A 230,686-nucleotide genomic window follows, 5' to 3' on the forward strand; every position below is an offset into this window, starting at 1 on the left:
TCAACGCTTTCTCGCCCTCGACGAGAGCCACGAGCCATGCGGCCTCTGCCTGCTCGATCTCCTGGACGGTCGCGGTGGTTGCGGTGGACGTGGTCGTCATAGGTCGAGCTCCAGAATCGGTGAATGTGCTCGCGATGAGCACGTGGTGAACATGCCGTCGGCGCGCTCACGATCGGTCAGGATGTCGTCGCGGTGGTCGGGCTCTCCGGCGAGTACGCGCACGATGCACTCACCGCAGATTCCCTGCTGGCACGAGAAGGGGGCGTCGACGTCGTTGGCGAGCAGGACGTCGAGGATGCTCTCGCCTTCCTTGATCTCGTACTCGCCGCCGGTCCTGGCGAGCCGCACCGTGAAAGCCCCGCCGGCTGCGTGCGGGTCGGCGTCCTCCACGGGTGTGAAGCGCTCCTTGTGGATCGCTTCGGCAGGCCATCCCGCTCCGGCTGCGGAGGAGATCACGAAGTCCATGAAGCCCCCGGGACCACAGACGTAGATCGCCGTCTCGGGGTCGGGCCGGCCGATGTCGGTGGCAGTGCTGAATCGCTGGTCGTCCGGGCCGTCGTCGAAGTGGAGCCGAACGTGAGAGTTGTTCTCCAACTCGTCGACGAACGCTGAATCTGCCCGGCTTCGAGCGCAGTAGTGCAACTCGTACTCCGCGCCCCTGGCTTCGAGCGCGTGCGCCATGGCCAGCAGGGGAGTGACGCCGATACCGCCGGCCACCAGCAGATGGCGACGTGCCTCGCCCGAGACTCCGAACCTGTTCCGCGGACGGGAGATCCGCAGCCTGTCGCCCTTGCGGAGCCGATGCATCCCCAGCGAGCCGCCGCGCGACGCCGTCTCGGCCAGCACCGCCAGCCGATATCGGGTGCGGTCGTGCGGCGGCCCGCACAGGGAGTACTGGCGGACCAGCCCCGCGGCACCGTCCACAAGTACGTCGACATGGGCGCCGGCGGCGAACACCGGGAGCTCCACGCCGTCGGGACTGACCAGGTCGAGCACCACGATCCGGGCAGTTGCGTCGCGCCGGGCGTCCACGATGGTGTCGAGCCACTCGTTGCTCATTGTTCTTGCTCAGACTCCAGCGGTGGCCGGCGCGTCAGCGTTACCGCCCGCCGGGCGCTCGCTGATGGTGAAGAGGCCGGACTCGATGTTGTGGACCTCCGACGCGTCGCGGATGATGTTGATCGGGTCGCGCCCGGCCTCGACGTCGTCGGCCATCGCGAGCAGCATGCGACGCAGCATGACAACGCCGCGGTCTCCGGTGGCCAAGGTCTCCTCGGAGTCCAGAGTGATCGCTCCCTGCGAGGACTGGGCCTCCACGTCACCGGGGAACTCGTGGCGCTCCTCGTCGGTCAGCTCGTGGTTCTGCTTGCCGTTCTGCGTGATGCCGATCACGAAGCGGACCATGCGCTCGGGATCGTTCGTGCGGATCGAGAAGAAGAGCCGGTGACTGGTGTCGTCGGAGGGCACGACCCACAGCAACTGGTCCGGGCGACCGTCGGGGATGATCTTCACGAAGTCCGGCAGGCCGAAGACGTTGGGAAGCTGTTGCTCGACCGCGAAGGCGTACTCGGTGACCTCGCCGTCCTCGCCCTCGACCTCGAATCGCTGGGTGTACTTCACGCCGTGGTCGGTGCGCTCGTACGTCAGGCGCTCGGCGATGGTGGCCGGGTCGAAGAAGTTCTCGGGGTAACCAAAGGTGCCGGTGCCCATCATCTGGTATCCGCTGTGCGTGGAGTGGAGCCAGGTGACGTGCGTCGGGTCGGCGGAGTTCTCGTAGATGTTGAGCCAGCTGAAGTCCGCCGGCATGCCGGTGATCGCGGCGTGGGGGACCGGCCAGCTGGCGAAGTACCTCTCGTCCTCTGCGGGGTTCTCCAGCGCGTCGTAGCGGGGGAGCTCGGGCTTGAGCTCGGGCGGGCCCATGTAGACGAAGACCAGGCCGTAGCGCTCCGCGACGGGGTACCACGGCTGACGGACGGCGTCGCGCCTGCGCCCCAGGCCCGGCTCGCATGCCTGCTCGATGCAGTGGCCCTGGACGTCGAACTTCCAGCCGTGGTAGCAGCAGCGGATGCCGTCGTCCTCGACGCGGCCGTAGTAGAGGCTGGCGCCGCGGTGGGCGCAGCGCTCGATCACGACACCGGGCTTGCCCTGCCCGTCCCGGAACACGACCAGGTCCTCGCCCAGCACGCGGGTCTTCTGCGGCAGGGCACCGGCGATGAGCGCCTCCGAGCTGGCGATCGGATGCCAGTAGCGACGCAGCGCCTCGCCCATGGGCTTGCCGGGCCCGACCTCGCGCAGGCGGGCGTTGTATGAGGGCTTCGGACGACCGTAGCCCGTGCCGGTGTCGACCTCTGAAGTGGTGGTCATGGTCTTGTCTCCCGTGCAGCTTGGGCGCACAGCCGATGGCGCGTGCAGGGGTCCTGAAGCGATCACCTGCGAGGGGGCCGTGATGTGCGACCATCAAATGTAAATCTTGACTCACATTCGCATTTGCCCCGCAGTGTGTCAAGGGTCACTTTCAAGTACTCCCTTGGCCTCATCAGGCGGGACGTCCCGCACGGCGCCGGGGTCGAGTCGGTCGTCCACACGGTGTCGTGCCAGAAGTGCGTGTCCATCGCCGGCGCCCGGAACCACCCGCTTGATCTGCGGCAGTGCGGCCCGCAGCCGCTTGTCGTAGCCGAAGTCCCGCGGGATGAACGGGAACATCTCCCGGTAATGGGCCCGCACGTGCCGCAGCCACCGGGCCTCGCGGTGGAAGCCCGGGAGCGCCCGCATCACCGCCAGGCTCGTCCAGCTACCTTTACGCTGGGGTGGTGAGTACCGAACAGTCGCTCGATCTGCCGCCGGCGCAGCAGGCGCGCAGCCAGCTGACCCAGAAGCGGATCCTGGAGGCAGGTACGGCCCTCCTTGAAGAGGGCGGCACCGAGGCGCTCACTGTTGCGGCCGTCGCTTCTCGAGCGGGCGTCTCGGTGGGCAGCGTCTATCGGCGGTTCGGCGACAAGGATCGCCTGCTCGCGGCTCTGCAGCACGACATGATCGATCAGTTTCGCGCTGACATCATTCACCGATTCACTCCGCAGCGCGCAGATCCGGCCGCGCTGGTCGCCTCGGCGGTCGCCGGGTTCACCGAGACGTTTCAAGCGCACGAGCGCCTGATGTGCGTCTTCATCACCGCGGGCACCACCGATCCCGCAGTGGCTCGAGCCGGGTCCGAGGCCAGCATTGACGCCGGCCATGTCTTCCGGCGATTCCTGGAGCCGATCATGCCGATGATCGAGGCGCCAGAGCCGGAGTTGCGCCTGGATGTCGTCTATCGCTTGGTGTACGGGGCCTGTCTGAACCGCGTGCTGAACGGCGAACGATTCGAGTCCGAACGCCCACTGACGTGGGATCAACTCACCGACGAGCTCGTGAACGTTGCCTGCCTGTACCTGCTCGGCACGCCGGCGCAGTGAGCTCTCCGAGCCTTCTGATGCGAATGTGATTACTGCTTCACATTTGGGCCGGGTGGCGACATACTGGGCGGGCTCCTGGCGCCTCCGGAATCAGCGATCGCCTCGGCTGAGGGCGCCCAAGGACTCCACGGAAGACGGCCGGTTGACCGTTCGGTCATCAAGGAAGGGACCGCTCAATGCGAGAGCCGCTCAGCTACGAGATCGCGCACGGCGCCGCACTTGCCGCTCTGGAAGCAGGAAGGGCCGAGGGGCACAAGGTGTGCGCTGTCGTGGTCAACCGAAGTGGCGTCACGAAGGTTGTTCTCAGTGACGACGGCGTCGGCCTTCTCGGGGTGGAGACCGCGCGACGCAAGGCATACACCTCGGCCGTGAGTGGTGTCCCAACGGCTCAGTTCGCGGCCTTCGCCGCGTCCCCTCGGATGCAGGTGGCGCCTCCCCACTTGATCGATTCCAACCTTCTGCCGGTCGCCGGCGGCGTGCCGATCGTGACGGCCGATGGGGAGGTCATCGGCGCCATCGGCGTGGGCGGGGCGGACGACCTCACTGACGACCGCATCGCGAATCAGGCTCGCGATGCCGTCGTGGAGATCGTTGCGTAGGTCTTCTCCTGGTCGGTAAGGCGGTGATGTCGACCTCGCCGCAGTCGTCGCCACCCCTAGGCATGGTTGGCTCACGTGTGCCTGTCAGCGTGCCCGGCCTCGCATCGCCCGACCGCCGGCCGCCTTGAGACCGCCCGCGTCAAGGGCAAGGCCATCGGCGGGGTGCCGGTCTCCGACGACGACATGCTCGCCACCGCCCTCCGCCTGCGCGACACCGAGCAGCTGTCGCTGCGGGAGATCGCCTCCCGGCTGGTGATCCGCACCGGCAAGAAACGCGGCCGGCACCCCCCGCCCACCACCGTCATGCGGATGCTGCGCGAGCACGACGAGCAGATGGCCGCGATGCGGCTGATACCGGTTCATACTCGGGCCACCGTTCGCACAGCCGACGGAACCGGGTCTGCGCCTGACGGCGGTCAGGCATGCCGAGCGCAGCAGCGATCTGCTCCCAGGTCTGCCCGCGGGCGCGGGCGTGATCGATGAGCTGGAGTTCGGTGAAGTCGACATCGCTGCGGGCGTCGGAGATCAGAGCCAAGCCATCCGTGAGGTCCTCGCCGGCGAGCGGGCGCTCGTGGTCGTGCGGCCGGTCACCGGCACGGTCGCGACGGACCGCCGCGAGAAGCGTCTTCAGGGCATCGGCCCTGGTGACCGCCGCATTCCCTTCACCATGGCGTTGCGCCAGGCGGTGGCCCGCCTCGTTCGCGGCATCGTCACCGCCCGGCATCCGGAGGTCGTCGGCAGCCGCCACGACGTCATCATGATGATGACAGTGGTCTATGTCATCATCATGATGACACTCTGAGGCCTGCCCGCTCAGCGCAGGGATGTGATCCCGCCTCTTACGAATTCTGGGGGGCAGCAGCGCCGCGCAGATCCCTTCCAGCTCGTCAAGCTGCTGAGGGCTGAGCGCGTCGAAGACCGAGGAGCGCACCGCCGCCACATGCCCTGGGGCGATGGCCACAACCTTGGCGTATCCCGCATCGGTCAGTACGGCGACGTTGCCCCGTCCGTCCTCGGCGGCGCGCTCCCGGCGGACCCATCCCCGGCGCTCCAGATTCGCCACCACATGAGACAGTCGCGACGGAGAGCCGTTGGTCATGGATGCGAGCTCGGTCATGCGCATCGCCCGCCCCGGCGCCTCCGACAGCCTGGACAGGACCCCGTAGCCGAAGTGCGTCAGGTCGGCGTCACGCTGCAGCTGTGCCTCCACCTCGTCGGGCAGCACAACGAGCACGGCCGCGAAGAGCCGCCACACCCGCTCTTCACGCGCGGTCAACCACGGCACCTGTTCCATCACACCGACGATACGAGATCCTCGCCCCGGGCCTAGCCGGAGGTACGCACAAGAGCGGCGGATGCGCGCCGGCCTGGGCGTAGCGGCACGGGCCGGTGAGCGCGCACCGGGAAGTGTGACCGGCAGCATGTTGACGGTTCAAAAAGATAGCCATAGTGTACCAATGTTCTTGAGCCTTCAAGCATCGCTGTCCATGCCGCACGCTGTGGGCCAGGCCTGTGACGTTCGGCCGTCATTCAACGAAGAGGATTCGGTCCAATGACCCCATTCAGCAGGCGGCGGGTACTCGGCGCGGGTGCCGCGCTCGGTGCGGCGGCGCTGGGCACGTCGATCGCCGGCAGTGCCGCGGCGGCGACCGGTTACGACGCGAACACGACGTTCGGCCCCGTGCCGGAGGAGAAGAAGTCCCTCGACGAGCTGTACGCCGACGCCAGGCGCGAGGGTGGCGAACTCGTCATCTACGCCGGCGGCGACACCCCCGACCAGCAGGACGCCACCAAGCAGGCGTTCCTGTCCCAGTTCCCGGACATCAAGCTCACCTTGGTCGTCGACTACAGCAAGTACCACGACGTACGCATCGACAACCAGCTCGCCACCAACACGCTGGTCCCCGACTTGGTGCAACTGCAGACCCTGCAGGACTTCACCCGGTGGAAGAGGATGGGGGTGTTGCTGCCGTACAAGCCGGCCGGCTTCTCCTCGCTGTACCCCCAGTTCAGGGACCCGGACGGCGCATGGGTGAGCATCGCGGTCGTCGCCTTCAGCTACATGTACGACGACACCCTCGGCAGCGCCGCGCCCGCCACGCCGCGGGACCTGGTCGACCCACGCTGGCAGGGCGCCATCTCCTCCTCCTATCCCCATGACGACGACGCGGTCCTGTACCTGTACAAGCTCTACACCGATGCGTACGGCTGGGACTGGGTGCGCCGGCTCGCCGCGCAGAACGTGCAGTTCGGCCGCGGCAGCTTCACCCCGATCGTCGCGGTCGCCGGCAAGCAGAAGCTGATCGGCATCGGCGGCGCCGGCTCACTGACCGGGCCCATTGCACCCGGCGTACAGTGGGCCGCGCCGGACGGCCACCCGTTCATGGCGTGGGGGCAGCGGGCAGCGATCCTCGCCCGCGCCAAGCACCCCGCCGCGGCCAAGCTCTACCTGAACTGGTCCATTTCCCCCGGCGTGCAGGAGCACTCCTTCGACGGCTGGTCGGTACGGACCGACGTCACACCCGTCGGCGGGCTCAAGCCGATCTGGGAGTACCCGAACGCCCACCTCGACGGGTTCCCGCGCTTCATGGCCGACCGCGCCGAGGTCGAACGCTGGAAGCAGACCTTCGCCCTCTACTTCGGCGAGGTGCAGGGCGACCCCACGCCCGGCTCACTGGGGCTGCACCCCGGCCAATAGGCGGTAGTCCACGCCGGCCGGCCCGGCAGCGCCGTCGGCCTGGCCCTGCTCATCGACCTGGCCATCCCTGCGCCTGCCACGTCCAGCCGGCGGAGGGCCGCTGAGGACGCTCAGCGTGCCCGCCGACCAGCGCCCGCAGCACCTTGCCCGGGCACTACCAAGGCGCCGACATCGATGGCGCAGCACGCCGGCCAGGCAAGCCTCCGGCCCAGAAACCCCGATGGCGCCGCCGAAGATTCCTCGATCTCGGATCACCGTCAAGGAGGACAACTTGCCCGTGATCAAGACCCTGGGCAAAGAAATCGCCGACCCGCCCCAAGGCAGATCGGCGATCGAAGATGCTTCCCTTGTTCTGTGTGCCCCCGCGAGGGACCCAGAAGAAGGGAAGAAACCACGGCATCCCCTGACCAGGAAGTTTCCCTGGTCTCAGGCAGGTGGGGAGTCGACAGGCGAAGGCCGAGGCGGTCGGTGGGTTGCCGCGGCGGCGGTCGAGTTCGGCGCGATCCAGGGCGAGGCGGTGATCCTGGTGGCTGCTGCAGGACACCTCGCTGGTCTTTCCGAGTGGGGGTCAGGTCGTGTCGGCGGCCGGACGTCCCTCGTGCACCCTGCCGTCCGGGTTACGACGCCGCAGGGGTGCGCAGCGGGCGCAGGGCCTCGGTGACCCGGACGAGTTCATCGAGCATCGCCGTCGCGGAACTCGTCATGACGTCGTTCGGCACGAGGCCCGCTTCCTCGTCGAGGAACTGGTGCACGAAGGGGATGGCCACCGACTCGAAGACCGGCGTCATCTTGAGGGTGGTCACGACCTGCTTGATCATCTGCGCGGCCCGGGTGCCGGCGGAGACGCCGCCGTAGCTGACCAGGCCGACCGGCTTGTACTGCCACTCGCGGTGCAGGTAGTCGATGGCGTTCTTCAGTTCGGCGTTGTAGCCGAAGTTGTACTCCGGCATCGCGAACACGAAGGCGTCCGCCTCCGCGACCTTGGCGCTCCAGTCACGGGTGTGCTGGTGGGTGTACTTGCCCAGGCGCGGGTGGTGCGGCTCGTTCATGAACGGCAGGTTCGCCTCGGCCAGGTGCACCAGCTCGATCGGCGAACTGTACCTGACCGGGCTGATCGCGGATGAATTGGCACGGGATACCGAGCGGCTGGACTACCTCTACCAGCGTTACATTGAGCCGACGTTGGCCCTCGTCGTGCCGAGCATCGAGAGGTTGATGGCATCCGGGCGCATGGCACGGGTTCCGAACACTCGGTGGGATGCGCCTGGTGGCAGACGCACCGGTGGCCTGGCGGCGTGCGGTTAGGCGCCAAAGGTGCCCTAGCCAGGCGTCACAGGTGTCGGCGGCCGGTCGGCCTGCTGGTGGTCATCGTCCGAAAAGGTGTGCGCAGGCGGTTGCGGCGGCATCGCCGTCGCCGGCGACCACGGCGTGGGCGAGCGACTCCAGCCGGCAGGTCGAGACGATGGTTCCGTCTTCACGCGGCATGGCGCTCGACAGGAGATCGTCGAGGTCCGCCAGCAGGCCAGGACCGGCGAGCCGGCGTACGCGCTGCCAGACGTCGGCGAACTCGACGGGCCGGCCGTCCGGCCCCAGCAGGGCCAGGCGCAGGCTTCGGTCCGAGTGCGCGGCCGCGCCGCGGGCGAGCCCCGCCATCACGGCCGCGCGCGCCTGGGCGATCTCGACCGCGTCGCGGCCCTCCAGCAATGGCGGCAGGTCCGGATCCGCATCCTGTGAAGTGGGTGGGAGCACTACGGCGCCATTGCCGTGCTGCACCTCCACCCGGCCCTGGACCTCGAGCGCCACCAGGGCACGGCTCAGGGTCGCACGGCTGACGCCGAGCTCGGCGGCCAGCAGGCGTTCTGGAGGCAGCCGGTCCCCTGGGGAGAGCCCCTGGGCTTCGATGAAGCTGGCGATGTGGTCGGCGAGTTGCTCGTACAACCGCGGACGCTGAAGGCGAGCAGGTGTGGCGGTGGTCTGCTGACGCTTCTTGGTCACGGAAACAGTGTATTGACAATGAGGCTTGGTGGATCAGAGGCTAGGCCAATCCGGAAATGGGATCGTAACCGGGCAGTCACCCAACAGAGGAGGTCCCGGTGTCATCCGAAGTCGTCGCACTGGTCGTGCTGGTGCTGGTGTTCGTGGTAGCCGGTGTCAGATCCATCAACATGGGTGCGCTGGCCCTGGTGGCCGCGTTCGTCGTGGGCACCACCGTGTTCGGCGTGAAAGTGGCCGACGTGCTCGGCGGCTTCCCGGCGAACCTGTTCGTCATCCTGGTCGGGGTCACGTACCTGTTCGCGCTCGCCAAGAACAACGGGACCGTCGACTGGATCGTGCACAAGTCGATCGTCGCGGTCCGCGGCCGCGTCGCCCTGGTGCCGTGGGTGATGTTCGTGGTGTGCGCAGCGATCACCGCGATCGGCGCAGCCAGCCCGGCGGCGGTGGCCCTCGTGGCACCGGTGGCGATGGGTTTCGCGGCCCGGTACCGGATCAATCCCGTGCTGATGGGCCTGCTGGTGGTCCAGGGCGCTACGGGTGGAAGCTTCTCACCGATCGGCATCTTCGGCGCTATCACCACAGGCGTGGTCACCAAGAGCGGGCTTGCGAGCAGCCCGGCCATCCTGTTCCTCAGCGCGATGGGCGCGTGCGCGCTGATCAGCCTGATCGCCTTCGCTTTCCTCGGCGGCCGGGAGCTGCTTCGGCGCGGGCGCGAAGCAGCCGAGACCGAGGTCATGGTGCTCGCGGAGGCGGGTGCGGGGTCGGCCGCCGCGGGGCGCGAGCCGCGCCGCGGCTCTGGTCACGGGGGAACGGGCGATGACGCCCCTCCCAGGCTCGACGCACCCCGTGCGCTCACGCTGGCCGGCCTGCTCGCCCTCGGGGTGGGAGCCCTGGCCTTCGGACTGGACGTCGGCTTCCTCGCGCTGGCCGTGGCGGTCACGCTCACCCTGATCTTCCCCTCCGCCGCTCGGGGCGCGGTCGACAAGATCAGCTGGGGCACCGTGCTTCTCATCGGTGGCATCGTCACCTACGTCTCGCTGCTGGAGGAGCAGGGCACGGTGAAATGGCTGGGCGACGGCGTCGCGCACGTCGGCACCCCGCTGCTGGCCGCGTTCCTGATCTGCCTGATCGGCGCGGTGGTGTCCGCGTTCGCCTCCACGACGGGGATCCTCGGCGCGCTCATCCCTCTCGCCGTGCCGTTCCTGCAGACGGGGCAGGTCAGCGCGATCGGGCTGATCACGGCGTTGGCGATCTCGTCCTCGGTGGTCGACTGCAGCCCGTTCTCCACCAACGGCGCGCTCGTCGTCGCCAACTCCGACACCACGGTCCGCGACGAGGTGTTCAAACGCCTGATGGCCTGGGGCATGACCATCGTCGTGGTTGCGCCCGTGCTGTCCTGGGCCGCTCTGGTCCTGCCCGGATGGCTGGCATGAGCGCGGGGCCGCTGGCGGGATACGTCGTCGTCGACCTCACCAGAGCGCTCGCCGGGCCGCATGCCGGGATGATGCTGGGCGATCTCGGGGCTCGGGTGATCAAGGTGGAGTCGCCCGGCACCGGCGACGACACGCGCGGCTGGGGACCGCCGTTCGTGGCGGGCGAATCGACGTACTTCCTGTCCTGCAACCGCAACAAGCAGTCGATCGCGCTGGACCTGAAGGGCGAGGACGGCCGGGCGACTCTGGAGGCCCTGGTCCGCAAGGCGGACGTACTGCTGGAGAACTTCCGCACTGGCGTGCTGGACCGGCTCGGATTCACCACCACCCGGCTCCTCGAGCTGAACCCGCGGCTGGTGGTGCTCTCGATCACCGGGTTCGGGCACGACGGGCCGGAGGCGGGCCGGGCCGGCTACGACCAGATCGCGCAGGGGGAAGCGGGCCTGATGTCGCTGACCGGGTCCGGGCCTGATGATCCGCAGCGGGTGGGGGTGCCGATCGGCGACCTGCTGGCCGGCATGTACGGCGCGTTCGGCGTCGTGTCCGCGCTGCTGGAGCGGGAACGGACAGGACGGGGCCAAGTCGTGCGAACGTCCTTGCTCGCGAGCATCGTCGGTGTGCACGCCTTCCAGGGCACCCGGTGGACCGTCGCCGGCGAGCTCGGTCGCGCGCAGGGCAATCATCATCCGTCGATCGCGCCGTACGGGCTCTTCCGCTGCCGGGACGGCGCGGTGCAGATCGCAGTGGGGAGCGAGAGCCTGTGGCAGCGGTTCTGCGCGGGATTCGGGCTCGATCCGCAGGAGCAGGGGATGGCGGTGAACGCCGAGCGGGTGGCGGCCGGGCCGGCTCTGGTGGCGCGGATCGAGGAGGTTTTCGCCGGTTTCGATGGCGATGAGCTGCTGGCGCGGCTCGCCGAGATCGGCGTGCCCGCCGGCCGCGTACGCGGCCTGGACGAGGTGTACGCGTGGGAGCAGACCCGCTCGCAGGGGTTGCTCATCGAGGTCGAGCACGCTCACCTTGGGACGGTTGCGCTGCCGGGGCCGCCGTTGCGGTTCTTCGAGGAGGCCGGGCCGGACGGAGAGCGGGAGACCACCCGCGCCGACCATGCCGCCCCGCCCTTGCTCAACGCCGACGAGCCGGCGATCCGATCCTGGCTGGAGGGCACGTGACCCGGCTGACCGCGCGCGAGCTGATCGAGCTCGCGGTCGACGGCTTCGAATGCTGGGACCAGCCGCTCGGCCCGGCGACCGATCCCGACGTCGCCGCGGCGCGCGAGCAGACCGGCCTGGACGAGGCCGTGATCACCGGAGCGGGCCTGCTTCGCGGCCGCCGCGTCGCGGTGATCGCCTGCGAGTTCGGCTTCCTCGCCGGATCCATCGGGGTCGCCACGGCCGAACGCCTGGTGGCCGCGGTGGAGCGGGCCACCAGGGAGCGGCTTCCGCTGCTGGCGGCGCCGACCTCCGGCGGCACCAGGATGCAGGAGGGTACGGTCGCGTTCCTGCAGATGGTGAAGATCACCGCGGCGATCGTGCACCACAAGGCCGCGGGCCTGCCGTACTTGGTCTATCTGCGGAATCCGACCTTCGGCGGCGTGTTCGCCTCATGGGGCTCGCTCGGTCACATCACGGTCGCCGAGCCGGGCGCGCGGATCGGCTTCCTCGGCCCGCGCGTCTACCAGGCCCTGTACGGTGAGCCGTTCCCGGAAGGCGTCCAGGTCGCGGAGAACCTGTACCGGCACGGCCTCATCGACGCCGTGCTGCCGCCCGAGGCACTGGCCGACGTCGCCGACCGCGCGCTGCGCATCCTGCTCCCGCGTGCGGACAGCCCGCCGGAGGCCGCGGACCCGCTGGAGGAGTCCTTGCCCGACGTGCCCGCCTGGGAATCGATCACCATCTCCCGGCGGCCCGACCGGCCCGGCGTCCGGCAACTGCTCCGGTACGCCGCAACGGACGTGCTGCCGCTGTACGGAACCGGCACAGGGGAGAAGGACCCCGGCCTGCTGCTGGCGCTGGCCCGCTTCGGCAACGCGCCGTGCGTGCTGCTCGGCCAGGACCGGCGGGGCCAGACGGCCACGAGCCCGATGGGACCGGCCGCGCTCCGCGAGGCGCGCCGCGGCATGCGACTGGCACACGAGCTCAACCTGCCGCTTGTCACAGTCATCGATACTCCGGGCGCGGCCTTGTCCAGCGAGGCGGAGGAGGGCGGGATGGCCGGAGAGATTGCCCGCTGCCTGGCCGAACTCGTCACCCTCGAAGCGCCGACGCTTTCCTTGCTGCTCGGGCAGGGCAGCGGCGGAGGCGCCCTCGCGCTCATCCCGTGTGACCGGGTGCTCGTTGCGCAGCACGGCTGGCTCTCCCCGCTGCCTCCGGAGGGCGCGAGCGCCATCGTCCACCGCGACACGCGGCAGGCTCCTCAGACGGCGGCGGCGCAGGGCGTCCGGTCCGCCGACCTGCTCGCCAACGGCATCGCCGACCGGATCATCCCCGAGTATCCCGACGCCGCCGATGAGTCGCAGGAGTTCTGCCGGCGGGCGGGGCGCGCACTCGAACGCCAACTCCTCCAAGTGCTGCGGGCCGACCCCGCCGAGCGCCTCGCCGCCCGCCTCAAGCGCTATCGCGCCCTCGGCACCGCCGGTCGCCCGGCCTGACCCGCCGCCCTGCCGGCCCTGACTCGGCCGTCCTCCTGAGAGGGATCCCGTCGCGCGGCTGAAAGGGTGTGCCACTCCCGGCGCGAGCAAGGATCGGTGAGCAGCCGGTGCCGCCATTGGACCCGCGTGCTTTGCCCCTGAGGCCACGACGACGCCACTGCGGCGCCCGGCGAATTGCCAGGGGGAGTGATCAGTGACGGCACAGGAGGTTGTCGGCGACGTTTCCAGGTGGTGGCGCATGGCGTCTTGAGCGCTTCCGGGTCGCGGTCGCGCAGGGCTTCGAAGTCCTGGTGGTCGTCGCTTCGGCCGCCGCGGTCGAACTGGCCACCGGGCTCGGCATCAGCAGGGGAACCGTCCGAGAGGCACTGCGCCACCTGGAACAGGAGGGACTCGTCAGCGCCGGGTAGCGCGGGATGCTCGGCGTGAACGAAGCAGGCCTCGGGGTTTCGGCCCGCCCTGCTCTGGTCGAAGCGGTCATGATGTCCTCCGTTCGGTGTCCTGTCGACACAACCTGTCGGCCGCGGCGCGGGGGTGAGCGTGCGCTCTGCCTGGTCGGGCGACATGGTCGACGGGGCCACGGCCGTCCGAGCCCGAACCGCCCTCCACCGCGCCGGCCGGCCGTGGATTCTGGCCGCCCGCCGACGCTCGAGCCGGTCGTACGATCGGGGCATGCTGCATGGCCGGGAGCGGGAGTGCGGGCTCATCACGCGGCTGCTTGACGACGCGCGCGACCGGCGCAGCGGCGTCCTGGTCGTGCGCGGCGAGGCGGGCATCGGGAAGTCAGCGCTGCTCGACTTCGCCGCCGCGCGGGCGCGCGGCATGCGGGTGTTGCGGGGCGGCGGGGTCGAGTCGGAGTCGGAACTGCCGTACGCCGCCGCGCACCAGCTGCTGCGGCCCGTCGCGGACCGGGTCGCGGCGATCCCCGTGCAGCAGGGCGCTGCGTTGCGAGGGGCGTTCGGGATGGGGGACCCGGTGGGCGCGGACCGGTTCCTGGTCTCGGTGGCGGTGCTGAGCCTGCTGTCTGAGGTGGCCGAGGAACGACCGTTGTTGTGCCTGGTGGACGACGCGCACTGGCTGGACGGGGCGTCCGCCGACGCGCTGGCGTTCGTGGCGCGGCGGCTGGAGGCCGAAGGGGTCGCGCTGGTGTTCGCGGTGCGTGACGACGGCACGGACTCCGGTCCCGCCCCGGCGGGCCGGCCCTTGGCGAGGCTGCCCGAGCTGCGGCTGCGCGGCCTGGAGCCGGACGCCGCGCGGGCACTGCTGGCCGAGCGCACGGCCGTGGCGCTTGCGCCCGAGGTCGCCGACCTGCTGGTGTCCAGCACCGCGGGCAACCCGCTCGGCCTGCTGGAGCTGCCGGGCTCGCTGTCGGCCGAGCAGCTCGCCGGGGCGCATCCCCTGCCGGAGCGGCTGCCCGTCGGCGCCGTGGTCGAGCAGGTGTTCCTGGCCAGGGTGCGGCGGCTCCGGGCTCCGGCGCAGACCCTGCTGCTGGTCGCGGCGGCCGAGGAGAGCGGCGACGTCGGCCTCGTCCTGCGTGCGGCGCAGGCCTTGGGCGTGGTGCCGGACGCGCTCGACGAGGCCGAGATCGCCGGTCTGGTACGGGTGGACGGCGCCATAACCTTCCGCCACCCCCTCGTCCGCTCCGCCGTCTACCGGGGCGCGACTTTCCTGCAGCGCCGCGCGGCCGAACAGGCCCTGGCCGCCGTGCGCCCGATCACTACCGCCGCGACAGAGCCTGGTACGGAGCCTGCCTCGCACGCGCCCAGGCCATCCAAGGTGACGCCGAAGCCGCAGTCGCCACGGCTCTGCATGTCGTCCCGGACGCTACGGCGCTCAATGCCTACGCCGTGACCGAACTCCGTCGCACCGCCCATGACCTTGCCACGGCAGGCGCTACCGGTGCTCAGGCGATCAAGGACTCCTTGACCAGCTCAAAAGCGTAGCCGGTGTCCCTGCTGTCCCCGCTGTCCCTCGCACCCTTTCGAAGTGCGGATATCCACGGAGCCAACGGGGGACAGGTCGGGACAGAGATGTCAGTGCTGTCCCTGGATACTGCTGGAACACGGTCCCCGGCGGTACCGGCGCCCCCTGGTGTTTCAGCACTTGCGCATGGTGGCCCTGCGGTCTTGGCCTCTCGGCCGATCAATCCGCGTTGCGGCGGACGTTTAGGTTAGGTATCCCGGAACGTGTAGTCCCCAGCTGTACCGAAAATCATCGATCAGTCGTGCGGCGAGTTCGGGGTTGACTCCAAACGCTAGGCGTGCTGAGGCCATGTAGTTGAAAGTAGCAGGGTAGGCTTCATCATCTGTAGCCGTGGCAACGTTATGGTTGGCGAGCTTTTGGTTGAAAACATCACTTACCGTTAAGCAGAAATATATGTAAGTCGCTAATTCTTTCCGAAGAGCCTGCGCCGTTTCTGCTTCGTCCTCGGTGCTGGAACTTAGTTCGTCGAGTAGGTCTTCTATCGGCACGGCAGATCTGATGTCGTGAGCCAGGCGATGAAACTGCCGTAGTAGTGCAGTCGCATCCCTGGCGGCAGGATTTGTGAGTGCCGCTACAGTTTTGCCATAAATTTCGTTCCTGGCGATTCGCTCCGAGATTTCGGCTAGTGACGACTTCTCGCTCCCGATCCGGATAACTTGCCGAGCTACCCGAATTAGATCGCGTGCTAGGCCGCCAGATAGTACGTGACACAGGGCTACATACGGTTCGGTTAACCCTATAACGCGTTCGTAGAGAAGTCGGCGAGACTCAGCGTACGTAAGCGGTGCGACTCGGATGATCTCATCAAAGGCGCTATCGAAAACATCTCTCAATGGAAAACCTCGGCGCTCGAAGGCCATAAGAGCATCATCCGACACCGATACGAGGAAGTACACGTTGGGTACTCCAAAGACGCTCTTGATTTCATTGAGAAATCTCTCAACCTGCTCGCCGGAGCCTATCTTATCTAGCTCATCGACGCCGATGAAAAGCTGGTCATCCGTCTGGCGAAGATGACGGCCTACGGTCTCTGTGAAGGCGCGGAACTCTCGGACGAGTTCGGGATAGGTGTACGGCTGCTCTGCGCTTGCGTAACCGTGTGATGCTTGCACCTCTAGCCCTATACCGAGCTTGAGGCCTCCACTCCACCCCGATGTGCGTGTCTGGAGATAGCGAATACGCTTTAAGTTGCGCTTCGCACGTGAGCGAAGCCGTCGCTCCGCACGGAAGGATAATTCGCGTACCAGGATGTTGCGCACGTCGCGATATGTGGTCCAGGTCACGACAGAGAGTCCGAGTGTGATGGCTGCTAATGATAGAAATGGTGACAAGTTGGCGTAGAATCCGACGAGCAACAGCACTACCGTCCAGAGCAGCTTGAACGTAAAGACGCCAAGGCCGTAGATCGTGTCAGCGACTAGCCATAGCATGCGTTTACTCCACGTGATTTGACGCTTCCATGCTGTCTGTCGCCGTTTCCAGCTGCGTCTCGGATGGCGGAAGCGCGAATGGACTGCCCGGCATAAGGCCGCAAATAGATAAAGAACAAACTCGCGGGCTACGTAATCGACCGGTGCAGATACGAGGCAGCTCACGTCGCTTGGGTAACTGAGGTTCCCGACCCGGCAATAGGCGCGTATTAGGGCGGACTTGCCTGCGCCACGCTGTCCCGCGATCCCGATGCTTCCGCCTTGTAGCATCTCGACAAGTTCGTCAACCCGCTCATATGCTGACGTAGATACATAATATTCAGTTCCATGTAGGTCGCTCAGTCCAGGGCTTGAGGTGACGGCGAACTGTTGCGTAAGTCGATCCTCGCGTGCCTCATTTATGGCGAGGCGTAGCAGCCGGATAATGAGTCCACTCGTGTGCACTCTGCTGATGAGGGTGGCGCGTGTCTTCTTCAAGACCGCAGCAGCATCGTGATCGTATATTTTTAGAAGCGCACTTACGCCGCGCTCATGAGAAAGCGCGGTCTTTGCGCCCATCGCTAGGCCAGCCAAGAGTAATGCCATAAGTCCCAGATCGCGGACGGAGCTGAAGAAGGTAAGCCAAATGCTAAGAAATCCTCCGAGCATTATCATGAGGAATCCTGTCGCGCTGGCCCATTTGGCAACTCGCTGCAGAAGTCCCGTGTGCATATCTTGTGAGGCTCGGTCGATGAATTCCTGCACTGTGGTGTTGAACTGATTAAGTGCCCTTTTGTAGGCGCGATAGCCCTGAACTTCGTTGATGGGAAGATCTAGGAGCATGCTCAAAGAAATGGTTTTTAGTCGTTGTTGGTTAATGGCGAGATCTTGGGATGCCGACTGAATTTCGTCTGTAAAAAGCTCTGCCAGTACGAGCCTCTCCAGCGATCTTCTTAGGCGGGGGTCGCGAGAGAGCCAATGAGCTGGAGCGTTCGATTCGGGCACGGGTGCCTCACGGCTTAATTCGAGTTTGGGATGACCGTAGCTGGGGTCAGCGAGTCAGCAATAGGCTCGCACATGCCAATCCGGTACTCGATGTCTTTCGGACAAAGGTACATAGACATACCTCTAGCGCCATGGCCAATCTGGCCGATCTGGTCGCTTAGCTCGCAGTCGAGAGGTCGTTCACCCTTGGGCTGCTCGACATCGGCAGGACGCAGGGGCGTTGCGGGCCGTGCTGATGAAGGAGGCGGTGTCTCAGATGAGTGACGTTCTGCGTGACAACGGCCGCAGATCAAGATGGACGTCAGCGAACGTTGGCGGCCCGTCGTCGCAGGCGGCGGTCTTTCCACTCCCGAGGCGAGACAGTGTTCGAGTTGCCTGGCGCCGTACTGGTTGAAGGTGACACATGTGCTGGAAGCGCGCGGCTGCTGCTGAGCGTATCCCTGCGAGAGGATTACTCGCATACGCCGACGCTCACTTGGCCTGCGCGCCGGCCCTTGTGCGCCTCTCGGGGTCCTCGGTGGCAATCTCCGGGTGCGCCGGCAACGCCCGCCACAGCGCAGCTGTGCCCCCGGCTCGGCTCCATGTTGGGACGGATCAGTGTCTACGCGCCGAGGGGGGCGTGTGGACCCAGCAGGTCCTTCAACGCGGCCGTCATCGCGGCGACGAGATCGCGGTGCGGGTCGATGAGCCACTGGAGCTGGAGTCCGTCCCATAGAGCCACGAGAGACCCGGCGATGCCCCTGGGATCCCTGGCGTTGGAGATACGGCCCTCGTCCTGGTCCCGGCGAACGGCGATCGCGATCAGGCCGATCATCCTCTCGTACCTGTCACGGAACCACTCATGCGCCGGATGGTCCGGAGCCGACGACTCCGCGGCCATGAGGGCAAGCAGCCTCAGCATCTCCGGCCGTTCGAGGTTCCGGCGAACGTACTGCAGCACGGCATACGCCACACCCTCCTTCTGGCTGTCCACTTCGAAGGAGCCGGCGTGCGCGGAGTCGGCGTTCTCGAGGACGGCCACGAGCAGCGCGCTCTTGCTGGGGAAGTGATGGACGACGCTGGTCAGGCTGAGGTCGAGCTGCTTCGCGATCTCCCGCAGCGACCCGCCCCGGTAACCGCGTGCCGAGAAGACGGATGTCGCGGAGGCGACGATCTCGGCTCGGCGGCGCGCGCTCTTGGCGTAGGGGCCCCGCCGAGTGCCTGGTCGACTCGCCGTCTCATCGGTCATGGCACCAACCCTATGGGTCCTTGCGGTTACGCCGGTGAATTCACGGCAAAGAAAATGTAGCAACTGTTCGGTTTTTGAGGTAGCGTCTCGCTCACCCACACCACGGCGTACGGAAGAAGCGGTGACGCTTCCCTCGGGTGGAGAGGAACGAGACATCGATGTTCACCTCAACTGTTGCGAAGACACTCGTCGGCGGGCTGGCCGTCGCACTGCTACTGACCGGCTGCGGCCGGTCAGAAGCCCGGCCGACGCAGGCCGCGGCGGGCGCCCCCATTGACACCGAACCCCCCGGCGGCACCATCACGGTGTGGGCGATGGGAACGGAGGGCGAGCTTCTGCCCAAGCTGGCCGCCCAGTTCAGCCAGGCGAACCCCGGCGTGAAGGTGCAGGTGACAGCGGTTCCCTGGCAGGACTATGCCAAGAAGGTGCAGACGGCGATCGCCTCAGGAGACACTCCTGACGCCACCATGGTGGGGGCGGTGGACCTCGCGGCGTTCGCGTCCACGGGCGGGCTGGACAAGGTTCCGTCCGGCCTCGTCGACTTCAGCGTCTTCTACCGCGGCGCCGTCCAGAGCACCACCTTCGAGGGAGCCGAGTACGGCGTCCCCTGGTACGTGGAAACCCGCTCTCTGTTCTACCGCAAGGACATGGCGCAGGCCGCCGGAGTCTCCGCACCCAAGACCTGGGACGAGTACGGCCCGTTCCTCAAGGCCCTGCAGAAGCAAGGGGCCAAGTGGGGGCTGTCCCTGCCCACCGGAGCCACGGGGACCTGGCAGGGCGTCGTGCCGTTCATGTGGCAGGCCGGAGCCCAGGTCATGAACGAGGACGGGACCACGTTCACCTTCGACACGCCGGAGGCGCTCAAGGGACTGGAGTTCTACCGGTCGTTCATCGCGTCGAAGATCTCCAGCCCGAACGGCCCGGTGAGCCTGGGAGAGATCGAGCCGCAGTTCGTCGCCGGGTCCACTGCCGCGCTCATCTCCGGCCCCTGGGAGGTGAACCTGCTGAAGGCCGCCGGCGGTGCGTCCTTCGTCGACGACAAGGTGGGCATCGCGCCGCTCCCGTCGGGACCGAAGTCCAACGCCGGCTACATCGGCGGTGGACAGTGGGCGGTGTTCAAGGACGCCAAGAACCGTCAGGGCGCATGGAAGTTCATCCGGTGGATGGCCAGTCCTGACGTCCAGAAGACCTGGTACGACCTGTCCGGAGACCTGCCCGCCGTCGAGTCGGCCTGGAACGAGGGGAAGCTCGCGACCGACGCGACTCTGGCCGTGTTCCGTACCCAGCTGAAGACGGCACAGCCTGGACCGAACACCACGACATGGCGGCAGGTCACCGCGGTCCTGGATGCCGAGTTCGAAAAGGTCGCCAAGGGCGTCTCCTCGCCGCAAGCGGCTCTGCGGGAGATCCAGAAAAAGGCGTCGGCGATCGGAACCGGAGCGTAGGGATGATCTCTCTCGCCTCCGTGAAATCCGCACCGAGCCAGGCTGCCGGCCCACGCCGGACGGGGCCACCGGGAGCCGTAGCAGGACGCGCCCGGCGCACATTGATCGCGTGGGCCTTCTGCGCACCCTTCGTCGCGCTGTTCGCCACCTTCGGCGTATGGCCGGTCCTCTCCTCGCTGTCGATGAGCGTCACGGACATCACGGCCCGGGACATACGGACCCCCTTCAGCGTCGACTTCGTGGGCCTTGCGCACTACACCGAGCTCTTCGGGGATCCGACCTTCCTGCGGGCGGCTCTCAACACGCTCTACTTCGTCGCCGTGGGAATCCCGCTGACGATGATCATCGCCCTGGCCCTCGCCGTCGCGCTCAATTCCGGGATCCGGCGCGCGAAGGGATTCTTCCGGGTCGCCTACTTCGCGCCCGTGGTGACCAGCATCGTGGCGATAGCGGTGGTGTGGAGGTACCTCTACGAGCCGGACGGAATGATCAACTCCGTCCTTGCCGTCGTGGGAATCCACGGGCCGGACTGGCTGAACGACCCCGACTGGTCCATGCCCGCGCTCATCCTGATGGCGGTCTGGCGCCACTTCGGCATCCCTATGGTGATCTTCCTGGCCGGACTGCAGTCCATCCCCGAGGACCTGCTCGAGGCGGCTCGCGTTGACGGCGCCACCCGCCGGCGCGCCTTCCGCAGTATCACCCTGCCGCTGCTCAGGCCGGTCACGCTGGTGGTCGCCGTGCTGCTGAGCATCGGTTACCTGCAGTTCTTCGAGGAGCCGTTCGTGATGACGAGTGGTGGCCCGCTGGACAGCACCACATCGATCAGTTACTACGCCTACGAGCAATTCGGCTTCGGCAATTACGGTATGGCCGCCGCCGCCTCGTACGTGCTGGTGGCCGCGATCGCGCTGCTCAGCCTCGTTCAGTTCCGTATCTTCCGAGCGAAGGCATGACATGACCACCACGACCGTGAGCACCGCTGCGGCCGCGTCCGGCCTCAGCGCACACCGGCCCATCCGGCCCGCCCGCATCATGCTCTACGGCGCCCTCACGTTGGGCCTCCTCGCGACGCTGGCACCGTTCGCGTGGATGTTCCTGGGGTCGATCAAACCGACAGGGGAGATCGTCGCGCATCCGAGCGTCTGGCTGCCCCGTTCTCCGACGCTCGGCAACTTCGAACAGTTGCTGTCGAAGCAGAACTTCGCGGTGTACTTCTTCAACAGCACGCTGGTCGCCGTGACATGTGTCGCGGGAAATCTGCTCTTCTGCTCCATGGCGGGGTACGCCTTCGCGAAGATGGAATTCGCCGGGAAACGCCTCCTGTTCGGCCTCGTCCTCACGATGCTGATCGTCCCAGGCGTCACCACTTTCGTGCCGCTCTTCGTCCTGGTCAGCAACATGGGACTGAGCAACTCCTATCTCGGGTTGATTCTGCCCTTCCTCGTGACACCGCTCGGCGTGTTTCTCATGCGCCAGTTCATCCAGGACATTCCGGATTCTCTCGTCGAAGCGGCCCGCCTGGACGGCGCCGGTGAAACACGCATCTTTCTCAGGGTCATCGTCCCGCTCTGCCGGCCTCCTCTGGCGACACTGGCGATCCTGACCTTCCTCGGGCAGTGGAACAACTTCCTGTGGCCGCTGGTGATCGCGCAGACCGAAGACCATTACACGCTGCCGGTCGCGCTCGCCCTGTTCTCGGTGGGCGCCAACGGCACCAACTACGGTCTGCTGCTCGCCGGCGCGGTCACCGTCGTCACCCCGATCGTGCTGCTCTTTCTGTTCCTCCAGAAACAGTTCATCCAGGGCATCGCCAACACCGGCATCAAATAGGACGGAACACCCGTCACAGCGAGCAGCCGAACGTTCACCTGCTCGACCGATCCGCCCCACCGCTGCCCGCCACCCAGCGACGACTCGACCACCGCCTGACCACCGCACGGAGAAAAGGAGAACCGACCATGCTTCGCCCGCAGGACGGTCCCACCCGCGAACGCCGCTCTCTAGCCGGCTTGTGGAGGTTCCGGCTGGACGCGGAGGGAGCCGGCCGCACCGAAGGCTGGTGGCGCTCGCCCATCGCGAGGGCCGTGGACATCCCGGTACCGGCCAGCTACAACGACATCTACCCCGAGGCGACGGTCCGGGACCACGTTGGCGACGCCTGGTACCAGACGAGCGTGTGGGTACCGGCCCGGTGGGCAGGGCAGCGCATCGTCCTGCGGTTCGACGCCGCGACCCACCGCGCGACCGTCTGGGTCAATGACACCGAGGTCGCCGAACACGAAGGCGGCTACACCCCGTTCGAAGCGGATGTCACCGCACACGTGCGACCGGGAGCCGAGAACCGCGTCACCGTCGTGGTCAACAACGAACTGAGCTGGGCGTCGATCCCGCCGGGCACCATCGAGGAGCGTCCCGACGGCCGTCGGGTGCAGCGCTACCTTCACGACTTCTTCAACTACGCGGGCCTGCACCGGCCGGTCTGGCTCTACACCACGCCTCCGGCGCACATCAGCGACATCACCGTGACCACGGCCTTCGACGACACCACCGGCGTGATCGGTTACCAGGTGGACAGCACCGGGGAGGCGGACTCACTCCGTGTGTCGCTGCGCGACGCCTCCGGCGCCGAGGTGGCCGCTGCCGCCGGCGCGGTCGCCACGTTGCGCGTGCCTGACGTACATCCATGGGCGCCCGGCGACGGCTACCTCTACGAACTCGAGGTCTCACTGCTCAGCGCATCCGGGGAGGTCGTCGACGGCTACCGCCAGCCGGTGGGCGTGCGCACGGTGGAGGTACGCGGGAGGCAGTTCCTGATCAACGGAACTCCCTTCTACTTCAGGGGGTTCGGCAAGCACGAGGACGCGGCGGTGCGCGGCAAGGGCCACGACGACGCGCTGATGGTGCATGACTTCGCCCTGCTGGAGTGGATCGGCGCGAACTCCTTCCGCACCTCGCACTACCCCTACGCGGAGGAGGTCCTCGACTACGCCGACCGGCACGGCGTGGTCGTCATCAGCGAGACCGCGGCCGTCGGGCTCAACCTCAACATCGGCGGAGGTGTCTTCAACTCCGGCAAACGCGTGTCCACATACTCCCCGGACACGATCGGCGAAGACGCCCAGCGCGTCCACCTGCAGGCGATCCGGGAACTGGTGGCCCGCGACAAGAACCATCCCAGCGTCGTGCTGTGGTCCGTGGCCAACGAACCCGACAACGTCCAGCCCGAAGCGCGCGACTACTTCGCCCCACTCGCCGCGGAAACCCGCCGCCTTGACCCCACCCGGCCCGTGGCCTACGCCAACGCGCTGCTCGCGCCGCCGGACCAATGCGTGATCACCGACCTGTTCGACGTCGTCCTGCTCAACCGTTACTACGGCTGGTACTTCGGTCCCGGCGACCTGGAAGCGGCCGAGACCGCACTGGAGGCCGAGCTGCGGCAGTGGGCGGAGACGCACGGCAAGCCCATCGTCATCACCGAGTACGGCGCCGACACCTACCCCGGCCTGCGCAGCATCGTGCCCACCCCGTGGACCGAGGAGTACCAGGCCGACCTGCTCGACGTGTACCACCGGGTCTTCGACCGGGTCGACGCGGTGGTGGGCGAACAGGTCTGGAACTTCGCCGACTTCGCCACCACCGCGGGCGTCTTCCGCGTCGACGGCAACAAGAAAGGTGTCTTCACGCGCGACCGCCGTCCCAAGACCGCGGCCTTCCACCTGCGCGCCCGCTGGCGCAAAGACGAGTAAGTTTCTTCAGCCTGGCCTGATCGGCGCCGGTATCGAGTGCGGCGTGGACGCGCAGCCCGGTCCGGGTCGCGATCATGAGCCACGACGCCGCCCAGCTGCCCCGCATCATGTCGCACACCCGGCACGCACCGATCGTCGACGCGATCGAGGCCGCTGACGTGACCGCCGCCGTGCGAGTGGTGCGGGAGCACATGACAGCCGCCGCAGACCGCTACGGCGCCCAGTGACTCCATGACAGCTCCGCCATTTCACGTGGCGAACGCGATGACGTCGATGCGGGAGTGGGCCCGTCTTCCGTGAACAGGCGCTGCCTCTCAGCGGTCGTCGTGCTCACACGCCCGCGTAGAGTTCGGCCGCCGCGGCCATGTGGTCTTCGACGACCCTGACCGCGGCGGGCACATCACCGCTCTCGATCGCGTCGACGATGGGCGCGTGCCGGTCGTGGGACATCATCTCGGGCAGCTGGGCGGCGTCGTGGCTCATGATCGCGACCCGGATGCGCCCTTCCAGGTGCTTCCAGCTCTCGACCAGCATCGGGTTGTCGGCGAGCTCGCAGAGCAGCAGGTGGAATCCGAGGTCGGCGGCCACGCGCTGGGGGAAGTCGGCGTCGTGGTCGGACAGCCGGGTCAGGGCCGAGCGCAGGGTCTTCACGGCGGTGTCGCGGTGAGGGGAGTTGATGACGGTCGCCACGGCCAGTCCTTCCAGGGCGGCCCGCACCTGGTAGAGCCCTCTGATCTCCTTGGCGGTCAGGGTGTTGACGCGGAGCATGCCCCGGCGCCCGGGAGTGACGAGTCCTTCCTGCTGCAGATGGCGCAGCGCCTCGCGGACGGTGCCTCTGCTGATGCCAAGGCGGGCGGCCAGCTCGACCTCTCCGAGATGATCACCCGGCCGGTATTGCCCGGAAGTGATCGCCGACCGCAGGGCCTGCAGCGCGCGCTCGCGCAACGTGCTGCGGTCCAGGCTGGGCAGAGGTTCGACGCTGGTCACGCACTCTCCTTTGTGGTTGGCGATCCCCATCGTAGTCCGGTGTCGCGACACGTGGCGACTGTCAACAGTCCGATCGATCCCCTTGACAGGAGCGGGCGATGCGGGTCACGCTCTCAATTGCTGACTGTTAACAGTCGGCATATGATCCACGTGAGGAACGGGCTCCGGCCTTCCTCTCACCCCCCAGGGAGCACTGAGATGGCTGACGCGAAGGTCACCCCATGGCATCCGGTCGACGGCACACCGGAGAAGAAGAAGGTCGCCCTCGGCACCTCGATCGGCGCGACCATCGAGACATACGACTTCATCGGCTTCGGCACGGCCGCCGCCTTGTACTTCAACCAGGTCTTCTTCCCGGCGAGCGATCCGCTGTCGGGCACCTTGCTGTCCTTCGCGACCTTGGGGATCGGGTTCGCGGTGCGGCCGCTCGGCGGGATCGTGGGCGGCTACCTCGGTGACAAGATCGGGCGCAAGCCCGTGCTGGTCGGCTCCCTGCTGCTGATGGGCATCGCGACGGTGCTCATCGGGGTGCTGCCGACGTACCAGCAGGTAGGGGTCTGGGCGGGGATCCTGCTGGTGGCGGTGCGGGTGGTGCAAGGGCTGGCGTTCGGCGCCGAGTGGGGCGGCGCGATCCTCATGTCCTTCGAGCACGCGCCGTGGCGCCGGCGCGGCCTCTACACCGGCATCACCCAGGCGGGCTTCCCGGTCGGGCTGCTGCTGGCCAACCTGGCCTTCCTGGTGAGCGTGCCACTCGGCGATCAGTGGGCGTGGCGGGTGCCGTTCCTGCTCAGCGTCGTCCTCATCGTCGTCGGGATCGTCATCCGGCTCAAGATCGAGGAGTCGCCGGAGTTCGAGGAGTTGAAGGAAGAAGGCGAGATCGCCAAGAACCCGCTGCTGGAGGTGCTGCGGGACGACTGGCGCACCGTGCTGCGCGCCTTCTGCCTGCGCATCACGGAGACCGCCGGATACGCCGTCACGGTGACCTTCATGCTGTCGTACCTGGCGAGCGAGAAGCTGGCGGACAGGTCGGTCAGCCTGACCGGGCTGATGCTGGCGGCCGGGCTCGGGATCGCCGCCACGACGTCCTGGGGCGCGCTGACGGACCGGGTCGGGCGCCGCCCGGTCTATCTGCTGGGCACCGCCATCACGCTGCTCTGGGGCTTCCCTCTGTTCCTGCTGGTCAATACGGGGACTGCGGCCTGGATCGTGGTCGCGTTCGTGGTCAGCTACGCGGTCTGCCAGAACTCGCTGGCCGGGGTGCAGGGGGCGTGGTTCTCGGAGCTGTTCGCGACCAAGACCCGCACCACCGGGGCGTCGCTGGCCTACCAGCTCTCAGCCGTCGTCTCCGGGTTCACTCCGCTGCTGGCGACGGCCCTGTACGCGTCGTTGGGCTGGGCCGGGCCCGCCGCGCTGCTGAGCGGCTACGGACTGCTCGGTCTGCTCGCCGCGCTGATCACCCAGGAGACCTGGGGGCGGAACGAACGCGAAAGGGTGGCGGAGCTCGAGCAAGCGTCGCGCACGGAAACGATCACCTACGAAAGGGGAGCGGCACAGTGACGTCGATGACCAAGAAGCGGGTCGACGGGCTGCGGGCGTCCGCACACCGGATCCGGCGGTACGCGCTGGACATGGGCGAAGTCCAGGGCCAGGGGTACATCGGCCAGGCACTGGGCGTCGCCGACATCCTCGCCGTCGTGTACGGAAGACGGCTGCGCTTCCGTCCGGACGACCCGCAATGGCCGGGCCGGGACCGGTTCCTGCTGTCGATCGGCCACTACGCCATCGCGCTGTACGCCGCGCTCGCCGAGTACGGCGTCATCCCCGTCGAGGAACTGGCGACGTACGGCTCCGACGACTCGCGGCTGCCGATGTCGGGGATGGCGTCGTACACGCCCGGCATGGAGATCTCCGGCGGCTCGCTGGGCCACGGCCTCGCGGTGGCCGGCGGCATGGCCCTCGGCCTGCGCCACACCGGCAACTCGGCCAAGGTATTCAACCTGCTGTCCGACGGCGAGCTCGACGAGGGCTCCACCTGGGAGGCCGCGCTGGCCTGCGCGCACCACGGCCTCGACAACGTGACGGCGATCGTCGACGTCAACGGGCTGCAGGCGGACGGGGCCACCGCGGGCGTGCTGCGAACCGAGCCGGTGGCCGACAAGTGGCGGGCCTTCGGCTGGCACGCGCTGCGGGTCGACGGCAACGACATCCCCGCGCTGCTGGCCGCCTTTGACGAGGTGGGCGAGCACCGGGGCTCGCCGTCGGTGGTGATCTGCGACACCCGCATCGGACGCGGGGTGCCGCTGCTGGAGAACCGCGACAAGGCGCACTTCATGCGCGTGGAAGAGCACGAGTGGCAGATCGCCCGCGACCAGCTCCAGGAGGGCTCGCACCGATGACCACGGCCAAGAGGCTGACCACGTCGGCGATGATCGCCTCGTTCGCCGACCCCGGCCAGCGCACCACATCGGCTCCCTTCGGGCACGCGCTGGCCCGCCTGGCCGAGCAGCGCCCGGAGATCGTCGGCCTGTCCGCGGATCTGGCCAAATACACCGACATGCATGTCTTCCGCGACGCACACCCCGGGCGGTTCTTTCAGATGGGCATGGCCGAGCAGGCGATGCTCGGGGCGGCCGCCGGGCTGGCCGAGGTGGGACTGGTGCCCTTCGCCTCCACCTATTCGGTGTTCGCCACCCGCCGCGCCTACGACTTCCTCTGCCTGGACATCGCCGAACCCGGGCTCAACGTCAACGTCGTCGGCGCCCTGCCGGGGCTCACCACCGGCTACGGGCCCAGCCACCAGGCCACCGAGGACCTGGCCATCCTGCGCGGCTGCCCCGGCCTCACCATCGTCGACCCGTGCGACGCCGTGGACATCGAACAGGCCGTGCCCGCGCTCGCCGCCACCCCGGGCCCCACCTACCTGCGGCTCCTGCGCGGGGCCGTGCCCAGGATCCTCGACGAGTACGACTACCGCTTCGAGCTCGGCAAGGCCGCCGAGCTGCGCACCGGTCGCGACGTCGTGCTCATCTCCACCGGGCTGATGACCATGCGCGCCCTGCAGGCCGCCTCCCGGCTGGAGGCCGACCACGTCGACGCGGCCGTGCTCCACGTGCCGACCGTCAAACCCCTCGACACCGAGGCCGTCCTGCGCGCGGCCCGTACCGGCCGCCTCGTCGTCACCCTGGAGAACCACAGCGTCGTCGGCGGGCTCGCCGAATCCGTCGCTTCCACCCTCACCTTCGCCGGCGTGGGCGCGCGCGTCGTCCCGATCGCTCTGCCCGACGCGTTCCTGGCCGCGGGCGCCCTGCCCACCCTGCACGACCGCTACGGGCTGTCCACCGACGCCATCATCGCCACGATCCGGGCCGAACTGGCCCGTTCCTGATCCCTCGGGGGAACGCTCATGTCAATCTCCGACCTGACCGCCATCGTCACCGGCGCGGGCTCCAGGCGCGGCATCGGCCGCGCCACCGCACACGCCCTCGCCGCCACCGGCTGGAACCTCGCCATCCTCGACCTGGACGAAGCCGGCGCCAAGGAAACCGCCGACCAGGTCGCCCACCGCCACGGCGTGCAGGCGCTCGGCCTCGGCTGCGACATCACCGACGAGACCTCCGTCGAAGCCGCGATGGCCCACCTCGACGCCTCAGCGCCTCCCGCCGGCGCCCTCGTCAACAACGCCGGCATCACCTCACCGATCCCGTTCCTGCAGGTCACCGGCACGGAATGGGACCGCGTCTTCGCCGTCAACGTACGCGGCGCCTACAACATCACCCGCCGCGTCGCCGCCACCATGGCCGAGCGCGGCTTCGGACGGATCGTCTTCCTGTCGTCGGTATCGGCCGAGCGCGGCGGCGGCGTCTTCGGCGGTGTGGCCTACTCCGCCGCCAAGGCCGCCCAGCTCGGCTTCGCCAGGGCCCTGGCCCGCGAGCTCGGCCCGGCCGGCGTGACCGTCAACGCCGTCGCACCCGGGCTCATCGACACCGACATCACCGGCGGCGCCCTGGACGACGAGCGCAAGGCGCGGCTCCTGGCGGGGACGCCCGTGGGACGACTGGGCAACGTCGAAGACGTCGCCGACCTCATCGCGTACCTGTGCCGGGAGGAGTCCGGCTACATCACCGGCGCCACCTACGACGTCAATGGCGGCTCCCACATCCACTGACCCCGGGAGTGCCCGCGCCTGACGTGACGCGCTGGAGCAGCACCGGTGCCTGGGGACCCTTCGGGGACCACACGCTGCGCGCGTGTCCGAACAATGCGCCCAGCCCGGCCGCCGAGTGCAGATTCACCAGCGCCGGGCGGCCGGTGGCCTGGGCATAGCCGTCGGCCATGGCCAGAACCGCCCCTTCGTGCAGCCCGAGCACGTAACGGAAGTCGGCTGGGAAGCCGTCCAGGAAGGGCAGCTCGTTCGATCCGGGATTGCCGAATACGGTCGTCAGCCCCCAGGTACGCAGCAGGTCGTAGGTGGTCTCGCGCACGGTCGGCATGTGCCGTCCTCCAAGCGATGACCGCTCACGTCCGGTGCCTCAGGTGGCAGATGTCCCTTCGTCCTGACCTGAGGCCAGGACGATCACCGCCCGCACGGTGACAGAAAGCCCTCGACACGGCACGAACACCACGCGCAAGGAGCCGCTCATGTCGGAAGCCGGCAACCTGGGAAGGACGGCGCCGCCCACAGCATACAAAATCGTGAAGACGCCGCAGCTGTACAGGATGTGATCAACCGGTACGGCGTGCAGGAGCGGGCCGGCCCCCTGCCCCTGCCGAGACGGTGACGTTTTCAGGGGGCGCCCGCCGCGGACCCCTCATGAGCAGCACGTTTCCGCTGGGAGGGGTTGGCGCGGAGCAAGACCTGGGCCGATGATGGTGGCGTGCCCCAAGCCGTAGACCCGCCGATCCTCACCGACCCGAAGGACCTGAGCGACGACCTGACCCTGCAGGCACTCGTAGAGGTGTCCGCGGACGGCCTGGCCCTGCTCGACATGGGCGGCCGCTTCGTCATGGTCAACGAGGCGGCCACGCAGGTGCTCGGCCTTCCCGCCGCGGACCTGATGGGGCGGACCGCCCCGTTCGCCATCGCCGCGGACCGGAACCGTTCGCCCAAGCGCCGCACTGTCGCGTGGTCGGCTCCTGACGGACGCCGTTGCGACCTTGAGTATCGTATTTCGCCGGTACCCGGCGCCGGGTTTGCGGTGTGGTTCAGTGACGTGACCGAAGCGCGACGTCAGCAGGAGCGGCTGGCCGCCATCACCCGGGCGGCGTCGAGCGTCGCCGACTCCGGCTCCCTGCGCGCGACCCTCGATGCGGTGGCACACGAGATCGTGGTGACCGCCAACATCGCGGCCGTTCAGATCCTTGCCGTGGACGACCCCGCGGACGAACTGCGGCTGCTGGGGATGGCGGGCTTCGGAGACGCCCCCGATTTCATCGAACGACTGAGCGCCTGCCGCCGGCGAGGGGCTCTCGTCCTGTTCCTCGAGGCCATCAAGACCAGGAGACCGGTCGTGGTCGGGCACCGCAAGGCCGCGATCATGGCGGACCCGCGCTGGGCTCCGCTCCATGAGATCATGGATCGCCCCGACTGGGAGGGCTTCGTGTCCCTGCCGATGATCATGCGAGGCCGCACCGTCGGCGTGATCAACACCTATTACGTCCCCGGCGAAGATCCCTGCTCGGACGCGCTGGCCTTTCTCGAGGCGATGGCTGATCACGCGGCGGTCGCCGTCGACACCGCCTCCCTGCTCTCCCAGACCCGGTCCCAAGCACAGGAGCAGGAGCGCCGGCGGCTCTCCCGTGAGCTGCACGACTCGGCGGTTCAGCAACTGTTCTCCATGCGCATGCAGGCCAGAGCACTTCGTGCCCAAGCCGACCGCGCCGGGAGCGACCCCGCCGCCGTTTGCAGCGCCGCGGAGGAGATCGCCCAGCTCTCCGAGAGCGCGCTGGCCGATCTTCGCCGGCTCGTGTTCGAGCTGCGCCCTCTGGACCTGGGCGAGCAGTCACTGATCGACGCCGTCCGTGCGCACGCGGCGAGTCTGGAGACGCGGACCGGCATGGAGGTACGCGTACAGGCCGCATCCGGCCTCGAGCCGAACGGCGGTATCGATCTGCAGGAGGACCTTTACCGCATCATCCAGGAGGCGCTGCACAACGTGGTGAAGCACGCCCGGGCGACCTCGGTGGACATCCGCTTCGCCACGGACAATGGGGACGGCCTGCTCATCGAGATATCGGACAACGGGTCCGGGCCCGGCGTGGCGCCGGGCGGGGCCGCAGCGACTCGTCAGGACAGACTCGGGCTTGTGTCGATGCGCGAACGCGCTGAGCGCTGGGGCGGACGGCTGGTCGCCGGGCCTCGGCAGGCCGGGGGCTGGACCGTCAAGGCGACGCTGCCGTCGGCGAGTTAGCGCCCCTCTGCTGGAAAGGAATGTCGATGAGCGACGACACGACCATGTCAGAGGCCATCCGGATCATGGTGGTCGACGACCACGCGATCGTACGACGCGGCCTCCTTGCCTATGTCAACACCGTCCCGCTGTTCCAGGTGATCGGGGAGGCCGCCGACGGAGAGCACGCCATCGCCCTGCTCAAGGAGTGGCACGCTCTGGGTCAGCCGCTGCCCCATGTCGTGCTGATGGATCTGCAGATGCCGGGCATGGGAGGCGTAGAGGCCACCCAGGTGATCACCAGAACCTTTCCGGACGTCAAGGTCGTGGTGCTGACCAGCTTCGGAGAGGTGGAGAGGGTGCAAGCCGCGCTCGCGGCGGATGCGGCGGGCTACCTCCTCAAGGACGCCGACCCCGACGAGGTCGCCATGGCCATCCGCGCGGCGGTGACCGGAGGGATGCACCTGAATCCGACCATCGCCCGCCAGCTCACCCGGCGGATAACGGCCCCGCGCGTCGGCCTGTCATCGTTGACGGACCGGGAGCGGGAGATCCTCGCGCTGCTCGCCGAGGGCAAGTCCAACCAGGACATCGCGGACCAGCTGGTCATCAGCGAACGAACGGTCCGGACGCACGTCAGCAATGTGCTCGCCAAGCTCCAGTTGTCCTCCCGCACCCAGGCGGCACTGCTGGCCATCAGAGAAGGGCTCGTCACCCCGCCGAGCTGATCTGCGCCGATCGCTCTCAGGCGTCCGCGACGGATTTCGGCTGGTGTGTTCTCAGACCGCGACCGCGGTGCGCCAGCCGGGCTGGTAGCTCTCGCGGACCATGACCGAATAGGGCGCCGGGCTCACGACGGCGCGCACGGCGAACTGCTCGTGCGGCTGGACGGTCGTCTTGCGACTGCCACCGTCCGGCTCGCCCCAGACGACACGGACCTCGGCGCCGAGCGGGACGTCCGGGTTGAGCGTGGCGAGGGAAAGAGCCTTACGCTCGTTGGCGCTGTAGCCGGTGAACATCGACAGCCCGACCAGGTTGCCGCCGGCGTCGATCACGGAGTCGAAGCTGGACGATCCGTAGTTGGCGTTGGGCAGGTCGAAGAACTGGTATCCGGGGCCGTCCGGGTCGACGGGGGAGGCCAGGAGCTTGGCGACGTCGTCGGCGTTCCAGGCCAGGGTCACCTTGCGCCGCTGGGTCTCCGGGGTGATGGCGGCCAGCGCGTCGCGGCCGATGAAGTCGTGGTCGAACTTGACGAACGACCCGTAACCCAGCTCCCACGGATTGAGGTAGTAGTCCTCGATCTTGTCGGAGACGAAGCTGCCGGCAAGGGCGTTGGTCGCCTCGTAGCCGTCGGCGGGAAGCCACTCGCGGTACGGCCGGAGCTCCTCGCTGCTGTAGATCGCCGGGAGGGGCGACGGGATCCAGCCGGATTCCAGGGTGTTGCACGAGTAGGCACGCGCCCCCGCGGGTTCGAGCCCGAACTCGCGGCCCGCGTCCAAGATGGCCTCCCGCACCTTGTCGTAGGTGTCGTACGGCCCCCACAGCTCCAGGCCCGGCGCGCCGGCCATGCCGTGGCGCAGGGTGCGGACCCGCTCGCCGGCGACGTTCATGGAGGCCATGCGGAAGAAGCGCAGCTGCTCCACAGGGCCGCCGTTGACCTTCTCGATGACCTGCCACGCGGTGGGACCCTGGATCTGGAAACGCCACAGGTCGCGGGTCACCGGCTTCCCATAGGGCCGCGAGGGCGAACGCGGGTCCAGCCGGAGGTCGACGTCGTACCCCTTGCCGGCCTGGAACGTGAGCCAGTTGGCGACCGGGGCGCGTCCGACGAAGATGAATCTTTCCTCCGCCTCCCGGAAGAGGATTCCGTCGCCGATGACGCCACCCTCGGGGGAGACCGGGACGAACTGCTTGGCCGAGTCCACCGGGAACTTCTCGACGCTGTTGATGCCGGTGTCGGAGATCAGCCGCAGGGCGCCCGGGCCCGAGATGAACAGGTTGACCATGTGATGCGACTGGTCGAACAGCACCGCTGCCTCGCGCCAGGCGGTCACCTCCCGGCGGAAGTTGGTGAATTCCGAGGGGACGACCGGATAGATGTAGGCCCCCAGCTGGGAGTTTCGCAGCAGTTCTGCCGTGTTTCCTGCCTGGTCGAGGACTTCCTGCAGGTTTTTCGCGCTCATGAGTCACCCGTTCTTGTCGTGTGGTGTGCGAATCGGCGGCTAGAGGCCGTAATCGTCGGCGGTCACGTATTCCACGCCGAGTTCGGCGAGTTTGGCGCGCAGGCCATAGCGGTCGAGCCCGAGTTCGCCGTCGCGGAACGCCTCGCGCGACGCCGACTCCTTGTCGAGGCGGGCCTGCGCGGCCTCCAGCGCGCGGGCGACGTCCTGGCGGGGCACGACCATGACGCCGTCGTCGTCGGCGAGGACCGCGTCACCGGGCCGGATCAGCTGCCCGCCGAGAGTGATCGGCACGTTGACCGAGCCCGGCGTCGCCTTGACGGTGCCTTGTGCGCTGACGGCGGCCGACCACACCGGAAACCCCATGGCGTGCAGGTCGGCGACGTCGCGTACGCCGGTCGAGGTGACCAGCCCGCGCACCCCGCGCGCCTGCAGAGCGGTGGCGAACAGCTCGCCGAACGCCCCGTCGGTGCACGGGGAGGTGGTGGTGACGACGAGGACGTCACCGGGCCGGCACTGCTCGACCGCGGCGTGGATCATCAGGTTGTCGCCGGGCCAGCACAACACGGTGACGGCGGTGCCGCCGACGCGCGATCCCAAGTGGACGGGGCGCAGCCGCGGCCCGAGGAAACCGGTGCGACCCAGGGCTTCGTGGACCGTGGCGACCCCGTATCCGGCCAGCTTGGTGACCTGTTCCAGGTCGGCGCGCGGCGGGTCGGTGACGATCACGGTCCTCATGCCAGGGTGTCCGTGACCTGTGGGTACAGCCGCATGTACGCCTCGCCCATGGTGGTGTGCGGCAGGCCGAGGTTGGGGCCGGCGTTGCGCTTGAGCTGCACACCGCGCCGTTTGGCCAGATCGGTGTAGTAGTCCCACATGTGCTGCTGTGCGGGCAGGCACTCCATGGCCTTGCGCTTGGTGTCGAAGACCGGGGTGATGTCGAGCAGCACGTCGGGCTTGAAACCGCACTGCTCGGGCTGGTGCGGTTCGAAGAAGAACACCGGCGGCGCCCCCAGCGGCTCGCCCGGCGCGTCGTACCCGATCGCCTGCGCCAGCACCCGCGCCTGCAGCGCCATCCGCCCGGCCGCCGGGTGATCCTGGTTGTACGGGTCCTCCAGCGGGTGCGTCAGCACCACGGAGGGATCGACCTCGCGGTAGACGTGGACGATCCGGTCCACCAGCTCCGGGCTCTCCAGCAGCGGGTAGTCCCCCGCGTCGAGGAACTCGATCTCGGCTCCGAGCGCCTCGGCCGCGGCGGCCGCCTCCGCGCGCCGGATGTCCTTGATCTCCTCCAGCGTCTTGCCCTCACGCCATGCTTTCGCCGACTCGCCCCGTTCGCCGAACGTCAGGCACAGCACCTTGGCCCGGGCGCCGCGTGAGGTCGCCAAGGCGATCGCTCCCGCGGCCCGCCACACGAAGTCGCCCGCGTGGGCACTGATCACCAGCAACGAACCCATACCGGCCTCTCCACACGTCATCGGCTGTCACCAAGGACGGTAGAAGCAACGGCACCTGCGGGGTCACGTCCTGAAGACCGGTCCTGCCTACGTCATTCGTCGCACGCGACTCGGCCCCTATGCCCGACGAAACGCGGTGCGCGTTTCGCTCTACTGGTTCAAGCGTTGTCGCCTATTCCCGCCGGTCAGAGCATCGAGGCTTGGCCGCGCGCCGTGAGTGGACGAAGTCCGCGATCGCCGCTGCAAGTCCCGGCCCGCCGTGTCCGCAGGAGGAGTGAGGAAATGCCATGACCATCCAGGAGGCCGCCGGCTCCAGGCGCCGACGCTCGCATCTCGTCGATCTGGTGCGCAACATGAGCTACGAGGTGATGCCGTTCAAGAACACCGAGCGGGATGTGCTCGAGTACGTGCCGGCCACCGTACAGCTGACCGTCACGGTCACGGAAGCGAAGGGCATCGACGCGACTCTGGACCTGACCGAGCGCTTGGTGCGGCACGGCTACACCGTTGCTCCGCACCTGCCGGCCCGCCAGTTCGCCGACGGGAAGCACGTCGCCGACGTCGTGGCCCGCCTGCGTGAGGCGCGGGTGCGGTCGGTGTTCGTGGTCGGCGGCGACGCGCCGAAGCCGGCCGGCGAGTTCCACGACGCGTACGCGCTGCTGCGCGCCATGGAGCAGGTCCACCACCCCTTCGAGGAGGTCGGCATCGCCGGATATCCGGAGGGACACGCGGCCATCCCGCAGGAGGCCCTGGACCGGGCGCTGAAGCAGAAAGCGCCGATGGCCACCCGCATCCTCACCCAGATCTGCTTCGCCGCCGGCACGACGGCGAGCTGGGCCGCCGGGATCGCCGGGTCCGGCATCGACCTCCCGGTCCATGTCGGGATGCCGGGTCCGGTGAACCGGCAGAGGCTGATGCGGATCTCGGCGGGCATCGGGCTGGGACAGTCCGCGCGCTTCCTGCAGAAGCAGCAGAGCCTGCTGTGGAGGTTCCTGCTGCCGGGCGGTTACAACCCGGCGAAGCTGGCCAAGCGGCTGGGCGCCGCGGCGCCGAAGGCTGACGGCAACATCCGCGGGCTGCACATCTTCACCTTCAACGAACTGAGCAGGACCGAACTCTGGCGGCGGCGGCTGCTGGAGTCGGTCTCCGCGGAGAACGAGCGGTCGTGACCGAGCAGCACCACGACCCCGACTACGGGCGCCTGATCGTGCAGGGCGCGGACCGTCCCGGCATCGTCGCCAGCGTTTCGGGGGTGCTCACCGAGCACGGGGCCAACATCGTCTCGCTCGACCAGACGTCGAGCGACCCCTCCGGCGGGCGCTTCTTCCAGCGCACTGTCTTCCATCTGCCGGACCTCGGCGTGCGGCTCGACGGGTTGACCCAGGTCTTGCGGACGAAACTCGGCGACCGGTTGAGGCTGGAGTTCCGGCTGGTGGAGGCGAAGCGCCGCAAGCGTGCGGCGATCATGGTGTCCAAGGCGGACCATTGCCTGCTCGATCTGCTGTGGCGGCAGCGCCGCGGTGAGCTGCACATGGACGTGCCGATGGTGATCTCGAACCACACCGATCTCGGTGACGAGGTGCGGCAGTTCGGCATCCCGTTCTTCTATGTGCCGGTGGAGAAAGGTGACAAGGCGGCCGCCGAGAAGGAGCAGCTGAACCTGCTCAAGGGCAACGTGGACCTGGTCGTCCTGGCCCGTTACATGCAGATCCTCTCCGGCGACTTCCTGGAGGAGCTCGGAGCCCCTGTGATCAACATTCACCACTCGTTCCTGCCGGCGTTCATGGGTGCGGGCCCTTATCAGCGGGCCAAGGAACGAGGCGTGAAGCTGGTCGGGGCGACGGCCCACTACGTCACCGAGGACCTCGACGAGGGCCCGATCATCGAGCAGGACGTGATCCGCGTCGCGCACCGGGAATCGGTGCGCGAGCTGCAGCGCAAGGGTGCAGACGTCGAGCGGCTCGTGTTGTCCCGCGCGGTGGCGTGGCACTGCGAGGACCGCATCATCCGGGACGGCAACTCCACCGTCGTGTTCTAGGGAGAGCAGGTGACCGAGTCCGCCGGCGAGCCCGGCCGCGTTCCACTCCTGGTGACCGTTGCGATCGATCCGTCGAAGGACGTCGACGGCGTCACCCGCCACCCTGCTCGCGCAGACCATGCAGGCGGCACGGGACCGCGCAGGCGCGCGGGATCGGATCGCCGTTCCAGTAAGGGGAGAGCAATGACCGATGCTCAAGACAACTACCTGCTCGACGTCGCGGCGAGCAGGCGGGGATACGCGATCAACAGGTTGTGCGGATCGCTGAAGGACGCGGATGACCGGCGCCGGTTCAGCGAGGACGAGGCCGCCTACTGCGACGCCTACGGCCTCTCGCCGGAGCAGAAGACGGCGATCCTGGAACGCGACTGGATCGCGATGCTGGACCTGGGCGGGTCCATTTTCTACACCTTCAAGCTCGCGATGCTGGACAACAAGTCGATGCAGTACCTCGGCGGGGTGTTCACGGGGATGTCGGCCGAGGAGTTCGCGGCGGCCATGCGGTCGGGAGGACGGCGTTTTGGCTAGGGTCATCTGGGGTCTGGCGACCTCGCACGTACCGTCCATCGGCGCCGCGATGGACCATCACAAGACCGCGGACCCCTATTGGAAACCGCTGTTCGACGGCTATGAGCCGGCGCGCACGTGGATGGCCGCGCACCGGCCGGACGTGGCGGTGATCGTGTACAACGACCACGCGAACGCGGTCGATCTGGACCTGGTGCCCACCTTCGGGATCGGCACCGCGGAGTCCTACGCCGTGGCCGACGAGGGGTGGGGCCGCCGGCCGGTGCCGCCGGTGGCCGGCGCGCCGGAGCTGAGCGAGCACCTTGTGCGTGAGCTCATGGACGACGCGTTCGACATCGCGACCTTCCACCGGCTCGACGTCGACCACGGGCTGACCGTGCCGCTGTCGGTGTACTGCCCGGACCCGGGTGAGGCGTGGCCGTGTGCCGTGGTGCCGGTACTGGTCAACGTGATCCAGTATCCGCAGCCCACGGCAGCGCGCTGTCACGCGCTGGGGAAGGCGATCGGGCGGGCGATCCGCTCGTTCCCGCAGGATGTGAAGGTCGCGGTGTTCGGCACCGGCGGCATGTCGCACCAGCTGGCCGGCGCTCGGGCGGGGCTCATCAACACGGAGTTCGACCGCATGTTCCTCCAGGCGATCGAGTCCGATCCCGGGAAACTGGCCACGCTCACCCGCGAGGACTACATCCGCGAGGCCGGCACCGAGGGCATCGAGATGATCATGTGGCTTGTCATGCGCGGCGCGATGAGCGACAACGTCGCCCGCATCCACGACACCTATCACGTGCCCGCCTCCAACACGGCCGCGGCACTCGCGCTGTTCGAAGATCTGGGGGAGGAATGAGTACGTTCGTCCTGGTGCACGGTGCCTGGCACGGCGGCTGGGCGTGGCGGCGGGTGATTCCGTCGCTGCGCGAAGCCGGCCACGAGGTCCACGCGCCGACCCTGACCGGGGTCAGTGACCGCGCCCATCTGATCAGCCCGTCCGTGGGGCTGTCGACCCATATCCAGGACGTGGTGGCGCTGATCGAGGCCCACGACCTCGACGACGTGGTGCTGGTAGGGCACAGCTACGCCGGGCACGTGGTCACCGGCGTCGCCGATCGCATCCCGGACCGGCTGGCCAGGCGTGTCTACCTGGACGCCTTCGTGGGTGGTGACGGGGACGCCGCGATCGATCTGCTGCCTGAGACGGTGGCCGGGCACTACCGGGAGTCGGTCGCCGGACCCGGGTTCGGCTGGCTCATCCCCGTCCGCTCGCTGGCCGTGCTCGGTGTGACCGAGCAGGCGGACCTGGACTGGCTGAGCCCGCGTCTGACCCCGCACCCGTGGCTGGCCTACACCGAACCCCTGCGGCTCGAGGGCGACTCCGGGAAGGTGCCCGCCGCGTACGTCGAGTGCGTCGACTGGATGCGGGTGTTCCGGCCGCACGCCGAGAAGGCCGCGGCGCTCGGCTGGCCGGTGCACCACCTCGCCACCGGCCACGAGGCGATGGTCACCGCGCCCAAGGAACTCGCGGAGCTCCTGCTCACCATCAGCGCGTCTTGAGGAGGACAGATCGATGGAGTTTCTGGTACGCACGGAGAACCTGCTGCCACCTGATACGCCGGAGCATGCCCGCGAGCACCTCCGCAAGGGCGAACGTGAGCGCGCCATGCAGCTGCGCGAGGCGGGAATCCTCAAGCGGCTGTGGCGGGTCCCCGGCCGCAACGCCACCATCGGCCTGTACGAGGCCGAGGACCCGGCTGCGTTGCACGATGCGCTGACCTCCCTGCCGATGTGGAAATGGATGGACATAACCGTCGAGCCGCTCGCCACGCATCCACAGGAACGCTGACACCTGGCAACGACGAAACTGACCTAGACTGATGGCCGTGGCTGGTCGGACGCGTGCAACAGAGGTCATGGCCGGCCCGGCCGCAGGCCGTGACGGTGACCCCGGCGCGCGCAGCACCGAGCGCGACGACGAGGTCCGGGGCGGTGCACAGCAGGATGCGAGCCTCGCGGTGCGGCCCCAGTCGCTGTTGCTGACGCTCTGCGCGCATTTCCTGCTGGATCAGCCTGGCGCGCTCTTCACCGGTAGCTTTGTCGAGGCCCTCACCAGAGCTGGAGTCGGCGAGCACGCGGCTCGCACCACCCTGACCCGCATGTGCCAGCGTGGCCTGCTCGCGCGGTCGCGGGTCGGCGCCAAGGTTTACCTTTCGCTGACCACGCGGGGCCAGCAGGTGCTGCGGGATGCCGAGACTCGGGTCTGGTTGCAGGGCGCCGTCAACCATTCCTGGTCCGGCGAGTGGACGGTGCTGAGCTTCTCACTTCCGGAATCCCGCCGAGCCGAGCGGCACCAGCTGCGCAAGCGGCTCGCCTGGGAAGGGTTCGGCATGATCCACAGCGGTCTGTGGATCACTCCTTCGGCGGTGGACGTCCCCCAGGTGCTGTCCGGGCTGAACCTGGACAGCGAGGTCAAGGTCTTCAAGGGGGCGGCGTTGGCGCCCACGGACGTGCGTCAGATGGTCGAAGACGCGTGGGACCTGGACGCGCTCGCGGACGGCTACTCGCGCTTCCTCGAGCGGTGGGGTGGACAGGGGCCGGGCTCAGGCGTCGATGACGCCTTGGCCCGGTATCTCCTGCTGCTGACCGAGTGGCTGCTGCTGGTCCGCATGGATCCGCACCTTCCCGCCGCGCTTCTGCCGCCGGACTGGCCGGCGATGCCGGCGGAGCAACTGGTCGTCCGGCTGCGGAAGGCGTACGAGCCTGCGGCCTGGAGCGCCTTCGAGGGCTTCGCCGACCGCCGGCCCGCCAGTGACGTGGCCGCGGCGGGACGAGCTCAGGCGTAGTAGCGGACGAGGATCGTCGCGACGCACGCGGGCTTGCCGCCGCCGTCCGTCTCGAAGGTCAGGGTCAGGGCGACCTGAACGCCACCGGCTATCTCCTGGACGTCGTCCACGACCGCGGTGGCACGCACCCGGCTGCCCACCGGCACCGGGGAGGGGAACCGCACCCGGTCGCAACCGTAGTTCACCACCACGGAGAAGCCCTGCACGTCGAGGAGCTCCGTCATCACCACCGGAACCAGGGAGAGGGTCAGGTAGCCGTGCGCGATCGGGCCGCCGAAGGGGCCGCTCGCCGCACGCTCCGGGTCGACATGGATCCACTGGTGGTCGCCGGTCGCGGAGGCGAACTCGTTCACGCGCTCCTGGGTGATCTGCACCCAGTTGCTCGGTCCGAGCCGCCGGTCGGTCAAGGTGGCCACACCCTCCACGCCCGTGACGACGGCGCGGACCGGTGCGGCAGTGCTCGGGGACGCTTCCATCACGAGGCCTTCTTTCCGCCGGGAGCGTCGCCGGGGATGTTCAGCGGCGCGGGCCGGAACTCCTGCCGATGTTCGCGCAGGATCAGGGGGAGGACGTCGCCGACCTGGTCGACGTCCCATCCGCCGTCCCTCATGACCGATACGACCTCGACGGGGTGGGACCAGATCGCCAGGCGATCCCCGCCCGCGGCGATGCACTGACCGGTGACGTCCGACGCCGCGTCGGAGGCCAGCCAGACCACCAGCGGTGCCACGTCGTCCGGAGTGCCGAGCCCGGCGCCGCGCAAGGCCGCCGGGACCGGTTCGCCGCGCATGGCCGCCTCCACGTGCCCGGCCAGTCCCGGGATGGTCGCCACCATCCGGGTCAAGGCGGTCGGGACGATCGCGTTCACGGTCACGTTCTGACGCTCGAGCTCGACGGCCCAGGTGCGGGCAAGCCCGACGATGGCGGCCTTCGACGCGGAGTAGGACGTCTGCCCGAAGCTCGCGCGCTGGCCGGCGGGGGAGCCGACCAGGATGATCCGGCCCCCGCCGCCCTGCTCCCGGAAGCGCGCCGCGGCCGCCCGGCCGCACGTGAACGTGCCACGCAGGTGCGAGCCCACGACCAGGTCGAAATCCTCGTCACTGGTGTTGCGCAGGGTCCGGTCGCGCAGCGCTCCGGCGTTGGTGACCATGATGTCCAGGCGGCCGAACCGCTCCACCGCCGTACCGACCAGCAAGTCGGCGGTCTCGGCGGAGCCGACGGCGGCGACGACCGCGACCGCCCGGCCGCCGGCCCGCACGATCGACTCCGCCGACTCCTTGGCGACGTCGTCATCGACGTCGTTCACCACCACCGCGGCACCGGCATGGGCGAGGGCCTGTGCGTAGGCGCGGCCGAGGCCGCGCCCGCTTCCGGTCACGACAGCGACTTTCCCGGCAAGCATGGGCTTCTCCAGCGACGAGGGATAAAGGACCGCGGTCGAGGCGTCAGCGCTCCCAGCATCCCGCGATGGCCTCGTACGTTAGTCAGATGTGTAACGCCCGTCAAGAAAATGACTTGACGATGCCTCTGGCGCGCAATACGGTCGTCATCATCAAGGCGCCTCTCCGATGGAGCTGCCGATGACCGGTCACCACTCCCGTCCACGAAACCTGGCTGACGGCACGTGCACCGTCGACAAGACCGCACTGACCCAGACCCGACCGGCCGCGCTCAGCGTCGCCGATGCCGGCTCGCTGAGCGTCACGCTCAACGTCCTGTCTGACCTGCAGATGCCCCAACTCGGCGAGCGGCCATCCGGAGGTATCTTCGCCCTGGTCGCCACCGGCTACTCGAACCGGTCGAGGCGGCACCCGTACAAGGGAGAGAGATGACCGTGGCCGACGTGTCGTTCGGGACCGTCTGGGAAGGCATAGCCGGCGCGTTGCCCGATGCCGTCGCTGTCCGCAGCCCGGACATCGACCTCACCTACGCGCAATTCGACGAGCGCGCCGCGCGCCTGGCGACGGCGCTGCGCGACAGCGGAGTCGCGCCGGGGGCGAGGGTCGTCTGCTACCTCCACAACGGGGCGCAGTACCTGGAGACCGTGTTCGCCGCTTTCAAGATCGGCGCTGTTCCCGTGAACGCGAACTACCGATACCGCGGTGCGGAGCTCACCGAACTGCTGACCGATGCCGACGCCGAGGTGCTGGTCTTCTCCGACCAGCTCGCCGACTCGGTGCGGGACGCCTGCGCGCACGTGCCGACCTTGCGGCTCGCGGTGCAGACCGGCTCCACCGACCTGCCGGATCTGCCGGGCGGTGCCACGGTGGCCGCCTACGACACCCTGCTCTCCACGTGCGCACCGCTGCCGCACACCCCCCGGCCAGGCACGGACCAGTTGTTCATGTACACCGGTGGGACGACCGGCCGGCCCAAGGGCGTGATCTGGCAGCTCGGTGAGCTGATGCACGGACTGTCGTACGCGACGTACGCGGCGGCGGGCAGGAAGATCCCGCGAACGCCGGCGGAGGCCGTGGACACGGCCGTGGCGATGCGCGACGCGGGGGAGGTCAGGGTCTCGCTCCCGGTGGTCCCGCTGATGCACGGCACCGGCCTGTTCAACACGTTCGGCACGTTGTTGACCGCCGGTGAGGTGGTCTTCCCGGGTGGGACGAGGCTGGAGGCGGCGCGGGTCTGGCACGCCGTGGATCGCCACCGTGTCACCAACCTTCTCATCGCGGGGAACGCGGTCGCGCGGCCACTGGTCGACGAACTGGTCGCGGGCGAGAACGCGGGCCGCCCGTACGACCTGTCGTCCCTGCGGACGATCATCAGCTCCGGTACGACGTTCACCGACGACCTCAAGCGTGAACTCCATCGGCGCGGCGCGGTGACCATCTACGACGGGCTGGCGGCCAGTGAGGGCGGCCCCTTCGCGTTCGCCGTCACCGCTTCTGAGCACGACCTGCCCGCCCGGTTCCGCCCGGCGCCGGAAACGGTGGTCGTCGACCAGAGCGGCGACCCCATCCAGCCCGGCACCGGCGAGGTCGGCATGCTCGCCTTCGGCGGAGGATTGCCGCTCGGCTACCACAAGGATCCCGAGCGAACGGCGTCGACTTACCGGACCGTCCAGGGCCGGCGGCACGTCATCGTCGGCGACTACGTCACCTACGACGCGGACGGCACGCTGCGGTTCCTCGGCCGCGGCAGCGGCGTGATCAACACCGGCGGCGAGAAGGTGTACCCGGCGGAGGTGGAGGAGCTCATGATGGCGCACCCCGCCGTCGCCGACGCGATCGTGATCGGGGAACCGGACGACACCTGGGGCGAACGGGTCGCCGCGGTCGTCACACTGCGCACGGGCGCCGCGGCGACCTCCCAGGAGTTGCGGGACTGGCTGCGCCCCCGGCTCGCCGGCTACAAGTTGCCACGACGCCTGGCCATCGTCGCGGAGCTGCCACGCACCCCGAGCGGAAAGCTCGAAATCAGCCGCGTCCGCCGGCTGCTCCAAGAAACGGAGGCGCCGCGGTGACCGTGTCAGGTCGCGACGCCGGACGGCGGTCGTCGTCTTCACCGTGGACACCTCCACAACCACCGGTCACCCGGCACCAGCCGGGGCAGGCCGGTCACTCACCCACATCGACGTAACAGGGGCACGACATGACTGAGCTGTCCGAAGTCAAGCAGGCGGATGGTGGCATCCCGATCACGCCGGGCCAGTTGTGGATCGACGGCGGCGCCGTCGCCGCGGCCGGCGGTCGCCGACGGGATGTGCTCGATCCCGCGACCGGTGAACCGGTCACGACCATCGCCGACGCCGGCGACGAGGACGTCGCGCGAGCCGCTGCGGCCGCGCGGGCCGCCTTCGACGACGGCCGCTGGTCCGGCCTGACCCCGCGCAAGCGCGCGGAGGTGCTGCTCCGGGCGGCCGCGCTGCTCCGGGAGCACGCGGAAGAGGTCGCCCGGCTGGAATCGCTGGACGTCGGCAAGCCCCTGATGTTCACCCGCACCATCGACGTGCCCACCGCGATCGACACGTACGAGTACTACGCGGCCCTGGCCGCGTCGATCGAGGGCGCGGCCCGCAGCACGGCCTTCCCCAGCCTCGCGTACACGCGCCGGGAACCGGTCGGCGTGGTCGGCGCGATCACCCCGTTCAACTTTCCGTTGATCCTGAGTACCTCCAAGCTGGCCCCCGCGCTGGTGGCCGGCAACACCGTCGTGCACAAGCCCGCCGAGGAGACCGCGCTGTCCGCGCTGCGGATGGCGGAGCTTCTTCAGCAGGCCGGCCTGCCGGACGGCGTGCTCAACGTCGTCACCGGCGGCGCCGTGGCGGGAGCGGCCCTGGTCCGCGATCCCAACGTCGACAAGATCGCGTTCACGGGGTCCACCGCGGCCGGCCGGCTCGTCGCCGCCGGCGCGGGCGAGCACCTCAAACACGTCACCGTGGAGCTGGGCGGCAAGGGTGCGAACATCATCTTCGCCGACGCCGACCTGGAGGCCGCCATCAACACCGCGGTGGCCGCCTTCGTCTTCAACACCGGCCAGTTCTGCATGTCCGGGAGCCGGCTGCTGGTGGAACGCCCGGTTTACGACGCCGTCGTCGAGGCGCTGCGCGGCGCGGCCCAGCACGTCCCGGTCGGCGACCCCTTCGCCGAGGGCACGGTGGTCGGTCCGATGGCAGGGCCGAGGCACCTGGCGAAGGTGCGCTCCTACCTGGATCGAGCGGCCACCGCCCCGGTGCAGGTGGTCTCCGGTCCCGCCCACGACGGCGGCGGCTTCTTCGTCCCGCCGACGGTCATCACCGGGGTGACCCAGGACTCGCCCTTCGTCCAGGAAGAGATCTTCGGCCCGGTGCTCACAGTGCAGCCGTTCGACACGGAGGAGGAGGCGGTCGCGCTGGCCAACGGCACTCCGTATGGCCTGGCCGCGGGTCTGCAGACCCGCGACATCTCCCGTGCGCACAGGGTGGCCGCCGCCCTGCGGGCGGGGATCGTCTGGGTCAACGGCTGGTCACTGCTCGACCCGTCCATGCCGTTCGGCGGCACGGGACACTCCGGCTACGGACGGGAGAACGGCCCCGAGGCCCTCGACGAGTACCTGCAGACCAAGTCCGTCGTCGTCAACCTCGGCTGAGCCGCCGTTCACGCGCGATAGCGCGCTCCTCCAGGGCGGAGACCGGGACGAGCGCGATGCGCGTCTACGTCGAATGTCGCAGCCGGGCTCGCCGATCACGCAGGAAGTAACAGGTCCTATGCGGGATGTTCTCGTTCGAGCCTCGCCATAAGGTTCCGGGCAACACATGCGCCTCACTTCGCAACCGTCCTAGGGGACTACCCATGGTGTCTTTGGACCAGCTACCCGAGACCAAGACCGGACTTTTCATCGATGGCGAGCCGCGCGGCGCGGACGACTCATTGCGGATCATCGACCCAGCGGATGGAGTGTCGGTGGTCGGCTACGCTGCGGCGGCCACTGCGAAGCTCGCCTCCGCCGCGGTCGCCGCGGCGGACCGGGCCTTCCCGGCGTGGGCCGCCCGCACGCCGCAAGAGCGCGCCGCGCTGCTCGAGGCCGCGCTTGCCCCGCTGGAGGCGGACCGGCCGGCCACGGCCGAGATCCTCACTCGCGAGAACGGCAAGATCCTGATGGAGTCGGTCATCGACTCCATCGTCTTCGAGCATCGTTTCCATCTGGCCATCGCCTTGGCCGACCAGGTCGACCACCGCACGGAGCTGGCGGGGCCGCCGTACCGCACGCAGATCACGTACCTGCCTCTCGGCGTGGTGACGATCATCGTGCCGTTCAACTGGCCGCTGGCGATCCTCGCCGCATCCCTGCCGCAGGCGCTGCTGGCCGGCAACACCGTCGTGGTCAAGCCGCCGCCCACCGCACCGCTGGCCACGGTCCGCACCGTCCAGCAGGTGGCTCAGGCCCTTCCACCGGGGGTGCTCAACGTGGTGACGGGCGCGGACGCCGAGATCGGTGCGGCGCTCATCCAGGACGACCGGGTCAAGAAGGTCTGCTTCACCGGCAGCCCCGCCGGTGGGAAGCGGATCATGGCGATGGCCGCCGGCTCGCTGACCCGGGTCGCGCTGGAACTGGGCGGGAACGACCCGGCCATCGTGCTGGCCGACGCCGAACTCGACGCCGACGCGATGCAGCGCCTGTTCACGGGTGTGTTCGACTCCACCGGCCAGATCTGCATGGCCGCCAAGCGGCTCTACGTCCACCGCTCCCGCTACGACGAGGTCGTCGACGGGCTGTCAGGCCTCCTCGCCGGCACCCGGCTCGGCCACGGCCTGGACAAGCGGGTGACGATGGGTCCGCTGCACAGCCGCCGGCAGCTGGATTACGTCCGGGAGCTCGTCGAGCAGGCCCGCGCGTCCGGCGCCGAGGTCCGCGAGTTCGGTGAGGCGGTCGAGGGCGCGGACCTGTCCCGCGGCAACTTCCTGCGGCCCTCCCTGGTCCTCGACCCCGCCGACGACACCCGCGTCGTGGCCGAGGAGCAGTTCGGCCCGACGCTGCCGATCCTGCCGTTCGACGACGAGAACGACGCCGTCGCCCGCGCCAACGACACGTGGTCCGGACTGTGCTCTTCGGTGTGGACGGCGGACCTTGACCGCGCGGCCGCGGTGGCGTCCCGGCTGCGCACCGGCTACACCTTCGTCAACGCGCACGGCGCAGCGCACCTCGACGAACGGGCGCCCTTCGGAGGCTTCAACGGCAGCGGCATGGGCCGGGAGATGGGGATGGAGGGCATCCGCGAATTCATGGACACCCATGCCGTCGGCTTCCCCGCGGCACCGCAGGCCTCTCCAGCACATCATGAATAACCGATACGCGACGGCAAGGTCGTCGACGGCGAGCACGCCGTCGACGTCATCGAGCAGCCCCTGGCCCAGCAGGACGGTCTCGTAGTCGCGGCCTTCGTCGCGCAGTGCCCGCGCACCACTCGACCTTGTGCCTGACCTCGTCGACACCGCCCATGAGGTTGCAAGCGCCGGCGTAGCGGGCCACCACCGGCACACCGAGCCCGCGTTGCTCTCACTCGTACCACGACGCGCCGATGCCCAGCCGGCCGCGGCCGCCGGAGAGACGTCCAAGTGGGCTCAGTGAAGAAGAGCCCGGTTCACGCGAGTATGGCACCGGCGGGGCGGGAATCCCACGCTGCGAGACCGCCGAGCACGGTGGTCAGGTCACAGGAGAGAGGCGTCGAGGCCGCCGTCCAGGACCAGGGCGCTGCCGGTGCAGAACGAGGAGCGGTCGCTGGCGAAGTACAGCGCCGCCTCGGCCACCTCTTCAGGAGTGCCGTAACGGCCCTGCTTGTGGGCGATGAGGTCGTCGAATCCGCCTTCCGGAAGTCCGAGGATCTGCTCGAAAGCGGGCACGGCGGCGCTCACCAGGTCGGTGCCGATGAAGCCGGGAGGAGAGCGTTGACCCGCACGCCGTGGGGGCGGAGTTCGGTCGCGGCGGTCTTGGTCAGGGTGACCACGGCCGCCTTGGCCGCGGCGTAGTGCCCGATCAGCGGAGAGCCGGTGGTCGCGGTGACCGAGGCGAGGGTGACGATGGCGCCTCCCCCGCGGCGATGATCGCCGGTGCGGCGTAGCGGATGCTGAGGAAGACGCCGTCCAGGTTGACCGAGGTGACCGCGCGCCAGGCGGCCAGGTCCATGCTCAGCAGCGGGGCGGGCCACCCGACGCCGGCGTTGGGGACCATGATGTGCAGGGCGCCGTGGCGTTCGACCGTGGTATCCACCAGGTCGATGACCTGCTGTTCGTCTCGGACGTCGCAGGCCTGGTGGGTGGCGCCGGGGATCTCCTCCGCGACCTTGCGGGCGGCGGCCTCGTCGATGTCGGAGACGACGACCGCCCCGGCCGCCGGTCATGCGTCCGGCCGGCGGCGAAGGTGGCGCAGCGCCCGTGCGGCGGCGTGCACGCCGCACATCCCGTGCGCGCCCGGACCGGGCGGGGTGGCCGCCGAGCAGATGAAATGGCCGGGCAGTCCGACGTCGTAGGGCTGGAGAGTGGGCCGTGGCCCGAACAGCAGCTGCGGGACGTCCTTGGCGCCGGTCATGATGTTGCCGCCGACGTAGTTCGGGTTGTAGGCGGCGAAATCCGGCGCGCTCCGCACGACGGTGCCGACGATCCGGTCCCGGAAGCCGGGCGCGAACCGCTCGATCTGCGCGACGATCGCCTGCGTGGCGTCGCCGGTGTAGCCGTTGGGCACGTGGGCGTACGTCCACACCGGATGCACATCGCCGGCCGATCGCGCCGGGTCGGCCAGGTACTGCTGCCCCACCAGGACGAACGGGCGTCGTGGCATCCGTCCGGCGTGGACCTCCCGTTCGGTGGCGGCGATCTCGGCGAACGCGCCGCCGACGTGCACCGTCCCGGCCCGTCGCGCCGGCTGCGCACTCCAGGGAACGCCGCCCTCCACCGCGAAGTCCACCTTGAACGCGCCCGGGCCGTACCGGAATCGCCGGTAGGCCCGGGCGACGCGCGGCGGCAGCCGGTCGCCGAGGATGTCCGCCACCGCCGTGGGCGCCAGGTCGTAGACGGTCACATCCGCGGGCGGCAGTTCGGACGCCGACCGCACCCGCACCCCGGTCTCGATCTTTCCGCCGAGATCGAGCAGCAGCGCCGCCATGGCGCCGGTGATCCGCCGGGACCCGCCTTCGGCGACCGCCCACCCGTACCGGTGCCCGGCGGTGAGGATGCCGAGCCCGATGCTCGAACTCAGCGGGTGGTGCAAAGGATGGAACGCGTGCGCCGCGACCCCGCCGAACAACGCCCTGGCCTCCTCGGTCGCGAAGATCCTCGCCAGCAGCGACGCGGGAGCCAGCGCGGGGATCCCGAAACGGGCCAGGCGGATCGGGTGCCGCGGGATGCGCAGGATCGGGCCGAGGATGTCCTGGCTGAGACTGTCGTAACCCGCCGACGGACCGTCGAACAGCCGGCGCCAGCGCGCGCCGTCGGCGCCGAGACCGGCGGCGGTCTCGGCAACCGAGCGGCGCAGCACCCCTGCCGTGCCGCCGTCGAGCGGATGCACGCAGTCGATCTCCGGGAGCCTCCACCTCAGCCCGTAACGGCCCAGGTCGAGACCACGAAGGAACGACGATCCAGCGGCCATCGGGTGGATGGCCGAACAATGGTCGTGCAGCAGACCGGGCAGGATCGCCTCACTCGATCGGGTGCCGCCGCCGATCTCGTCCGCGGCCTCCAGGACCGTGACCTGCACGCCTGCCCGAGCCAGGACGATGGCGGCGGCCAGGCCGTTGGGCCCGCCACCGACCACTGTCGCCGTGGTCATCTCATTCCGCCTTCCTGGCGCACTACCGGGGTACTCACCCGGGCAGCGGTTCCGTCGCCACCGCTCCCCGTACCCCCTGATCATGCGTCCAGGTGACGTCGAGCGGGATGGGGCCGTCCGGCAGCCATGGGTGCTCCCTGACCGCGTCGGAGACCTTCCAGGTGCCGCGCTCGATCACCCCCAGCGCGGCGTCGATCACCTGGTAGTGCTGGACCTTGCGGTGGATCGCCTGCGACTCCACCCACACCACGATCCACTCGCCGGGCGCGAACCCGACCCTGGACTGCACGGCGTTGATCAGGTCGATGTTGTGCAGGTGGCCGTCGCCGAAGTTGAAGCCGATCAGCGAGTTGCATCCGAACTCGGCCTCGCGCACGGTGCGCCGGTCCAGATCCGGAAGGTTCTTCATCAGCACCGAGAACAGGCCGCGCCCCTGGCTGTGCATCGACCGCCAGGCGATCGTCTGCTGCATGGTGATCTCCGCGACCGCCCGCGGGTAACCCATCGCCTGCAACTGGTCGACCTGGTTCATCGTCGGACGGTGGGGGAGCGTGTTCAGCTTCTCCTCCGCGCCCGGCGCGAAGGCCCACAGGGCCGAGGCCCAGTTGCCCGCGTACTGCCGCATCGAGGGCAGGAACGACACCAGGTCGGGGCGCAGGTTGCCCAGGATCGGGAAGAACACCAGCGCGGCGACGATCCCGGCCAGGAGCCACGGCGAGGACATGTCGCCGACGCCGTACCCGTCCCAGGCGGGGAAGCCGAGGAACAGGAAGACCGTCAGATAGCCGAACAGGACGTTCCACTCCAGCGGCGCCGCCAGCGGGAACGTCGAGGTGATGAACAGGTGGAACACCACCATCAGCACCACCCCCGCGATCGTGAGCCGGCGATCGGTGGACAGCAGCAGCACCAGCGGCGTGACGATCTCCACGGTCGTGCCGCCGACGTGCGCCATGAAGGTCGCGACCTTCGACGGGCGGATGTCGCGGGGAAAGTCACGGTAGTGCAGCCGCTTGATCCACTTCGCCGGGACGCTGGGGCTGTTGGACACCATCGGCGCGACGACGTTGGTGAAGTGCAGCCCGAACTTCGACACTCCCGCGCCGATCCACACCGTGCAGATCAGCAGCTTCGCCGCGATGATCATGTCGGCGAACGGCAGCGCGGCGAAGAACACCAGCGCGGGCAGGTACTGCTCACCCCTGGCGGCCAGGAAGATCGTCTTGTCGCGCAGGCCGTTGAGCACGTACAACGCGATCGGAGCGATCAGCAGGGCCGGGCTCACGAGTCCGGAGGTGTTGTCCGGCAGTGCCGCGGTCAGTGATGCGCTCGGCGCGCCGGGCAGGACGATCGCCGCGAGCAGGCTCGCCAGGAAGGCGAGGTAAAGCAGCACGTCAACGACTGTACGGCGATCACCGCCGGTGAACGGCACCCGCTTCCACGGCCGCAGCCGGATCGTGCCCGGCCGCGCCCAGAACACGATGCCGCCGGTCATCGGCTTGAACTTGCCGGCGATGGGACCCCACGATCCCGCCAGGCCGGTGACCTCCAGGAAGACCGTCCAGAGCACCAGCTTCTGGTAGACGATCGGCTCGTTCCACCAGCCGGCGACGTCCCAGAACGGGCCGGCGCCCGAGGTCCAGGTCACCAGGGCCGTCCCGCCGGCGACGTAGAGGAGGAGGAGCTTGACGACATAGATCGTGTGAATCATCTTCGGCGTGCCGAAGCCGTACTGCACCCAGTGCAGCGCCAGCTCCTTCAGCCGTTCCCGGAGCGGTTTGCCGAGGAACGTCTCCACGTCCACCGGGGGGAAGTCACCCTTTGTGAACCCCATGTTCCTTGCCTTTCTGCGGCGGTTTCGGGCGTGCCGGGTCCGCGCCCGACGGCCTCTGAGGATTTCGGGCGCTTGATGTCGTAGGGCGGTCTGCTAGGAGCGCAGGGCGAGTGCGCGAAGGCGCGGTTTGTCGATCTTCCCTACCGGGTTCTTCGGCAGCGACTCGGAGATGAAGACCGAGACCGGCACCTTGATCCGGGCCAGCTGAGCACGGCAGTGCTCGAGGAGCTCCTCGGTTGTGGCCATCGTGTCCGGCAGCAGCGCGACGTGCGCCACGGGGATCTCGCCGAGCACGGGGTGGGGTGCGCCGACCACGGCCGCTTCCAGCACCGCGGGGTGCGCGTGCAGGACGTTCTCGATCTCCTTCGGGTAGATGTTCTCCCCACCGCGGATGATCATGTCCTTGATCCGGTCGACCAGGACGAGGTAGCCGTCGGCGTCGAAACGCCCGACGTCCCCGGTGTGCAGCCAGCCGTCCACGATCGTCTCGGCCGTCTCCTGCGACATGCCGAGGTAGCCGCGCATCACGTTCGGGCCCCGGACCACGACCTCACCCGGCGATCCGTCCTGGACGAGCCGGCCGTCGGCGTCCATCACGGCGACGGTCTGCCCGGGCAGCGGCAGCCCGACCGTTCCGGGCTTGCGGGGGCCGGCGGGCGGGTTCAGCGTCGAGGCGCACGTACCCTCCGACAGGCCGTAGCCCTCGACGACGGGCACCCCGAACCGGCTCTCGAAGCGGGCGATGAGCTCGGCCGGCATGGGCGCCGCCCCGCAGATCATCCGGCGCAGGGAGGAGGTGTCCGGCCGTACGCCGGGGGGCAGCGACACCAGCATCGCGTAGATGGCCGGCACCGCCGAGACGTACGTCGGCCGCGCGCGTTCGACCGAGGCGAAGAACGCCGAGGCCTGGAACCGGGCGGCGACGGTGGCGCGCCCGCCCGCCAGCAACGGCGAGAGCACGCTGACGACGATGCCGTTGACATGGAACAACGGCAGGATCAGCAGGCTGTGGTCGGTCTCGTCCAGACCGAGCCCTTCAATGATCATCTGGCACATGGCGGCCACGTTGGCGTGGTCGAGCATCACGCCCTTCGGGCGCCCGGTGGTCCCGCTGGTGTAGATGATCAGGGCGAGCGCGTCGGAAGCATGTGGGCGCGCGTCCTCCGCCTCCATGGAGGCGCCCGTCACGGCACCCACGTCGAGGGTCCCGATGGCGCGGGCGCCGTCGGCGATCACGACTTTCGCCGCGCAGTCCTCGATCTGGTAGCGGGCTTCGCCGTCGGTGAGTCCCTGATTCACCGGCGTGACGGCAGCGCCCAGACGCCAAGCCGCGAACATGATGACGACGAGTTCCACACGATTGGGAAGAACCACCGCCACGACGTCCCCGGCGCCGACTCCGTGAGCGCGCAGGACGGTCGCGGCGGTCCGGACACGGTGCAAGAAAGTCTGATTGTCCAGCTGGTCGTGGTCGTCGGCGACACACGGGCCGGTCGGGTTCTGGGCTGCGCGGAGGTCCGGCAATTCGGCGATGTGCGGCACGTTTCCTCACCGTTGGAAAACTCGCATCGTGACGGAGGTCACACGAGAAACCATAGGCAGGGCCGGAACAGCCGACCATGGGCCTGCACCCCAGCCCGAATCGCCCCCTTTGTGCCGGCGTCACAAACCGTGACCGGCGGCGCCTCCGGGTGCGGACTGCGGCGCTTCCGGGCGCGGACCAGCGCAGACGACATGTCCCCGCCTCAGGTACTGTCCCGGCATGCACGCCAGCATCGACGTGATCGTGCGGAACGTCGCCAAACGCATCGAAACAGACCTTCCGACTCTCACCACCGAGATGACCACGATGTTCGTCGAGGTCATCCCCGAGTTCCGCCACGACGAGGCGGTGCGGCAGTTGATGATCGCCAGCACCTCGTCGAACCTGGCGGCGATCGTCGACATGCTGACGCTGCACATCTCGCTGAGCGACATCACCGTGCCCCCGGCCGCGGCCGAATACGCCCGCCGCTTCGCCCAGCACGATCTGTCGCTCGAAGCGCTGCTGCGGGCCTACCGCCTCGGCGAGCACATGTTCCTGCAGTGGGCGATGACCACGCTGGGCGACCTCGAGCTCCCGACCACCGACGCGCTGGCGACCACGAGCCGGATCGCACTGCTGGTCAACAGCTACATCGACCAGGTCATCGAAGGCCTGATCGACATCTACGAGGACGAACGCAGGCGCTGGGACGCGCGCTCCGACGCCGCCCGCGCCGCGCAACTCCGGGCCGTACTCGACACCGAGGCGCTCGACCTCGCCTCAGCCGAGGAGATGCTCGCGATGTCCCTGACCGGATGGCACCTTGCCGCGATCATCTGGCTACCGCCCGGCACGATCGATCCCGGCGCGGCCCAGCTCCGTGCGGGCGCGGCGATGCTGGGAGCCGCCACGGGCAGGATCCCGTTCGCGATATCCGCCGACGAGCAGACATCCTGGGTCTGGATCTCCTCCGCAGGCCGGCCCACCCTGAACGCCGGCCTGCTCGAGAACGACCTCCGCAAGCGTCCCGGGCTCCGCGTCGCGATCGGTGAGCCCTCACCCGGCCTCGACGGTTTCCGCCGCACCTTCCGGGACGCGCAGCGTGCCCGCAGCGTGGCGGCCGGCGGCGCCGGACCCGATCGCGCGCTCACCATGTACTCCCGCGTCGCGCTGGCCGGCCTTCTGGTCGATCACCTCGCCGACGTCAAGGCCTGGGCCCAGCGGGCCCTCGGCGATCTCATGCGCGATGACGAGTCCATGAACCGGCTGCGGGAGACGGTGCGCGTCTTCCTCGACGCCCAGGGGAGCTTCACCGACGCCGCCACGCGGATGCACGTTCACAAGAACACCGTCCACTACCGCGTACGCAAGGCCGAGGACATCCTCGGCCACCCCCTCACCGAGAACCGGCTCGACATCGAGGTCGCCCTCCTGGTGTGCGCCCAGCTCGGTCTGACTCGCTCGGACAGCGCATGACCAGACGGCACGAGGACGGGCCGCCGCGTCGCCTCTCGGGGAGGAATGGAACGGTCAGCGGCGTAGCGCGTACGGGAGACCGCACACTCGTTTGCGTCTGGCCGCAGCATTCGTCGATGTCGTAGGCGTTCCGGAGCAGCATCGCAGCCACTTGGCCAGGTCAGAGGCATGTTCGTGGGTCCCGGAACCGCCGGGATGATGGGAGCGGTCTTCGTCACACGGCTCTGCGAGGCCTGGTTACGCATTGCGAGGCCTGGTTACACTTCCGGGGTGACCCTGGCCGAAGAAGAGAATCCCCAGGTCTGGCACCGGATTCGTCCTGATTCGACGGAACGGCGGATGCTGGAGGGCCTCAGCATGAGGTTCGACGTCCGGCTTCGTCCGCGGACGCTCGTGCTGCCGGACGGGAGCCGGGTGGAGGTGGAGGGAGTCGACGCGCACAACCGCTTCCTGGTACAGCTCGTCGCCAACCAGGGGACGTACAAGTCGCATCATCGCAACAAGGTCATGGCGGACATGTTCAAGCTCGTGTGGCTCAGCCGCTCGATCCTGCCTGGCGGCCGAGCCATCCTGTGCGTGAGCGAAGCAGTGTCCCAGGCCTTCTCGGGCTGGGTGGCCACCGCAGCCCGGGACCTGGGCGTCGAAGTGCTTCTGTTCCAGGGCGACGGGGACATCGTGCCGCTGGTCGAGTGATGACGCCCGCGGAGCCGTAACACCCTGGCAACAGAACTGTCGAAGCCACGCAATGTAGTCTCCTTAGCGTCCTAGCTACTCGGATTTCCGCGGTGCAGATACGAACTCGCACCGCACGCTCTCCGGCGTTCGAAGTGGTGTCAGCGGTTGGGAGAGCGTCATGGTTCCTGGTATGCCTATTTGCCGTCCCGAGTGCCAGGTCGTCGCATGAGCGCGGCAGCGATCGAGGTGCGCGGCGCCCGCCGGGTCTACGGTTTCGGAGCTTCGGCGATGGTGGCGCTCGACGACGTCGGCCTGTCCATCGAGCCCGGCCGGTTCGTCAGCGTCATCGGCCCCAGCGGCTGCGGGAAATCCACGCTTCTCCGCCTGGTCGCCGGGCTGGAGCCGGCCGACCGCGGTGAGGTCAGCATCTACGGGGTCAGCCCGGAAGAAGCCTGCGCGGCGAAAATGGTGGGGCTCGTGCCCCAGACACCGGCCCTCCTGCCATGGCTGTCGGTGCTGAAGAACGTCACGCTGCCCCAGAAGGTCAACCGGACTGCCGGCCGGCGGCGATCGGCCATCGGTCAGACGACGCATCGCGGCACTCCGGCGTGCCCCGACATGACGGCGCTTCTCAGCAAGGCGGGCCTCGCCGAAGCCGCGCACAGGCTGCCGGGCCAGCTCTCGGGTGGCATGCAGCAACGGACTGCCATCGTCCGGGCTTTCGGCCTGCAGCCCGACGTTCTCCTGATGGATGAGCCCTTCTCGGCGCTCGACGAGTTCACCCGCGAGAGCCTGCAGGAACAGCTGCTCGATCTTTGGGACGAGTTGAAGACGACCGTCGTCTTCGTGACCCACTCGGTCAGCGAAGCGGTCCGGCTCTCCGACATGATCGTCGTCATGGCGCCGAAGCCCGGCCGCGTCACCGACGTCGTCCCCGTCGATCTGCCCAGGCCACGAGGGCGTGACCTGCTCAAGACGCCCGAGTTCCACCGATTCGAGGATTTGATTCGAGACAAGCTGCGTGCCGCCTGGCACACGCACGTCGCGTGACGGGAGGAATACCGACGTGACTTCCCTCGACGATGTCGTCGCGACCTTGCCGGAAGCCGAGCGCCCCGTCGCGGAGCCCGCCGCCGGACCGTCCCGCTACAGCCTGCGCCATCCGAGATCGCGGATCGGTTTTGTGCGTCCGAAGATCTGGCTCCCGCTCGCCGTCATGTTGTGCGTGCTCGGCGCCTTGTGGGAGTGGGGCGCCCGCTCGATGCCCTACCTCCTGCCGAAACTTTCCTCGGTCGTAGAGGCGCTGGCCGAGGAGCCGGACTACTACCTCGGCAACGCCTGGGTCACACTCCAGGAGGCGCTCCTGGGGCTCGCCCTGGGGTTCGCCGCGGCGTTCGTCCTGGCGGTCGCGGTCAGCGAGCTTCCGTGGGCGCGACGGGCGATCATGCCGGTCGCGGTCGTCCTCAACGTGACCCCTCTGGTCGCCATCGCGCCGGTTCTCGTGGTGGCCTTCGGTTTCGGGCCCGAGCCCAAACTGATCGTCACCGGCCTGATCTGCTTCTTCCCGATCCTCATCAACACCTCGGTCGGGCTGCGCGCCGTGCCGCTCTCGGTCGTGCAGGTCTATCGCACGCTCAACGCGTCGCGGCTGGAAATGTTGTGGCGCGTCCGGGTGCCGAGCTCGCTGCCGTACCTGTTCGCCGCGCTGCGCATCGTCTTCCCCCTGTCCATCGTGGGTGCCGTGGTCGCCGAGCTTTCGGCCCCCGGCGCGGCGGAAGGGCTCGGCACCGCGATCAGTGTGGCCTCGACCATGAATCGCCTTCCCGTCGTGTACGCGTCGATCGCGATCCTGGCCCTCATGGGGTCGGTGCTGCTCCTCGTCGTCACGATCGCCGAACGCAGGGCCCTGCACTGGCACGAGAGCACCCAGGGCGCGGCCGACTGACGTCCCCGGCCGCGACCGAGCGGCCTCGCCGGCGTCTGCTCGGCATCTTCCCGGCGCCACGTGCCCGGGCGGCAAACCTCACCCATATCTGTCGTGCGCTTGGCGCATGCGAGGAGTAAATCATGGAGAAACGCTTGCTGCGTGCCCTTGTGGCCGCCGCCGCTGCCGTTGTCGCCGCTTCCGGGCTCGCCGGGTGCGCCGGCGACACAAGCAGCGCCGAGGGCGCGCCGGACGGAACCACAACCAGCGCCCATGCCACGCCGGGCGGAACCGCCATTTCCGCCGCACGCTGCGCACAGAACAAGGCGGCCGGCAAGATCACCTACTTGACGGGCTACTACTATCAGGCTTCGGCGTCCATCCTGGAGTATCTCGCCGCGGAGAAGCTGGGCTATTTCGACGCCCTGTGCCTCGACGTCGACATCAAGCCCGGGACCGGCAACACCGGTCAGAACACCAAGCTCCTGGCCAGCGGGCAGGTCACCATCAGCCCGGTCAGCGAGCAGGACGTGATCCAGGCCCGCGACAACGGGGTCGGCATCCTCGGCATCTCCGCCTATTCGAATGCCGGCCTCGAGGTGCTGATGACGATGCCGGCCATCACCGATCTCAAGCAGCTCAACGGCACCACCCTGGGGCAGAAGGGCAGCCTGCCGGTGGGGATCAGCGCCATGCTGACCAAGGCGGGCGCGGACGTCCCTTCCATCAAACAGGTCGTCGTCGGCTACGACCCGTCCATCCTGCCTCGTGGCCAGGTCCAGTCCCTGACGGGATTCATCTCCAACGAGCCGAACCTGCTCGCGGCCGCCGGCCGGCAGGTGAAGGTCTGGCGGCCCTACGACTACCACGTTCCCGGCTCGCTCGGCGGAATGGCGGCCAACCCGGACTTCGCCGCCAAGCACCGGACCGCCGTCGAGGATTTCCTGCGGGCCGGCCTGCACGCCTACGACTACTGCTCCACCAAGGGTGAGGAATGCGTCGGGTACGCCGCCGACCTGTCCGACGGAGGATACGACAAGGCGCAGAACCTGAAGATCTGGCAGACCGAGGTCGCGCTGGTGCAGCAGACCAAAACGGCGGACACCCCGCTCGGGCTCGTCGACATGGACAACGTCACCGCACTGGCCGAGTTGCTGGCCGAACATTCAATGGTGAAGAAGACGAGCGCCGCGGACGCGAAGTCCTTCTTCGACTCCTCGTACCTCACGGCCCTCTACCAGTCGGGTCAGCTGGCCTGGCCGGCTGCCTGATGTCAACGCGCATACCGGAAGGCGGCATCGTGTCCCCGAAAGAATATGGAATCTTCCTCCCCATAGGCAGCGGAGGGTGGATGCTCTCCACCACCGCGCCGCATCCCGAAGCCACGTATGCCTACAACAAGCGTGCGGCGCTGCATGCCGAAGCCATCGGTCTGGATTTCATCATGTCCATGGCGAAATGGCGCGGCTTCGGCGGCACCACCGACCACTGGGGCGAAACCCTGGAGTCGATGACGATGATGTCGGCCCTGGCCGAGGCGACTGAGCGCGTGAAGATTTGGGCGACCATGCACGCGAACATCCATCACCCCGCGATCGCGGCCAAGATGTTCACCACCCTGCAGCAAATTTCCCAGGGCCGCGCCGGGATGAACATCGTCAACGGGGCGTATGCGGGGGAGTTTCAGCAATTCGGCCTCTGGGACACCGACCTCAGCCACGCCGATCGTTACCGGATGACCACTGAGTGGACGCAGGCGGTGACGCGGCTGTGGTCGGAGCACGCGGTCACCATGAAGAGCGACTTCTTCACTCTGGACAACTGTGAATCGCGGCCCCATCCCGAAACCCGGCCGACCCTCATCAGCGCCGGTCGTTCGGCGGACGCGAGGGAGTTTCAGGCCGCCTACGCGGACGGAGCCTTCCTCGGGGCCGACAACCTCGAGGAAATGCGGGCCCTTTCCCGGGACGTCCATGAAAAGGCCGCGAAGCTGGGCCGCACGGTCAAGACGTACTCGATGCTCACCGTGGTCCAGGACGAGACCGACGCCGCCGCCGAGGAGAAAGTCCGCCGGTGGGGCGAGGGCGTGGACCGCGAAGCGCTGGCCGCCATGCGCTCGTCCTGGGGCATAGCGGAGCAGCAGGCGCGTGCCTGGGCGAAGGGCGCCACCGGCGAGGCGGCGTTCCAGACCCCGTATGTGAGCGGGTCAACCGACACCATCATCGAGCACATCGCGACGGTCGTGCGTGAGGGCGAGCTCGACGGGCTGATGCTGATCTTCCCGGAGTACGACGAAGACATGCTGCTCTTCGGTGAGACCGTGCTTCCCGCCCTGCGGGCGCTGGACGAGGCATCCGCCTGATGGAAAGCCTCCGCACACAGCAACTGTCCTTTCTGTCCTCGCCCGGTCGCCGGCCGGCGCTGCTCGTCGTCGACGTGCAACGTTCCTTCGGCGATCCCGCGTTCCTGACGTCCTACGGCCTGGACGAGCAGGCTTCCGCACTCGTCGAGGGCGCCATCACGGAAACGTCGCGACTCGTCGAAGCCGCGCGCGCGGCTGGGGTGCCTGTTCTGTGGATCGAACTGGCGAGCGACCCGGAGAACCCGTGGCGGTCCAGCGCATGGTTCCGCGGCGGTGATCTCGATGCGCCACCCGATCCCGGCGAACCCTGCGTCATCGGCACCCGCGGCGCCGAGTGGTTCCGGGTCGCGCCGGCCGAAGGGGAGCCGCGCGTGGCCAAGCGCCACTACAGCGGCTTCATCGGCACCGATCTCGAGGCCCGTCTGCGGGCCGAGGGGATCGACTGGGTCGCGGTCGCCGGCCTGACGACCGAATGCTGTGTCACCGCCACCGCCACGGATGCCTTCCAGCTCGGCTGGCCGGTCGTCGTTCCCGTCGACGCGGTGGCGGCCTATGACACGCGCCTCCAGAAGAACTCCCTCGAGCAGCTCGCGCTCAACGTGGCCGTGCTGTCCACAGCGGCCGAGATCGCCGCTCTGTGGAAGGAACGAGAGGCGGCGAACGACCTGGAGGTCCTCCGATGAGCGGAATGCACATCGCCTTCGACCTGTCCTTCACCCACACCGAGGGCCGCTGGGCGCGCGCGGGTTCATGGGTGGGGGGTGACTTCCCCGACGTGCGCATGTTCATGGAACTGGCGCAAACCGCGGAGCGCGCCGGCGTCGACATGCTCTTCTTCGGGGACGGCAGTGGTATCCCGGACACCTGGCGCGGCTCGATCGAACCGGCCGTGGAATGGGGAATCCAGTGGCCGAGACACGACATGGCCCCGGTCATCGCGGCCATGTCCACGGTCACCTCGTCGATCGGCTTCGGCCTGACCTACTCGTCGACGTTCATGCACCCCTTCTACGTGGCGCGCCTGCTGAACTCGCTCGACCACGTGACGGGCGGCCGCATCGCGTTCAATGTGGTCACCTCCACCCGGAGCGCCGACGCCGCCAACTACGGCTACGACGAGCTTCTCGAGCATGACCTGCGCTACGCGCGCATGGAGGAGTTCGTCGACGTCTGTCAGGCCTTGTGGGATTCGGTCGCGCCGGATGCGATCGTCCGCGACCGGGACTCCGGCCGGTTCGCCGATCCAGCCAAAGTCTCGCCGATCCATCACCGCGGCCGGTTCTTCACCGTCAAGGGACCGCTGCCGGCCGTACCGAGCCCGCAGATCCGCCCGGTGCTGGTGCAGGCGGGAAACTCGCCCCGCGGTATCGCGGCGTCGGCCCGCTTCGCCGACGTGGTCTTCGGTTTCGGCGCGAACCTCAGTGGCCAGCAGCGGCACCGGCGGATGCTCGACGAGGCGCTGGTCGCCGAAGGGCGCAAGCCGGAGAGCGTCGGCATTCTCTGGGCGACACAGGTGATCGTCGCGCGAACGGAGGAGGAGGCCCGTACGCGGCGTGCGGAAGTGCTGGAATTCTGGGACGAGGAGGCGGTCGGCGCGTACCTTTCCCACAACATGGGCTATGACCTGTCCAAGCTCCCGGCGAAATTCCTGCTCGGCGACCTCCGCGACAAGCTCCACGCCGCGCAGGCCACCCAGGCCGGGCTCGTGTCCCGGCTGGCCGGGGAGTACGGCGACGGCTACCGCATGGGCCGGGCAGAGTTCTTCGAGCACGGCTGGAAGAGCGCCACGGGTATCGACCACACGCTCACCGGAAGCCCGGGCGCCGTCGCCGACGCGCTGGAGGAGAACTTCGCCGCGACCGACTCCCGCGGCGGCTACATGTTCTCCAGCCCGCTGGGCATGCCTTCGGGACTCAACGACATCGCCGAACTGCTCGTCCCGGAGCTCCGCCGCCGTGGCGCACTCGCCCCCCGGTACGCCGGCCGCACGCTCGGCGAGAACCTCGCCCCATGAAGCGGTCCGCCCGCTCGGGACCCACCGAGCACACCATCCGTCAGGCGGTGCCGGGCCAGGCTCCGGTTCGCCGCGACTGGCTGGCCCTCGCCGCCCTCTGCATCGGGTTCTTCCTGCTGCTCGTGGACAGCACGATCATCTCGGTGGCGCTGCCGGCGCTCATGAAGGAGCTCGGGGCCGGCGAGCAGACCGGGATCTGGGTCAACAGCGCCTACCTCTTCGCTTATGCCATCCCGCTCCTGGTCGCAGGCCGGCTCGGTGACCGGTTCGGCGCGCGGGGGGTCTACCTTCTCGGGCTGGGGCTCTTCACGGCCGCCTCGCTGTTGTGCGCGCTTTCCCCGACCACCGGCATCCTCATCCTGTGGCGCGTCGCACAGGGGCTGGGAGCGGCGCTCATGACACCGCAGAGCATGACGATCATACGAAGGATCTTCACCTTTCCGGCACTCGCGACGGCGCTGGGAATCTGGGCGTCGGTCGGGGGAACCGCCGCGGTCAGCGGGCCGCTCCTGGGCGGCGTCCTGGTGGGGACGTGGGGCTGGCAGTCGATATTCCTGGTCAACGTGCCCATCGGGATCGCGGCCTGGATCGCGGCCTGGCGCTGGATTCCGCGTTCCGCGCGCCTGTCCGTCTCGATACCGCTCGCGTCCGTGCTGATCAGCGGCGCCGGGGCCTTCGCCATAGTCGCGGGAATCCACGAGGGCGCGGCCTCGCCGGGCGGCGTCGTGCTGGGGCTCATGCCGGCTTGGCTCCTCCTGTGCGTCGGCGCGGTGCTCGTCGGTGGCGTGGTGTACGCCCAGCGCAGCAGGCCGGACATCGCGTTGCTGCCGGTCGTGCTCTTCCGCGGCCGCGGATTCGTGATGGCCGCGCTCGGCAGCGCCGCGGCGTCCTTCACCGTCGGCGCGGCCATGATCCCTGTCATGATCTACCTCCAGGACGGCCGGGGGCTGGATCCCATCGAGGCGGCCCTCACGCTCGTCCCGATGGGTGTCGTCTCGGCGGTCGCCGCACCGTTCGCGGGCCGCTCGGTGAACGCGCGGGGGAGCCGTTTCACCGCGATCGTCGGCTCGGTATCCCTGACCGTTTCCATGGCGGCCTCCGCCGTGCTCGTACTGACGAGGGCGAACGAATGGAGTCTCTCCGCTGCTTTCGTGCTCTACGGTTTCGCCAACTCCTTCATCTGGGCACCGCTCTCGGTTGCCGCGCTGACGGCGATACCGGACAGGCTCATGGGTGCTGCTGCAGGTGCCTACAACGCGGTGAAACAGGCGGGCGGGGTCCTCGGAAGTGCCGCGACCGCCGCGTTCCTCGCCATCGCCTCCGAAGGTACGGCCCTTGCGGTGCTCGCCGTGTCCGCGGCCCTGTGCGTCATGGCGGCCGCGATGCTCGGACCTGCGGTGGGTTCACCGCAGCCCGGCCATCCGGGAAGAAAGGGCCCTGACGTGCTGGAATCGAATCCCGGCAGCTTTCTCGGCTATGCCACCGGCCCCGTCGTTCAAGGCGAAGGGAGGGGGAAGAAGCTGGGCTTCCCCACGGCGAACATCGACGTCGACCCGGCCACCATGCTTCCAGGAGACGGGGTCTACGCGGGACGGTTGACGATCCTCCAGCGCGCCGACCCGGATGAGGCCAGGCCTTCGGCCGCGTCGCTCGCGGCGCTCGTTTCGATCGGGCCGAACGCCACGTTCAACGCCTCGACGCGGACGATCGAGGCGTACATCCTCGACTTCGATGAGGACATCTACGGGTGCAGGGCCGAAGTCTCGGTCGAATGGTTCATCCGTCCCCAGATCAAATTCGAGACCGTCGACGACCTTATCGCCCAGATGAACCAGGACGAGGTGCGTGGGCGGGAGTACTTCCAGTTCAAGAGAGACGAGGTGACCGATGAGTGAAGACCGGATCGTGGCCCTGATCGGCAATCCGAAACCGGCTTCCCGTACGAGGGACGCGGCGGAGAGGCTGGCACGAGGGCTGGGCGAGGAGATAAGTGTCATCGAACTCTCGGAGTTCGGTGCGGCCCTGCTGGACTGGACGAACGCGGAGGTGCAGGCGGCGGTCGACACGGTGGCCAAGGCCGACGTGCTCATCGTGGCCTCTCCCACGTTCAAGGCGACGTACACGGGCCTGCTCAAGCTCTTCCTCGAGCGCTTCCCCGGCCAGAACGGGCTGGCCGGCGTCGTCGCGGTTCCTGTGATGCTCGGTGCGGCGCCCATGCATGCGATGGCACCGGAGACGCACCTCAAACCGCTCCTCGTCGAGCTCGGTGCGATCTGCCCGGCTCCATCCCTGTACCTGATCGACAGCACCTACGGGACCGACGGGTCCCTGGAATCCTGGCTGGACTCGTGGCGAGCGGTCGTCCTTCGCGGCGTCGGACGGAGGGAACGTACATGATCAGGCCCTACGTCGACGATGTCCACGCCCTCCGCAGGGTGTTCTCGGGATTTCCGTCCGGCGTCGCGGCGCTTGCAGCAGTCGTCGACGGCGACCCGGCCGTTCTCGTGGTCTCCTCGTTCAGCGTGGGGGTGTCCCAGGATCCCCCGCTCGTGCTCTGCTCGGTCCAGCGGTCGTCGACGACCTGGCCTCTGCTCGCGAAGGCCCCGGCCATCGGCGTGTCCGTGCTCGGCGAGGGCCATACGGAGAAGGCCCGCCAACTCGCGTCCCGGGAGAGGGACACCCGACTTGATGGAATCGACACCCTGGTGTCCGGTTCCGGGTCGATATTCCTGCACGGCGCGGCGATCTGGCTGGAATGCTCGATCGAAGCCGCGCACGACGCCGGCGATCACGAGATCATCGTCCTGCGCGTGCTGGGATTCCGGGACGATTTCCCGCACCGGCCCCTGGTCTGGCATCGCTCGGCGTTCATGACGCTGACGTCCAGCGCCTGAACGGTCAGGCCTCAGCGGTCATGAGCGACGACAAGCCCGGGTTCGGTACCGTCGTGCTGATCTACGAGGGGTGGCTGCGGTAGTGGTCGGTGGCGGCGGCGATGTTGGTCCAGCCGATCGGGCGGGCCAGGCCGATGGCCAGGTTGCGGAGGCCGGCCATGATCCCGGGTGCGGCGCCGGTCCGCGTGAACCTAGCCGCGTCCGGAAGTAGCCTGCCGGCGATCGTGAAACGTTCGGACCACCCCTGCAATAGTCCGCGCCGATGAGTTACGGGAGGCTAAGTGGTCTACCTCGTGAAACAACGTTTCAGGAGGTCTGCATGGGCACCGTGGTGCTGTACAAGAGCATGTCGCTGGATGGCTTCGTCGCCGGGCGACACGTCGGCAACGAGCATCCGATGGGTGAGGGCGGCATGCGGCTGCACGAGTGGATGTTCACCGACCGTCCCGACCCGCGCGACAGGGAGGTCGTCGCTGCGATATCCGCCTCGGTGGGCGCGGTCGTGGTCGGCAGGCGCACCTTCGATGTCGGTCTGCCCCACTGGCAGGACACCCCGTATCCGGTACCGACGTTCGTGCTCACCCACCAGGTCCGCGACGAGCTCGTCATGAAGAGCGCGGCGTTCACCTTCGTCACCGACGGTGTCGCGGACATCCTCAAGTCCGCCCAGGCCGCGGCCGGCGACAAGGACGTGATCGTGATGGGTGCCCAGACGGGACGGCAGTTCTTGGGCGCTGGACTGCTGGACGAACTGCACATCAACTTGGTGCCGGTCCTGCTGGGTGGCGGAACCCGGCTGTTGGAGGATCTCGGCCCCATTGAGCTGGAGCGCGTGCAGGTGATCGCCTCCGACGCGGTCACACACCTGCGGTTCCGGGTCGTGCAGTAAAGCGGCCAGAGGGCCCGAGTGCGCGCCGCCTGGCGCGACTGTCGCCATCGAATATCCAACAGCGCATGCCGGCGAGCCACGAGGGGCCGGCAGGGCGGGGGCTACGGGACTTCGCGAGGGCGTGGGATCCTGCGCGGGATGAGGAGGGCCACAGCCAGGCCGATGGCGGAGGCGATCACCAGGCCGACGAAGACGTCGTGGACGGCGGCGTACAGCGCCTTTTCCACGAAGGCGCCCGCAGCGGAGCCGCGTAGCTCGGGGCGGCTCAGCAGGGTGTCGCCCGCCGCGCTCAGCGTGGAGGGAAGGTTCAGGCCGGGCGGCATCCGGGACAGGCGGTCCATCAGCGTGGCGTTGGCCACGGCCCCGAAGACGGCGATCCCCACGGCGCTTCCCAGCGACCGGCAGAACATGTTGCTCGCGGTCACCACACCGCGATCCGCCCACCCGACAGCGGATTGCACGGAGACCAAGGCGCAGGTGGCCACCAGCCCCAGCCCGACCCCGGCGGTCAGGGACGCCGCGCCCATCGCCCACACGCCGGTGTCCTGGCCGAGGAGCGCGGCCATCAGCGCTCCGCCGAAGACCAGCACGCTGCCGATGAGCGTGGTTCCCCGGAAGCCGATGCGCAGGTAGAGGTGGCCCGACAGCGATGACGACAGCGGCCAGCCGATGCTCATTCCGCCCAGCGCGACGCCCGCCATGATCGCCCCGTGTCCGAGGACGCCCTGCACGTACACCGGCACGTACGACGTCAGGCCCATCAGCATCACGCCGACGATCAGCCCGCTGAGGTTGCCGCCCGCGAGGCTGCGCCGGGTGAACACCCACAGGGGCAGGATCGGTGCCGGCGACCGCCGCTCGAACAGCACGAACGCCACCAGCAGCGCGGCGCCCGACGCCAGCACGGCGATGCTCGGGGTGGATCGCCAGCTCCACGCCACGCCACCCTGCAGCAGTCCGAGGATGACCAGCGAGCAGCCGGTGGTGAGCAGCGCGGCGCCGGTGTAGTCGATGCGCCGGCGCTGCGGCGTGATCCGCTCATGGAGGTGGCGGGCGAGCATCCAGAGCGCGAGCGCACCCACCGGTACATTGATCAGGAAGATCAACCGCCAGGACAGGTACTGCGACAGCGAGCCGCCCACCGCGGGGCCGATCACCGCGGCGACGCCCCACACGCTGGACAGGTATCCCTGCACGGCGGCGCGCTCCTTCAGGTCGTACAGGTCGCCGAGGACCGTCATGCTGATCGGCAGCACCGCTCCCGCGCCGATGCCCTGAACGGCGCGGGACACGATGAGCACCGGCATGTTCCACGCCAATCCGCACAGCACCGAGCCCAGCAGGAACACGCCGATGCCGAAGTAGAGCACCGATCTGCGGCCGAACAGGTCGGCGAGCTTGCCGTAGATCGGCACGGTGACGGCCGACGTCAGCAGGTACGCCGAGAACAGCCACGGGAACTGCCAGAAGCCGCCGAGGTCGCCGACCATCGACGGAACGGCGCCGGCGATCCCCGTGGCGTCCAGGGCGACCAGCGAGATGCAGAGCATCAGCGCGCCGAGCACGGGTCCGCGGTCAGAGCGAAGTCCGGTGCCGCGGGCCGAGGCCGGTCGGGGAGGGGCCGGAGGCCCCGTGCCGGGAGGTACCGGCGGTGCGGCGGCGGCCGGCACGTCCGGCGGTTCGTGGGGCGAGAACTCACCTGGTGTCACGGCCAAAGCAGACAGCGCAGGCGTCACGGGGAAAGGTCGGCGGCGTTCCTGCCGTATTGCGCCGCTCGGCGGTCAGTCCTCCCGCGCGGCGTGCCTCCGCCGGTCGGGCGCGGAGAAGACGGCGCGGTCGCCGCGACACCTGATCTGGCAGACCGCCCAGGGACGTCCGGTGTCGTCGCGGAGCACGTCCTCGATGGACAGCAGCGCCGACCCCGGCTTGATGCCGAGCAATTGCGCCGTCTGCTCGTCGGAGGTCAGGGCCGCGATGACGGTGTCGCTCCGCTCGATCCGCACGCCGAGCCGCTCCTCCAGGAAGGAGATCACCGAAAGCTCGCTCTCCCGCATCTCTCCGGCCTGCTCGCCGGTCAGGACGGCGTAGCTGACGAAGATCGCCAGAGGTACGCCGCCGTCGAGCACCAGGCCCTCCACGACGGTGACGGACGAGCCCTCAGGAAGCCGCAGCCGCTCGCGGATCGCCGCGAACGCGGGAATGACCCTGACCTCCAGGGTCTTGCCGACCAGCGGGCGGCCCATGCTCCACTGCGACAGCGGGAACAGCTCTCCGATGGCCAGCACCGTGGAGGAGGCCACGGTCGTCCCGGTCTTCGGCCCCCTGGTGACCAGTCCCTCGGCGGCCATCAGCCGCAACACCAGGCGTATGGTGTTGCGGCTGGCGGAGAAGGCGGCGGCCAGTTCGCCTTCCGACAGGGTGGCGTCCTGGCCCATAGCCGGAAGCGCCGACCGCAGCAGGTCGTAGGTCCGGCGGACGGAGTTGTTGGATCGGATCGGTAGCGAGCGGCTTTTCCGGAAGCGGATCTCGTCGGCGATGGGTCGTCTCATGGCGTCTCCCTGCACTACCCTGCAAGCAGCAACGTGACGACCGCGGGTTTCGAGGCGAGGATCGGCCGATTAACGTCCCGTTAAGAACGGGCTGAACAGCCCTTTTGTGTATGTCTGGACAGCTGTGCCGCTCGCTGCGTTCAGATCAGTGCGCTGAAGCCGAGCGCGGGATCTTCGTACCTGACGGCCGGTATGTCGTACAAGGCCCTGATCGCCGGGCGCATCTGATCGAAACCCTCGGCGATGGCACGCATCTCCGCCTCGTCCGGGTTCGCCCGGGCCTCGGCCAGCAGGTGCCGCACCGCGGCGAGCCGGGCGTCCGCGAGCGGCACGTCCTGCCCGCGGACGGGCGGCGCGGCGTGCCGGGAGAGGTTCGCACCGGACAGCGCGGCCTCGGAGGGCCGGCGCAGGTGCCAGTCGGTGTGCGTCTGGTAGGCGTCCCCGGCGCGGAGCACGGACGCCTCGTCGAACGGCCGGCCGCTGATCTGCATCCCGAACGGCATCCCCTCGGCGGAGAAGCCGATCGGCACCGACATCGACGGGTTCCCCACCGAGTTCCAGTACTGGGTGTGCAGGCCGCGCAGGGTGGCGAACGGCCGCACCGGGTCGGTGTCGGCGATGACGAACGCGGGCATCGTGCTGGCCGGGTTGATCACCAGGTCGCAGTGGGCGAACAGCTCGGCCATCGCCTTCTGGCCGACCCGGCGGACCCGCTGCGCCTGCACGTAGTCGGTCGCGCCCAGGGTGAGGCCGCCGCCGAAGTAGGCACGGGCGCCCACCCCGTAGTCCGGCCAGCGGCCGGGCAGGTCGGGCAGGTGGTAGGCGGCCGATTCCGCGGCCATCGTGACGGACTGCGCGGTCACCAGCTCGGCGTACAGCGGCAGCACCACGTCGACCACCGTGGCGCCGCACTCCGACAGCACGGCGAGCGCGCCGGAGAGCAGGTCCGGCCACGACGGGTCGACGTCGCCGCCTGCCCAGCTCGCGGTGTCCACGCCGATCCGCAGCCCGCTCAGGTCGCCGGTGAGGCCGCTGAGGTAGTCGTCCACCGGCAGTGCCGAGCTGTAGGGGTCGCTCGGGTCGGCGCCCGCCATCACGGCGAGCATCAGGGCGCAGTCGCGGGCGCTGCGGGCCATCGGGCCGATACCGTCGAGCGTGTACGCCAACGGCGCGCACCCCGACTTGGGCACCCGTCCGAAGGTCGCCTTCAGCCCGGTGATCCCGCAGAACGCGGCGGGCATCCGGACGCTGCCGCCGGTGTCGGTGCCGAGGCCGCCGAGGAACATTCCCGTGGGAACGCCGGCGCCCGTGCCCGCGCTGGAGCCGCCGGGGGTGCGCGCCGGGTCCCACGGGTTGCGCGGGATGGGGAATGGTTTGTCCGGGTCGGGAAAGCCGATCGCGAACTCGAAGGTGGTCGTCTTTCCCACGATGACGGACCCCGCGGCGCGCAGCCGGGCGACGACGGGCGCGTCCCCGATCTGCTTGGACCAGGCCGGGTCCAGCACCAGGCTCTGCGCCGTCGCCGGCGCTTCCACGGTCGCCAGGATGTCCTTGACGCCGAGGGGGATGCCGTGCAGCGGGCCACGGTCGACCCCTGCGGCGAGTTCCGCGTCGGCCCTGGCCGCGGCCTCCAGTGCCGTCTCGTCGAAACGGCGCAGGAACACTCCCAGGAGTTCGTCGTGGGCGTCGGCGGCGGCCAGCGCCGCCTGGGTCAGAGCGACCGAGGTCACATCGCCCCTGCGGAGGGCGGCCGCCGCCTCGGAGATCGTTGAACAGTTCACGCGCGTCCTCGTCGTGTTCCGGTGAGCCGCCTCCTGCCGCGCACTGCTGCACAGCGCGCGGCAGGGCCGTTCACCTGGGCGTATTCAGGAGAGGTGGATTCGCCAGAGAGTGGTGGGGGACCGTGGACGGACGTGCTGCCCGCTAGTGAGTGTCGAAGATCTCCTGGTACTGGCGGGTGAGCTCCAGAACCGCCGCGATCTCGTCGGCCGTCGGGTTGTACGGGTCGGCGGCCGGCGGGAGGGCGCCGAGCTTCAGGAGCGCGGCCATCAGCAGGATCCGGGCCTTGGTGGAGGTCAGGTTGTTGCCGGCGATGAACAGCGGGTCCTGCTTGTAGGCCATGCCGCCGGTGTTCCCGCGCCCGACCCGCACGACCGGCATGCCGGAGAAGATCGCGACCTGCAGGGCGGCGTTCGTGGTGGGGTTGGCCGAGCCGTAGGGCGACATGCCCTCGCCCACGAACCCGGACAGCGGGGCTGCGATGAGGTTCGACGCGATGCGCGCGATGATCTCCACCTCGCCGGCGGGATCGGGGTCCTCCTTGGGGCCGGTCTCCAGGGGCGAGTACCTGCTGTACTTGGTGATCGTGACCAGCGGCATCGCCGACGCCAGCAGGTCGCCCCTGGCGTCCTTGACCGGCACCTCGACGGTGGCGACGCCGTCCCGCAGCGACCCGGTCACGCCGGTGACGGTGCCGGGGAGCGCCGTCAGCCGCACCTCGGAGCGGTAGGTGTGCTTGCGGTTGGGGACGTAGGTCACCTGCGGCGGCCCGTAGCCGCCCATGTCGGCCACGACGCCGCCGTGCCCGCCGGCCACCTCGTACCCGCCCGGACGCGCGTCGACCTTGGTGACCTCGCGCGCCGAGTAGACCATCTCGTCGACGACCATCACCGACCCGATCCGGTCCCGTCCGGTGTCGTCGATCGCCGCTCCGGAGGTGATGAACTTGACGCCGTCCACGATGTTGCGGTCGCCGTCGGCGCTGAGCGTCTGGTGCGGGCGCTGCGCCGCGTGGCCGACCAGCGGCACCGTGGTGTCGATGACGAGCCCGAGCCAGTACATGCTCTCCTCGGTCGTCGGGCTGCCCTCCAGCCACTGGGCACCGATGTAGTCGCCGCCGGACAGGGCGTTCTGCACCATGTTGGTCGCCCTGACCAGCGCCGTCAGCGTCGGCTCCCGGCTGAGGTGGTGGGGGTAGTAGATGTAGTAGTCCTCGCCGAGGGACTCCGGCGAGATGTCGCCCTCACCGGTGTCAGTGCGCGAGCCCGCCGGCAGGCCCTTGGTGTAGCCGCCGGGCGGCGCGGCGCGGTAGAAGTCGAAGTCCACCGCGTTCGACAACACCACAGGGTTGCCGTCGCCGCCGACGCCGAGCCGGTCGATCTCCTCGTAGATGCGGCTGGCGTCGGGGTAGAAGGTCTGCCGCGAGGATCCGACGGCCGCGAACGGATGCGTCGTCGCGTCCTCCCATGGCGAGCCGTCCGCCTGGCGTGCCATGTACGGCAGCGGGTACAGGCCGTCCTCGGGGCTGATCGTCAGGACGTAGACGGGCGTCCCGCCGTCGGCGGGCTCGCTCTCGCTGAAGGCGCCCTGCGCGTCCAGCCAGCCGTCCGGCGCCGAGTACAGCTCGATGGCGTCCTTCTCCAGCGGGTGCGCGGTGTACGCCTCCACGTACACGGTCACCGGAGCGGCGATCCGCTGCGGGCGGAGCAGGTCGAAACGCGGGGAAGCGCCGTCCGGTGTGGTCAGTGCGGGCAGGCCGTACTGGGCACGGGCTTTGTCGGAGGTGACGAGCGGCGGGCTGTTGCCGATCGTCGCGGTGGGTCCGGAGAACACCGCGATGCGGGGTCGGGCCATGGCAGTCCTTCCAAGGTGGTGGAAGTGGGGTGGAGAGGGAGAACGACGATCACTTGGCGGGTTCGAGCACCGCGTCGAGGAGGAGGCGGGTCTCCTCGGTCTGGGGAGCCGAGAACAACCGGCCCACCGCGCCCATCTCGACGATCCGGCCGTTGCTGAGCACGGCGGCCCGGTCGCACATGTGCCGGACCAGCGACAGGTTGTGGGTGATCAGCAGGAGGGTGAGCTGCCTGCTCTCCTGCAGGTCCTTCAGCAGGTTCAGGATCTGCGCCTGGACGGAGACGTCGAGCGCGGAGGTCGGCTCGTCGAGCACCAGGAAGTCCGGCTCGCTGGCGAGCGCCCGGGCGATGCCCAGCCGCTGGCGCTGCCCGCCGGAGAACTCGTGGACGTAGCGGTCGGCCTGGTCCGGGTGCAGTCCCACGTCCTCCATCAGCTTGGCGAGCCTGCCGGGGATCTCGGCGCGGGAACACGTCCCGAAGCGGCGCATGGGGAAGGCGATCTGCCGCCCCACCGGTATACGGGGGTTGAAGGCGGACCCGTTGTCCTGGAACACGATCTGCATCCGGGCACGCAGCTTACGGAACTGGGGGGCGCCGAGTTGCCGCAGGTTGTACCCGTCGAACTCGATGTACCCGCTGGTGGGTTCGACCAGCCGCAGCAGCATCCGGCCGATCGTGGTCTTGCCGGACCCGGATTCGCCGATGAGGCCGAATGTCTCGCCGCGTTCGATGTCGAAGGTGGCGCCGTGCACCGCGACCAGGTCGTCACCCTTGCCGAACAGCCCCTGCCTGACGTAGACCTTGCGCAGGTCCTGGGTCTGCAGCAGCACATCACGTCCCGGCATGCTGCATCTCCCTTCCGTTCTCCGCGTACAGGTGGCAGACGGCCTGGTGGCTGCCGCCGAAGCCGGCGGTCGGCGGATCGGCCGACCGGCAGTCCTCGGTCGCGCGGACGCAGCGCGGGGCGAAGGCGCACCCCACGCCGAGCTCGATCGGGACGGGAGGCGCGCCGCCGATCTCGAACAGCCGCGCCCGCCGGGGGTCCTCCCCGTTCCCGCCGGCCCCTTCCGCACGCAGCCGGGGGACCGACCGCATCAGCGCCTGGGTGTACGGGTGCCGGGGAGCGCTCAGCACGGTCTCCATGTCGCCGCGCTCGACGATCCGGCCGGCGTACATCACCGCGACGGTCCGGCAGAGCTTCGCCACCACGCCGAAGTCGTGCGTCACCATCAGGATCGCGGTGCCCAGCTCGGCGTTGAGCTCGAGCAGCAGCTCGATGATCTGCTTCTGCACGGTGGCGTCGAGGGCCGTGGTGGGTTCGTCGGCGATGAGCAGGTCCGGTTCGCAGGCCAGGGCGAGCGCGATCACCACCCGCTGGCGCTGGCCGCCGCTGAGCTCGTGCGGGTAGTTCTTCAGGCGCCGGGCCGGCTCAGGGATGTGCACCCGCTCCAGCGCGCGCACGGCCCGCTCGACCGCCTCCTTCCTGGTCACCCGCTGGTGCAGGCGGATCACCTCGACCAGCAGGTCGCCGATGGTGAAGAACGCGTCGAGACTGGTCATCGCGTTCTGGAACACCATGCTGATCCGGGCGCCGCGGATGGCGCGCATCTCGCGCTCGCTCTTGGCGAGCAACTCCTCGCCGTCGAAGACGATGCGTCCGCCCACGATTTTGGCGCTCGGCGTGCCGAGCAGGCGCAGGATCGACAGGCCGGTGACGCTCTTGCCGGAGCCGGACTCGCCGACCATCCCGAGGATGCCGCCGCGGGGTATCTCGAAATCGACGCCGTCCACGGCCTTGACGACGCCGCGTTCGGTGGTGAAATGCGTCTTCAGTCCTTCGACGCGAAGGATGGGGTCCGTCATCGGTTCTCCTGCGCCTGGAATGCACGGACCGGCGCGTGACGGCCGGTCATCCGGTCTGCTTTCGCGGGTCGAGGGCGTCGCGGATCCCGTCACCGAGCAGGTTGAACGCGACCGAGACGACCAGGATGGCGAGCCCGGGGATGGTCGCCACGCTGGGATGCCCTTCGAGCAGGACCTCCCGCCCGTCGGAGGTCATCACCCCCCAGTCCGGCGCCGGCGGAGTCACGCCGACGCCGAGGAAGCTCAGCCCGGCGGCCGTCGTGATCATCACTCCGCACAGCGTCGTGCCGTACACCACCAGCGGCGACAGCACGTTCGGCAGCAACTGCCCGCGCAACACCTGCCACTGGGTCGCGCCGGCCGCCCTGGCCGCCTCGATGTACTCCTTCTGCGCCTCTTGCACGGTGGAGGTGTAGACGACGCGCGCCATGTACGGGATCAGCGTCACCCAGATGGCGAGCATCACGTTGCGCAGTCCGGGGCCGAGCACCGCGGCGATCGCGATGGCGAGCAGCACCAAAGGGAAGGCGAACACCACGTCCAGGGCGCGCATCGCGGCGTCGCCGACGCGGCCGCCGAAATATCCGGCGCCGATGCCGATGAGCAGCGCCACCGGCACCGCGCACAGCACCGGGACGATCGCCACGGTGAGCGAGTACCGGCCGCCCCAGATCAGCCGGGACAGCACATCCCGGCCCTGCCCGTCGAGGCCGAGCGGGTGGCCTGGTGTGCCGATCGGGGCGAGCCGCCGGCCGGTGTCGCCCACGAGCGGGTCGAAGGGGGCGATGAGCGGGGCGAGGGCGGAGACCGCCATGACCGCCAGGATCAGCACGGCCGAGACCGCCGCCAGCTTGTTGCGCGCCATCGCGCGCAACGCCATCCGCAGCCGGGAACGCCGCCTGAGGGCTGCGACGCGACCGGCCGGAGGGGCTGTGGTCTCGTTCTCGAGTGCGGCCGAGGTCATCGCGCCACTCCTCTCGTCCGGGGGTTCAGCATGGCGACCGCGAGGTCGGCGAGCAGGTTCACGATCACGAACACGACGGCGATGAACAGCACCCCGGCCTGGATGACGGGCATGTCGCTCGCCGTGATGGCGATGTAGAGCTGCTCGCCGAGGCCCGGCCAGCTGAACACCACCTCGGTGAAGATCACGCCGCCCAGCAGGTAGCCCACCTGGAGGCCGATGATGTTCACCACCGAGGGCAGGATGTTCCGCAGCGCGTGCCGCCAGATGATCAGGCGCTCGGGGACGCCGCTGGCGCGCAGCATCCGTACCGAGTCCTGCTGCAGGGCCTCGATCATCGTGGCCCGGGTCAGCCGGGCGATGATCGCCGTGGGGACCACCGCCGTGGTGGCGGCGGGCAGTACCAGGTGGGTCAGCAGGTCGGGCAGGCCGCCCGGCTCGCGCACGTCCTGCATTCCCGACGTCGGGAACCACCCGAGGTCCAGCGCGAACACGCTGATCACGACGAGCGCCGCCCAGTAGACCGGAACGCTCGCTCCCGCCACCGACACCCCCATCGCGATCCTGTCCGGCAACGAGCCCGGGCGGGTGCCGGCCAGGATGCCGAGCGGAACGCCCAGCAGCACGCAGATCGCCAGCGTCCCGAACGCCAGGATCACCGTGTTCATCAGCTTGGGCACGATCAAGCTCATGACCGGCATGCTGAGCGACAGCGAGCTGCCCAGGTCGCCGTGGACCAGCCCGTCGAGATAGCTGAGGTACTGCACCACGAGGGGCCGGTCCAGGCCCATCTGGTGACGCAGCGCCTCGATGGCCTCCGCCCGCGCGGTGGGCCCGAGGATGACCCGCGCCGGATCGCTCGGCACCATCTGCATGATCAGGAAGACCAGGATCGTCACCCCGAGGAGCACCAGGACGGTCGAGGCGAGCCGCCGCAACAGGAAGGCGGTCATGAGCCGATGGACACCGGGGCGAGGTCGTACCACTCCTCGCTGGGCGAGACGAATCCGGTGACCTTCGAGCTCATCGCGTAGGGCGACTTGTCATTGACCACGGGAACCACGACCCGGTCGGCCTGCGCCAGCTTCACGGCCTGCTTCCACAGCTCGTCGGCGGTCTTGTCGTCCTTGGCGGTGGCCGCTCGCTGCATCAGCGCGTCGAGCTTGGGGTTGCTGTACTTGCTGATGTTCGCGCCGTTCGGCGCCTGCAGGGTGGAGGAGTTGAGGATGTACAGCCAGTACGGCGAGCTCATGCCCCATGACATCTGCGCCATCGAGGTCCCCGGTGGCAGTCCCTTGGACCACTTCGTCAGGTAGGCGATCCACTCGGTGGCGTCGATTTTCGCGGTGATGCCGACTTTGGCCAGGTCCTGCTGGATGTATTCGGCCATCTGCACCGGCAGGATCTGCCCCGAACCGGACACCGAGGTGGTGATGGTGGTCGAGAAACCGTCGGCATAGCCGGCCTCGGCCAGCAGCTTCTTGGCCTTGTCCGGATCGTAGCCGTAGGCGTCGGGATCGATGACGGCGGCGGAGTTGCCGGGCGGCAGGACGCTCTGCGCCGGGGTGACGGTGTCCTTCAGCAGCTCGCTCGCCATCCCCTGGCGGTTGATGGCCAGGTTGATCGCCTCCCGGACCTTGAGGTTCTTGGTCGGCCCGTCGTGCAGGTTCAGGTTGAGGAACCACAGGTGCGGCGGTGCGCCTTCGGACACCTTGAATCCGGCCGCCTTCAGGCTCGCGATGCTGTCCGGGGACGGCACGGCGATCAGGTCGACCTCGCCGGCGCGCAGCGCCGCGACCCGGGCGGAGGTGTCGGGCAGCGGGCGGAAGATCACCTTCGCCAGCTTGGCCTTGGTGCCCCAGTAGCCGTCGTTGCGGACGAGGGTGATGTGCTGCCCCCGCTGCCGGTTGACGTAGGTGAACGGCCCGGTGCCGAGCGGATGGTCGGCGACGCCGTCGTTGCCGTACTTCTGGATGGCGGCGGGGCTGATGATCGCCTTGTAGCCGCCCTGCGTGAGCAGCCGCAGGAAAGCCGAGAACGGCTGCTTCATCTTCAGCACCAGCGTCATCGGGTCCGGGGTCTCGATCGACACCAGGTGCTGCCAGACGTAGCCGCTGTTACCGGCCGCCTTGACGTCGTAGAACTCGAACTTCTTGTCCCACATGCGGCGGATGTTGAACTCGGCGGCAGCGGCGTTCATCTCCGTCCCGTCGTGGAACTTCACCCCCGGCCGGATCTTGAAGGTGTAGGTCTTGGCGTCCGGTGAGACCGTCCAGGACTCCGCCAGCATTGGCTTGAGCGGCGGGATGGGCACCTCACTGGATGGCTTCGACAGGTCCTCGTCGACGAGTCCTTCGAAGATCTGGTGGAAGACCCGGGTGGTGACCCAGCTTCCCGTACGGGGCGGGTCGAGGATGTCGGCCTCGGATTCCATCCCCACGATCAGCGTTCCGCCGGGCGAGGACTTCTCCGCGGTCGTCGTGCTGCCGCAGGCGACGAGCATGGAGCCGAGGGCGACCAGGGTCGCGGCCTGGCCGCCAAACATCAGGGTGCGGGATCTGGGACCGTTCACAGCGCACTCTCCGATAACTTGCGAGTTGCCGGAAAGCTAAGGACGCGGTATGTCTGACCGATTGCCTTGGTGTTTCTCATGCAATGCGCCGTTTGGGGGTTATTACGGCGCTCTACACCAGCCCGCCGCGGCCGCGGCGGGCACGCAGGTCAGCGATCCCGTGGAACGAGCCCACATGCTCATTGGGAAAAGTACGTGCGGCTCGCGCTGCCGCCGGAACTTCACAGCGAACACAAGTCAGCCCCCGCGGACTGACGTCCAACCGGAGCTCCACCCGTCCAGCCAGGGCTTACCTGAAGACATCGCCACCTTGCGATGGATGAAGCAGGCGTTGCCCGGACTGAAGACATGGCCCCTCCGGCGACGGCCACGCCGCCAGCCGAGCAGGCCGCTGGTACGGCAGAACCGCGCGGGCTCCGCCGTACCAGCTTGGGCTTTCAGAGGCCAAGAGAGTTGTTCAAGCCGCCCTGCGGGGGAAGCCACGCTGATCGCAAATGCCGATCTTGAGGGGATGGGAGGGGGCGGGGGAACCTCAGTGGTTGCCTCGCGGGCTGCGCGGGGCCTGGCTTCCTTCGCGCACGCTGACCGCGCCGGCGTCGCTCGGATGATGATTGAGCCCGCGTATCTTCAGGAGTCCCACGATCGTGATGGGCACGAGTGCGACGTGGCACAGCGCCAATGTGAGCTTGCTGGTGGTGTCGAGATCAGCAGGAACCGTCATGACGAGGATGGTCCCGAGTGCGAGCAGCGGACCGATGGCCAGAGCCACGGGAACGACCCACCGCCGGCGGCGGGAGAGCACCGCTGCGGCGGTCATTCCCAAGAGCAAGGGCAGGACGGTGAACCCGGCGACGGTAAGCGCGTCGACCTCGGCGACCTGAGCGGAAGCAGTAAACCGGAATGTGCCACCAGCAGCTCGTCCGAGTGCATAGACGACGAGGTTGATGGCCGGCGCGGCGGCCACGGTCGCGGCCACAATGATGGTCCGGCGATGTCGGCGTCGCGCTGATCTGCTCCAGGCGCGATCGTTGATGTCGTGCGATGTCGTCATGTGTGTCTCCGTCCCGTGGTGCCGATCGCCCGCTATCGGCGGAGAAGGTAGGCCTCGATGCGATCGAGCGCGCCGACCCAGACGTCCTGGGCGAAGAAGTCGCGCACCTCGACGGTCGGGAACCCACTCTGCACCACGGTGACGAGCGTTCCCTTGTCGTGTTCTTCGAAGGTGATCTCGATCGTCGTCGTCATGGTCATCCCGTCCGGGCTGCTGCCGGTGGACTCGGTGACCAGGCGATGCGGACGGTCGATGGCCACGAAGGTCTGCGTCTCCCGAAACAGGCTGTCGCGATCCGGTCCCCAGACGGCAGTCTGCTGACCGCCGATGCGCAGATCGACCTCGATCTCGACGATGCCGGGCTTCTCGTCGAGGATGCTGAACCAGATCTTCTGCTTCTCCGCGTCGGTGTAGGCGTCAAAGACCTCCTCCGGGGTGGCAGGTAGCAGGCGCGTCATCCGCAACTGGGTGGTCTCGGTTCGTTCGGTCACTGTTCAGTCCCCTTCTTGAGGGTGAAGTAGGCATCGAGGCCGTCGAGCCGGCGTTCCCAGAGCCGTCGGTAGAAGACGATCCAGGACATGGCATCGTCCAATCGTTCGGTTCCCAGGCGGCATTGCCGCGACCGGCCGATCTTCTCGGTGGTGACCAGGCCGGCGTTCTCGAGAACGAGTACGTGTTTCTTCATGCCGGTCAACGACATGCCGAACGGTTCGGCCAGTTCGCCGATCGATGCCGGCCCATCGCCGAGACGAACCAGGATCTGCCGCCGTGTCGCGTCCGCGAGCGCTGAGAACACTCGATCGAGAGTCGCATGCTGAACCATGTGGTTCAGCATATGACGCTGAACCAGAAGGTGCAATGATGGCGCCGGGCAGCCAGAGGCGAGCTCCCGTCTACGGATTCGCTGTTTGGATCTTCATGAGCCCTTGGGCGAGATCGGCGGCCATGTGAGGGCCGTGACGCCATGTCCTTCGGGCTCTGAGAAGCCGCCCGAGCCGGCGCTGAAGATTGCTCTCCAGGAGCCGCGGCGTACTGCATGTCCAGCGAGCCCGCGAGGCTGAAGAACCGGTCGAAGCCCAGGTCGAGCGGTCCTCCGGAGAACGGTGCGGTGTAGTCGGTGTCGACCCCGGTCTCGGCCGGGTGCCAGGGCAGGTCGCCGTTCTCCACGCCGACGGTGGTGCCGTCGGGGCGAGGACTCCTCGCTGCAGCGGTCCGCGCCGGCACGGCGAAGATCTGCACCATGGCGGCGTGTTGGATCATGTCGATCGAGGCGGGATTCATGTACCGGAACAGGCCTGTGGCTGGGTCTCGCCTGGTGTCCCACATGCGCGCGGCGTAGTCGCGCATCCTTTGCCGGTGGCGCGAACCTCCGGTCACGGACTTCGAGCGTGAGCAGGTTCTTGAAGTAGACCGAGTCGAACACCGGCGGATGCCCGTCCAGCCGGATCTGGCTGGAGTCGTTGGCGTCGACAGGACCAGCAACCAGATCCTCGGCTGCCAAGCGGCTTCTACGGTCGTGGGTGCACGAGCTGCCACACACCACCGCACTATGAGACAATTGCCCTGGTCAGGCCACTTTAGTCTCCCCCTGGGCTAAGACGACGAAGGGGGATCGGCATGGAGATCAGGCCGCAGGCGGTCGTCATCCCGAAGGAGACCGACCATCTGGAGCAGGGGAAGTACGGCCCTGTCTACCCGAGGACTCCGGCCTGTTACGGGTTCACCATCATCGCGAAGGTCAAACCTGGCCGAGCCGATGCGATCCGCGACTACGGCTACGCGCTCGCCAAAGCGCTGGAGGACGACCCCCGCCTGCTCGCACCGCTGAAGCTGCATTACCTGCGCTGGGTGCTCTTCGACGACGACACGCGCTTCATGTATCAGGGGATCTTCGACACCGACTTCGACAAGTACACCGAAGACGCCATCGCGCTCTTCACCCGGGCGGGAGTGAACACGGCTTTCGAGAACCTTGAGGGCTTCCCCGAGGATTGGAAGACCAACCCGGAGGCGTTCGTCAGATTCGTCCGCGAGCACCATTGCCCGAGCTTCATCGAGTACGGCGAGTACCCGTACTTCACCGCCGACGAGATCAAGAAAGCTCTGCGGATCAAGAGCGCTCTGTCGGAAATGCTCGATCAGATGCAGTGACATCCGCCAGCGCTACCTGGAGGCGAGATGAGCGAGTCCACAACCGCGCGCACCTACAACCAGAACCATGCGCCGCGTCCGTACAGCCCCGGTCGGCGCCGGTTGAGCATCTACGTGGCTTGGAGCTATCCCGCCGAGGCGGGAAGGGATGTGACCGAGCTGGACAACCGGTTCTCCACGATGACCGAAGTGCGCCGCGTGACGTGGCCGGCCTACGAGGACCCGAAATGGTCGGATCCGCTGCGGTTCCAGCAAGGCATCGCGGGCGGGCTGGAACTGTTCTTCTGGGGCTGGCTGCCCTTCCAGCAGTTCGTCGAAGAGGCCACCGGATACGCCGTGCCCGTGTATCAACGCGTCGATCAGGCGGGTTTCCCCACGCCGCTGGACGAGCGGGTGCTGGCGGACACCGACACCCTGTTCGTGTGGGGGCTGGACCACATGATCACCGGGCAGGACGCCACGCCAGCGGAGATCGAGGCGGTGCGCGAATGGCTCACCCGCGAAGGAACCTGCCTTGCTCTCGGGCCGCACCACGACGTCGGCTCATCGGACGACATGGCGGTGCGCGACATGGAGTACCACCATCACGGCGACGCGCTGGTGCCCCGCCAGCAACGCTTCGGACGGTACACCCGATCGCTGATGGCCGGCCTGGGGGTGCCCGTCGAGAACCGCTACGGGCTCCGTCCCGCGGTGGCGGAGGGGAACAGAAGCGCCCCCCTGTCCATCGCGAGGGATCTGGACACCAAGGGGTGGCTGGAAGGCGTGTCCAGCTTCAACTTCCACATGCACCTGCCGCACTACGCCGTGACCACTGACGACCCGAACGTGATCCACGTGCTGGGCAGGCAGCCGATCGACATGTCAAGGCCGCCGCACCCGTTCACCGAAGCCGGGAACACCGAGTTCAACATGTTCCTGTGGATGCCACCGAGTGGTGACCGGGCCGGTGACGTGATCTTCGCCGACACCACGATCTTCAGCTCGCTGTTCGGCGTCGACGAGAGCCTGCGCACCTTCTGGAACAACATCGTCTCGGCGAAGTAGCACTACAGGAAGGCGGGTTCCGGTGAGCGAGCGAACCCACGTCAAGCTCGAACTCGACGACATCCAGCGTGGAGCTCTCAGCCCTCGGCCGACACCGTACGCGGCGACCTACATCCTGTTCCGCATCGATGACCGTGAGCACGGGCGGGAGCTGATGCGACGCGCGAGCGCCGTGGCGACTTCGGCCGCCGACACGGTGAGCCCGCTGGGTGAGACCTGGGTCAGCATCGCCCTCACCTACCACGGTCTCAAGGCGCTCGGTGTCGCTCAGGAATGGTTGGACACCTTCGCCTGGGAATTCCGCCAAGGCATGGCCGCACGGGCCAACGCGCTGGGCGACATCGGCGAGAGCAGCCCGGAGAACTGGGAGTCCCCGCTTGGCACGTCTGACGTCCACGTCGTGCTGGTGGCGCTCGCGCCTGACAGCGCGCGACTGGAGGCGGCCATCGATCATGCCCGCCCCGCTTATGACGCCCTGACCGGCGTGACGGCGATCTGGCGCCAGAACTGCCACGCGCTGCCCACCGAGACCGAGCCCTTCGGCTACCGCGACGGCATCAGCCATCCTGCCGTCGAAGGCAGCGGGATAGCCGGTTCGAACCCGTTGGAGACACCACTCAAGGCCGGCGAGTTCGTGCTCGGCTACCGCGACGAGCTCGGCGGCATCCAGACCCCGCAGCCCGACGTGCTCGGACGCAACGGCACCTACGTGGTCTTCCGCAAACTCCACCAGCGCGTCGCCCTCTTCCGCCGCTACCTGAAGGACAATTCCACCAGTCCCGACGACGAGGAACTGCTGGCAGCGAAGATCATGGGGCGCTGGCGCAGCGGCGCACCGCTGGCGCTCAGCCCGTCCCAAGACCAGCCCGGACTCGGTGCGGACCCGAGCCGCAACAACGCGTTCCTGTTCCAACAGGACGATCCGGGCGGCTTCACGACTCCCGGAGGCAGTCACATCCGCCGCGGCAACCCTCGCGACTCGTCGGTGGCCGGAGAGCCCAGACTGCACCGCATGATCAGACGCGGAACGGCATACGGCCCGCCGCTGCCCGAAGGAGTCCTCGAAGACGACGGGGTCGATCGGGGACTGATGTTCGCCTTCGTCGGGGCCCATCTCGGGCGGCAGTTCGAGTTCGTCCAGTCCGAATGGATGAACGACGGCGTCTTCTTCGGCTCCGGCGACGCAAAAGACCCCCTCACCGGCTCCCACGACGGCTCCGGCGACTTCACCATTCCCCGGCGCCCCGTACGGCGGCGCCTGCTCTCACTGCCGCGATTCGTCGTCACGCGTGGTGGCGAATACTGCTTCATGCCAGGGCTGACCGCGCTGCGCTGGCTCGGCGACCTGACCGACTGAGCATGACACCGCTGCTCCGGCATGACGGAGGGAACCAATGAACGTATTGCAGCCGCTGCTCACCTCCGTCATCGTGATCTTCATAGCGACCACCATGTTCGCAGTCGGTCTCGGAGCGACGCTATCGGTCCTGCGCGCCGTGCTGGCGAACGTCGTGCTGCTCCTGCTGGTGCTTCTGGCCAACCTGGTCGCCATCCCGCTCCTCGGCTGGGGCATCGCCGCGCTGTTCGGCCTGCCCTCGGCGGCCTTCATCGCGCTGCTTCTGATCGCGTCCTCACCTGGCGGGCCGTTCGGGGCGAAACTCGGCATGGTGCAGAACGGGGACGTGGCCGCGGGCGCGGCGATGCAAGTACTGCTCGCCGCCATCGGCAGCATCACCTTCGGCCCGACGGTGAACATCATTTTCCAGGCGGCCAATGCGGGTGGCGGAGTCGCGCTCGACGTGCCCACGCTGATGTTGACCGTCGTGGTCCTGCAACTCGTCCCGTTCGCCGTGGGATTGATCGTGCGCCACTACGCGCCGCCCACGGCGCTGTCCTGGCGTCCTGCGGCCGCCAGAACGTCGAACGTGACGTTCCTCATCGTGCTGGTGGGCATGCTCCTGGGCAACTGGCGCGACGTCGTCGAACTGATCGGTTCCCTCAGCCTGCTCGCGGGCTTCGTCTTCGCCATCGTCGCCTTCACCCTAGGCACGGCCCTGGCCACCGGACAGTGGGCACGCCGTACCACCATGGGCGGAGTCGCGGCCGTGCGCAATGAGGGACCGGCGCTCGCCGCCGTCGGCATCGCCTTCGGGAACGAACCGGCCATCATGGGAGCGCTCGCGGCTGTACTGCTGAGCGGCTTGGCCGCGGCCCTCCCCATCGCAGCGGTGCTGAGCCGTCGCCGGGCGACGCAATCTCCCGAAAGTGACCGTCTTGCCGGCCCTCCCGGTCATGAACGCCAGAACAGGGAAACGTGACCGAATCATGACCATTGACGCATTCAGATCGTCCTGATGGTGAGTGCCTAGAACCGCGATCTACTGTGGGCCTCCGACCTGATGTCATCAATATTCACGATCACGCGGGCCATGGTCTGATCGCCCGCACTCGGGGCGGTTTCATTGGCGTCGGCGGGGTGCCGGACCTATGCCCTCTCACCCTCGCGCCGGAAGCCGCCCGGATGATGCGCATCAACCACGACTACGAGCGGGCTAGCGGGAGGGGATGGGTGGCGCCGGTTACGCGGCGGCGTACAGTGGCGCTCTGGTCGAGATCGGGGCGGAGCCGGACTCCGTGGCCGGGGGCGGTTCCCGGGCTCAGCCGGCCGGCGGAGATGTCCGGCAGGCCGGTGACAAGCTGCGGGTACCAGCTGGAGTAGTAGGCCCTGGTGGTCTCCTGGATGAACACGTGCGGCAGATGGACGGCCAGGTGCGCCGAGGCGGCCAGCACCACGGGCCCGCTGCAGTCGTGCAGCGCGAGGGGCACCTCGGCCGCGAGCGTGCGCTCGGCCAGAGCCAGGACTTCGCTGATCCCGCCACACCAGCCGAGGTCGGCGATGAGGACGTCCACCCCGCGCCGATCGAGCAGAGGGGCCACGGCCGTGCGGCCACCCAGCGTCTCACCGGCGGCGATCGGAACCGGGCTGGCCGCTCGCAGTTCGCCGAGCTCGGCGTAGCGATCCGGCCGTATCGGGTCCTCGACCCACAGGGGATCGAACTCCGCGAGCGCCGCCAGAATGACCCGCGCCGCGGAAGGCTCCCACAGGCCGTGCAGTTCCACGAGGAGACGCATGCGATCACCGACGGCGTCGCGCACCTTGCGCAAGGGGCCGAGTCCGGCATCGAGGTCGGCCCGGCTGATCTCGCGTCCCGCCGAACGTTCGGCGTAGACGTCGAAGGGCCAGATCTTCATGGCCGACACCCCCTCGGACAGGAGATCCTCGGCCAGCCGGTCGGCGTGGTGGAGGAAGCCGTACAGGTCCTCGTGGCGTCCCTCTCCGGCCACCCCCCAGTTGGCCGACTTCTGGCCGCTGGGGTTGCGCATGTAGTGCGGGCCCGCGCAGGTGTTGTAGATCTGCACGTCGCTCCTGACCCGGCCGCCGAGCAGTTCGGTCAGTGGCAGGCCGGCCTCCTGACCCATCGCGTCCCACAGCGCCAGGTCGACGGCCGACAGCGCGCGGACCTCGGCGCCGCTGCCCAGGTAGCCGACATAGCCCTCCAGCTCCGTCAGCAGCGCCCGGAGCTCGTCCGCGTCCCGCGGCATGGCGCGCCCGACCAGGGCGGGCGCCAGAGCCTCGTGGAGGTGCGCCTCGGCCGCGGCGGCCCCGTAGTAGGTCTCGCCCAGCCCGACGATTCCCGAATCGAGGTGCACCTGAACCAGCAGCAGGTTGGGCAGTTCCTCGACGACGAGTGTCTCGATGCCTTCGATGCTCATGAATGTCTTCATACCGGCCAGACTGGTCTGACCGCAACTCCTGGATAATACGGTGGCATGCTTGACGAAACTTCCCGTTTACCTAGATGGTGGTCAGACCGGTTAGCCCGCAAAGGAGTCTGCGATGCCGTTGACGACACGTACGATCGCCGGCCTGGCCCTCATAGCCGCCACCGTGACGGCCTGCGCCCCTGGTGCCGCACCCGCCGAAGCCCCTGACGCGGGCAAGGCCGTGTCCAGTGCGCTACCGACCGAGCCGGTCACATTGACATTGAGCCACTTCGAGGAAGGCGGCCAGGGAAAGGCGATCGAGCAGCTGGCCGCCAAGTATCAGCAGCTTCACCCCAACATCACGATCAAACCGACCTACACGGCCTTCGCCGACTACGGCAAGAACATCAAGCTGCAGATGTCCTCGGAGTCGGCGCCCGACATCGCCCAGGCCGGCCAGGCGCAGACGATGCAGGGCCCGCTGGTCCAGGCGGGCCTGCTCCGGCCGCTGGATGAGTACGCCAAGCTGTACGGCTGGAGCGAGCGGTTCAAGCCTGGCCTGCTCGACCAGGCCCGGTTCTCCAAGGACGGCAAGACCTTCGGCGCCGGCGAGCTGTACGGCATAGCCTTGGGCGGCAACCTGGTCGGCATTTACTACAACCGGGACAAGCTCGCCAAGCTCGGCATCACCACCCCCTTCAAGGATCTGGCCGCCTTCCAGGACGCGCTGGCCAAGGCCAAGGCGGCGGGCGAGACGCCGATCCAGCTCGGCAACCTGGAGGCCTGGCCGGGCAATCACGTGCTGTCCGACCTGATCGCTCAGTACGAGCCGCACGAGAACGGGCTCAACTGGGTCTACGGCCGCAAGGGCGCCACCTTCGACAGTCCCGGTGTGCAGCAGGCCACCAAGACCCTCGCGGAATGGGCCAAGGCCGGCTACATCGACTCCTCCGCCAACGGCACTTCCGACAGCGACGGCGTCGGCAAGTTCATCAAGGGCAAGGGCGTCTTCATGGTTTCCGGCAGCTGGAACCGGTCGCGTATCGACGAGAACATGGACGGCAAGGCAGGATTCACCGCGATGCCGCCGGTCAAGGCCGGTGACCCGGTCCGCGCGACGGGCGCGACCACCTCGCCGTTCAGCATCTCCGCCAAGACCAAGTACCCCGACGTCGCCGCCAACTTCATCGACTTCATGACCCGGCCGGAGAACGCGGCCACGCTCTTCCAGGGCGGTTACCTGCCTGTCGCCGAGCGTGACGCGGGCGAGCCCAAGGCGGGCAGTGCCCAGGAGGGTTTGGTGGAGACCTGGCAGCAGGTTCTCGCCGACGACGGGCTGGCGCTCTACCTCGACTGGGCGACCCCGTCGATGGGTGACACCCTCTTCCCCGCGGTCCAGCAGCTGATCGCCGGTAAGACGACGCCGGACGAGCTCATCTCCACGGTCCAGGAGAACTGGGCCGACGAACGCGGCAACGGCTAGGGCGATATGAGGGCCAACTCCAGAGTCGCCTACCTGTACATCCTGCCCGGTTTCCTGGTCTTCGCGTTGTTCGTTCTGGTGCCGCTGGGGCACACAGCCTGGCTGTCGCTGTACGACTGGGACGGCATCACCCTCGGCACCTGGACCGGGCTGGACAACTACACCGAGCAGCTGGCCGATCCCGACGTCCGCACCGCTTTCAGCCACTCGATGGTGTTCCTGTTCTTCTTCGCCGCGCTGCCCGTCGGCCTGGGACTGGTGCTGGCCTCGGTACTGTCGCGGTTCCGGCTGCGCGGGCTGGGCTTCTTCCGCACCGTGATCTTCCTGCCCCAGGTGGTGACCGCGGTGGTGGTCGGCATCGCGTGGCGGTGGATGTACGCCGACGAGGGGACCATCAACCAGCTGCTGTCCGCGGTCGGCCTGGACGGGCTGGCCCGCGCCTGGCTGGGTGACTTCACCTGGGCGCTGCCCGCGCTCGGGCTGGTCGGCACCTGGGTGATGTCCGGGCTGTGCATGGTGTTGTTCCTGGCCGGCATCAGCAAGATCGACGCCAGTCTGTACGAGGCGGCCCGCGTGGACGGAGCCGGTCCAGTCAGGGAGTTCTTCGCGGTGACCTTGCCAGGACTCAAGCAGGAGATGGCCGTGGGGCTCACGCTCACCACGATCGCCGCGCTGCGCTCCTTCGACCTGGTCTACGTCACCACCGGTGGCGGCCCGGGCAACGCCACCAACGTCCCCGGTTTCGAGATCTACAAGCTGGCCTTCCGCCAGGGGGCCGTGGGCGAAGCCTGTGCGGTCGCCGTGATGCTCACCGTGCTCATCTTCACCGTGGTCCTGTTGATCACCCGGTTGCTGCGGGAGAAGCTGTGAACGCCCGTATCGAACGGCTCGGCGCCTACACCTTCCTGTGCCTGTTCGCCCTTGCCGTACTGCTCCCCCTGTTCAGCATCTTCTCGGTGGCCCTGCAGCCCCAGGGGGCTCCGGTCACCGGCCTGAGCTGGCCGGACGACCCGCAGTGGGGCAACTTCGCCCGCGCGTGGACCACCGGCTCCTTCGGCGACCTCATCACCTCGAGCGTGATCGTCGTGGTCGTGGTGGTCCCGGTCGCGACGGTGCTGTCGATCATGACCGGGTACGCCTTCGGCACCATGCGGTTCCGCGGCAGCACCCCGCTGTTCTACGTGATGCTGATCGGCATCGTCATGCCGTACGAGGCCACCGTCGTGCCGCTCTACTACGACCTGCGCCAGTTCGGTCTCACCGACAACTACCTGGGCCTGATGCTGCCCGAGATCGGGTTGTCGGTGTCGTTCGGCACGTTCTGGATGCGGGCCTTCTTCCTTTCCACGCCCCGCGCGCTCATCGAGGCGGCCCGCATGGACGGCGCCAACTCCTTCACCGTCCTGTTCCGCATCCTGCTGCCTGTCGCCCGGCCCGCCGTCACCACGCTCATGGTCCTGTTCTTCGTCTGGACCTGGAACGAGTTCCTGCTGTCACTGGTGTTGCTGCAGGATCCGGCCGTCCGCACCGCGCCCGCCGGCCTCGGCCTGTTCGTCGGGCAGCGCACCACCGACGTCGCCGGACTGTCGGCCGGCGCCCTCATCGTCACCGTCCCCGTCGTCATCGTCTACCTCTTCCTGCAACGCCATGTGATCCGCGGCATGCTGCAGGGCGCCGTCAAGGGCTGACTCTTTCGAGGAGAAGGAAGGCTCCGTACGTGTCCCACACCATCGACTTCCGGTTCGCGCCCCCCTCGCGCTGGACAGCGATCTGCCTGCCCGACGACCCGCACAAGACCCTGGTCCGCGAGGACGGCGCCCTGCTCTACGGCTTCACACAGACGCACCTCGCGGCCTGGCACTTCGCCACCGTCGTGGAGTTCTCCGCCCAGAGCGCCGACCGGCCCGTGTCGGTGACCCAGCGCACCGAGTCCGCCGCACGCCCCATCGTGGTCACCACCATGCGCTACCCCCGGCTGGAGCTCACGCTGACCGCCTTCGCCCACGAGCACGACGGCTTCCGCGCCGATGTCGTGATGTGGGAGCTGACGCACATCGGCGACGACGGCGAGGTGCTCACCGGACTGCACATCGACCACCACGACCGCGACGCGGTGCTGACAGGCGGCACGACACCGTTCCACGTCGCCTACTCGGTGGCGCCCGGGCAGGCTCCTGCCCAGCCGATCTGGCCGGACGACACCGCCGAGCAGGACGGCACGCCGCTCGGCCCTGTCGCCCTGGTCCACCGGCCGCAACGGCTCCATCTCGCCCATCCGACCGGATTCCGCCCGGCCACCGGCCTTGACGTCACCCCCGAGATCCTGCGACCAGGCGGGCGTATCGGCGGGGCGCTGGTCCTGCCGCAGCCGGCCGTGGCCGAGACGCCCGCCATCGCGGACCTGGCCTGGGCCGAGGCAGCCCTGACCCGTGCCCGCGCCTTCTGGGACGAGCTTCCAGCGCTACGGCTGCCGATCACCGTGCCCGACCCGGCCGTGCAGGACCTGCTGGTGGCCTGCGTGCGCAACCTGCTGCAGGCGCGGGAGATCCGCGACGGACTGCCGGTGCCGCAGGTCGGCGCCACGGTCTACCGCGGCTTGTGGATCGTCGACGGCCATTTCATCCTGGAGACGGCCCGCTACCTCGGCTTTGCCGCCGACGCCGACGCCGGTGTGCGGGTCCTCCTGCGCCGGGCCAGGCCCGACGGCTCCATCACCGGGTTGGAGCTGGCGCCGCACATCAAGGAGACCGCGATCGCGATCGCCACGCTGGTGCGGCAGTCGGAGCTCAGCGCCGACCCGCGCGGCGCGCTCGGCTCGCACTGGCCGGTGGTGCTGCGCGCCATCGACCACATCGCCGGCCTGCGCCGCCAGGCGGACGCGTTGCCCACAGGCCACCCGCTGCACGGCCTCATGCCGCCGGCGTTCGCCGACGGGGGAGTGGCAGGCGTACGGGCGGAGTACACCACCACGCTGTGGACACTCGCGGGGCTGCGCGCCGCGGTCAGGGGAGCGACGATGCTCGGCCGCGCATCCGATCGCGACGCGATTCACGCGCAGTACGTCCGGCTGCGCGCCAACTTCGACACGGCGGCCCGCCGGCACCGCGAGGAAGGACTCGCGTACCTGCCCTTGATCCACCCGGAGAGCGGCTCGCATCACTACCACGCGGGTCCCGCCGAGGCCGACGTGGCCGAATGGCATCGGATCCGGCCTGGCAGCGCCACGTGGGCGCTGTGCCAGGCCATCTGGCCGGGCGAGGTGTTCGAGCCCGGCGACCACGTGGTCACCGACCTGCTGGCGCTGTTCGACACGCTCGATGACGAGCAGGGCATTCCCGCCGAGACCGGCTGGCTGCCCTACCGCGCCGTCTGGCCCTACGCCGCCTCGTTCGCCGCGCACGCGTGGCTCTACGCCGGCCGTGCCGACAAGGCGGTCGACTACCTCTACGCCTTCGCCAACCATGCCGCGCCCACCCGTGTATGGCGGGAGGAGCAGTCGCTGACCGCCACCGGCAACGGGCAGCTGTGGGGGGACATGCCCCACAACTGGGCCTCGGCCGAATTCGTGCGGCTGGTCAGGCATCTGCTGCTGTTCGAGCGGGACGACACACTCGAACTGCTGCCTGCCGTACCGGCTGGGTGGTTCGGGGCCGGCCAGACCATCGAGCTGGAGCGCAGCACCACCCGCTTCGGCCCGGTCAGCCTGCACGTCACGACCGAGCACACGGACGTGGTCACGGTCACCGTCCGCTACACTCGCCAGGGCGGCGCCCACCCGGCACCGGACCGGCTCTCCCTGAGCCTGCCCCTTCCCGAGGGAGCCGCGGAGCGGCCCACCGAGATCACCGTCGACGGCCGCACGGTGCCGCCCGCCGACGGGCGCATCCCGCTGGCCACGGTCGACGACGTCACCGTCCGCATGACCTACCGTCGGCTATCATGATCAGGAACGTTTGCCCCCGGCGGGGGCGGGAAATAGCATCCGGTCTGACCGCGCAGGGTGCTGTCGGGAGGATCACCGGTGACGATTGACGCCGTTCCGCGTGACATGCTGTCCACCTATCTCCAGGACGCCCTGCTCACCGGGAAGATCAGCCCGGGCAGCCGGCTTCCCTCCGAGCGGCTGCTGGCCCAGCGTTTCGGGCTCAGCCGCCCCTCCGTCCGTGAAGTCATCAAGGAACTGCAGGAGCGGGGGCTGGTCCGGGTCATTCCCGGGCGCGGCACGTTCGTCCGCGAGCCGAGCAGCGTCGACAGCATCCGCCCGCTGGAGGCCTATTACCGCCGGCGCAACGCCACCCCGCGCGAGGTGACCGACGCGCGGATCATGCTGGAGACCCACGCCGCCGTGCTGGCCGCGCGAAACGCGACCGAGGACGATCTGACCGCGCTGCGCAAGATGCTGAGCGCCTTCGAGATGGCCGGCAACGTCGTGGAGAAGGCCCGCGCCGACATCGCCTTCCACATCCTCATCGCGCGGGCCGCCCGCAACTCCGTGCTGGAGGTGATGTTCCTGTCGATCGCTGGGCTCACCTTCGAATACATGCTGCGCAGCCTCGCCGACCCCACGATCGTCCGCGAGGGCGCCCCGTACCACGACGACATCCTCGCGGCGATCGCCGACCGCGACACCGAACGAGCTCGCCGCGCCATGGAGGGCCACCTGTCAGTGGCGCACTACCACTACGGCGAAGACCTTGACCAGGGGCTCGACACGCTCGCTCGCCGCGAGCTCACCCGGCTGATGGGGCCGGGTGTGTCACTCGACGGCATCATCGAATCGGTGCTGACCGCGCTCGACGGGCCGGACGACGACCTGCTGCGACTGGAGCCCAACTCCCGTCAGCGCTAGTCAGTCCTGGTTGAACAGCGAGCAGCCGCCGTCGGCCAGCAGGGTCGTGCCGGTGATGTAGTCGGCGTCGGGCGAGCACAGGAACGCGGCCACCCTGGCCACCTGCTCGGCGGATTGCGGAACTCCCAGCGGAATGGCCTGGGCGGCCCGCGCGGCGTAGGCGGGCTCGTTGTCGAACTGCCACTTGGCCAGGCCCGCGGCCACGATTCCGGGCGCGAGGGCGTTGACGAGAATGCCGTGCGGAGCCAGCTCCTTGGCCATCGACCGGGCGAGCATCGCCACGCCGGCCTTCGACGCGCTGTAGGCCGCGATCTCCGGCCACGGCACCGTGCCGACCCAGGATCCCGTCAGCACGATGCGCCCGCCAGATCCTTGGGCCACCATGCGCCGGGCGGCCGCCTGGGCCGTGTGGAAGCAGCCGGTGAGATTGATCGCCAGCTGTTGTTCCCACTCCTCGACAGAGATCTCCAGGAACGGGGCGGATTTGACGACGCCGGCGTTGGCGATGGCGATATCGAGATGTCCGACCTCGTCGACGGCGGCGTCCAGGGACGGCCGATCGCGCACGTCGGCCTGCACGTAGCCCACCTCGCCGTGCGCGGATGCGGTGGCGATCCACGGGCGGGCCTCGGCCGGCGACTTCACGTCCAGGAGCGTGACGCGAGCCCCTCTGCGAGTCAGCTCGGCGGCCATCGCAGCACCGATGTCTCCTGCGCCACCGGTGATCAACGCGGAGCGTCCCTCTAGTACGGGCATGATCCAATCCTCTCTGGTTTGACCGGTAAAACCAGAATCCTATGCCGGAGAGGAGAGGTGTTCCCCTTCGAGGCCGGCCGGTGAGAGGCGCAGACTCCGCGGGGTTCGGCCGAGGAGCCGGCCCGGTGACGCCTCCGCCACCGGGTCACTTCACGCTGACCGCGGCGGACGTGCCCTGCTGCAGACGCGTACCGCGCCACCTGCAACAGGTGGCGCGGTATCAGGGCTGACGGCCGGCGGGTGACCTGGAGTGGCGCCTGCCCGGCGTGGTCAGCGTCGCGGTTGCTCGGCGAGATGGTCCAGCTCGCCGGCCACGTCCGGAATGTTCAGAACGCCGACCGGCGGGTTGTCCGCCGTCTGGTGCAGGCCGGGGTTGCCCGCCTCCACCGCGAACGACGCACGAGTCGAGACGGGCGCCCCCGGCCGCGTGACGTAGGGCACGATCCGGTAGTCGACGGTCAACGTCTCCGGAGTCGCCGTGGCGCGCACGTAGCCCCGCTGAACGTTGTGGAACTTCAGGTGCGGATTGGCGGCGAGGAACGTCTGCCCCAGCCCGTCCTGGTCGGCGCCGTCCTTGCCGGAGGCGATCGAGGTCCCGGCGAACTCCACGCCCATGACCGGAGAGTTCGGGTCGTCGAAGTCGGGCTTGAGCTCAGCCGCCAGGCTGCGGTGGATGTCACCGGACAGCACCACCGGATTGCGCACGTTGTGCTCCACCATCCCCGACAGCAGCCGGGCGCGGGCGGAGGCGTAGCCGTCCCACAGATCCATGCCGAAGGCCTGCACGTCGGGACTGGCGTCGTGATCGAGCGGCGCCATGAGCAGTTGCTGCGCCAGCACGTTCCACGTCGAACGCGAGCGCGCGAGGCCGCCGAGCAGCCACTCCTCCTGCCTGGCGCCCAGCATCGTCCGGTTCGGGTCCAGCCGGTCCGCGCATCCGACGTCCAATCCGTCGCCGCACGGCTGGTCGTCGCGATACTGGCGGGTGTCGAGCACGTTGAAGGTCGCCAGCCTGCCGAAGGACGCGCGCCGATAGAGCCGCATGTCAGGCCCTCCGGGCATGGAGGAGCGGCGCAGCGGCAGGTGCTCGTAAAACGCCTGAAAGGCGGCGGCCCGTCGTTGCCGGAAGACCTGCGGGTCCTGGTCGGGCTCGGTGTCGATCTGGGAGATGTCCTTGGCCCAGTTGTTCTCCACGTCGTGGTCGTCGACCGTCACCATCCAGGGGAACGCCGCGTGCGCGGCCTGCAGGTCGGGGTCGGTCCGGTAGAGGGCGTGCCGGTTGCGGTACTCCGTCAGGGTGAAGGTCTCCTTCAGGTACTGCTCGGGCAGGCTGAGCCCGCGCACCCCGCCGGTGGCGGGCACACCGTACTCGTAGATGTAGTCGCCCAGGTGGAAGACCACGTCCAGGTCCTCCTGGGCCAGGTGCCGGTAGGCGGTGTAGAAGCCCTCATACCAGCACTGACAGGAGACGAAGGCGAACGCCAGGGCGCTCACGTCCGCCCCCGGCGGAGGTGCGGTCTTGGTCCGGCCGACCGGGCTGATCTCGCCGCCCGCGCGGAACCGATAGAAGTACTCCCTGCCGGGACGCAGGCCGTGCAGCTCGACGTGCACGCTGTGCCCACGCTCCGGTCTGGCCAGGCTGATCCCCTGGCGAACGACACGCCGGAACCGGTCATCGGCGGCGACCTGCCATTGCACCGGTACGGCCTGATCCGGCATACCGCCGCGACCGTCCACGGCCAGCGGATCAGGAGCCAGCCTGGTCCACAACACGACCCCGTCGGGCGCCGGATCGCCCGACGCCACCCCAAGGGTGAAGGGGGTGCTCGCGGCAGCCGCTGTTCCCGCCCCCACCCAGCCCGGTATCGCGGCGGCCGAGCCCGCCACCATCGTCGCTGTGAGGAATCCCCGACGGCTGTACCTGTTCATGCGCGAGCTCCTGTCGATCATGTGCGTACCCCACCATGACCGCAGAAGCCGAAAGTGATCAAGAGGTTGAAATCTCGTGGCTTTGTGCTAAACGATCCCCCGAGCCGGCCGACGGCGATCGGCTACCACTGATGCGTCACGGACTCCGACTCCTGATCAGTGGCTGCACGACAAGCCCAGAGAGCCGTCAAGCCCCGGGGGCTTCCGGGCGAGACCACTGAGGGCTGGACATGCCGCCAGAACAAGGGAGTCAGCCCACGCCGGTCGGCGGGCTTGGGCGGCTGAGCCAAGGCGGGATCGGCAAGAACGTCTTGCAGCATCAGCGTGGTGATGTGGACGATCACCGGCTCGCGGACGCGTTCGAGGTGGAGGCGTCGGTGGAGGAGGCCGTGTGGCCTGGTCCACGCGGTCGGAGACCAGGCCGCCGGTGTCAGTTCCCGGCCGTGCGCTCGCGTTCGTATTCGGCGTTGATGCGCTGCGCCTCGGCGAGCTGGTCTTCCAAGATGATGATGCGGCAGGCGGCTTCCACGGGGGTGCCCTGGTCGACGAGTTCCCGGGCCCTGGCTGCCAGGCGCAGCTGGTAGCGGGAGTAGCGGCGGTGGCCGCCGCTGGAGCGTTTCGGCTCGATCAGATGGGCGGCGCCCAGAGCCCGCAGGAACGTCGGGGTGACGCCGAGCATCTCGGCGGCCGCGCCCATGCTGTAGGCGGGGTAGTCCTCATCGTCGAACCGGTCGTCGGCCGTGTGTTCGGCCGTATCCGTAATCCTGCCGGGCGTGAGCGTGTCACCCTCGGCAGCCGAGCGGCGTTGATCCATACATTCCTTTCTCATCACGCGCACAGGGGGCCCCGGCGCCTGTTGCGCCGGGGCCCCGAAGAGTTCAACACCATCTACCGGCCATCCGGCCGGCTTACTGTTTTCCGCATCCGCCGTACTGAACGGCGGTGATGCGCGGATCGCGGATGCGTGACCGTAGACCACCTTCCTATCTGTGGAACTGCGGTACCCGAGCGGCGGAACTTCAGCCGGCAACGGGCGATCCCGATGGCGTCAACACTCCCTTCGTCTTTCTCTTCCGGACCGCTTGTTCAACTTCACCTTCGGCAGCGCGTCCACGGTCAGGGCCCCTTGCCACTGCGCTGGCCCGTCACGTCCGACCTTCTGCCGATCAACTACCGACTTCGTCCTGCTGCGGGCAGTTCGTCGTGGTGCTCGTGCTTACTGCTGCTGCCCGGTGGATCCGTTCCTTGCGATGCCAGAAACACTAGCGCCATCGGATGCAAATGTCTACCGCGGCGACAACAGATTTTCGGTACGGGGTGACACCGACTTCCGGCCGTCGCTGGAGCACGCCGCCGAGCCCGGACCGGAGCATCATCAAGGTCGCGACAGCGCCGAGGGCGAGGGATGCGATCGCCGGCACCCACGTGCGGCCGTGTCCCCGCGGCGCGGGCTCATCTCCTGGCTTTCCGGAGCAATGCCCGGACGTCATTTGCCGTAGCACTCCTTCAAGCCGTCCGGCGAGACGCCATCAGGCACCTCCACCTGTGCGGCTTGCCCGGGAGCCGGATCTTTGACGTCGTACCCGTGGTCGCGGAGGCACTGGAGGGTCTTGAGCTCCTTCTCCTTCGCTTCTTCGCCGGACATGGCGGGCTGGTCGTCGGAGGCCGCAGGCGGCTTGCCGATCTTCTTGATGCAGGCGTCTCTCGCTACTTCGTACGCGTCCTGCCGGTTGCCGAAGTCGATTTTTCCGGCCTCCTCCGGAAGCTCGAAGCCCTTGTCGCTCAGGCACGACCGGAACTTGATCTCCCATTCGGTGTACCTCTGGTCGGCCGTACCGGCGGAATCGGAAACAGACGCGGAAGCCGACGAGCTGTTCGGCGTGCCGCTCGGCTCGCCGGCGTTGCCGCAACCGGCCATCAGGCCCGCGAGGCAGGCGAAGGCCGCGAGTGCGACGCGAGTGCGAGGGAGGTGACGTGTGCTCGGCATGGTTTTCTTTCGTGGCTATGGCCGCCCGGCGATCGGGAGGAGTGGGTGGGCAGAGCACATGGAAAGCTCCGCTCCGAGAAGGTCGGTACGCCGCGTGGCGCACGTCAGCCACCCTGCGCGGTACAGGAGTCCATGCGGTCGCGGTCGCGTATCCGCGGCCGCTTGGATACGTATCGGGTGTGTGTCGGCCCTCGGCCGCGGATCGCCCGGCTTTCAGCAGTCTTCAGGGAGCGTCAGACAGGTATCAGCCCTCGGAGCTGGTATCGCCCCGCAGGTGGAGCGTGGCGATCGCGCCGCCGTCCGGGGCGTTGGCGAAGGCGAGCCCGGCGCCGATCACCTGGGCCTGGCCAAGGGCGATGGTCAGGCCCAGGCCGTGGCCCCGGCCGCGTTCGGCCGCGCCGGTGCGGAAGCGCTGCGGTCCGTCTGCCAGCAGTTCGCCGGGGAAACCGGGGCCGTGGTCGCGTACGACGATCGCCGTGCCGTTCACGGTGACCTCGACCGGAGAGCGTCCGTGGCGGTGGGCGTTGGCGACCAGGTTGGCGATGATCCGGTCGAGGCGGCGCGCATCGGTGTCGGCGACTGGATCACCGGTCACCGTCAGCTGGACCTGCAGTCCCGTCCGGCCTACGGACTCCTCGACGACCCGGCCCAGCGGCACCGGAGCACGATCAGCCCGCTCCGTGCCCGCGTCGAGGCGGGAGATCTCCAGCAGGTCCTCCACCAGCGTCCGCAGCACCCGCACCCGATCTCTGACCAGCTCGGTCGCCTCGCTCTCCGGGAGCAGTTCGGCCGAGATGACCAGGCCCATCAGCGGGGTGCGCAGCTCATGGGCTACATCGGCGGTGAAACGTTGTTCGCTGAGCAGCCGGTCCCGCAGGCTGTCGGCCATCGAGTCGACGCCGGCCGAGATGTCGGTGATCTCGTCGCCGCCCCGGCCGCCCACCATGCTCCGGGCTTCCAGGTCGCCGGCCGCGATACGCCGCGCGGTCCGGGCCACCCGCCTCAGCCGCCGGTTGGGCAGCTCGGCGGCCAATGCCGCCAGGGGCACGACAACGGCGAGCACGGCCAGCGAGGCCATCACGATGTGCCGGTCCAGGGCCTGCAGACTGCGGGTCTCGGGGCCCATGTCGATCTTCACGGCCAGCGCCTGGCCGCCGGCTTGCTGCACCGCCCACATCCAGGGAATGTCCGGCCGGCGGTCGTCGTACCAGGTGATGTACTGCCCGGTGCTCCTGGCCTGCTGGAGCAGTACGGGCGGAATCTCGGCGGGATTCACATAATCCGGTGTCCTGCCCGTACGCCGGTAGTCGTCCACCACGACCAGCAGTTCGCTGAACGCCCGGTCCCTGCCCAGGCTCATGGAACGCTCAAAGGTGCTCTGGTGGACCAGCACCCCAACGGCCAGCGCGACCGCGCAGGACGCCATGGCCACCAGCGCGGCGATCTTCCAGCGCAGCGACCTCCAGTCCAGCAGCCCACATGCCGCCCGGGCGATGGCGTGTCCCATCAGCGCCGCAGCTTGTAGCCGAAGCCGCGGACCGTCTCGATCCGGTCGGGGCCGATCTTCTTGCGCAGCCGCTGCACACACAGGTCGACGACGCGGCTGTCCCCGTCCCAGCCGTAGTCCCAGACGTTGCGCAGCAGCGTCTGCCGGCCCAGCACGATCCCCGGATTCGCCGCGAACTCCAGCAGCAAGCGCAACTCGGTGGGAGCCAGCGCGACCGGCTCACCGGCCCGGTGCACTTCCAGACCCTGGGGATCGATGGCCAGGTCCCCGAAGACCAAGCAGCCGGGGGCGGGCTCCGGAGAGCGCTCAGGGCCTGGGACGAAGGAGGCTCGGCGCAGCAGGGAACGGATCCTGGCCACCAGCACGGAGGTCTCGACCGGCTTGACGACGTAGTCATCGGCCCCCGCCTCCAGGCCCGACACCACGTCCAGGGCGTCACCACGCGCGGACATCATCAGGATCGGGTCCATGCTGGACTCCCGGATCTTCCGGCACAGCCCGATGCCGTCCAGCCCCGGCAGCATCACGTCCAGCAGCAGCACGTCGTGCCGCTGCTCCCTGAACAGTTCGAGGCCGGTCAGACCGTCGCCCGCCGTGCTCACGCGATAGCCGTAGCGCTCCAGCGCCATCCCGACCGTCTTGCGGATCACCTCGTCGTCCTCGACGAGCAGCACGGTGACAGGGGTCGACGGGCTGCTACCGACATCCGAAACCGACATTGCTCCCCGAATATGGTCGATAGTTTAAAAACAATATAAGGACTCTCTTTGTGGGGGCACGAAAACCTCGTCGGCCCCTCCGGGGACGTTCACCGCGGTAGCGGCGCCTCGATCACCCCGTGCCATGCAGGTGTCCATGTTGTCGATGCCGGACCTCCATGACGGCTCAGCCGTGTATCAGCCGTGAATCAACCGTCCACGCGCGTCGGTGTGGTCGTCGCGATCGTGGCGGCTGTCGCACCCGATGACCCCTGAAGCTGGGCGATGCGCGGCTGAGGACTGATACACACCCGATACGTATCCAAGCGGCCGCGGATACGCGACCGCGACCGCATGGACTCCTGTACCGCGCAGGGTGGCTGACGTGCGCCACGCGGCGTACCGACCTTCTCGGAGCGGAGCTTTCCATGTGCTCTGCCCACCCACTCCTCCCGATCGCCGGGCGGCCATAGCCACGAAAGAAAACCATGCCGAGCACACGTCACCTCCCTCGTACTCGCGTCACACTCGCGGCCTTCTCTGCGCGTTTTCGTTTCCCTCTCGTCGTTCCCGTGATGCTGGCCGCGCTGGCGGCGACCGCGACTCCGGCGTTCGCCCTGCGTGGCGGCGTCGAGTCGGTGCAGCCGTACTCGTTCATGGGCTCGTTACAGCGCGCCGAATCCCCGCGCGCGGACGGCCATGTCTGCGGAGTGACGTTGATCGCGCCGCAGTGGGTGATCACCGCGAGCCACTGCGCCCGCACGCCCAATCAGGCTCAGGTCGGCACCCCCCGTGGCTGGCGGGTGCGCATCGGCTCGCTGAGCGTGACCTCCGGCGGTGAACTGGCCGAGGTCGACAAGTTCTACAGGTACTCCACCGAGGTCTACGGCAAGGATCTCGCGCTGCTGCACCTGCGCACTCCGGTTCGGGCGAAGCCGGCGCGGATCGCGCCGGCCACGCCGGCCGACCACACCCCCACTCGCATCATCGGCTGGGGCGTGACCTGTGACCAGCGCGCACCGAAGTGCTACCCGAACCGCCTGCGCGAGGCCGACACCGTGGTGCAGCCGGACCGGAAATGTGAAGTGAGCGGTATCACCGCGGCGCGTGAGCTGTGCGTGGGCAGCCCGGACGGAAGCATCTCGGCCACCAACATGGATTCCGGTGGCCCGTCGCTGGTCCGCCGCGGTGGCAGCTGGCTGCTGGCCGGGGCGGTCAGCGGCAGCAACGGCAACGACACGCCGACGGTGTACAGCGACGTGTCGGTGTATCGGAAGTGGATCCGAGGCATCGTCACGGGCATCGCAGTTCCGCCGGAACGGCCCATGCCGTCGCTGGAGGGTGCCGTGCAGTTCGGTGGCTGTTCCGGCGCCGTGGTCCGCACCATGGCCGCCCGGGCGGAGGATCAAGCCCTGCTCCTCACCAACGGCCACTGCGTCGAGGGCACCCGCCCTGCGCCGGGGTCGGCGCTGGTCGATCAGCCGGCCGCCCAGCCGGTCACGATCACCGACCGCGAGGGTTACCCCAAGGTCGAGGCCAGGACGACCCGGCTGGTCTACGCCACCATGACGGGCACCGACGTCGCCCTGTACCGCCTGGACCGGACCTATGCGGAGCTGGCCGCCGCCGACGCCAAGGTCTTCGACCTCACCAGAACCCCGGCCGCGGCCGGGGACCGGGTGGACCTGTTGTCCGGCAACTGGGGCCGCCGCTGGAGCTGCGCGGTGAAGGCCGTGGTGCCGGGGCTGCGGGAGGGCGGGTACGAGCAGGAGAACGCACTCAGGTACACCAGCGCCTGCGAACCAGGGCACGGGGCCTCGGGGTCACCGCTGATCGCCCCGGACGGGCAGACCGTGGTCGGGCTGCACAACACGAGCAACGACGACGGGAAGAGCTGCACGGAGAACAACCCGTGTGAAGTCGACGCGGCCGGCAAGGTGACGGTACGCAAGGGCGCCCGTTACGGCCAGCAGGTCGCGGCCGTGCCCGCCTGCCTGGCGCCCGGCTCGGTGCTGGACCTGTCCCGCCCGGGTTGCACGCTACCTCCGCCCAGCCGCCTGACGGGCGGAACAAGGAAAGCCGGATAGTGCCCGGCCAGTAAGGATGCAGGCCGGGTGCACGGTGTTGATGATCATCAAGAGGCTCCTCGCGGCCAGGAGCGCCGGCCGCGAGGAGGCCGATTCTGTTGCGTCGGTGCGCAGGTGTCAGCCGAAGCGGTCCTTCGCCTTGTAGTACGCGCCGGCGAAGGGCAGGAACCAGGCGGTGCCGTTGTAGAACGGCACGGGCACCTTGGGAAAGCCGAGCCCGCGCCAGGGGTTGGCCTCGGGACGGCCGTCCATCATGTCGGCGAGCGCACGCCCCATGTAGGTGGCCATCTGCACGCCGTGGCCGCAGTAACCCCCCGAGTAGTACATGCCGTCCTGCTCGCCGGCGTGCGGGATGCGGTCGTAGCTGAAGCCGACGCTGCCGCCCCATGCGTAGTCGATCTTGACGTTGGCGAGCTGGGGGAAGATCTCGGCCATCTCCCGCTTGAGCACCGCGCCGCTCTTGCGGTCGGAGGCCGGGTCGGACGGGGCGAAGCGGGCCCGGCCGCCGAAGGCGAGCCGGTTGTCGGGGGTGAGCCGGATGTAGTGGCCGATGTTCTTGGAGTCGACCACCAGACGCGCGTTCGGGATGATCTCGCGGGCCAGCTCCTCGCCCAGCGGCTCGGTGACGATGATGAAGCTGCCGACGCAGATCAGCCGCTTGCGCAGCCACGGCAGCGCGCCGTCGCTGTAGGCGTCGGTGGCGGCGACGACCTGCCTGGCCCGGATGAGGCCGTTCAGTGTCTCCACCTCGAAGCCGCCCCCCGGCGTGCGCCGCAGCGCGGTGGCGGCGTTGCGCTCGTGGATCTCGGCGCCGGCGCGTTCGGCGGCCTCGGCCAGGCCGTGCACGTACTTGCCGACGTGCAGGCCCGCGCTGAGCGGGTCGAGCAGCGCGCCGTGGTAGTAGTCCGAGCCCAGCTCGGTACGCAGCTCGCCGGGTCCTATGAGGGTGGTCTCGTGGCCGAAGTTCTCGGCGAGATCGCGCTGCTTGGCACGCATCCGCTCGAAGTGCGCCGGTTTGAAGGCGACACCCAGGCGGCCGGAGCGGCGGAAGTCGCAGTCGATGTCTTCCTTGAGCGTCAGCTCCTCGACGAGGTCCACGGCGTGGCGGAAGGAGTCGTACAGCTCGCGGGCGCGTTCCTGGCCGTAACGTTCGCGTGCCTGGCCGGTGGTGATGGTGATGCCCTGGGTGCACATGCTGCCGTTGCGCCCGGAGGCGCCCGAGCCGACCTTGTCCTTCTCGACGAGGACGACCCGGGCGCCCCTGCCGGCGGTGTGCAGGGCGGTGGACAGACCAGTCAGCCCGCCGCCGATGACCACCACGTCGGCCTCGTCCGGCAACGGCCTGCCGGACCGGTCGGGTAGCGGGGGAGCGGTGTCGAGCCAGTACGGGATCTGCTTCATCGTGGGTTCCGTTCTCAGCAGCCGAGCAGTGCAGGCAGGCCCGACAGGTCGTTCAGCTCGTCGTAGGGCTGGTAGTCGGAGCTGCCGCGGCGGCCGTAGCGGTTGATCCACACGCGCCGCTCGAGGCCGAGGTCGCGGGTGGGGATGTGGTCGTACTCCCAGCCCTGGGCAGTGTGGATCACCTGGGACGGCTCGACGTCCATGACCTTGAAGGCGTGCTCGAAGGCCTGGCGGTCCGGCTTGTACGCCCTGGCCTGCTCGGCGGTGATGACATAGTCGAACTCCACGCCGATGTTGGCGACGTTGTGCTTGATGAGGTCGTCGTCGGAGTTGGAGATGATCGCGATCTCGTACTTGCTCTTGAGCGCCCGCAGCGCGTCCGGCACCTCGGGGTGCGGGCCGAACGTGGGCACCGCCTCGACCAGGGCGTCGCCGTCGGAGGTGCGGTAGTCGAGGCCGTGCAGGCGCATGGCGTTGCGCAGGCTGGAGTGCAGCACCTCGTGGTAAGGGCGGTACGCCTCCAGCACGGCCTGGAAGCGCATGACGCGGAAGTCGTCAAGGAACTCCTCCACGTTGAGCCCGTCGAGGTCCAGCCGGTCGGCGAGGACTTTGAGCGTGGTGGGCCCGAGCTGGAAGTCGATCAGTGTTCCGTAGGCGTCGAAGGTGACTACCTGTCGCATGTCGTTCAACCTCATGGTGTTCAGACCACCCGTTCGCCGGGCGGCACGATGTGATCGAGCGCGGCCAGGTCGGCCGCGTCCGGGGTCCAGCCGGCCGCCGCCGCGTTGGCGGTGACCTGCTGCGGGGTCATCGCCCCGCAGATGACGGAACCCACCTGGGGCAGCGCCGCCAGGCCGCCGACGGCGACCTGCAGCAGGGTGAGGCCGCGTTGGGCCGCGTAGGCGGTGAGGGCCTCGACGTGGTCGAGCGCCTGCTCGGTGAGCCAGCCGTGCCGCCACGACAGCCTGCTGCCCGGCGGCGGCGGCTCACCGCGCCTGTACTTGCCGCTGAGCAGGCCGTTGGCGAGCGGATAATACGGCAAAAGCCCGACGCCGTACGCGGCGCAGGCCGGGATCAGCTCCTGCTCGGCGCCCCTGTCGAGCAGGTGGTAGCGGGCCTGGGTGCTGACGAACGGCGCGCGCCGATCCCAGCGGGCCTGCCAGGCGGCGTCGGCCAGCATCCAGGCGGGCATGTTGGAGCAGCCGACGTGGCGCACCTTGCCTTCGGCGACCAGCTCGCTCAGCGCTTCGAGGGTGACGGCGAGCGGGGTGACGCCGTCGGGCTCGTGGTACTGGTAGAGGTCGATGCGGTCGGTGCCGAGCCGGCGCAGCGACTCCTCCACGGCGTGCCGGATGTAACGGCGGGCGCCGCGCGGGCCGAGCTCTTCGTAGGCGTTGCCCATGCTCATGCCGAACTTGGTGGCCAGCACCACCTCGTCGCGGTGGCCCTTGAGCGCGGCGCCGAGCAGGCGCTCGCTGTCGCCGGCGTCGCCGCCGCCGTACGCGCCGTAGGTGTCGGCGGTGTCGAACAGGGTGATGCCCGCGTCCAGGGCGGCGCGGACGACGGCCTTGGTGCCGTCCTCGTCCAGGCGGGAGCCGAAGTTGTTGCCGCCGACGCCCACCACGGACACCACCGGGCCGTCGCGGCCGAGCCTGCGGTAACGCATGCCGCTCATCGGGGCGTCCCGAAGCCGAGGCAGACGTTCTTGAGCTGGGTGTAGCCGTTCAGCGCCTCCAGACCCTTCTCACGGCCCCACCCGCTGTGCTTGTAGCCGCCGAAGGGCAGCTCCACGCCGGTGCCGACGCCGGTGGCGTTGACGTACACCTGGCCCGCTCTGATGCCCTCAGCCAGCCGCATCGCCGTGGTCATGTCGCGGGTCCACACGTACGACGACAGTCCGTACGGGCTGTCGTTGGCGATGTCCAAGGCCTCCGCAGCGTCGCCGAACTCGATGACCGTGAGGACGGGCCCGAAGATCTCCTCCTGCGCGCACCGCGCGGCGTTGGTGAGCCCCGTCAGCACGGTCGGCTCGATGAAGTACCCGTCGGCGAGCGCCGAGTCGGCGGGACGTCCGCCGCCGGTGCGGATGGTGGCGCCCTCCTGACGGGCCAGCTCCAGGTACGTCTGCACGCGGTCGCGTTGCCGCGCCGACACCAGCGGCCCCATGTCCGGGTCGTCCAGGCCGGGCCCGAGCCGCAGGTACGCGGCGTGCGCGACGAGCCGATCGAGGAACTCCTCGGCGCCGCGCTGCAGCAGCAGCCGGGTGCCGGCGGAGCACGTCTGCCCGGCGTTGCCGAACGCCGAGGCCGCCACGCCGGCGAGCGCCTGGTCGAAGTCCGCGTCGGCGAAGACGATGGCGGGCGACTTGCCGCCCAGCTCCACGACCGACGGCACCACGTTCGCGGCGGCGGCCTGCGCGACCTTGATCCCGGTCGGCACCGAGCCGGTGAACGTCACCTGGTCGATGCCGGGGTGGCCGGCCAGGGCCGCGCCGGTCACGCCGTCGCCGGGCACCACGTTGAGCACCCCGGGCGGCAGGCCGCACTCCAGCGCGATCCGCCCGATCTCCAGCGGCGTCAGCGGCGCCTCCGGCGACGGCTTGAGCACGACGGTGCAGCCGGCGGCGAGGGCGGGGGCCGCGCCGCGGGCGGTGTTCTGCAGCGGGTAGTTGAACGGGATGATCTGCGCCGACACGCCGATCGGCTCGCGGACGGTGTAGTCGAGCAGGCCCCGGCCGAGCGGGATCGTGGCGCCGCCGAGCTTGTCGGCGATGCCGGCGTAGAACTCGAAGTAGTGGGCCGCCGCCTCGACGTCGGCGTAGGCCTGGCGCAGCGGCTTGCCCACGTCCAGGCTCTCCAGCTCGGCCAGATCGCCGGCCTGGTGGCGGATCTCCTGGGCGATGCGGGTGAGCAGCCGGCCGCGCTCGGCCGGCCGCAGGCACGCCCACTCGGGTGAGACGAGTGCGGCGCCGGCGGCGGCCACCGCGCTGTCGATGTCGGCGGGGCCGCCGCGGGACACCTCGGCGATGGGGGTGCCGCGGGCCGGGTCGACGACGGTGAAGGTGGCCCCGTCACGGGCGGGGACCCTCTTGCCGTCGATGAGCAGCTCGCGCACGGAACGGCTGGTCATGGCCGGAGCTCCCCTTCGACCGCGCCGAAGATGACGACCTCGTCGCCGGTGCGGACGGTGCGGATGCGGCGCACCCACAGCACGATGCCGTCCTGCGGGGCGCGGATCTCCTCCAGGATGGCGCCGTAGTGGTCGACGACGCGGCCGATGAGGTCGCCCTGCTTGCACTCCTCGCCGGGGTCGGCGTGGCCGAGGAAGAAACCGCCGGCGGACGAGCGCGCGAAGGTGCCGCTGACCTCCGTGTACGTGTCGAGCAGTTCCGCTTGGCCGTCGATCATGCCGAGGTGCCGCATGATGTTGCGGACGGAGCGCACGTGCAGGGCGACCGTCTCCTCGCGGTAGGTGCCGCCGCCGGCCTCGACCGTGATGGCGGGCTTGCCGGCCTGCAGTGCGGACAGGCGGGCGGTGCCGCCCCACTTGCCGCCCTTCCAGATCAGCGGGTGGCCGGCGGCCAGGCCGATGCCGGTGGCCAGCTCCTCGTAGCCGCCCTGGACGATGGTGAGCGGCGCGATCTCGCCGTACGCGCCGCCGGTGTGCAGGTCGACCAGGGCGTCCACGGCCGGGATGACCTGCTCGACGAAGGCGGCGGCCAGCCGCAGCGAGTAGGAGCCGTCGGGGTCGCCGGGGAAGATGCGGTTGAGGTTGGCATGGTCGAGGCCGCTGGTGCGGGCGGCCGCCTCGAAGGCGGGGGCGTTCACGCAGGGGATGCCGACGAGGGTGCCGCGCAGCGTGGCCGGGTCGGTCTCGGCGAGGACGCGGCGGATGGCCTCCATGCCGTCGTATTCGTCGCCGTGCACGCCGCCGTCCACGCACAGGACCGGGCCGGGGGCGGCGCCGTTGATCACGATCAGCGGGATGCCCAGGTCGACGCCGTACGTGCTGACGCCGACGGGGATGAGGCCCTGGACGCGCTCTCCGGGTGCGCAGCTCACCGGGCCGATGGTGTATGTCACTGGTTTCTACCTTTCCAAGGAAATGAGCCGGTGCGACGCCTCGTCGAGCGTGGCGGCGATGATGTCGGCGATCCGGTCGAGCAGGTCGGCTTCGGCGATCAGCGGTGGGGCGATCTGAACCAGGGGGGCGGCCCGGTCGTAGACGCGGGCCAGCAAGCCTGCCTCGCGCAGCCGGCGTGGGATGAGGTCGTGGATGAGCGCCGCCCGCGCCGCCTCGCTGAATGCGCCGCCCTCGCGGTCGCCGGCCAGCTCGACGGCGTAGAAGTAGCCTGCGCCGCGCACGTCGGCGACGATCGGCAGGGCGCCGAGCGCGATCATGCGCTTGGCCAGGTGCTCTTGGTGGGCGCGGACGTTGTCCAGCACCCGGTCGCGTTCCATGATGTCGAGGGCGCGCAGCGCGATGGCGGCGCACAGCGGGTGCCCGGAGAAGGTGTAGCCGTGATTGAGCACCTCGCCCGGCCGGTTCAGCACCTCGGCGACGCGGGCGCTGACCATGGTGGCGCCCATCGGGGCGTAGCCGGCCGTGATGCCCTTGGCCAGGGTGATCAGGTCGGGCCGGGCGCCGTAGCGGTCGCCGCCGAACCACTCGCCGAGCCGGCCGAACCCGGTGATGACCTCGTCGGCGACGAGCAGGAACCCGTACCGGTCGGCCAGGCGGCGCAGCCCCTCCCAGTAGCCCGCGGGCGGGGGAATGCAGCCGCCGCGGTTCTGCACCGGCTCGGCGATGAACATCGCGACGTTCTCCGGGCCCGCCCCCAGGATCGCGGCCTCGGCGTCCGCCAGCAGGTGGGCTGTGAACGCGGCGTCGTCCAGCGGCTCCGGCAACAGGGCACGGTTGGTGTTGGCGACGAACGTGGTCGGCACGGCGGGGGGTCCGTACGGCTCCTTGAGCTCGGGGTGGTCGGTGAACGACAGGGCGCCCAGGGTGAGCCCGTGGTAGGCGCCGCGCCTGGCCAGCGCCTTGGTCCGGCCGGGCTCACCACGCAACACGTGGTAGCGGCGCACGATCTTCCAGGCGGTCTCGACGGCTTCGGCGCCGCCGCTGCTGAAGAACGTGTGCTCCATCCCGTCAGGGGCGAGGCCGGCGAGCCGCCTGGCCAGTTCCAGGGCCGCCGGGTGCGCGGAGGCGGTCCACAGGGGGCTGTAGCACAGCTCGCGCAGCTGCCGCTCGGCCGCCTCGGCGATCTCACCGGCGTAGCCGTAGCCGAGCTGGGCGCAGTAGAGCCCGGACATGCCGTCGATGTAGCGGGTGCCGCCCGAGTCGTACACGTAGGGGCCGTCGCCACGGGTCACGACGAACAGTTCCTTGCCGCCCTCGCCGAGCGAGCCGTTCGCGGTCATGTTGAGCAGCAGGTGCCGCTCCGCTGCCCGGGTGGCGTTCACAGCGCCTCCTTGCCCGGAGCACCGAGGGCCGTGGCGGTTTCGACCGACAGCAGGGCGTTCTGCCGGCCGGAGCCGAGCCAGCGCACCAGCCCGACCAGCACGAGGGCGAGGATCGCGAAGGCGATCAGCAGCGCGCTGACCGCGGTCACGCTGGGATCGATGTCGAACATCAAGGAGTTGTAGATCTGCACCGGCAGGGTGAGGGTGCCGACGGAAGACAGGAACTGGGAGACGTAGAAATCATCGAAACTGGTGATGAAAGAGAAGATCGCCGCCGCGACCATCCCCGGCGCGGCCAGGGGGAAGGTGATCCGCCGGGCGATCGTCAGGCGGCCCGCTCCCATGCTCGCCGCGGCGTCCTCCAGGCGTTCATCGATCCCGCGCAGCGTCGCGACGAGGATCAGCACCGCGATCGGCGAGGCCATCACGGTGTGCCCCAGGGCGATCGCGAGCGGGCTGCCCAGCATCGAGGCGGGCTCGAAGAGCAGGAACAGGCCCAGGGCGGTGACGATGTGCGGGATGACCAGCGGCCCCAGGACCAGGGCGTAGACCGCGGAGCGCAGCGGCAGTTCGCTGCGGGTCAGCGCGGTCGCCGCGGTCACACCGATGATCAGTGAGAACACGGTGCTGATCGAGGCGATGAAGGCGCTCAGCGACAGCGCGCCCGGCCATTTGCTGCCGTCGGCGAACAGCGCCTGGTACCAGCCGAGCGACCAGGAGTCCGGCGGGAACGATGCGAAGGCGCTCTTGCTGAACGAGGTGACGACGATCACGACGATCGGCAGCGCCAGGAACAGCAGGATCACGGTGGCGGCCGCGGTCAGCGCGATCCGCCCGGTGAGGGTGCTACGCAGTCCGATCATGACGCGCTCCTCTTCTTCGCCTCGCCGAGGGAGCTGACGAGCTTGACCAGAAGCAGACCGGCGAAGGTCAGCAGCAGCAGGATGACGCCCTCGGCGGCCGCCCCGTTCCACCGGTTCTCCTTCATCACCTGCTGGTTGATGAGGGTGGCGATCATCGTCTGGTTGGGGCTGCCCATCAGGGCCGGGGTGATGTAGTAGCCCAGCGAGAGGATGAAGCTGAGCAGTCCGGCCGTGGCCAGTCCGGGAGCGACCAGCGGGAGATAGACCCGGCGGAAGATGACCAGGCGGCCGGCCCCCATGCTGGCCGCGGCGGCGAGCAGCCTGCGGTCCACGCCGCGCATCACCCCGTACAGCAACAGCACGGTGTACGGCAGCATCACCGCGGTGGTGCCGATGACCACGCCGATCTCGTTGTAGAGCAGCTGGTACGGCGCCCCGGGGATCCCCAGGCCGACGAGGACCTGGTTCACCAGGCCCTTGTCGCCGAGCATGATGATCCATCCGTAGGTGCGCACCAGGGCGCTGATGAAGTGCGGGACGACGACGATCAGCATGGCGAGTCCGGCCAGCAGAGGCCCCAGCCGGGAGATCGCATTCGCCAGGAGGAACCCGATGACCAGGCTGAACAGCGCCGTCTCGGCGGAGATCCGCAGCGTGGTGAACAGCACCGACAGGTTCACGCCCGTCAGCGCGTCGACGTACCAGTTCAGCGTCAGGGCCCCGTCGAGGTCCTTCACGCTGAGCAGCAGCGTGCTGAAGATCGGGTAGACGAACAGCACCAGCAGGTAGACCACGGCCGGCAGCGCGTAGAGGATCCCGATCCGGGTCCTGCGGGAGGCCAGGAGCTTGCGGGGGCGGGCGGGGGCGCCGGCGAGGGTGGCGGCCATGGCTCACCCGTCCTGTTCGCTGGCGAAGAGGTTGACGTCGTCGGGATCCGCGCTGATCCCGACCCGCTCGCCGGTGACGGGTCCGCGGCCGGCCGGTACTTCCAGGCGCAACAGCGGGGCGTCACCGCCGTCGACCCGCACACCCGCGCGGACCAGGGTGCCCACGTACGTGGCGCTCTCCACCGTGCCGATGCAGAAGCCGTCGTCGGTGGCACAGGCCCGCAGCCGGCCCGGCTGGACGGCGACCTTGACCGGGGTGCCGGAGGCCAGCTGGTGGCGCCGTGCCTTCAGCAGGCCGCCGGACTCGTCGAGGCGGACCAGGGTGTACTCGTCGGTGTGCTGCTCGATGCGGCCGGGCAGGAAGTTGGCCGCGCCGAGGAAGTCCGCGACGAAGGGGGTCCTGGGCCGCTCGAACAGCTCCCGCGGGGTGTCGAACTGCTCGATCAGGCCGTTGCGCATCACCGCGATGCGATCCGACATGACCAGCGCTTCTTCCTGATCGTGCGTCACATAGATGACGGTCAGACCGAGTTCCTGCTGGATGGTCTTGATCTCCACCTGGAGCTGGTCGCGCAGCTTCTTGTCCAGCGCGCCGAGCGGCTCGTCCATCAGGATGACCGGCGGGCGGTAGACCAGCGCCCGGCACAGAGCGACGCGCTGCTGCTGACCACCGGACAGCTCGCGCGGCTTGCGGCCGCCGAACCCGGACAGGCCCGCGATCTCCAGCGTCTGCCCGACCCGCCTGCGGATCTCGCCCTTGGGCACTCCGCGCAGCGTGAGCGGGAAGGCGACGTTCTCGCTCACGCTCATGTGCGGGAAGAGCAGGTACTGCTGGAAGACGAAACCGAGGTTCCGCTTCTGCGGCGCGAGCCGCGTGACGTCGCGGTCCCCGACGGTGATGGTGCCGGAATCCGGCTCGCAGAAACCGGCGATCATCATCAGGGTCGTGGTCTTGCCCGACCCGGAGGCGCCGAGGAAGGTGACGAACTCCCCGGCCGCGATCTCCATGGACGCCTCGTCGACGGCGACGACGTCCCCGTACGTCTTGCGCAGGGCCACCACCGACAGCGGTTTGCCGGTCGAGGTGGCCGTCTTGGCGCCGGCCACCTCGACGGACGGTCCGGCCACCCCGAACTCAGCCACGAGCCCACCCCAGCCAGCGCTTGCTGATGGCCGCCTCGTTCTTCAGCCACCAGTCGATGTCCGCGTCGAAGCTCTTGTCGTAGTACTGCGGCGCGCCAGCGAGGCCGTTGCGGACCTCCTCGCTGATCTTGTCGTACGCCGCGGGGGAAGACGGGTTCGTCGGGTACGCCATGGCCAGGCGGGCCTGGACGTCGGGGTGCATCGAGTAGTCGAAGAGCTGGTAGGCGGCGTCCAGGCTGGCCGCGCCCTTGGCGATGGCGTAGCCCTGGAACTGGCGGCGGGCGCCGTTGAGCTGGGCCGCGACCGGGACGCCCTGCTTGAGCAGGTCGGCGAGGCGGCCGTGCCAGACGGTGGTCATGGTCACCTCCTGGCGGGTGAGCAGCATGCCGGGGAGGGGGCCGCTGTCCCAGTACTTCTTGACGCCGGACTTGATCCGGTCCAGCGCCTTGAAGGCGCGGTCCACGTCGAGCGGGTACAGCTGGTCCATCGGGACGCCGTCGGCCAGCAGCGCGAACTCCAGCTCGGGCAGGTCGGCGTCCGGGTTGCACATCGAGCGGCCGCCCTGGAAAGCCTTGGCGTCCCAGAAGTCGGCCCAGGACTCCGGCTTACGGCCGTCGAAGGCGTCGGTGCGGTACGCCATGCACTGGGCGTAGAAGCTGTGGGCGACGGCGTACTCGGTGATCTGGTTCTCGGGCAGTTTGGCGATCTTGAGGTTCTTGATCCGGTCGAGGTCCAGCTTCTCCAGGGCATTCTCCTGGACGAACTTGGCGCCGTCCATCATCGTGATGTCGATGAGGTCGACCTGGGGGCGACCCTGATTGATCTGGGCCAGGACCTGGGCGCCGTCGAGGTTGGCGACCTGGACGGTGATGCCGGTCTCCTTGGTGAACGGGTCGTAGATCGCCTTCTTGAGGGCCTCGCCGTAGGCACCTCCACTGTTGCGGACGGCCACCGTTTTGGCGCTCGAGCCGGTGGAGACGCCGGCGCCAGTGGAGCGGCTGGTGCCGGTGCCGCAGGCGGCGAGCGCCGGCAGGGCGGCCAGCGCGGCGGCCCCGCGCAGCAGCGCCCGCCTTCCGATCGGTGAATCTGTCATGGCGGTACCTCCGGGATGGGGGATGGTCGCGGTTCGCGGAGTGGTCAGGCGAGGACGGCGATGGCCGCCAGCTCGGTGCCGGGGACGACGGTGAGGCCGTTCATGCCGTAGAGGATCGTTCCGGTGGCCGTGGCGGTGACCTTGTGTTCGCCGCCGCCGAGGGGGTCGATGATCCGGCCGATGGTCTGCCCTTCGGTGACCTCGTCGCCGGTGGCGGCCTCCGGGTACCACAGGCCGGTGGCGGGCGAGTCCACGAAGCCCGTCCACTCCCACTCGGGTGAGGGCGTGGCCGCCGGTGCGGGCGCGGGGTCGTCGAGTGCGCCGAGGTGGTGCAGCAGCCGGTGCAGGGCATCCAGCAGGGTCCGCACGGTGGCCGGGTCGCGGTCGCCGCGCTGGCCGGTCTCGATGAGGACGGCGGGGATGCCGAGGCGGTTGGCGGCGGCGTGGCTGTTGCCGCCGTCGGCGGAGCGGCCGAACACCACGTACTCGTAGCCGACGGCGTGGGCCATCGCCCGGGTCTTGGCGTCGAGGACGGCGTCGCCGGTGAGACGGTAGCCGACGAAGTCGAGCAGGGTCTGGTCGATGCCGCCGCTGTGCAGGTCGGCGTAGGCGTCGGCGCCGGTGATGAGGTGCTCGAACAGCCAGGCGGCCATCCGCTCGGTCGGCCCGCCGGCGGGGTCGCCGGGGAAGACCCGGTTGATGTTGACGCCGTCGAGCGGCGAGACGTTGAGGCGGCCCCCGTATGCGGCGGGCGGGTTGGAGACGGGGCAGATCGCGATCCGGCCGAGCACGTCGCCTGGCTCGAGCCGGGCCGCGAGCTCAGCCGCGGCGGCGATCCCGGCGAACTCGCCGCCGTGGACCCCGCCGGTGATGACCACGGTGGGGCCGGGACGGGAGCCGTGGATGAGGATCAGCGGGACGTCGGCGGTGGTCGTGCCGAGGTCCACGGTAACGGTGCCGCTGGTCTTGGCGCCGGGTTCGGCGGTCAGGGTGGCGATGGTCCAGGTCATCTCATACCTCATTCAGGCGGCCGTGCGGCCGACGGTTGACAGGAACTCGATGGGTTGCTCGGTCTCGCCGTCCAGGGCCAGGTCGGCGGCGATGTCGCCCATGGCGGGCGACAGCTTGAAGCCGTGGCCCGAGAACCCGGCCAGCAGGATCGCGTTCTCGGCGCCGGGCAGCGGGCCGACGAGGGGCCGGCTGCTCTCGGTGTAGCCCTCCATGAAGACCGACAGCCGCACCGGGTCGGGGAGCAGGCCGGGCAGGTGGCGCCGCAGCAGCTCGGTGAAGACGTCCAGCTCCTCCGGCTGCACCGTGCGGTCGAGGCTGTTGGGGTCGGCCACCGGCCGGTGCAACTGCCGCGACAGGCCCATCTTCACCGTGACTCCGTCGGGCGAGGGCAGGCCGTAGCAGTGGACGGGCGCGGTGCGGATGAACGCCGGCCGCTCCTCGCCGGCCCAGGTGTCGCCGACCGGCACGAACCAGGCGCTGATCACCCGCCGGATGTCGACCTCCCACGGCAGCTCCGGCAGCAGGTCGTTGACCCACGGGCCGACGGTCACCACCGCCGCGTCGAAGCGCTCGCTCCCCGCGTCGGTGCTGATCACCACCCCGTCGCCGGAGGGGGCGATCTCCCGGACGGGCGTGTAGCGGTGGATCTTGGCGCCCAGCTCTTCAGCGCGGCGCGCGGCCGACAGGACGGTCAGCTCCGGGCGCAGGAACCCCGCGTGGCGGTCGAGGACGGCGGCGTCGCCGTCCTCGATGCGGTACTGCGGGAATCGCTTGGCCAGCGCTTCGGCGTCGATCACCTCGTGGTCGAGGTCGTGCTCGGCGATGGAGTGAAGGACGGTGGCCATCTGGTGGTGCTCGGTCGGCCCCATGAGCAGGCAGCCGGTCAGGCGGCGCAGCTCGCGACCGGTCTCCTCCTGGAGCCGCTCCCACAGGGCGTCGGCGTGCTTGAGCAGCGGCACGTACCGGGAGTCCTCGAAGTGGGCGCTGCGGAAGATCCGCGTCTCGCCGCCCGCGGCGCCGCGGTCGTGTCCGGGGGCGAAACGGTCGAAGCCGACGACCTCGGCTCCGCGGGCGGCCAGCCGCCAGGCGGCCTGGCTGCCCATCGTCCCGACACCGACGACCGCGACACGCTTCCTCGCTGCCACAGGGGATTCCTTTCGGGGGAGGGATACCGGCCATTGACCAGCGCTCCGGTGGATGACTTGGATGGGGAACGGCCCGCTCCGTGTGTCGGGCCCCGGCACCGCCGTGCCACATTGTGGAACGGCATGCTACTATTTGGCATTATTAAGACGCGGCAGCTTCCCCGTCAAGAGGGTGTGTACCGGTGGTTACCTGCTATTTACCTGGGGAGATCGTGTGGAGATGAAGAGCGTGACGCGCAGCCTCCGGATCCTGGAGGCCGTCGCGCAGCAGCAGCCGGTGACCGTGGGCGAGCTGGCCAAGCACTTCGGTCTCCCCAAGTCGACAGTGCAACGCACGCTGGTGACGTTGCACGAGGCCGGATGGTTGCGGGCCAGCCGGGGCGACACGACCCGGTGGGAGATCGGCGCGCGGGTGCTGGCGGTCCGCCCGGCCGCCCTTCAGGGCGCCAGCCTGTTCGCCGCCGCGCGCGAGCCCATGGTGCGGCTGCGTGACGTGGTCAACGAGACGATCCACCTGTCGGTGCCGGACGGGCTGCACTGCATGGTCGTGGTGGACCGGGTCGACTGCGACCGGCCAGTGCGCACTTTTCACCAGATCGGCGACACCTCGCCGCTGCATGCCACCGCGGTCGGCCGTGTGGTGCTCGCCCACCTGAGCGCGAACGAAGTGGCCGAGGTCGTCGCCCGCGGGCTGGAGAGCTACGGTGAGGCGAGCGTCACCGACCCCGCCGAGCTGCGCTCCGAGCTGGCGCAGGTCCGGAGAGATGGGTACGCGGTGAACCGCAACCAGTACCGTGCGGACGTCTGCGCCATCGCGGCGCCGATCCTGGAGGCGAACGGCACGCCGCTCGCCGCGGTGGCGGTGTCCATGCCGGACTCGCGCTTCGACGAGGACCGGCTGCCCGAGCTGAGCCGCCTGGTCGCCGACACGGCGGCGGAGATCACCGCCCGCCGGCTCAGCCGGTGACATAACCCCTTCCCTTGTCCACGACGTTGCGCAGCGGCCGGCCGGCGAGGTAACGGCGCAGGTTGTCGAGGAACAGCTCGGCCTGCGCCTCCCGCCAGCCGTGCACGTCACCCGCCATGTGCGGCGAGACGATCACTCCGGGCAGGTCCCAGAGCGGCGAATTGCCCGGTAGCGGCTCCTCCTCGAAGACGTCCAGCGCCGCCCCGGCGAGCCGACCGCGGCGCAGCGCGTCCACGAGAGCGTCCTGCAAGACCAGCCCGCCGCGGCCCACGTTGACGAGCCGGGCGGTGGGTTTCATGGCCCGCAGCGCCCGCTCGTCGATCATCCCGCGTGTCTGCGGGGTGAGGGGCGCGGCCAGCACGACGTAGTCGGCCCCGCCGAGCACGCCGAGCAGCTCGCCGCCGCCGTACACGGTCCCGAAGTCGGGATCGCCGGATCGACCGGTACGGCCCGCGCCGCTGACCCGCATACCGGCGGCCCGCAGCAGGCGGGCGATGGCCCGGCCGATCGGCCCCGTGCCGGCCACCAGGACGGTCCGGCCGCCGATCCGCTCGCTCTCCCGCCATCGCCACTCGCGCCGCCGCTGGTGAGCGAGAGTGCCCGGCAGGTCTTTCGCCATGGCGATGATCAGGCCGAGGACGTACTCGGCGATCGCCTCGTCGTAGATGCCGCGCGAGTTGGTCAAGGTGAGTCCGGGGTCGCGCACCAGCGCGTCGAACAGCACGTGTTCCACGCCGGTGGCGGCCACGTGGACCCAGCGCGGCGCTAGCGCCGGGTCAGCCGGCCAGGCCCGCGCGATGCCGGTGAACCCGGCACCGCCCACGAGCAGCACGTCCGCACCGGGCAAGGCGTCAGCCAGGCCGTCCTGGCCGACGTGACTGACGTCGGCCAGCGCCTCGACGCGTTCAGGGCGCGGCAGCGGCGTGCCGTCATGCAGGGCGACCAGAAGGGGACGGCCGTTCACGCCGGTATGGCGAGGTACTTGTACTCGAGAAACTCCTCGATGCCGACCCGGCCGCCCTCCCTGCCCAGCCCCGACTGTTTGACGCCGCCGAAGGGCGCCGCCGGGTTGGACACCAGTCCGGTGTTGAGGCCCACCATGCCCACCTCCAGCCGCTCGCCCACACGCAACGCGCGGCTCAGATCCCGGGTGAACACGTACGCGACCAGCCCCCACTCGGTGTCGTTGGCGGCCCGGACGACCTCGTCCTCGTCGTCGAAGGTCAGCACGGCCGCCACCGGCCCGAAGATCTCGGTGCCCATCAGCCGGGAGCCGGGATCGACGCCCGTGAGGACCGTGGGCGGGTAGAAGCAGCCGGGACCGTCCGGGGTCTCTCCACCGGCCAGCACTTTCGCGCCGCGTTCGACGGCGTCGGCGACGAGGTCGGCGACCTTTGCCCGGCCGGCCTGGTCGATGAGCGGGCCGACGTCCACGCCGGGCTCGGTGCCCGGCCCCACGACCAGCGACCCCATGCGCTCGGCGAGCCGTGCCGCGAACTCGTCGGCGACGGAGGTGTGCACGAAGAACCGGTTGGCGGCGGTGCACGCTTCGCCCATGTTGCGCATCTTCGCCACCATCGCGCCGTCCACGGCCACGTCCAGGTCGGCGTCGCCGAAGACGATGAACGGCGCGTTGCCGCCCAGCTCCAGGGAGGTGCGCACGACGGTGTCGGCGCACTGGGTCAGCAGCGTGCGCCCCACCTGCGTGGATCCGGTGAAGGACAGCTTGCGGATGCGCCCGCCGCGCAGCATCGGCTCCACCAGCGCGCCGGGGCCGGAGGTGGGGACGACGTTCAGCACGCCGTCGGGCAGTCCCGCCTCCTGCAGGATGGCGGCCAGCGCGAGAGTCGACAGCGGCGTCTGTGGCGCGGGCTTGAGCACCATCGTGCAGCCGGCGGCGATCGCCGGGCCGATCTTGCGGGTGCCCATGGCGAGCGGGAAGTTCCACGGGGTGATCAGCAGGCAGGGCCCGACCGGCCGGCGCATGAGCAGCATGCGGTTGCGGCCGTCGGGCAGGGTGCCGTACGCGCCCTCGATCCGCACCGCCTCCTCGGAGAACCAGCGGAAGAACTCCGCCGCATACGCCACCTCGCCCCGCGCCTCCGCGAGCGGCTTGCCCATCTCAGACGTCATGAGCAGGGCCAGCTCGTCGGTGCGGGAGATGATGATGTCGTACGCCCGGCGCAGGATCTCGCTGCGGGCACGCGGCGCGGTACGCGCCCACTCCTCCTGTGCGGCGACCGCCGCCTCCTCGGCGCGCCGCCCGTCCTCGGGGCCGGCGTCGGCCACGTGACAGAGGATCTGGCCGGTGGCGGGGTCTTCGACGGGCATGGTGGCGCCGGACGCGGCGTCGGCCCACTGGCCGGCGATGAACAGCCGCTTCGGCACCCGTTCGATGGGTGTGGACATTATGAGCCTGCCTTTCGTTCAGCTGTTGTGTCTGTCTGCGTCTCAGGCCCCGGGTCGAGCAGCTCCGCCAGGTGCAGGGCGGCGATGCCCCGGTCCGCTCCGAGGTGCTCGACCTGGGTGGCGCAGCCGAATCCGTCGGCCACCACCACCCCGTCGCGCATTTCGTCCAGCTTGGGGCGCAGGGCCAGGTCGGCGACGGCCATGGAGGTGTCGTAGTGCTGGGCCTCGAAGCCGAAGTTGCCCGCCAGGCCGCAGCAGCCCTCCGCCTCGGCGACCTCCCGCACGCCGAGGCGGCGCAGCAGGTCACGCGGCCGGTGCCCGGGGAACTGGGCGTATTCGTGGCAGTGGGTCTGCAGCACGACCCGGCCGGGCAGCGGGGGCGGCTCCCATCCGGGCGAGGCGAGTTCGTCCAGGGCAGCGGTGAGCGTGTGGACCCGGCGCGCCACCCGCTCGGCGGCCTCGGTGCCGAGCAACCTGGGGAGGTCGTGGGCGAGTGCAGCCGCGCAGCTCGGCTCGGGCACCACGATCGGAAGCCCCGCGTGCGGACCGCCGTCGAGCCGCGCGACCGTACGCGCCATGATGCGGCGCGCCACGGCCAGCTGGCCGGTGCTGATCCAGGTCAGCCCGCAGCACAGTCCTGCTTGTGGCGTGGCCGGCACGCCGGCGGCGGCGAGAACCCGGGAGATGGCCGCCGCCACGCCTGGCCGGAACGCCGCAGTGAAACTGTCGATGAACAACACCGCCTCGGGCTCCCGCACGCCTGGGGGAGTAGCGGCGAGGGCGGCGCGCAGGGACTTCCTGGGGGCGAACGCGGGCAGCCGTCGCTGCGGCGCGATGCCGCCCAGCCGGGCCAGCAGCCGCCCGGCCGGGCCGCGTAGCAGCGCGTTGACCGGTCCGGCCGCCAGGGTGGCCACACGCGCGGCCGCGGGCAGCCAGCCCAGGGAGTAGTGAGCACGGGGCCGCGGCCGGCCGCGGTAGTGCCGGTGCAGGAACTCCGCCTTGTAAGTGGCCATGTCAACGCCCGTGGGGCAGTCGGTCGAGCAGGCCTTGCACGACAGGCACAGGTCGAGCGCGTCACGCACCTCCCGCGAACGCCAGCCGTCCGTGACGGTCTCGCCACGCAGCATCTCCTGCAGCACGCGCGCCCTGCCACGCGTTGAGTCGCGCTCGTCCCGGGTGGCGCGGTAGCTGGGGCACATGACGCCGCCCGCACTGGAACGGCAGCGGCCGACGCCCACGCAGCGGCGCACCGCCCCGGCGAAACCGTCGCTGTCCTGCGGGAAGAGCGTCAGGGTCGGCCACGCCCGCGCGCCGGGCGGCGTGTCGAGCGCCAGGTCGGCGTCCAGCGGCGCCGGGGCGACGATCACGCCGGGGTTGAGCAGCCCCACCGGATCGAAGACCTGCTTGACGGCCGCGAACAGCTCCAGCATGCGCCGCCCGTACATCACTTCCAGCAGCTCGCCGCGGGCGCGGCCGTCGCCGTGCTCTCCCGACAGAGTGCCGCCGTGCCCGGTGACCAGCCTCGCCGCCTCGCGCAGGAATCGCCGCGCCGCCGCCCTGCCGCCGTCCGTGGACCAGTCGAAGTCGATGCGCACGTGGACGCAGCCGGCTCCGAAGTGCCCGTACAGCACGCCGCCCAGCCTGTGCGCCGCCAGCAGGGCGCGGAAGTCTCGCAGGTAGGCGGCGAGGTTCGCCGGCTCGACGGCCGCGTCCTCCCAGCCCGGCCACGACTCGCCACCGTCCACCAGGCGGGCGGCCAGACCGGCGCCGTCCTCGCGAACCCGCCACAGGGACCTGCGTTCGGCATCGCTCTCCACCACCCGACCGGCCACCAGCCGCCCGCGCGAACGCAGTACGCCGAGCAGGTCGCGGGCCCGCGCCGCGACCGCCGCCGTCACATCGGGCGCACCGCCGTCACCGACGTCGTCGTCTAGTTCGACGTACAGCCAGGCACGCCCGTCCGGCAGGCCGGTGACCGAGCCCGGGCCGCGACGGGCCCGCATGGTGCCGACGATGGCCTCGTCCATGCCTTCGACAGCGGTGGGCGACCAGTTCAGGATCTCCGGCACGTCCTCGGCGGCGGCGACCACGTCGTCGTAGCCGAGCACGAGCAGGGCGGTGGCCGAAGGCTGCGGCACCAGGCGCACGGTGGCCCCCGCGACCAGCACGCAGGTGCCCTCGGTGCCGACGAGAGCGCGGGGGACGTCGAAACCGCGTTCGGGCAGCAGGTGCTGGAGCTGGTAGCCGGAGACCTGCCGCGGGATGCGGCCGAGCTCGGTGCGGATCGGCGCGAGATTCTCCTCGACGAGCCGCCGCAGGTCCTTCTCCAGTTGGGCGATCCGCTCGTCGTCGGCAGGGTCGGCGGCACGCAGCCCGCCGCGCTCGGCGTACGCCAGGACGCCGTCGGCCGTCACGATCTCCAGGGACTCCACGTGCGCGCTCGTGCGTCCGTGCCGGACCGACCGGTTGCCGCACGCGTCGTTGCCGATCATGCCGCCGAGGGTGCAGCGGCTGTGCGAGGACGGGTCGGGGCCGAACGTCAGCCCTTCGCGTGCGGCCAGCGCGCGCAGGTCGTCCAGGACGACACCGGCCTCCACGCGGGCGGTGCGCGTGCGGGGGTCGAGGTCCAGGACGCGGCGCATGTGGCGGGAGAAGTCCAGTACGACGCCCGGTCCGACGGCGTTGCCGGCCATGCTGGTACCGCCGCCGCGTGCGGTGACGGGGATTCCGAGTTCGTGGCAGGCCCGGACGACGGCGCGCACGTCGCCGGCCGACCGGGGGAAGGAGACGGCCAGCGGCGGCACCCGATAGTTGGAGGCGTCGTAGGCGTACTGCGCGCGCCGGCCCACGTCCGTCTCCACGTCCAGCCCGGGAGCGGTCCGCCCGAGCACATCCAGCAGCTCTCGGGCGGATGCGGGCCGGTGGGACACGCGCGAGGCGTCGCCGGGCCTGCCGGTCATCTGCCGGACACTCCGGCCCGCACCGCCGAGCTCCAGGCGCGGAGGCCCTCGTCCACTCCCGTCTCGTCGATGACCAGCGCCGGGATCATGCGCACGACGTTGTTCCAGGCGCCGCACAGGAGCAGCAAGAGTCCTTCCTCGATGGCCGCCTGCTGGACGCGGGCGGCGATCTCGGGAGCGGGCCGGCCGTCCTCGGTGACGAATTCGCCGGCCAGCATCAGGCCCAGCCCGCGCACGTCGCCGATGCAGGAGTGCTCGGCGGCCACCTCCTCCAGCCCGGCGCGCAGTCGCTTGCCCATGGCCTCGGCGTTCTCCACGAGGCGTTCCTCGCGGACCGTGCGCAGGGTGGCGACGGCGGCCGCGCAGGCGACGGCGTTGGCGCCGTACGTGCCGCCCTGCGACCCCGGCCAGGCACCGCTCATGAGCTCTTCGGAGGCGGCGATGCCGGACAGCGGGAAGCCGCTGGCCAGGCCCTTGGCTGTGACCAGGATGTCCGGGGCGACGCCGAAGTGCTCGTGCCCCCAGAACCGCCCGGTGCGACCCACACCCGTCTGCACCTCGTCCATGACGAGCAGGAACCCGTGCCGGTCCGCCCGTTCCCGCAGCCCTTCCATGAAGGCGCGCGTCGCCGGCACGTATCCACCCTCGCCGAGCACCGGCTCCACGACGACCGCCGCCGTGTCGGCAGGCGAGGAGATCGTCTGCAACACGTAGTCGAGCTCCTGGAGGGCGAAGCGGGTCGCCGTGTCCTCGTCCCAGCCATACCGGTAGGCGGCTGGGAACGGCGTGACCACCACGCCCGGCATCAGCGGCGCGAACCCGGAACGGAAACGGGTGCCCGACGTCGTCATGGACGCCGCCGCCACGGTCCGGCCGTGGAAGCCGCCATGACAGACCACGATGTTGGGCCGGCCGGTCGCCTGGCGGGCCAGGCGCAGCGCTGCCTCCACCGCCTCGCTGCCGGAGTTGGTGAAGAACAGACTGTCCAGCCCGGCCGGGAGCACTTCGCCCAGTTCGGCGACCAGCTGCTGGAGCGGCTGGTGCATGACGGTCGTGTATTGACCGTGGATGAGCGTGGCGACCTGTTCCTGGGCCGCGGCGACGACCCGGGGGTGGCAGTGGCCGGTGCTGGTGACCCCGATGCCCGCGGTGAAATCCAGATAGCGGCGGCCGTCCTCGCCGTACAGGTGGACGCCCTCACCGCGGACCGCCACCACGGGAGTCGCCTGGCGGAGGTGCGGCGACAAATTGGTCATACTCGTCTCCCAGCCTGCTGGTCGTCGGTCGCGTTGGCATCCGAGCATCGCCGAGCCGCAATGGCCGGGCAACGGATGACATGTCCGCCCCGCGACCCCGCTCTGGACGAAGTGTCAACCTGGCGTTCCAGCAGGCCACCCGGGTCACGTACCGTGAGGAGCCATGACAGGAGCACCGGATCAGGTCCCATCGCCGGCCGCGGCGCCGGTGCGCGGCCGCGTGCTCACCGTCGCCGATGTGCTTGCCCTACCCGTCATGGCGGCCGGCCGGCCCCAGGTGGTCGCGGGCGAGTCACAGCTCGGGCGCTCGGTCCGCTGGGTGCACATCACAGAGCTGACCGACCCGGCGTCGTTCCTCAAAGGCGGCGAGCTGGTCCTGACCACGGGCATGCCGCTGCCCCGCGAACCCGCGCTGGTGCGCCGCTACGTCGACGAGCTGGCCACGGTCGGCGCCGCCGGTCTCGTTCTGGAGCTTGTCCGGCGCTACCACCGCCCGCCCGAGGAGCTGGTGCGCGCATGCAGGGCACATGATCTGCCGCTGGTGCTGTTGTCCAGGGACGTCAACTTCCTGGAGGTCACCCAGGTCGTCCACGAGCTGGTGCTCGGCAACCAGGTGGAGACGCTGCGCCGGACACAGGAGATCCACGAGACGTTCACCGGCCTGACCTTGCGGGGTGCCGGGGCCGCAGAGGTGATGCGGGCCGCGGCCGAGATGAGCGGCCGGGCAGTCGTGCTGGAGAACCAGGTGCACCAGGCGCTGATCTGCGAGCCGTCGGCCCGCACCGTGGAGGAAGTCCTCACGGATTGGGAGCGGCGCTCCCGCACGACGCCGCCGGCCGACTCCGCGGCGGTGAGCGGCCCCGAAGGATGGCTGGTGTGCCCGGTGGAATACCGGGGGGAGCGCTGCGGGCGCGTGGTCATGCTGCCCGACCGGACTGCCGAGCATGCGCGCGGGCCAGCGGGCAGAGCGTTCGGTCAGGAGGACACGACGGTGCTGGAACGGGCGGCGATGTCCCTGGCGATCTCCCGCATCGTCCATCCGGTGGCCTGGGAGCGCGGAGCGCACCGCGGGGCCCTGCTGGACCTGGCCGAGCAGCGCTACCGGACCGCCGGCGAGGCGGCGGTCCGCGCGGCGGCGCTCGGCCTGCCCACCCGCGACTGCCGCTACGTCGCGGTCCTCGTGGACCTGCCCGGCGACGAGTCCGCCGTCAGCATCGCGGAACTCGAGGAAAGCCTGGTGAAGGACGTTACGGCGGCCGGCGTCCCCGCGCTCGTGGGTGAGGTGGGTGCCGGACGGATCGGTGTGCTGGTCGGGCTGCGGCACACCAAGCAGTGGAGGCCCGCGGTCGAGCTGATCGGCCGCGCCGCCATGGAACTGGTCCCGCAAGCGGTTGTGAGCGTCGGCTCGGAAGTGGCCGGCCTCTCCCAGGCCGCGCGGTCCTTCCGGGACGCCTCTCACGTCGCGGAGTCGGCCCTGCCCGGTACGTCTTCCGGCAAGCCGTACCACGAGCTGTCGGACATCGGGCTGCGGCAGCTGCTGTACGCGCTGCGCTCGGACGTGCGCCTCCAGGGCTATGTGGAGCGGCAGGTGGGCCCGCTCATCGACTACGACCACAGGCACAACACCGACCTCGTGTCCACGTTGCGGCACTACCTGGACGCCGCAGGCAGCAAGACGGTCGCCGCCCATGCGGCGGATCTGTCGCGGCAGACCCTCTACCAGCGGCTGCACACCATCCAACGGCTGCTCGGCTGTGATTTGGAGTCCGGGCAGCGGCGCACCGAGCTGCACGTGGCCCTGACGGCCCTCGACGTCCTTCGCCTCGGCTCCCGCTGACCGCCAGGCGGTTGATTGAAAACGAAACAGTTAAGTTAGGCTAGCCTTATTCGGACTTAGCCAACACCAGGCACCACAGGACTACTTATATGCGCAAAATCCCCCTCCGTCTCGCCGCGGCGCTGCTCCTTACCCCGCTACTCACCGGCTGCTTCTCGGATGGCTCCGCAGGCAGAGGCGGCGCCCCATCCGAGCAGCGCATCAGAGTCGCCCTGGCCGTGCCGCCGGCCCAGGGCCTCTCCCCGTACAGCAACGACGCCACGGTACTGGGCAAGCTCTCCGTCGTCGAGGGCCTGACCAGGCTCGACGCTGACGGCACCGCGAACCCCGCACTCGCCGCTTCCTGGAAACAGGCCAACGACACCACCTGGACCTTCGAACTACGCGACGCCCAATTTCAGGACGGGACGAAGGTCACCGCCGAGGTCGTCGCGAACGCTCTCGCGCACGCTTCCGACGCCGAGCCGGCACCGCGCGTGCTGAGCGACATCGAGCTGACCGCCAAGGCGCAGGACGCCGACACCGTCGTCCTCACCACCGGCACCGTCGACCCCGTCCTGCCGCTGCGCCTGGCCTCTCCCGCCCTGGGCATCCTCTCTCCGAAGGCGTATGGATCCAACGGCGCCGTCAGCCCGATCGGTACCGGCACCGGACCCTTCAAGATCACCAAGCTCAGTGGCAAGACCCAAGTCACCCTTGACCGCTTCGACGGCTACTGGGGCGGCAAGGCCAAGGCCGCCGGCATCGACGTTTCGTGGATCGCCGACGGCACCGCTCGCGCCAACGCCCTGCGCGGCGGATCCGTCGACATCGCCGAGTGGATCCCCACGTCCCAGGCCAAGCTCCTGGCACCCGGAACCCTCCACGAGGTCCCGTCCACCCGAACCGACAGCCTGGTGCTCAACACCGGCAGCGGTGTCTTCCGGGACGCCGCGATGCGCGCCGCCGCCCGCGAGGCCGTCGAGCCCACCGCGCTCGTGTACAGCGTCTTCGGCGGCTACGCCGACGCCGCCCAGGGACTGTTCGGCCCCGCCATCTCCTGGACCCGGGACAAGCACGTCGCCGTCGAGCACATCGTGAAGGCCGCCACCGCCGAGCAGGTCAAGCAGCAGACCGGCGGCAAAGCCATCACACTGGCCACCTACACCAACCGTACCGAGCTGCCCGAGGTCGCCAGCGTGCTCCAGCAACAACTGGAGAAGGCCGGATTCACCGTGAAACAGGACGTCCGCGAATACACCCAAATGGAGGCCGACCTCCTCGCCGGCAAGTACGACGCGCTGGTCTTCTCCCGGGTGACGCTCCTCGACACCGGCGACCCGGTCGCCTACCTGGCCAGCGACTACACCAGCAAAGGCTCCTACAACATCGCCCGGCTCGCCGAACCCGCCGTCGACCGGGCCATTTCAGCCGCCGCCGAGTCCGGCGCCGGCACGCGCCAGGACAAGGTGATGGCCGCCGAAGCCGCCGTCCTCTCCACCGACGCCGTCGTGCCGCTCATCCACGAAAAGGTCCTGCAGGGCATCTCCACCGATGTCGAAGGTGCCATCCTTGATCCGCGCGAGCGCTCCTTGGTAGGCCTCGGCACCCGGTTGAAGTAGCCGAAGCGGTCACGAGAGCGCCCCCACATGAGCGCCACCACAGCCGGCTCGCGGCTCCGATCATCGGCCCCCGGCCGGTCCCACGGCTTCGGCGGTCGTTGGACCGGGCTGTTCGGCGCTCTGTTCGCCGGGGCCGGGTTGCTAACCGTCATCGCCCTGCTGCCCTGGATCTCCGGTACGGACGTGGCCCTCACCGTCCTGCGTGCCCGTTCCGGCGAGCAGGACCCATCCCCCGAGGCGCTGGCCGCCGTACGCGAACAACTCGGTCTGGACGCCGGTCCGGTGGCGGCCATCCGCCACTGGCTGGGAGCTCTGGTACGTGGCGACGCGGGAACCTCCTGGGTCTCCGGCGAGCGGGTGGCGCCCGCCCTGGGCACCGCGCTCGGCGTCTCACTCACCCTCACCTCGGCCGCACTCATGGTCACCCTCGCCGTCGCCGCGACGGTCTGCGCCCGGACGCTGTGGTTGGGCGCCCATCGCCGGCTCACCCGCAACCGGGCCGGAATCGGCGCGGCGGTGGTGGCGGCGCTGCCCAAGTTCCTGCTCGCAGCCGTGCTCTCCACCGTTCTCGGCGTGCACCTGGGCTGGTTCCCGCCGTACGGCTGGGAGGGCCCCTCGTCGATGGTGCTGCCCGCGCTCGCCCTCGGTGTGCCCTCCGGCGCGATGATCGGCGGACTGCTCGACCAGGCGTTGCCCGCCGCGTTCCGTGAGCCCTGGACCCGTGCGGCAACCGCCAACGGAATGCCGCCTGGCTGGATCATGCGCGCCGTGCTGCGCCGCGCGGTGCCCGGCGTACTCCCGCAACTGCTGCCCACCGTGGTCAGCCTGGCCGGGGGAGCGGTCGCCGTCGAGAAGATCTACGCCATTCCCGGCCTCGGCATGCTCACTCTCGATGCCGCCATCGCGCAGGACCTGCCCGTCCTGCAGAGCGGAAGCCTCGCGCTGATCCTGCTCGGCACCGGCGCGGGACTGCTCGTACGTTTGGCACGACGCGCCATGCTCGGCCCCGCTCTACGCGAGAAGGCGCTGCCATCGCCGGCCCTGCCCGGCCTGGACGCTGGACGCGCGCTGCCGGTCGTGGCCGTCGGGTGCGCCCTGCTGCTCGCCACCGTCGTCGGGCTCGGGCTGTTGCGTGACCCCATCCAGGTGGACACCGCCGGGCGGCTGCTGGCGCCCTCGTACGAGCATCCGCTCGGCACCGACGCGCTGGGCCGCGATCTGCTCGCCCGGCTGGGACACGGCGCACTGCGCACCACGGCGCTGGCCTTCGCCGTCACCGCCGTCAGCCTTGTCCTCGGTGTGCTCGCCGGACTGGCGCGCCAGGTCACGGCCGGGCTGACCGACATCGTGTCCACCTTGCCGGTGATATTGGCGGGTCTGCTGGTCACCGCCGTCACCGGACCGTCGGCGCTCGGCGCGGCGCTGGCCGTCTGCCTCGTCGGATGGAGCCCGTACGCCGCCCAGACCGCCGCGCTGCTGGAGCAGGAACGCGCCGCGACGCACATAGCCGCCTCCGTCGCCCTGGGGGCGAGCCGCCGCCACCTGATCCGGCGTCATCTGTTGCCCGCCCTGGTCCCGCCGCTGCTGCGCAACGCCCTGCTGCGGCTGCCGACCGTCGTCCTCGTCCTCGCCTCCCTCGGTTTCCTCGGGCTCGGCGAGCAGCCGCCCGCACCTGAATGGGGGCGGTTGCTGTCGGAGAACCAGTCATACGCGGAGCTCGCGCCGTGGACGGTTCTCGGCCCGGCCGTCGCACTCTCCCTTCTGGCAGTGCTCGCCGTCGCGGCGACCGCACTGCTGAGTCGCGCCGGCCGACGAGCGTGACCTCCTTCCTCCGGAACGTTCGCGGATCGCCGCCCACGACGACTCCGTCTACTGACCGACATCCCGCCGGACAGGTATGAGCCGTACCCGAACTCGTCCACGAGGAGGCCCGACCGGCTTCTCGGTCACCTTTCCGGAGGTGCCCGGTGGGTCCTGGACACGGCAGGCACTCCCCAGTGGCCGCGTCCAGGACCCGGTTCAGGGAATGATCAGCAGGGGGAGTCGATCTGCGTCAGCAGGCCCATGCGCCAGGGCAGGCCCGGCCCCGGCCGGGCGGGCTCGGCTTTGCACCGAGCCCGCCCGGCCGGCTCCACCTGGACCTGATCGCATGCCGCGATGGCGCTCACCCGATGGGGCATACGCCTTTACCGGGAACGTCAGGAACATCTGAGCCGGACCCGTGTCATGCCATCAGCGCTGCAGTGTCAGCAGGCCCGGACGGTAGGGCAGGAGGCCGTAGTCGCCGCCGGAGTTGGGGTTGCGTCCCTGGTAGAGCAACTGCAGGTTGCAGGGATCAACGGTCATGGTCTGATCGGCGCTGGTGCGGATCAGTTCGCCGTGGCTGATGTCGTTGGTCCAGGTGGCGCCGCTGTTGGCCTTGCCGGCGAAGGGGTTGCCCTCAGTGGCGGCCTGGGGTGTCCACGAACCGTTCAGACTGGTGGCGGTGAACGAGCGGAAGTAGCGGCCCTGCGAGCCGATCGCCTCGACGATCATGAGGTAGCGGTTCTGGCCCTGGAGCTTGTAGACCTGAACGGCTTCGAACAGGTTGTTCGTCGTGTCGCTCATGATCACCGTCGATGTGCTGCCGAAACTGCCCGGGAAGTTGCCGATGGGCATGCTCGCCCGGTAGATCTTGCCGTTGTCGCCGGCGAAGAACAGGTACATGTTCGTGCTGTCACCGATGAGCGCCTGGTCGATGGGCCCTGTGTTGGAGCCGGAGATGCTTCCGGAGAAGAGCACCTGCTGCGATGACCAGCCATTGGGATTGGTGGGGTCGCTGGAGGTCCGGTAGGAGAAGGCGGTCCCGCCCCACTGGTAGGCGAGCACCCAGATGTTCTTCGGGGCGAAGTAGAAGAGCGTGGGCGCGACGGTGGAGGACGACATCGTGTTCTGGCTGGCCGAGGCCATGTCGGACCAGTTGCTGAAGAGGCTGAAGTTCATCGAGCCCCACCTCGTCCCGAAGTCGTGCGTGGTGGCGTAGACGAGGTGCCTGCCGTTGTAGGGGGCGACGGTGAAGTCCTTGAGCGAGACCCATCCCGACTTCGGCTGCGCCAGCGGGCCGGTCGATGTCCAGCGGTACGTCGACGGAAGATCGTTGCATTCACCGGGGTTGCCGCCGTCGACCTTGACGAGCTGCCACTGCTGGTTGTTGCCGCCCCAGTCGTCATACTGGACGATGTTCCCGCCGTCGGCGGTGGAGGCGCCCTGGACCTCCAGGGCCTTGTTGCTGTGGCGCGAGATGAACCTCACATGGCCGTCCGAGCTGTCGGCCAGCCGCCACTGCTGGTTGGTGCCGTTGCCGTCGGCCCATTGCACGATCGCGCCGCCGTTGGCGGTGGAGAAGTTGTAGACGTCGAGCACCTTGCCGGAGTGGCGGGACTTGATGCGGTAGTAGCCGCCGCCGGAGTCGACGAACTGCCACTGCTGCTGGTTGCCGTTGTTACGGGTCCACTGGGTGATGCGGGCGCCGTCGCTGGTCGCCAGGTTGTAGACGTCCAGGGCCTTGCCGCTGTTGCGGTTGACCAGGACGTACCAGGCGTTGGTGTCGACGGTGGCCGCGTTGGCCACCTGAACCTGAAGGGCGACGAACAGGCTCGCCAGTAAGGTGGCCACCGTCGCGAGAACGGAGAGGGATCTGACTTTCATGATGCGCTCCGATTTATCCGGCTTGCACGAGTTGCCATCTGGTTGGTGCCTTCCTGTGTCGACGTGTTGCGTCAGGGCGTGGTGAGGTCGAAGCGGCTCACGGTCACCGCTCCGCCGAGGGACTGGGTGGCGTAGTTGAAGATCCCGAAGCGGTAGCCCATGAAGAACTGCCAGGCGTTGTTCAAGGTGAAGGCCGGGCCGAGGCTGATGAAGTTCGTCCCATCGGTGCTGTAGGAGAAGCGGGCCTGCCTGCCGGATCCCGGCCGGATGTCGGCGTTGACCCGCAGCCAGATCCGGCCGCCGGAGATGTTCGCGCCCGCCTGTTCGGTGCCGGTTCCGGTGGTCTGCCACGAGCCGTTCATGGTCAGCCCGTTGGTCATCACGACCCGGTTGACGCCGTTGTCGCGTTTGACGCCGATCCAGGCCGACTGGTCACGCAGCATGGCCAGCCCGGCGCGGTCGCCGTTGGCCATCTGCGAGTGGTCGAGCTCGATCGTCGCCGTCGAGGACGGGCCCTGGATGCGGTGGGTCAGGGTGTTGCGGGCGTTGTAGAGGTCGCCTGTGACCGTGGCGGTCTGCAGGCGCAGGCCGTTGCCGGTGGAATAGCGGCTGGTGTCGGGGTTGTGGTTCCACTCCCACCGGTGGCCGAGACTGCCCGAGGTGAAGGTGTCCGGGCCGATCATCGAGGCCACCGTGCGGTCGGTCTGGATATTCGGCCGCGGATAGTTCACGCCCCAGCCGCCGTTGACCGTCTGCACGGTCGGCCAGTCGCTGGTCCAGGTGATCGGTGCGAGTGCCGGGACCCGGCCGCCGGGATAGGCGTCGACGAACGACATGTAGTACCAGTCGCCGGCCTGGGTCTGCACGAGCCCGCCCTGATGCGGGACGCCGCCGCCGGAGATCGGGCCGGGCATGTTCAGCAGGACCTGGCGCATCTCATACGGGCCCCACGGGGAGGTGGACCGGAGCACGTACTGGCCGTTGGCCGGGCGGGTCAGCCAGATGTAGTAGTAGCCGCCCCGCTTGTAGAAGCGGGCGCCCTCCAGCGTGCCGACGCTCGAAGGAGTTTGGAACACCTGCTGGGCGCGGACCTGGCTGAGCCCGTCGGCCGAGAGCTGGGCGACGCTGATGGTGCCGTTGCCGTAGGCGACGTACATGGTGTCGTTGTCGTCGATCAGCAGGCCGGCGTCGTAGTAGCAGTTGTTGATCTGCGAGCGCTTGGTCCACGTGCCGTCGACGGCGGAGGCGGTGTAGACGTAGGTCCGGTTGAACTCGACACAGCCGATCCAGTAATAGGTGCTGTTGCTCGCCCGGTAGTTCAGGGTCGAGGCCCAGATGCCCTTCACGTACGCACGGCCGCCGTTGAGGTCGTAGGCGCCCGAGTTGAAGTCGAGCCTGGGGACCGAATGGCCGGCGTACTCCCAGTCGACCAGATTGTAGGAGCGCAGGATCGGCGCGCCCGGCGAGTAGTGCATCGTCGAGGCCGAGTAGTAGTAGGCGTCGCCGACCCGGATGATGTCGCCGTCGGCGAAGTCCTGCCAGACGACCGGGTTCGTGTAGGTGCCGCCCGGATCCGGGTTGCCGGCCGGGACGAGTTGCCACTGCTGGTTGGTTCCGCCCCAGTCGTCGTACTGGACGATGTTGGCGTTGTCGGCGCTGGAGGCACCCTGGACCTCCAGCGCTTTGTTGCTGTTGCGGTTGATCAGCCGTACGTGGCCGCCGGCGGAGTCGGCCAGGCGCCATTGCTGGTTGGTGCCGTTGTGGTCGGTCCACTGGACGATGTTCGCGCCGTTGGCGGTGGAGAAGTTGTAGACGTCCAGGACCTTGCCGCTGTGGCGGGACTTCAGCCGGTAGTAGCCGCCGCCGGAGTCGGCGAACTGCCATTGCTGCTGGTTGCCGTTGTTGCGGGTCCACTGGGTGATCCGGCCGCCGTCGGCGGTCGACAGGTTGTGGACGTCCAGGGCTTTGCCGCTGTTGCGGTTGACCAGGACGTACCACGCGTTGGTGTCGACCGTCGCGGCCGACGCCTGGGGTGTGAGGAACACGGCCACGACAAGCAGAGACGAGACGACCGCGAGCACGCGCCTCACAGGAACCTCCACAGGTTGTCGTTCGAGCCGTTGTCGTCGGCGAGCACGACCTGCGCGCCTGGAGTCGCCGAGCGAGGAGCGGCTGCCCATGAGGTTCGGCGCGGGCAAACGCTCTCGTTCGCGGTCGCCGGGATGAGGGGGGACATCCAAGGCTCCTTGACTGGATCGAGGTGGCGTCCATGAAGTTGTTAGCGCTAACACTTGGCCCTGCAGAACGGCGGGGCCTACTCCGGTGAGTACGTTGTCGCGGAGTTCGAGCTGCCGTCAATGCGCGGCAACCCTTGTCGATCCGGGCGTTGCCACGGAACGTCGCCCCGCCTGGGCATTCCCCCGGAGGGAGATCGCCGCGCACTGCCCGCGCAGGTGAAAGTTTCACAGAAGTTGCCAGTTGGCGGCCGAAAAATTCGAGTCGCAGCGAGTTAACTTACGGTCGCCGCATCGTGGCCATGCCGGTATCGGGGGATTGCAGGCGCAGGGGCGTCCAGCTATGCAGGTCGAGCGGGCATGTGAGTACTCATGGAGGACGCCCGCCGATTCGGTCTCGTGGGCGTATGTTCAGGGCGGGGATTCGCTCTGGATCCGGATCCGGGACGGTACGCGGCGGAGACGGCTTGGTTCAGGGCTTGAAGGCCTCGGTGTGGGAACCCTGGACAAAACGGTCAAGACTATGTCTGGAAAGTTTCGATACCCTTCGCTCCTCAAGATGGCTGTGAGCTTCGCGTTCAATGGCAGGCGATGCCGAAACCGCCGACCGGCAGTGGCACCTGCTCACCCGGGCGGGAGGGCGTGAGGGCGGGGCGGGGGAGCAGCGGTGCTCTCGCGGACGACGAGCTCGGTGGCCAGCTCGACCCGGCGCTGCGGCAGCGGCTCGCCGTGCGCCAGCTTCAGCAACATCGAGGCGGCCGCGGCGGCCATCTTGGTGAGGGGCTGGCGAATGGTGGTCAGCGGCGGGATCGCCCACCGCATCGACGGCAGGTCGTCGAAGCCGACCACACTCAGATCGTCCGGGATGCGCAACCCGAGCCGACGGGCCGCGTGATAGACGCCGATGGCCTGCCCGTCGTTCGTGGCGAAGATCGCGGTCGGCGGGTCCGGCAGGCGCAGCAGCCGGTGTGCCTGGGCCAGACCGCCTTCGATGAGGAAGTCGCCCCGGCCGATGAGCTGCGGATCGACGGGTATGCCGGCCATGTCGAGGGCGGTGCGGTAGCCGTCGAGGCGGGCCCGGCTGGCCAGCGCGTAGTCGGGCCCGGTGATGATGGCGATGCGCCGGTGCCCCAGCTCCAGCAGATGGCGGGTGGCCGCGAGCCCGCCGCTCCAGTTGCCCGCGCCCACCGACGGGATCCCCTTCGCGGAATCGTCGGTCGGATCCAGCAGCACGAGCGGGATCTCACGGCGAGCGAGCTGCTCACGCTGGGCCTCCGTCAGGCTGGAGAACACCGCGATCACCCCGATGCCGGTCAGGCGTCGTCGCAGCACACCTTCCAGCCAGCCACGCTCGGAGGCCTGGTCAGGCTGTAACTCCGAAACTCCCACCGGGAGCTGGTATTCGCGCACCACCTCCTCGACACCCTTGATGATTTCTATGGGGTAGTCGCCCTCCAGCGCGTGGAAGAGCAACTCCACCAGGGCGGTCGGGGCTGGACGCCGGCGCTGGCGACGGTAGCCGTGCTGGCGGATGAGCTTTTCCACGGCGGCACGGGTTTCCGGCGAGACCTCGGAGCGGCCGTTGACCACCTTGGAAACCGTCGCGGTGGAGACCCCTGCCAGCTCGGCGAGCTGCGCGATGGTGAGGGGGGACGGCTCCGCGGTCATGGCCGCAGTCTAGCCACGGATTCTGAGTGATCCACTGAGTCGGCGAGAGCCAGGACAGTCCCTTGTCAGACGGTGAAGCGTACGGGGCGCGCTGCGGCCGTGGGGCCGGCGTTTCCAGGGCGGAGGCGAGGTGGATGAGCACGGCCTCGTCCCAGGGGCCGACCCCTATCGCCCGGCCGCCTCGGCTCGGGGTGCGCCCGACAGTCGCGCGCTGGCCTCCTCACGCGCCAGCCGGACGTCTTCGGTGTCGCCGGCACTCGGTGGCCGGCCGGCGAGGATCGCCACCCCGTCGGCGCCGCCTGGTGGCGACCGCACGCGATGTGTTCCTCCACGCCGTCGTGCGAGCGCCGGTGGTGCGCGACTGGGTCCTGCAGATGCGGTTCAAGCCGATGCCGCAGTACACCGACGGCGTCGTGGTCCCCGACGGGCACGGTCGGCGGTCGCCGGTCGGGCGCGTGTTCATCCAGCCTCTGGTCGAGAACGCCGAGGGTGACGTCCTGCGCTTGGACGACGTGCTCGGCCCCTGGTTCGCGGTGGTGGGCTTCGGGGCCGACCCGGCCGAGCACCTCTCCGGCGCCCAACGCGACTACCTCACCGCACTCGGCGCCACCTTCGTCAAGGTCGTCGACTCGCGCGCCGGCCGGGCGCGGCGCGCGACCGTCCACCGGGAGACGCAGGTCGTCGAGGACCTCGAGGGGCACCTGCGCGAGTGGTTCACCCGGCACTCCACACGCTTCGTCCTCACCCGCCCTGACCGGTACGTCGCGGCGCACGCCGACGAGGCCGCGCTCGGCCCGGCCGTCGACCGGCTCCACAGGCTGCTCGGCCCGGCCAACACTGATACGGAGCAGGAGTAACCATGATCGTCGAAGAGCGCAACTACGGCCTCCGGCCAGGTGGGGTCACCGAGTACCTGCGCCTCTGGCGGGAGTACGGGCGGCAACCGCAGATCCATCATCCCGGCGAGCCGATCGGGGTTTACCAGACCGAGACCGGTACCCTGAACATCCTGGTGTACCTGTGGGGATTCCCCTCCTGGGAGGATCGTGCCCGGCGGCGAGCCGCGCTGATGGCCGATCAGCAGTTCGCCGCGTTCCGCAGTCAGGTACGCGATCTCGTGCGCAGTCAGCAGAACCGGATCCTCACCCCGGCATCGGTGATGGAGGGCGACTGACGGCAACTCCGCACCGGGGCCGATCGTGGACTCGGCGGTGGAGTTCGGGCCGGCCCTGGCTTCGTTCTTCCCCGGGGGCGGCCTGCCCGTTTACTCGGTGCCGCGCGTAACGGGCGTTCCTCAGGGTGGATTCCGCGGCAGGGTAAGGGTCAGGATGGTTCCGCCTCGGGGGGCGTTGGCCGCGGTGAGAGTGCCGCCGTGCAGGCGCGCGTTCTCGGTGGCGATGGCCAGGCCCAGGCCGCTGCCGTCGGTACGGGTACGGGCGGCGTCACCTTTGGTGAAGCGGTCGAAGACGTGGGGCAGCAGGCCGGCGGGGATGCCGGGCCCGTCGTCGGAGACGGTGACGGCGATCTGATCGGTATCGGCCCGGACCTGGACGAGCACCGATACCGCCGTGCCGCCGTGCCGCAGCGCGTTGCCGACGAGGTTGGCCAGGATGACGTCGACGCGGCGCGGGTCGAGCCGGGCGCGCAGCCCGGGGGGAACATCGGTGCGGACCCGGTCGGGCCAGTGCCGCAGCGCCAGCGTCTTGCCGATGAGCTCGCCCACGTCGACTTCGTCAAGGTTCAGTACGGCGACGCCGGCGTCGAAGCGGGACACCTCGATCAGGTCCTCCACCAGGCGGCTGAGCTTGCGTGTCTCGTCGGAGACGAGTTGCAGCGCCTCGGCGGTGAGTGGCGCGAGGCGGCCGGAGGCGGCGTCGGCGTCGAGGACTTCGGTCACGGCGGACATGGCCGCCAGCGGGGTGCGCAACTCGTGGGAGACGTCGGCGGCGAACCGGCGTGCCCGCGCTTCCATGTCGCGCAGCGCGGCCGCGTCGGACTGGAGCGTGGCCGCCATGGTGTTGAAGGTACGGCCGAGGTCGGCGAGTTCGTCGTTGCCGGTGACCCGTACGCGGGTGTCGAGACTGCCGCCCGCCATCCGCTCGGCGGCTGTCCGCAGTCGCCGTACCGGTCGCAGCAATCTGCGCGCGGCCAGCAGCGCGGGGACGATGGAGACCAGGGCGACGGGCAGGGCTCCGGCGCGGGCGGCGGCCGCCAGGGTGTCCACATCCTGCTGCTGGGAAGCCAGGGAGAAGGAGGCGTAGACGACGAGGGGCGGAGGGGCGTGTGGGCGGGCGGCGGCGGTGACCGGAAGGGCCACGGCCAGCCAGGGCGCCTGGCCGCGATGGAAGCGCTGGGCCAGTGCGGTGGTCGCGGTGGCCGCTTGTGTGCGCAACTGCGCGGGCAGGGGCGGCTGCGCTCCGGCGGCGATGAGCGGGCCGCCGCGATAGGACAGGGCGGTGCGCCAGCCGCGGATGCCTGCCGCGCGGTCCAACTGCAGCGCCAGCGTACGCAGGTCCGTCTCGGTGGGGTCGGCGGGCAGGTCAGGAGTCCGGGAGGCGAGGTGGGCGCGCAGGTCCTGCAGGGCGTCGGCCTGGGCGCGCTCCACGATCGCGGTGCGGCCCTGACGGAAGATGATGGCGGCGGCGATCAGCGCGCTGAGCACGGAGACCAGCAGGAACACCAGGACCAGCTGAGCTCGCAGGCCGCGAGCGAGGGACGGGTGAATCACAGCGGCCCGAAGCGGTAGCCGAAGCCGCGCACGGTTTGGATGTAGCGGGGGTTGCGGGAGTCGTCCTCGATTTTGGCCCGCAGCCTCATCACGCACGCGTCGACCAGCCGGTAGTCGCCGTGGAAGGTGTGCTCCCAGACCTGCTCCAGGAGTTGCTGGCGGCTGAAGGTCTGTTCGGGCGCGGCCGACAGGAACAGCAGCAGCTTCAGCTCCGTCGGGGCCAGCGCAATTTGCGTGCCGTGCTTGAGCGCGCGCAGGGCGACCCGGTCGATGAGCAGGTCGCCGTGGGTGGTGCGGGTCTGGTCGGAGGAGGCGGGCGGGGTGGTACGGCGCAGCACCGCGCGCATGCGTGCCTCGATGACCTCGGTGCTGGCAGGCTTGATCACGTAGTCGTCGGCGCCGGCCTCCAGACCGACCACGATGTCCACGTCATCGTCGCGCGCGGACAGGATCACGATGGGCACCTGGCTGAAGGCGCGGATGCGGCGGCAGGTCTCCAGGCCGCTCATGCCGGGCAGCATCAGGTCGAGCAGCACGACCTCGGGGGCGCTCGCGACGAGTTCGGCCAGCCCCTCTTCACCGGTCGCGACCAGCACGGTTTCGTGGCCCCTGTGGCGCAGGCCGACGCTCACACCCCGGCGTACGGCCGGATCGTCTTCTATCACGAGCACGCGGGTCATGAGGAGGCTCCTTGGCCGGCTGGTACGGCCGATCCGTTCTCGTCGCATCTGACCGGCCAAGGCCGGTCCATGGCGGGCTCGACCACCTCGACGACGGGGTCGTCGCCGGCGTCCGCGGCGGCGGCCGTGCACACGAGCTGGCTCACCGCCACCGGCCGCAGGTTGCGTACCTGCCAGGGCAGACGCAGTTCCACCCGGCCTCGGGTCGTCGTGGCCCGGACCGGCTGGGTCGACGAGGGAAGGTGTGTGACCAGCCCTCGGGCCCGCTCCTCCGCCGTGGGGCCGGCGAGCAACGCGTTCATGGCCCGTTGCAGCCGGTTTCCGGCCGGGGCCGGCCGCGAGACCGGCCAGGTGCCCTCTTGCGTGACGAAGTACACCCGCAGTAGCTGGTCGCTGTTCTCGGTCAGGCCGCCCTGGACCGGCTGACCGGCGGGCAGCGCATCGGTGTCGGTGATCCCGCAGCCCGCCACCGCCACCGCCGCGGCCAGGACGGTCGCCACGCGGCACAGCACCCCCGGCATGTGTCGTTCCTCCTCTTCGACGCGATGTCACCGGTGTGACCTGGCTAGAGCCGGCCGAGCCTGCTCACATCGACCGTCCCGGCACCCGGCTGCGGCCGCGGTATCGCCGCCCACAATCCCGCCGCCATCACTCCCGCGACGGCCATCGCCACCCATCCGCGGCGTCCGGTGGCCCACCCGGCGCGCAGCCGTACCGGGTCCTCGACGGCGACCTTCGACACTACCGCAGCCAGCAGCGACAGGCCGATCGCAGTGATCGTCCAGCCCCAGCCGGCGAGCCCGCCGAGCGGCCAGGGCAGCGGCCTTGGCAGCAGCAGATAGACCGGCCAGTGCCACAGGTACAGGCTGTAGGACAGCTCGCCCAGCCGGCGCGGTACGGCGCCGCCCACTGCCCGGCCCGCCAGACCGTCCGGCGCGTGGGCGAGGAGCGCGATCAGCGCGGCGCCGGCCAGGGCGTGCGCGAACATCCCGCCCTGGAACAGGCCGGGGGTCGTTTCCCCGCTGGTCAGCACCCATGACGCGAGCAGCCCGCCCAGCAGCGGGACGCAGATCGTGTCCACGGCCGTGCGTGACAGGCCGGCCACGGCGTCGCGGACGGGCGCGGTGGCCGCGGCCGCGCCGAGGAGCAGGGAGAAGGCCCGGGTGTCGGTACCCTCGTAGGCCCGGGTGGTGTCCACGGCCGCCCCGAGCCTGATCATGAGCAGGAGCGAGACGAACGCGCCGGCGACCGCGACGAGCGCGACCCGCCGCTGCCCGCCGCGCCCCCTCCTGGCCAACGCCACCACCAGGGGCCAGGCCAGGTAGAACTGCCACTCGACGCTGATGCTCCACAGGTGGGCGAACAGACGGGTGCCGGAGGCGTTCCAGTATCCGATCTGCTCGCCGATGAAATGCCAGTTCAGGCTCTGGGCGGCCGCCCACGGCGCGTCCCGCAGGGCGGACCCCAGCACGCCCGGCCGGGCGAACGCCCAGGCCAGCAGCAACGTTGCCGTGACCATGACGGCCAGCGCGGGCAGGAGTCTGCGGGCCCTGCGCCCCCAGAAGGCCATCAGGTCGATACGGCCGCGCCCGGCGAGCTCCTCCAGCAGCAGACCGGTGATCAGAAAGCCGGACAGGACGAAGAACAGGTCGACGCCCAGGAACCCGCCGCGCATGTGCCCGGCGTGGAACAGCAGGACCGCGGCGACGGCGAGCCCGCGCAGCCCATCGAGCGCGCCGATATGCGCGCGGCGGGAGGGTGAAACCATCAGCCGCAGCCGAGTTTGACGAAGCGCTCGTCGCCGGTCCACGGCCCGGTGGCCCAGGCGCCGGGGGCGGCCGGAGTGAAGCCGGCCAGCTTGCCGAGCCGCCTGGCGAACCAGGTGGCGAAGGCCGCCGACCCTTGCTGACAGGAGTGGATCCCGTCCTTGGCCCGCTGGGCCTTGCCGGCGGCGTAGTCGTCCCCCCACAGCTCAGAGGCATCCAGATAGCGAACGCCGGCGACCTTGGCGGCCATCGCGGGCGCGCTCTTGATCGCGTCCTCGTGGGGCTTGAAGAATTCGTCGATCTTGAACGGCGGGGCGGACACCAGGACGAGCCGGGCACCGGCGTCCTTCGCCGTCCGGGAGAGCTTCTGGTAGGCCGCCAGTTGCTGGCGGGGCGTGCCCCAGTCGTAGGTGGTGATCTGGTACGCGATCACCGTCGGCCCGAAGGAGGCGAGGTCGTCCTTCAGCCTCTTCCAGGTGTCCTTGGCCGCCACGGCCGTCACCGGATGATCACCGGCGACGATGTTGCCGCCGCCGTCAGAGGTGGCGTTCTTGAACTGCACACCGCTGGCCTTCAGCGCGGCCTCCACGGCCGGGGCCTCCGCGCCCGCGATGGAGTCGCCCATCCACAACACCCTGACGCTGGTCGCGGCCTGACCGGCGTGCTGGGCCGGCGCGTCCGTCGCAGCCGGTCCGTCGCCGGGGGCTGCGGTGAATGCGCCGCAGGCCGCCAGCGTGGCCCCGGCCGCGACGGCCACGGCCGCCATCACTCCGGCACCACGGCGGCCAGTGGATCCTTGGGCGAACGGGGAGCCAGGAGAGGGGTTCGTCGGTTGCATGATCCGTAGGCAATCAGACGAATCCTGTGGTCAACCGCGTTGTCATCGTTTCATCACACAATGAGGGATCAGCCATCACAGAGCTTCGCCGGCGCGGTACGTCCCGCCGTGGGCGCAGGTGCACGCGACGATGGGGTTCCGGCCGGCGACGTTGGAGACCGAGGAACAGCAGACCGGTGTCCGGCCACGGAAGCGCCCCGGCCGAGCGGCTGCGGGCGAGAACGCGAGGCGCCCTCGGGCGTCAACTCCGGGTCAGATCCCGTGCGCTGCGGCTGATTCGGTCGAGCGCGACGCGGGCAGCAACGACGGCCGGGTGATGGTGGCTGCCAGCGCGGGTAGCGATGAGGACGCGCCGAGCGTTCGGCGGCGTCAGCTCGGTGAGTGTCACTGTAGGAGCGTGGACGCCCCAGGCAAGTTTGGGTAGGAATCCGACCGCCTGCCCGGCTTCGATCAATCGCACATGGAAGGTGAGGTCGGTCGACTGGTAGCGAACGTGGGGTTCAAAGCCGGCTTGGCGACAGACAGCGCTGGCCCAGCGCCTGGCGGCATTGCCCTCGGGCTCCATGACCCAAGGCAGGTGTGCGAGAGCTGCGAGTTGCGGCGGCTCGCCGTCCGGTGGGGTGGCCAGAAGAAGAGGATCCTCGAGGAGAAGCTGAGTGTGCAGGCCGGTCAGGGCCGACGGCGGCTCTCCCGGGTACTCCTCGGCGATGACCAGGTCGAATTCGTGCGCGACAAGCGCCCGCAGCGGTGTGCGTTCGTTCTCCTGATGCACGAAGACGCGAAGCTGCGGATGCTCGCGCTGAAGCAGCTCTACGGCAGGTAGGACCAGAGTTTTAGCAGCAGTCTGGAAGGTGGCAATCCGCAGGTCCCCCTCGAGCACGGTTTTAGCCCGCGCGATATCGGCCTCAGCCTGCTCGAGCCGGTCCAAGATCACCTCGATATGTCCGACCAGCATCTCCGCCGCGGGCGTCAGACGGACCCGACGTCCCATAGGTTCCAGGAGCGGGACACCCACCTCGGCCTCCAACTGCGAAAGCTGCGAAGAGATGGTCGAAGGACTGTACGAGAGGGCCGAAGCCACAGCTGCAAGGGTGCCGCGGTGCTTGAGTTCGCGCAGCAACCGAAGCCGGTGAAGGTCGTACATCACGCACCAATCGCCGCCCGTGACCACCGATTCGTCGCTTGAGACAACCGATCGTACGCGAAAACATTTGCTGCCCCGCATTGAGGCACCGCGAGACTGCCTCGTCTTGCGGCATGTCCAACGAGAGCGTGAGCCGTTGTCAACCTTCGTTTGAGCAGGCCAGGTGAAGGGTGAGGACGGCTGGGACGAGGCTGGTGATGCGGGGTATCGCACGCAGCTGCGCAGGAGCCGCCAGGCTTTGAGGGTGGCCACGGCCTGTTCGCCGAGGGCGCGGATCTTCGCGTGGGCGCGGTTGGTGATGTGGACGGGGGAGCCGTCGGGTCTGGCTGCGTCGAATGGACGTCACCGCACGTCCAACCGCCACGACCACCAGCCCGGCGCCTACGCGGTCACAGCACTGGATCGGTTTCTTCTCCGTTGATTGGTCGAAAATATCGATGAGTGCGCATCGATAACGACGACTGGACCGCGCAATGGGGGGCGCATAGCATTCCAGAACCGCGAGAATCGGTCACCCGAAATCTGCGGTACGGCCGACGCAGCCCGCGGCAGAGTGCTATCGGTCGTCGCTCTCCCCACGCTGTCGTCGCTGCCTGACGGCCCACCCGTCGCAGGCCGATCAGATATCCCGCCATGCAATTTCGGAGCGGCCATGACACCACCCCATGCACGTTGGCGCGTACGCCGCCATCCTGCTCGCCTGTCACTACTGCTGGGAGCGGTCATGCTCTCGATCGCCCTGCTCGGCGTCGTGGCAATGGGCGCTCCGACGTACGCGGCTGCTGATCGGACCGTGCAGGGAACGTTGCGCAACTCTGCCGACAACAACGCACCGGTCGCTGGGGTGAAGATCAATGTCCAGTCCAGTACGGGTAAGACCTACACGGGCGTCAGTAACGACCAAGGCCGGTTCGCGATCACTGTGCCCGGCAGCGACTCGGGCACCCTGGCCGTCATCTTGGACACCAAGACGCTTCCCGACGCTGTGCAGATCCGCGACGGAGCGTCGAACACCTTGCGGCCAACGGGCACCTTGAGCACGATCACCGTCAACTTCCCCCTCGGTCCCGATACGCGTCAAGTGTCGACGGTGTGGGACCAGGTCCCCCAACTGCTCTACAACGGTCTGCTGTTCGGCCTGGTGCTGTCATTGGGGGCCCTTGGCCTGTCCGTAGTGTTCGGCACGACGGGACTGTCGAACTTCTCCCACGGCGAGCTGGTGACCTTCGGGGCATTCGCCACCTATCTCGGCAACCGGGTCGTAGGGCTGCCCATCGTCGTGGCGGTGGCGGTGGCGGTGGCACTGTCGGCACTGTTCGGCTACCTGAACGAAAAGGGTTTGTGGAGGCCACTCAGACGCCGCGGAACTGGACTTATCGCCATGATGATCATCTCGATCGGTCTGCAGTTCTTTCTCCGGAACTTCTACCAGTACTTCACAGGCGGCCGCGCCTTGACCTACCGCGAATACGTCACGCCCGCCGGCCGAGACGCCTTCGGCCTGTTCACCTACACCATGCGGGACGTCGTCATCATCTCCATCAGCGGGCTTGCGCTCGTCGCGGTCACTCTTGCTTTGCAGTACACCCGGATCGGTCGCGCCACGCGCGCGGTGTCGGACAATCCGGCCCTGGCCTCTGCGACGGGGATCAAGGTCGATCGTGTCGTAGCCACGGTGTGGATCGTGGGCACCGCGCTGGCGGGACTGAGCGGGGCGTTCTTGGGATTCTCCCAATCGGTGTCCTACCAACTGGGAGCGCAGGTACTGCTGTTGATCTTCGCCGCTACCTGCGTCGGAGGTCTGGGATCAGTCTGGGGCGCGCTGATCGGCTCGATCATCATCGGGCTGTTCGTCGAGACCTCAACCTTGGTCATCCCATCGGAACTCAAGTTCGCAGGCGCGATGGTTCTGCTGGCGCTGGTTCTGCTCGTCCGACCACAAGGCTTGCTCGGCCGCGCCGAAAGGATCGGGTGAGGACATGGACATCATCGGCGCCGTCACGGGGGCACTGCATGACGGCTTCGGCTATGTGGCCGTCTCGTTCTGCTTGGCTGCGATCGGCTTGAACATCCAGTTCGGCTACGCCGGGCTGCTCAACTTCGGTCAGGCCGCCTTCTTGTCGGTAGGCGGTTACATCATGGGCGCGGCGATCGCCACCAGCGGGATTCCCACCGTCCTCGCGATCCTGCTCGCGATCGCCTTCACCGTGGCGTTGGCGCTGATACTGGGCATCCCTACCCTGCGTCTTCGGGCGGATTACCTGGCGATCGTCACCATCGCGGCGGCAGAAATCCTACGACTTGTGTTCGGGACGTCGTTCCGGACGTACTTTCACGGCAAGGACGGCGTGACCGGCTTTACCGCGGGGTTCCGAAGCCTCAACCCGCTGCCGAACTACGACGGCTTCTTCTTGACCTACAGCCGGGAGGAGCTGTGGACAGTCATAGTCGGCTGGGGCCTGGTCATCATGATCAGTCTGTTCACCTGGGCTCTGATGCGATCACCGTGGGGAAGGGTTCTCCGGGGCATCCGTGAAGACGAGGATGCGATGCGGTCTCTGGGCAAGAACGTCTACGGCTACAAGATCCAGGCCCTCATCCTCGGTGGAGTGGTCGGATGCGCCGGAGGTTTCGTGGGCGCGTTCGGAGCCGCTTCGGTCCAGGCCGACACGTTCAACCTGGACTTCACCTTCATCGCCTTGACCATGCTCATCCTCGGTGGCGCCGCTCGGATCCTTGGTCCGATCGTCGGCGCGGTGATGTTCTGGGCGATCCTGTCGTTCCTCGGATCGATCTTGACGCAGTTGGCGGGCTACCCGGTCGTCGCGCAGTTCATGAACGCCGACCAAGCATCAATCATCCGGCTGATGTTGGTCGGATTGGTGCTGATGCTGCTGATGATCTTCCGGCCGCAAGGCATCTTCGGTGATCGAAAGGAGATCGCGCTCGATGCCCGCTGACAACTTCCCCACTGACCACCTCTCCTCGGGCACCGCACCCAAGGACGTCCCAGCTGCCGGTGATACGTCCCAGCCACGGGTTCCCGACTCCGCCGCGGGGGAGAACAGGTCGATGCGCGAGTGCCGGACTGCTTTGCAGTCGGTGCCGCATGAGCCTGGCGCTGCCAAACGTGACCCCGTTGTGGTCGTGAACGGAATCCGCCGCACCTTCGGAGGCCTCACCGCGGTCGACGTGGACCATCTCGAAATCCAACGCGGGGTCATCACCGCCTTGATCGGACCCAACGGTGCAGGCAAGACCACGTTCTTCAACCTGCTCACCGGCTTCGATCAACCCGATGCCGGTTCCTGGTCCTTCGACGGGACACCGCTCAAAGGCAAGGCAGCCTACAAAGTGGCACGCCTCGGCATGGTCCGGACCTTCCAGCTGACCAGAGTGCTTTCGAAACTGACAGTACTGGAGAACATGCGGATGGGCGCCACAGGTCAGCGTGGCGAACGCTTGTGGGCCGCCGCGCTCCCCGCCCTGTGGCGGGCGCAGGAACGAGACATCACCGACCGGGCCCGAGACCTGCTCAAGCGGTTCAAGCTCGACGCCAAGGAGGAAGATTTCGCCGGGTCCCTGTCAGGCGGCCAGAGAAAGCTGCTCGAGATGGCGCGAGCGCTCATGGTCGAACCGAATCTGGTCATGCTCGACGAACCCATGGCCGGCGTCAACCCAGCGCTGAAGCAGTCCCTGCTCGGGCATGTGAAGTCGCTGCGGGACCAGGGAATGAGCGTCCTGTTCGTCGAACACGACATGGACATGGTGCGAGAGATCTCCGACTGGGTGGTCGTCATGTCCCAGGGCAAGGTAATCGCCGAGGGACCCCCCACATCCATCATGTCCGACGAACGTGTCATCGATGCCTACCTCGGAGCTCGCCACGACACCGACATCAGCGAGCTCGAACACGTGATCCAGGTCGAGCACGCGCACGACCACGCCGTGCAGATGGTCGACCGGGAGGTCCCGAGATGACTTCTGCCCATCACGGCCCATCGGACTCCCGGGTCACCGATCAGGGCGAGATCGTGGCTGAAACCGATCCCAACGCCCCGAAGATCGACCGGGCAGCGCAGACAAGGCATCTGCAGGCGGCCGAGGGTGCAGCCCTTCGCGCCGACAATGTGATCGCCGGGTACCTCCCCGGAGTCAACATCTTGAATGGCGCCGATCTGTACTGCCAACCCGGCGAGTTGGTCGGCATCATCGGACCCAACGGCGCCGGCAAGTCGACGCTGCTCAAAGCACTCTTCGGGCTGGTCAAGATCACCGCCGGGACGGTTCGCCTGCGGGGTGAAGAGATCACGAACCAGCGCGCCGACGCACTGGTATCCCAAGGGATCGGCTTCGTCCCGCAAACCAACAACATTTTCCCGTCGCTCACCATCGAGGAAAACCTGCGGATGGGGTGCTATCAGTCCCCCAAGAAGTTCGCCCCCCGGTTTGCGTTCGTGACCGACCTGTTCCCTGCGCTGGGCCGGCGCCGCAAGCAGCGGGCCGGACAATTGTCAGGCGGTGAGCGGCAGATGGTGGCCGTGGGCCGGGCTCTGATGATGGAACCCTCCGTGTTGTTGCTCGACGAACCCTCAGCGGGCCTGTCCCCGGCGATGCAGGACGAGGTGTTCGTCCAGACCCGAGCCATCAACCGCACCGGTGTATCGGTCGTCATGGTCGAGCAGAACGCACGCCGCTGCCTGCAGATCTGCGACCGCGGGTACGTCCTCGACCAAGGACGCAACGCCTACACCGGGTCCGGCCAGTCGCTGGCCCGTGACCCCAGGGTGATCGAGCTGTATCTCGGCACCTTGACCAACGCCGCCCAGGCGGACAACACACCTGACGGCAGGCGGATCTAGGGCCACGACCACACATGTTGCCGGTCGATTCCTCCCATCGCGTCCGCTCCTGAAATCCGCCACGACACAGCCGTGCGCCACACCAAGGGTGCAACGGTCCTCACCCACACTTGGAGGTTCCATGCCGCTCCCCAGACGCATCACCTGTATCGCCGTTCTGGTCTCCGCCGCGCTGGCAACGGCCGCTTGCGGTTCCAGCAGCAGCCCCACCGCAGCCGGCAGCGAGCCGTCAGCCACGCCGGCCACAGCCGGCACGGCGGGCACGGCGGGCACGGCGGGCACCCAGCTCTACTTCGTAGACGGCAACACCGCCGACTACTCCGGTGATTTCGAGCCGGGCACTCTCAACGGTGTGCGCGCCACCCTGCCCGGCGGCAAGATCGGCGACGAGTTCCGGCAGAGGATCCTCAAGATCAACAGCAAGGTGAAGGACTTCACCTACGCTCCGGAGGCCTACGACGCCACGATCCTCTCAGCCCTGGCTGCGGTCGCCGCCAAGAACGACTCCGGCAAGGCGATCGCCGAGAAGGAGATCGGCATTACCCGGGATGGGACAAAGTGCACCAGCTTCAAGCAGTGCGCCGACCTACTCGCCGACGGAACGGACATCGACTACGACGGCGCCTCTGGCCCGATCAAGATGAACTCGACAGGAAGCCCGTCCGCGGCGACCGTCGGCATCTACCAATTCGGGCAGGACAACAACTACAAGAATGTCGGCTACGTCAACGGCACCACTCCGGACCAAGCCAACATCCGAGCCGACCAGAAGGTCAGCGGCCCAATCCCCAAGGGGGACGGCACCCTTACGTTCGGCACCCTGCTCCCTGCCACAGGGGACAGCTCCTTCCTCGGCGCCCCGCAGTTCGCCGGCGTGGACCTGGCCATTGACGAAATCAACAAGGCCGGGGGTGTGCTGGGCAAGGATGTGAAGCAGTTGAAGGGCGACTCCGGTGACGGGTCGCCGAACATTGCGCCGTCCGAGACCGACAAACTGCTTCGCGGTGGTGCCGACGTCATCATCGGCGCCGCTTCCTCGTCGGTGTCGCTGTCGGTCATCGACAAGATCACCGGGGCTGGCGTCGTCCAGATATCGGCCGGAAACACCTCGACCGCATTCGACACCTACCCCGACCATGGCATGTACTTCCGCACGGCCCCCTCCGACGTCCTGCAGGGGCAGGTGATGGCCCAGACCATCAGCGAGGACGGTCACCGCAACATCGCAATCCTCGCCCGGCAGGACGCCTACGGAGAGGCATTGGCGAAGAACGTCCGCTCCTTCTACGAGGAATCCGGCGGCAAAGTCGTCTCCTATGCCCTTTACGACGCGAACGCAGCCAACTACACGGCCGAGGTGGAGAAGGTGAAGGCCCAAGACCCGGACGCCATCGTGCTGATCTCGTTCGACGAGAGCAAGAAGATCATCCCGGAACTCATCAAAGCCGGCATCGGCCAGAACGGCTGAGCCCGTACCTAGCCGGTGGTCGTGGCTCCGGATCGGCCCCGCAGCCACGACCACGCAGACTGCCGTGTCGCCCGTGGAGTGGAGAAGTTTTTCGCATGACCACCAGACCGCCAAAAGCCAGGCCCACCGCCACCGCGGAGTACGGCGCCGACCCCGACTTTGACACGGTGTACGACCGCGTCACTTTTGGGTCAGCCAAATGGGCTAACCAATGGGACGAATTTTCACCGCGTGTCCGGGGCGAGGATCTGCTGTCGCTATGGACGGCCGACATGGACTTCCGGGCGCCGACGACCGTCATCGACCGGCTGCGCGCCGCTGCGGACCACGGCATCTACGGCTACACCCTGCGAGACCCGGAACACTTCCAGATTGTGCAGAACTGGTTCACCGTCAGGCACGGCTGGACACCACCGGTGGAAACGCTCCTCCCGGCCCCTGCGATCATGTCCTCGGTCGCAGCAATCTTGCGCACCTTCACCGCCCCTGGAGATGGGGTGATCGTCCAATCACCGGTCTACTCGCCGAACTTCGAGGCCATTACCGGTAACCATCGGCGGCTGCTCGTGAACCGGCTCCGGCTCATCGACAACCGCTACGAGTTCGACCTCGACAACCTGGCCGAGCTGGCCGCGTCCGGCGCGAAGGTGCTGTTGCTCTGCAATCCCCACAATCCCTCGGGCCGGAGCTGGACGGCCGACGAGTTGCTCGCCGTGAACGACATCTGTGCGCGCCACGACCTTCTGGTGATTTCCGACGAGATCCACTGCGACATCCGACTGAACGGTCGGCCCCACGTGGTCTACGCCTCGATCAGCAGCGACGCCGCCCGCCGAGCATTCATCTGCACTGCTCCCACGAAGACCTTCAACCTTGCCGGCCTGCCATCGGCCACACTCTCGGTTGCCGATCCATCCCTGCGCTCCGAACTGCTGAACGCCATGCGGGCATCGTTCATGATCAACGCGCACTACTTCGGCCGTCTGGCCTTAGAGACTTCCTACACTACGGGTGGTCCGTGGCTCGACCGGCTGACCGAATATCTCAAGGGCAACGTGGCCTTCGTGCACGAGTTCGTCCAAGAGCGGCTGCCCGAGATCACGCCGATGCCGCCGGACGCATCGTTCCTGGTCTGGCTGGAGGCTCGTGAGCTTGACGCTCGTGTGGGCGGGCTGCACCAGTTCCTTGTCGACCGTGCGGCTGTCAATCTCTACGACGGCCGGGTCTACGGCCCCGGAGGAGAGGGGTACGTCCGACTCAACGTCGGCTGCCCCCGGAAGGTGCTGACTGAGGCGCTCGAACGCATCGATCATGCGCTATCACGGTAACGCTCCTCGGCCTCACCGCCACGAGTGACTGCCCGTAGCGGGACCAGCGGGCAGGTCACCGCCGGCCGCGGTGTCGGCACCGCGCGGTCAATGCCGCCGGGAAGAGCTTCGACTGAACGCCGAGATCCAGTGATGACGGACGATCACCTGCCACCGATCACGCCCTGACCGGGACGAGCACCCCAGCCTCAACCCACGCCAGCCCCACTGACCAGCAGCTTTCAGGATGGGGTCAGCTCAATGAGGGGCGACATCGAGATGTTGCCCCCCGCCGCATCGGGGCACCAACTGACCCTGTCCCTCGTCACCTCAGGACATGCCGGCCTGGGGATCTTCCGGTATCAGCGAAACCATGGCGGAGGCGCCATCGCAGCGAGGATCGCTCCCTGCTGAGGTGGCACCCCCGACGACTTGCGCGTGGCCGACCCATTCCGACGCCGGCGGCAGCGGGATGATCGGCGAGCCGGACGCGGTCAGGGCTGCGATGGTCCGCGGGAGAGATCCATCTCATCGCGGAGCGCGGTGTCATGCCGATGGCGAGCGCCGCCTCCGACGGCCCCTTCCCGACTGAGTCGATCCCCGCACGGATGATCTCCGCCATGTAGGCGCTCTCGTTGACCGCCGTAGGCGTGGCCCGTATCAGCGCCGGGTCCTCGATCGCGGAGGCGGCGTACGGGCTGGCCGCACGCGCCGCGCGCGAGCTGCTCACCCAGGGCACGGCGAGCGCTCTGGAAGGTGGATTCGACTATCCGACCTTGAACACCTTGCTCCTGGCAGAAACCCGTGCGTCGAGTGGGTGAGCGCGGCATCGGTCCACGGGCGGGGCGCTGAACCAGAACTCCCACGTCACGGGTGATCCGTAGTGCCGCCCAAGCGACCGGCGACCGTGGTCGCGGTCGCCCCTCGAACCGTGACCTTGCGGCACCTTCCGAGCGCCGTGAGCAGGATAGGCTCAGCCTGTGCCCACCTACGTCGCCGTGGACCTCGGGGCCGAGAGCGGCCGGGTGCTCGCAGGGGAGTTCGACGGCGAGCGTCTCGTGGTGAGCGAGGCCCATCGTTTTCCCAACGTGCCGGTTCGCATTCTCGGCGGGCTCCACTGGGACGTTCTCCGCCTGCTGGCGGAGACGCGTGCCGGGATCGGGCGTGTTGTCGGCGAGCGTCGGGTCGTCAGCGTGGGCGTGGACGCGTGGGGCAACGACTTCGGGCTGCTCGACCGCGATCAGCGGCTCGTGGCCAACCCCCGGCACCATCGCGACCCGTACACCGCCGGCCTGACCGCCCTGGTCTCCTCTCAGGAGCACTACGAGGTGTCGGGTGTGCAGCCGCTGCCCATCAACACCTCGTGCCAGCTGCTCGCGCACGCCGGGTCGCCGCTGCTGGACGCCGCCGATCGGCTGGTGATGTTACCGGACCTGTTCACCCTCTGGCTGAGCGGCGAGACGCTCACCGAGCGGACGATCGCGAGCACCAGCCAGCTCCTGGACGCCCGGACCGGCCGCTGGGCCGGCGACCTCATCGCCGGGCTCGGGCTGCCGTCGCGTCTGTTCGGCGGGGAAATCGTCGAGCCCGGCACGGTCGCCGGGCCGCTGCGGGACGAATCCGGGCGGCCAGGCGAGGCCGTCGTGGTCGCCGTGGCCGGTCATGACACCGCGTCGGCGGTTGCGGCGCTCCCCGTCGTCTCCGGTTCGAGCGGCTCCTCTGGCACAGTCGGGTACGTTTCCTGCGGCACGTGGTCGCTCGTCGGTGTGGAGACGGCCGAGCCCATCACCACCCCGGAGTCCCGGCTCGCCGGGTTCACCAACGAGGGCGGCGTGCTCGGCACCGTGCGGTTCCTGCGCAATCTCAACGGTCTTTGGCTGCTCCAGGAGTGCCGCCGAGCTTGGGGGACCGGCGCTTCGTATGCCGACCTGGTCGCCGAGGCCGAGGCTGCGCCGGCCTTCGGCCCGCTGATTGATCCCACCCACCTGGGCTTCCTGAAGCCGGAGGACATGCCGGCACAAGTCGCGGCGTTCTGCCGCGCGACGGGCCAGCCGGTGCCCGACGGCCGGGCCGCGATGGTGCGATGCATCCTGGAGAGCCTGGCGTGCTCCTACCGCCTGGTCCTGGAGCAGGCCGAGGAGCTGACCGGCCGTCCGGTGGAGGCCGTACACCTCGTCGGCGGCGGTGCCGCCAGCGACACGCTGTGCCGGCTTACCGCAGACATCGGCGGGCGCCCCGTGCTCGCGGGGCCGGTCGAGGCGACCGGTATCGGCAACCTCCTCGTCCAGGTCATGGCCCACGGGGGCATCGGTTCTCTGGGCGAGCTGCGCGAGGTGGTCCACCGGTCGTACCCGCCCCGGACATACCTGCCGGACAGTGAGCGCGAGCCGTACGATGCGACGTATGTCCGGTTCCGCCAATTGACCGCTGTTGACAACTTCTGGAGTAAAGTAGCGTCTCAGAGGTGCCTGACCATAGATGAGTGAGCCCGGTCCCATGCTGATCGCAGAGCGGCGACGCCGCATCCTGGAGCACGTGCATACGCACGGGTACGCCTCGTTCCGGGAGCTGGCCGGCGCGCTCGGCACCTCGGAGTCCACTGTCCGGCGGGACCTGCGGTCGCTGGTAGGCGAGGGCCTGCTGGACGCCACTCGGGGTGGCGTGACCCGGCCCGTCTTCCCCACGGCGTCGCGTCCGGCCTCCGCGGACGCGGTGGCGGCCGAGCGCGAGGCCATCGCCGCCCACGCCGCGACGCTCGTGAAGCCCGGCACCGCCGTCCTGCTCGGTCCCGGGCGCACCACCGCGGCGCTGGCCCGTCGGCTCGCCGAGCTGCCGGCCCTCACCGTCGTCACCAACTCCACCATGGTGGTCGAGGCGCTCATGGACGCGCCCCACGTCGAGGTCGTCGCGGTGGGCGGCACGCTGCGCCGGTCCATCCACGCCTTCGTGGGGCCGATCACCGAGCAGCACCTGGCGGGCCTGCGTGGCGCGCAGACCTTCCTGTCGGGCGACGGCGTCACCCCCGAGAGGGGACTGACCACGCCCAACGTCTTCGCCGCCGCCACCGACCAGGCCCTCGCCGCGGCCGGCCGCGAGGTCGTCGTCCTCGCCGACCACTCCAAGATCGGTCACGACACGATGTGCCAGACCGTGTCCACCGAGCGCATGAGTGTCCTGGTCACTGACCCGAAGGCGGAGTCCGTCATGGTGGACCGGCTTGTCGGCGCACAGGTCGACGTCCACATTGCTGACATGAACCGATGAGTTCTGACACGAACTGACATCTTTTCTGGTCGCGTAACGAGTCAGCAACACCCCTCCTCCGCCGTTGCCATATATAGCCAGCCTGCAGGCGTCCAAGCGGCCTACTGCCGCACGTTGTCCTGGCGACGCGTATTGACACATCGGTGACCGCCGTGGCTATCATCCTCCCAACTTCCTGTCAAAACAATGCAAATCATGGCAGGTGGTGCTCGTTCCCTCGGAAGGAGGGTCACTTGATGCCCCGCAGAATTACGGCCGCGGCCACTGCCGGCCTGCTTGCGCTCACGCTGAGCGCCTGCACCAAGTCCGTCGGCGACGGCCCCGCGGACGCCGGCGCGTCTGCCCAGCAGCAGGTGGAGGCGACCTCTGGAGACGCGTCGCTGTGCACTCCGGAGCGGTACGACGGCGGTGTGCCCAAGCTCGATCTGAAGAACGTCACCGTGGGGTTCGCGCAGTCGGAGAAGGAGGCGAACCCGTTCCGGATCACTGAGACGCGGTCGATCAAGGACGAGGCCGCTCGGCGGGGCGTCAAGCTGATCACGACGAACGCGCAGTCGGACCTCAACAAGGAGATCGCCGACATCCAGGGCATGATCGCCCAAGGCGCCAAGGTTCTGATCATCTCGCCGCTCAACTCCGAAGGGCTCGACCCCGCGCTCAAGGCGGCCCAGGATGCCAAAGTCCCGATCATGACGATCGACCGGCTGCTCACCACCAAAAAGGCCTGCGTCGACTACGTCGGCTGGATCGGCTCCGACTTCGTCAAGCAGGGTGCCCGAGCCGCCGATGCGATGATCACCGCGACGGGAGACAAGGGAGAGGTCGCGATCCTCCTCGGAGCCTCAGGGGTGAACGTCACCGTCGACCGGACCAAGGGGTTCAAGGATCAGCTCGCCGCGAAGGGCTCGGCGCTGAAGGTCGTGGCCGAGCAGACCGGCGACTTCACCCGTGAGAAGGGCCGCGCGGTCACCGAGCAGCTCATCTCCGCCAACCCCGGCATCAGCGCCATCTACGCGGAGAACGACGAGATGGCCCTCGGCGCCGTCGCCGCGCTCAAGGCGGCGGGCAAGAAGCCGGGAGACGTGAAGATCGTCACGATCGACGGCACTCGTGGTGCGGTCCAGGGCATCGTCGACGGCTGGATCGCCGCGGTCATCGAGTCGAACCCACGGTTCGGACCACTCGCCTTCCAGGCGCTCGAGGACTTCTACGCAGGCAAGGGCGTACCGGCGAAGACGATCATCTCCGACAAGGAGTACACCCCTGAGAACGCCAAGGCCGAACTGGCGAACGCCTACTGAGGCGGGGGCGGCCTGGACCGCCCCCACGACGTCCGGGAGCGGGCACATGAATGAACCGGTGTGCGAGGCGCACGCCATCTCCAAGCGGTTCGGCGGGACCCTCGCCCTCGACCAGGTCTCGTTGCGGCTCGACGCCGGCGAGGCCCACGCGCTGGTGGGAGAGAACGGGGCGGGAAAGTCGACGCTGATCAAGGTGCTCACCGGGGTGCACAGACCCGAGGACGGCACGATCCGCTACCTCGGCCAGCCGGTGTCCTTCTCCGGGCCCGCCGACGCCCAGGACGCCGGGATCAGCACGATTTATCAGGAGGTCGAGCTCGCCCCGCTGCTGAGCGTGGCCGACAACCTCTTCCTCGGCAGGGAGCCGATCACCCGCTTGAGGCTGCTCGACCGGTCGCGGCTGCGGCGCGAGGCCACCGAGGTCCTCGCCCGGTACGGCGTGGCCGTAGACGTCCGCCGGCCGCTCGGGGAGCTCGGTCTCGGCATCCGGCAGATGGTGGCGATCGCCCGTGCGGTCAGTGCCCGCGCCCGATTGGTGATCATGGACGAGCCGACCTCTTCACTGGCCCCGCGCGAGGTGGACCGGCTCGCGGATGTCATCGAGGTGCTGCGCGAGCAGGGCATCGCAATCCTCTACGTCACTCACAAGCTGGATGAGGTCTTCCGCGTCTGCCAGCGGGTCAGCGTGCTGCGCGACGGCCGTCTGGTCCATACCGGTCCCGTCCTGGAGACCTCCCGCATCGGCCTGGTCGCCGCGATGCTCGGCCGGCCGGTGGCCGAGGTGCGCCGCCACGGCGTGACGAGCTTCGGCGAGGCCCACGAGGTGGGCCGCGCCGCGCCGGTTCTACGGGCCGAGGACCTCGTGCGCGAGCACGCTCTGCACGGCGTCTCCGTCGAGGTACGCCCGGGCGAGGTGGTGGGACTCGCGGGCCTGCTCGGCTCCGGCCGGTCAGAAACGGTGAGAGCGGTGTTCGGCGCCGACCCCCTCGACGCCGGGTCGGTGGAAGTGGCGGGGCGCACCCGCCGACGCTGGAACCCCGCCATCGCCATCCGCTCGGGTGTCTGCATGGTGCCGGAGGACCGCAAGGCCCAGGGAATCGTGCCGGGGCTGTCGGTCCGTGACAACATCACGCTCGCGGCATTGCCCCGCCTGACCCGGGGCGGGCTGGTGTCCCGCCGGGCGCGGGACCGCATCGTCGACGCGTTCGTCCGCCGCCTCGGGATCAAGGTGTCGTCGCCCGACCAGAAGGTGGGCGAGCTGTCCGGAGGCAACCAGCAAAAGGTGCTGCTCGCCCGCATGCTATGTCTCCATCCCGCGGTGCTGATCCTCGACGAGCCGACGCGGGGCATCGACATCGGCGCCAAGGCGGAGATCCAGGCGCTCATCGACGAGCTCGCTCAAGAGGGCCTCGGCGTGCTCCTGGTGGCGGAGCTGGAGGAGATCGTGGAGGGCGCCGACACCGTCGTGGTCCTGCGAGACGGGACGGCGGCCGGCGTCCTGCGCGGCGCGGAGATCGGCGAGCGGCGGATCATGGAGCTGATCGCGGCCGTCCCGGACGGAGCTGCCGGTGGGCGGTTCGATGACTGAGCCGACCGTGGCCGGCCGCACGGGCGCGGCGGGGCGGGTGACCTGGCTGCCCGATTACGGGGTCTACCTCGCCCTCGGCCTCCTGCTGGCGTTCAACCTGGTGTTCACGCCGAACTTCGCCACAGTCGCGAACCTACGGCTCCAACTCGTCCAGGTGGCCCCGGTGGCCATCGTCGCCCTCGGCATGGCACTGGTGATCGGCACCGAAGGCATCGACCTGTCGGTCGGCTCCACGATGGCCATCGCGGCGGCGTTGCTGCCGCTCTACCTCGGCTACGGGCCCTGGCCCGCCGTCGCCGTCGCAGTGCTCGCCGGTGCGGCCGTGGGACTCGTGAACGGCGGGCTGGTCGCCTACGGCATCCAGCCGATCGTCGCCACCCTCGCGCTGCTCGTAGCCGGACGGGGGGTGGCGCTCGTGCTCGCGGACGGCCGGCTCGTCGAGATCTTCGACCCCACGCTGGCCGCCATCGGCGGCGGGCAGGTGCTGGGGATCCCGCTGCCCGTGCTCATGGCCCTGACGGTCGCCGCCGCCGCCGGGTTCGTCCTGCGCCGCGCCGCGTTCGGCCGCAGGCTGCTGGCCGTGGGAGGCAACCGGCCCGCGGCGCTCCTGGCCGGCCTGCCCGTACGGCGGACGCTGGTCGCCGTCTACGTGATCAGCGGGGTGCTCGCAGCGATGGCGGGAGTGCTCACGACCGGGCGGCAGAGCGCGAGCGACCCCTCGTTCACCGGGCTGCTGATCGAGCTGAGCGCCATCACCGCCGTGGTCGTGGGAGGCACGCCCCTTGCCGGAGGCCGCGTCCGGATCCTCGGCACGCTGATGGGGGCGCTGCTGATGCAGCTCATCATCGCCACGGTCATCCAGCACGACCTGCACGACTCGACCGCCCGGATGATCCAAGCGGTGATCATCGTGGCCGCCGTGTACGCGCAGCGGGACAGGAGCGGGACGTGACGACCGGACAGGCTGAGCGTGCCGCCTCTTTCTCTCCGGCGGCCGGCACCCGGCGGACGTGGCTGGCGGTCCTCGCCCGGCGGCACGGGGCCACCCTGGTGCTCGTCCTGGTGATCCTCCTCGGGTCGCTGACCTTCGGATCGAGCTTCACCGGCCCGGGGAACCTCAGCGCCATCGCGCTGGACGCCTCCTACCTGCTGCTGGTCGCGACAGGCATGACGTTCGTGATCCTCTCCGGCGGGATCGACCTGTCCGTCGGGTCCGTTCTCGCACTGTCCGGTGTCCTGGCGGCGTACGGCTCCCGCTGGGGGACGGCGGGCGCGGTCCTGCTGCCCCTGGCGGTCTGCGGGCTGATCGGCCTGGTGAACGGGCTGCTGATCGGACGGGCCCGGCTGGCGCCGTTCGTCGTCACCCTGGCGACCCTGCTGTTCGCCCGAGGGCTGGCCTTCGCGGTCTCCCAGGAGGGTAACCAGGTCTACATCATCCCGGCCGACCTGGCCCTCACCCGGATCGGACAGGCCAGTGTCCTCGGAGTCGGGGTTCCGGTGCTGATCGCCCTCGCGGTCTTCGCCGCGGCCGGCGTGGTGCTCAACCGCACCCGGTTCGGCCTGCGGGTCTTCGCCGCGGGGAACGGGGACGGGCACGCCGCCGAGCTCATGGGGCTCCCCGTGGCCCGCATACGGGTCCGGGTCTACGTGCTGAGCTCCCTGCTGGCCGGCCTCGCGGGAGTCCTCATCGCCGCACAGACGGCCTCGGGGCTGCCCACTCTCGGCGAGGGCAGGGAACTGGAGGCCATCGCGGCCGTCGTGATCGGTGGCACGCTGCTCACCGGCGGCGCCGGATCGCTCGGGGGGACCATCGCGGGCGTGCTGCTGCTCAAGGTGATCCAGAACCTGATCAACCAGGTGGGCACGCTCAGCTCCGCCTACCAGCAGGTGGTCAGCGGCACCTTCCTCGTCCTGGTCGTACTCGTCCAGGCCGCCCTGGCAAGGAGGAGACGACAGTGAACGGCAATCGGACCAGGGTCGCGGTGGTCGGCACCGGCGACTGGTGGGGCTTCCACCACGCACGCGTGTTCTCCGGCCGCGAGGACGCCGAGCTGCGCGCCATCGTAGGGCGGACCGAGCAGCGAACCGTCGAGCGCGCCCGGCGGTTCGGCGTGCGCCCCTATCTCGACGTGGAGGAGATGATCGTCCAGGAGCGGCCCGACCTGATCTCCGTGTGCCTGCCGAACGAAGACCACTTCGCCACCACCCAGCTGCTGGTCGAGGCGGGGATCCCGCTGCTGGTCGAGAAGCCGCTGGTCTTCTCGCTCGACGAGGCGGACGTCCTGATCGCCGAGGCAGAGGCCCGCCGGCTCTTCTTCGCCATCAACTTCAACCACCGCTACGCTCGTCCCGTACGGCTGGCGGCGGCGGCGATCGAGCGCGGCGAGCTGGGCCGGCTGGTCTTCGCGACCTGGCGATTCGGCGGAGAGGCGGGCACCAGCCGGCACCCTCACGCCAACCTCATCGAGACCCAGTGCCACGGCTTCGACATGGTCGAGCACCTGTGCGGCCCCATCGCGTCCGTGACGGCGCAGATGACCGGCGGACCGCCGTACACGACGATGGCGATCGCCGTGCGGTTCGCGAGCGGGGCGGTGGGAACGCTACTCGGCACGTACGACTCCTCGTACGCCTACCCGGGAACCCACCTGCTGGAGATCAACGGCACCCGCGGCCGGATCCTCGTCGAGGACACCGTCCGCCGCTACACCTACACGCCGGCCGGCGACGAGACGAGCCGGGTGTGGCAGGCGGGCTACTTCAACGACGACGACCGGGGCTTCCACGCCACCTTCGACCGGCACGTCGACGAGGTGCTCGCCGCCCTGCGCGCCGGCGATCCGCCGCCCGTCCACGCCCGCGCCGGGCGTCGCGCGCTCGAGCTCGCGCACGCCGTGATCCGCTCGTACGAGTCGGGGAAGCGGGTGGACACCGCCCCCAGCGAATCCCTGTCTGCCGGGAGCCGGGACGCGTCCCCGGACACCCCCTCCGGCCGGGTGCGGACGACGTCGCCGACCACTCACGACGACCCGTCCGGAGCGGTGACGTGACCGTCGAGGCGGGAGCCGTGCGCCGCCTGGGCAGCGATCCGCTGCGGCTCGCGCTGCTGGCCATCCGGCTCGGACCGGTGCTGATCCTGCTGCTCCTCGTCGTGATCATGAGCATGTTGTCACCCGCGTTCCTCACCATGCTCAACGTGGGCAACGTGCTGGCGCAGAGCGCGGTGATCGCGGTGCTCGCCATCGGGCAGCTCCTGGTGATCCTCACCAGGGGGATCGACCTGTCCGTGGGATCGACGCTGGCGCTCGCCTCCGTGATCGGGGCCCTGGTCTACTCCGCCGCACCGTCCGGACCGGTCGTCGTCCTCGCCATGCTGGCCACCGGCATGGCGGTCGGCGCGATCAACGGCATGGGCTACGTCCTGGGGCGGCTGCCCCACCCCTTCATCATCACGCTCGCCACCCTGAGCGCGGCGCGGGGCCTCGCCCTGTGGTTGTCGGGCGGGCAACCGCAGCAGGGCATGCCCGAGATCGTCCAGGCGACGGGCGGCGGCTCGGCGGGCTGGCTGCCGTATTCGGCCTTCCTGGTCGCCGCAGTGGCGCTGGCCGTCGTCCTGCTCACCACGCGGATGGTGTGGGGGCGCTGGATCTACGCCGTCGGCGGGAACCCGGAGGGAGCCCGGCGGGCGGCGATCCCCGTCGACCGGGTGGTGATCTCGGTGTACGTCCTGAGCGGCCTGGCCGCCGGGATCGCCGCGATCGTCACCTCCGGCCGGCTCAACGCCGGCTCCCCGACCTTCGGCGACCTGGCCGAGCTCGACTCGATCGCCGCCGTGGTCATAGGGGGCGCGAGCTTCCTCGGCGGCCGGGGCGGCGTGGGCAACGCACTCGTGGGAGCACTCATGATCGGGATCATCCGGAACGGCATGAACCTGCTCGACGTCGACGCCTTTCTGCAGCCGATCGTCATCGGCGTCGTCATCGTCATGGCCGTCGAGTCCGACGTCGTCCGAGGGCGGCTGGAAAGCCGCTTCCGCGTCGCGCAGGCGGTGCGGTCATGACGCCCGTCCTGGCCGTTCGCGGCGCCACCAAGCGCTTCGGCGCCGTTCTCGCCCTCGACGGCGTGGATCTGGAGGTGCGCGCCGGCGAGGTGCTCGCCCTCCTCGGCGACAACGGGGCGGGCAAGTCCACGCTGATCAAGTGCATCAGCGGCGTGCACCGGCTGGACGCGGGATCCATCGAGATGGGCGGGGTCGCGGTGACGACGGGCTCGCCCGCCGCCGCCCGAGCCCTCGGGATCGAGACCGTCTACCAGGACCTCGCGCTGTTCGACAATCTGGATCCCGCCGCGAACTTCTACGCCGGGCGGGAGTCCTCCGGGCCGCGCTGGCTTCCCCGCGGCCTGCGGCTGCTGCGCCGCCGGGACATGTCCCGGGCGACGGGCGAGTTGCTGACACGCCTCCAGGTCGGGATCGCCGACCCCCACGCCCCGGTCGGTCTGATGTCCGGAGGCCAGCGGCAGGCCATCGCCGTGGCCAGGGCCGCGGCGTTCGCGTCGAAGGTCGTGATCCTCGACGAGCCGACGGCGGCGCTCGGGCTGCGCGAGTCGAGGCGAGTGCTCGACCTCATCCTGCGCCTGCGCGAGGAGGGCCACGCCGTCATCGTCATCTCCCATGCCATGGACCACGTGATCGAGATCGCCGACCGAGCCGCGGTGCTGCGGCGCGGTCGCAAGGTCGGCGAGATGACGCCTACGCCGGACAACCGGCAGGCGCTCGTCTCGCTCATCGTCGGAGGCGACTCGTGACCTCCCTCCGGCGTTCCGCGCCACCGCCCTCCCGAAAGTGATGAGAACAATGGCTCCACACCTCCGGTCAGCCTCGCTGGCCCTCGCACTGGCGCTCTGTCTCGGCGCCTGCTCCACCGGCTCCGGTACGTCCACGACCGGGGCGTCTCCCGGCGCCGCCGAACCGATCAAAGTTGGCTTCATCACCAAGTTCCCGGTCGACTTCTACGACACCATGGTCGACGCGGTGAAGACCTGGAACCGCGACCACCCGGACGTCGAGGTCCTCTTCGGCCAGGGCAAGAGCGGCACGGACGACGAAGGCGAGACGGCCCAGATCGAGTCGATGCTCGCCAAGGGGGTCAAGGCCATCGCGATCACGCCGACCAGCCCCAACCTCCAGAACGTTCTGCAGAAGGCCGTGGACGCCGGAGTCAAGGTCGTCCTGGTGGACAACGACATCCCCGGCTGGGCAGGTAAGTCGTCGGTGGTGGCGACCGACAATCTCGCGGGCGGCAAGCTGGCAGGCGCCTGGCTCGCCGAGCGCGTCAAGCCCGGTTCGACGATCGCCGTGCTGCAGGGGCGGCTCGGCAACCCCTCGCTCGACGACCGCGTCACCGGCATGCTGTCCACGCTCGGTGACGGCGTCACCGTGGTCTCCAAACCCGCCACCGACTGCGACCAGACCAAGGGGCTCAACGCCGCCCAGGACATCCTGGCCGCTCATCCCGGCATCGCCGCCATCTACGGGGCCTGCGGGCCGCCGATCCTCGGCGCCCTCCAGGCCGTCAAGTCCGCCGGCAAGAAGCCGGGCGAGCTCGTGCTGGTGGGCTTCGACGCCTCACCGGGCGAGCTGAAGGCCATCACCGCAGGTGAAGTCGCGGCGTCCGTCGCCCAGTTCCCCGCCAAGATGGGCTCGATCGGCATCGAGACCGCGGTCGCCGCGGCCCGGGGCCAGAGGGTCCCGGCGATCATCGACACCGGCACCGAGATGGTGACGAAGGAGAACGTGGCCGGCTTCCAATGACGCCGCCAGAACGAGGCTTCGAGGAGGCTCTCGAGGCGACGGGCCGCAGACCTGTGGAACCGAGCGGCACCCCTGGACCGTGATCAGCTGGGCCGGTTGCCCGTCGGAATCACGATCTTGGTTTGTGCCCCCTTGGTGAGATAGTACGTGGTCCACTTCTTGACCATCTCGTCGAGGAGCCAGGCGGCGGCGGGCACCAGCGGCAGCCCGATCAGACCCTCCCGGAACTGCACCAATAGCGGCCAAGCGGTCTTGACCACCGGGTCCCACAGCGGCTCGCGTCGGATGCCGTTCCAGTCGGCCACCTGGTTGCCGGTGAGGTACCTGGAGAACGCGTTGACGAGAGGCTTGTCGATGCCGCCGGGGCTGGTCAGCTCAGCGAGCATGTCCCGCAGGATGGCGTTGAGCTCCACCCCCTCCCGGGTCGGCCCCATGTTCCTGGGCAGGACCAGGTCCGACTGGGCGTAGGAGGAGTCCCAGGTGGCGGGGAGGAACTCGTCCCTGATGCCGAGCATGTGCCCCAGCATCTGCACCGAGTGCAGGTACCCCGCGGCCTCAGTGGGGGAAATGCGCACCTTCCACTCCCGCATCCCGCGCATGGAGTAGGTCGCCAGGGTGTGCCACGTGACGAGCATGTCCTCCTGGCTGATCGGGATAGGGCCGGACCAGTGGGGAGACGACTTCAGCAGGTGCCGCACCGCCGCGTGCACCAGCCGGGTCTTCACGGCCTCGACCACGGCCGTGCCGCCGGCACCCCAGGCGTTCTGTGGTCTGACCGCGTACGCCAGGATGTTCGTCTTGGCGATCCGGTCTTTCAGATCCGCACCGCCCGCGGAGTAATAGACAGCGCGTGCCTCCTTGGGGATGGCGGTGGCCAGCATCCCGGCGCCGACAATGGTGAGGACGACGATGTAGTTCCCCTTGAGCGCGTGGAACCGCGCCCCGGCATCCAGCATGGTGGGGTCGGCCCACGACGGCAGCTGACGCGCCTGCTCGATGAAGGCCCGCAGATCCTCCGGCAGTCCCGCGGGCAGGGGCTGGTCGTTGCGGTTCCAGTCGTACAGCAGCCGGTTGACCTCGGGTATGGCACCGCGGTCGAGCAGTGAGGCGAGGAGCGGATCGGCCACGTCGTCCCACACCCATCGGGGGTCGGCGCCGCTGCCGGAACCTGCGATCGAACCACTGGCCGGCCAGGTCCAGTCGCCGGACAGGGAGTCCGCCTGGGCTGGGGAGACCATCCCTAACGCGCCGAGCGCTCCCAAGGCGGTGCCCGAGATCAGTGCCTCGCGCCTGCTCAACTCTGCCATGCTCTGCACTCCTTCGAGGTGGGGTCCCGCTCAGGGCATGCGAGAAAATGGATGATACTGAGAAACAAATCATGAATCTGTGTATCATCATCAGAGCACAGTGTGACGAGCATCACAAGACCGCGTTTGAGGCAGAATCCCTACAGGAGGTGATCGTGGAATCTGTGCTGTCCGGATTCATGGCGCCGTCGGACTCGTTGCTGGAGCGTGCCTACTTCGATGCCGTCGAGCGCGTCGACGACAGCGACGAGCTACGGACGCGCATCCTTGACGCGGCGTACGAGCAGTTCTGCCGGATGGGCATCAGGCGCTCCACCATGGAGGACGTCGCCCGGCTGGCGAAGGTGTCGCGGATCACGGTCTACCGGCGGTTCGACACCAAGGACACGTTGATCGAACACGTGGTGCGCCGGGAGTTCCGCCGCTATTTCGACCAGTTCCTCATCGACATCGAACAAGCCGGCACCGCTGCCGACAGGGTGGTGCTGGGCTTCGTGAGCTCATTGCGGGCCATTCGCGGCAACCCGCTGATCGGCGGACTCATCGCCACGGAACCGGACCTGCTGGTCCCCTCCATGACGGCTGACGGGGGTCAGACCCTCGCCACCGTGCGGCATTTCGTCGCCGGCCAGCTCCGCAGCGAGCAGCGTGCGGGCAACGTGTCGAGCAGCCTCGACGTCGAACTCGTGGCCGAGATGATGGTGCGGATCTCCACCTCTTTCCTGACGATCCCCAGTGCGATCATCAACCTGGACGACGACGAGCAACTGGCCGCGGTGGCCCGGCGGTTCCTCGTGCCCATGCTGGAGCCGCCGGCCTGAGCTTCAGTCTCGCGCCGGCTTCCCGAGGCCGGCCGCCCTACGCGGCCTACGCCATCAGCACCGGCGCCGTTCCCAGCAAGATCAATCCGCCCCTGGTTTCGCAAACGAGCACGTGGTAGCCGGGGGCGCTCCAGTAACAGCCGCCCCTGCGCCAGTTCGCGCCGTCGGGAGTGACCTCGTCCGGCAGCGTGCACGGCCCGAAGCGATGATCATGCACGGGCACGCAGGTCACCAGCGGCGCGTCGGCCATCCGCACCCACCTGGGCCGGGTCTTGTCGGTCTTGCTCATACGGTCACCTTCCGGCTCCGTGACGCCCCCGGGCTGGGGCCGTCATAAGAGCTGGTGCACCGTGATCACCTCCGACTTCGCACACGACGAATCGGGATCGAAAGCGACGTCGCCGCTCAGAGAATCTGATCTCGACACTACCGCGAACCACATCAGCAGCGCGGGTGACGGGCCCGGTCGGCCCGGCGGCGCCCGGCAACCAGGTGGTGACGATCCAGGCCATGCTGCTGATCCCCTTCACCGCGTTCCTGCCGGCCGAGGCCGTGCGCGCGTCCCGGGTGCCGGTGCGCGTTGGGTTGAGGTCTGCGAGGGGCGCCGGGTTTCACACGCCCGTAATGGTCCATTGGTTGTTGGTGTTGTTGTTCGGCGTCCACATGGCCACGGAGGACCCGACGGTTCTGTTGCCCATACCGTCGAGGGCCGTGCCGGTGCCGCGGTTGACGATCTGGTAGCGGCCGTTGCCCATGTCGCTGAGGCGCCACTGCTGGTTGTCGCCGCCGCTCCACGCCGCCTGCCTGGCGTTGGCGCCGTTGGCGGTGTTGCCCCAGCTGTCGGCGACCATGCCGTTGGCGCGGCTGACGATGCGGTACCACCCTCCGCCCAGGTCCACGAGCTGCCAGTGCAGGTTGGTGCTGCCGTCCCAGTTCCACTGCTTGAGGTTCGACCCGGAGGCGACATTCCCGCCGCTGTCCAGCACCAGGCCGGTGGTGACATTGGCGATCCGCACGTAGCTCGCCGGCGCGGGGCCGGACCCGGTCATGCGGTACGTACGACCGGCTTGGCCGGTCAGTCTGATGACGTCGCTCTCGGGTTTGTCGACGCTGACGGTACCGCCGGTCGTGGTGTCGACCACCTGGTAGGTTCCGGCGAACATCCGGCTGCGTACGCTGACCGTCCCGTCGCGGTCGAACCTGAGGAGGATCTCGGTGGCCCCGCCGGAGCTCCACGTCGCGTCCACGGTGTAGCCGCCGCGCCCCCGAAGCCCCTGCACCTTCCCGCTCGGCCAGGCCGCCGGCAGCGCCGGCAGCACGTGAAGCTCGCCGTTGTGGCTCTGCAGCAGCATCTCGGCGATGCCGGACGTCGCCCCGAAGTTGCCGTCGATCTGGAACGGCGGGTGCAGATCGAACATGTTCGGCGCGAGCCGGGCCGTCGTCACGAGGGCGCGGACCAGGTCGTGCGCCCGCGTGCCCTCCTCCATCCGCGCCCAGTAGTTGATCTTCCAGGCCAGCGACCAGCCCGTGCCGTCGTCACCGCGCAGTTCGAGGGTCCGCCGTGCGGCGGTGTACAGCGCGGGGGTGCCGCGCTTGGTGATCTGGTTGCTGGGGTGCAGGCCGTAGAGGTGGGAGATGTGCCGGTGGTTCGGCTCGGTCTCGACCCAGTCGTACAGCCACTCCTGGATGTTGCCGCGTGAGCCGACCTTCATGGGTGCAAGCCGGTCCCGGGTGGCCAGGACCTGCGCCCGGAAGCTCGCGTCCGTGCCGAGGAGCTCGGCGGCCTTGGCGCAGCCGTTGAACAGGTCCCGCAGGATCTGGTTGTCCATCGTGGGTCCGGCGCACACGCTGACGCCCGCGTGGTGGGTCAGTTCCGGGGAGTTCGACGGGTTCGTGACCAGATACCCCAGGCTTGGCTCCTGCACGAGGGTCTCCAGGAAGAACTGCGCCGCCCCCTTCATGGCCGGGTAGTACTGCCGGAGGAACTCCAGGTCGCCGGTGAAGAGGTAGTGGTCCCAGATCATGGTGGCCAGCCATGCGCCGCCGGTCTGCCACATGCCCCAGGTCGCGCCGTCGACGACCGAGCTGCCCCGCCACCCGTCGGTGTTGTGGTGGGTCACCCAGCCGCCGGCGTTGTACTGCACCCGGGCCGTGCGGGCGCCGCTGACCGTGAGGTCGTTGATCATCCTGAACACCGGCTCGTAGCACTCCGACAGGTTCGTCGTGTCGGCCGGCCAGTAGTTCATGGGCAGGTTGGCGTTGAGGGTGTACTTCGAGTCCCAGGACGGGGTCAGGGAGTCGTTCCAGATGCCCTGCAGGTTGGCGGGCTGGGTGCCCGGACGCGAGGAGGAGATCAGCAGGTAACGGCCGTACTGGAACAGCAACGCTGAGAACTGCGGGTCGTTGCTGTTGGCGTGCTGCGCGATCCGTACGTCGGTCGGCTGGTCGGCCGCCGCGGTGCGGCCGAGGTCGAGCGTCGTGCGCCCGAACAGCCGCTGGTAGTCGGCGACGTGCCGGCCACGCAGATCGTCGTAGGTTCTTGCGACGGCGGCGTTGAGGTGACGCCGGGCGATGCCCTGGTAGTCGCCGCTGACGTCCTTGTAGTTCACGTAGCCGGAGCCGATGGAGACCAGCACCGTCACGCTGTCGGCGGCCCTCACCTGCAGCGTGCCGCCGGAGCTGGTGACACTGCCGCCTTCGGTGACGGCCCGGGCCAGTGCCAGGAACCTGACTTTGCCGGACAGACCCCTCTGGTCGCCGGAAAGGCCGTCCAGCGCCACCGTCGTGCCGTCCGGACTGGACCGCGTCGTCCGCTGCGGGCTGTCGAACGTCGCGGAGAAGGTGATGGAGCCGGGCCTGTCGGCGGTCAGGCGGAGGGCGATCACCTGATCCGGCGCGCTCGCGAGCACCTCGCGCTGATACCGCACGCCGTTCTGCAGGTACGTCACCGTCGTGGTGGCCGTGGTCAGATCCAGCCAGCGGTTGTATTCCGAGACGCCGGTGGCGCTGCCGAAGGTCAGCCGCAGGTTGCCCACGGGCTGGTACGCCAGCTGAGCCGAAGGATTGCCCAGCATGTTCTGGTCGATCAGGCTCTGGGCCTGGCTCCACTGGTTCTGGAAGACCAGCTGCCGGATCTGCGGCAGCGCCGCCGCACCCCTCGTGTTGCTCTGGTCGTACGGCCCACCGGCCCAGATGGTGTCCTCGTTGAGCTGCAGCCTCTCGGTGTCGACGTTGCCGAACACCATGGCGCCCAGGCGGCCGTTTCCGATCGGAAGCGCACGCAGCCAGTCCGTACCGGCGCTTTCGTCGTACCACAGCGCCAGATCGTTCGCGGCGCGCACCTGCGGAGGCGGCACCGACGCGGCCCGGGCAGTCGCCGTCCACTGTCCCGGCAACAGCGCGGCTCCAGCTCCAACCGCGCCGAATCTCAGCACTTGTCTTCGCGATAAATCAGCCATTTCGGTTCTCCAAGCCCATGGGGGTTGCGGGCGGAAGGCATCGCCGGGGCGATGAGTGGCCCCGGCGATGGCGCGTCGTCAGCTGTCACAGGCTGTCAGTATCAGACGCTGGTCCACTTCTGGTTGGTGCCGCTGTGGCAGGTCCAGATCTGCACCCTGGTGCCGTTGGCGGTGCCGGACCCGGACACGTCCAGGCACTTGTTCGCCCCGACGGCGGTGATGGTGCCGTCGGCGTTGAGGCGCCACTTCTGGTTGTTCTGGCCGTTGCAGTCCCAGATGATCACCGCGGTGCCGTCCGCCGTCCCGGCCCCGTTCACGTCCAGGCACTTGCCGCCGTAGACCCGCAGCTCACCGGAGCCGGTGGAGGTCCACTGCTGGTTGGCCTGCCCGTTGCAGTCCCAGATCTGCACCTGCGCGCCGTTCGCCTGCGACACCCCGGCGACGTCAAGGCAGCGTCCCGACCCCGCACCCTTGAGCGCGTTCCCCGGCGGAGTTGGGTTGCCGCCTCCGAACTGCGCGAAGAATTCCCACACCACTGGCCTGGTCCAGGAACGCTCGCCGGGTTCGAAGTCGCCAGGCCTCCCGTCCACGGGACCGGGGGTGTGGCCCGCGTCGAACGCCGCCCATGCGACCGGATACCCGGCCCGGCACCCCGAGTAGTTGGTGACGATGTGCGTCAGGCTGCCCTGCGCCGGCTCCGGCGGGTTCTGGGGCGTGCAGCCGTTGTTCCTGACGAACCTGTCACGCAGCGACCGGCCCGCGGAGATGTTGAGCACCCCGTCCCTGAGGCCGTGCAGTCCGATGTACGCGACGGGCTCGGTGCCGCCGCTGCACCCGCTGAGCTGCCCGCCGGCGTAGACCGCCACCGCGCGGAAGACCGTGGCCCGGGCGCACGCGAGCGCGTAGCTCATGCCACCGCCGTAGCTGAAGCCCAGGGCGAAGCGCAGGGAGGTGTCCACACAGAGGTCCGCCTCGATCCGCCGGATCATGTCGTCGACGAAGGTGACGTCCTCGCCGCCCGAGTTGGCCCAGCCGTTGTTGATGCCCTGAGGCGCGACGAAGATCGCGGTGTTGTTCGACAATGCCCTGAGCCCGTAATAGGACCAGGGATACCCACTGGTTCCGCCCGAGTCGACATCGTTGGCGGTGCCCCCATTCCAGTGGAATCCGAAAATCAACCGGTATGGGTTTGCGTTGTTGTAGTTGTCCGGAATTCTCAGGATGAAACTGCGATTTTTCCCGCTGGTCGTCATCGACTGCGTACCGCTTCTCAGCGTCGGAGTCTTGCCGCATCCCGCGGTGGGCGCGAGAGCGCTCTGTTTTGCGAGCGACGGGGTCGCGCTGTCGCCCAGCGCCGTTTGAGTCGTGGTCAGGACGACGAGCAGTGCCGTGGTCGCGATGACGGTTAAGAGGGACCTAAGCCTCGACATCACGCAAATTCCTTTGCCGTTCTCGTGGTGACACACGCAAAATGGGAAGCCACTTCCTCCACCTTTCCGGCGGCTAGGCCGTCGGCGGCCGGCGTTTCTCGTCTCCGACTCGGTGAATACCGGGTCGACGCGGCGCGCCGCGTTCTGCCGATCGAAATTCGTCGGCTCGGCGCATATCGGCCGGCCGGTCGAGCAGTCAAAGTGTTAGCGCTCACTCAACGCCGCCGTAATCGGATCTCCTTTCTTCCGCGCGGTGTTGGAGGCGACGGTGCAGCGGAGCAAATATGACCGTGACTAGGCCTGTCAAGGCTCGGCCTTGTCGACGTTGGGTGCCCCTCGTCTGAGACACCCCGTCGATCCCGCGTCTGGCCAGGGGAAGCGGCCGTCGTCACCACGGACGTGCCGCGATGAAACTTTCACGGTCCGTCAATCGAATCGTTTCGTATGAAAAAGCCGGCCGGCTGCCCCCTGCCCTGCCCGGGCGGGGTGGCCGGTCTCACGGGGTGCGTCCGGTGCTAACGCCGCAGCCGTACGGGATCGGCCGTTCCGCTGCGGCGGACGATCCAGGCCTCGGTGATGTGATTGAACATCGCCTCGGCGGCGCCCTCGGGATCGTGGGCGGCGATGCGTTCGTAGATGCGGCGATGGCCGAGGTTCGACGCCACGCACAAGGCCCGCTCGGTCCGGCCCATGTAGCGGGCGGTGTTGAAGACCTGGCTTTCCAGCGACCGTACGACGCCACGAGCGATGCGGTTGCCCGACGCCTGCATGATCGTGTCGTGGAAGGCGCGGTCGCCTTCGGCGTACGTGGCCGGGTCGTCCACGAGCTCGTCCATCCGATCCACCAGGGCGCGCAGTTGCTCCACAGTGTCCGGCCCGGCCAGGCGGGCGGCGACGTTCGCCATGTCGGACTCCAGTACGCGCCGTGTGACGACGAGGTCGTCGAGAATCGTCAGGCTCGCGTCCTCGACGATGGTCGCGGCGAGGACGAGCTCGTCGAGCATGTCCCACATCGCCGGTGGGGTCACCATGGTGCCGGAGCCCTGGCGGACCTGTACCAGCCCCTTCTCCTGCAGGACTTTCACTGCTTCCCGGACGACGGTACGGCTCACGGAGAAGGCCTCGCACAGCGCGGGCTCGGGGGGCAGGGGCGTGCCCGGCGGGTGCACACCGCGAACGATGCGCTCCACCAGCTCGGCTGTCACCGCTTTGGCGAGACTGGCAGGGCGTCGTACCCAGGCCGGTGGCACCGGGACACTGCCGGCCGTTTCCTCCGATGCCGTCATATCCCCCTCCGGGTGGCCTGGCACGTGACAGCGCCACCGCGTCAGTATACGTGAGCTGTCTTGACCTAAGACGTCATACGAATTATGTTTCCCCGGGAGACGGCCGGTCCAGGTGCCGCTTTCGGAAAGTGAGCAGCGATGAAGCAGCGGGCGTTGTGGTCGGCCGTGATGGTCGTGGGACTGGCCGTGGCCGGCTGCGGAAGCGCGACCCGGACGGAGTCCCCGTCCGCAGAGTCGCCGCAGAAGCAGCAGAAGCTCGTGGTCTGGGACTGGAAGTCCGGTGAACCGGTCGCCGCCGCCTACATCGAGAAGGCGAAGGCCGACTTCGCCAAGCGGCATCCGGGGGTCACCGTCGAGTTCGTCGCCCAGCCGTTCGACCAGTACTACACCCTGCTCGGCACGGCGATCCAGTCCAGCAAGGGGCCCGACGTCATGCTCTTCAACGGGGGCGGCCAGATCCGCGACCGGGTCAGCGCACTCCTTCCGCTGGACCAGTACGTGGCCGAGGACAAGAGCCGGCTGGCGGGCTGGGACGCGTTCAGCAAGGACGGCAAGATCTACGCCGCACCGGTGACCTTGCAGGGGCACCCGATCTACTTCAACAAGACGCTCTACGAGAAGGCCGGTCTCGACCCGGCGAACCCGCCCAAGACCTGGAACGAGTTGGTCAGCGGCTGCGCCGCCATCAAGAAGGCGACCGGGGCCACGTGCTTCGCGCTCGGTAACAAGGAAGGCTTCGGAATCCAGTTCTTCATGTCGGGCCTCGGATCCGGCATCCTGACGCCTCAGGAGTACGACGACTGGATCGCCGGGAAGCGCGACTGGACCTCTCCTCACGTGAAGCGGATCTTCGAGCTCTGGAAGGACACCGGCGACAAAGGGCTGAACAACGACGGCGCCAACTCCACCGCGATGTTCACCGACATCTTCAGAGTCTTCGAGACCGGTAAGGCCGCTCACATCATCGGGCTGATGTCGGACATCGGGCACTGGAAGGATTTCGGCGAGTTCCTGCCGCCCGACAAGATCGGTGTCATGCGGGCCCCCGTCGTCGCCGACGGAGCCACCCCGAGCCTTCCGTACGACGGCGGCATCGGCTACGCGGTCGCGAAGTGGACGAAGGACCCGGAGCTGGCCGCCGATCTGGTGCGATCCCTGACCTCGACCGACGCCTTGACGGCGTTCTACTCCAAGGCCGGCGCGATCGCGTCCGACACCACGATCGACGTCTCCCAGGCCGGCCCGGCCGTCGCCACGATCGTGTCCGAGATCAAGACCGGCAAGCCCGCCCTGCACGTGGCCTTGTCCTCCAAGACCCTGGACCTGATGGGAAGACTGTCCCAGCAGCTCCTGAGCGGGTCGACCACCGTGGACAAGGCCGTGAAGCAGCTGGCCGCCTCCGACCGGAAGAGCTGACCGCGTGCCCATCGGAGGTCCATCGTCCTTGGCGGCCGGCTCCGGGCAGGCCGGCGGAGCGACCGTGAAGCAGCGGGAAAGCCGCGGGGGCGCCCACACGGCTGCCCGGCCACCAGGACGAGGGGCGCGCGCCGAGCGCCTCGCGCCCTACGTCCTGGTGGCCCCGGCCGTACTGATCATCGTGGTGCTGCGGCTGTGGCCGCTGGTCCTGGGGGTCAACTTCTCCTTCACGGGTGACGACGAGCTCAACGGAGCCCCCGTCGGCCTGAGCAACTACCTGGAGCTGGCCGGCGACCCGTTGTTCCGCACCTCGCTGGGCAACGTCGGGCTGCTGGTGCTGCTGCTTCCCGTGGCGGTGGCGATTCCGGGTCTGCTCGCGACCTTCATCTATCTGCGCGTTCCGGGGCACCGGGTCTACCGCAGCGTCTATTTCTTCCCGGCTGTGCTCTCACCGGTGATCGTCGGCGCGATCTTCAACCTCATGCTCGGGTTCGACGGCCCCTTGAACGCCGCCCTCGGGGCGATCGGCGTCGGCCCGGTCGACTGGCTCGGCGATCCGCGCATCGCCATGTTCACCGTCGTCGGCGTGCACATATGGGCGACGTTCGGGATGGCCCTGGTGGTGTTCCTCGCCGGATTCAGCACTCTGGACGCCGCGCTGCTGGACGCCGCCCGCGTGGACGGCGCGTCGCTCCGCCAGATCATCTGGCACGTGATCATCCCGAGCCTGACGCGCACCATTCAGTTCGTCTTCGTGACCACGATGATCGGGATGCTGACGTCCATGTTCGGCCTGCTCTTCATCATGACCAGCGGGGGCCCGGAGGGATCGACCTACCTGCCGGAGTTCTACATCTGGCACCAACAAGGACAGATGAACCGGCCGGCGCTCGCCTCGGCCGCCTCGACAGTCCTCTTCGTCGTCATGCTCGTGGCAGGGCTCCTGCAGATCACTCTGCTCCGCCGCGCGGGAAGGCAAGACTGATGCTCGGCATGCGTCTGGCCAGGTGGATGGCCGCCGTTCCGATGGCCGTCCTCGCGCTGGCGACGATCTATCCTCTCGTGTTCACCGTCAACGTCGCGATGAAGACCCGGCGCGACTACATCCTGGACCGGTTCTCCCCGGCGGATTCCCTGCGCTGGGACAACATCGCCGAGGCGTGGGTCAACGCCGGAATGGCGCGGTATTTCGTCAACTCGTTCATCGTCGTGGCATGCGCCGTGTTCCTGCTGCTGCTGTTGGGGTCGATGGCCGGCTTCGCGCTGAGTCAGCTGCGGTTCCGAGGTTCTTCGGTGATCTTCCTGGGCTGTCTCGCGGGGTTGTTCATCCCGTTCCAGGTGATCATGGTGCCGCTCACCAGGGTCATGGCCGACAGCGGGCTCGTCGACACCTACCCGGGACTGATCCTGGCCTACGTCGCGCAGTTCCTCCCGTTCACCGTCTTCCTGATGACGAGCCACTACAGGACCATTCCGGCCGAGATCGTCGACGCGGCCAGGATCGACGGGAACACGGTGTACGGCGTGTACCGGCGGATCATGCTTCCACTGGGCGTTCCGGCGCTGCTGTCGGTCGGCATCCTCGACGCCTTGTTCTGCTGGAACGACGTGCTCATCTCCCTGCTCATGATGCCGTCACCCGAGCATCGCACCCTCATGATCGGGGTCAACGCGCTGCGCGGGCAGTATTCCGACGACATCCCCACCTTCGCCTCGGGAGTCCTGATCGCCGCGATCCCCGTGCTGATGATCTATCTGCTCCTCCAGCGCCAGATCGCCGACGGCGTCACCGCCGGTTCCACGAAAGGCTGACATGCGGATCACGGGGTATCGCACCACGACGACGGTCCAGGAATGGGGCCGTCCCGTCGGCGACGCCAACGGCGTCTTCGCCGACGGAGTCGTCTCGGTGCCGCTCGTCATGGTGGACACCGACGAAGGGATCACCGGCATCGGCCTCGGGCCGCACGTGGAGATCGACGCCGTCTTCGCCGCGATCGAGGGCGAGGATCCGCGCGGCGTGACGGCGCTCTACGACCGCATGCTGCGGCAGACCTTCAAGGCGGGCCACGCCGGCGCCGTGTTCGGCACGATCGGCGCACTCGACACCGCCCTGTGGGACATCAAGGCACAGGCGGCCGGTGAACCGCTCTGGCGTCTGCTGGGCGGACGCGACCGGCGGGTGCCCGCCTACGCCTCGGGCCTCGACATCAGCCTGACCGACGACGAACTCGTCTCGGTCTACCAGGTCTATGCCCAGCACGGTCTACGTGCGGCCAAGATCAAGGGCGGCCTCGACATCGAACGCGACCGGCACCGCCTGACGCTGGTACGGGACGTCCTGACCGAGGCCGGGCAGGGATCGCGGCCGGGCCTGATGCTCGACGTGAACGAGGCATGGACCCGCAAGCAGGCGGTCCGGCACGTCTGCGAGCTCGAACGCACCCTGGATCTCACGTGGATCGAAGAGCCGGTCCGGCGGTGGGACGCCGAAGGCCTGGCCGTCGTCGGTCGCGGGATCCGCGCCTCCGTCGCCACGGGGGAGAACCTCACCGGGCTCGAGCAGTTCCGTCCGCTGCTGGCCGCGGGAGGCGTCGACATCGTCCAGACGGCCGTGGTCTGGGGGGTGTCCCACTTCCTCCGGGTGTCCGCCCTGGCGCACGCCCATGACCTGCCGGTCAGCCCGATCGGCGCCTCGCCGGTCGCGCTGCTGCACGCCGCGACGTCGGTGCCGAACCACCTGGCGAGCGAGTTGCAGGACCTGCACCCGCCGCTCGGAATGTCGCTCGACCTGTATGTCGAGGACGGCGCGTTCATCCTCGGAGACTCGCCGGGTCTCGGCATCACGATCGACGAGCACGCGATCAACGCCTTCACCCGCCGGCCGAACGGCAGGGCCGCCGAGGGCCCCAACATCCGGCCGGAGCACGCCGGACGACGGCTGCTGGCGGTCACCGGCAGCTTCCATCAGGCCTAGCGAAGGACCGTCCGGGTTCATCCGGCAGGAAGCGAAGGAGTCACCAGCTCTGGTGTCTTGCGCCTGAAATTCGCCGGATGACGCCCGCCGTCGCCCGTGCCCCCGGCGTCGTCCGAACGTCGGCCACCGCTTCCCCCTGCCGGGCGGAGTAGGTGGCTGACGTCCGGATTTGCCGAGGGTTCTGTCCTGGACCGGGTCAGCGATAGCCGGCGGCGATGATGCCGGCCTGGACGGCGTTCTCCGTGGCGTCGGTGGGATAGCCGGCGACCATGGCTCCCTCGTAGAAGGTGCCCGCGCTGAGGTTGGCGCCGCCGTCGGGCTTGCAGCAGTCGCCGCCGCTGCCCAAGACGATGGCCCCCTGCTTCTTCATCGGGCTGTAGCCGTTGGGGAGCGGCCCGTCGTACAGGGTGTACAGGTTGCCGGGCGAGGCGGAGACGGCCGCGCTCGGGAATCGCGCGGGGCCTCGCCGGAGACGGCAGGAGACAGTACGCACCCGTCTGATGCGGGCCGGGGACCGGACTGCCCCGATCGCGGAACAGCGCGAGAGGGCTGCCCGGAAACCGGTCGCCACAATCAGTGCGAATCGATTCGTCGCGACATGGCCGACCGCCGCCGGATCATTCGGATGAGGAGAAAAGGCGCTGCTGGATCTCTCGTCGGTAGTCGTCGAGGGTGTTGTCGATGTGCGTGGCGGCGGCCTGGGCAGCCGCTTCCGGGTCGCCGGCGCGGATGGCCTGGTAGATGGCGTCGTGCTCCTCGACGGCCTTGGCGGCGTGCCCGCCCACCGAGCCGCGCAGCCCGATGAGGTTCGACTGCGCCTGCAGCCTGCGGGCCTCCCGCACCGCGACCTGGAGGAACATGTTGTGCGAGGCCGTGGCGATGGCGGTGTGAAAGGTGTCGTCGCCCTCGTTGAACAGGTCCTCGCGTCCGGTCTCGAAGCCGTGGCGGCACACGCCGGCCGCCTCCTCGATGGCTCTCAGCTCCGCAGGGGTGGCGCGGCGGGCGGCCAGCCGGCTGGTCTCCATCTCCTGCGCCCGGCGGAACTCGAACAACATGTAGACGTGGTCGAGGTCGGTCGGGAGGAAGAAGGACGCCCAGCGCCCGGTGCCGAGCATCCCCTCGTCGTCGGCCACGTACAGGCCGCGGCCCTTCTGGGCGCGCACCCGGCCGAGCGCGGAGAGTATCTTCACCGCCTCGCGTACCACGGTGCGGCTGGTGCCCAGCTGCCGGGCCAGCTCGTTCTCAGTCGGCATGCGGTCGCCCGGACGCAGGCCGAGCCGGACGATCAATGCCAGTACCTGCTCGGCGGCCACCTCGTAGCCCGGCCGGTATCCGCTCTCACGCGGGGTGTCGGTCACCGTGCTTCCTCCTCGCCACTCCCTGCAAGAGTATGACTGATCGAGGTGGCCCTCCCAGGGGTCAGAGGCTGTCCGATCAGTACGACACATCTGAAAGGTTCATACGAGGACGGTCGGCTCGGGCGTCCATGGTGGCAGGCGTCGCCGCTGGTGAAGGAGCAGAGTGGCTGACCATGGCCAGGCCCTCGGTGTGTGGATGGCGAAATAAGCGGGCTTAAGGTCTTGACGGGCATCATGACTCGAACGTAATTAGATAGCGAGGCCCCCGGGGGACGCACTCCTTCGGGAACCTCCGCGGCCGGATCACATGGGCGCGGTGTGGAGGCGTTTCGCGGCCTTCCGCATCGTGGCCGGCCACGTCGACGTCCACAGCCTCGCTTCACCATGCGCCCCCTCGTGGTCGCATCAGTGAGGCGCGCCCATCTTGGGAGAAGCACGTGACCGATCGAACGAGCTACGTGGACGAGGCCGGCCTCGATCCGGCGCGGCCGTCCCAGGTCGACGACGGCCTCCACCTCAGAAGGGCGTCGCCTGCCTGAGGAGGAGGACCGACCCGACCACACCCCTACCCCCCAAAAGGAACCCCCGTGCCATTATCTTCGCCCGTCACGGCGCTGAGACCGGTCCTGACCGGCATCGTCGCCGCGGCGCTGGCCGCGGCGTTCGCCCTCGTCGCCCCGGCCACCCCGGCCCTCGCGGCCACCACGACCCTGTACGCGTCACCCGCCGGCACCGGCACCGCCTGCACCTCCGCCCAGCCGTGCTCGCTGTCCGCGGCGCAGACGGCGGTACGTTCGCTGAACGGCGCCATGTCCGGGGACATCGTCGTGGAGCTGGCCGACGGGGTGTACCGGCTCTCCGCGCCGCTCCGGCTGACCGCCGCCGACTCCGGGAACAACGGCTACACCGTCAAATGGCAGGCCGCGGCGGGGGCCGTTCCGGTCATCAGCGGAGCCAGGGCGGTCACCGGCTGGTCGTTGGCCGACTCCGCGAAGAACATCTGGCGCGCCGACGTCGGCGCCGGGATCGACACCCGGCAGCTGTACGTCGACGGCGCGCTCGCCACCCGGGCGCGCACCGCCGTCAACCGGTCCGACTTCACCGCGAACAGCACCGGGATGAGGTTCACCAGCGGCGCGCTGAGCTATCTGAACAACCTCGCCAACCAGGGCCGGGTCGAGATGGAGAGCGTCGGTTCGTTCACCGACCGGTACGCGCCGGTGCAGAGCATCAGCGGCAACCTCATCACGATGCGGCAGCCCGCCTGGAACAACAACAACTTCGGGTACGACACCTTCACCAGCCCGCACCGGGCGGGGCCGCTCTACCTGGTCAACGCCTACGAGTTCCTCGACTCGCCGGGGGAGTGGTACCTCGACCCCGCGACCGGCGCCCTGTCCTACATCCCGCTCGCCGGGCAGAACATGGGCAACGTCAGCGTGGAGCTGCCGGTGCTCCAGTCGCTGGTGCACGTGGGGGGAACCTACGACGCGCCCGCGCACCACATCACGTTCAGCGGGATCACCTTCACCGGCACGAGCTGGCTCGGCCCCAGCGGCAACCAGGGCTACGTGGACCAGCAGACCGGCGCCTACATGGCCGGCAACTGGAGCTGGCCCGCCTTCACCTCCTGCCATCAGGGCTGCCGCCAGTTCGAGGCGACCCGGCCGAACTGGTACCAGATGCCCGCCGCTGTGCAGGTCTCCGCGGCGAACACCGTCACCTTCACCGACTCGCGCTTCGTCAACCTGGGACAGACGGCCATCGGCATCGGCAATGACGCCAACGCGCACGCCGGCGGTGTCGGCCTGGGCGCCGCCGACATCACGGTCACCCGGTCGGAGATCGCCCGTAGCTCGGCCGGCGGCATCGTGGCCGGCGGCGTGCGCGCCGACGCGCACCACCCGAGTGACCAGCGGATGGTCAACCGGAACATCACCGTCAGCAACAACCGCATCCACGACCTCGGCCTGGACCACCGGGGCGTCGTCTCGGTCCTGACCACTTACGTCACCAACACCGACGTGTCCCACAACGAGGTCTACAACATGCCGTACACCGGCATGTCGATCGGGTACGGCTGGGGCGCCAACGAGCCGGGCGGCAGCACCCACTACGCCGACCGCGGCCTGTACGACTTCCAGCCGCGCTACACCACGCCCACCACCGCCTCCGGCAACCGGCTCATCGGCAACTACGTGCACGACGTCATGCAGCAGATGACCGACGGCGGCTGCATCTACACGCTGTCGTGGAACCCGGGCGCGGTGATCAGCGACAACCACTGCCTGCGCACCAACGGCTGGTTCGGCATCTACTTCGACGAGGGCTCCAGGTACTACACCGTCAGGAACAACGTGCTCTCGAACACCGGCACCTGGGCCACCGCCAACTACTGGTACGGCGAGAACATGGGCAATTTCACCGTCACCGGCAACTGGTCGACCAACGGCAGCACCAACGTGACCAACGGCGACCGCGGCAACGTGGTGAACAACAACGTCACCGTCACCAACGGCGCCTGGCCGGCCGGCGCCCAGGCCGTGATCGCGTCCGCCGGGCCCCAGGGCCGGCCTTCGGGGAGCACGAGTGCGTTCAAGGGTGTGGGATCGGGCCGGTGCCTGGACGTCAGCGGCGCCTCGCAGGCCAACGGCGCGCAGGCGCAGATCTGGGACTGCAACGGCCAGGCCAACCAGCAATGGACGTCGACCAGTTCCGGTGAGCTGCGCGTCTACGGCACCAAGTGCCTGGACGTCAACGGAGCCGGCACGGCGGACGGCACCAGCGTGATCATCTGGGACTGCAACGGCCAGAACAACCAGAAATGGCGCCTCAACGCCGACGGCACCATCACCTCCATCGGAGCGAACAAGTGCCTGGACGTGTCCGGCGCCGGCACCGCCAACGGCACCAGGACGCAGATCTGGACCTGCCACGGCGGAGCCAACCAGAAGTGGACCCGCGCCTGACACCGTCCGCCTGACGACAGGCCTCGTCTCCCACCGTGGCCAGAGGAGGCACTCCTCCGGCCACGAGCAGAATCCCGGGCGCCTTGCCCTGACTGGTCTTCCTGTTGCAGGAGGGAACACTCATGTCCCGACGTCCGTGGCTCACCTTGCTGACCACGATGGCGCTCATCATTCCCGGAGCACTCGCGCTCAACGCCTCCCCGGCGAACGCCTTGGTCATCCCGCCGTCCGACTACCAGCAGGTGTCGCTCGCGTCGGGCGGTGCGGAGCTGGGTGAGGCGATGTCGCTGGCCGTGATGCCGAACCGGTCGGTGGTGCACACGGCGCGCGACGGCACGGTGCGCGTCACCGATGTCAACGGCAACACGAAGGTGGCCGGCAGGCTCAACGTCTACTCTCACGACGAGGAGGGCCTGCAGGGTGTGGCGGTCGACCCCGGCTTCGCGTCGAACCGGCACCTCTGGCTCTACTACTCGCCGCGGCTGAGCACGCCGAACGGTGATGCGCCCAGCACCGGCACGCAGGCGCAGTTCGACCAGTGGAAGGGTGAGCTGTACCTGTCCCGGTTCACCCTCAAGCCGGACGACACTCTCGACATGACCAGCGAGAAGGTGGTCCTGCGGGTCCAGAACGACCGCGGCCAGTGCTGTCACGTGGGCGGGGACATCGACTTCGACGCCGCCGGAAACCTCTATCTGACCACCGGCGACGACACCAATCCCTTCGAGTCGAGCGGCTACTCCCCGCTGGACGAGCGGACCAACCGCAACCCGCAGTTCGACGCCCAGCGCTCGGCCGCCAACACCAACGACCTGCGCGGCAAGCTCCTGCGCATCAAGCCGCAGCCCGACGGCACCTACACGATTCCCAGCGGCAACCTGTTCCCGCAGGGGACGGCGAGGACCCGGCCGGAGATCTACGCGATGGGCTTACGCAACCCGTTCCGGATGAGCGTGGACAAGGCGACCGGCGTCGTCTACCTCGGCGACTACGGGCCGGACGCGGGTGTGACCAACTCCAACCGCGGGCCGAGCGGGCAGGTGGAGTTCGACCGCATCACCGGTCCGGGCAACTACGGCTGGCCGTACTGCACGGGCACGAACACCGCCGGCGAGACCTACAACGAATGGAACTTCGCCACCAACAGCACCGGCCCGAAGTACAACTGCGCGGGCGGCCCCACCAACAACTCCTTCCGCAACACCGGCCTGACCACGCTGCCTCCGGCGAAGCCGGCGTGGATCAGGTACGCGGGGGACGCCGGATCTCCGCCGGAGTTCGGCTCCGGGTCGGAGTCGCCGATGGGTGGCCCGGTCTACCGTTACGACCCGGACCTGAACTCGGCCGTCAAGTTCCCCCAGGTGCTCGACGGGCGGTATTTCGCCGGTGAGTACGGTCGGCGCTGGATCAAGGCGATCGAGGTCAAGCCGGACGGCGCCTACGGGGAGATCTCGGCGTTCCCCTGGTCGGGCACGCAGGTGATGGACATGGCTTTCGGTCCTGACGGGGCCTTGTACGTCCTCGACTACGGCACCGGGAACAACAACCAGGCGCTGTATCGCATCGAGTACATCGGCAACGCCAACCGTAATCCGATCGCCAAGGCGTCCGCCGACAAGACGTCGGGACCGGCCCCGCTGACGGTGAACTTCTCCTCGGCGGGCAGCTCCGACCCGGAGGGCGGCGCGCTGACCTACTCGTGGAACTTCGGCGACGGCACCACCTCCACGGCGGCGAATCCGAGCAAGACCTACACCACGAACGGCACCTACACGGCGACGCTGACGGTCCGGGACCCGCAGGGTCTCCCCGGCACGGCGAGCGTGATCGTGAACGTCGGCAACACCGCGCCGGCGGTCAGCCTCACCACCCCTGCCGACGGGCAGTTGTTCTCCTTCGGCGACACCGTGCCCTTCCAGGTCACCGTCAGCGACCCGGAGGACGGCACGATCGACTGCGCCGAGGTCACCGTCGCCTACTACCTCGGCCACGACAGCCACCGCCACAAGCTCACCACCAAGACCGGTTGCTCGGGCTCCATCGAGGTGCCGGCCGATGGTGAACATGACACCGCGGCCAACATCTACGGCGTCTTCGAGGCCTCCTACACCGACAAGGGCGGTCTGACCTCCACCAGCGCCCGTACGCTCCAGCCGCGGCACCGGCAGGCCGAGCACTTCGGCGCCCAGCAGGGCGTCCAGACGGCCGACCACGCCACCGCGGAAGGCGGCAAGACGGCCGGCTTCACCGACGACGGCGACTGGATCTCCTTCCAGCCGTACAACCTGGGCAACGCGACCAGGATCACCGCCCGGGTGTCCTCGGCCGGCGCGGGCGGCCGGATCGAGGTGCGGGCGGGCTCGGCGACGGGCACACTGCTGGGAACGGTGAACGTCGCGAGCACCGGCAGCTGGGACGTCTTCACCGACGTCTCGGCGAACCTCAGCGGCCCGCCGACCGGCACGACGACGCTGTACCTGGTCTTCCGCGGCGCGACCGGACAGGGCTACCTGTTCGACGTCGACGCCTTCACCCTCGACACCGGCACCCCGCCCTCCGGGAGCACGAGCGCCTTCAAGGGTGTGGGGTCGAACCGGTGCCTGGACGTCAACGGCGCCTCGCAGGCCAACGGCGCGCAGGCGCAGATCTGGGACTGCAACGGCCAGGCCAACCAGCAGTGGACCTCCACCAGCGCCGGTGAGCTGCGCGTCTACGGCGGCAAGTGCCTGGACGTGAACGGGGCCGGGACGGCGGACGGCACCGCCGTGATCATCTGGGACTGCAACGGGCAGAACAACCAGAAATGGCGCCTCAACGCCGACGGCACCATCACCTCCGCCGGAGCGAACAAGTGCCTGGACGTGTCCGGCGCCGGCACCGCCAACGGCACCAAGGCGAACATCTGGACCTGCACCGGAGGAACCAGCCAGAAATGGACCCGCGTCTGAGGCCACCCATCACCCCACCCGACCTCGACCGCACCGCGATCACCCCTTGACGTGACGCCCGGCGCGGCCCAGCGTCAGCGCCGAAAAGGGGCCGCCCCGGGCCCCGCGACGGAAGGACACTCATGCTGCGACATCTGACCCCCGCCGCGCTCGGGCGCATCGCGGGGAGCGCCCGAAAATCATCTGTGCTGCGACGCCTGTCGGTGACCGTGGTGGCGCTCACCGCCGCCGCCGCGACGGTGATCCCCGCCATCCCCGCCCAGGCCGCCGCCTTCAAGGTGCTGGTGTTCTCCAAGACGGCCGGGTTCCGGCACGACTCGATCCCGACCGGGATCCAGGCCATCCGCGACCTGGGGACCGCCAACGACTTCGCCGTCGACGCCACCGAGGACTCGAACGCCTTCAGCACGGCCGGCCTGGCCCAGTACAAGGCGGTGGTGTTCCTCAACACCACCGGTGATGTGCTGAACGACAACCAGCAGGCCGCCTTCCAGACATATGTGGACAGCGGGGGCGGTTACGTGGGGGTGCATTCGGCCGCGGACACCGAGTACAACTGGCCGTACTACGGGCAGCTGATGGGGGCCTGGTTCAACAACCACCCGGCGATCCAGCGGGCCACCGTACGGACCGAGGACCGGGCGCACGGCGCGACCGCCCACCTGGGGGCGACCTGGTCACGTACCGACGAGTGGTACAACTACCGCTCCAACCCCCGCCCGAACGTCCGGGTGCTGCAGAGCCTGGACGAGAGCAGCTACAGCGGCGGCGGCATGGGCGATCACCCGATCACCTGGTGCCACCCCCAGTCCTCCGGCCGCGCGTTCTACACCGGCCTGGGGCACACCCAGGAGTCGTACGCCGACCCGAACTTCCGCACGCTGCTGCTCGGCGGTATCCGGTACGCGGCCAAGGCCACCAACGCCGACTGCCGCCCGGAGACCGGTTACACGACGTTGTACAACGGGTCGACGACGGGCTGGTCGCAGGCCGGGCCGGGGTCGTTCGCCAACAGCGACGCCACACTGACCTCCCAGGGCGGCATGGGCATGCTGTGGTACGGCGCCAAGGAGTTCCGCTCCTACTCGCTCAAGCTCGACTGGAGGCTGACCGGCGACTCCAACTCGGGCGTGATCGTCGGGTTCCCGGCCACCGGCGACCCGAACGCGGCGCTCAACACCGGATATGAGGTGCAGATCGACGCGACCGACACCCCGGACAAAACGACGGGGGCGATCTATGGGTTCAAGGCGGCGGACATCGCCTCACGGGACGCGGCACTGAACCCGCCGGGTCAGTGGAACACCTATGAGCTGCTGGTGGAGGGTGAGCGGCTGCAGGTGTTCCTGAACGGCACGAAGATCAACGATTTCACCAACACCGATCCGGTCCGCTCGCTCCAGCAGGGCTACATCGGCATCCAGAACCACGGGTCCGGCGACGTGGTGTCGTTCCGCAACATCCGCATCAAGGAACTGAACTCGTCGAGCAGTACGAGTGCGCTGCGGGGTGCGGGGTCGGGCCGGTGCCTGAACGTCAGCGGCGCCTCGCAGGCCAACGGCGCGCAGGCGCAGATCTGGGACTGCAACGGGCAGGCCAACCAGCAGTGGACCTCCACCAGCGCCGGTGAGCTGCGCGTCTACGGCGGCAAGTGCCTGGACGTGAACGGGGCCGGGACGGCGGACGGCGCCGCGGTGATCATCTGGGACTGCAACGGGCAGAACAACCAGAAGTGGCGCCTCAACGCCGACGGCAGCATCACCGCGGTCGGGGCGAACAAGTGCCTGGACGTGTCCGGGTCCGGCACCGCCAACGGCACCAGGGTGCAGATCTGGACCTGCCACGGCGGAGCCAACCAGAAGTGGACCCGCGTCTGAGGCCATCCGTCCACAGCCCAGGAGAGTGGCCAAAGCTTCAGTACTCGGCGGGATGTCCTGCTCCGGTGGATGTCTTCGCACCTGACAGGACGGCCGGCGTGGCCCCGATCGGGGCCACGTCCGGAGGCCTCTCCCTTTTCGTCCAGTCCGCCGATCAGCGCGGGCGTGCGGGTCCGGTCGTTCCGCGCAGGGAGATCGGCGGGGCGACGAGGACATGGCGGTGCCGGGTGGCGGGATCGGCGATGCGCTGGATGAGCAGCTCCACGGCCTGGGCGCCGAGCTCGTCGGCGGGCACGTCGGCGGCGGTGAGCGGCGGGTGCAGGTTCTCCGCCCAGTGCCGGGCGGCAACGCCCGCGACGGAGAAGTCCCTGGGTACGGCCAAGCCCGCCTGCGCCAGCGCGCGGTACATGCCCGGCAGGGCGGCCTCGTTGACGGTCGCGATTCGCGGTGAGGTCAGGATGCTCGGCCACGGTCCGTGCGAAGCCCGCCTGGGCCCGGTGGCCGGGGCCGTACCCGGCGGCCACCAGCTCGGCGGAGCGGTTGACCAGGGCGACGCGGCGGTGGCCCAGGTCGGCCAGGTGGTGCACGCATAGGGCGACCAGCATCTCGTAGTCGATGTCCACCCAGGACATCTCTTCGGGGCGGCTGGTGCGGCCGATGCCGACGAACGGCACGCCGATCTGCCGCAGGCCAGTGACGCGGTCGTCCTCCAGCCGGATCTCCATGACGATGACGCCGTCCACGCGTCCGCCGCTCACCGTGCGCTCGAAGGAGCGGTCGTGCTCGCCCCCGGAGGGGGACAGCAGGACGTCGAGGTCGGCGCGTGCGGCGGCGTCGACGACGCTGGCGACGAAGCCGAGCTGCATGTCGGTGAGGCGTCGGCCGGCCGGAGGGATGACCAGCCCGATGGTGCGGGTCCTGCCCTCCTTGAGCGCCTTGGCTGTGGCGTTGGGACGGTAGCCCAGCTCGTCGATGACCGCCTGGACGCGCCGTCGTGTCTCCTGCGACACCGGGCGCTTGCCGCTCAGAGCGTAGGAGACGGTGCTGCGCGACACACCTGACCGCCTGGCGATCTCCCCAATGTTCACCGGCGCTCCTCACCTGATTGCTCCGCCTGGGCCCGCCTGACGCGGGAGGCCATTCGCTTGCGCAGCATCTCGGCCGGGTCATCGCGCGCCCGGCCCCGGCCTGGGGCGGCGGTCTGATCGCCGCGATCGACAGGGTCCGCCCGCCTCCTCTGGTCATTCTTGGACCTTTCCTCCGGTGATGCGGGAGATGACCAGGGCGATGAGGATGATCGCACCGTTGAGGGCGCCGATCCACTGGGCGGGGACGCCCCCGAGGGTGAGCACGTTCTGGATCAGGTAGAGGAGCAAGACGCCGGTGAATGCTCCGAAGATCGTTCCCTTTCCACCGTTCAGGCTGATGCCGCCGATGACGGCGGCGGCGAAGACCGTGAAGATGTAGCCGTTGCCCTGGGCGGAGGCGACTGAGGCCAGCCGGCCGGACAGCAACAACCCGCTGAGCGCGGCCAGAAGGCTCGCCGTGACGATGACGATCCACAGCACGCGGTCGGTGCGGATGCCGGCCGCCTTCGCGGCGTTCACGTTGCCGCCGATGGAGTACAGCGACCGGCCGAAGCCGGTGAAGCCGAGTACCACGATCCCGATCGCGAACAGCGCCAAGCAGATCCAGATGGAGGCGGGGACGCCGAGCCACTGGGTCGTACCGAGGTACATCATCGATTCGGGCAGCTGGAAGAACGTCTGCCCACCGGAGATCCCGGTCAGGATGCCTCGTAGCACGATGAGCATGCCGAGCGTGACGATGAAGCCGTTGAGCCCGAACCGGATGATGAGCAGCGCGTTGACGGCGCCCACCAGCAGACCGACGGCGAGGGTGACAGGAACCGCCCACGCGCCCGGAAGCAGGCCGAGGCCGTGCCCCGCGCCCGCGGACACGGTGAGCCAGGCGGCCACCCCCGGCGCCAGCCCCATGGTGGACTCCAGCGAAAGGTCCATCTTCTTGACGACCAGCACCATGGTCTGCGCGAGGACCAATATCGCGATCTCCGACATGGTCTGCAGGATGTTGACGATGTTGTCGGGTTGCAGGAATACCGGGCTGACGAGCTGTCCTACAATCCCGATGACGATGATCGCGGGGATGAGCGCCAGATCGCGCAGACGCGCGAAGGCGATCCGGCGCCGTTCGCCGCCGGCCGAGGGCGGATCGGCTCCCGGCGTGCCGGGGGTGGCGCCGTGGCCCGCGGTCGCGGTCTCATGCATCGAGGTCCACTCCTTCCATCGCGGCCACGAGGTCGTGGTCGTGCCAGCCACTGGCCATCTCGGCGACCACGCGGCCCTTGAACATCACCAGGACGCGGTCGCACATTCGCAGGTCGTCCAGCTCGTCGGACGCGATGAGCGCGCCCGTGCCCGACCGGACGATCTCCTCGACCTTGCCGAGGAGGAATTCCTTGGACCGCACGTCGACGCCGGCGGTCGGGTTGATGAGGACAAGCAGCCGGGGGTCGTTGGCCATCGCCCGAGCCATGACGACTTTCTGCTGGTTACCTCCGGAGAGTCCGGAAACCGGAAGAGCAGGTCCTGGAGTCTTGATCGCCAACCGCTCGATCATGGATCGGGCGAGAGCGTCCCGGCGACGCCCGCTGATGAATCCCGACGGACCAAGCCGCTCGGGAATCGTCAGAGTGCTGTTGTCCGCGATGGACATCTCGGGCACGAAGCCCTGATCGTGGCGGTCCTGCGGGACGAACCCGGCTCCGGCCGCCAGGGCGGCGGACACGCGGCCGGGCCGTGGGCGCCGTCCGGCGATCTCCACGGCGCCCGCCCCGGCAGCGCGCAGGCCGACGACCGTCTCGGCCACCTCGGTACGGCCGCTGCCCGCCGCGCCGGCCAGACCGACGATCTCACCCGCACGGACCTGGAACGACACATCGTCGTACACGCCCTCCACGGACAGACCCTCGACGCTGAGCACGTGCTCCCCGCCGGGCCGGTGCGCGGCTTCACGCCCGTGCTGTTCCGCGGCTGTGGCGGCCTCGCCGGTCATCGCCGCGACCAATTCCGCGCGCGGCAGCCGCTCCACGGGCGCGGTGAGGATGTGGCGCGCGTCCCGGAAGACCGTCACCATGTCGCAGATCTCGTAGATCTCCTGCAGGTGGTGACTGATGAAGAGGAACGTGACGCCCTGCTGCTGGAGATCCCGGATACGGCCGAAGAGCCGGGCGATCGCGGCGGCGTCCAGCTGGGCCGTCGGCTCGTCGAGGATGATGAAGCGCGCGCCGAACGACAGCGCCCTGGCGATCTCGACGAACTGCCGTTGCTCGATGGTGAGGTCTCCCGCCCTCGTTCCGGCGCTCACGTTCACCGACCAGCTCTCCAGCAGCTCCCGGGCTTGGCGGCGGAGCGTGCGCCAGCTGATCAGTCCGGCGCGGCCCCGGCTGTACCGGTTGAGGAACAGGTTCTCGGCGACCGTCAGCTCGGGGATGATCGTCGATTTCTGGTAGACGCAGGCCACCCGCTGCCGCCAGGCGTCGCGGTCGGCGAGTCGTGGCGCGGGCTGCCCGCCTAAGGCCAGCGCCCCTTCATCCGGCGCCTGCAGACCGGTCAGGATCGACACCAGGGTCGACTTGCCGGCCCCGTTGCGCCCGACCAGCGCGTGTGTCTCACCCGGCATGACCGTGATCCGTGCGCCGTCGAGCGCCAACGTCGAACCGAACCGCTTGGTGATGCCCGTAGCCTCGGCGACGGGTGACCCTGCCAGGGGCCACCCGCCGCCGCTCGGGGCTGGACCGGAGCTCGTCGCCGGCTCCTGATCGCCCATATCAACCGCCTTCCTTCTCCCGCCGGCCTCCGGTCAGCCGAGGTTGTTGCCCCACAGGGACTGGTCGTCGCTCTTCATGCTCTTGACGCCGCCGTAGGTGCCGCCGTCGGAGGTGACGAGGGGGGCCGAGAGCTGGTCCTCCAGCAGGCCTGGGCGGACCTGGATGATGGTGCTGTCGTGATCGGTCGGGCCAGGCTGGAACGTCTTGCCGTCGATCGCGGCCTTGAGGTAGTGCAGGGCGTACTTGGCGTAGAGGTCGGCCGGCTGCGAGACGGTCGCGTCGATCTTGCCCTCGGCGATGTTCTTGAGCTCCTCTGGGATGCCGTCGTTGGAGACGACGAAGACGTGCTTGGGGTCGTCCGGCTTCACCAGCAGCCCCCGCTGCTGCAGCACCTGCAGCGTCCCGGCGAGCGCGAAGCTCGACTGCATGTAGACGCCCTTGATGTCGGGGTTGGCGATGAGGTCCGTCTGCAGCTTCTGCGCGGCGATCGCGCCGTCCCAGTTCGTGGCCTCTCCGATGACCGTGATGCCGGGGTAGTTCTTCTTCATGCATTCGTTGAAGGCCTCGGTGCGGTCGCGGCCGTTGATCGAGGCGAGGTCGCCCTGCAGCATGACGACCTTGCCTTTGCCGCTGAGCTTGGTGCCGAGGAACTGGCAGGCCTTCTCGCCGTACGCACGGTTGTCGGCCCGTACGACCATGTAGACGTCCCCGGTGTCGGGCCGGGTGTCGACAGTGACAACGGGGATCTTCTTCGCGGCGAGTTGCTGGAGGGTCGGGGCGATGGCAGCGGTGTCCTGAGGTGCCATCGCGACGCCCTTCACGCCCTGACTCATGAACGTCTGCGTGTTGGCGGTCAACTTGGCGACGTCGTTCTGGGAGTTGGTGGTCTTGATGTCCAGGCCGAGCTGCTTGGCGTACTCGGGGGTGTACTTGATGTAGGAATTCCAGAAGTCGGTGTCGGAGCGCGGGTAGTCGACGCCCACCACGGGGGAGCCGCCGCCGTTGGTCGCCGCGGTGCCGGAGCCGCCGCCGGAGCCGCCACCGCAGGCCGAGAGGAGGGAGACGACCAGGCAGGAGCCAATGCCAGCCACGGTTGCCGACCTGAGTTTCATGTGTTCTCCTTGCCGCTGATCTCGGCCTCGCCGAGGAACACGGTTGATGCTGGGTCAGTTACGCGGACGGATGCGCAGGCCGCTCATGCCGCCGTCCACGGCAAGATCGGGGTTCCTGTTGTGACCACGGCGAGCTCAGGCGCCGCCGGTGACGATCGCGGCCGGGCCCGCCGATTCCTGCGGGCCGTTCATCGGGTGACCGCCCATTCCTGGCCGTCTGGGTAGCGGTGGCGGGCGACGGACTCCGGGTGGAGCTGGGCGCCGATGCCCGGAGTCACCGGGGCGCGGTAGCGGCCTTCACGGATCCGGACCGGGTCGGTGAAGTGTTCGTGCAGGTGGTCGACGTACTCGATCACCCGGTCCTCGGTGCTGCCGCTCACCGCGACGTAGTCGAACATGGCGAGGTGCTGGACCATCTCGCACAGTCCGACGCCGCCGGCGTGCGGGCAGACCGGGACGCCGAACTTCGCGGCGAGCAGCAAGATGGCGACATTCTCGGTGACGCCCGCCACCCTGCTCGCGTCCATCTGCAGGATGTCGATCGCGCCGGCCTGGAGCAGCTGCTTGAACATCACCTTGTTGTGGGTGTGCTCGCCGGTTGCCACCTTCATCGGCGCCACGGCCTGGCGGATCGCCGCGTGGCCGAGGATGTCGTCGGGCGAGGTGGGCTCCTCGATCCAGTACGGCTCGTACTGTGCGAGCGGCCGAAGCCATTCGATGGCCTGGGGAACGCCCCAGGCCTGGTTGGCGTCGATGGCGATGCGGATGTCAGGACCGACGGCCGAGCGGGCCAGTGCGAGGCGACGCAGATCGCTCTCCTGATCGGCGCCGACCTTCAGTTTGATCTGGGTGAAGCCCTCGACGACCGCCTGCTTGGCCAGACGGGTGAGTTTGTCGTCGGTGTAGCCGAGCCAGCCGGGGGTGGTGGTGTAGGCGGGGTACCCGTGCGCGAGCAGGTGGCGCGTCCGCTCGGCCCGGCCGGGTTCGGCACGCCGGAGGACGGCCAGGGCCTCCTCGCGCGTCAGCGCGTCCTGCAAGTACCTGAAGTCGATCAGGTCGACGAGCCGCTCCGGGGACATCTCCGCCAGCAGGCGCCATACGGGCTTGCCTTCCCGGCGGCCGTAGAGATCCCAAATCGCGTTGTCGATGGCGGCCACCGCCATGTGGATGATGCCCTTCTCCGGGCCGAGCCACCGCAGCTGGCTGTCACCGGTGAGCCTGCGGGAGAACGCGCCCAGGTCGGCGAGCACCTCCTCCACCGGCAGGCCGACCACCAGCGGCGCCAGGGCCTTCACGGCGGCGACCTGGAGATCGTTGCCGCGGCCCACGGTGAACGCCAGTCCGTAGCCCTCGCCACCCGTGCTGGTGCGGACCGTCACGTAGGCGGCGGAGTAGTCCGGTTCGGGGTTCATCGCGTCGGAGCCGTCGAGATGGCGTGAGGTGGGAAACCGGACGTCCACCGCCTCGACGGCGCTGATCACCTCAGTCACGGGGGGCGGCGCCTTCCCCGCGGCCTCTCACGGTCGCGTCGGTCATCGGTGCCGGTTTCTCGGTGCGTTTCGTTTGCGTGAAGGCTGCGCTACGTCCGTTCTTCGACATGGGATGGATTTATAGCACCACGGGATGTCCTGTCTAGGCTTGTCGCCCAGATTCTGGTATATGTGCAGGTGATGAGGTCGATGCTGATCGACCGGTGTGCGGCCGATCGCATCAGGCATGGGATGTCTCCCGTAAAAACATGGGATGTCACTATTGCTCTGCGAGAACAAACCGATCACAACGTCCGGCCCTCCTCCCGTGAAGGCCGGACCGCCCCGGGGGACCGTCGATGTCATTGACCGACAAAGCCATCACGCGGATTCGCGAGCTCATCCAGTCTGGAGAGTTGCCGCCCGGTTCCAAGCTGCCGCCCGAGCAGCAGTTGGCCACCGAACTCGGCCTGTCGCGCAACCTCATGCGCGAGGCCGTCAAAGCGCTGGTCGTCGCCCGCGTCCTGGAGATACGCCGAGGTGACGGTACCTATGTGACCAGCCTCGAACCGAGCCTGCTGCTCGGAGGGGTCGGCGGCGCGGTCGAACTGCTCCAGGGCGACGTGCTTCTGGAGGTCACCGAGGTGCGGCGGCTGTTCGAACCCCTGGCCACCGGGCTGGCCGCGGCACGGATTTCCGCCCAGCAGCTCCGCGAGGTCGAGCGGCATCTCGCCGCCATGCGCGAGGCGCGTGACGACGTCGAACTGCTGAACCGGCACGACGCCGCGTTCCACCGGGCGGTCATCGCCGCCACGGGCAACCAGACCTTGGCGACCCTTCTCGAGGGCATCGCCGGGCGTACGCTTCGGGCCCGGGTGTGGCGCGGACTGGTGGACGGCAACGCCGCCGCCCGCACGCTCGCCGAACACGAGGCCATCTACGAAGCGCTGGTTGAAGGCGACGCGGCGCTGGCCGAGGCCGCGGCGCGCATGCACGTCAGCACAACGGAGCGCTGGCTGCGCGCACACCTCCAACAGGGCGGGACGTCGACCGCCGACGGCGGCACGCTGCGATCCTGACACCGTCCTCATGGACACCCCGCGACCTGTCCCGGCCGGCCTCCGACACCGACGGCCGGTTCCTTTCGGGCGGCGGCGTCGAACGCGCCCGCGCGGCGGACGACACGGTGCTCGTCCCGCGTGCTGCGCCGCGCCTATCCCGGTCGCGAGGGCTTGAAAGTTTCATACTCATAGCGCGCCTGGATCATCCGAGGTATATCGCCAATCCTCGCCGGGTTCGGAGCGGTGGGACAGGGATCGGCACCATCGGCACGGCCTGAAATGCGGATTCCCCGGAGAGGCAGCGAGACCCTTGCTTCGTGGAGCGGGAAGGGCGCCCCTGGTTCGCTGGATAAGCATGCTTGACAGCTGTGTTCGGCCAGACCTATTTTCCTTCCGAATCGATTCGACACCTGTCGCATGACCAGGTCCGCCGTCCACCGCCACGCGCCGTCCACCAGGGAGGAAAGCGTGCCGGCTGCGCCAGCCGGACGCCGTCCAGCGGCCGTGGCGTCCTCGCCGGAGACCGGCCCGGCGAACCGCACGCCGGGCCCGGCACGACGATCCCCCGAGCCGAGACGACGCATGCCTTCTCGCCTTCAACTCCGACCGTTGCCGGTAACCCCCAGGAGATCCTTCATGCGAACATCACGCCTGCTTCCCGCCCTGGCCGCAGCCTTATTAGGGCTGTTGCTGTCCGCGGTGCCGCCGGCGGCGCACGCGGCCGCTCCGCAGTTCAAGGTGCTCCTGTTCACCGAGACGGCGAGCGGCGCCTTCCGGCACGACTCCATCCCCGCCGGTGTCGCGATGTTCCAGCAGATGGCGACCGACGACAACTTCCAGCTCGACCACAGCGAGAACTCCGCCGTCTTCACGACCGCGACCCTGAACACCTACGACGCGGTGATCATGTTCCAGACCAGTGGCATGGTGTGGGACAACGACGCCCAACGTCAGGCCTTCCAGACATATGTGCGCAGCGGCCGCGGCGTCGTCGCGATCCACAACGCCACCGACATGAACATCGAGGCGCAGTTCCCCTGGTGGGACCAGGTCGTGCTGGCCGGCGCGCACATGACAGCGCATTCGGCGATCCTGCAGGGCACCGCCAAGGTGGCCGACAAGGTTCACCCCTCCACGAAGGGGCTGCCGGATCGGTGGGTGCGTCCGGAGGAGTGGTACAACTTCGACAAGAACATGCGCGGCTCGGTGCACGTACTGGTGACCGCGGACGAGACCACCTATGACGCGGGGCCGAGCAAGATGGGCGCCGACCACCCGATCTCCTGGTGTCACAACCCGGAGGGCGGCCGGGTGTGGGCCACCGCGATGGGTCACCAGGCGTCCTCCTATTCGGAGCCGATGTTCAAACAGCACCTGCTGGGTGGGGTGAAGTGGGCGGCGGGCGCGGAGCCGGGTGACTGCGGCGGCACGGCCGCGGCCCGGTTCCAGAAGGTGACCCTCGACGGGGCACCGGACCAGCCGATGGAACTGGACGTGGCCGCCGACGGCAGGGTCTTCTACATCTCGCGCTCCGGCAAGGTGAACATGATCCCCGCCAATGGCGGGGGCACGCGCGTCATCGCCACCCTGCCGGTGTACGACGGCGGCGAGGACGGCGGCATCGGGCTGGCGCTGGATCCGAACTTCGCCACCAACGGCTGGATCTACGTCAACTATTCGCCGTCCAACGGCGGTGAGGTGAACCGGGTATCGAGGTTCGCCTTCAACGGCACCAGCCTCGACTTGGCGAGCGAGAAGAAGATCATCGAGGTTCCGGCGTACCGCAACGTCGACGAGCCCGGCCACACCGGCGGCTACCTCGCGTTCGGCCCGGGCGGCAACCTGTACATCGGCCCGGGTGACGACACCAATCCCAACGGGTCCAGCGGCTACACCCCGATCGACGAGCGGCCGGGCCGGGAGCATTACGACGCCCAGCGGTCCTCGGCCAACACCGACGACCTGCGCGGCAAGATCCTGCGCATCCACCCCGAGCCCGACGGCACCTACACGATTCCGTCCGGCAACCTGTTCGCGGCCGGCACCGCCAAGACGCGGCCGGAGATCTACGCGATGGGCTTCCGCAACCCGTTCCGCTTCTCGGTCGACAAGGTGACCGGCTGGATTTCGGTGGGTGACTACGGCCCCGACGCGGGCGCCGCGAACTCGAGCCGCGGTCCCGAGGGCACCGTCGAGTGGAACCTGATCAAGCAGCCGGGCTTCTACGGCTGGCCGTACTGTGTCGCTGACAACATCCCGTACAACGACTTCAACTTCGCCACCAACACCTCCGGCGCGAAGTTCAACTGCTCGGCGCCGGTCAACAACTCGCCCAACAACACCGGCCTGACCAACCTGCCCGCGGCCAAGCCCGCGACGGTCTGGTACAACTACCACGCCTCGGCCGAGTTCCCCGAGATCAACTGCTGCGGCGGTGCCGGCCCGATGGGGGGCCCGTTCTACCGCTACGACCCGGCCAGCGGCTCTGACCGCAAGTTCCCCGAGTATTTCGACGGCACGCCGTTCTTCTATGAATGGAGCCGCAACTTCGTCAAGGAGTTCCGCCTGGACTCCTCGGGCAACCTCCTGAAGATCAACCCCTTCGTGGCACAGCTCGCCCCGCATGCGCCGATCGACATGAAGTTCGGCCCGGACGGCGCCATGTACATGGCCGACTGGGGCAACGGCTTCGGCCACGCGAACACCGATGACAGCATCTACCGCGTCGACTACGTGGCCGGAAACCGCGCACCCCTGGCCAAGGCGAGCGCCAACCCCGACTCGGGCGCGGCGCCGCTGACGGTGGCGTTCTCCTCGGCCGGCTCATCCGATCCCGACGGCGACGCGATCACCTACGCGTGGGACTTCGGCGACGGCGGGACCTCCACCAGCGCCAACCCGTCCCACACCTACAACACCAACGGCACCTACACGGTCAAGCTGACCGTACGGGACTCCGGTGGGAAGACGGGCAGCGTCACGTTGCCCCTCGCTGTCGGCAACACCCGTCCCAACGTCGCCTTCTCGGCTCCGCCCGACGGCGGGTTCATCGACTTCGGCGACCAGGTGGCCTACACGGTGAACGTCACCGACCCCGAGGACGGCGCCGTCGACTGCACCAAGGTCAACGTCATCACCGCGCTCGGCCATGACCAGCACACCCACGACACCGGTCAGTACACCGGCTGCTCCGGAACGGTCACGACCACCGCCTCCGGGCATGACGAGGCCTCCAACGTCTACTACGCCCTGTCCGCCGACTACACCGACGAGGGCGGCCTGGAGGGCAGCACCGGCATCACGCTGCAGCCCAAGCACAAGCAGGCCGAGCACTTCACCGGCTCGTCCGGAATCCGGATCATCGATGAGCCCGGAGCCGAGGGCGGAAGGCGCATCGGCGACGTCTCCAACAACGACTGGATCTCCTTCAGGCCGATCAACCTGTCCGGGATCGACACAGTGTCCTTCCGTGTCTCGGCGCCGTCCAGCACCGGGGCGTCCATCGAGCTGCACGCCGACTCGCCGACCGGGGCGCTCATCGCCGCCGGCCCCGTGCCGGCGACCGGAGGATGGAACACCTACGTGTCCCTGCCCGCGGTGCGGGTCACCGACCCCGGTGGCACCCGTAATGTCTACGTCGTGTTCAAGGCGCCGTCGGCGAACTCGTTCGATGTGGACTCGTTCACCTTCAACGGCAGGGGCGTCGGGCAGGGTGGCCCGCCCTCGGACAGCACGAGCGCGCTGCGGGGTGCGGGATCGAACCGGTGCCTGGACGTCAACGGCGGCTCGCAGACGAACGGCGCCCAGGTGCAGATCTGGGACTGCAACGGGCAGTCCAACCAGCAGTGGACGTCGACCAGCGCGGGCGAGCTGCGGGTGTACGGCACCAAGTGCCTGGACGTGAACGGGGCGGGGACGGCGGACGGCACCGCGGTGATCATCTGGGACTGCAACGGCCAGAACAACCAGAAGTGGCGCCTCAACGCCGACGGCACCATCACCGCCGTCGGGGCGAACAAGTGCCTGAACGTCAGCGGCGCCGGCACCGCCAACGGCGCCAGGGTGCAGATCTGGGACTGCAACGGCCAGAACAGCCAGAAGTGGACCCGCGTCTGATCTCAATGTGACGCCCGAACCCTGGAGCCGGCCTGCCCTTTTGCGGACCGGCTCCGGCGGCCTGACCGGCGTGCCGCAGGTACCCGCCGACGCTGATTGCCGCGAAGGAGTCCGGCGCCGGAAAGGGCTCAGGCGGCGATCGGCGCCAGGGCGTCCAGGGACTCGACGTCGGCGTCGGCGAACTCGGGAAGCTCGAACCACATGGCCTTGCCGCGAGCAGTGGGCACGCCGCCCCAGCCATGGGAGAGCACGTCGACCAGGAACAGCCCGCGCCCGTCCTCCGCATCCAGGTCGGCGGCACTCATACGCGGCAGTTCGGGATCGGCATCCTCGACCTCGCAACGCAGCAGGCCGTCCCTGGTGAAGAAACTGAGCCGAACCCGCCCACGCCCGTGGTCGAGCGCGTTGCCGACCAGCTCGCTCACCAGCAGCTCGGCCACCTCGACCTGGTTTTCGAAACCCCAATCGGCCAGCGTGGCGCGGGTCAGCCGCCGCGCCGTGGCCGCTGAGCCGAGCTCGTCGGCCAGCCACCACGAGACCTGCGAAGACCACGCCATCTCGAACTCCCCCGTATGCATGTAGCTCACATCATGAGAATGCCTTGGTGAGCCAGCGCGAGAAAGGTGAGAACTCCCGAGACGGGTACCTATTCGGGAGCCTACGTAGCTCCCGCCTTTACATGATTATGCACTAATGTGTATATCTGCGTACGACCCCAATAAACGGGACATTTCTGATGGTGTCGTTCGCGGGTACGGTCACTCGCCGCCGGGAGGTTCCTCGCCGGAGAGGTGGGCCCGCTGAGCGACCCAGCCGGCGATCTGGGCCCTGCAGTGGAAGCCGAGTTTGCGCAGGATGTGCTCGGTGTGGCTCTCGGCGGTGCGCTGAGCGATCACCAGCGTCGCCGCGATCTCCTTGCTGCTCATTCCCCGGGCGATGAGCTGAGCGATCTCCGTCTCCCGCGGGGTGAGGGGTGAGCCCTGGCCCGCCTCACTGGATCGGCCAGGCGACGGCGCTTCCTCCATGAGGGCATGGGCGAGCGCCTGGTCATGGGAGAGCCTGGCGCCGCGCTTGACGGCTGCCTGGAAGGCGGGCTCGCCAAGGGCGCGACGCGTACGAGCCTCGCATTCGTCGTGATACCGGATGAGGTGGCCGAATCCCAGGAGCGGCGCGCCGATCGCCTCCCAGCCGTTCCCCAGGATGCCCAGAAGCTCGCCGGCCCGCTTGTATTCCGTCTCCGAGGCGGCGATCCAGGCCAGCACCTCGACATTGATGCCGACCCCGACCGAGTCGTCCAGCGCGTGGAAGACACGCAAACTCTCCTGCTCCATGGCGGTCGCGCGCCGCGTGTCGCCTTGGCGCCAGAGCTCGATGCCGAGCGCCGTCATCGTGTACGCCTTGTGCCAGCTCTCGCCATGAGCGTCGCAGATGGCGATGCTCTCTTCGGCGGCGGCGACGGAGCGTTCCGAGTCGCCGAGGAACGAGTGCGCGAGAGACAGCCAGGTCAGCGCCTGGACCTCGCCCGCGGGGTCTCCGCCGGCGCGATGATGGATCACCGCCTCTTCGAAGGATCTGATGGCCGACGCGGCGTCTCCCTCGTGCATGGCGACCATTCCGGAGTAGAGCGCCACGTAGCCGAGAACCGGTTTCAGCCCGAGTCGCTCGCCGAGCGCCCTGCTCTCGTCGAGCAGCGGGATGGCCGAGGCCGGCTCGCCCTGGATGATGGCGAGCCAGCCGCATGCCCACAACGCCCGGGCCCTGACCTCGGACCCGCCGGCGGCGTGCGCGAGTCCCTGTTCGAGCCAGTCGCGTCCTTCGCCCAGGTGGCTGCTGGTGATCCAGTGGTAGAGCAGGTCGCTCGCCATGTCGATGCAGAGCCCGGCGTGCTCGGCGTGGCAGTACTCCAGGGCGGTGCGCAGGTTGGGATGCTCGGACCGCAGCCGGGTCAGCAGCTTGACCTGCGCGGGGCCGAACAGCTGCTCCTGCGTCGCGCGCGACAGCCGCCGGTAGTAGTCGCGATAACGGCGTTTCAGCTCCTGCTCCTGTCCGGAGGCGACGAGCCGCTCCCGCCCGTACTGCCGGATCGTGTCCAGCAGCCGGTATCGCACCCCGTACGGATGGTCCTCCCGGATCAGGACGGACTTCTCCACCAGGCCGATCACGAGGTCGATGATCTCGTCACGGGCGATGCCGTCCCCGGCGCAGACCGCTTCGGCCGCCTCCAGATCCAAGCTGCCGGTGAACACTGAGATGCGTGCCCACAGCAGGCGTTCCTGCTCGGTGCAGAGCTCGTGACTCCAGTCGATCAGCGCGCGGAGCGTCCGGTGGCGGGACTCCGTGGCGTTCGATCCCGAGGAGAGCAGCCGGAAGAGATCGTCCAGGCGGTCGAGCAGCTGGTGGACCGAGAGCGCACGCAGCCGCACGACGGCGAGCTCGATGCCGAGCGGCAGGCCGTCCAGCCGGCGGCAGATCCGCTCGACGATGTCCCGGTTCTCGTTCGTGACGGTGAAATCGGGCAGGACGGCCGCGGCCCGCTCGGCGAAGAGCCGCACCGCGTCGGACATGGGGGCCGGCGTGTCATGCCGGGTTCCGCGGCTCGGCGGCGGCAGCGGTAGCGTCGGCACGGTGAACGCCTGCTCGCTGCTGATTCCCAGCGGCTGCCGGCTGGTGGCCAGGACGTGCAGCTGCGGGGCGGAGCGCAGCAGCGCCTGGGCCATCAGGGCGGACTCGTCCAGGACGTGCTCGCAATTGTCCAGGAGGACCAGCGTCCGTTGCTCGCGCAGGTGCTCGGCGAGCACCTGCATGGGCGGCTGGGCGGAGTGATCCTGGATCTTCAGCGCTGCGACGACGGCCTGAGGAAGCAGTGCCGGGTTGTCCAGTTCGGCGAGTTCGACCAGCCAGACCCCGCCGGGGAAGGTCCGTCGAAGGTCGGCGGCGACGCGCAGGGCCAGCCGGGTTTTGCCGACGCCGCCCGGCCCGGTGAGGGTCACCATGCGGGCGTCGGTCAGCAGGTGCTTGATTGTCGCTATTTCGTGCTGGCGCCCAATGAAACTGGTCAGCTCGGCGGGCAGCCCGTGGGAACGCGGTTGCGCCGAGGTGCTCAATGTAGGAGTGATCATCGATTGCCTCGAATCGGCTCCGGTGAGCGGTTCACCATACGTGGAAATAAGCCGACAAACCTAAAATATGCCCCATGGCGGGCGCCGAGCGCCAGTAGACGTACCTGGTCATCGCGTATATAGAGGGTCATGTACCGGATCATCTGCAATCCGTGGCAAACAGCCGCTCGTACTTGACGTGAATTTTGCGAAAGGCTTGCCCGGTGCTTGTTCGAGCCGATCTGGGAACGATTTCATCAGTTGAACTTTATTTGCAAATTCCTGGCGCTTTCGCGAGCGTAGGGGGAGATGCTGACCAACGGACATCACGATCGACGCGCTCGGCGTGCTGTGGCGGGACGGACAGGGTGCGACCTGGCACGATCGCGCTCACGTGCTCGTCAGCCTGGCCGCAGCCATCATGGCGGAGCCACTCGCACAACACAGCCCGCCGACGAACCGACGCCAAGAGTCCAGAAAATGTCCGATCAATGCCCCTGGACGCCGCGTTTCCGGAGGCGAGTATCGGTACGCGCGGCAAGGTCCTCTTTGGCTTTGACGTTCGCTCAGTGTGTCTGTTTCACGCTGACGCTTGACAGGAAGCCCCACGCGAAGGCGACGAAGGTCGCTACGGGGAAAGAGGGCAATGACCCGACGAACGGGCAGGGGGCTTGGATGGAGATCCGGCGGTTGCCGAGGTAGCGGTAGGGGAGAAGGCCACAACGGCGTCTTCGGCGTGAGGCGAGTTCGGCGGCCGTGGCCTTTGGGCGCTGGTGGTCGTGCAGTGCACCGGGAGACCGTGGTGCCGGTCTGCCACCTCCGGCCAGGACGTCCGGGGCCTGCTGTGATAACTCATTCATCGCCACTGTTTCGGGTGCGTTGGGTGACGGCGTGTTCGAGACCGTCGAGAACCGGTGAGGGTCAGAGCCGCGACGCACATTTCGGTCACGCCGGCCAAAGGCTGCACGACTGGATGTTCGCCACCCGGTGGTGGCGGCACGAGAGGGTCGGCCACCCCGGATGGCACGAGGACCCGCAGTGGAAGGGCGCGTGGGGTCCCAACCCGCCCTTCCACACGCCGGTCTTCGTCCTGACCCATCACCCGCGCCCGTCGATCGAGATGGAGGACGGCACGACCTTCCACTTCATCGACGCGCCGCCTGCCGAGGCGCTCGAGACGGCCCGCAAGGCCGCGGACGGCCAGGACGTACGCATCGGCGGTGGCCCCACAGTGATCCGCGACTTCCTTGCTGCCGGGCTCATCGACCACATGCACATCGTGGTGGTCCCGATCCTGCTCGGCCGGGGCGTACGCCTCTGGGACGGACTGGAGGGCCTGGAGAAGGACTACGCGGTCGAGTCCGCCTCCTCGCCCAGCGGAGTCACGCATGTGACGTTCACCCGTGCGGGTGTCTGAACCGCCTCGGTCGAGAACCCGGGCGCGGGCAGGGCTCCAGGGCCCGTCTTCATCAGAGCCCCGGCCGGCCTGCGGTCCGTCCAGACCACGAAACGCCACGCTGGTTCAGGAGATGGTTCCGTGGTGATGTCGAGACGGCCGGGCCGGCTCCGACTATTTCTTGACGGCGCCGGACGGTGGCGCCGAACCGACTGAGGAGGCACGATGAGCAAGCTCAGATGTCACATCTCGATCTCGCTGGACGGTTTCGTCGCCGGCCCGAACCAGAGCGAGGAGAACCCCCTCGGAGAGGGTGGCGAGCGGCTCCACGACTGGGTGGCTCCACTGGCCGCCTTTCGCCGAGCCCACGGCGAGCAGGGGGGCGAGGTGAACGCGAGCACACCGGTGTTCGAGCAGTCGATCGAGAACATCGGCGCCGGGGTGATGGGCAGGAACATGTTCGGCCCCATCGGCGGTGGTGCCTGGGGCGACGAGCAGTGGACGGGCTGGTGGGGTGACAACCCGCCCTACCACTACCCCGTGTTCGTCCTCACCCATCACTCGCGTGATCCGGTGGAGATGGAGGGAGGGACCACGTACCACTTCGTCACCGACGGAATCGAGTCCGCGCTCGAGCAGGCGAAGAAGGCCGCCGGCGGCAAGGACGTCATGCTGTGGGGCGGCGGCCACGTCGCTCGGCAGTACCTGGCAGCGGGACTGCTGGACGAGCTCGAACTGCACGTCGTTCCGGTGTTGCTCGGTGGCGGTTCTCGCCTGCTCGACGACCTCGGGGACGCGGATGTGCGGCTCGAGCAGGTCCGGGCCGTCGAGGCGCCCGGCGTCACCCACCTCAAGTACCGGATCCTGCCAGGTGCTCCCTCATGATCGACGTAGCGATCATCACGGGTCATGACGTCAGCGCACAGGCGGAGCTGTCGCTGTTCACCGATTACGAGGACTTCACGCGCAGAGGAGAGCACTATGGAGCCTGATCGCCTGCAGACCTTCATCGACGACGTGGGACTCGTGGTGAGCAGCACCGACGACGAGCACGAGATCACGGCGCGGGTCGCCGAGCGGCTGTCGGCTCTGCTGGCCGGCGGTTACCGGCTTCCGCCGGAGGTCACGCGATCATCGTCTGTGCGTCACGTGACGTATCCGCTCTACATCGCTCCCGACGACAGCTGGTCGATGGCGTCCGTGGTCTGGGACGTGGGTCAGCGGACCAACGTGCATGGGCACGAGACGTGGGGCGTCGTCGGCATCTACGCGGGAGTCGAACACGAGATCCGGTACCTCAAGCCGACGGCGTCCACCGCGAGCGCGCCACTGACGCCGGCCGGCGAAACGCGGTGGGCGCCGGGGCAGGTGACCGTCTGCTGCACCACCGACGACGATGTCCATGCCGTCGCAGCCGTCGGCAGCGAACCCACCATCGGGATCCACGTCTACGGCGGCAACATCGGCACGATGAAACGGCGGTCGTACGATCCAGCCACTGGAGCAGTCCAATGGTTCGTCTCCGGCTGGGACAGCCCGGCAGCCGACGCCGCAGGGCGCGATCCGAGCTCGCCACCGCGTCACCGGTGATCGTCTCAAACTCAATGATCTTCAGGCCGTGATCGCTACGTTTGCGGGGCTGTGAACGGGCCAGGAGGTCGGGTGACCCTCATGAGGGCGCTGGGCCACGACCGCTTCGCCGTGGCAGGCCATCAGACCGCCAAGCCCGCCGAGCGCGTCATCAACGCCGATCCCGACGCCTGGTGCACGGCGACCGCCGAGCAGATGGGTCAGGAGGCCGCAGGCGAGTTCTCAGAGCCGCTTGTCCGGCGGCAGGCAGACCGTCAGCGCGCCTGCGGCGGCCTTGGCTTTGATCCGGGTGGTGGGCTCGCGTTCCCCGCCGTCGAGCTCGTACGCCAGCGGGACCCCGAACCGGGCCGACACCTTCTTGGCCCTGGTGATCCGGACGAACGGCGAGTCGTCGGTGCGTCCTGAGGCCATCCTGCCGATCACCCGCGCCCATTGGAGCGGCCCCTTGGCGGTGGAGACGCCGACCTCGAGCCAGCCGTCGTCCGGCCGCGCGTCGTCGAAGGCCTCGACGCCGCCGGCGATCGTGCTCACATTGCCCAGCAGCAGGCAGCTCGCACGCCCGTCGAACCAGGTCGTCCCGTCGATCTTGACCTTCATCGGCACCAGCGGCCCGCCGATCTGCCTGACGGCCGCCTTGACGTAGCTCAGCTTGCCGAACCGCTTCTTGGCCCGCCCGCCGACGTCGGCGATCATCTCGGCCTCGAACCCGGCCCCCGCCATCACCGCGAAGTGCTCGCCGTTGAGCAGCCCCAGGTCGAGCTTCTCGCGCCGCCCGCGAAAGCCGATCCGCACCGCCTGGTCGAGGTCGGCGGGGATGCCGAGGTTGGCGGCGAACAGGTTCCCCGTCCCCGCGGGGAGCACGGCCATCGGCACGCCGGAGCCGGCCATCACGTCGGCGCAGCGCTGCACCATGCCGTCGCCGCCCCAGACGAACACCAGCTCGGCACCCTGATCGAGCGCCTCGCGAACCTTCTTCGGCGCCTTCCTGCTCTTGGCCACCTCGTACCAGAGGAGCTCGCCGACGCCCTCTTCGGTGATGAGCACGCGCAGTCTGTCCAGGCCCGCGCCGAGGATCTTCTTGCGGTGCGCGACGACGGCCACGATGGGGGACATGCGTTCCGGACTACCCTGGGCGCCGGATTTCAGACGGAGGAATCGCTTTCCTCTCCCGGGGTAGCGGTGCGTGAATGCGTATCGGAAAAGTGCGCCAAGGGAACGGCGACGTCCGACTGGGATTGCGGCTGACGGTCGCCGGCTTCGCGGCGGCGCTCGTCATGATCCCGTTCAGCCTGCTGCTCGTCGTCGCCAAGATGCCGCTCAACGAGCTGGACGCGGGAGTCGCCAGGGAACTGCACGAGTACGCGCTCGCCAACCCCGACGTGACCAGGTTCCTCATTGTGTGGACGGATCTGTTCGGGCCATGGCCGTGGCGCATCGCGGTCATCGTGTACGCCGCCTGGCTGCTGCACAAGGGCGCGCCGAGGCTGGCCGCCTGGGCGGTCGTCACCATGACCGTGGGAGGGCTGCTCGGCCTGGCGCTCAAGATCATCGTAGCCCGGGCCAGGCCGCACCTGCCGGATCCCGTCGCGCTGGCGCCGGGCGACTCCTTCCCGTCGGGCCACACGGTCACCGTGACGCTCGGCGCCGGAGTGATCGTCCTCCTCGTTCTCCCCATGCTGCCCCGGTGGGGACGGGTGGTGGCCTGGGCCGTCGCCTGCCTCCTGGTGCTGTCGGTCGGCTACACGAGGATCGCGCTCGGCGTGCACTGGCTGAGCGACGTGGCCGGCGGGATCGTCCTGGGCGCGGCCGTGGTCGCCGCGATGGTGGCGGCATTCGAGACGTGGCGGCGCGACCAGGGCCGCAGGCCCGCCTCGCCGCCGCTCGAGGGAGTGGAACCCGAGTTGGTGAAGGCCGCCCATGAGTAGACATGTCCACGTGAAGTACTACGGGTTATCGATCTTGTTGCCGATGCTCCTGATGGCCGGAGTGACGTACGGCGTGGGCAAGGCGATCCTCGCCTGGCCCACCGGTGAGGCGTCGGTGAGCCGGAGCCTGGCCGCCGACCGGACCTCGCTGTGGAACACGCTTACCGACTTCGGCAGCAGCCTGTCGGATACCCCGTACATCGTGGCCCTCACAGTGATCGCCGCGATCGTCTTCAGACTGGTGTACCGGCGCTGGCGCGAATCCATCTTCCTCGTCGCCGCCGTCTGGAGTCAGTCCCTCATCTTCCTGGCCACCACCGGACCCGTCGGCCGGCACCGGCCGCCCGTGCAGCACATCGACCAGGCCCCGCCCACCTCCAGCTTCCCGTCGGGGCACGTCAGCGCCGCGGTCGCGTTCTACTGCGGGATGGCGCTCGTCCTGACGACGCACGTCCGCAACAGAGCGCTCCAGATGGTGATCTGGGTGTTCGGGATCGCAGCTCCGCTCGCCGTCGGTTTCGCGCGCCTGTACCGCGGCATGCACTTCCTCACCGACGTGCTCTGGGGTGTGCTGCTCGGCGTCGGTTGCGTCGTCATGGCCGCCCGGGCGATCCTGTACTCGCGCGAGCGGCGGCGGCAGCGCTCAGAACTCGTTCGATCGGCGTAGACCCGGGGGACGCCCGTCGGGGTCCACGACGATCCGGTACAGCGGCATGGCGAGCGTCCGGCGGACGCGGCCGAGACCGGGCCGCGGATGCGGGCGCAGCCGACCCGGCGGGCGAGGCCCATGGCAGCCGCCCTCGTGCCAGGCCTCGAGCCGCGCGGCCGACTCGGCGAACGCCTCGAACGCGCTCTCCGGGTCGCACAGATCGTCCATGTCGCCGGGGTCACGGTCCAGGTGCTCGGCGGCGAGCGTGAGCCGCAGGTCCCTGGCGAACCTGCGGGCTCCGTGGGGCGGGCGCGGATCGGGCTCCGCGTCGAGTACGGCGCAGCTCAGTTCGGAGTCGAACGTCCACGAGCGCAGGTTCACGTTGTCGGAGCCGACGCTCGCCCACACGTCGTCGACCACGCAGGCCTTGGCGTGCACGTACACCGGCGTGCCCCGGTGGTTCTCCAGATCGTAGATCGCGACCCGGTCGCCGCCCGCGCGCATCAGCCTGGACAGCGCCTCCGACCTGCCGATCAGGCTCGCCGGGCCGGCCAGCCAGCCGTCCTGGTCGGGATGGCGCGGCACCACGATGATCATGTGGAGGCCGGGCTCCCGCTCCAGCGCCTCGGCGAACGGCTCGATCACCTCCGTGGACCACAGGTACTGGTCCTCCAGGTAGACCAGTGATCTCGCCCGCGTCAGCACCTTGTGGTACGCCCTGGCCACGCTGCGCTCGCCCTCCGGCGCGAACGGGTAGGCACGGGGCAGGTGGGGATAGGTCCTCAGGAGCTGCACGGCATGCGTCCCGGCCGGCCCAGGCGGTGGGCCGGGCTCCGGCAACGGCGGCACGTCGGCCATCCGGGTCATGCGGTCGCGCAGCCGCCTGAGCGGCTGGCGGGTCTCGGGCGCCGGGTCCTCCCAGCGCTCGCAGAAGACCTTCTCCACCTCGGCCACGGCCGGGCCGCTGATCGCCACCTGGACGTCGTGCCACGGCGGGCGCTCGCCGTACACGCCCGGCATCGGCGCCGCCTGCGGGTCGCCCAGGTGCCCGGCGTCGTCACGGCGGCTGTGGCACAGGTCGATGCCGCCGACGAACGCCACGTCCCTGTCCGGGCCGCGGTCATGGCGCAGGACGACGAACTTCTGGTGGTGCGATCCGCCGTGCCGCACCCGGGTGTCGAGCAGCGCCTGCCCGCCGGCCGCCTCGAGGTCCTCGCCGAGGTGCCGGTTCTCGGCCGAGCTGAACCGCAAGAAGTCCAGGTGCGAACGCCAGATCAGCCCTCTGACCAGGGCTCCCTTCTCGGCCGCCCGCGCCATCGCGGCCGCCACCCCGGGGCCGTCCGGGGTGAGCCGCTCGTCGGGGTCGCCGCGCCAGTCGGCGAACAGCAGCAGGTCATCCTTGCCGAGACCGGCCAGGCGCGCGGCGAGCTCGGCGAAGTAGGTGGCGCCGTGCACGAGCGGGCGCACCAGGTTGCCCTCCGTCCAGGGCGTGAGCCTGGTCGCGTCGTTCCCGCGTTCGGGGCCGGTGAGGAACCAGTCGTCCAGCCTCATGTACGCCGCCAGCGGGCCTCTCCGAAGCAGTATCCGGCGAACAGCAGCAGTCCGAGGGCCACCACCACCAGCAGCCAGGGCCCCGCCGGGGTATCGGCCAACGCCCTGAGCGTGGCATCGATGCCCCCGGCCTTGTCCGGGTCGAAGGTGACGGCCGACTGGATCACGAAGACGCCGGCCAGCCCGGCGATCACCCCGCGCGCGAGGTAGCCGGCGAGCCCGAGCCGGTCCATCACCGCGCCCGCCCGCCTCGGCATCGGCCTGAGCTGCTTGCGGAACTCCTTCTTGACGCCGTACCGCATCCAGTAGACGCCGAGCGCGATGACACCGAGCCCGATCGCGCCCACGACGACCTGCCCCGCGGGCAACGCGAGCAGCTTGCCCGTGAGGTCGTGGGTCCGCTGGTCGTCGGAGCCGGTCTTGTGCGTCAGCAGCATGGTCAGCAGCGCGGCGCACACGAACGTGTAGACCACGACCCGGCCGACCGGCTCGACCCGGTCCTTGAGCCTGTGGGCACCGAAAATCGCCTCTGACGCCTGCCACACGGTCAGGGCGGCGAACCCCACGACCATCACCCATAAGATCACGGCCCCGAACGGCAGCGACGCGACCGTACTGATCGCCCCGTTCTTGTCGGCTTCCCGCCCGCCGCTCCCGAACGCGATCTGCACAGCCAGCACCCCGATCAGCCCGTACAGCACACCACGGCAAACCAGCCCGATCCGCGCCAGCTTGTCCATGGCCGGGCTGTCCGCCGCCTGTCGTGCCACCGCTTTGGCTTCGGCTTCGGTCATGACTTCTCCAAAAGTCGCCAAAGCCGGCGAACTGCCCTAAATTCCGCGCTCTAGACCTTCACCCGACGGGACCGGCAGCCGGGGGCCTCCGGCCAGGGTGATCCGCTCCACGATGTCGTGCCGCGCCTCTCCGGCGCCGACCCCACGTCACGTGGGCCCACGGCCGGGGAGATGAGCAGGCCATCGCCGCCTGGCGAGCCGACATCTGGCCGGAGGGAAAAGTGCTACAGGCGAGTCGCGATGAACCTCGCGACGCCGCGCTGTATCGCGTACCTGCGAGCACCCGCCGGCCCGACCGCGAGGACGAGCCGCACCGGTACGGCGAGACCGCCCGCATCCGTTCCTGAGCGAGTTCTGTGAATCCGCCCAGGCGATCGGCGTCAGGCGGTCAGCAGGGGGATCGCCTCGAAGGTGTGGTTCTGCCACAGGCGGCGCGAGCTCTCCTCGGGGTACGCGGTGACTGCTGGTGTCGTGTCGAAGATCCGGGTCACGCGCTGCCCGGAGTCGTACGCGGGCCAGCCCGGGTCGCCCGTGGCGGCGAAGGACGTCCAGGCCGTGCGGATCTGGGACGTCAGTACGCGGGCCTCGGCGGTGTGCTCAGCTCCGATGGCCGCCGGGCCGAGATGGGCGTCGTAGGTGCCGAACAGCAGCGGGCCGTCCAAGCCGTGGCAGGCGCGTAGCAGTCCGCCCATGCCCGGCGACTGCCAGGCCAGCTCGTACAGGTAGGCCCGCCCGCCCCCGGAGGCCTGGGCGTCGGCCAGGTGCAGCGTCGGCATGCGGAACAGCCAGTCGGTCTGCACGCGTTCGAACAGGTCCTCGGCGGAGGCGTCCGGGAACGCTTCGCGGTAGGCGCGTTCGCCATCCTCGCCGGGGCCGAAGTGCCGCAGTGCCTCTGCCGCCTGCTCCTCGGTGACCTGTCCGAACAGGTTGCCGAAGAGGAAGAACGTACGCCACTCGTCGCGGTTGTGGCCGATGATCAGCTCCACGTCCCGTCCCGCGCCGCGTGCCAGTCCTTCCCAGGGCGTGACCGGCAGCACCTCGCCGTCGACGACGGGAGAGAAGAGGGAGAGGGTATGCGCGAAGGAGCCCCAGCGGTCCTCGTGCTGCCGCATCTTCGGCGACAGCGCCTGGCCGGCCGCGGCGAGTTCCCACGGATCCATGCCGGACAGTTCCTCGGCCGCCGGGCGCAGGCCGGCCTCGGCGGCGATGGCGGTCGCGACGTCCCTGGCCAGGGGGTCGGAGAGGAACGTGCCGGGCAGGCTCTGTCCGACGGCCCGCCGGAAGAGGCCCGCCGCGCTCGGCATGACCATCAGCGAGGCGACGGATCCGGCCCCGGCCGAGTCGCCGAGGACGGTCACCTGGCCGGGGTCGCCCCCGAACGCCGTGATGTTCTCCCTCACCCACTCCAGGGCGGCGACCTGGTCGAGCAGGCCCCGGTTGGCGGGCGCGCCCTCGATGCCGGCGAAGCCTTCGATGCCGAGGCGGTAGTTCAGCGACACGAACACCACGTCGCCGTCGCGGGCGATGTGCCGGGCGTCGTATCCGGGGCTGCCGGAGAAGCCCATCTTGTAGGCGCCGCCGTGGATCCACACCATCACCGGGCGGAGGGCGGCCGGGTCCGGGGCGGGCGTCCAGACGTTGACGGTCAGCCAGTCGTCGCCCGTGCCCTTGATGAAGTCCCCGCCACTGCGGCCGCCCATGTTCGTGTCCTGCGGGGCGGGCGGGCCGAACTCGTACGCCTCTCGTACGCCGTCCCAGCGGCGCACAGGCCGCGGCGCCTGGAAGCGGGCCTCGCCAAGCGGGGGCTCGGCGTACGAAATGCCGCGGAAGACGGCCAGGCCGTCCTCCATACGGCCGCGCACCACGCCGGCGGTGGTACGGACCTCGGGCTCGGGGACCACGGACATCGGTGACTCCTGACCAAGAGTACGCAAAGCGAGTGATTTAACTATTGTCTGTTTTTTGACAAGTGTCTAGTATTTGAGGCATGCAGGATCGACAAGACCGCCGAGTGCTCCGCTCCCGTGCCGCCCTCATGGGTGCCGCCGTGCGTCTCGTGACCGAGCGCGGCACCACCGCCCTCCCGGTCGCCGACCTCACCGACGCCGCGAACGTCAGCCGGCAGCTGGTGTACCTGCAGTTCGGGGACCGCGACGCGCTCCTCGTCGCGGCCGCGACCGACCTGGTCGAACGGGAGCTCATCCCCGAGGTCGGGGACGACGGCGCACCGCATCGCGCGCGCGTGCTGGCGATGGCCCGGCACTTCGCCCGGCACCGGCCCTTCTACCGCGCGATGCTCACCGGATCCTGCGCCTTCCCCATGACCCGTGCCATGAACAGGCTGTTCGCCTCGCTGGTCAGCCCGGCGCGCCTGCGGGAGGTGTCCGGCGACCTCGACGAGTCCACGGCACAGGACTTCGCCGCGCTGATCACCGGCGGAAACGGCGCGATCGTCCACGATTGGGTGATCGACGCGGACGACCCCCTCGACCCCGAGGAACTGACAGACCGCCTGCTGCGCCTCTCAGCGGCGTTGACCCGCGGACACCCCACCCTCGCACCCACACCCGGAGAGCACCCCCGATGAACCTGTCCAGCCACCTCGTCCAGCGCATGCTGCGCCTTCCCCCACCCCTCACCAGGGACCTGACCGTCGCGCGCGACCTGCGCGTCCCGATGCGCGACGGGGCCGTCCTGCTGGCCGACCGCTGGATCCCGAAAACCGGCGGCGACGGCCTGCCGACCGCGCTCATCCGCGTCCCCTACGGCAGGGCCGGCATGACCGCGGGCCCGATGGCCCGGCCGCTGGCCGAACGCGGCTTCCAGGTGCTCATCCAGAGCACGCGCGGCACCTTCGGCTCCGACGGCCCCTTCGACCCGCTGCGCCGTGAGCGCGAGGACGGCCTCGACACCCTCGAATGGGTGATCAAGCAGCCCTGGTTCGGCGAGTCGATGATCCTGTACGGGGCCAGCTACCTCGGCTTCGTCCAGTGGGCGGTCGCCGACGCCGTACCGCCCCAGGTCAAAGCCATGATCCCAGCGGTCTCCGAATCGGCCCTCACTCTGGACTTCCTCCGCTCGGACGCCTTCTCCCTGGAGACCCCGTTCGTCTGGGGCGTCCAGGTCGCCGGCCAGGAACGCACGTTCGGCATGGTGCGCCAGATGCTGGGCGGCAAGAAGGTCCAGCGCGCCCTGCGCACGCTCCCGTTGAACCAGGCCGACGCCGCGGCGATCGGCCACCGCTACGACTACATCCAGAACATCCTCGTCCACGACGCCGACGCGCCGTTCTGGCACGGGCTCGACCACCGCCACCGGGTCGCCGACATCACCGTGCCGGTGAGCAGCGTCGGCGGCTGGTACGACATCTTCCTGCCCGGCCAGCTCCGCGACTACCGGACCCTTCAGGACGCCGGACGCTCTCCCGTCCGCCTCACCGTCGGCCCCTGGGCCCACATCTCCATGGGCGTCGGGCAGACGGCCGCCGCCGAGGCCCTCGGCTTCGGCCTGGCGCTGGCCCGGGGCGAGGAACCGGCCGAACGCGCCCCCGTGCGCCTGTTCGTCATGGGCGAGGAGAAGTGGCGCGACTTCCCGTCCTGGCCGCCACCCGGGTACGAGCCCGAGCGCTTCCACCTTCAGCCGGGCGGGGGCCTCGCCGCCGAGGCACCCGCCGAATCAGCCCCCGACGGCTACCGCTACGACCCGGCCGACCCCACCCCCGCCGTCGGCGGCGTCCGCATGGTCTTCGGCGAGAAAGCCGGCCGCGTCGACAACGCCGCCCTCGAGGCCCGCCCCGACGTCCTCACCTACACGACTCCCGCATTGGACGGCGACATCGAGGTCATCGGCGACGTCAGCGCCGAGATCTTCTTCCGCTCCAGCCTCCCCTTCGCCGACGTCTTCGTCCGTCTGTGCGACGTCGACGCCGACGGCCGCTCGACCAACGTCTGCGACGGCCTGATCAGCCTCGCCGGCGCCGACCAGACGTCCACGGCGGAGGTGAGGATGTGGCCGACCGCGTACCGCTTCAAGCGCGGGCACCGCATCCGCGTCCAGATCTCCAGCGGCGCCTTCCCCCGCTACAACCGCAACCCCGGCACGGGCGAACCCCGCGCCACCGCCACCACCCTCCGCGCCGCTGACCAGCAGGTCTTCCACGATCCGGAACACCCGTCGGCAGTGGTCCTCCCCATCCGCAGGGGCTGACCCGCGGGAACGACTGACGTCGCGGCCGTGCACGGTCGCGGTCGGTCGGTCGGTCGGTCGGTCGAGCCAACCGCACGATCCCGTCCGGATCGAACGAGTCGACTGTCTGGAAAACGCGCCGTACCACATCGTCGGACATGCCGATCATTCCTCACGGGTCAGGAGCTGGTGGGGACGATACGGAATGAAGCGCAATGCGCACCTAGCGCAAAGGTGGGTGTCTGGTCGCTGTACAGCGGGGGACACGGTGATCACCGCGTCGGACATGCGAGCCGCCTTGATTCCTTCAGCCGGGCGGCGGCTACCCTGGCCCGGCTATTGCCCTACCCTGCCGTCGATGCGTTCGCGCAGCAGATCGGCGTGGCCGCAGTGGCGGGCGTACTCCTCGATCCGGTGAACCCACAGCTCCCGGACAGCGATGCCGTCCTTACCCACCCGCACGCCCAGATCCGGATACGCGGCCAGCACCGCATCGGTTGCCGCCTGCTCACGAGCGAGATCGGCGAATGCGCCGTCGACCAGCTCCTGCTCCGCAACGGCTCCCTCGAAGTCGGCGTCACGTGCTCCGTACAGCTTCGGTGCCGGGTCTTCTGGCAGAATCCAATTGCGCCAGTCCCGCTCCACCTCGGCAAGATGGCGGACCAGGCCCAGCAAGGACATGGTCGACGGTGGCACCGACCGGCGCGCCAGTCTCTCCGGATCCAACCCTTCGCACTTCAGCGTCGGTCACGGCCGAGTATCGGCCGCCGACGATGAATCCCGCCGTCTTGCGGCGGAGATCCGTCGGCGCGCCTGGTGGGCGCACGTGGGCGACAGGCGCAGCGCGCTACAGGCAGCCGCCAAGGGTGAGTTCATGCAGAATCTATACAAATCAGATATCGGATAGTAATCTCAACGTGCCCCAGTCGGGGAGCACTGGGGCCCAAAACGTGGACGCCCCGGCTGTAGAAAGACAGCCGGGGCGTCGATCTATGTCATCACCAGCGGACCTTTCATCCTCCGGAACAGGGGACGAGCGGATCGCGCCGCGGCTGCTCACCTGGCGGCGCGCTCTCCCGAACCGGCCCTTGTTGTCGGTGGCGTGGTGCAGGATCGGCACACCGGATCACGGCGAGAACAGGAGATCAAGGGTGCCTCCCACCAACCAGCAGATAGCGGGACACGCTTTCCTCAAGGGCATGTACCAGGACGGTCACTTCCCCGACGACGTTGTCGACAAGGGGAGGGGAATCCTGCTGCGCCTGTGTGAGCGGATCGAGGCTGAGCGGCCGCCGGACCTCGCGGCGCTGTACGCCCTCGCCCACGCGGCTACGAAGGAATTCAACGAGCTGGAGGCCGAGTTCGAGGCGGCCGGCAGCGAGATCGAAACCGTGGCGCGCGAGGTGATCGCCGAGGACTTCTGGTTTGTGGCATCGGCCTACGGGTTCGCGGACGCGGACGTGGAAGAGTTGATCGCGACCCGCGACTGGTGACGCAACCCTCCAAGATCAACTCAAGAGGAGGTTGAGCCATGTGGGGTGAGCCCCGTTAGGTGGTCCGAGACCGGGCCCAGGGAGAGCAGGCCGCTGCCCGCTCCCGCGAGTTCCCCGGCCCCGGGGGTGAGGGCGTCGTGGGCGCGCCGCATCGCCTCCCGGTCTCCGACGGCCACGGCGGCCCTCGCCACCAGGCACCACATCGCCTCCATCAGCAGGTCGTGCGGCGGGTCCGGGACCTCGCGCAGCGCCGCGGCCGCCTCCGCGCGGCGGTCGTCGGCGACCAGCAGGAGGGGGCGGACCCACGGCTCGTACGGTCCCCAGTCCGCCTCGTCGCTCTCGTTCATCTCCGGTGGGATCCGGCAGGGGTGCGGGCGCCGGCGGTCGTCAGGGCGCGGGGGCAGGCCGCGGCGCACCCGCATGCACAGCAGGGCCAGCGGCAGCAGCCCGCGCTCCAGGCCCGGCATGCCGGCGCCGGCGAGGCGGGCGGCGGCCTCGCGGTAGGCGGTTCCGGCCTCAGCGGCCGTCGCCGGGCCTGCCGTCGCCTCGTTGAGCGTCGCCGGGTCCTGCGTCGCCGGGTCCTGCGTCGCCGGGTCCTGCGTCGCCGGGTCCTGCGTCGCCGGGTCCTGCGTCGCCGGGTCCTGCGTCGTCCGGTCCTGCGTCGCCTGGCCGGTCGCGTCCAGCCGTAGCGCCCGGTACCAGCCGGTGAACACACTCACCAGCGGCAGCTCATGCCGCTTCGCCAGCCGTTCCGCGACGGCCGCGTGCCGGTCGGCGCCGGCGAAGTCCGCGAGGGCACAGCGAGCCTGCAGGCGGATGAGATGGCCGAGGACCTCATAGGTGACCAGGCCGTGGCGGGCCGACAGCGCGACCAGTTCGGTCCCGATCTCGTCGCGACGACCGGCCAGGCCCGTACGGTGGAAGCTCTGCATGAACACGCCGTTGAGCACGAACGCCAGCAGCGCCGGGTCGTCCAGCCGCCGGGCGATCTCCTCCGCCTGCCGGGCCGCCTCGACCCCACGCGTCGCGTGGCCACCAGCGCCGGGGCCAAGACGCGACTCCGGGACCCCGCTGCGTGACTCCAGGGCGATCGTGGCCAGCAGGCGCGCCCGCGTCGCCTCGGGCGCGGTGGGCGGGAGGGCGGCCAGGGTGCGTTCGGCGGCCGCGACGACCTGCGCCGCCTGCGCCGGATCGTCCGCACGGGTCCAGATCGCCGGCACGTCGTACGTCCCGATCATCCGCGCGGTCAGCTCCACATCGCCCAGCTCCTCCGCCGCCGCGATCGCCGCCACGCGGTGCCGGCGCGCCGCCTCCAGCCCGGCGCCACCGGTCACGGCCAGGTCCCGCATCAGGCTCACCGTCGACTCCAGCCGCGCCCGCGCGCCCGACGGCACACTGCGGTCGTACGCGGCCGCCGCCTCCGCCCACACCGAACCCGCCGTACCCGACATCGGGTCCAGATGGGGCGCGTGGTGAAGGATGTCGGCTTCCAGACCGCGCAGACGCGGCCCTGGGTCCACGCCCAGATGCTCCACCAGCAGGGCACGCGCCCGGCGCAGCACCGCGAGGGCGTCTCCCTGCCGGCCGGTGCGGTACAGCGCCAGGGCCAGCAGCCGCCAGGCGTCCTCCCGCCACGGATGCTCGGCCACGTGCGCGTCCAGATCCGGCACCGCCTCGCCCGCCAGCCCCAGGGCCAGCCGCGCCTCGGCGTGCCGCTCGACGGCGTGCAACCGCAGCTCGGCCAGCCGGGACCGCTCCGCCCGCGCCCACGCCTGGTCGGCGAAGTCGGCGTACGCGGGCCCGCGCCACCAGCCCAGCGCCTCCTCCAGCCGCTCGAGAGCCTCCTCCGGCCGAAGCGCCGCGGCCACCGCCCGCTCGAAGCGCCAGGCGTCCACGGCGTCAGGGGCGGCGCGCAACGCGTACCCCGGCCCCTCGGTGACCAGCAGCCGCGGCGCGGCCCGGGGCGGCCGCTCGGGCTCCAGCGCCCGGCGCAGCGCCGCGACGAACGTCCGCACCGCCCCCACCGCGCCCTCCGGCGGATCGTCCTCCCACAGGTCGGCGACCAGGCGCGAGACGGGGACGACACGCCGCCGGGCGACGATCAGCCGGGCCAGCACCGCCCGATGCCGCGGCCCCTTGACGTCGATCACGCCCCCGGCCTCGTCCCAGGCCGTCACCGGCCCCAGCACCCCGAACCCGACCCGCACCGCCGAACCACCTTCCCGCCCGCCACGGTAGCGCGCTGATCGGATGCTCATTCACGCCCGGCACGCTGGAGCCGACCGGATCATCCATCGCAAGAGGAGCGGAACTCATGATCAACGGCTTCGAGTACCGGCGCGTCCCCGTCGCCGACGGCGTGTCGCTCAACGTGGCCGTCGCGGGCACGGGCAGCCCCATCGTGCTGCTGCACGGCTTCCCCCAGACCCACCTGATGTGGCGGCATGTCGCCGCCGACCTGGCCGCCGACCACACCGTGATCTGCCCCGACCTGCGCGGGTACGGCGCCAGCGACAAGCCCGCCGAGGCCGGCGCCGGCACCTACGCCAAGCGGACCATGGCCGCCGACGTGGTGGCGCTGGCCGGCGCGCTGGGGTACGAGCGGTTCGCGCTGGCCGGGCATGACCGCGGCGCCCTGGTCGCCTTCCGCGCCGGGCTCGACCACCCGGCGGCGGTCACCCATCTGGCCTGCCTGGACGTGCTGCCGACCGCGGACATGTGGGAGGTCCTGCGGGGCGCGGGCGCCGCCGTCGCCTTCCACCTCTACCTGATGGCACAGCCGCCCGGCCTGCCCGAGCAGATGATCGCCGCCAGCGCGGACGCCTTCTTCGGCCACTTCCTCGACCAGTGGACCCGCGACCCCCAGGCGATCCCGGACGACGTCCGCGCGGCGTACCTCCAGGCCTGCCGCCAGGCGATCCCCTCGATCGTCGCCGACTACCGCGCCTCCGCCGGCATCGACGTGGAGCACGACCTGGCCGACAGAGAGGCCGGCAACCGGCTGCGGATGCCCGTCACCGTGCTGCAGCAGGACTGGGGCGCCGCGCTCGGCTACGACGCGGCCGCGCTGTGGGGCGCCTGGGCGCCCGACCTGCGGCACGAGACCGTCACCTGCGGCCACTTCATGGCCGAGGAGGCCCCGGCCGACATCGCCAAGGCCCTGCGTGCCCTGCTCGCCCGCTGACGCGGCCACTCGGGGTGAGGGTGAACCCCTCTCCGGCGCATGCGGACGGCGGCCCGTCCCCGTCGACGGACACGAACGTGATCCGCTCGCCGCAGGTGGTCATGGTGCTTGCCGACGGCGATTCCGGCGGCAAGCGCCCGGTGTGAGATCCGTAAGAGCAGCGGAGGCGCCGGATGATTGCGCCTCTCGGGTTCGAGCTACCCGGCTCAGGGGTGGTTCAGCAGGCGGGCGATCTCCTCTGCGACCACGGCGCAGGCGTCCGCCGCCGGATCGATCAACGGGAAGTGGCCGGCATCGCGCACCAGCGTCAGGCGTACCGTCTGGCCCGCCTCGGCGGCCGCGTGCGCGAAGGATCCGGCGACCTCGGCCGGTACGACGATGTCGGCCCGGCCCTGGACGAGGGTGGTGGGGACGCCGGTGGGCAGCAGCGCCGCGGGATCGGCGGACAGGCGTCGCTCCTCGAACCGCTCGGGCCCGCCGAGGAACTGGAGCGCGGCGCCGGAGCACACGGCGAGCTCACGCGCCTTGGTGAGATCAGCGATCGGCGCGAGCGCCACGACTCCCTCGACGGACGGTTCGGGGAGCCACCAGGGCGACTCCTCCGGCAGCACGTGGCGGGCCGCGGCCCACAGCGCGAGCTGGCCGCCCGCCGAATGCCCGATCACGACCGTGCGGCGCGAGTCCGCCTGGGGGAGCACGTCCGTCACGAGGCCCGGCAGCGCGTCGAAGGCGGCGGCCACATCGTCCAACGTCTCCGGCCAGCGTCCCGCCGCGCCCGGCTCCGCGCCGCCCCGGCGGTACTCGACCGAGGCGACCGCGAAGGCCCGGAGCGCGAGGAAGGCCGCGAGGGGAGAGACGTGCCGCCTGTCGTAGGCGGCACGCCAGGCGCCGCCGTGCAGGACGACGACGAGCGGCGCCGTCGCATCGAGATCGATGCGGGGCGCGTAGAAATCGATGACCTGATCGGGGTGTTCGCCGTAGGAGGCGGTGACGTCCGGCTCCACGGAGGGGTGGGAGAAGGCCGACTCCTGCTCGACGCCATCCCGTGCGGCGGCGTCCGCGGACACCGCTCGTGCTCCCGCTCCCGTTCCGGCCATACGGTGTGATCTTCCCCTTCGCCTCGTTCCCGAAAGCACCGGCAAGGCGGTCAACGGGAGGAAACCACCTCCGCCAGGACCCGCGCCGCCCGCTCCACGTCCGCGAACGACACATACAGCGGCGTGAAGCCGAAGCGCAGCACATCCGGGTGCCGGAAGTCGCCGACGACCCCTCGGGCGATCAGCGAACCCATCACCTCACCGGCGTCGGCGCAGCGCAGCGCGACCTGGCTGCCCCGCTCCCCGTGCCAGGCCGGGGTGATCGACTCGACTCGGCCGGCGGGCACGTACGCCGCGACGCACTCCAGGAAGAAGTCGGTCAGGGCCAGGCTCTTCTCTCGTACCGCCTCGACCGGCACCCCGTCCCACACCTCGAGTGCCGCCTCCAGAGCGAGCATCGAGAGGATGTCGGGGGTGCCCACCCGGCCCCGCGGCGCACCGTCCGCGGCCTCGTACCGCGGTGACATGCCGAAGGGGTCGCGGTGGGAGTTCCATCCGGGCAGCGGGGAGTCGAAGCGGGCCTGCAGGTCCCGCCGCACATAGAGATAGGCAGGCGAGCCGGGGCCTCCGTTGAGGTACTTGTAGGTGCAGCCGACCGCGAGGTCGACGCCGTACGCGTCGAGCCCGACCGGCAGCGCGCCCGCGCTGTGACACAGGTCCCACACCACCAGAGCGCCTTCGGCGTGCGCGGCGGCCGTCACACCCGGCAGGTCGTGGAGCCGCCCGCTGCGGTAGTCGACGTGGTTGACCAGCGCGACGGCAGTGCGTGGACCGAGGGCGGTCCGGAGTTCCGACGGGTCGACGGCGACCAGGCGGCGGCCCGTCATCCGTGCGGCGGACTCGGCGATGTAGCCGTCCGTGGGGAACGTCGTCGCGTCGACGACGATCTCGTCGCGTTCCGCGGCGGACATCCGCACCGCGCCCACCAGCGCCTTGAAGACGTTCACGCTGGTGGAGTCGCCGACGACGACCTGGCCGGGCGCCGCGCCGATCAGCGGGGCGATACGGTCACCGATCCTTTCCGGCGCGGTCCACCACCCGGACTCCGTCCAGGACCTGATGCGTAGCCGTCCCCACTGCCTGGCCACCACGTCGGCCACCCGGCCGGGCACGGCGGCAGGCAGCGCGCCCAGCGAGTTCCCGTCCAGGTAGACGGTGTCGTCGTCGAGGACGAACTCGGCGCGCTTGGCACGCAGTCCGTCCATGACGTCGAGCTTGCGCGCCTTCTTCGAAAGTTCCGGAAGGTTCGGGAGGTGCGTGGCGTCAGACATGGCTGCGCGCCGTCCACAGCTCGGGGAACACGTTCTTCACGGCCCGCTTCTCCAGCCAGGCCACGCCCGCCGAGCCTCCGGTTCCGGTCTTGGCGCCCATCGCGCGCCGGGTCGCCACGAGATGGTCGTTGCGCCAGCGCCACACCAGCTCGCCGACGTCCGTCAACGCCTCACCGAGCCGTGCCAGGTCGGCGTCCCGATCGCCGGAGTAGATCTCCGTCCACACCGCCTCGACCTCCGCCGAGGGCTCGTACCGCTGCGACAGATCCCTTTCCAGCACGGTCCGCGGTACGGCGTGCCCGCGCCGGGCGAGCAGGTGCAGCACCTCGTCGTACAGGCTGGGCTGGTGCAGCGCCTTCTCCAGCTCCGCGTGGACGCGCGGCGCGCCCCGGTGCGGCACCAGCATGGACGACGACTTCTCGCCGAGCAGGAACTCCATCCGCCGGTACATCGCCGACTGGAAGCCGGAGCCCTCACCGAGTGCGGCTCGGTAGGCGTTGAACTCGCCGGGGGTGAGCTGTGACAGCGGCCGCCAGGAGGCGTTCAGCGCCTCAAGCTCGCGCACGCTGCGCTTGAGCGCGTCCATCGCGACGGGCAGCCGGTCCTCGCGCAGTGCGCGGCCGGCGGTCTTCCACTCATGGACGATCACGGTGAACCACAGTTCCATGACCTGGGTGGTGACCAGGAACACCATCTCTCCCGGGTCGTCGGAGAGGGGGTGCTGGAGGTGGGTGAGGACGTCCGCCTGAACGTAGTCCTCGTACGGGGTCGTGCCCGCGAAGTCGAGGTTCGGGGACTCCGAACCGGCACCGGCTTCTCGGGACTCGGGGCGATGGGGCATCGCTGTCTCCTCGAGGCGTGCTACCGGGTAGCGGTCCGCTCCCTTCCTCTCGGCACTGGAGCCCCGGTCCCCTCGGGCTCGTCCGTCTCAGTACGGCGTCGAGCCCACCCGGCATGATGCGGGATCGTGTCCCGATATGGCAAGTGCTGCCCGGTAGGCGAGACCCCGAGCGCCGCACGGTCCGCGTTTCCGCCGGAGCAAAGGCCGCTACCGCCGCCGAAGCCTGGCATCGCGGACGAGGCCGCCGGGGGAGCGGGCGGAACCCCTCGGAACATCGTGGAACGCCCTGTAGGCGATGGCGGGCATCGGCGCCCGCCCTGCTGATGGAGCACGTCATGCGACATGCACGCACCCTGACCGCCTTCCTCGCGGCCTGCACCCTGTCAACCGCGTTCCTCGCAGGCACGGCCGGCGTGGCCGGCGCTGCGACCGACAGCGCCTTGCTGGTGATCACCCCGGTCACCGGCATCAAGTGCCTGGTCGTCGTCAAGGGCCACGCCGACGTGGCCGCGGTGGAGCCGGGCAATCTCACCGTCCGGCTGTTCGGCGCCGACGCGTTCGACGATGACGATGAGCTTGAAAGGGAGGGCCCGCTGTCGACTGCCCCCACCGGTGACTACTCCGCGAGGTTCACTGTGGCCTGCGCCACGCTCGACGAGGATCTGGGAGATGACGAGATCTTCGCTGTGGCCTCGGTCTTCGACCCGGCCACGGGAGTCACCGTGGACATCCGCTCGAACACGGTCACCGGCACTTTCTGAGCCACGGCGAAGACGGCGTGGGCGTGGGAACGGCCGGTCACGCCTGAGCCGGATTTCCCGGACTCCTCGGCATGACCGGCCGTTCCGCTGTTCCCGGGGCCCTGGCGCTACCGCTGCTGCTGCGGCCTGCTCCGGCTGGGCGGTCCGGTCGCTGATGTCGGTTCGAGCTGAGGCAGCAGGGCGTTGAGCGCCTGCTCGGTTTCCCGGCAGGCCTCCGCGCAGATGCGGCAGTGCTCGTGCCGGCTGCTGTGCTCGGCGCAGGAGTCGCCGCAGGTCTTGGTCGCCTGGATGGCGGCCTGCACCTGTGCACGCGACAGGTTGGCGTCGTAGCCGGTGTGCCGGGACAGCACGGCTGCGGTGGTCGAGCAGATGGCGGCGCAGTCGAGGTTGTCACGGATGCATCGGCTGAGCATGGGCAGCCGGTCGGCGGGCTCCGACAGGCACGCGTCGGCGCAGGCCGTGCAGGCCTGGGCGCAGGCTTCGAGTGCGTCGATGACGGCGGCCAGCTGCCTGTGGTCGAGGTTGATCTGGGCCGGGTAGGCGTTCAGCATCTTCTCGGTGTAGGTCACGTTGACCTCCTTCGTTTCGGGTGCCTGGAACGCCTACCCGCCGAGGCCGCACGCAGACCTCCATGTGTCAGCGAACCGCTGTCCTCGCCGGTGCACGCTGGGTGGGCGACTGGCGAAATCGTATGCCTGCATCGTGATGCGATAGCCTGGCCTGAATGTCTGAAGACCAGTCGGCCAAGCGGTCCGTGCCCACCATGCGTGACATCGCCGCTGCGGCGGCCGTCTCGCAGAGCACCGTGTCGCGTGTCCTCAGCGGCGCGCCCACCGCCGTGCCCATCGCGCCGGAGACCCGCCAGAGGGTGCTGCGTACGGCCAGGGAGCTGGGCTACCGCCCCAACCCGCTGGCTCGCGGGCTGCGCGGTGCGTCGACGAACCTCATCGGCGCCGTGGTGCGCGACTTCAGCGACCTCTTCTTCGCCGGGGTGATCGAGGCGCTCGTGGTCGAGTCGATGGCGCACGGCTACAACGTGGTGCTGGGCCACGCGCCGGTCCGGGCGGGCGACGAGGCGGTCTCGCTGACCACCGTGCTGGAGACCCGGCACATCGACGCGGTGGTGCTGCTCGGTGACATGCAGGAGCATCCGCAGCTCCTGGCCGACCTGCGCAACTCGATCGTGCCGGTGGTCATGCTCTGGCCGGGCACGAGCCCGCGCGAGTTCCCGACCGTCGACGCCGACGACCGGGACGGCATCCGCGCCGGGCTGACCCATCTGGTGTCCCTGGGGCACGAGAGGATCGCCTTCGTCCACGCGGAGCTTCCCAATGAATATCGGGCGCGGGAGGAGGCCTATGTCGATTTCATGCGTGATCGGTTCGGCACCGTGCCGCCGGGCTATGTCGAGCGCTGCCCGAACACCCTGGCCGGAGGCGATGCCGCGCTGCGGCGCCTGATGGACCGGCCCGACCCGCCCACGGCGGTTTTCGCCTCGACCGATGTGGTGGCCATGGGCGTGCTGCACGCCGCGCACGGCTTGGGCGTGACCGTGCCGGATCGCCTGTCGGTCGTCGGCTTCGACGACATTCTCATGGCGGCGCACACCGTGCCGGCGCTGACCACCGTGCGGATGCCGATATCGGAGATCGTCGGCCACGCGGTCACGCAGGCGGTCAGCCTGGCTCGGGAACCGGCCGATGCCCACCGCCGGCCGGCTCTCGAGGTCTTCAAGCCGGCATTGACAGTGCGGGATTCGACCGCACCTCCGGCTCCGAGGTGACACCGATCGCCGGGATCCAGACCCGCATCGCCCCCACCCGCCGGTTCGCCCAGGCGAAGTAGGGGATCGCGCCGGCGGTGAGGTTCTCGCCAGGCGGCGTTGAGCTCAGGTCGACGACCGGGACGTTGACGCCGATCATCGCGGGCTCGATGTCGGGCCGCGGCACCTCCTGGGGCCGGCGGCCGCCGTCCCACGCCAGGTCCTCCAGCTCCGTCGCGGCCGGAGCGTCAACGGCTTCCAGGCAGTAGACCAGCGGGCCGCGTTCCAGGGCGACGCACCCGCGGATCGCGTCGGCGCGCCGGTCGGGCACGCTGACCCGGATCACCGGATCGAGGTCGAGCACGACGCTGTCGCCCGCGTTCCACTGTCGTGAATGCCGGACCACGGGGCCGGTGGCCGAGCGGCTCCATGCCGGTACCCGCAACGAGAGCGTCCACGGCCGGTCCGGCGTCTGGAGAACGCGGACGGTGACGCGGCCCTGCCACGGGTACTCCGTCCGGATCGCGAGGCGGACGTCTCCGACCGTCAGGTCGGCGTCCGCGTACTGGTGGATCTGGACGCCGCCCCCGTCACCTGTGGCCAGGTAGTGGTGCCAGGAGCTGAGCAGGCGCATGAGGTTGGGCGGGCAGCAGGCGCACGCGTACCACGGGGCGCGCCGGCCGTGCCCGGCCGGCTCCGCGGCGCGGTGAGTCCGCCGCTGCAGCGGGTTGGTGTAGAAGAATTCCTCGCCCGAGAGCGAGATCCCGGAAAGCACGCCGTTGTACATGGCCCGCTCGATCGCGTCGGCGTACTCCGGCTCGCCGGTGGCGAGCAGGAGGCGCCAGGCCAGCATCACGCTCGCGATGGCCGCGCACGTCTCGGTGTAGGCGCGGTCGGGAGGCAGCTCGTAGGGGTCGCCGAAGGCCTCGTCGCGATGCCGGCTGCCCGTCCCGCCGGTGAGGTAGGTCCGGCTGCGGGTCAGATCGCTCCAGCGGCGCCGCACGGCGGCGAGCAATTCGTCATCGCCGAGTTCCACGGCGGCGTCGACCGCGCCGCAGTCCAGATAGAGCTGGCGAACGGCATGCCCGGCAACGGTCGCCGCCTCGCGCACGGGCTCATGGTCCTGCCAGTACTCGGGCCCGAAGCGCCCCTGACCGATCAGTCCGTGCCCGCGCAGCCCGAGCATCCGCTCGGCGAGCTTGAGGTGGCGCTCCTCACCTGTGACCCGGGCGAGCTCCACGAGCGCCATCTCTATCCCCGGATGTCCATCGACGCCAGGTCTGCCCTGCGCGCCGAACTCGGCGTCGACATGGGCCACGGCGCGCGTGGCGACAGTGAGCAGCCGGTCGTCGCCGAGGCCTCGGTGCCAGGCGACCGCGGCCTGGATCAGGTGTGCCACGCAGTAGAACTCGTGCCCCCAGGCCAGATCACCATAGGGGACGCCACCCTTGACCACCTGGACGAAGCTGTTGAGATAGCCGTCGGGCCGCTGCGCCGCGGCCACCACCCCGATCGCCTCCTCCGCCGCGGCGGTGAGACCCGGATCCGCGCCACGAGCCAGTTCCCAGCCGACGGCTTCGAGCCACTTGTAGACGTCGGAGTCGAGAAACGGGAGGGTCGCGCCGCCGCTGTCGGCCTCGGCCTGATACCGTCCCTGCCCGCCGGCGGCCAGACGGAGGTTGCCCAGCGCTCCGCAGTGCTGGAGCCGGTCGAAGCCATGCGGGATCGTCTTCTCGCGGTTGAGCCGCTGCCGCCGCGCCCAGAACCCGCCGACGATCTCCACTTCGGACCCTTCTATCGGGCTCAGCCGAGGTTTCGCCGCCGCGGCCGGCCACACGCTGCCTGCGTTCATTTGATGGCTCCGCTCATCAGACCCGACACGTAGTACCGCTGAAGCAGGAAATAGACGAGGACACACGGGATGATCGAGATGGTGACGCCGGCCTGCAGCATGCCCCAGTCCGTGCCGCCGAGGCTGGTCTCCGTCCTCGACGTGGCGAGGATCAGCGGCAGGGTGAACGTGGAGCTGCGGCTCATCATCACCAGCGCGCCGAGGAACTCGTTCCACGAGGTGATGAAGGCGAAGAGCGCGGTGGTGACGATCGCGGGCACGGCCGCGGGGATGAAGACCCAGCGCAACGCCTCCCACGTGGAGGAACCGTCCATGATGGCCGCTTCCTCCAGCTCCCTCGGCACGGCGCTGAAGCTGTTGCGCAGCACGTACAGGCTGAAGGGCAGTTGGATGGCGGTGTGCAGGATCGCGAGGCCGAGCAGCGAGTTGGTCAGGCCGATCTTCGCGAACATGAGGAACATCGGCGTGAGCAGGGCCTGGTAGGGAATGATCAGCGCGAGCAGCAACACCACGAAGATGACCTCTTTGCCCGGGATGGGGAAGCGCGCCAGCGCGTAGGCCGCGGGAACGGTCAGCAGCAGCGTGAGCACGATGGCCAGCAACGCCGTGCCCAGACTGTTGGCGAGATAGACCAGCAGGCCCTCCTGGTAATTCCACAGACGCGTATAACTGTCGACGCTGAGCCCGTGCGGGAAGTAGGTCGGGGGAGAGGCGGCCGCCTCTTCGGTCGGCTTCACCGAGGCGAGAATCGACATCGCCAGCGGCATCAGCATGACGGTGCAGACGGTGAGACAACCCGCCGCCACCAGATACCTTCCGCGTCCCTTCATGGGTGGCTCCGGCGGGTCAGCAGCAGCTGGATCACGGTGAAGACGAGGATCGTGAAGGCCAGGATCATCGACAGGGCGGCACCGTACCCGAGTTTCAGGTAGGGGAAGGAATTCAGGTAGATGTAGAAGACCGATGTCGCCGTCTCATTGCCCGGCTGACCGGCGGTCATGATGTAGAACTGGTCGAAGGCGAGCAGCGAGCCGATCACGCTCACCAGGGTCACCAGCAGGACGGTGCGCAGGGTCAACGGCAGGATCACCCGGGTGACCCGCTGCCGCAGGCTCGCCCCGTCGACGAGGGCGGCCTCGACCACGTCCGCCGGCACGGCTTGGATCGCGGCGACGAAAAGGATCATCCCGAAGCCGATCACCTTCCAGACCACGGAGACGCTGATCGCGAAGTTGGAGACGCCCGCGTCCACGCCCAGCCACAGCACGGGCTTGTCGATGATCCCCAGATCGAGCAGGCCCTGGTTCACCAGGCCGAAATCGGCGCTGAAAAGCCAGTACCAGAGCAGGCTCGACACCCCGAGACCGATCACGACCGGGACGAAGACCACCGTGCGGGTGACCCGGCGCAGGACGGTGTTCCGGGCGGTGAGCAGCGCCAGCAGGTAGCCGCCGACGATGAGGAACGGAGTGATGAGCAGGGTGTAGAGCAGGGTGAAGCGGAAGGAGACCCAGAACTGGGTGTCGTCGAAAGCCCGCTCGTAGTTCGCCAGCCCGACAAATCTCGGCGGGGACAGCAGGGACCAGTTGTGCAACGACATCCAGGCCATCTGCAGCAGGGGATAGGCGGTGAAGGTGAGCACGAAGAGCAGAGCCGGTGCCAGGTAGGCGAGTCCCACCAGGCGGCCGCGTGGGCCGTGGCGCATGACAGCTCCTCTGGGTGAGTGAGGCGTCCACCGGGCGATGGGGCCGCCCGGTGGACGTCGGCGAGGATTTCCCTCCCATCGCAAGCCGGGTCTACGACCGGCTTGCGATGGCCTTCATCTCTTTCTTGGCGTCGGCGATGACGGTGTCGAGAGCGTCGTCGCCGTAATAGGCGCGCTGCAGCATCTTCAGCCACGGCCCCTGCGGCGAGTTGATCTGCTCGAAGAACGTGACCGTGTACGGCGTGCGGCCCACCGTGAGCGCTTTGGCCACGTCGCGCACCAGGGGCTCGGCCGTGAAGTACTTGTTGTCCACCATGTCGGTTCGCGTGGTGAGGTTGAGCGCCTTGGCGTAAACCTCGACCTGTACCTCGTCGGAGAGCAGGAACTTCATCACGTTGACCGCGTCGTTGACCCGCTTGCTCCCCTTGGGGATCACCACCAGGTCGCCGCCGATGAAGGAGGCCGAGGAGTTCGGCGCCACCCCGGGCAGCAGGCCGATGCCGAAGTTCATCTTCGGATTCTGCTGGCGCGCCAGCGTGATGTTGAAGTTGCCGGTGCCCATCATGCCCACCTTGCCGGAGCCGAACTGGAGATGGAACGTCTCGCCGTTCTCCGGGCGGCCTCCTTCGGGGACGTTGCCGGCCTTGACCATGTCGCGGGTGAACTGCAGCACCTGCTTGACTCCGTCGCCGACCAGCGGCTCGTCTCCGGGACCCGCCGCCTCGATCTCGGCCCCCGAGGCCCACATCAGCGGACCGACGGTGAAGATGTTGCAGCCGGCGCAGTTGCCGGGCAGGTAGTAGCCCTTGACGCCACCGCCCAGAGCGGTGATCTTGTCGGCGTAACTACGCAGCTCGGCCAGGCTCGTGGGCGGCTTGTCCGGGTCGAGCCCGGCCCGGGTGAAGAGATCCTTGTTGTAGAAGAGGGCGGACACGTCCGCATAGAGGGGCACGCCGAAGAGCCGGTCCTCGTAGGTCGCCACCGTCATGTGCCCTTTGCTGGCGGTCTTCAGCTCGGGCCAATCCTTGATCTGGTCGGTGATGTCGACCAGCTGCTGTTCCTTTTCGAACTGCGGGGCGTAGATCAGGTCCATGCCCATCAGATCGGGCACGTCGCCCGAGGCGACACCCTGGGCGATCTTCCCCACCATCTCGGTGTGGGGGATGTAGGTCAGATTGATCTTGCAGTCGGGGTTCTTGGTGTTCCATGCCTCGACCAGCATGTCCACCATCTGCTTGTTGCCGCCTGAGCGCTCCCACATCGTCAGGGCGCCTTTGCCGGCACATGTGGTTGTCGCCGCCTGCGCTTGACTGGGCGCGGGGGGCGGCTCCTCCTGGCCGCAGGCGGCGGTTGCGAGCAACAGCGCCGCCGCGGCCGCCCGGACAGGCCAGCTGGGATGGGTCCTCATTTGCCAGGCTCCTCTCTTCGGAGTGGACCGGGTGTTGACGTGACCCCCTGCCGATGGGAACGTAACCGATGATGAATACGATTGCATACAATCGTTTTCATCTCGTAACCCAGGAGTCACCGGCTCACCGGATGGAGTCAGATGGCTCGCAACTGCTGACGCGACCGGACCCGATCGCCAGGTGACATATGGCCCACAGCAACCTGAGGCGCCTGGGCACCACGGACATGGACATCTCTCCGCTCGGGCGCGGGCCCTGGGCGCCAGGGGTGCCGCCGGTCCGTGACCTGCCGACGATGACGTGGATCGGCGCATCTGAAGGGAGATCGTCCATGCCCCCCAGCACCCGCATCCGCAACACACTCGCCACGGCCGTCAGGGTCGTCCTCGTGGCCGTAACCGCCCTGGCGCTGAGCCTGACGACCGTGCCGCCGGCGCAGGCCGCGGGCGGCGGGCCGAGCATCAGCAAGAAGCACTTCGGGACCCTGTCCAACGGCAAGAAGATCGACGTCTACACGCTGCGGAACTCCGGCGGGATGCGGGTGAAGATCCTCACCTACGGCGGCATCCTGCAGTCGATCGAGGTTCCCGGCAGCGGGGGCGAGTTCGCCAACGTGACGCTCGGGTTCGACAACCTGTCCGACTACGTCAAGAAGAGTCCGTACTTCGGCTGCATCACCGGCCGATACGCCAACCGCGTCGCCAAGGGGCGGTTCACCCTGGACGGCAAGAGGTACCGGCTGGCTGCCAATGACGGCCCCAACCACCTGCACGGCGGCGTCAAGGGCTTCGACAAGCGCATCTGGAAGGCCGAGCCGTTCAAACGGCACGACAGCGTGGGGCTCGTGCTGACCTACACCAGCCCGGACGGCGAGGAGGGCTACCCGGGGACGCTGCGGACCAAGGTCGTCTACACGCTGACCGGCGACAACCGGATCCGGATGGACTACCGCGCCACCACCAGCAGGCCCACGATCGTCAACCTCACCAACCACGCGTACTTCAACCTGCGCGGTGAGGGCAACGGCAGGATCCTCGGCCACGAGTTGCAGATCAACGCCTCCCGCTACACGCCGGTCGACAAGACGCTCATCCCCACCGGAAGGATCGCCCGGCTGGGCGGGACGCCGCTGGACTTCCGCGAGCCCACCGCGATCGGCGAGCGCATCGACAGCAGGAACCAGCAGATGGTGCGGGGCGGCGGGTACGACCACAACTACGTCCTCGACAGCCGCGGGCAGGGCCTCGAGGTGGCGGCCAGGGTCGTCGAGCCGGACAGCGGGCGCGTGCTGGAGGTCATCACCGACCAGCCCGGCCTGCAGTTCTACTCGGGCAACTTCCTGGACGGCACGCTGCGCGGCACCGGCGGCCGCTCTTACCCGAAGCGGTCGGGCTTCGCTCTGGAGTCGCAGCACTTCCCGGACTCGCCCAACCGCAAGAACTTCCCCTCGACCGTGCTGCGGCCCGGCGACGTCTACCGGACCACGACGATCTACGCGTTCTCCACGGTGTGACAGCCGGGTGAGAAGAACACCCCCATCCCCCGCCGATCTCATGAGGCAGGATCATGAAAGACATCCATCCGAAGGTCGAGGAGGCCCTCGACACCCTCAACCTGAACCGCGTCGCGCGTCGTCGGCTCCTGACGGGGGCGGGCCTGGTCAGCGCCTCAGCCGCGGCGACCGCGCTGCTCAGCGCATGCTCCGGCGACTCGGGCGGCAAGCAGCCCGCCGCCTCAGGCGGCACCGCGGCGGCGGCCGGCGCCGGCGACTTCCCGTCCACGCCCAAGTGGAAGTTCGTCTTCGTCTGCCACGTCACCACCAACCCGTTCTTCACCCCCACCCAGTACGGCGCCCAGGACGCGTGCGCGCTGCTCGGTACCGACTTCCAGTGGACCGGGTCCAAGGACTCGATCGTGGCCGAGATGGTCAACGCGACCAACACCGCCATCTCGGCCAAGGCCGATGGGCTGGCGGTGGCGGTGGTGGACAAGGCGGCCTTCGAGGAGCCCGTCAACCGCGCCCTGGACGCCGGCATTCCGGTCGTGTCCTACAACGCCGACGGGGCCCGTGAGGACAAGGGGACCAGCCGGCTGTCGTACATCGGACAGGGGCTTTATGAGTCCGGGTACGCCCTCGGCCGGCGGGCGCTGCAGCAGGTGGACTCCGGCGACGTGGTGGGGTTCATCGCCACCCCGGGCGCGCTGAACATCCAGCCCAGAATCGACGGCGCCGCGCAGGCGATCAAGGACTCGGGCAAGGCGATCACGTTCGAGTCGGTCGGGACGAACGCCGACGTCACCAGGGGACTGTCGATCATCGACGCGTACGCTCAGGGGCACCCCGACCTGGCCGGGATGCTCGCTGTCGACGCCGGGTCGACGCAGTCGATCGGGCAGGTCGTCAAGAAGTACAACATGCGCTCGAAAGGGCTCAAGGTGGCCGGCGGCTTCGACCTGGTGCCCGAGACGCTGACGGCCATCAAGAACGGCGATCTCGACTACACCATCGACCAGCAGCCGTATCTGCAGGGATTCCTGCCGGTGCTCTACCTCTACCTGTACAAGTTGTCGGGCGGGCTGCTGTTCCCGTCGGAGACCAACACCGGTCTGCTCTTCGTGACCAAGGACAACGTGGGGCCGTACCAGACCACCAAGACCCGCTTCGAAGGCTCCGACACCGCCCAGAAGCTGATCGAACGGTCCGGGGCCATCGCCCGCGCCTCCTAGAAAACGTTGATCGGAATCAGCGACGTACGGCTTGCGGGCGTGGCGCAAGCCGTACCCCATGCAGCCGATGAGGAGCAGTCGATGAGGAGGGTGACGTGCCCGACATCAGCGATGACATCCGCGAGTCGCCGGCGCCCGCGGACGTGACCGGACGGCCCGTGCCGAACGGGGCGCGGCGCGGCGCGACCTGGATCCTGCGGCGGATCAGGGACGAGTTCCTGCGGCGGCGCGAGGCGAGCGTGCTGGTCGTGGCGCTGGCGCTGGGGGCCTACTTCGCCTCGGCCTCCGGGGCGTTCCTGACGTCCGACAACATGGTCAACATCACCCAGGCGGCCGCCCCGGGCGCCATCGTCGCCTGCGGCATCGTGCTGCTGCTGGTCAGCGGCGAGATCGATCTGTCGGTCGGGGTGGTGGCGGCGCTGGCGCCGTTCATGATGCACTACGCGATCGACTTCTGGGGCTTGCCGGGCGTCCCGGCGATCCTGCTCGCCCTGCTGACCGGCACGGTCATCGGGCTGGGCAACGGGCTGGTCACGGTCGTGTTGAAGGTGCCCTCGTTCATCACCACGCTGGGCACCTTCTACCTGGTGACCGGGATCGTGCTGACCACGTCCGGCGCCTATCCGGCCGAGATCCCCGCGTCGGTGGACAACCAGATCGGGCAGTGGCTGGGGGCGGCCGGCTGGGCGCATCTGGTGTGGGCTCTGGTGATCGTGGCGTTCTTCCACGTGCTGTTCACGCGTACGCGGTGGGGGCTGCACACGATCGCCGTGGGCGGGAACCTGCTGGGGGCGCGGGAGGCGGGCGTCCGGGCAGGACGCATCAAGATCGGAAATTTCATGATTGCGGGCACCTTGGGAGCTTTCGCCGGGATATTGGAGGCGTTCCGGGTTCACACCATCGACCCCAACCTCGGCGGCGGCACCGGCCTGATGTTCACCGCGGTCTCCGCGGCGGTCATCGGCGGCACGGCCCTCGCCGGCGGCTCCGGCACGATCATCGGCGGCGCCCTGGGCGCCCTGGTGCTGGCCGAGCTTCAGAACGGCTTCAACCTGATCGGCATCTCCGCCAACCCGTACTTCTTGATCCTCGGAGGCTCGATCCTCCTGGCGATGATCGCCAACGTGTACCTGAGCCGGCTGAGAAGGGCGGGCAAGACGACATGAGCTCTGCCGACGCCGGCACCCCCGCTGACGTGCTGCGTGTGGAGCACATCTCCAAACGCTTCGGCACGGTGACCGCGCTCCGCGACGTCAACATCCGCCTCGCCAAAGGCGAGGTCCTCGGCCTGATCGGCGACAACGGCGCCGGCAAGTCCACCCTCATGAAGATCATCTGCGGCTTCCACCAGCCCGACACCGGCCGCATCCTGCTCGACGGCGAAGAGGTGTCCTTCAAATCCGTCGACCACGCCCGCTCGCTCGGCATCGACACCGTCTACCAGGACCTGGCGTTGATCAACGAGCTGAGCGTCTACCACAACATGTTTCTCAACCGCGAGCCGGTGGTCTTCGGCTGCCTGCTGAACAACCGCAAAATGCGCAGGCTGGCCCGAGAACACCTCACCGACATGGGCGTCACCATCCCGTCGGTGGATGTGGAAGTGGCCAAACTGTCGGGCGGCCAACGCCAGGCCATCGCCGTGGCCCGCTCCGTCTACTCCCGCTCCACAATCCTCCTGCTGGACGAGCCGCTGGCCGCCATGGGCGCGAAAGAGGGTGTACAGATCCTCGACCTGGTCCGCGATCTCAAATCCCGCGGCGAGGTCTCCATCATCATCATCGCCCACAACTACGCCCAGGTCCTGGAGGTCTGCGACCGGGTCAACCTCCTCCAGCACGGAAGCATCACCTTCGACAAACCCACCGCCCAGACCTCCCTGAAGGAGCTCACCAATCTGGTCGTGGAGGAATACCGCAACGCTCGCACCGGGGTTCGGCCCGCCCGGGCCACTCCGCTCACGGACGCCCCTTGACGGGGGAGCGGCGCGGATTATCTGGGGTTGTCAGCGAACTGGCTGGTCAGCCGCTTGGAGGTCTGTCAGCCACGTCAGGCAGATAGACCGCAGCATGCCGAGCATGGTGGGGTCCGGCGCGAAGGTATTCGAGCGTGTGGAGAGGCGATCGATCAGCGATGGGCCGTTGCGATGAGGCGTCGCCATGCCGCATGGGCGGGTGGGCACAGGTCAGCGCCCAGGTCCAGACGTCTGCGGGCCGCAGATCCGGCCTCAGCCGGAGATACCGCGCGCCGTGACGAAACCGCCCGTGCTCCCAAGCGGTGTCAACGTCCAGCTCGACCACCACGTCTGGAGCGGCCGGAGTGTGCTCGAAGCCGAGGCGCCCCGGCCAGAACTCGCCGCCACCGGAAGGAGCGAACAAGCGGTCCGGGGCTGCCTGAGGCGGGCTTCCCGTGCCCCGATCAGATGACGTTGACGGCGTCGAGGAAGCGGGTGGCGAGCTCGAAGTCGCCGGTGACCGTCACGTCGCTGTCGCGCCAGGACGACCGCTGCGTGCCCCAGTCGGGGAAGGTCAGCGCGGGGGCGGTGACGTGCGCGGCGACCGCGCCGTTGGATGGAGCCAGGCCGCCTGCCTCGTCCATCCACCAGGTCCCGCCGCCGGGGCCGGTGAGAGTCAGTGCGACGCGGGCGTCGAGCCCGGCGACTGGCGCCTGCGCGACCTGATTGCTCAGTACGGCGATCATCCACGTCAGGACCGCGCGCATCCTGTCGGCATCGGTGGGCGGCACGGGCCGGCCGAGCGTTGGGGCCATGTCGTGGCGCAGGTGCGTGTGATGGTCGAAGACAAGTGCGCCGCCGATCATCAGCCCCATGGGGTGGCGACCGAGTTCGGCCAGCGGTAGCCGCGCTCGGGTGGCGGGCGTGCGTCTCACGACGTCGAGGAGCGTGGTGGCTCGCCGGCTGGCGCGTTGGTACTCGGCCATCACATCGGCACGGCTCCAGTCTCGCCGTCGGTCGACGGGGTCTTCGTTCACCTGTTCGAGGCTGGCGGCGAAGATCGTGCGCAGCCCGGCGGGTGTGTAGAAGCTCCGCGCCGTCGCACCGATGTGGGCGACGACGTCGGCGATGCGCCATCCAGTTGCGGCGCTGGGCGCGGTCCATTCGTCGTCGGTGAGGCTGCTGGCGAAGTTCAGCATCTCGGCGCGTTCGGCGCGGAGGGCGGCGACCATGTTCGGCAGGTCCGCCGCGGGCAGACGATCGGTCACGTCATCTTCTTCTCTGGTTGTGAGGCGGGACGGCGGATCGCCTGCACGGCCGCGTCGTAGAGGTCGAACTGGTCGACCCGTCCGCCCAGGCGCATCCACTCTTCTGTTGCCGCCTGAAGGCAGGTGATCGCCGCGGCCGCGATCGCGCGCGCCTGCAGGGTGCGGCGGTCGGAGTCGGGCAGTCGCGGCTCGATCAGCGGCGCGAACAGGTCTTGCCAGCGAGCCTGCTTCTCGGCGTGGCCGGCGCGCAGGGATTCATTGCCGAACAGCAGCGTGATCATCTCGAGCCGGCGCTCGGCCGTGAGGTCGATCTCCTCGAGCACCTGGAACGCCGCACGCAGCGACGTCCACGGGTCCTCGTCGGCCGGGCGCTCGGCGAGCCGCGCGGCGATCAACTCCCCCTGCTCGGACAGGCCGTTGAGCGCGAGGTCTTCCTTGTTGCGGAAGTAGTTGAACAGGGTCCGTTTGGAGACACCCGCCGCGGCGGCGATCTCCTCGAGTGTCGTGTCGGCGTACCCCTTGGCGGCGAACAGTTCGAGGGCGGTTCGGGCGAGTAGCGCGCGAACCATCGAGCGGGTCTGTTCCCGAAGAGGTGTCGGTTTCTGGGCCATGCACCGATGGTACATCTATTCATGCAACGCAAGCATTTGCACTCAGTGCAAGAGCGTGCGTAGAGTGCACGCCATGAGCAAAATTGACTATCGCCGCCAGACCGTCATCGTCACTGGAGCGAGCTCCGGGCTCGGCGCGGAATTCGCGCGCCAGTTGGCCCGTCGCGGCTCGGATCTCGTACTTGTCGCCCGCCGGGCGGACCGGCTCAAGAACCTGGCCGACGAGCTCACCCGCGCCCACGGCGTAACGGTGACCGCCGTCGCCCGCGACCTCGGCCTGCCCGACGCCGGCCGCACGCTGCGTGCCGAACTCGAATCCCGCGGCATCTACGCCACCGGACTCGTCAACAACGCCGGCTTCGGCACTCACGACGCCCTCACCGATGAGGACCCGGACCGCCTGCAGAGCATGATCGCGCTGAACGTCAGCGCGCTGGTCGACCTCAGCCGCGCCTACATCGGCCCGCTGGCCTCCGGCGACACCGGCGTCCTGATCAACGTCGCGAGCCTGCTGGGCTTCCAGCCGACCCCGTACATGAGTGTCTACGGCGCCACCAAGGCCTTCGTCCTCAGCTTCACCGAGTCACTGTGGGAAGAGAACCACGACACCGGTCTACGCGTCCTCGCCGTGTGCCCCGGCGCCATGCAGACCGAGTTCTTCGACGCCGCCGGCAGCCAGACGGCCGACTACGGCGCCAAGCGAGCCACCCCCGCCGACGTCGTCAAGACGGCCCTCGACACGCTCGACCGCCGCTCCGCGCCCCCGTCGGTGATCACCAACGGCCGCCCGCTCGCCCTCGCCGGCAAGTTCCTGCCGCGCCGCCTGATCGTCCGGTTCATGGGCCGGATGGCCCGCCGTTAGCGGGCGCTGCTCCTCCGTCGCCTCCACCAGCAGCAAAGGAACAACATCATGACCATCACAGAAGTCACCCCACAGCCCACGGACGCGGAGCGCTTCGGTCACATCCTCGCCGTTCAGCGCGCCGCCCATCTCCGCGACGGAGCGCCCTCACTGGCGGCGCGGCGCAGCGATCTGAGCAGGTTCAAGGCGGCACTGATCGCCCGGCGGAGCGCCATCGAGGAGGCGATCAACACCGACTTCGGAAATCGCTCGCGACACGAGACCGCGATGATGGAGGTCGGGGGCGTCGTTCAGGGCATCGACTACCTGGAGCGCAATCTCCGTCGATTCATGCGCCCGACCGGCCGCCACACCGCCTGGCACATGCGTTTCGGCACCAACCGCATCGAATACCAGCCGCTCGGAGTGGTCGGGGTCATCTCACCGTGGAACTATCCCGTCAACCTGTCGCTGATGCCGGTCGTCACCGCGATCGCCGCCGGCAACCGAGTCATGCTCAAACCGTCGAAGTTCACCCCGGCGACGAACACCGTGCTCGCGTCGATGCTGAGCGAGGTCTTCCCACAAGAGCAGGTCACGATCGTCAGCGGCGAGGGTTCCGCGTTCTCCTCCTTGCCCTTCGATCATCTCGTCTTCACCGGAAGCACCGAAGTCGGACGAGCCGTGATGAAGGCGGCGAGAGAGAACCTCGTCCCCGTCACGCTGGAACTGGGCGGCAAGTCTCCGACCATCGTCGCCAAGGGATACGTACGGGACCGGACCGTGTCCGACATCGTCTTCGGCAAACTCCTCAGCGGCGGGCAGACCTGCATCGCCCCCGACTACGCCCTGGTGCACGAATCCGAGATCGACACCTTCATCGACAGCTACGACAGACTGGTGAAGGCCGCCTACCCCGACGGTCCGACCAGCAAGGACTACACCTCGATCATCAACGACAAGCAGTACGCGATCCTCACCGACCTGATCGACGACGCCCGTAACCGCGGAGCACGGATCATCGAGGTCGGCCACCGGCCGGGCGAGGCCGTCCACCGCCCGCACACCCTCGCACCGACCGTCGTGCTCGGCGTCACCGA

General features: G+C 69.0%; 201 protein-coding genes and 3 pseudogenes (2 of these 204 only partly in view). 104 read left to right on the forward strand and 100 right to left on the reverse strand.

The genetic code is table 11. The annotated features are described in order from the left end of the window. The 4 genes from ACIBX3_RS10565 to ACIBX3_RS10580 form a co-directional block, all read right to left on the reverse strand. On the reverse strand, positions 1–100 hold the beginning of the coding sequence (locus ACIBX3_RS10565; RefSeq protein ID WP_397115357.1) for a nuclear transport factor 2 family protein. It extends 305 nt beyond the left edge of the window; the window shows 100 of its 405 coding nt (coding positions 1–100); its start codon is at positions 98–100; its stop codon lies off the left edge, out of view. Further along, complete coding sequence (locus ACIBX3_RS10570) at positions 97–1,059, reverse strand: PDR/VanB family oxidoreductase (protein WP_397115359.1); 963 nt, start codon at positions 1,057–1,059, stop codon at positions 97–99. The genes ACIBX3_RS10565 and ACIBX3_RS10570 overlap by 4 nt, the downstream gene beginning before the upstream one ends. Before the next feature lie 9 nt (positions 1,060–1,068). Beyond that, positions 1,069–2,364 carry a Rieske 2Fe-2S domain-containing protein gene (locus tag ACIBX3_RS10575; RefSeq protein ID WP_397115360.1) on the reverse strand — a complete coding sequence of 432 codons (1,296 nt, stop codon included), beginning with the start codon at positions 2,362–2,364 and terminating at the stop codon, positions 1,069–1,071. 138 nt (positions 2,365–2,502) lie between these two features. Next, the gene (locus tag ACIBX3_RS10580) at positions 2,503–2,772 is read right to left on the reverse strand and encodes a hypothetical protein (RefSeq protein WP_397115362.1); all 270 of its coding nucleotides are present in this window, start codon (positions 2,770–2,772) and stop codon (positions 2,503–2,505) included. A 38-nt stretch (positions 2,773–2,810) separates the two neighbouring features. Between ACIBX3_RS10580 and ACIBX3_RS10585 the strand changes: the two genes are divergently transcribed. Both ACIBX3_RS10585 and ACIBX3_RS10590 read left to right on the forward strand, forming a co-directional pair. Beyond that, the gene (locus ACIBX3_RS10585; RefSeq protein WP_397115364.1) at positions 2,811–3,452 is read left to right on the forward strand and encodes a TetR/AcrR family transcriptional regulator; all 642 of its coding nucleotides are present in this window, start codon (positions 2,811–2,813) and stop codon (positions 3,450–3,452) included. A gap of 176 nt (positions 3,453–3,628) precedes the next feature. Beyond that, the gene (locus ACIBX3_RS10590) at positions 3,629–4,051 is read left to right on the forward strand and encodes a heme-binding protein (protein ID WP_397115366.1); all 423 of its coding nucleotides are present in this window, start codon (positions 3,629–3,631) and stop codon (positions 4,049–4,051) included. Positions 4,052–4,352: 301 nt separating this feature from the next. On the opposite strand, the gene ACIBX3_RS10595 is transcribed toward ACIBX3_RS10590, so the two are convergent. Further along, a complete protein-coding gene (locus ACIBX3_RS10595) occupies positions 4,353–5,345 on the reverse strand; it encodes a MarR family winged helix-turn-helix transcriptional regulator (protein ID WP_397115368.1) in 993 nt (330 codons plus the stop codon). Positions 5,346–5,603: 258 nt separating this feature from the next. On the opposite strand from ACIBX3_RS10595, the gene ACIBX3_RS10600 reads away from it, so the two are divergent. Continuing rightward, positions 5,604–6,749, forward strand: a complete 1,146-nt coding sequence (locus tag ACIBX3_RS10600) for an ABC transporter substrate-binding protein (protein WP_397115370.1) — start codon at positions 5,604–5,606, stop codon at positions 6,747–6,749. Between the two features lie 617 nt (positions 6,750–7,366). Here the strand turns inward: ACIBX3_RS10600 and ACIBX3_RS10605 are convergent. Further along, on the reverse strand, positions 7,367–7,864 hold the full coding sequence (locus ACIBX3_RS10605; protein ID WP_397116371.1) for an NADPH-dependent FMN reductase: 498 nt from the start codon (positions 7,862–7,864) through the stop codon (positions 7,367–7,369). On the opposite strand from ACIBX3_RS10605, the gene ACIBX3_RS10610 reads away from it, so the two are divergent. After that, positions 7,797–8,054, forward strand: a complete 258-nt coding sequence (locus ACIBX3_RS10610) for a hypothetical protein (RefSeq protein ID WP_397115371.1) — start codon at positions 7,797–7,799, stop codon at positions 8,052–8,054. The two genes, ACIBX3_RS10605 and ACIBX3_RS10610, sit on opposite strands and share 68 nt — an antisense overlap. Positions 8,055–8,114: 60 nt before the next feature. Here ACIBX3_RS10610 and ACIBX3_RS10615 read toward each other — a convergent pair whose 3' ends face one another. After that, positions 8,115–8,744, reverse strand: a complete 630-nt coding sequence (locus ACIBX3_RS10615; RefSeq protein ID WP_397115373.1) for a FadR/GntR family transcriptional regulator — start codon at positions 8,742–8,744, stop codon at positions 8,115–8,117. Positions 8,745–8,842: 98 nt separating this feature from the next. Between ACIBX3_RS10615 and ACIBX3_RS10620 the strand changes: the two genes are divergently transcribed. The 5 genes from ACIBX3_RS10620 (at position 8,843) to ACIBX3_RS10640 (ending at position 14,672) form a co-directional block, all read left to right on the forward strand. Then, positions 8,843–10,177 carry an SLC13 family permease gene (locus tag ACIBX3_RS10620; protein ID WP_397115375.1) on the forward strand — a complete coding sequence of 445 codons (1,335 nt, stop codon included), beginning with the start codon at positions 8,843–8,845 and terminating at the stop codon, positions 10,175–10,177. Beyond that, positions 10,174–11,346: a CaiB/BaiF CoA transferase family protein gene (locus tag ACIBX3_RS10625; protein WP_397115377.1), complete on the forward strand. Its 1,173-nt coding sequence runs from the start codon at positions 10,174–10,176 to the stop codon at positions 11,344–11,346. The genes ACIBX3_RS10620 and ACIBX3_RS10625 overlap by 4 nt, the downstream gene beginning before the upstream one ends. Then, positions 11,343–12,824 (forward strand): carboxyl transferase domain-containing protein, encoded by a 1,482-nt coding sequence (locus tag ACIBX3_RS10630; protein WP_397115379.1) that lies wholly within the window; start codon positions 11,343–11,345, stop codon positions 12,822–12,824. Before ACIBX3_RS10625 ends, ACIBX3_RS10630 begins: the two co-directional genes overlap by 4 nt. A 209-nt stretch (positions 12,825–13,033) precedes the next feature. Continuing rightward, positions 13,034–13,231 (forward strand): GntR family transcriptional regulator, encoded by a 198-nt coding sequence (locus ACIBX3_RS10635; protein WP_397115381.1) that lies wholly within the window; start codon positions 13,034–13,036, stop codon positions 13,229–13,231. 262 nt (positions 13,232–13,493) lie between these two features. Further along, a complete protein-coding gene (locus ACIBX3_RS10640) occupies positions 13,494–14,672 on the forward strand; it encodes an AAA family ATPase (protein WP_397115383.1) in 1,179 nt (392 codons plus the stop codon). Between the two features lie 314 nt (positions 14,673–14,986). Here ACIBX3_RS10640 and ACIBX3_RS10645 read toward each other — a convergent pair whose 3' ends face one another. Beyond that, positions 14,987–17,218 carry a hypothetical protein gene (locus ACIBX3_RS10645; protein WP_397115385.1) on the reverse strand — a complete coding sequence of 744 codons (2,232 nt, stop codon included), beginning with the start codon at positions 17,216–17,218 and terminating at the stop codon, positions 14,987–14,989. Between the two features lie 601 nt (positions 17,219–17,819). Beyond that, positions 17,820–18,446 carry a TetR/AcrR family transcriptional regulator gene (locus ACIBX3_RS10650; RefSeq protein ID WP_397115387.1) on the reverse strand — a complete coding sequence of 209 codons (627 nt, stop codon included), beginning with the start codon at positions 18,444–18,446 and terminating at the stop codon, positions 17,820–17,822. 158 nt (positions 18,447–18,604) lie between these two features. Here ACIBX3_RS10650 and ACIBX3_RS10655 point away from each other — a divergent pair, with 158 nt between their 5' ends. The 5 genes from ACIBX3_RS10655 (at position 18,605) to ACIBX3_RS10675 (ending at position 23,867) form a co-directional block, all read left to right on the forward strand. Further along, positions 18,605–19,891 (forward strand): sugar ABC transporter substrate-binding protein, encoded by a 1,287-nt coding sequence (locus tag ACIBX3_RS10655; protein WP_397115389.1) that lies wholly within the window; start codon positions 18,605–18,607, stop codon positions 19,889–19,891. 101 nt (positions 19,892–19,992) lie between these two features. Further along, positions 19,993–20,847: a carbohydrate ABC transporter permease gene (locus ACIBX3_RS10660; protein WP_397115391.1), complete on the forward strand. Its 855-nt coding sequence runs from the start codon at positions 19,993–19,995 to the stop codon at positions 20,845–20,847. Between the two features lies 1 nt (position 20,848). Next, on the forward strand, positions 20,849–21,724 hold the full coding sequence (locus tag ACIBX3_RS10665) for a carbohydrate ABC transporter permease (RefSeq protein WP_397115393.1): 876 nt from the start codon (positions 20,849–20,851) through the stop codon (positions 21,722–21,724). Positions 21,725–21,852: 128 nt separating this feature from the next. Continuing rightward, a complete protein-coding gene (uidA, locus tag ACIBX3_RS10670) occupies positions 21,853–23,640 on the forward strand; it encodes a beta-glucuronidase (protein ID WP_397115395.1) in 1,788 nt (595 codons plus the stop codon). Positions 23,641–23,714: 74 nt separating this feature from the next. Beyond that, entirely contained in the window at positions 23,715–23,867 is a 153-nt protein-coding gene (locus ACIBX3_RS10675; RefSeq protein WP_397115397.1) for a hypothetical protein, read from the forward strand. A 103-nt stretch (positions 23,868–23,970) separates the two neighbouring features. Here ACIBX3_RS10675 and ACIBX3_RS10680 read toward each other — a convergent pair whose 3' ends face one another. Then, entirely contained in the window at positions 23,971–24,627 is a 657-nt protein-coding gene (locus ACIBX3_RS10680) for a GntR family transcriptional regulator (protein ID WP_397115399.1), read from the reverse strand. A 198-nt stretch (positions 24,628–24,825) separates the two neighbouring features. Here ACIBX3_RS10680 and ACIBX3_RS10685 point away from each other — a divergent pair, with 198 nt between their 5' ends. Genes ACIBX3_RS10685 through ACIBX3_RS10700 form a run of 4 tightly spaced genes read left to right on the forward strand, consistent with a single transcriptional unit; the run spans position 24,826 to position 28,792 of the window. Next, entirely contained in the window at positions 24,826–26,184 is a 1,359-nt protein-coding gene (locus ACIBX3_RS10685) for an MFS transporter (RefSeq protein ID WP_397115401.1), read from the forward strand. A 5-nt stretch (positions 26,185–26,189) separates the two neighbouring features. Beyond that, positions 26,190–27,023 carry a transketolase gene (locus ACIBX3_RS10690; RefSeq protein WP_397115403.1) on the forward strand — a complete coding sequence of 278 codons (834 nt, stop codon included), beginning with the start codon at positions 26,190–26,192 and terminating at the stop codon, positions 27,021–27,023. Next, the gene (locus ACIBX3_RS10695; protein WP_397115405.1) at positions 27,020–28,012 is read left to right on the forward strand and encodes a transketolase family protein; all 993 of its coding nucleotides are present in this window, start codon (positions 27,020–27,022) and stop codon (positions 28,010–28,012) included. The genes ACIBX3_RS10690 and ACIBX3_RS10695 overlap by 4 nt, the downstream gene beginning before the upstream one ends. Before the next feature lie 18 nt (positions 28,013–28,030). Then, on the forward strand, positions 28,031–28,792 hold the full coding sequence (locus ACIBX3_RS10700) for an SDR family NAD(P)-dependent oxidoreductase (protein ID WP_397115407.1): 762 nt from the start codon (positions 28,031–28,033) through the stop codon (positions 28,790–28,792). On the opposite strand, the gene ACIBX3_RS10705 is transcribed toward ACIBX3_RS10700, so the two are convergent. Continuing rightward, the gene (locus ACIBX3_RS10705) at positions 28,767–29,117 is read right to left on the reverse strand and encodes a thiamine pyrophosphate-binding protein (protein WP_397115409.1); all 351 of its coding nucleotides are present in this window, start codon (positions 29,115–29,117) and stop codon (positions 28,767–28,769) included. The two genes, ACIBX3_RS10700 and ACIBX3_RS10705, sit on opposite strands and share 26 nt — an antisense overlap. Positions 29,118–29,501: 384 nt before the next feature. Here ACIBX3_RS10705 and ACIBX3_RS10710 point away from each other — a divergent pair, with 384 nt between their 5' ends. Then, complete coding sequence (locus ACIBX3_RS10710; protein WP_397115411.1) at positions 29,502–31,034, forward strand: histidine kinase; 1,533 nt, start codon at positions 29,502–29,504, stop codon at positions 31,032–31,034. Positions 31,035–31,060: 26 nt separating this feature from the next. Continuing rightward, entirely contained in the window at positions 31,061–31,741 is a 681-nt protein-coding gene (locus tag ACIBX3_RS10715; RefSeq protein WP_397115413.1) for a LuxR C-terminal-related transcriptional regulator, read from the forward strand. 51 nt (positions 31,742–31,792) lie between these two features. On the opposite strand, the gene ACIBX3_RS10720 is transcribed toward ACIBX3_RS10715, so the two are convergent. From ACIBX3_RS10720 to ACIBX3_RS10730, 3 genes are read right to left on the reverse strand one after another with little or no spacing between them, the layout of a single operon-like run. Beyond that, complete coding sequence (locus ACIBX3_RS10720; protein ID WP_397115415.1) at positions 31,793–33,196, reverse strand: hypothetical protein; 1,404 nt, start codon at positions 33,194–33,196, stop codon at positions 31,793–31,795. A 39-nt stretch (positions 33,197–33,235) separates the two neighbouring features. Next, positions 33,236–33,931 carry a 4-carboxy-4-hydroxy-2-oxoadipate aldolase/oxaloacetate decarboxylase gene (locus ACIBX3_RS10725; protein WP_397115417.1) on the reverse strand — a complete coding sequence of 232 codons (696 nt, stop codon included), beginning with the start codon at positions 33,929–33,931 and terminating at the stop codon, positions 33,236–33,238. Then, the gene (locus ACIBX3_RS10730; protein WP_397115419.1) at positions 33,928–34,650 is read right to left on the reverse strand and encodes a PIG-L deacetylase family protein; all 723 of its coding nucleotides are present in this window, start codon (positions 34,648–34,650) and stop codon (positions 33,928–33,930) included. Before ACIBX3_RS10730 ends, ACIBX3_RS10725 begins: the two co-directional genes overlap by 4 nt. A gap of 287 nt (positions 34,651–34,937) precedes the next feature. Here ACIBX3_RS10730 and ACIBX3_RS10735 point away from each other — a divergent pair, with 287 nt between their 5' ends. The 7 genes from ACIBX3_RS10735 to ACIBX3_RS10765 all read left to right on the forward strand — a co-directional run bounded on the left by ACIBX3_RS10735 (position 34,938) and on the right by ACIBX3_RS10765 (position 40,050). Beyond that, entirely contained in the window at positions 34,938–35,819 is an 882-nt protein-coding gene (locus tag ACIBX3_RS10735) for a methylenetetrahydrofolate reductase (RefSeq protein WP_397115421.1), read from the forward strand. Then, positions 35,816–36,688: a formyltetrahydrofolate deformylase gene (gene purU / locus ACIBX3_RS10740; RefSeq protein WP_397115423.1), complete on the forward strand. Its 873-nt coding sequence runs from the start codon at positions 35,816–35,818 to the stop codon at positions 36,686–36,688. The genes ACIBX3_RS10735 and purU overlap by 4 nt, the downstream gene beginning before the upstream one ends. A 183-nt stretch (positions 36,689–36,871) precedes the next feature. After that, entirely contained in the window at positions 36,872–37,216 is a 345-nt protein-coding gene (locus tag ACIBX3_RS10745) for a hypothetical protein (protein ID WP_397115425.1), read from the forward strand. After that, positions 37,209–38,060 (forward strand): class III extradiol dioxygenase subunit beta, encoded by an 852-nt coding sequence (locus ACIBX3_RS10750; protein ID WP_397115427.1) that lies wholly within the window; start codon positions 37,209–37,211, stop codon positions 38,058–38,060. The genes ACIBX3_RS10745 and ACIBX3_RS10750 overlap by 8 nt, the downstream gene beginning before the upstream one ends. Next, positions 38,057–38,764, forward strand: a complete 708-nt coding sequence (locus ACIBX3_RS10755) for an alpha/beta fold hydrolase (protein ID WP_397115429.1) — start codon at positions 38,057–38,059, stop codon at positions 38,762–38,764. Before ACIBX3_RS10750 ends, ACIBX3_RS10755 begins: the two co-directional genes overlap by 4 nt. 13 nt (positions 38,765–38,777) lie before the next feature. Continuing rightward, positions 38,778–39,053, forward strand: coding sequence for a muconolactone Delta-isomerase family protein (locus tag ACIBX3_RS10760; protein ID WP_397115431.1), 276 nt, complete (start codon positions 38,778–38,780; stop codon positions 39,051–39,053). Positions 39,054–39,090: 37 nt separating this feature from the next. Beyond that, on the forward strand, positions 39,091–40,050 hold the full coding sequence (locus ACIBX3_RS10765; protein ID WP_397115432.1) for a PaaX family transcriptional regulator C-terminal domain-containing protein: 960 nt from the start codon (positions 39,091–39,093) through the stop codon (positions 40,048–40,050). Here ACIBX3_RS10765 and ACIBX3_RS10770 read toward each other — a convergent pair. After that, positions 40,041–40,526 (reverse strand): MaoC family dehydratase, encoded by a 486-nt coding sequence (locus tag ACIBX3_RS10770; RefSeq protein ID WP_397115433.1) that lies wholly within the window; start codon positions 40,524–40,526, stop codon positions 40,041–40,043. The two genes, ACIBX3_RS10765 and ACIBX3_RS10770, sit on opposite strands and share 10 nt — an antisense overlap. Next, positions 40,526–41,428: an SDR family oxidoreductase gene (locus tag ACIBX3_RS10775; protein ID WP_397115434.1), complete on the reverse strand. Its 903-nt coding sequence runs from the start codon at positions 41,426–41,428 to the stop codon at positions 40,526–40,528. The genes ACIBX3_RS10770 and ACIBX3_RS10775 overlap by 1 nt, the downstream gene beginning before the upstream one ends. A gap of 202 nt (positions 41,429–41,630) precedes the next feature. Here ACIBX3_RS10775 and ACIBX3_RS10780 point away from each other — a divergent pair, with 202 nt between their 5' ends. From ACIBX3_RS10780 to ACIBX3_RS10795, 4 genes are all read left to right on the forward strand, one after another. Further along, entirely contained in the window at positions 41,631–41,882 is a 252-nt protein-coding gene (locus ACIBX3_RS10780) for a hypothetical protein (protein ID WP_397115436.1), read from the forward strand. Beyond that, entirely contained in the window at positions 41,879–43,522 is a 1,644-nt protein-coding gene (locus ACIBX3_RS10785) for an AMP-binding protein (RefSeq protein WP_397115438.1), read from the forward strand. The genes ACIBX3_RS10780 and ACIBX3_RS10785 overlap by 4 nt, the downstream gene beginning before the upstream one ends. 128 nt (positions 43,523–43,650) lie before the next feature. After that, positions 43,651–45,126 (forward strand): aldehyde dehydrogenase family protein, encoded by a 1,476-nt coding sequence (locus tag ACIBX3_RS10790; RefSeq protein WP_397115440.1) that lies wholly within the window; start codon positions 43,651–43,653, stop codon positions 45,124–45,126. Positions 45,127–45,329: 203 nt separating this feature from the next. Further along, positions 45,330–46,823 carry an aldehyde dehydrogenase family protein gene (locus ACIBX3_RS10795; protein WP_397115442.1) on the forward strand — a complete coding sequence of 498 codons (1,494 nt, stop codon included), beginning with the start codon at positions 45,330–45,332 and terminating at the stop codon, positions 46,821–46,823. A gap of 363 nt (positions 46,824–47,186) precedes the next feature. Here the strand turns inward: ACIBX3_RS10795 and ACIBX3_RS10800 are convergent, their stop codons facing one another. The 5 genes and pseudogenes from ACIBX3_RS10800 to ACIBX3_RS10820 all read right to left on the reverse strand — a co-directional run bounded on the left by ACIBX3_RS10800 (position 47,187) and on the right by ACIBX3_RS10820 (position 52,675). Beyond that, complete coding sequence (locus ACIBX3_RS10800) at positions 47,187–47,378, reverse strand: SDR family oxidoreductase (protein ID WP_397115444.1); 192 nt, start codon at positions 47,376–47,378, stop codon at positions 47,187–47,189. A gap of 8 nt (positions 47,379–47,386) precedes the next feature. Continuing rightward, positions 47,387–47,847 (reverse strand): annotated as a pseudogene (locus ACIBX3_RS10805) (SDR family NAD(P)-dependent oxidoreductase); the annotation flags it as partial. A 24-nt stretch (positions 47,848–47,871) separates the two neighbouring features. Next, complete coding sequence (locus ACIBX3_RS10810; RefSeq protein ID WP_397115446.1) at positions 47,872–49,299, reverse strand: phytoene desaturase family protein; 1,428 nt, start codon at positions 49,297–49,299, stop codon at positions 47,872–47,874. Positions 49,300–49,333: 34 nt separating this feature from the next. Continuing rightward, the gene (locus tag ACIBX3_RS10815; RefSeq protein ID WP_397115448.1) at positions 49,334–51,133 is read right to left on the reverse strand and encodes a DUF3556 domain-containing protein; all 1,800 of its coding nucleotides are present in this window, start codon (positions 51,131–51,133) and stop codon (positions 49,334–49,336) included. A gap of 93 nt (positions 51,134–51,226) precedes the next feature. Continuing rightward, positions 51,227–52,675, reverse strand: coding sequence for a class I adenylate-forming enzyme family protein (locus ACIBX3_RS10820; protein WP_397115450.1), 1,449 nt, complete (start codon positions 52,673–52,675; stop codon positions 51,227–51,229). A gap of 220 nt (positions 52,676–52,895) precedes the next feature. On the opposite strand from ACIBX3_RS10820, the gene ACIBX3_RS10825 reads away from it, so the two are divergent. From ACIBX3_RS10825 to ACIBX3_RS10880, 12 genes are all read left to right on the forward strand, one after another. Further along, a complete protein-coding gene (locus tag ACIBX3_RS10825) occupies positions 52,896–54,134 on the forward strand; it encodes a PucR family transcriptional regulator (protein ID WP_397115452.1) in 1,239 nt (412 codons plus the stop codon). A 270-nt stretch (positions 54,135–54,404) separates the two neighbouring features. Then, on the forward strand, positions 54,405–54,827 hold the full coding sequence (locus ACIBX3_RS10830) for a hypothetical protein (RefSeq protein WP_397115454.1): 423 nt from the start codon (positions 54,405–54,407) through the stop codon (positions 54,825–54,827). Positions 54,828–55,034: 207 nt separating this feature from the next. After that, positions 55,035–55,859: an ABC transporter ATP-binding protein gene (locus ACIBX3_RS10835; RefSeq protein WP_397115456.1), complete on the forward strand. Its 825-nt coding sequence runs from the start codon at positions 55,035–55,037 to the stop codon at positions 55,857–55,859. A 16-nt stretch (positions 55,860–55,875) separates the two neighbouring features. Beyond that, entirely contained in the window at positions 55,876–56,754 is an 879-nt protein-coding gene (locus ACIBX3_RS10840; protein ID WP_397115458.1) for an ABC transporter permease, read from the forward strand. Positions 56,755–56,876: 122 nt separating this feature from the next. Continuing rightward, positions 56,877–58,004 carry an ABC transporter substrate-binding protein gene (locus ACIBX3_RS10845; protein WP_397115460.1) on the forward strand — a complete coding sequence of 376 codons (1,128 nt, stop codon included), beginning with the start codon at positions 56,877–56,879 and terminating at the stop codon, positions 58,002–58,004. Further along, complete coding sequence (locus ACIBX3_RS10850; protein WP_397115462.1) at positions 58,004–59,095, forward strand: LLM class flavin-dependent oxidoreductase; 1,092 nt, start codon at positions 58,004–58,006, stop codon at positions 59,093–59,095. Before ACIBX3_RS10845 ends, ACIBX3_RS10850 begins: the two co-directional genes overlap by 1 nt. After that, positions 59,095–59,778, forward strand: coding sequence for a cysteine hydrolase family protein (locus ACIBX3_RS10855; RefSeq protein ID WP_397115464.1), 684 nt, complete (start codon positions 59,095–59,097; stop codon positions 59,776–59,778). Before ACIBX3_RS10850 ends, ACIBX3_RS10855 begins: the two co-directional genes overlap by 1 nt. Continuing rightward, a complete protein-coding gene (locus ACIBX3_RS10860) occupies positions 59,775–61,109 on the forward strand; it encodes an NtaA/DmoA family FMN-dependent monooxygenase (RefSeq protein ID WP_397115466.1) in 1,335 nt (444 codons plus the stop codon). Before ACIBX3_RS10855 ends, ACIBX3_RS10860 begins: the two co-directional genes overlap by 4 nt. Next, positions 61,106–63,004: an MDR family MFS transporter gene (locus ACIBX3_RS10865; protein WP_397115468.1), complete on the forward strand. Its 1,899-nt coding sequence runs from the start codon at positions 61,106–61,108 to the stop codon at positions 63,002–63,004. Before ACIBX3_RS10860 ends, ACIBX3_RS10865 begins: the two co-directional genes overlap by 4 nt. Then, positions 62,997–63,506 carry an NADPH-dependent FMN reductase gene (locus ACIBX3_RS10870; RefSeq protein WP_397115470.1) on the forward strand — a complete coding sequence of 170 codons (510 nt, stop codon included), beginning with the start codon at positions 62,997–62,999 and terminating at the stop codon, positions 63,504–63,506. Before ACIBX3_RS10865 ends, ACIBX3_RS10870 begins: the two co-directional genes overlap by 8 nt. Next, positions 63,503–64,003: a flavin reductase family protein gene (locus ACIBX3_RS10875; RefSeq protein ID WP_397115472.1), complete on the forward strand. Its 501-nt coding sequence runs from the start codon at positions 63,503–63,505 to the stop codon at positions 64,001–64,003. Before ACIBX3_RS10870 ends, ACIBX3_RS10875 begins: the two co-directional genes overlap by 4 nt. Before the next feature lie 319 nt (positions 64,004–64,322). Then, positions 64,323–64,892, forward strand: a complete 570-nt coding sequence (locus ACIBX3_RS10880; RefSeq protein WP_397115474.1) for a dihydrofolate reductase family protein — start codon at positions 64,323–64,325, stop codon at positions 64,890–64,892. A gap of 101 nt (positions 64,893–64,993) precedes the next feature. On the opposite strand, the gene ACIBX3_RS10885 is transcribed toward ACIBX3_RS10880, so the two are convergent. From ACIBX3_RS10885 to ACIBX3_RS10945, 13 genes are all read right to left on the reverse strand, one after another. Continuing rightward, positions 64,994–66,457 carry an MDR family MFS transporter gene (locus ACIBX3_RS10885; RefSeq protein WP_397115476.1) on the reverse strand — a complete coding sequence of 488 codons (1,464 nt, stop codon included), beginning with the start codon at positions 66,455–66,457 and terminating at the stop codon, positions 64,994–64,996. 216 nt (positions 66,458–66,673) lie between these two features. Further along, positions 66,674–67,441 carry a GntR family transcriptional regulator gene (locus tag ACIBX3_RS10890; RefSeq protein WP_397115478.1) on the reverse strand — a complete coding sequence of 256 codons (768 nt, stop codon included), beginning with the start codon at positions 67,439–67,441 and terminating at the stop codon, positions 66,674–66,676. A 140-nt stretch (positions 67,442–67,581) separates the two neighbouring features. Next, a complete protein-coding gene (locus tag ACIBX3_RS10895; RefSeq protein ID WP_397115480.1) occupies positions 67,582–69,222 on the reverse strand; it encodes an amidase in 1,641 nt (546 codons plus the stop codon). A 142-nt stretch (positions 69,223–69,364) separates the two neighbouring features. Next, positions 69,365–71,074, reverse strand: coding sequence for an asparaginase domain-containing protein (locus ACIBX3_RS10900; RefSeq protein WP_397115482.1), 1,710 nt, complete (start codon positions 71,072–71,074; stop codon positions 69,365–69,367). A gap of 49 nt (positions 71,075–71,123) precedes the next feature. Beyond that, entirely contained in the window at positions 71,124–71,918 is a 795-nt protein-coding gene (locus ACIBX3_RS10905; protein ID WP_397115484.1) for an ATP-binding cassette domain-containing protein, read from the reverse strand. Further along, on the reverse strand, positions 71,905–72,936 hold the full coding sequence (locus ACIBX3_RS10910; protein WP_397115486.1) for an ABC transporter ATP-binding protein: 1,032 nt from the start codon (positions 72,934–72,936) through the stop codon (positions 71,905–71,907). Before ACIBX3_RS10910 ends, ACIBX3_RS10905 begins: the two co-directional genes overlap by 14 nt. Before the next feature lie 46 nt (positions 72,937–72,982). After that, the gene (locus ACIBX3_RS10915) at positions 72,983–73,900 is read right to left on the reverse strand and encodes an ABC transporter permease (RefSeq protein ID WP_397115488.1); all 918 of its coding nucleotides are present in this window, start codon (positions 73,898–73,900) and stop codon (positions 72,983–72,985) included. Then, on the reverse strand, positions 73,897–74,853 hold the full coding sequence (locus tag ACIBX3_RS10920; RefSeq protein WP_397115490.1) for an ABC transporter permease: 957 nt from the start codon (positions 74,851–74,853) through the stop codon (positions 73,897–73,899). The genes ACIBX3_RS10915 and ACIBX3_RS10920 overlap by 4 nt, the downstream gene beginning before the upstream one ends. Continuing rightward, entirely contained in the window at positions 74,850–76,472 is a 1,623-nt protein-coding gene (locus ACIBX3_RS10925) for an ABC transporter substrate-binding protein (RefSeq protein ID WP_397115492.1), read from the reverse strand. The genes ACIBX3_RS10920 and ACIBX3_RS10925 overlap by 4 nt, the downstream gene beginning before the upstream one ends. Before the next feature lie 532 nt (positions 76,473–77,004). Then, positions 77,005–77,523: a DUF6069 family protein gene (locus tag ACIBX3_RS10930; protein ID WP_397115494.1), complete on the reverse strand. Its 519-nt coding sequence runs from the start codon at positions 77,521–77,523 to the stop codon at positions 77,005–77,007. Positions 77,524–77,555: 32 nt separating this feature from the next. Continuing rightward, positions 77,556–77,981 carry an SRPBCC domain-containing protein gene (locus tag ACIBX3_RS10935; protein ID WP_397116373.1) on the reverse strand — a complete coding sequence of 142 codons (426 nt, stop codon included), beginning with the start codon at positions 77,979–77,981 and terminating at the stop codon, positions 77,556–77,558. Positions 77,982–78,010: 29 nt separating this feature from the next. After that, a complete protein-coding gene (locus tag ACIBX3_RS10940) occupies positions 78,011–78,346 on the reverse strand; it encodes an ArsR/SmtB family transcription factor (protein ID WP_397115496.1) in 336 nt (111 codons plus the stop codon). Positions 78,347–78,351: 5 nt separating this feature from the next. Further along, positions 78,352–78,870, reverse strand: coding sequence for a hypothetical protein (locus ACIBX3_RS10945; protein ID WP_397115498.1), 519 nt, complete (start codon positions 78,868–78,870; stop codon positions 78,352–78,354). A gap of 270 nt (positions 78,871–79,140) precedes the next feature. Here ACIBX3_RS10945 and ACIBX3_RS10950 point away from each other — a divergent pair, with 270 nt between their 5' ends. From ACIBX3_RS10950 to ACIBX3_RS10965, 4 genes are read left to right on the forward strand one after another with little or no spacing between them, the layout of a single operon-like run. Further along, entirely contained in the window at positions 79,141–79,674 is a 534-nt protein-coding gene (locus tag ACIBX3_RS10950) for a hypothetical protein (RefSeq protein ID WP_397115500.1), read from the forward strand. Between the two features lie 27 nt (positions 79,675–79,701). Beyond that, on the forward strand, positions 79,702–80,721 hold the full coding sequence (locus ACIBX3_RS10955) for a hypothetical protein (protein ID WP_397115502.1): 1,020 nt from the start codon (positions 79,702–79,704) through the stop codon (positions 80,719–80,721). Positions 80,722–80,743: 22 nt separating this feature from the next. Continuing rightward, positions 80,744–82,078, forward strand: coding sequence for a Dyp-type peroxidase (locus tag ACIBX3_RS10960; protein WP_397115504.1), 1,335 nt, complete (start codon positions 80,744–80,746; stop codon positions 82,076–82,078). 37 nt (positions 82,079–82,115) lie between these two features. Then, positions 82,116–83,039 (forward strand): bile acid:sodium symporter family protein, encoded by a 924-nt coding sequence (locus tag ACIBX3_RS10965; RefSeq protein ID WP_397115506.1) that lies wholly within the window; start codon positions 82,116–82,118, stop codon positions 83,037–83,039. A 223-nt stretch (positions 83,040–83,262) separates the two neighbouring features. Here ACIBX3_RS10965 and ACIBX3_RS10970 read toward each other — a convergent pair whose 3' ends face one another. After that, entirely contained in the window at positions 83,263–84,495 is a 1,233-nt protein-coding gene (locus ACIBX3_RS10970) for a mandelate racemase/muconate lactonizing enzyme family protein (protein ID WP_397115508.1), read from the reverse strand. Between the two features lie 124 nt (positions 84,496–84,619). Between ACIBX3_RS10970 and ACIBX3_RS10975 the strand changes: the two genes are divergently transcribed. The 5 genes from ACIBX3_RS10975 (at position 84,620) to ACIBX3_RS10995 (ending at position 90,818) form a co-directional block, all read left to right on the forward strand. After that, a complete protein-coding gene (locus ACIBX3_RS10975; RefSeq protein ID WP_397115510.1) occupies positions 84,620–85,969 on the forward strand; it encodes an ABC transporter substrate-binding protein in 1,350 nt (449 codons plus the stop codon). A 6-nt stretch (positions 85,970–85,975) separates the two neighbouring features. Then, positions 85,976–86,839 carry a carbohydrate ABC transporter permease gene (locus tag ACIBX3_RS10980; RefSeq protein ID WP_127933608.1) on the forward strand — a complete coding sequence of 288 codons (864 nt, stop codon included), beginning with the start codon at positions 85,976–85,978 and terminating at the stop codon, positions 86,837–86,839. Further along, on the forward strand, positions 86,836–87,657 hold the full coding sequence (locus ACIBX3_RS10985) for a carbohydrate ABC transporter permease (RefSeq protein ID WP_397115512.1): 822 nt from the start codon (positions 86,836–86,838) through the stop codon (positions 87,655–87,657). The genes ACIBX3_RS10980 and ACIBX3_RS10985 overlap by 4 nt, the downstream gene beginning before the upstream one ends. Before the next feature lie 29 nt (positions 87,658–87,686). Continuing rightward, positions 87,687–89,912, forward strand: coding sequence for a hypothetical protein (locus ACIBX3_RS10990; protein ID WP_397115514.1), 2,226 nt, complete (start codon positions 87,687–87,689; stop codon positions 89,910–89,912). A 78-nt stretch (positions 89,913–89,990) separates the two neighbouring features. After that, on the forward strand, positions 89,991–90,818 hold the full coding sequence (locus ACIBX3_RS10995) for a FadR/GntR family transcriptional regulator (RefSeq protein WP_397115516.1): 828 nt from the start codon (positions 89,991–89,993) through the stop codon (positions 90,816–90,818). On the opposite strand, the gene ACIBX3_RS11000 is transcribed toward ACIBX3_RS10995, so the two are convergent. From ACIBX3_RS11000 to cseB, 6 genes are all read right to left on the reverse strand, one after another. Next, a complete protein-coding gene (locus ACIBX3_RS11000) occupies positions 90,819–91,574 on the reverse strand; it encodes an SDR family NAD(P)-dependent oxidoreductase (protein ID WP_397115518.1) in 756 nt (251 codons plus the stop codon). A 270-nt stretch (positions 91,575–91,844) separates the two neighbouring features. Next, the gene (locus tag ACIBX3_RS11005; RefSeq protein ID WP_397115520.1) at positions 91,845–93,503 is read right to left on the reverse strand and encodes an alkaline phosphatase D family protein; all 1,659 of its coding nucleotides are present in this window, start codon (positions 93,501–93,503) and stop codon (positions 91,845–91,847) included. Between the two features lie 430 nt (positions 93,504–93,933). Continuing rightward, positions 93,934–94,200, reverse strand: a complete 267-nt coding sequence (locus ACIBX3_RS11010) for a MerR family transcriptional regulator (RefSeq protein ID WP_397116375.1) — start codon at positions 94,198–94,200, stop codon at positions 93,934–93,936. A 789-nt stretch (positions 94,201–94,989) separates the two neighbouring features. Continuing rightward, a complete protein-coding gene (locus ACIBX3_RS11015) occupies positions 94,990–95,490 on the reverse strand; it encodes a hypothetical protein (RefSeq protein WP_397115522.1) in 501 nt (166 codons plus the stop codon). A gap of 244 nt (positions 95,491–95,734) precedes the next feature. After that, positions 95,735–96,997, reverse strand: a complete 1,263-nt coding sequence (locus ACIBX3_RS11020) for an ATP-binding protein (protein WP_397115524.1) — start codon at positions 96,995–96,997, stop codon at positions 95,735–95,737. Continuing rightward, positions 96,997–97,716: a two-component system response regulator CseB gene (cseB, locus tag ACIBX3_RS11025; protein WP_397115526.1), complete on the reverse strand. Its 720-nt coding sequence runs from the start codon at positions 97,714–97,716 to the stop codon at positions 96,997–96,999. Before cseB ends, ACIBX3_RS11020 begins: the two co-directional genes overlap by 1 nt. A gap of 554 nt (positions 97,717–98,270) precedes the next feature. Here cseB and ACIBX3_RS11030 point away from each other — a divergent pair. Next, positions 98,271–99,782: a trypsin-like serine protease gene (locus tag ACIBX3_RS11030; protein ID WP_397116377.1), complete on the forward strand. Its 1,512-nt coding sequence runs from the start codon at positions 98,271–98,273 to the stop codon at positions 99,780–99,782. 117 nt (positions 99,783–99,899) lie between these two features. On the opposite strand, the gene ACIBX3_RS11035 is transcribed toward ACIBX3_RS11030, so the two are convergent. Genes ACIBX3_RS11035 through solA form a run of 12 tightly spaced genes read right to left on the reverse strand, consistent with a single transcriptional unit; the run spans position 99,900 to position 112,790 of the window. Next, on the reverse strand, positions 99,900–101,183 hold the full coding sequence (locus tag ACIBX3_RS11035) for an NAD(P)/FAD-dependent oxidoreductase (RefSeq protein WP_397115528.1): 1,284 nt from the start codon (positions 101,181–101,183) through the stop codon (positions 99,900–99,902). A gap of 14 nt (positions 101,184–101,197) precedes the next feature. Next, the gene (locus ACIBX3_RS11040; protein ID WP_397115530.1) at positions 101,198–101,863 is read right to left on the reverse strand and encodes a haloacid dehalogenase type II; all 666 of its coding nucleotides are present in this window, start codon (positions 101,861–101,863) and stop codon (positions 101,198–101,200) included. A 20-nt stretch (positions 101,864–101,883) separates the two neighbouring features. Then, entirely contained in the window at positions 101,884–102,858 is a 975-nt protein-coding gene (locus ACIBX3_RS11045) for an aldo/keto reductase (protein WP_397115532.1), read from the reverse strand. Beyond that, positions 102,855–104,312 (reverse strand): aldehyde dehydrogenase family protein, encoded by a 1,458-nt coding sequence (locus ACIBX3_RS11050; protein ID WP_397115534.1) that lies wholly within the window; start codon positions 104,310–104,312, stop codon positions 102,855–102,857. Before ACIBX3_RS11050 ends, ACIBX3_RS11045 begins: the two co-directional genes overlap by 4 nt. Continuing rightward, complete coding sequence (locus ACIBX3_RS11055) at positions 104,309–105,265, reverse strand: succinylglutamate desuccinylase/aspartoacylase family protein (RefSeq protein ID WP_397115536.1); 957 nt, start codon at positions 105,263–105,265, stop codon at positions 104,309–104,311. Before ACIBX3_RS11055 ends, ACIBX3_RS11050 begins: the two co-directional genes overlap by 4 nt. A 6-nt stretch (positions 105,266–105,271) precedes the next feature. Beyond that, positions 105,272–106,648, reverse strand: coding sequence for an aminotransferase class III-fold pyridoxal phosphate-dependent enzyme (locus ACIBX3_RS11060; protein ID WP_397115538.1), 1,377 nt, complete (start codon positions 106,646–106,648; stop codon positions 105,272–105,274). Then, on the reverse strand, positions 106,645–107,511 hold the full coding sequence (locus ACIBX3_RS11065) for an ABC transporter permease (protein ID WP_397115540.1): 867 nt from the start codon (positions 107,509–107,511) through the stop codon (positions 106,645–106,647). The genes ACIBX3_RS11060 and ACIBX3_RS11065 overlap by 4 nt, the downstream gene beginning before the upstream one ends. Then, positions 107,508–108,398: an ABC transporter permease gene (locus tag ACIBX3_RS11070; protein ID WP_397115542.1), complete on the reverse strand. Its 891-nt coding sequence runs from the start codon at positions 108,396–108,398 to the stop codon at positions 107,508–107,510. Before ACIBX3_RS11070 ends, ACIBX3_RS11065 begins: the two co-directional genes overlap by 4 nt. Positions 108,399–108,401: 3 nt before the next feature. Then, on the reverse strand, positions 108,402–109,541 hold the full coding sequence (locus ACIBX3_RS11075; RefSeq protein ID WP_397115544.1) for an ABC transporter ATP-binding protein: 1,140 nt from the start codon (positions 109,539–109,541) through the stop codon (positions 108,402–108,404). Next, positions 109,534–110,634 (reverse strand): ABC transporter substrate-binding protein, encoded by a 1,101-nt coding sequence (locus tag ACIBX3_RS11080; RefSeq protein ID WP_397115546.1) that lies wholly within the window; start codon positions 110,632–110,634, stop codon positions 109,534–109,536. Before ACIBX3_RS11080 ends, ACIBX3_RS11075 begins: the two co-directional genes overlap by 8 nt. Positions 110,635–110,678: 44 nt before the next feature. Beyond that, positions 110,679–111,644, reverse strand: a complete 966-nt coding sequence (locus ACIBX3_RS11085; RefSeq protein WP_397115548.1) for a succinylglutamate desuccinylase/aspartoacylase family protein — start codon at positions 111,642–111,644, stop codon at positions 110,679–110,681. 12 nt (positions 111,645–111,656) lie between these two features. Next, positions 111,657–112,790, reverse strand: coding sequence for an N-methyl-L-tryptophan oxidase (gene solA / locus ACIBX3_RS11090; protein WP_397115550.1), 1,134 nt, complete (start codon positions 112,788–112,790; stop codon positions 111,657–111,659). Between the two features lie 220 nt (positions 112,791–113,010). Between solA and ACIBX3_RS11095 the strand changes: the two genes are divergently transcribed. Next, the gene (locus tag ACIBX3_RS11095) at positions 113,011–113,757 is read left to right on the forward strand and encodes an IclR family transcriptional regulator (RefSeq protein ID WP_397115552.1); all 747 of its coding nucleotides are present in this window, start codon (positions 113,011–113,013) and stop codon (positions 113,755–113,757) included. Here ACIBX3_RS11095 and ACIBX3_RS11100 read toward each other — a convergent pair. The 4 genes from ACIBX3_RS11100 to ACIBX3_RS11115 are packed head-to-tail and all read right to left on the reverse strand — an operon-like array spanning position 113,747 to position 120,382. Then, positions 113,747–114,721 carry a D-2-hydroxyacid dehydrogenase gene (locus tag ACIBX3_RS11100; protein WP_397115554.1) on the reverse strand — a complete coding sequence of 325 codons (975 nt, stop codon included), beginning with the start codon at positions 114,719–114,721 and terminating at the stop codon, positions 113,747–113,749. The two genes, ACIBX3_RS11095 and ACIBX3_RS11100, sit on opposite strands and share 11 nt — an antisense overlap. After that, positions 114,718–116,166 carry an NAD-dependent succinate-semialdehyde dehydrogenase gene (locus tag ACIBX3_RS11105; RefSeq protein WP_397115556.1) on the reverse strand — a complete coding sequence of 483 codons (1,449 nt, stop codon included), beginning with the start codon at positions 116,164–116,166 and terminating at the stop codon, positions 114,718–114,720. Before ACIBX3_RS11105 ends, ACIBX3_RS11100 begins: the two co-directional genes overlap by 4 nt. Continuing rightward, on the reverse strand, positions 116,166–119,126 hold the full coding sequence (locus ACIBX3_RS11110) for an FAD-binding and (Fe-S)-binding domain-containing protein (RefSeq protein ID WP_397115558.1): 2,961 nt from the start codon (positions 119,124–119,126) through the stop codon (positions 116,166–116,168). The genes ACIBX3_RS11105 and ACIBX3_RS11110 overlap by 1 nt, the downstream gene beginning before the upstream one ends. Then, positions 119,123–120,382, reverse strand: coding sequence for an aspartate aminotransferase family protein (locus ACIBX3_RS11115; protein WP_397115560.1), 1,260 nt, complete (start codon positions 120,380–120,382; stop codon positions 119,123–119,125). The genes ACIBX3_RS11110 and ACIBX3_RS11115 overlap by 4 nt, the downstream gene beginning before the upstream one ends. 163 nt (positions 120,383–120,545) lie before the next feature. Between ACIBX3_RS11115 and ACIBX3_RS11120 the strand changes: the two genes are divergently transcribed. The 3 genes from ACIBX3_RS11120 to ACIBX3_RS11130 all read left to right on the forward strand — a co-directional run bounded on the left by ACIBX3_RS11120 (position 120,546) and on the right by ACIBX3_RS11130 (position 125,641). Beyond that, positions 120,546–122,219 (forward strand): PucR family transcriptional regulator, encoded by a 1,674-nt coding sequence (locus tag ACIBX3_RS11120; RefSeq protein ID WP_397115562.1) that lies wholly within the window; start codon positions 120,546–120,548, stop codon positions 122,217–122,219. Between the two features lie 89 nt (positions 122,220–122,308). Further along, on the forward strand, positions 122,309–123,820 hold the full coding sequence (locus ACIBX3_RS11125; protein ID WP_397115564.1) for an ABC transporter substrate-binding protein: 1,512 nt from the start codon (positions 122,309–122,311) through the stop codon (positions 123,818–123,820). A gap of 27 nt (positions 123,821–123,847) precedes the next feature. Further along, positions 123,848–125,641, forward strand: coding sequence for an ABC transporter permease subunit (locus tag ACIBX3_RS11130; RefSeq protein ID WP_397115566.1), 1,794 nt, complete (start codon positions 123,848–123,850; stop codon positions 125,639–125,641). 209 nt (positions 125,642–125,850) lie between these two features. Here the strand turns inward: ACIBX3_RS11130 and ACIBX3_RS11135 are convergent, their stop codons facing one another. The 5 genes from ACIBX3_RS11135 to ACIBX3_RS11155 all read right to left on the reverse strand — a co-directional run bounded on the left by ACIBX3_RS11135 (position 125,851) and on the right by ACIBX3_RS11155 (position 131,409). After that, complete coding sequence (locus tag ACIBX3_RS11135) at positions 125,851–125,988, reverse strand: hypothetical protein (protein ID WP_397115568.1); 138 nt, start codon at positions 125,986–125,988, stop codon at positions 125,851–125,853. 64 nt (positions 125,989–126,052) lie between these two features. Further along, positions 126,053–127,507 (reverse strand): non-reducing end alpha-L-arabinofuranosidase family hydrolase, encoded by a 1,455-nt coding sequence (locus tag ACIBX3_RS11140; RefSeq protein ID WP_397115570.1) that lies wholly within the window; start codon positions 127,505–127,507, stop codon positions 126,053–126,055. Positions 127,508–127,578: 71 nt separating this feature from the next. Continuing rightward, on the reverse strand, positions 127,579–129,597 hold the full coding sequence (locus ACIBX3_RS11145; protein ID WP_397115572.1) for an RICIN domain-containing protein: 2,019 nt from the start codon (positions 129,595–129,597) through the stop codon (positions 127,579–127,581). Next, positions 129,594–129,743, reverse strand: a complete 150-nt coding sequence (locus ACIBX3_RS11150; protein ID WP_397115574.1) for a hypothetical protein — start codon at positions 129,741–129,743, stop codon at positions 129,594–129,596. The genes ACIBX3_RS11145 and ACIBX3_RS11150 overlap by 4 nt, the downstream gene beginning before the upstream one ends. Positions 129,744–130,365: 622 nt before the next feature. Continuing rightward, positions 130,366–131,409, reverse strand: coding sequence for a LacI family DNA-binding transcriptional regulator (locus tag ACIBX3_RS11155; protein ID WP_397115576.1), 1,044 nt, complete (start codon positions 131,407–131,409; stop codon positions 130,366–130,368). 302 nt (positions 131,410–131,711) lie between these two features. Between ACIBX3_RS11155 and ACIBX3_RS11160 the strand changes: the two genes are divergently transcribed. Then, positions 131,712–132,266, forward strand: coding sequence for a hypothetical protein (locus tag ACIBX3_RS11160; protein WP_397115578.1), 555 nt, complete (start codon positions 131,712–131,714; stop codon positions 132,264–132,266). A 2-nt stretch (positions 132,267–132,268) separates the two neighbouring features. Further along, positions 132,269–132,583 (forward strand): NIPSNAP family protein, encoded by a 315-nt coding sequence (locus ACIBX3_RS11165; protein ID WP_397115580.1) that lies wholly within the window; start codon positions 132,269–132,271, stop codon positions 132,581–132,583. Between the two features lie 120 nt (positions 132,584–132,703). Here ACIBX3_RS11165 and ACIBX3_RS11170 read toward each other — a convergent pair whose 3' ends face one another. From ACIBX3_RS11170 to ACIBX3_RS11200, 7 genes and pseudogenes are all read right to left on the reverse strand, one after another. Then, positions 132,704–134,089, reverse strand: a complete 1,386-nt coding sequence (locus ACIBX3_RS11170; RefSeq protein WP_397115582.1) for an ATP-binding protein — start codon at positions 134,087–134,089, stop codon at positions 132,704–132,706. Positions 134,090–134,133: 44 nt separating this feature from the next. Next, on the reverse strand, positions 134,134–134,817 hold the full coding sequence (locus ACIBX3_RS11175; protein ID WP_397115584.1) for a response regulator transcription factor: 684 nt from the start codon (positions 134,815–134,817) through the stop codon (positions 134,134–134,136). Beyond that, positions 134,814–135,338: a GerMN domain-containing protein gene (locus ACIBX3_RS11180; protein WP_397115586.1), complete on the reverse strand. Its 525-nt coding sequence runs from the start codon at positions 135,336–135,338 to the stop codon at positions 134,814–134,816. The genes ACIBX3_RS11175 and ACIBX3_RS11180 overlap by 4 nt, the downstream gene beginning before the upstream one ends. A 44-nt stretch (positions 135,339–135,382) precedes the next feature. Beyond that, positions 135,383–136,585 (reverse strand): acyltransferase family protein, encoded by a 1,203-nt coding sequence (locus ACIBX3_RS11185; protein WP_397115588.1) that lies wholly within the window; start codon positions 136,583–136,585, stop codon positions 135,383–135,385. After that, the gene (locus ACIBX3_RS11190; RefSeq protein ID WP_397115590.1) at positions 136,585–137,349 is read right to left on the reverse strand and encodes an SGNH/GDSL hydrolase family protein; all 765 of its coding nucleotides are present in this window, start codon (positions 137,347–137,349) and stop codon (positions 136,585–136,587) included. Before ACIBX3_RS11190 ends, ACIBX3_RS11185 begins: the two co-directional genes overlap by 1 nt. A gap of 313 nt (positions 137,350–137,662) precedes the next feature. After that, complete coding sequence (locus tag ACIBX3_RS11195; protein ID WP_397116379.1) at positions 137,663–138,565, reverse strand: LysR substrate-binding domain-containing protein; 903 nt, start codon at positions 138,563–138,565, stop codon at positions 137,663–137,665. 139 nt (positions 138,566–138,704) lie between these two features. Next, a pseudogene (locus ACIBX3_RS11200) lies at positions 138,705–138,859 on the reverse strand (IS5/IS1182 family transposase); the annotation flags it as partial. A 430-nt stretch (positions 138,860–139,289) separates the two neighbouring features. On the opposite strand from ACIBX3_RS11200, the gene ACIBX3_RS11205 reads away from it, so the two are divergent. From ACIBX3_RS11205 to ACIBX3_RS11285, 17 genes are all read left to right on the forward strand, one after another. Next, on the forward strand, positions 139,290–140,540 hold the full coding sequence (locus ACIBX3_RS11205; protein ID WP_397115592.1) for a branched-chain amino acid ABC transporter permease: 1,251 nt from the start codon (positions 139,290–139,292) through the stop codon (positions 140,538–140,540). A 4-nt stretch (positions 140,541–140,544) separates the two neighbouring features. After that, on the forward strand, positions 140,545–141,525 hold the full coding sequence (locus ACIBX3_RS11210) for a branched-chain amino acid ABC transporter permease (RefSeq protein WP_397115594.1): 981 nt from the start codon (positions 140,545–140,547) through the stop codon (positions 141,523–141,525). Positions 141,526–141,637: 112 nt separating this feature from the next. Then, positions 141,638–142,546 (forward strand): ABC transporter ATP-binding protein, encoded by a 909-nt coding sequence (locus ACIBX3_RS11215; protein WP_397116381.1) that lies wholly within the window; start codon positions 141,638–141,640, stop codon positions 142,544–142,546. Next, positions 142,543–143,427: an ABC transporter ATP-binding protein gene (locus ACIBX3_RS11220; RefSeq protein ID WP_397115596.1), complete on the forward strand. Its 885-nt coding sequence runs from the start codon at positions 142,543–142,545 to the stop codon at positions 143,425–143,427. Before ACIBX3_RS11215 ends, ACIBX3_RS11220 begins: the two co-directional genes overlap by 4 nt. A gap of 121 nt (positions 143,428–143,548) precedes the next feature. Beyond that, positions 143,549–144,895: an ABC transporter substrate-binding protein gene (locus ACIBX3_RS11225; protein WP_397115598.1), complete on the forward strand. Its 1,347-nt coding sequence runs from the start codon at positions 143,549–143,551 to the stop codon at positions 144,893–144,895. Positions 144,896–144,990: 95 nt separating this feature from the next. Further along, positions 144,991–146,223: a MalY/PatB family protein gene (locus ACIBX3_RS11230; protein WP_397115600.1), complete on the forward strand. Its 1,233-nt coding sequence runs from the start codon at positions 144,991–144,993 to the stop codon at positions 146,221–146,223. A gap of 629 nt (positions 146,224–146,852) precedes the next feature. Further along, positions 146,853–147,023, forward strand: a complete 171-nt coding sequence (locus tag ACIBX3_RS11235; RefSeq protein ID WP_397115602.1) for a hypothetical protein — start codon at positions 146,853–146,855, stop codon at positions 147,021–147,023. Positions 147,024–147,182: 159 nt separating this feature from the next. Beyond that, positions 147,183–148,688, forward strand: a complete 1,506-nt coding sequence (locus ACIBX3_RS11240; protein WP_397115604.1) for a rhamnulokinase family protein — start codon at positions 147,183–147,185, stop codon at positions 148,686–148,688. Further along, on the forward strand, positions 148,681–149,466 hold the full coding sequence (locus ACIBX3_RS11245; RefSeq protein ID WP_397115606.1) for a DeoR/GlpR family DNA-binding transcription regulator: 786 nt from the start codon (positions 148,681–148,683) through the stop codon (positions 149,464–149,466). The genes ACIBX3_RS11240 and ACIBX3_RS11245 overlap by 8 nt, the downstream gene beginning before the upstream one ends. A 236-nt stretch (positions 149,467–149,702) precedes the next feature. Continuing rightward, positions 149,703–150,767 (forward strand): ABC transporter substrate-binding protein, encoded by a 1,065-nt coding sequence (locus tag ACIBX3_RS11250; protein ID WP_397115608.1) that lies wholly within the window; start codon positions 149,703–149,705, stop codon positions 150,765–150,767. Positions 150,768–150,813: 46 nt separating this feature from the next. Then, entirely contained in the window at positions 150,814–152,355 is a 1,542-nt protein-coding gene (locus ACIBX3_RS11255; protein ID WP_397115610.1) for a sugar ABC transporter ATP-binding protein, read from the forward strand. Next, positions 152,348–153,307, forward strand: a complete 960-nt coding sequence (locus ACIBX3_RS11260) for an ABC transporter permease (protein WP_397115612.1) — start codon at positions 152,348–152,350, stop codon at positions 153,305–153,307. Before ACIBX3_RS11255 ends, ACIBX3_RS11260 begins: the two co-directional genes overlap by 8 nt. After that, positions 153,304–154,314, forward strand: a complete 1,011-nt coding sequence (locus ACIBX3_RS11265) for an ABC transporter permease (RefSeq protein WP_397115614.1) — start codon at positions 153,304–153,306, stop codon at positions 154,312–154,314. The genes ACIBX3_RS11260 and ACIBX3_RS11265 overlap by 4 nt, the downstream gene beginning before the upstream one ends. Further along, positions 154,311–155,405 carry a Gfo/Idh/MocA family protein gene (locus ACIBX3_RS11270; RefSeq protein WP_397115616.1) on the forward strand — a complete coding sequence of 365 codons (1,095 nt, stop codon included), beginning with the start codon at positions 154,311–154,313 and terminating at the stop codon, positions 155,403–155,405. Before ACIBX3_RS11265 ends, ACIBX3_RS11270 begins: the two co-directional genes overlap by 4 nt. Further along, positions 155,402–156,415 carry an ABC transporter permease gene (locus ACIBX3_RS11275; protein WP_397115618.1) on the forward strand — a complete coding sequence of 338 codons (1,014 nt, stop codon included), beginning with the start codon at positions 155,402–155,404 and terminating at the stop codon, positions 156,413–156,415. Before ACIBX3_RS11270 ends, ACIBX3_RS11275 begins: the two co-directional genes overlap by 4 nt. Then, positions 156,412–157,161, forward strand: a complete 750-nt coding sequence (locus ACIBX3_RS11280; RefSeq protein WP_397115620.1) for an ATP-binding cassette domain-containing protein — start codon at positions 156,412–156,414, stop codon at positions 157,159–157,161. The genes ACIBX3_RS11275 and ACIBX3_RS11280 overlap by 4 nt, the downstream gene beginning before the upstream one ends. A gap of 49 nt (positions 157,162–157,210) precedes the next feature. Further along, complete coding sequence (locus ACIBX3_RS11285) at positions 157,211–158,167, forward strand: sugar ABC transporter substrate-binding protein (RefSeq protein WP_397115622.1); 957 nt, start codon at positions 157,211–157,213, stop codon at positions 158,165–158,167. Positions 158,168–158,250: 83 nt separating this feature from the next. Here the strand turns inward: ACIBX3_RS11285 and ACIBX3_RS11290 are convergent, their stop codons facing one another. Continuing rightward, on the reverse strand, positions 158,251–159,474 hold the full coding sequence (locus ACIBX3_RS11290; protein ID WP_397115624.1) for an oxygenase MpaB family protein: 1,224 nt from the start codon (positions 159,472–159,474) through the stop codon (positions 158,251–158,253). A 155-nt stretch (positions 159,475–159,629) separates the two neighbouring features. On the opposite strand from ACIBX3_RS11290, the gene ACIBX3_RS11295 reads away from it, so the two are divergent. Then, the gene (locus ACIBX3_RS11295; protein ID WP_397115626.1) at positions 159,630–160,295 is read left to right on the forward strand and encodes a TetR/AcrR family transcriptional regulator; all 666 of its coding nucleotides are present in this window, start codon (positions 159,630–159,632) and stop codon (positions 160,293–160,295) included. A gap of 46 nt (positions 160,296–160,341) precedes the next feature. On the opposite strand, the gene ACIBX3_RS11300 is transcribed toward ACIBX3_RS11295, so the two are convergent. From ACIBX3_RS11300 to ACIBX3_RS11315, 4 genes are all read right to left on the reverse strand, one after another. Continuing rightward, positions 160,342–160,584 (reverse strand): hypothetical protein, encoded by a 243-nt coding sequence (locus tag ACIBX3_RS11300; protein WP_397115628.1) that lies wholly within the window; start codon positions 160,582–160,584, stop codon positions 160,342–160,344. 322 nt (positions 160,585–160,906) lie between these two features. Next, complete coding sequence (locus ACIBX3_RS11305) at positions 160,907–163,729, reverse strand: glycosyl hydrolase family 95 catalytic domain-containing protein (RefSeq protein WP_397115630.1); 2,823 nt, start codon at positions 163,727–163,729, stop codon at positions 160,907–160,909. Positions 163,730–163,854: 125 nt separating this feature from the next. Then, the gene (locus ACIBX3_RS11310; protein WP_397115632.1) at positions 163,855–164,835 is read right to left on the reverse strand and encodes an RICIN domain-containing protein; all 981 of its coding nucleotides are present in this window, start codon (positions 164,833–164,835) and stop codon (positions 163,855–163,857) included. Positions 164,836–165,698: 863 nt separating this feature from the next. After that, entirely contained in the window at positions 165,699–166,388 is a 690-nt protein-coding gene (locus ACIBX3_RS11315; protein ID WP_397115634.1) for a FadR/GntR family transcriptional regulator, read from the reverse strand. Between the two features lie 219 nt (positions 166,389–166,607). On the opposite strand from ACIBX3_RS11315, the gene ACIBX3_RS11320 reads away from it, so the two are divergent. The 4 genes from ACIBX3_RS11320 to ACIBX3_RS11335 all read left to right on the forward strand — a co-directional run bounded on the left by ACIBX3_RS11320 (position 166,608) and on the right by ACIBX3_RS11335 (position 170,862). After that, on the forward strand, positions 166,608–167,885 hold the full coding sequence (locus tag ACIBX3_RS11320) for an ABC transporter substrate-binding protein (RefSeq protein WP_397115636.1): 1,278 nt from the start codon (positions 166,608–166,610) through the stop codon (positions 167,883–167,885). Between the two features lie 64 nt (positions 167,886–167,949). Then, positions 167,950–168,870 carry a carbohydrate ABC transporter permease gene (locus ACIBX3_RS11325; protein WP_397115638.1) on the forward strand — a complete coding sequence of 307 codons (921 nt, stop codon included), beginning with the start codon at positions 167,950–167,952 and terminating at the stop codon, positions 168,868–168,870. Continuing rightward, positions 168,870–169,697, forward strand: a complete 828-nt coding sequence (locus ACIBX3_RS11330; RefSeq protein ID WP_397115640.1) for a carbohydrate ABC transporter permease — start codon at positions 168,870–168,872, stop codon at positions 169,695–169,697. The genes ACIBX3_RS11325 and ACIBX3_RS11330 overlap by 1 nt, the downstream gene beginning before the upstream one ends. Position 169,698: 1 nt before the next feature. Continuing rightward, positions 169,699–170,862, forward strand: coding sequence for a mandelate racemase/muconate lactonizing enzyme family protein (locus tag ACIBX3_RS11335; protein ID WP_397115641.1), 1,164 nt, complete (start codon positions 169,699–169,701; stop codon positions 170,860–170,862). Positions 170,863–171,058: 196 nt separating this feature from the next. Here ACIBX3_RS11335 and ACIBX3_RS11340 read toward each other — a convergent pair whose 3' ends face one another. Together ACIBX3_RS11340 and ACIBX3_RS11345 are read right to left on the reverse strand one after the other, a co-directional pair. After that, a complete protein-coding gene (locus tag ACIBX3_RS11340; protein ID WP_397115643.1) occupies positions 171,059–171,355 on the reverse strand; it encodes an arabinofuranosidase catalytic domain-containing protein in 297 nt (98 codons plus the stop codon). Positions 171,356–171,479: 124 nt separating this feature from the next. Next, the gene (locus ACIBX3_RS11345) at positions 171,480–172,220 is read right to left on the reverse strand and encodes a FadR/GntR family transcriptional regulator (RefSeq protein WP_397115645.1); all 741 of its coding nucleotides are present in this window, start codon (positions 172,218–172,220) and stop codon (positions 171,480–171,482) included. A 587-nt stretch (positions 172,221–172,807) separates the two neighbouring features. Here ACIBX3_RS11345 and ACIBX3_RS11350 point away from each other — a divergent pair. The 3 genes from ACIBX3_RS11350 (at position 172,808) to ACIBX3_RS11360 (ending at position 180,014) form a co-directional block, all read left to right on the forward strand. After that, the gene (locus tag ACIBX3_RS11350; RefSeq protein ID WP_397115646.1) at positions 172,808–175,189 is read left to right on the forward strand and encodes a ricin-type beta-trefoil lectin domain protein; all 2,382 of its coding nucleotides are present in this window, start codon (positions 172,808–172,810) and stop codon (positions 175,187–175,189) included. Between the two features lie 122 nt (positions 175,190–175,311). Further along, entirely contained in the window at positions 175,312–178,137 is a 2,826-nt protein-coding gene (locus ACIBX3_RS11355) for a carbohydrate-binding protein (RefSeq protein ID WP_397115648.1), read from the forward strand. Between the two features lie 122 nt (positions 178,138–178,259). Further along, positions 178,260–180,014 carry a ThuA domain-containing protein gene (locus tag ACIBX3_RS11360; RefSeq protein ID WP_397115650.1) on the forward strand — a complete coding sequence of 585 codons (1,755 nt, stop codon included), beginning with the start codon at positions 178,260–178,262 and terminating at the stop codon, positions 180,012–180,014. Between the two features lie 154 nt (positions 180,015–180,168). On the opposite strand, the gene ACIBX3_RS11365 is transcribed toward ACIBX3_RS11360, so the two are convergent. Further along, positions 180,169–180,423, reverse strand: a complete 255-nt coding sequence (locus ACIBX3_RS11365; protein WP_397115652.1) for a substrate-binding domain-containing protein — start codon at positions 180,421–180,423, stop codon at positions 180,169–180,171. Positions 180,424–180,442: 19 nt separating this feature from the next. On the opposite strand from ACIBX3_RS11365, the gene ACIBX3_RS11370 reads away from it, so the two are divergent. Beyond that, a complete protein-coding gene (locus tag ACIBX3_RS11370; RefSeq protein ID WP_397115654.1) occupies positions 180,443–180,607 on the forward strand; it encodes a hypothetical protein in 165 nt (54 codons plus the stop codon). Between the two features lie 366 nt (positions 180,608–180,973). Here the strand turns inward: ACIBX3_RS11370 and ACIBX3_RS11375 are convergent. The 5 genes and pseudogenes from ACIBX3_RS11375 to ACIBX3_RS11395 form a co-directional block, all read right to left on the reverse strand. Continuing rightward, positions 180,974–181,102 (reverse strand): annotated as a pseudogene (locus tag ACIBX3_RS11375) (LacI family DNA-binding transcriptional regulator); the annotation flags it as partial. 153 nt (positions 181,103–181,255) lie between these two features. Continuing rightward, positions 181,256–182,302: an ABC transporter permease gene (locus tag ACIBX3_RS11380; protein ID WP_397115656.1), complete on the reverse strand. Its 1,047-nt coding sequence runs from the start codon at positions 182,300–182,302 to the stop codon at positions 181,256–181,258. Continuing rightward, positions 182,295–183,863 carry a sugar ABC transporter ATP-binding protein gene (locus ACIBX3_RS11385; RefSeq protein ID WP_397115657.1) on the reverse strand — a complete coding sequence of 523 codons (1,569 nt, stop codon included), beginning with the start codon at positions 183,861–183,863 and terminating at the stop codon, positions 182,295–182,297. Before ACIBX3_RS11385 ends, ACIBX3_RS11380 begins: the two co-directional genes overlap by 8 nt. Before the next feature lie 33 nt (positions 183,864–183,896). Further along, on the reverse strand, positions 183,897–184,976 hold the full coding sequence (locus ACIBX3_RS11390) for a sugar ABC transporter substrate-binding protein (RefSeq protein WP_397115659.1): 1,080 nt from the start codon (positions 184,974–184,976) through the stop codon (positions 183,897–183,899). Positions 184,977–185,164: 188 nt separating this feature from the next. Further along, on the reverse strand, positions 185,165–186,466 hold the full coding sequence (locus tag ACIBX3_RS11395; RefSeq protein ID WP_397115661.1) for an enolase C-terminal domain-like protein: 1,302 nt from the start codon (positions 186,464–186,466) through the stop codon (positions 185,165–185,167). Between the two features lie 344 nt (positions 186,467–186,810). Here ACIBX3_RS11395 and ACIBX3_RS11400 point away from each other — a divergent pair, with 344 nt between their 5' ends. Both ACIBX3_RS11400 and ACIBX3_RS11405 read left to right on the forward strand, forming a co-directional pair. After that, positions 186,811–187,524 carry a FadR/GntR family transcriptional regulator gene (locus ACIBX3_RS11400; protein ID WP_397115663.1) on the forward strand — a complete coding sequence of 238 codons (714 nt, stop codon included), beginning with the start codon at positions 186,811–186,813 and terminating at the stop codon, positions 187,522–187,524. A gap of 618 nt (positions 187,525–188,142) precedes the next feature. Further along, positions 188,143–191,622 carry a ThuA domain-containing protein gene (locus ACIBX3_RS11405; RefSeq protein ID WP_397115665.1) on the forward strand — a complete coding sequence of 1,160 codons (3,480 nt, stop codon included), beginning with the start codon at positions 188,143–188,145 and terminating at the stop codon, positions 191,620–191,622. A 128-nt stretch (positions 191,623–191,750) separates the two neighbouring features. On the opposite strand, the gene ACIBX3_RS11410 is transcribed toward ACIBX3_RS11405, so the two are convergent. Continuing rightward, positions 191,751–192,200, reverse strand: coding sequence for an ATP-binding protein (locus ACIBX3_RS11410; RefSeq protein ID WP_397116383.1), 450 nt, complete (start codon positions 192,198–192,200; stop codon positions 191,751–191,753). A gap of 180 nt (positions 192,201–192,380) precedes the next feature. Then, entirely contained in the window at positions 192,381–194,741 is a 2,361-nt protein-coding gene (locus ACIBX3_RS11415) for an ATP-binding protein (protein ID WP_397115667.1), read from the reverse strand. Between the two features lie 952 nt (positions 194,742–195,693). Between ACIBX3_RS11415 and ACIBX3_RS11420 the strand changes: the two genes are divergently transcribed. The 3 genes from ACIBX3_RS11420 to ACIBX3_RS11430 all read left to right on the forward strand — a co-directional run bounded on the left by ACIBX3_RS11420 (position 195,694) and on the right by ACIBX3_RS11430 (position 197,706). Further along, on the forward strand, positions 195,694–196,137 hold the full coding sequence (locus ACIBX3_RS11420) for a dihydrofolate reductase family protein (protein WP_397115669.1): 444 nt from the start codon (positions 195,694–195,696) through the stop codon (positions 196,135–196,137). Between the two features lie 204 nt (positions 196,138–196,341). Next, a complete protein-coding gene (locus ACIBX3_RS11425) occupies positions 196,342–197,001 on the forward strand; it encodes a dihydrofolate reductase family protein (protein WP_397115671.1) in 660 nt (219 codons plus the stop codon). Between the two features lie 96 nt (positions 197,002–197,097). Continuing rightward, a complete protein-coding gene (locus ACIBX3_RS11430; protein WP_397115673.1) occupies positions 197,098–197,706 on the forward strand; it encodes a hypothetical protein in 609 nt (202 codons plus the stop codon). A gap of 222 nt (positions 197,707–197,928) precedes the next feature. Here ACIBX3_RS11430 and ACIBX3_RS11435 read toward each other — a convergent pair whose 3' ends face one another. Further along, positions 197,929–198,819 carry a diacylglycerol/lipid kinase family protein gene (locus ACIBX3_RS11435; protein ID WP_397115675.1) on the reverse strand — a complete coding sequence of 297 codons (891 nt, stop codon included), beginning with the start codon at positions 198,817–198,819 and terminating at the stop codon, positions 197,929–197,931. Between the two features lie 74 nt (positions 198,820–198,893). On the opposite strand from ACIBX3_RS11435, the gene ACIBX3_RS11440 reads away from it, so the two are divergent. Both ACIBX3_RS11440 and ACIBX3_RS11445 read left to right on the forward strand, forming a co-directional pair. Further along, positions 198,894–199,631 carry a phosphatase PAP2 family protein gene (locus tag ACIBX3_RS11440; RefSeq protein ID WP_397115677.1) on the forward strand — a complete coding sequence of 246 codons (738 nt, stop codon included), beginning with the start codon at positions 198,894–198,896 and terminating at the stop codon, positions 199,629–199,631. Next, a complete protein-coding gene (locus ACIBX3_RS11445) occupies positions 199,624–200,298 on the forward strand; it encodes a phosphatase PAP2 family protein (RefSeq protein WP_397115679.1) in 675 nt (224 codons plus the stop codon). The genes ACIBX3_RS11440 and ACIBX3_RS11445 overlap by 8 nt, the downstream gene beginning before the upstream one ends. Here the strand turns inward: ACIBX3_RS11445 and ACIBX3_RS11450 are convergent. The 3 genes from ACIBX3_RS11450 to ACIBX3_RS11460 all read right to left on the reverse strand — a co-directional run bounded on the left by ACIBX3_RS11450 (position 200,275) and on the right by ACIBX3_RS11460 (position 204,532). Then, positions 200,275–201,831, reverse strand: a complete 1,557-nt coding sequence (locus tag ACIBX3_RS11450; RefSeq protein WP_397115681.1) for a phospholipase D family protein — start codon at positions 201,829–201,831, stop codon at positions 200,275–200,277. The genes ACIBX3_RS11445 and ACIBX3_RS11450 overlap by 24 nt on opposite strands. Beyond that, positions 201,828–202,625: a DUF1206 domain-containing protein gene (locus tag ACIBX3_RS11455; RefSeq protein ID WP_397115683.1), complete on the reverse strand. Its 798-nt coding sequence runs from the start codon at positions 202,623–202,625 to the stop codon at positions 201,828–201,830. Before ACIBX3_RS11455 ends, ACIBX3_RS11450 begins: the two co-directional genes overlap by 4 nt. Positions 202,626–203,005: 380 nt before the next feature. Beyond that, complete coding sequence (locus ACIBX3_RS11460) at positions 203,006–204,532, reverse strand: carboxylesterase/lipase family protein (protein ID WP_397115685.1); 1,527 nt, start codon at positions 204,530–204,532, stop codon at positions 203,006–203,008. An 80-nt stretch (positions 204,533–204,612) separates the two neighbouring features. Between ACIBX3_RS11460 and ACIBX3_RS11465 the strand changes: the two genes are divergently transcribed. Both ACIBX3_RS11465 and ACIBX3_RS11470 read left to right on the forward strand, forming a co-directional pair. Next, a complete protein-coding gene (locus ACIBX3_RS11465) occupies positions 204,613–205,212 on the forward strand; it encodes a TetR/AcrR family transcriptional regulator (RefSeq protein ID WP_397115687.1) in 600 nt (199 codons plus the stop codon). Beyond that, positions 205,209–206,831 carry a CocE/NonD family hydrolase gene (locus tag ACIBX3_RS11470; protein ID WP_397115689.1) on the forward strand — a complete coding sequence of 541 codons (1,623 nt, stop codon included), beginning with the start codon at positions 205,209–205,211 and terminating at the stop codon, positions 206,829–206,831. The genes ACIBX3_RS11465 and ACIBX3_RS11470 overlap by 4 nt, the downstream gene beginning before the upstream one ends. A gap of 315 nt (positions 206,832–207,146) precedes the next feature. Here the strand turns inward: ACIBX3_RS11470 and ACIBX3_RS11475 are convergent, their stop codons facing one another. After that, complete coding sequence (locus tag ACIBX3_RS11475; RefSeq protein ID WP_397115691.1) at positions 207,147–207,536, reverse strand: DUF664 domain-containing protein; 390 nt, start codon at positions 207,534–207,536, stop codon at positions 207,147–207,149. A gap of 425 nt (positions 207,537–207,961) precedes the next feature. Here ACIBX3_RS11475 and ACIBX3_RS11480 point away from each other — a divergent pair, with 425 nt between their 5' ends. Next, the gene (locus ACIBX3_RS11480; RefSeq protein ID WP_397115693.1) at positions 207,962–208,303 is read left to right on the forward strand and encodes a DUF5713 family protein; all 342 of its coding nucleotides are present in this window, start codon (positions 207,962–207,964) and stop codon (positions 208,301–208,303) included. 20 nt (positions 208,304–208,323) lie between these two features. On the opposite strand, the gene ACIBX3_RS11485 is transcribed toward ACIBX3_RS11480, so the two are convergent. After that, positions 208,324–210,510: a BTAD domain-containing putative transcriptional regulator gene (locus ACIBX3_RS11485; RefSeq protein ID WP_397115695.1), complete on the reverse strand. Its 2,187-nt coding sequence runs from the start codon at positions 210,508–210,510 to the stop codon at positions 208,324–208,326. Between the two features lie 107 nt (positions 210,511–210,617). Here ACIBX3_RS11485 and ACIBX3_RS11490 point away from each other — a divergent pair, with 107 nt between their 5' ends. Next, positions 210,618–211,487 (forward strand): alpha/beta fold hydrolase, encoded by an 870-nt coding sequence (locus tag ACIBX3_RS11490; protein ID WP_397115697.1) that lies wholly within the window; start codon positions 210,618–210,620, stop codon positions 211,485–211,487. A gap of 206 nt (positions 211,488–211,693) precedes the next feature. Here the strand turns inward: ACIBX3_RS11490 and ACIBX3_RS11495 are convergent, their stop codons facing one another. The 3 genes from ACIBX3_RS11495 to ACIBX3_RS11505 all read right to left on the reverse strand — a co-directional run bounded on the left by ACIBX3_RS11495 (position 211,694) and on the right by ACIBX3_RS11505 (position 214,696). Beyond that, a complete protein-coding gene (locus tag ACIBX3_RS11495; protein ID WP_397115699.1) occupies positions 211,694–212,554 on the reverse strand; it encodes an alpha/beta hydrolase in 861 nt (286 codons plus the stop codon). Between the two features lie 80 nt (positions 212,555–212,634). Further along, on the reverse strand, positions 212,635–213,855 hold the full coding sequence (gene kynU, locus ACIBX3_RS11500) for a kynureninase (RefSeq protein WP_397115701.1): 1,221 nt from the start codon (positions 213,853–213,855) through the stop codon (positions 212,635–212,637). Then, positions 213,848–214,696 (reverse strand): tryptophan 2,3-dioxygenase family protein, encoded by an 849-nt coding sequence (locus tag ACIBX3_RS11505; RefSeq protein ID WP_397115703.1) that lies wholly within the window; start codon positions 214,694–214,696, stop codon positions 213,848–213,850. Before ACIBX3_RS11505 ends, kynU begins: the two co-directional genes overlap by 8 nt. A gap of 335 nt (positions 214,697–215,031) precedes the next feature. Between ACIBX3_RS11505 and ACIBX3_RS11510 the strand changes: the two genes are divergently transcribed. Then, a complete protein-coding gene (locus ACIBX3_RS11510; protein WP_397115705.1) occupies positions 215,032–215,457 on the forward strand; it encodes a hypothetical protein in 426 nt (141 codons plus the stop codon). Between the two features lie 107 nt (positions 215,458–215,564). Here the strand turns inward: ACIBX3_RS11510 and ACIBX3_RS11515 are convergent, their stop codons facing one another. Next, positions 215,565–216,026 carry a four-helix bundle copper-binding protein gene (locus ACIBX3_RS11515; RefSeq protein ID WP_397115707.1) on the reverse strand — a complete coding sequence of 154 codons (462 nt, stop codon included), beginning with the start codon at positions 216,024–216,026 and terminating at the stop codon, positions 215,565–215,567. A 155-nt stretch (positions 216,027–216,181) separates the two neighbouring features. Here ACIBX3_RS11515 and ACIBX3_RS11520 point away from each other — a divergent pair, with 155 nt between their 5' ends. Then, positions 216,182–217,240: a LacI family DNA-binding transcriptional regulator gene (locus ACIBX3_RS11520; RefSeq protein ID WP_397115709.1), complete on the forward strand. Its 1,059-nt coding sequence runs from the start codon at positions 216,182–216,184 to the stop codon at positions 217,238–217,240. On the opposite strand, the gene ACIBX3_RS11525 is transcribed toward ACIBX3_RS11520, so the two are convergent. From ACIBX3_RS11525 to ACIBX3_RS11540, 4 genes are all read right to left on the reverse strand, one after another. Continuing rightward, the gene (locus tag ACIBX3_RS11525; RefSeq protein WP_397115711.1) at positions 217,188–219,071 is read right to left on the reverse strand and encodes a glycoside hydrolase family 127 protein; all 1,884 of its coding nucleotides are present in this window, start codon (positions 219,069–219,071) and stop codon (positions 217,188–217,190) included. The genes ACIBX3_RS11520 and ACIBX3_RS11525 overlap by 53 nt on opposite strands. Next, complete coding sequence (locus ACIBX3_RS11530; protein WP_397115713.1) at positions 219,068–219,901, reverse strand: carbohydrate ABC transporter permease; 834 nt, start codon at positions 219,899–219,901, stop codon at positions 219,068–219,070. The genes ACIBX3_RS11525 and ACIBX3_RS11530 overlap by 4 nt, the downstream gene beginning before the upstream one ends. Next, positions 219,898–220,776 carry a carbohydrate ABC transporter permease gene (locus ACIBX3_RS11535; RefSeq protein ID WP_397115715.1) on the reverse strand — a complete coding sequence of 293 codons (879 nt, stop codon included), beginning with the start codon at positions 220,774–220,776 and terminating at the stop codon, positions 219,898–219,900. The genes ACIBX3_RS11530 and ACIBX3_RS11535 overlap by 4 nt, the downstream gene beginning before the upstream one ends. A gap of 91 nt (positions 220,777–220,867) precedes the next feature. Beyond that, the gene (locus ACIBX3_RS11540) at positions 220,868–222,184 is read right to left on the reverse strand and encodes an ABC transporter substrate-binding protein (protein WP_397115717.1); all 1,317 of its coding nucleotides are present in this window, start codon (positions 222,182–222,184) and stop codon (positions 220,868–220,870) included. Between the two features lie 332 nt (positions 222,185–222,516). Between ACIBX3_RS11540 and ACIBX3_RS11545 the strand changes: the two genes are divergently transcribed. The 4 genes from ACIBX3_RS11545 (at position 222,517) to ACIBX3_RS11560 (ending at position 226,887) form a co-directional block, all read left to right on the forward strand. After that, positions 222,517–223,698, forward strand: a complete 1,182-nt coding sequence (locus tag ACIBX3_RS11545) for an aldose epimerase family protein (RefSeq protein WP_397115719.1) — start codon at positions 222,517–222,519, stop codon at positions 223,696–223,698. A 53-nt stretch (positions 223,699–223,751) separates the two neighbouring features. Next, on the forward strand, positions 223,752–224,912 hold the full coding sequence (locus ACIBX3_RS11550) for a sugar ABC transporter substrate-binding protein (protein ID WP_397115721.1): 1,161 nt from the start codon (positions 223,752–223,754) through the stop codon (positions 224,910–224,912). 95 nt (positions 224,913–225,007) lie between these two features. Further along, complete coding sequence (locus ACIBX3_RS11555; protein WP_397115723.1) at positions 225,008–226,078, forward strand: ABC transporter permease; 1,071 nt, start codon at positions 225,008–225,010, stop codon at positions 226,076–226,078. Beyond that, on the forward strand, positions 226,075–226,887 hold the full coding sequence (locus ACIBX3_RS11560) for an ATP-binding cassette domain-containing protein (protein WP_397115725.1): 813 nt from the start codon (positions 226,075–226,077) through the stop codon (positions 226,885–226,887). The genes ACIBX3_RS11555 and ACIBX3_RS11560 overlap by 4 nt, the downstream gene beginning before the upstream one ends. A gap of 443 nt (positions 226,888–227,330) precedes the next feature. Here the strand turns inward: ACIBX3_RS11560 and ACIBX3_RS11565 are convergent, their stop codons facing one another. Together ACIBX3_RS11565 and ACIBX3_RS11570 are read right to left on the reverse strand one after the other, a co-directional pair. Continuing rightward, positions 227,331–228,134 (reverse strand): maleylpyruvate isomerase family mycothiol-dependent enzyme, encoded by an 804-nt coding sequence (locus tag ACIBX3_RS11565; RefSeq protein WP_397115727.1) that lies wholly within the window; start codon positions 228,132–228,134, stop codon positions 227,331–227,333. After that, a complete protein-coding gene (locus ACIBX3_RS11570) occupies positions 228,131–228,745 on the reverse strand; it encodes a TetR/AcrR family transcriptional regulator (protein WP_397115729.1) in 615 nt (204 codons plus the stop codon). The genes ACIBX3_RS11565 and ACIBX3_RS11570 overlap by 4 nt, the downstream gene beginning before the upstream one ends. Before the next feature lie 73 nt (positions 228,746–228,818). Between ACIBX3_RS11570 and ACIBX3_RS11575 the strand changes: the two genes are divergently transcribed. After that, positions 228,819–229,607: an SDR family NAD(P)-dependent oxidoreductase gene (locus tag ACIBX3_RS11575; RefSeq protein ID WP_397115731.1), complete on the forward strand. Its 789-nt coding sequence runs from the start codon at positions 228,819–228,821 to the stop codon at positions 229,605–229,607. A gap of 48 nt (positions 229,608–229,655) precedes the next feature. Continuing rightward, a protein-coding gene (locus ACIBX3_RS11580) for a coniferyl aldehyde dehydrogenase (RefSeq protein WP_397115733.1) crosses the window boundary here: on the forward strand, positions 229,656–230,686 show its 5' portion. It continues 397 nt past the right edge of the window; the window shows 1,031 of its 1,428 coding nt (coding positions 1–1,031); it begins with the start codon at positions 229,656–229,658; its stop codon lies off the right edge, out of view.

The sequence above is a fragment of the Nonomuraea sp. NPDC049480 genome, assembly GCF_044465905.1.
Lineage (GTDB): Bacteria > Actinomycetota > Actinomycetes > Streptosporangiales > Streptosporangiaceae > Nonomuraea.

Coding starts and splice junctions, on each gene's coding strand:
- ACIBX3_RS10580 (WP_397115362.1), bottom strand. CDS start 2,772: ATGCGGGCGCTCCCGGGCTTCCACCGCGAGGCCCGGTGGCTGCGGCAC.
- ACIBX3_RS11430 (WP_397115673.1), top strand. CDS start 197,098: ATGGAGCCTGATCGCCTGCAGACCTTCATCGACGACGTGGGACTCGTG.
- ACIBX3_RS11065 (WP_397115540.1), bottom strand. CDS start 107,511: ATGATCGGACTGCGTAGCACCCTCACCGGGCGGATCGCGCTGACCGCG.
- ACIBX3_RS10655 (WP_397115389.1), top strand. CDS start 18,605: ATGTTCACCTCAACTGTTGCGAAGACACTCGTCGGCGGGCTGGCCGTC.
- ACIBX3_RS10575 (WP_397115360.1), bottom strand. CDS start 2,364: ATGACCACCACTTCAGAGGTCGACACCGGCACGGGCTACGGTCGTCCG.
- ACIBX3_RS10930 (WP_397115494.1), bottom strand. CDS start 77,523: ATGACGACATCGCACGACATCAACGATCGCGCCTGGAGCAGATCAGCG.
- ACIBX3_RS11445 (WP_397115679.1), top strand. CDS start 199,624: ATGAGTAGACATGTCCACGTGAAGTACTACGGGTTATCGATCTTGTTG.
- ACIBX3_RS11250 (WP_397115608.1), top strand. CDS start 149,703: ATGCCCCGCAGAATTACGGCCGCGGCCACTGCCGGCCTGCTTGCGCTC.
- ACIBX3_RS10690 (WP_397115403.1), top strand. CDS start 26,190: ATGACCAAGAAGCGGGTCGACGGGCTGCGGGCGTCCGCACACCGGATC.
- ACIBX3_RS10860 (WP_397115466.1), top strand. CDS start 59,775: ATGAGCGGAATGCACATCGCCTTCGACCTGTCCTTCACCCACACCGAG.
- ACIBX3_RS11195 (WP_397116379.1), bottom strand. CDS start 138,565: ATGTACGACCTTCACCGGCTTCGGTTGCTGCGCGAACTCAAGCACCGC.
- ACIBX3_RS10700 (WP_397115407.1), top strand. CDS start 28,031: ATGTCAATCTCCGACCTGACCGCCATCGTCACCGGCGCGGGCTCCAGG.
- uidA (WP_397115395.1), top strand. CDS start 21,853: ATGCTTCGCCCGCAGGACGGTCCCACCCGCGAACGCCGCTCTCTAGCC.
- ACIBX3_RS11415 (WP_397115667.1), bottom strand. CDS start 194,741: ATGATCACTCCTACATTGAGCACCTCGGCGCAACCGCGTTCCCACGGG.
- ACIBX3_RS10815 (WP_397115448.1), bottom strand. CDS start 51,133: ATGGGGTTCACAAAGGGTGACTTCCCCCCGGTGGACGTGGAGACGTTC.
- ACIBX3_RS10870 (WP_397115470.1), top strand. CDS start 62,997: ATGAGTGAAGACCGGATCGTGGCCCTGATCGGCAATCCGAAACCGGCT.
- ACIBX3_RS10950 (WP_397115500.1), top strand. CDS start 79,141: ATGGAGATCAGGCCGCAGGCGGTCGTCATCCCGAAGGAGACCGACCAT.
- ACIBX3_RS10600 (WP_397115370.1), top strand. CDS start 5,604: ATGACCCCATTCAGCAGGCGGCGGGTACTCGGCGCGGGTGCCGCGCTC.
- ACIBX3_RS11015 (WP_397115522.1), bottom strand. CDS start 95,490: ATGCCGAGCACACGTCACCTCCCTCGCACTCGCGTCGCACTCGCGGCC.
- ACIBX3_RS11460 (WP_397115685.1), bottom strand. CDS start 204,532: ATGTCCGTGGTCCCCGAGCCCGAGGTCCGTACCACCGCCGGCGTGGTG.
- ACIBX3_RS11255 (WP_397115610.1), top strand. CDS start 150,814: ATGAATGAACCGGTGTGCGAGGCGCACGCCATCTCCAAGCGGTTCGGC.
- cseB (WP_397115526.1), bottom strand. CDS start 97,716: ATGTCGGTTTCGGATGTCGGTAGCAGCCCGTCGACCCCTGTCACCGTG.
- ACIBX3_RS10780 (WP_397115436.1), top strand. CDS start 41,631: ATGACCGGTCACCACTCCCGTCCACGAAACCTGGCTGACGGCACGTGC.
- ACIBX3_RS10875 (WP_397115472.1), top strand. CDS start 63,503: ATGATCAGGCCCTACGTCGACGATGTCCACGCCCTCCGCAGGGTGTTC.
- ACIBX3_RS10760 (WP_397115431.1), top strand. CDS start 38,778: ATGGAGTTTCTGGTACGCACGGAGAACCTGCTGCCACCTGATACGCCG.
- ACIBX3_RS11020 (WP_397115524.1), bottom strand. CDS start 96,997: ATGGGACACGCCATCGCCCGGGCGGCATGTGGGCTGCTGGACTGGAGG.
- ACIBX3_RS10835 (WP_397115456.1), top strand. CDS start 55,035: ATGAGCGCGGCAGCGATCGAGGTGCGCGGCGCCCGCCGGGTCTACGGT.
- ACIBX3_RS11355 (WP_397115648.1), top strand. CDS start 175,312: ATGTCCCGACGTCCGTGGCTCACCTTGCTGACCACGATGGCGCTCATC.
- ACIBX3_RS11080 (WP_397115546.1), bottom strand. CDS start 110,634: ATGACAGATTCACCGATCGGAAGGCGGGCGCTGCTGCGCGGGGCCGCC.
- ACIBX3_RS10940 (WP_397115496.1), bottom strand. CDS start 78,346: ATGGTTCAGCATGCGACTCTCGATCGAGTGTTCTCAGCGCTCGCGGAC.
- ACIBX3_RS10610 (WP_397115371.1), top strand. CDS start 7,797: ATGAACGGCAGGTTCGCCTCGGCCAGGTGCACCAGCTCGATCGGCGAA.
- ACIBX3_RS10935 (WP_397116373.1), bottom strand. CDS start 77,981: ATGACGCGCCTGCTACCTGCCACCCCGGAGGAGGTCTTTGACGCCTAC.
- ACIBX3_RS11030 (WP_397116377.1), top strand. CDS start 98,271: ATGCTGGCCGCGCTGGCGGCGACCGCGACTCCGGCGTTCGCCCTGCGT.
- ACIBX3_RS11390 (WP_397115659.1), bottom strand. CDS start 184,976: ATGAAACTCAGGTCGGCAACCGTGGCTGGCATTGGCTCCTGCCTGGTC.
- ACIBX3_RS11110 (WP_397115558.1), bottom strand. CDS start 119,126: ATGACCGGCAGGCCCGGCGACGCCTCGCGCGTGTCCCACCGGCCCGCA.
- ACIBX3_RS11215 (WP_397116381.1), top strand. CDS start 141,638: ATGCGCGAGTGCCGGACTGCTTTGCAGTCGGTGCCGCATGAGCCTGGC.
- ACIBX3_RS11045 (WP_397115532.1), bottom strand. CDS start 102,858: ATGAGCGGCATGCGTTACCGCAGGCTCGGCCGCGACGGCCCGGTGGTG.
- ACIBX3_RS11210 (WP_397115594.1), top strand. CDS start 140,545: ATGGACATCATCGGCGCCGTCACGGGGGCACTGCATGACGGCTTCGGC.
- ACIBX3_RS11150 (WP_397115574.1), bottom strand. CDS start 129,743: ATGTCCCCCCTCATCCCGGCGACCGCGAACGAGAGCGTTTGCCCGCGC.
- ACIBX3_RS11550 (WP_397115721.1), top strand. CDS start 223,752: ATGAAAGACATCCATCCGAAGGTCGAGGAGGCCCTCGACACCCTCAAC.
- ACIBX3_RS11040 (WP_397115530.1), bottom strand. CDS start 101,863: ATGCGACAGGTAGTCACCTTCGACGCCTACGGAACACTGATCGACTTC.
- ACIBX3_RS10735 (WP_397115421.1), top strand. CDS start 34,938: ATGACCATCCAGGAGGCCGCCGGCTCCAGGCGCCGACGCTCGCATCTC.
- ACIBX3_RS11185 (WP_397115588.1), bottom strand. CDS start 136,585: ATGGTTTCACCCTCCCGCCGCGCGCATATCGGCGCGCTCGATGGGCTG.
- ACIBX3_RS10970 (WP_397115508.1), bottom strand. CDS start 84,495: ATGAGCATCGAAGGCATCGAGACACTCGTCGTCGAGGAACTGCCCAAC.
- ACIBX3_RS10570 (WP_397115359.1), bottom strand. CDS start 1,059: ATGAGCAACGAGTGGCTCGACACCATCGTGGACGCCCGGCGCGACGCA.
- ACIBX3_RS11575 (WP_397115731.1), top strand. CDS start 228,819: ATGAGCAAAATTGACTATCGCCGCCAGACCGTCATCGTCACTGGAGCG.
- ACIBX3_RS11425 (WP_397115671.1), top strand. CDS start 196,342: ATGAGCAAGCTCAGATGTCACATCTCGATCTCGCTGGACGGTTTCGTC.
- ACIBX3_RS10845 (WP_397115460.1), top strand. CDS start 56,877: ATGGAGAAACGCTTGCTGCGTGCCCTTGTGGCCGCCGCCGCTGCCGTT.
- ACIBX3_RS11245 (WP_397115606.1), top strand. CDS start 148,681: ATGAGTGAGCCCGGTCCCATGCTGATCGCAGAGCGGCGACGCCGCATC.
- ACIBX3_RS10865 (WP_397115468.1), top strand. CDS start 61,106: ATGAAGCGGTCCGCCCGCTCGGGACCCACCGAGCACACCATCCGTCAG.
- ACIBX3_RS11525 (WP_397115711.1), bottom strand. CDS start 219,071: ATGAACGCAGGCAGCGTGTGGCCGGCCGCGGCGGCGAAACCTCGGCTG.
- ACIBX3_RS10785 (WP_397115438.1), top strand. CDS start 41,879: ATGACCGTGGCCGACGTGTCGTTCGGGACCGTCTGGGAAGGCATAGCC.
- ACIBX3_RS11365 (WP_397115652.1), bottom strand. CDS start 180,423: ATGTACCGCGCGCTGGCGCAGGCGGGCTTGGCCGTACCCAGGGACTTC.
- ACIBX3_RS11510 (WP_397115705.1), top strand. CDS start 215,032: ATGCGACATGCACGCACCCTGACCGCCTTCCTCGCGGCCTGCACCCTG.
- ACIBX3_RS11115 (WP_397115560.1), bottom strand. CDS start 120,382: ATGACCAATTTGTCGCCGCACCTCCGCCAGGCGACTCCCGTGGTGGCG.
- ACIBX3_RS10850 (WP_397115462.1), top strand. CDS start 58,004: ATGTCAACGCGCATACCGGAAGGCGGCATCGTGTCCCCGAAAGAATAT.
- ACIBX3_RS11380 (WP_397115656.1), bottom strand. CDS start 182,302: ATGCATGAGACCGCGACCGCGGGCCACGGCGCCACCCCCGGCACGCCG.
- ACIBX3_RS11000 (WP_397115518.1), bottom strand. CDS start 91,574: ATGCCCGTACTAGAGGGACGCTCCGCGTTGATCACCGGTGGCGCAGGA.
- ACIBX3_RS11125 (WP_397115564.1), top strand. CDS start 122,309: ATGCGCAAAATCCCCCTCCGTCTCGCCGCGGCGCTGCTCCTTACCCCG.
- ACIBX3_RS11085 (WP_397115548.1), bottom strand. CDS start 111,644: ATGACCTGGACCATCGCCACCCTGACCGCCGAACCCGGCGCCAAGACC.
- ACIBX3_RS11005 (WP_397115520.1), bottom strand. CDS start 93,503: ATGAACAGGTACAGCCGTCGGGGATTCCTCACAGCGACGATGGTGGCG.
- ACIBX3_RS11010 (WP_397116375.1), bottom strand. CDS start 94,200: ATGGGCGCGGCCGCCGAGATGCTCGGCGTCACCCCGACGTTCCTGCGG.
- ACIBX3_RS10955 (WP_397115502.1), top strand. CDS start 79,702: ATGAGCGAGTCCACAACCGCGCGCACCTACAACCAGAACCATGCGCCG.
- ACIBX3_RS11435 (WP_397115675.1), bottom strand. CDS start 198,819: ATGTCCCCCATCGTGGCCGTCGTCGCGCACCGCAAGAAGATCCTCGGC.
- ACIBX3_RS11490 (WP_397115697.1), top strand. CDS start 210,618: ATGATCAACGGCTTCGAGTACCGGCGCGTCCCCGTCGCCGACGGCGTG.
- ACIBX3_RS11105 (WP_397115556.1), bottom strand. CDS start 116,166: ATGTCCACACCCATCGAACGGGTGCCGAAGCGGCTGTTCATCGCCGGC.
- ACIBX3_RS11230 (WP_397115600.1), top strand. CDS start 144,991: ATGACCACCAGACCGCCAAAAGCCAGGCCCACCGCCACCGCGGAGTAC.
- ACIBX3_RS11285 (WP_397115622.1), top strand. CDS start 157,211: ATGGCTCCACACCTCCGGTCAGCCTCGCTGGCCCTCGCACTGGCGCTC.
- ACIBX3_RS11420 (WP_397115669.1), top strand. CDS start 195,694: ATGTTCGCCACCCGGTGGTGGCGGCACGAGAGGGTCGGCCACCCCGGA.
- ACIBX3_RS11535 (WP_397115715.1), bottom strand. CDS start 220,776: ATGCGCCACGGCCCACGCGGCCGCCTGGTGGGACTCGCCTACCTGGCA.
- ACIBX3_RS11570 (WP_397115729.1), bottom strand. CDS start 228,745: ATGGCCCAGAAACCGACACCTCTTCGGGAACAGACCCGCTCGATGGTT.
- ACIBX3_RS11530 (WP_397115713.1), bottom strand. CDS start 219,901: ATGAAGGGACGCGGAAGGTATCTGGTGGCGGCGGGTTGTCTCACCGTC.
- ACIBX3_RS10900 (WP_397115482.1), bottom strand. CDS start 71,074: ATGGCCCGACCCCGCATCGCGGTGTTCTCCGGACCCACCGCGACGATC.
- ACIBX3_RS11300 (WP_397115628.1), bottom strand. CDS start 160,584: ATGAGCAAGACCGACAAGACCCGGCCCAGGTGGGTGCGGATGGCCGAC.
- ACIBX3_RS10905 (WP_397115484.1), bottom strand. CDS start 71,918: ATGCCGGGACGTGATGTGCTGCTGCAGACCCAGGACCTGCGCAAGGTC.
- ACIBX3_RS11175 (WP_397115584.1), bottom strand. CDS start 134,817: ATGACCCGCGTGCTCGTGATAGAAGACGATCCGGCCGTACGCCGGGGT.
- ACIBX3_RS10665 (WP_397115393.1), top strand. CDS start 20,849: ATGACCACCACGACCGTGAGCACCGCTGCGGCCGCGTCCGGCCTCAGC.
- ACIBX3_RS11385 (WP_397115657.1), bottom strand. CDS start 183,863: ATGGGCGATCAGGAGCCGGCGACGAGCTCCGGTCCAGCCCCGAGCGGC.
- ACIBX3_RS11180 (WP_397115586.1), bottom strand. CDS start 135,338: ATGCCGGGGGTGCTGTGCCGCGTGGCGACCGTCCTGGCCGCGGCGGTG.
- ACIBX3_RS10590 (WP_397115366.1), top strand. CDS start 3,629: ATGCGAGAGCCGCTCAGCTACGAGATCGCGCACGGCGCCGCACTTGCC.
- ACIBX3_RS10695 (WP_397115405.1), top strand. CDS start 27,020: ATGACCACGGCCAAGAGGCTGACCACGTCGGCGATGATCGCCTCGTTC.
- ACIBX3_RS10650 (WP_397115387.1), bottom strand. CDS start 18,446: ATGACCGATGAGACGGCGAGTCGACCAGGCACTCGGCGGGGCCCCTAC.
- ACIBX3_RS11190 (WP_397115590.1), bottom strand. CDS start 137,349: ATGGCGGCCGTGGCCGTCGCGGCCGGGGCCACGCTGGCGGCCTGCGGC.
- ACIBX3_RS10855 (WP_397115464.1), top strand. CDS start 59,095: ATGGAAAGCCTCCGCACACAGCAACTGTCCTTTCTGTCCTCGCCCGGT.
- ACIBX3_RS11320 (WP_397115636.1), top strand. CDS start 166,608: ATGAAGCAGCGGGCGTTGTGGTCGGCCGTGATGGTCGTGGGACTGGCC.
- ACIBX3_RS11335 (WP_397115641.1), top strand. CDS start 169,699: ATGCGGATCACGGGGTATCGCACCACGACGACGGTCCAGGAATGGGGC.
- ACIBX3_RS11470 (WP_397115689.1), top strand. CDS start 205,209: ATGAACCTGTCCAGCCACCTCGTCCAGCGCATGCTGCGCCTTCCCCCA.
- ACIBX3_RS11140 (WP_397115570.1), bottom strand. CDS start 127,507: ATGAAAGTCAGATCCCTCTCCGTTCTCGCGACGGTGGCCACCTTACTG.
- ACIBX3_RS10730 (WP_397115419.1), bottom strand. CDS start 34,650: ATGGGTTCGTTGCTGGTGATCAGTGCCCACGCGGGCGACTTCGTGTGG.
- ACIBX3_RS11070 (WP_397115542.1), bottom strand. CDS start 108,398: ATGGCCGCCACCCTCGCCGGCGCCCCCGCCCGCCCCCGCAAGCTCCTG.
- ACIBX3_RS11405 (WP_397115665.1), top strand. CDS start 188,143: ATGCGAACATCACGCCTGCTTCCCGCCCTGGCCGCAGCCTTATTAGGG.
- ACIBX3_RS11560 (WP_397115725.1), top strand. CDS start 226,075: ATGAGCTCTGCCGACGCCGGCACCCCCGCTGACGTGCTGCGTGTGGAG.
- ACIBX3_RS11165 (WP_397115580.1), top strand. CDS start 132,269: ATGATCGTCGAAGAGCGCAACTACGGCCTCCGGCCAGGTGGGGTCACC.
- ACIBX3_RS11225 (WP_397115598.1), top strand. CDS start 143,549: ATGCCGCTCCCCAGACGCATCACCTGTATCGCCGTTCTGGTCTCCGCC.
- ACIBX3_RS11120 (WP_397115562.1), top strand. CDS start 120,546: ATGACAGGAGCACCGGATCAGGTCCCATCGCCGGCCGCGGCGCCGGTG.
- ACIBX3_RS10725 (WP_397115417.1), bottom strand. CDS start 33,931: ATGAGGACCGTGATCGTCACCGACCCGCCGCGCGCCGACCTGGAACAG.
- ACIBX3_RS11035 (WP_397115528.1), bottom strand. CDS start 101,183: ATGAAGCAGATCCCGTACTGGCTCGACACCGCTCCCCCGCTACCCGAC.
- ACIBX3_RS11465 (WP_397115687.1), top strand. CDS start 204,613: ATGCAGGATCGACAAGACCGCCGAGTGCTCCGCTCCCGTGCCGCCCTC.
- ACIBX3_RS10795 (WP_397115442.1), top strand. CDS start 45,330: ATGGTGTCTTTGGACCAGCTACCCGAGACCAAGACCGGACTTTTCATC.
- ACIBX3_RS10770 (WP_397115433.1), bottom strand. CDS start 40,526: ATGGAAGCGTCCCCGAGCACTGCCGCACCGGTCCGCGCCGTCGTCACG.
- ACIBX3_RS10675 (WP_397115397.1), top strand. CDS start 23,715: ATGAGCCACGACGCCGCCCAGCTGCCCCGCATCATGTCGCACACCCGG.
- ACIBX3_RS10640 (WP_397115383.1), top strand. CDS start 13,494: ATGCTGCATGGCCGGGAGCGGGAGTGCGGGCTCATCACGCGGCTGCTT.
- ACIBX3_RS11360 (WP_397115650.1), top strand. CDS start 178,260: ATGCTGCGACATCTGACCCCCGCCGCGCTCGGGCGCATCGCGGGGAGC.
- ACIBX3_RS11280 (WP_397115620.1), top strand. CDS start 156,412: ATGACGCCCGTCCTGGCCGTTCGCGGCGCCACCAAGCGCTTCGGCGCC.
- ACIBX3_RS10880 (WP_397115474.1), top strand. CDS start 64,323: ATGGGCACCGTGGTGCTGTACAAGAGCATGTCGCTGGATGGCTTCGTC.
- ACIBX3_RS11205 (WP_397115592.1), top strand. CDS start 139,290: ATGCTCTCGATCGCCCTGCTCGGCGTCGTGGCAATGGGCGCTCCGACG.
- ACIBX3_RS10595 (WP_397115368.1), bottom strand. CDS start 5,345: ATGGAACAGGTGCCGTGGTTGACCGCGCGTGAAGAGCGGGTGTGGCGG.
- ACIBX3_RS11095 (WP_397115552.1), top strand. CDS start 113,011: ATGAAGAGCGTGACGCGCAGCCTCCGGATCCTGGAGGCCGTCGCGCAG.
- ACIBX3_RS10745 (WP_397115425.1), top strand. CDS start 36,872: ATGACCGATGCTCAAGACAACTACCTGCTCGACGTCGCGGCGAGCAGG.
- ACIBX3_RS10825 (WP_397115452.1), top strand. CDS start 52,896: ATGCACGCCAGCATCGACGTGATCGTGCGGAACGTCGCCAAACGCATC.
- ACIBX3_RS11520 (WP_397115709.1), top strand. CDS start 216,182: ATGTCTGAAGACCAGTCGGCCAAGCGGTCCGTGCCCACCATGCGTGAC.
- ACIBX3_RS10720 (WP_397115415.1), bottom strand. CDS start 33,196: ATGAGCGCGAAAAACCTGCAGGAAGTCCTCGACCAGGCAGGAAACACG.
- ACIBX3_RS10920 (WP_397115490.1), bottom strand. CDS start 74,853: ATGACCGCCTTCCTGTTGCGGCGGCTCGCCTCGACCGTCCTGGTGCTC.
- ACIBX3_RS11260 (WP_397115612.1), top strand. CDS start 152,348: ATGACTGAGCCGACCGTGGCCGGCCGCACGGGCGCGGCGGGGCGGGTG.
- ACIBX3_RS11155 (WP_397115576.1), bottom strand. CDS start 131,409: ATGACCGCGGAGCCGTCCCCCCTCACCATCGCGCAGCTCGCCGAGCTG.
- ACIBX3_RS11455 (WP_397115683.1), bottom strand. CDS start 202,625: ATGACCGAAGCCGAAGCCAAAGCGGTGGCACGACAGGCGGCGGACAGC.
- ACIBX3_RS10715 (WP_397115413.1), top strand. CDS start 31,061: ATGAGCGACGACACGACCATGTCAGAGGCCATCCGGATCATGGTGGTC.
- ACIBX3_RS10890 (WP_397115478.1), bottom strand. CDS start 67,441: ATGAGACGACCCATCGCCGACGAGATCCGCTTCCGGAAAAGCCGCTCG.
- ACIBX3_RS10965 (WP_397115506.1), top strand. CDS start 82,116: ATGAACGTATTGCAGCCGCTGCTCACCTCCGTCATCGTGATCTTCATA.
- ACIBX3_RS10705 (WP_397115409.1), bottom strand. CDS start 29,117: ATGCCGACCGTGCGCGAGACCACCTACGACCTGCTGCGTACCTGGGGG.
- ACIBX3_RS11450 (WP_397115681.1), bottom strand. CDS start 201,831: ATGAGGCTGGACGACTGGTTCCTCACCGGCCCCGAACGCGGGAACGAC.
- ACIBX3_RS10910 (WP_397115486.1), bottom strand. CDS start 72,936: ATGACGGACCCCATCCTTCGCGTCGAAGGACTGAAGACGCATTTCACC.
- ACIBX3_RS10810 (WP_397115446.1), bottom strand. CDS start 49,299: ATGACCACGGCGACAGTGGTCGGTGGCGGGCCCAACGGCCTGGCCGCC.
- ACIBX3_RS11130 (WP_397115566.1), top strand. CDS start 123,848: ATGAGCGCCACCACAGCCGGCTCGCGGCTCCGATCATCGGCCCCCGGC.
- ACIBX3_RS11545 (WP_397115719.1), top strand. CDS start 222,517: ATGCCCCCCAGCACCCGCATCCGCAACACACTCGCCACGGCCGTCAGG.
- ACIBX3_RS10945 (WP_397115498.1), bottom strand. CDS start 78,870: ATGCGCGACTACGCCGCGCGCATGTGGGACACCAGGCGAGACCCAGCC.
- ACIBX3_RS11410 (WP_397116383.1), bottom strand. CDS start 192,200: ATGCATACGGGGGAGTTCGAGATGGCGTGGTCTTCGCAGGTCTCGTGG.
- ACIBX3_RS10625 (WP_397115377.1), top strand. CDS start 10,174: ATGAGCGCGGGGCCGCTGGCGGGATACGTCGTCGTCGACCTCACCAGA.
- ACIBX3_RS10980 (WP_127933608.1), top strand. CDS start 85,976: ATGAGGGCCAACTCCAGAGTCGCCTACCTGTACATCCTGCCCGGTTTC.
- ACIBX3_RS11540 (WP_397115717.1), bottom strand. CDS start 222,184: ATGAGGACCCATCCCAGCTGGCCTGTCCGGGCGGCCGCGGCGGCGCTG.
- ACIBX3_RS10755 (WP_397115429.1), top strand. CDS start 38,057: ATGAGTACGTTCGTCCTGGTGCACGGTGCCTGGCACGGCGGCTGGGCG.
- ACIBX3_RS10915 (WP_397115488.1), bottom strand. CDS start 73,900: ATGACCTCGGCCGCACTCGAGAACGAGACCACAGCCCCTCCGGCCGGT.
- ACIBX3_RS10790 (WP_397115440.1), top strand. CDS start 43,651: ATGACTGAGCTGTCCGAAGTCAAGCAGGCGGATGGTGGCATCCCGATC.
- ACIBX3_RS11505 (WP_397115703.1), bottom strand. CDS start 214,696: ATGCCCCATCGCCCCGAGTCCCGAGAAGCCGGTGCCGGTTCGGAGTCC.
- ACIBX3_RS11330 (WP_397115640.1), top strand. CDS start 168,870: ATGCTCGGCATGCGTCTGGCCAGGTGGATGGCCGCCGTTCCGATGGCC.
- ACIBX3_RS11050 (WP_397115534.1), bottom strand. CDS start 104,312: ATGACCAGCCGTTCCGTGCGCGAGCTGCTCATCGACGGCAAGAGGGTC.
- ACIBX3_RS11220 (WP_397115596.1), top strand. CDS start 142,543: ATGACTTCTGCCCATCACGGCCCATCGGACTCCCGGGTCACCGATCAG.
- ACIBX3_RS10685 (WP_397115401.1), top strand. CDS start 24,826: ATGGCTGACGCGAAGGTCACCCCATGGCATCCGGTCGACGGCACACCG.
- kynU (WP_397115701.1), bottom strand. CDS start 213,855: ATGTCTGACGCCACGCACCTCCCGAACCTTCCGGAACTTTCGAAGAAG.
- ACIBX3_RS11440 (WP_397115677.1), top strand. CDS start 198,894: ATGCGTATCGGAAAAGTGCGCCAAGGGAACGGCGACGTCCGACTGGGA.
- ACIBX3_RS11290 (WP_397115624.1), bottom strand. CDS start 159,474: ATGGCAGAGTTGAGCAGGCGCGAGGCACTGATCTCGGGCACCGCCTTG.
- ACIBX3_RS10975 (WP_397115510.1), top strand. CDS start 84,620: ATGCCGTTGACGACACGTACGATCGCCGGCCTGGCCCTCATAGCCGCC.